205 protein-coding genes and 1 pseudogene (2 of these 206 only partly in view) are annotated in these 230,686 nt (G+C 46.1%); 77 read left to right on the top strand and 129 right to left on the bottom strand.

Going from position 1 to position 230,686, the window contains the following annotated elements:
* On the bottom strand, window positions 1-45 hold the start of the coding sequence (locus MRK00_10935; protein ID MDR4517886.1) for an ABC transporter ATP-binding protein. It extends 642 nt beyond the left edge of the window; the window shows 45 of its 687 coding nt (coding positions 1-45); the start codon lies at window positions 43-45; its stop codon lies off the left edge, out of view.
* A gap of 82 nt (window positions 46-127) precedes the next feature.
* Here MRK00_10935 and MRK00_10930 point away from each other — a divergent pair, with 82 nt between their 5' ends.
* Window positions 128-718: an arylesterase gene (locus tag MRK00_10930; protein ID MDR4517885.1), complete on the top strand. Its 591-nt coding sequence runs from the start codon at window positions 128-130 to the stop codon at window positions 716-718.
* Window positions 719-787: 69 nt separating this feature from the next.
* Here MRK00_10930 and MRK00_10925 read toward each other — a convergent pair whose 3' ends face one another.
* Complete coding sequence (locus MRK00_10925; protein ID MDR4517884.1) at window positions 788-1,789, bottom strand: RluA family pseudouridine synthase; 1,002 nt, start codon at window positions 1,787-1,789, stop codon at window positions 788-790.
* A 416-nt stretch (window positions 1,790-2,205) separates the two neighbouring features.
* Here MRK00_10925 and MRK00_10920 point away from each other — a divergent pair, with 416 nt between their 5' ends.
* Window positions 2,206-4,836 carry an Rne/Rng family ribonuclease gene (locus MRK00_10920; GenBank protein ID MDR4517883.1) on the top strand — a complete coding sequence of 877 codons (2,631 nt, stop codon included), beginning with the start codon at window positions 2,206-2,208 and terminating at the stop codon, window positions 4,834-4,836.
* Between the two features lie 144 nt (window positions 4,837-4,980).
* On the opposite strand, the gene polA is transcribed toward MRK00_10920, so the two are convergent.
* Window positions 4,981-7,692, bottom strand: coding sequence for a DNA polymerase I (gene polA / locus MRK00_10915; protein ID MDR4517882.1), 2,712 nt, complete (start codon window positions 7,690-7,692; stop codon window positions 4,981-4,983).
* Window positions 7,693-7,707: 15 nt separating this feature from the next.
* Here polA and MRK00_10910 point away from each other — a divergent pair, with 15 nt between their 5' ends.
* The 4 genes from MRK00_10910 (at window position 7,708) to MRK00_10895 (ending at window position 11,049) form a co-directional block, all read left to right on the top strand.
* Window positions 7,708-8,427 carry a TIGR00730 family Rossman fold protein gene (locus tag MRK00_10910; protein ID MDR4517881.1) on the top strand — a complete coding sequence of 240 codons (720 nt, stop codon included), beginning with the start codon at window positions 7,708-7,710 and terminating at the stop codon, window positions 8,425-8,427.
* A gap of 83 nt (window positions 8,428-8,510) precedes the next feature.
* Window positions 8,511-8,909 (top strand): DUF2782 domain-containing protein, encoded by a 399-nt coding sequence (locus MRK00_10905; GenBank protein ID MDR4517880.1) that lies wholly within the window; start codon window positions 8,511-8,513, stop codon window positions 8,907-8,909.
* 95 nt (window positions 8,910-9,004) lie between these two features.
* The gene (locus MRK00_10900) at window positions 9,005-9,955 is read left to right on the top strand and encodes a homoserine kinase (protein ID MDR4517879.1); all 951 of its coding nucleotides are present in this window, start codon (window positions 9,005-9,007) and stop codon (window positions 9,953-9,955) included.
* A gap of 77 nt (window positions 9,956-10,032) precedes the next feature.
* A complete protein-coding gene (locus MRK00_10895; GenBank protein ID MDR4517878.1) occupies window positions 10,033-11,049 on the top strand; it encodes a hypothetical protein in 1,017 nt (338 codons plus the stop codon).
* Between the two features lie 111 nt (window positions 11,050-11,160).
* On the opposite strand, the gene MRK00_10890 is transcribed toward MRK00_10895, so the two are convergent.
* The 6 genes from MRK00_10890 to MRK00_10865 all read right to left on the bottom strand — a co-directional run bounded on the left by MRK00_10890 (window position 11,161) and on the right by MRK00_10865 (window position 19,040).
* The gene (locus MRK00_10890; GenBank protein ID MDR4517877.1) at window positions 11,161-11,904 is read right to left on the bottom strand and encodes a radical SAM protein; all 744 of its coding nucleotides are present in this window, start codon (window positions 11,902-11,904) and stop codon (window positions 11,161-11,163) included.
* Window positions 11,894-12,544, bottom strand: coding sequence for a hypothetical protein (locus MRK00_10885; GenBank protein MDR4517876.1), 651 nt, complete (start codon window positions 12,542-12,544; stop codon window positions 11,894-11,896). Before MRK00_10885 ends, MRK00_10890 begins: the two co-directional genes overlap by 11 nt.
* Window position 12,545: 1 nt before the next feature.
* On the bottom strand, window positions 12,546-15,551 hold the full coding sequence (locus MRK00_10880) for a formate acetyltransferase (GenBank protein ID MDR4517875.1): 3,006 nt from the start codon (window positions 15,549-15,551) through the stop codon (window positions 12,546-12,548).
* Window positions 15,552-15,572: 21 nt separating this feature from the next.
* Window positions 15,573-17,795, bottom strand: a complete 2,223-nt coding sequence (locus tag MRK00_10875) for a hypothetical protein (protein MDR4517874.1) — start codon at window positions 17,793-17,795, stop codon at window positions 15,573-15,575.
* A gap of 66 nt (window positions 17,796-17,861) precedes the next feature.
* On the bottom strand, window positions 17,862-18,032 hold the full coding sequence (locus MRK00_10870; GenBank protein MDR4517873.1) for a hypothetical protein: 171 nt from the start codon (window positions 18,030-18,032) through the stop codon (window positions 17,862-17,864).
* Window positions 18,033-18,290: 258 nt separating this feature from the next.
* The gene (locus MRK00_10865; GenBank protein MDR4517872.1) at window positions 18,291-19,040 is read right to left on the bottom strand and encodes a DUF1194 domain-containing protein; all 750 of its coding nucleotides are present in this window, start codon (window positions 19,038-19,040) and stop codon (window positions 18,291-18,293) included.
* 329 nt (window positions 19,041-19,369) lie between these two features.
* On the opposite strand from MRK00_10865, the gene MRK00_10860 reads away from it, so the two are divergent.
* The 3 genes from MRK00_10860 (at window position 19,370) to MRK00_10850 (ending at window position 22,456) form a co-directional block, all read left to right on the top strand.
* A complete protein-coding gene (locus tag MRK00_10860) occupies window positions 19,370-20,497 on the top strand; it encodes a hypothetical protein (protein ID MDR4517871.1) in 1,128 nt (375 codons plus the stop codon).
* A gap of 381 nt (window positions 20,498-20,878) precedes the next feature.
* Window positions 20,879-21,238: a septal ring lytic transglycosylase RlpA family protein gene (locus tag MRK00_10855; GenBank protein MDR4517870.1), complete on the top strand. Its 360-nt coding sequence runs from the start codon at window positions 20,879-20,881 to the stop codon at window positions 21,236-21,238.
* A 798-nt stretch (window positions 21,239-22,036) separates the two neighbouring features.
* The gene (locus tag MRK00_10850; GenBank protein MDR4517869.1) at window positions 22,037-22,456 is read left to right on the top strand and encodes a hypothetical protein; all 420 of its coding nucleotides are present in this window, start codon (window positions 22,037-22,039) and stop codon (window positions 22,454-22,456) included.
* A 65-nt stretch (window positions 22,457-22,521) separates the two neighbouring features.
* On the opposite strand, the gene MRK00_10845 is transcribed toward MRK00_10850, so the two are convergent.
* From MRK00_10845 to MRK00_10810, 8 genes are all read right to left on the bottom strand, one after another.
* The gene (locus tag MRK00_10845; protein ID MDR4517868.1) at window positions 22,522-26,166 is read right to left on the bottom strand and encodes a hydantoinase B/oxoprolinase family protein; all 3,645 of its coding nucleotides are present in this window, start codon (window positions 26,164-26,166) and stop codon (window positions 22,522-22,524) included.
* 95 nt (window positions 26,167-26,261) lie between these two features.
* Window positions 26,262-28,163 (bottom strand): M48 family metallopeptidase, encoded by a 1,902-nt coding sequence (locus MRK00_10840; protein MDR4517867.1) that lies wholly within the window; start codon window positions 28,161-28,163, stop codon window positions 26,262-26,264.
* 9 nt (window positions 28,164-28,172) lie between these two features.
* Window positions 28,173-28,769, bottom strand: a complete 597-nt coding sequence (locus MRK00_10835; protein MDR4517866.1) for a LemA family protein — start codon at window positions 28,767-28,769, stop codon at window positions 28,173-28,175.
* Between the two features lie 244 nt (window positions 28,770-29,013).
* Entirely contained in the window at window positions 29,014-29,397 is a 384-nt protein-coding gene (locus tag MRK00_10830; protein ID MDR4517865.1) for a PIN domain-containing protein, read from the bottom strand.
* Window positions 29,397-29,591: a type II toxin-antitoxin system VapB family antitoxin gene (locus MRK00_10825; GenBank protein MDR4517864.1), complete on the bottom strand. Its 195-nt coding sequence runs from the start codon at window positions 29,589-29,591 to the stop codon at window positions 29,397-29,399. Before MRK00_10825 ends, MRK00_10830 begins: the two co-directional genes overlap by 1 nt.
* Before the next feature lie 194 nt (window positions 29,592-29,785).
* Window positions 29,786-31,285, bottom strand: coding sequence for a bifunctional metallophosphatase/5'-nucleotidase (locus MRK00_10820; GenBank protein MDR4517863.1), 1,500 nt, complete (start codon window positions 31,283-31,285; stop codon window positions 29,786-29,788).
* A gap of 184 nt (window positions 31,286-31,469) precedes the next feature.
* On the bottom strand, window positions 31,470-34,373 hold the full coding sequence (locus MRK00_10815; protein MDR4517862.1) for an EAL domain-containing protein: 2,904 nt from the start codon (window positions 34,371-34,373) through the stop codon (window positions 31,470-31,472).
* A gap of 8 nt (window positions 34,374-34,381) precedes the next feature.
* Window positions 34,382-34,864, bottom strand: a complete 483-nt coding sequence (locus MRK00_10810; protein ID MDR4517861.1) for a prepilin-type N-terminal cleavage/methylation domain-containing protein — start codon at window positions 34,862-34,864, stop codon at window positions 34,382-34,384.
* Window positions 34,865-35,428: 564 nt separating this feature from the next.
* Between MRK00_10810 and MRK00_10805 the strand changes: the two genes are divergently transcribed.
* Window positions 35,429-37,819 (top strand): penicillin acylase family protein, encoded by a 2,391-nt coding sequence (locus tag MRK00_10805; protein ID MDR4517860.1) that lies wholly within the window; start codon window positions 35,429-35,431, stop codon window positions 37,817-37,819.
* An 11-nt stretch (window positions 37,820-37,830) separates the two neighbouring features.
* On the opposite strand, the gene MRK00_10800 is transcribed toward MRK00_10805, so the two are convergent.
* From MRK00_10800 to MRK00_10765, 8 genes are all read right to left on the bottom strand, one after another.
* A complete protein-coding gene (locus MRK00_10800) occupies window positions 37,831-38,295 on the bottom strand; it encodes a c-type cytochrome (protein ID MDR4517859.1) in 465 nt (154 codons plus the stop codon).
* A gap of 5 nt (window positions 38,296-38,300) precedes the next feature.
* Window positions 38,301-38,774, bottom strand: coding sequence for a hypothetical protein (locus MRK00_10795; protein ID MDR4517858.1), 474 nt, complete (start codon window positions 38,772-38,774; stop codon window positions 38,301-38,303).
* Window positions 38,775-38,797: 23 nt separating this feature from the next.
* Window positions 38,798-39,469 (bottom strand): thiol:disulfide interchange protein DsbA/DsbL, encoded by a 672-nt coding sequence (locus MRK00_10790; GenBank protein ID MDR4517857.1) that lies wholly within the window; start codon window positions 39,467-39,469, stop codon window positions 38,798-38,800.
* Window positions 39,470-39,485: 16 nt separating this feature from the next.
* Entirely contained in the window at window positions 39,486-42,605 is a 3,120-nt protein-coding gene (locus tag MRK00_10785; protein ID MDR4517856.1) for a CusA/CzcA family heavy metal efflux RND transporter, read from the bottom strand.
* A gap of 51 nt (window positions 42,606-42,656) precedes the next feature.
* Window positions 42,657-43,811: an efflux RND transporter periplasmic adaptor subunit gene (locus MRK00_10780; GenBank protein MDR4517855.1), complete on the bottom strand. Its 1,155-nt coding sequence runs from the start codon at window positions 43,809-43,811 to the stop codon at window positions 42,657-42,659.
* 60 nt (window positions 43,812-43,871) lie between these two features.
* Window positions 43,872-45,911 (bottom strand): hypothetical protein, encoded by a 2,040-nt coding sequence (locus MRK00_10775; GenBank protein MDR4517854.1) that lies wholly within the window; start codon window positions 45,909-45,911, stop codon window positions 43,872-43,874.
* A 104-nt stretch (window positions 45,912-46,015) separates the two neighbouring features.
* Window positions 46,016-46,648 (bottom strand): SCO family protein, encoded by a 633-nt coding sequence (locus tag MRK00_10770; GenBank protein MDR4517853.1) that lies wholly within the window; start codon window positions 46,646-46,648, stop codon window positions 46,016-46,018.
* 88 nt (window positions 46,649-46,736) lie between these two features.
* On the bottom strand, window positions 46,737-48,434 hold the full coding sequence (locus MRK00_10765) for a multicopper oxidase domain-containing protein (GenBank protein ID MDR4517852.1): 1,698 nt from the start codon (window positions 48,432-48,434) through the stop codon (window positions 46,737-46,739).
* A gap of 960 nt (window positions 48,435-49,394) precedes the next feature.
* Here MRK00_10765 and MRK00_10760 point away from each other — a divergent pair.
* Window positions 49,395-50,570, top strand: a complete 1,176-nt coding sequence (locus tag MRK00_10760; GenBank protein MDR4517851.1) for a type III PLP-dependent enzyme — start codon at window positions 49,395-49,397, stop codon at window positions 50,568-50,570.
* A 75-nt stretch (window positions 50,571-50,645) separates the two neighbouring features.
* On the opposite strand, the gene MRK00_10755 is transcribed toward MRK00_10760, so the two are convergent.
* Window positions 50,646-51,200 (bottom strand): dihydrofolate reductase, encoded by a 555-nt coding sequence (locus MRK00_10755; protein ID MDR4517850.1) that lies wholly within the window; start codon window positions 51,198-51,200, stop codon window positions 50,646-50,648.
* Window positions 51,197-51,991, bottom strand: a complete 795-nt coding sequence (locus tag MRK00_10750) for a thymidylate synthase (GenBank protein MDR4517849.1) — start codon at window positions 51,989-51,991, stop codon at window positions 51,197-51,199. Before MRK00_10750 ends, MRK00_10755 begins: the two co-directional genes overlap by 4 nt.
* Before the next feature lie 369 nt (window positions 51,992-52,360).
* On the opposite strand from MRK00_10750, the gene MRK00_10745 reads away from it, so the two are divergent.
* Window positions 52,361-53,818 carry a leucyl aminopeptidase family protein gene (locus tag MRK00_10745; protein MDR4517848.1) on the top strand — a complete coding sequence of 486 codons (1,458 nt, stop codon included), beginning with the start codon at window positions 52,361-52,363 and terminating at the stop codon, window positions 53,816-53,818.
* 93 nt (window positions 53,819-53,911) lie between these two features.
* On the opposite strand, the gene MRK00_10740 is transcribed toward MRK00_10745, so the two are convergent.
* Window positions 53,912-55,105: an HD-GYP domain-containing protein gene (locus tag MRK00_10740; GenBank protein ID MDR4517847.1), complete on the bottom strand. Its 1,194-nt coding sequence runs from the start codon at window positions 55,103-55,105 to the stop codon at window positions 53,912-53,914.
* Between the two features lie 337 nt (window positions 55,106-55,442).
* Here MRK00_10740 and acs point away from each other — a divergent pair, with 337 nt between their 5' ends.
* A complete protein-coding gene (gene acs, locus MRK00_10735) occupies window positions 55,443-57,410 on the top strand; it encodes an acetate--CoA ligase (protein ID MDR4517846.1) in 1,968 nt (655 codons plus the stop codon).
* A 48-nt stretch (window positions 57,411-57,458) separates the two neighbouring features.
* Window positions 57,459-58,418 (top strand): MBL fold metallo-hydrolase, encoded by a 960-nt coding sequence (locus tag MRK00_10730; protein MDR4517845.1) that lies wholly within the window; start codon window positions 57,459-57,461, stop codon window positions 58,416-58,418.
* A 99-nt stretch (window positions 58,419-58,517) separates the two neighbouring features.
* Here the strand turns inward: MRK00_10730 and MRK00_10725 are convergent, their stop codons facing one another.
* The 6 genes from MRK00_10725 to MRK00_10700 all read right to left on the bottom strand — a co-directional run bounded on the left by MRK00_10725 (window position 58,518) and on the right by MRK00_10700 (window position 65,761).
* A complete protein-coding gene (locus MRK00_10725) occupies window positions 58,518-59,591 on the bottom strand; it encodes a multicopper oxidase domain-containing protein (GenBank protein ID MDR4517844.1) in 1,074 nt (357 codons plus the stop codon).
* Window positions 59,592-59,853: 262 nt separating this feature from the next.
* Complete coding sequence (locus MRK00_10720) at window positions 59,854-62,124, bottom strand: DUF4856 domain-containing protein (protein ID MDR4517843.1); 2,271 nt, start codon at window positions 62,122-62,124, stop codon at window positions 59,854-59,856.
* A 180-nt stretch (window positions 62,125-62,304) separates the two neighbouring features.
* Window positions 62,305-64,659 carry a TonB-dependent siderophore receptor gene (locus MRK00_10715; protein MDR4517842.1) on the bottom strand — a complete coding sequence of 785 codons (2,355 nt, stop codon included), beginning with the start codon at window positions 64,657-64,659 and terminating at the stop codon, window positions 62,305-62,307.
* On the bottom strand, window positions 64,652-64,927 hold the full coding sequence (locus MRK00_10710) for a hypothetical protein (protein ID MDR4517841.1): 276 nt from the start codon (window positions 64,925-64,927) through the stop codon (window positions 64,652-64,654). The genes MRK00_10715 and MRK00_10710 overlap by 8 nt, the downstream gene beginning before the upstream one ends.
* Window positions 64,928-65,060: 133 nt before the next feature.
* On the bottom strand, window positions 65,061-65,525 hold the full coding sequence (gene bfr / locus MRK00_10705; protein MDR4517840.1) for a bacterioferritin: 465 nt from the start codon (window positions 65,523-65,525) through the stop codon (window positions 65,061-65,063).
* An 11-nt stretch (window positions 65,526-65,536) separates the two neighbouring features.
* On the bottom strand, window positions 65,537-65,761 hold the full coding sequence (locus MRK00_10700) for a (2Fe-2S)-binding protein (protein ID MDR4517839.1): 225 nt from the start codon (window positions 65,759-65,761) through the stop codon (window positions 65,537-65,539).
* Window positions 65,762-66,108: 347 nt separating this feature from the next.
* On the opposite strand from MRK00_10700, the gene wecB reads away from it, so the two are divergent.
* From wecB to nudB, 5 genes are all read left to right on the top strand, one after another.
* On the top strand, window positions 66,109-67,188 hold the full coding sequence (gene wecB / locus MRK00_10695; protein ID MDR4517838.1) for a UDP-N-acetylglucosamine 2-epimerase (non-hydrolyzing): 1,080 nt from the start codon (window positions 66,109-66,111) through the stop codon (window positions 67,186-67,188).
* 68 nt (window positions 67,189-67,256) lie between these two features.
* Entirely contained in the window at window positions 67,257-68,708 is a 1,452-nt protein-coding gene (locus tag MRK00_10690) for a mannose-1-phosphate guanylyltransferase/mannose-6-phosphate isomerase (protein MDR4517837.1), read from the top strand.
* 239 nt (window positions 68,709-68,947) lie between these two features.
* Window positions 68,948-69,280 carry a zinc ribbon domain-containing protein gene (locus MRK00_10685; GenBank protein MDR4517836.1) on the top strand — a complete coding sequence of 111 codons (333 nt, stop codon included), beginning with the start codon at window positions 68,948-68,950 and terminating at the stop codon, window positions 69,278-69,280.
* Between the two features lie 78 nt (window positions 69,281-69,358).
* Complete coding sequence (gene aspS / locus MRK00_10680) at window positions 69,359-71,140, top strand: aspartate--tRNA ligase (GenBank protein MDR4517835.1); 1,782 nt, start codon at window positions 69,359-69,361, stop codon at window positions 71,138-71,140.
* A gap of 30 nt (window positions 71,141-71,170) precedes the next feature.
* Complete coding sequence (gene nudB, locus MRK00_10675) at window positions 71,171-71,638, top strand: dihydroneopterin triphosphate diphosphatase (GenBank protein ID MDR4517834.1); 468 nt, start codon at window positions 71,171-71,173, stop codon at window positions 71,636-71,638.
* A 38-nt stretch (window positions 71,639-71,676) separates the two neighbouring features.
* On the opposite strand, the gene bioD is transcribed toward nudB, so the two are convergent.
* Genes bioD through bioB form a run of 5 tightly spaced genes read right to left on the bottom strand, consistent with a single transcriptional unit; the run spans window position 71,677 to window position 76,146 of the window.
* Window positions 71,677-72,357, bottom strand: coding sequence for a dethiobiotin synthase (bioD, locus tag MRK00_10670; GenBank protein MDR4517833.1), 681 nt, complete (start codon window positions 72,355-72,357; stop codon window positions 71,677-71,679).
* A gap of 5 nt (window positions 72,358-72,362) precedes the next feature.
* Window positions 72,363-73,241: a malonyl-ACP O-methyltransferase BioC gene (gene bioC / locus MRK00_10665; protein MDR4517832.1), complete on the bottom strand. Its 879-nt coding sequence runs from the start codon at window positions 73,239-73,241 to the stop codon at window positions 72,363-72,365.
* Window positions 73,231-73,989 carry a pimeloyl-ACP methyl ester esterase BioH gene (gene bioH / locus MRK00_10660; GenBank protein MDR4517831.1) on the bottom strand — a complete coding sequence of 253 codons (759 nt, stop codon included), beginning with the start codon at window positions 73,987-73,989 and terminating at the stop codon, window positions 73,231-73,233. The genes bioC and bioH overlap by 11 nt, the downstream gene beginning before the upstream one ends.
* Window positions 73,990-74,000: 11 nt before the next feature.
* Window positions 74,001-75,170, bottom strand: a complete 1,170-nt coding sequence (gene bioF, locus MRK00_10655) for an 8-amino-7-oxononanoate synthase (GenBank protein MDR4517830.1) — start codon at window positions 75,168-75,170, stop codon at window positions 74,001-74,003.
* A gap of 28 nt (window positions 75,171-75,198) precedes the next feature.
* Window positions 75,199-76,146 (bottom strand): biotin synthase BioB, encoded by a 948-nt coding sequence (gene bioB, locus MRK00_10650; protein ID MDR4517829.1) that lies wholly within the window; start codon window positions 76,144-76,146, stop codon window positions 75,199-75,201.
* A gap of 123 nt (window positions 76,147-76,269) precedes the next feature.
* On the opposite strand from bioB, the gene MRK00_10645 reads away from it, so the two are divergent.
* Window positions 76,270-77,052: a ComF family protein gene (locus MRK00_10645; protein ID MDR4517828.1), complete on the top strand. Its 783-nt coding sequence runs from the start codon at window positions 76,270-76,272 to the stop codon at window positions 77,050-77,052.
* A gap of 37 nt (window positions 77,053-77,089) precedes the next feature.
* Window positions 77,090-77,560: a tRNA (uridine(34)/cytosine(34)/5-carboxymethylaminomethyluridine(34)-2'-O)-methyltransferase TrmL gene (trmL, locus tag MRK00_10640; GenBank protein ID MDR4517827.1), complete on the top strand. Its 471-nt coding sequence runs from the start codon at window positions 77,090-77,092 to the stop codon at window positions 77,558-77,560.
* Between the two features lie 9 nt (window positions 77,561-77,569).
* Here trmL and MRK00_10635 read toward each other — a convergent pair whose 3' ends face one another.
* The 5 genes from MRK00_10635 to MRK00_10615 are packed head-to-tail and all read right to left on the bottom strand — an operon-like array spanning window position 77,570 to window position 82,506.
* Window positions 77,570-79,675 carry a type IV pilus secretin PilQ gene (locus MRK00_10635; GenBank protein MDR4517826.1) on the bottom strand — a complete coding sequence of 702 codons (2,106 nt, stop codon included), beginning with the start codon at window positions 79,673-79,675 and terminating at the stop codon, window positions 77,570-77,572.
* A 10-nt stretch (window positions 79,676-79,685) separates the two neighbouring features.
* Complete coding sequence (locus MRK00_10630; protein MDR4517825.1) at window positions 79,686-80,195, bottom strand: pilus assembly protein PilP; 510 nt, start codon at window positions 80,193-80,195, stop codon at window positions 79,686-79,688.
* Window positions 80,192-80,806 (bottom strand): type 4a pilus biogenesis protein PilO, encoded by a 615-nt coding sequence (locus MRK00_10625; GenBank protein ID MDR4517824.1) that lies wholly within the window; start codon window positions 80,804-80,806, stop codon window positions 80,192-80,194. The genes MRK00_10630 and MRK00_10625 overlap by 4 nt, the downstream gene beginning before the upstream one ends.
* Before the next feature lie 12 nt (window positions 80,807-80,818).
* Window positions 80,819-81,406: a PilN domain-containing protein gene (locus tag MRK00_10620; protein MDR4517823.1), complete on the bottom strand. Its 588-nt coding sequence runs from the start codon at window positions 81,404-81,406 to the stop codon at window positions 80,819-80,821.
* A complete protein-coding gene (locus MRK00_10615; GenBank protein MDR4517822.1) occupies window positions 81,403-82,506 on the bottom strand; it encodes a pilus assembly protein PilM in 1,104 nt (367 codons plus the stop codon). Before MRK00_10615 ends, MRK00_10620 begins: the two co-directional genes overlap by 4 nt.
* Before the next feature lie 217 nt (window positions 82,507-82,723).
* On the opposite strand from MRK00_10615, the gene MRK00_10610 reads away from it, so the two are divergent.
* Window positions 82,724-85,042 carry a penicillin-binding protein 1A gene (locus MRK00_10610; GenBank protein ID MDR4517821.1) on the top strand — a complete coding sequence of 773 codons (2,319 nt, stop codon included), beginning with the start codon at window positions 82,724-82,726 and terminating at the stop codon, window positions 85,040-85,042.
* 70 nt (window positions 85,043-85,112) lie between these two features.
* Here the strand turns inward: MRK00_10610 and hemB are convergent, their stop codons facing one another.
* The 41 genes from hemB to MRK00_10405 all read right to left on the bottom strand — a co-directional run bounded on the left by hemB (window position 85,113) and on the right by MRK00_10405 (window position 111,409).
* The gene (gene hemB, locus MRK00_10605; protein MDR4517820.1) at window positions 85,113-86,126 is read right to left on the bottom strand and encodes a porphobilinogen synthase; all 1,014 of its coding nucleotides are present in this window, start codon (window positions 86,124-86,126) and stop codon (window positions 85,113-85,115) included.
* A gap of 156 nt (window positions 86,127-86,282) precedes the next feature.
* On the bottom strand, window positions 86,283-86,942 hold the full coding sequence (yihA, locus tag MRK00_10600; protein ID MDR4517819.1) for a ribosome biogenesis GTP-binding protein YihA/YsxC: 660 nt from the start codon (window positions 86,940-86,942) through the stop codon (window positions 86,283-86,285).
* A 7-nt stretch (window positions 86,943-86,949) separates the two neighbouring features.
* Complete coding sequence (locus MRK00_10595) at window positions 86,950-87,705, bottom strand: type III pantothenate kinase (GenBank protein ID MDR4517818.1); 756 nt, start codon at window positions 87,703-87,705, stop codon at window positions 86,950-86,952.
* Window position 87,706: 1 nt separating this feature from the next.
* Entirely contained in the window at window positions 87,707-88,705 is a 999-nt protein-coding gene (locus tag MRK00_10590) for a biotin--[acetyl-CoA-carboxylase] ligase (protein MDR4517817.1), read from the bottom strand.
* A gap of 41 nt (window positions 88,706-88,746) precedes the next feature.
* The gene (gene rplQ, locus MRK00_10585) at window positions 88,747-89,145 is read right to left on the bottom strand and encodes a 50S ribosomal protein L17 (GenBank protein MDR4517816.1); all 399 of its coding nucleotides are present in this window, start codon (window positions 89,143-89,145) and stop codon (window positions 88,747-88,749) included.
* Window positions 89,132-90,136 (bottom strand): DNA-directed RNA polymerase subunit alpha, encoded by a 1,005-nt coding sequence (rpoA, locus tag MRK00_10580; protein ID MDR4517815.1) that lies wholly within the window; start codon window positions 90,134-90,136, stop codon window positions 89,132-89,134. The genes rplQ and rpoA overlap by 14 nt, the downstream gene beginning before the upstream one ends.
* 32 nt (window positions 90,137-90,168) lie before the next feature.
* Window positions 90,169-90,795, bottom strand: a complete 627-nt coding sequence (rpsD, locus tag MRK00_10575) for a 30S ribosomal protein S4 (protein MDR4517814.1) — start codon at window positions 90,793-90,795, stop codon at window positions 90,169-90,171.
* A gap of 10 nt (window positions 90,796-90,805) precedes the next feature.
* Complete coding sequence (gene rpsK / locus MRK00_10570) at window positions 90,806-91,195, bottom strand: 30S ribosomal protein S11 (GenBank protein MDR4517813.1); 390 nt, start codon at window positions 91,193-91,195, stop codon at window positions 90,806-90,808.
* Window positions 91,196-91,232: 37 nt separating this feature from the next.
* On the bottom strand, window positions 91,233-91,592 hold the full coding sequence (gene rpsM / locus MRK00_10565) for a 30S ribosomal protein S13 (GenBank protein MDR4517812.1): 360 nt from the start codon (window positions 91,590-91,592) through the stop codon (window positions 91,233-91,235).
* Window positions 91,593-91,620: 28 nt separating this feature from the next.
* Window positions 91,621-91,734: a 50S ribosomal protein L36 gene (rpmJ, locus tag MRK00_10560; protein MDR4517811.1), complete on the bottom strand. Its 114-nt coding sequence runs from the start codon at window positions 91,732-91,734 to the stop codon at window positions 91,621-91,623.
* A 23-nt stretch (window positions 91,735-91,757) separates the two neighbouring features.
* Window positions 91,758-91,976 (bottom strand): translation initiation factor IF-1, encoded by a 219-nt coding sequence (gene infA, locus MRK00_10555; protein MDR4517810.1) that lies wholly within the window; start codon window positions 91,974-91,976, stop codon window positions 91,758-91,760.
* Between the two features lie 26 nt (window positions 91,977-92,002).
* Window positions 92,003-93,334: a preprotein translocase subunit SecY gene (gene secY / locus MRK00_10550; GenBank protein ID MDR4517809.1), complete on the bottom strand. Its 1,332-nt coding sequence runs from the start codon at window positions 93,332-93,334 to the stop codon at window positions 92,003-92,005.
* Between the two features lie 14 nt (window positions 93,335-93,348).
* Complete coding sequence (gene rplO / locus MRK00_10545) at window positions 93,349-93,789, bottom strand: 50S ribosomal protein L15 (GenBank protein ID MDR4517808.1); 441 nt, start codon at window positions 93,787-93,789, stop codon at window positions 93,349-93,351.
* Between the two features lies 1 nt (window position 93,790).
* Window positions 93,791-93,979: a 50S ribosomal protein L30 gene (gene rpmD / locus MRK00_10540; protein MDR4517807.1), complete on the bottom strand. Its 189-nt coding sequence runs from the start codon at window positions 93,977-93,979 to the stop codon at window positions 93,791-93,793.
* Between the two features lie 2 nt (window positions 93,980-93,981).
* Entirely contained in the window at window positions 93,982-94,506 is a 525-nt protein-coding gene (gene rpsE / locus MRK00_10535) for a 30S ribosomal protein S5 (GenBank protein MDR4517806.1), read from the bottom strand.
* Window positions 94,507-94,519: 13 nt separating this feature from the next.
* Window positions 94,520-94,876 carry a 50S ribosomal protein L18 gene (rplR, locus tag MRK00_10530; GenBank protein MDR4517805.1) on the bottom strand — a complete coding sequence of 119 codons (357 nt, stop codon included), beginning with the start codon at window positions 94,874-94,876 and terminating at the stop codon, window positions 94,520-94,522.
* 16 nt (window positions 94,877-94,892) lie between these two features.
* Window positions 94,893-95,426 (bottom strand): 50S ribosomal protein L6, encoded by a 534-nt coding sequence (rplF, locus tag MRK00_10525; protein MDR4517804.1) that lies wholly within the window; start codon window positions 95,424-95,426, stop codon window positions 94,893-94,895.
* Window positions 95,427-95,440: 14 nt separating this feature from the next.
* Window positions 95,441-95,836: a 30S ribosomal protein S8 gene (gene rpsH, locus MRK00_10520; protein ID MDR4517803.1), complete on the bottom strand. Its 396-nt coding sequence runs from the start codon at window positions 95,834-95,836 to the stop codon at window positions 95,441-95,443.
* Window positions 95,837-95,883: 47 nt separating this feature from the next.
* A complete protein-coding gene (rpsN, locus tag MRK00_10515; protein ID MDR4517802.1) occupies window positions 95,884-96,189 on the bottom strand; it encodes a 30S ribosomal protein S14 in 306 nt (101 codons plus the stop codon).
* 7 nt (window positions 96,190-96,196) lie between these two features.
* Window positions 96,197-96,736: a 50S ribosomal protein L5 gene (rplE, locus tag MRK00_10510; GenBank protein MDR4517801.1), complete on the bottom strand. Its 540-nt coding sequence runs from the start codon at window positions 96,734-96,736 to the stop codon at window positions 96,197-96,199.
* 18 nt (window positions 96,737-96,754) lie between these two features.
* Complete coding sequence (rplX, locus tag MRK00_10505) at window positions 96,755-97,066, bottom strand: 50S ribosomal protein L24 (protein MDR4517800.1); 312 nt, start codon at window positions 97,064-97,066, stop codon at window positions 96,755-96,757.
* Window positions 97,067-97,082: 16 nt separating this feature from the next.
* Window positions 97,083-97,451: a 50S ribosomal protein L14 gene (gene rplN / locus MRK00_10500; GenBank protein ID MDR4517799.1), complete on the bottom strand. Its 369-nt coding sequence runs from the start codon at window positions 97,449-97,451 to the stop codon at window positions 97,083-97,085.
* 193 nt (window positions 97,452-97,644) lie between these two features.
* Window positions 97,645-97,908, bottom strand: a complete 264-nt coding sequence (gene rpsQ, locus MRK00_10495; protein ID MDR4517798.1) for a 30S ribosomal protein S17 — start codon at window positions 97,906-97,908, stop codon at window positions 97,645-97,647.
* Window positions 97,905-98,099: a 50S ribosomal protein L29 gene (gene rpmC, locus MRK00_10490; protein MDR4517797.1), complete on the bottom strand. Its 195-nt coding sequence runs from the start codon at window positions 98,097-98,099 to the stop codon at window positions 97,905-97,907. The genes rpsQ and rpmC overlap by 4 nt, the downstream gene beginning before the upstream one ends.
* Window positions 98,100-98,104: 5 nt before the next feature.
* Window positions 98,105-98,518, bottom strand: coding sequence for a 50S ribosomal protein L16 (gene rplP, locus MRK00_10485; GenBank protein ID MDR4517796.1), 414 nt, complete (start codon window positions 98,516-98,518; stop codon window positions 98,105-98,107).
* Window positions 98,502-99,281 carry a 30S ribosomal protein S3 gene (gene rpsC / locus MRK00_10480; GenBank protein MDR4517795.1) on the bottom strand — a complete coding sequence of 260 codons (780 nt, stop codon included), beginning with the start codon at window positions 99,279-99,281 and terminating at the stop codon, window positions 98,502-98,504. The genes rplP and rpsC overlap by 17 nt, the downstream gene beginning before the upstream one ends.
* Before the next feature lie 39 nt (window positions 99,282-99,320).
* Window positions 99,321-99,650, bottom strand: coding sequence for a 50S ribosomal protein L22 (rplV, locus tag MRK00_10475; protein ID MDR4517794.1), 330 nt, complete (start codon window positions 99,648-99,650; stop codon window positions 99,321-99,323).
* A 12-nt stretch (window positions 99,651-99,662) separates the two neighbouring features.
* Window positions 99,663-99,941 (bottom strand): 30S ribosomal protein S19, encoded by a 279-nt coding sequence (gene rpsS, locus MRK00_10470; GenBank protein ID MDR4517793.1) that lies wholly within the window; start codon window positions 99,939-99,941, stop codon window positions 99,663-99,665.
* A 3-nt stretch (window positions 99,942-99,944) separates the two neighbouring features.
* Window positions 99,945-100,778, bottom strand: a complete 834-nt coding sequence (gene rplB / locus MRK00_10465; GenBank protein ID MDR4517792.1) for a 50S ribosomal protein L2 — start codon at window positions 100,776-100,778, stop codon at window positions 99,945-99,947.
* Window positions 100,778-101,113, bottom strand: a complete 336-nt coding sequence (gene rplW, locus MRK00_10460; protein MDR4517791.1) for a 50S ribosomal protein L23 — start codon at window positions 101,111-101,113, stop codon at window positions 100,778-100,780. Before rplW ends, rplB begins: the two co-directional genes overlap by 1 nt.
* On the bottom strand, window positions 101,110-101,730 hold the full coding sequence (rplD, locus tag MRK00_10455) for a 50S ribosomal protein L4 (GenBank protein ID MDR4517790.1): 621 nt from the start codon (window positions 101,728-101,730) through the stop codon (window positions 101,110-101,112). Before rplD ends, rplW begins: the two co-directional genes overlap by 4 nt.
* A 21-nt stretch (window positions 101,731-101,751) precedes the next feature.
* Window positions 101,752-102,399, bottom strand: coding sequence for a 50S ribosomal protein L3 (gene rplC / locus MRK00_10450; protein MDR4517789.1), 648 nt, complete (start codon window positions 102,397-102,399; stop codon window positions 101,752-101,754).
* A gap of 80 nt (window positions 102,400-102,479) precedes the next feature.
* Window positions 102,480-102,788: a 30S ribosomal protein S10 gene (gene rpsJ, locus MRK00_10445; protein MDR4517788.1), complete on the bottom strand. Its 309-nt coding sequence runs from the start codon at window positions 102,786-102,788 to the stop codon at window positions 102,480-102,482.
* 74 nt (window positions 102,789-102,862) lie between these two features.
* Window positions 102,863-104,053: an elongation factor Tu gene (gene tuf / locus MRK00_10440; GenBank protein ID MDR4517787.1), complete on the bottom strand. Its 1,191-nt coding sequence runs from the start codon at window positions 104,051-104,053 to the stop codon at window positions 102,863-102,865.
* A gap of 26 nt (window positions 104,054-104,079) precedes the next feature.
* On the bottom strand, window positions 104,080-106,170 hold the full coding sequence (gene fusA, locus MRK00_10435; GenBank protein ID MDR4517786.1) for an elongation factor G: 2,091 nt from the start codon (window positions 106,168-106,170) through the stop codon (window positions 104,080-104,082).
* A gap of 72 nt (window positions 106,171-106,242) precedes the next feature.
* The gene (gene rpsG / locus MRK00_10430; protein ID MDR4517785.1) at window positions 106,243-106,713 is read right to left on the bottom strand and encodes a 30S ribosomal protein S7; all 471 of its coding nucleotides are present in this window, start codon (window positions 106,711-106,713) and stop codon (window positions 106,243-106,245) included.
* Window positions 106,714-106,746: 33 nt separating this feature from the next.
* Window positions 106,747-107,124, bottom strand: coding sequence for a 30S ribosomal protein S12 (rpsL, locus tag MRK00_10425; GenBank protein ID MDR4517784.1), 378 nt, complete (start codon window positions 107,122-107,124; stop codon window positions 106,747-106,749).
* A gap of 287 nt (window positions 107,125-107,411) precedes the next feature.
* Window positions 107,412-107,897 carry a YajQ family cyclic di-GMP-binding protein gene (locus MRK00_10420; protein MDR4517783.1) on the bottom strand — a complete coding sequence of 162 codons (486 nt, stop codon included), beginning with the start codon at window positions 107,895-107,897 and terminating at the stop codon, window positions 107,412-107,414.
* Between the two features lie 103 nt (window positions 107,898-108,000).
* Entirely contained in the window at window positions 108,001-109,215 is a 1,215-nt protein-coding gene (locus MRK00_10415; GenBank protein ID MDR4517782.1) for an argininosuccinate synthase, read from the bottom strand.
* Window positions 109,216-109,262: 47 nt separating this feature from the next.
* Window positions 109,263-110,186, bottom strand: a complete 924-nt coding sequence (gene argF / locus MRK00_10410; GenBank protein MDR4517781.1) for an ornithine carbamoyltransferase — start codon at window positions 110,184-110,186, stop codon at window positions 109,263-109,265.
* A gap of 50 nt (window positions 110,187-110,236) precedes the next feature.
* A complete protein-coding gene (locus tag MRK00_10405; GenBank protein MDR4517780.1) occupies window positions 110,237-111,409 on the bottom strand; it encodes an aspartate aminotransferase family protein in 1,173 nt (390 codons plus the stop codon).
* 314 nt (window positions 111,410-111,723) lie between these two features.
* Here MRK00_10405 and gyrA point away from each other — a divergent pair, with 314 nt between their 5' ends.
* The 7 genes from gyrA (at window position 111,724) to MRK00_10370 (ending at window position 120,816) form a co-directional block, all read left to right on the top strand.
* On the top strand, window positions 111,724-114,270 hold the full coding sequence (gene gyrA, locus MRK00_10400) for a DNA gyrase subunit A (protein MDR4517779.1): 2,547 nt from the start codon (window positions 111,724-111,726) through the stop codon (window positions 114,268-114,270).
* Window positions 114,271-114,333: 63 nt separating this feature from the next.
* On the top strand, window positions 114,334-115,425 hold the full coding sequence (serC, locus tag MRK00_10395; GenBank protein ID MDR4517778.1) for a 3-phosphoserine/phosphohydroxythreonine transaminase: 1,092 nt from the start codon (window positions 114,334-114,336) through the stop codon (window positions 115,423-115,425).
* Window positions 115,418-116,614, top strand: a complete 1,197-nt coding sequence (locus MRK00_10390; protein ID MDR4517777.1) for a 3-phosphoglycerate dehydrogenase family protein — start codon at window positions 115,418-115,420, stop codon at window positions 116,612-116,614. Before serC ends, MRK00_10390 begins: the two co-directional genes overlap by 8 nt.
* 19 nt (window positions 116,615-116,633) lie before the next feature.
* Window positions 116,634-117,707, top strand: a complete 1,074-nt coding sequence (gene pheA, locus MRK00_10385; GenBank protein ID MDR4517776.1) for a prephenate dehydratase — start codon at window positions 116,634-116,636, stop codon at window positions 117,705-117,707.
* Between the two features lie 81 nt (window positions 117,708-117,788).
* A complete protein-coding gene (hisC, locus tag MRK00_10380) occupies window positions 117,789-118,907 on the top strand; it encodes a histidinol-phosphate transaminase (GenBank protein MDR4517775.1) in 1,119 nt (372 codons plus the stop codon).
* Window positions 118,904-119,920 (top strand): 3-deoxy-7-phosphoheptulonate synthase, encoded by a 1,017-nt coding sequence (gene aroF, locus MRK00_10375; GenBank protein MDR4517774.1) that lies wholly within the window; start codon window positions 118,904-118,906, stop codon window positions 119,918-119,920. Before hisC ends, aroF begins: the two co-directional genes overlap by 4 nt.
* Window positions 119,921-119,934: 14 nt before the next feature.
* A complete protein-coding gene (locus MRK00_10370; protein ID MDR4517773.1) occupies window positions 119,935-120,816 on the top strand; it encodes a prephenate dehydrogenase/arogenate dehydrogenase family protein in 882 nt (293 codons plus the stop codon).
* Window positions 120,817-121,007: 191 nt separating this feature from the next.
* On the opposite strand, the gene MRK00_10365 is transcribed toward MRK00_10370, so the two are convergent.
* Entirely contained in the window at window positions 121,008-121,166 is a 159-nt protein-coding gene (locus MRK00_10365; protein MDR4517772.1) for a hypothetical protein, read from the bottom strand.
* Between the two features lie 209 nt (window positions 121,167-121,375).
* Window positions 121,376-122,680 (bottom strand): glycerophosphodiester phosphodiesterase, encoded by a 1,305-nt coding sequence (locus MRK00_10360; GenBank protein MDR4517771.1) that lies wholly within the window; start codon window positions 122,678-122,680, stop codon window positions 121,376-121,378.
* A 190-nt stretch (window positions 122,681-122,870) separates the two neighbouring features.
* Between MRK00_10360 and MRK00_10355 the strand changes: the two genes are divergently transcribed.
* The 3 genes from MRK00_10355 to MRK00_10345 all read left to right on the top strand — a co-directional run bounded on the left by MRK00_10355 (window position 122,871) and on the right by MRK00_10345 (window position 125,431).
* Entirely contained in the window at window positions 122,871-123,611 is a 741-nt protein-coding gene (locus MRK00_10355; GenBank protein MDR4517770.1) for an MBL fold metallo-hydrolase, read from the top strand.
* 3 nt (window positions 123,612-123,614) lie between these two features.
* Complete coding sequence (locus tag MRK00_10350; GenBank protein ID MDR4517769.1) at window positions 123,615-124,565, top strand: HAMP domain-containing histidine kinase; 951 nt, start codon at window positions 123,615-123,617, stop codon at window positions 124,563-124,565.
* A 182-nt stretch (window positions 124,566-124,747) separates the two neighbouring features.
* Window positions 124,748-125,431: a hypothetical protein gene (locus MRK00_10345; GenBank protein MDR4517768.1), complete on the top strand. Its 684-nt coding sequence runs from the start codon at window positions 124,748-124,750 to the stop codon at window positions 125,429-125,431.
* Window positions 125,432-125,668: 237 nt separating this feature from the next.
* Here MRK00_10345 and mnmH read toward each other — a convergent pair whose 3' ends face one another.
* From mnmH to rplU, 11 genes are all read right to left on the bottom strand, one after another.
* Window positions 125,669-126,820 carry a tRNA 2-selenouridine(34) synthase MnmH gene (gene mnmH / locus MRK00_10340; protein MDR4517767.1) on the bottom strand — a complete coding sequence of 384 codons (1,152 nt, stop codon included), beginning with the start codon at window positions 126,818-126,820 and terminating at the stop codon, window positions 125,669-125,671.
* Window positions 126,813-127,862 carry a selenide, water dikinase SelD gene (gene selD / locus MRK00_10335; protein ID MDR4517766.1) on the bottom strand — a complete coding sequence of 350 codons (1,050 nt, stop codon included), beginning with the start codon at window positions 127,860-127,862 and terminating at the stop codon, window positions 126,813-126,815. Before selD ends, mnmH begins: the two co-directional genes overlap by 8 nt.
* 62 nt (window positions 127,863-127,924) lie before the next feature.
* Window positions 127,925-129,028: a transglutaminase-like domain-containing protein gene (locus MRK00_10330; GenBank protein ID MDR4517765.1), complete on the bottom strand. Its 1,104-nt coding sequence runs from the start codon at window positions 129,026-129,028 to the stop codon at window positions 127,925-127,927.
* A 158-nt stretch (window positions 129,029-129,186) separates the two neighbouring features.
* Window positions 129,187-130,074, bottom strand: a complete 888-nt coding sequence (gene argB / locus MRK00_10325; protein MDR4517764.1) for an acetylglutamate kinase — start codon at window positions 130,072-130,074, stop codon at window positions 129,187-129,189.
* Between the two features lie 61 nt (window positions 130,075-130,135).
* Window positions 130,136-130,633, bottom strand: a complete 498-nt coding sequence (locus tag MRK00_10320; GenBank protein MDR4517763.1) for a chemotaxis protein CheW — start codon at window positions 130,631-130,633, stop codon at window positions 130,136-130,138.
* Window positions 130,634-130,643: 10 nt separating this feature from the next.
* Window positions 130,644-131,009, bottom strand: coding sequence for a response regulator (locus MRK00_10315; protein ID MDR4517762.1), 366 nt, complete (start codon window positions 131,007-131,009; stop codon window positions 130,644-130,646).
* Window positions 131,010-131,054: 45 nt separating this feature from the next.
* On the bottom strand, window positions 131,055-132,188 hold the full coding sequence (locus MRK00_10310) for a heparan-alpha-glucosaminide N-acetyltransferase domain-containing protein (protein ID MDR4517761.1): 1,134 nt from the start codon (window positions 132,186-132,188) through the stop codon (window positions 131,055-131,057).
* Window positions 132,189-132,349: 161 nt separating this feature from the next.
* A complete protein-coding gene (gene proB, locus MRK00_10305; protein ID MDR4517760.1) occupies window positions 132,350-133,459 on the bottom strand; it encodes a glutamate 5-kinase in 1,110 nt (369 codons plus the stop codon).
* Between the two features lie 18 nt (window positions 133,460-133,477).
* On the bottom strand, window positions 133,478-134,506 hold the full coding sequence (obgE, locus tag MRK00_10300; GenBank protein ID MDR4517759.1) for a GTPase ObgE: 1,029 nt from the start codon (window positions 134,504-134,506) through the stop codon (window positions 133,478-133,480).
* A gap of 165 nt (window positions 134,507-134,671) precedes the next feature.
* Window positions 134,672-134,929 carry a 50S ribosomal protein L27 gene (gene rpmA, locus MRK00_10295; GenBank protein MDR4517758.1) on the bottom strand — a complete coding sequence of 86 codons (258 nt, stop codon included), beginning with the start codon at window positions 134,927-134,929 and terminating at the stop codon, window positions 134,672-134,674.
* A gap of 21 nt (window positions 134,930-134,950) precedes the next feature.
* Window positions 134,951-135,262, bottom strand: a complete 312-nt coding sequence (rplU, locus tag MRK00_10290) for a 50S ribosomal protein L21 (protein ID MDR4517757.1) — start codon at window positions 135,260-135,262, stop codon at window positions 134,951-134,953.
* A gap of 149 nt (window positions 135,263-135,411) precedes the next feature.
* Between rplU and ispB the strand changes: the two genes are divergently transcribed.
* The 7 genes from ispB to MRK00_10255 all read left to right on the top strand — a co-directional run bounded on the left by ispB (window position 135,412) and on the right by MRK00_10255 (window position 144,635).
* Window positions 135,412-136,380: an octaprenyl diphosphate synthase gene (gene ispB, locus MRK00_10285; GenBank protein ID MDR4517756.1), complete on the top strand. Its 969-nt coding sequence runs from the start codon at window positions 135,412-135,414 to the stop codon at window positions 136,378-136,380.
* A 440-nt stretch (window positions 136,381-136,820) separates the two neighbouring features.
* Entirely contained in the window at window positions 136,821-137,210 is a 390-nt protein-coding gene (locus MRK00_10280; protein ID MDR4517755.1) for an Hpt domain-containing protein, read from the top strand.
* Window positions 137,207-139,336: an EAL domain-containing protein gene (locus MRK00_10275; protein ID MDR4517754.1), complete on the top strand. Its 2,130-nt coding sequence runs from the start codon at window positions 137,207-137,209 to the stop codon at window positions 139,334-139,336. The genes MRK00_10280 and MRK00_10275 overlap by 4 nt, the downstream gene beginning before the upstream one ends.
* 507 nt (window positions 139,337-139,843) lie before the next feature.
* A complete protein-coding gene (locus MRK00_10270) occupies window positions 139,844-140,095 on the top strand; it encodes a preprotein translocase subunit YajC (protein ID MDR4517753.1) in 252 nt (83 codons plus the stop codon).
* Window positions 140,096-140,099: 4 nt separating this feature from the next.
* Window positions 140,100-141,761, top strand: a complete 1,662-nt coding sequence (locus MRK00_10265) for an ATP-binding protein (GenBank protein MDR4517752.1) — start codon at window positions 140,100-140,102, stop codon at window positions 141,759-141,761.
* Window positions 141,751-143,163 carry a sigma-54 dependent transcriptional regulator gene (locus tag MRK00_10260; protein MDR4517751.1) on the top strand — a complete coding sequence of 471 codons (1,413 nt, stop codon included), beginning with the start codon at window positions 141,751-141,753 and terminating at the stop codon, window positions 143,161-143,163. The genes MRK00_10265 and MRK00_10260 overlap by 11 nt, the downstream gene beginning before the upstream one ends.
* Before the next feature lie 245 nt (window positions 143,164-143,408).
* Entirely contained in the window at window positions 143,409-144,635 is a 1,227-nt protein-coding gene (locus MRK00_10255; protein ID MDR4517750.1) for an alginate export family protein, read from the top strand.
* Window positions 144,636-144,763: 128 nt separating this feature from the next.
* Here MRK00_10255 and lgt read toward each other — a convergent pair whose 3' ends face one another.
* The gene (gene lgt, locus MRK00_10250) at window positions 144,764-145,609 is read right to left on the bottom strand and encodes a prolipoprotein diacylglyceryl transferase (protein ID MDR4517749.1); all 846 of its coding nucleotides are present in this window, start codon (window positions 145,607-145,609) and stop codon (window positions 144,764-144,766) included.
* Between the two features lie 98 nt (window positions 145,610-145,707).
* On the opposite strand from lgt, the gene ilvD reads away from it, so the two are divergent.
* Both ilvD and MRK00_10240 read left to right on the top strand, forming a co-directional pair.
* Window positions 145,708-147,381 (top strand): dihydroxy-acid dehydratase, encoded by a 1,674-nt coding sequence (gene ilvD / locus MRK00_10245; GenBank protein MDR4517748.1) that lies wholly within the window; start codon window positions 145,708-145,710, stop codon window positions 147,379-147,381.
* Window positions 147,382-147,877: 496 nt separating this feature from the next.
* The gene (locus MRK00_10240; protein MDR4517747.1) at window positions 147,878-148,081 is read left to right on the top strand and encodes a cold-shock protein; all 204 of its coding nucleotides are present in this window, start codon (window positions 147,878-147,880) and stop codon (window positions 148,079-148,081) included.
* A gap of 2 nt (window positions 148,082-148,083) precedes the next feature.
* Here the strand turns inward: MRK00_10240 and MRK00_10235 are convergent, their stop codons facing one another.
* The 11 genes from MRK00_10235 to MRK00_10185 all read right to left on the bottom strand — a co-directional run bounded on the left by MRK00_10235 (window position 148,084) and on the right by MRK00_10185 (window position 160,366).
* The gene (locus MRK00_10235; GenBank protein MDR4517746.1) at window positions 148,084-148,377 is read right to left on the bottom strand and encodes a hypothetical protein; all 294 of its coding nucleotides are present in this window, start codon (window positions 148,375-148,377) and stop codon (window positions 148,084-148,086) included.
* 16 nt (window positions 148,378-148,393) lie between these two features.
* A complete protein-coding gene (locus MRK00_10230) occupies window positions 148,394-149,026 on the bottom strand; it encodes a hypothetical protein (GenBank protein ID MDR4517745.1) in 633 nt (210 codons plus the stop codon).
* A 242-nt stretch (window positions 149,027-149,268) separates the two neighbouring features.
* Window positions 149,269-149,430, bottom strand: a complete 162-nt coding sequence (locus tag MRK00_10225) for a hypothetical protein (GenBank protein MDR4517744.1) — start codon at window positions 149,428-149,430, stop codon at window positions 149,269-149,271.
* A gap of 129 nt (window positions 149,431-149,559) precedes the next feature.
* On the bottom strand, window positions 149,560-150,771 hold the full coding sequence (locus tag MRK00_10220; GenBank protein ID MDR4517743.1) for an IS256 family transposase: 1,212 nt from the start codon (window positions 150,769-150,771) through the stop codon (window positions 149,560-149,562).
* Window positions 150,772-150,880: 109 nt separating this feature from the next.
* Complete coding sequence (locus MRK00_10215) at window positions 150,881-152,068, bottom strand: tetratricopeptide repeat protein (GenBank protein MDR4517742.1); 1,188 nt, start codon at window positions 152,066-152,068, stop codon at window positions 150,881-150,883.
* 212 nt (window positions 152,069-152,280) lie between these two features.
* Window positions 152,281-155,565 carry an efflux RND transporter permease subunit gene (locus tag MRK00_10210; protein MDR4517741.1) on the bottom strand — a complete coding sequence of 1,095 codons (3,285 nt, stop codon included), beginning with the start codon at window positions 155,563-155,565 and terminating at the stop codon, window positions 152,281-152,283.
* Window positions 155,565-156,653 carry an efflux RND transporter periplasmic adaptor subunit gene (locus tag MRK00_10205; GenBank protein ID MDR4517740.1) on the bottom strand — a complete coding sequence of 363 codons (1,089 nt, stop codon included), beginning with the start codon at window positions 156,651-156,653 and terminating at the stop codon, window positions 155,565-155,567. The genes MRK00_10210 and MRK00_10205 overlap by 1 nt, the downstream gene beginning before the upstream one ends.
* Window positions 156,654-156,663: 10 nt before the next feature.
* Window positions 156,664-158,064 (bottom strand): TolC family protein, encoded by a 1,401-nt coding sequence (locus tag MRK00_10200; GenBank protein ID MDR4517739.1) that lies wholly within the window; start codon window positions 158,062-158,064, stop codon window positions 156,664-156,666.
* Between the two features lie 127 nt (window positions 158,065-158,191).
* A complete protein-coding gene (locus MRK00_10195) occupies window positions 158,192-158,392 on the bottom strand; it encodes a DUF2892 domain-containing protein (GenBank protein ID MDR4517738.1) in 201 nt (66 codons plus the stop codon).
* Between the two features lies 1 nt (window position 158,393).
* Complete coding sequence (locus tag MRK00_10190) at window positions 158,394-159,680, bottom strand: NAD(P)/FAD-dependent oxidoreductase (protein MDR4517737.1); 1,287 nt, start codon at window positions 159,678-159,680, stop codon at window positions 158,394-158,396.
* 356 nt (window positions 159,681-160,036) lie between these two features.
* Window positions 160,037-160,366: a DUF4156 domain-containing protein gene (locus MRK00_10185; GenBank protein MDR4517736.1), complete on the bottom strand. Its 330-nt coding sequence runs from the start codon at window positions 160,364-160,366 to the stop codon at window positions 160,037-160,039.
* An 847-nt stretch (window positions 160,367-161,213) separates the two neighbouring features.
* Between MRK00_10185 and MRK00_10180 the strand changes: the two genes are divergently transcribed.
* From MRK00_10180 to gshA, 3 genes are all read left to right on the top strand, one after another.
* The gene (locus MRK00_10180) at window positions 161,214-162,290 is read left to right on the top strand and encodes a cobalamin-independent methionine synthase II family protein (GenBank protein ID MDR4517735.1); all 1,077 of its coding nucleotides are present in this window, start codon (window positions 161,214-161,216) and stop codon (window positions 162,288-162,290) included.
* A gap of 39 nt (window positions 162,291-162,329) precedes the next feature.
* On the top strand, window positions 162,330-164,012 hold the full coding sequence (locus MRK00_10175) for an ATP-binding protein (GenBank protein MDR4517734.1): 1,683 nt from the start codon (window positions 162,330-162,332) through the stop codon (window positions 164,010-164,012).
* Window positions 164,013-164,227: 215 nt separating this feature from the next.
* A complete protein-coding gene (gshA, locus tag MRK00_10170; protein MDR4517733.1) occupies window positions 164,228-165,892 on the top strand; it encodes a glutamate--cysteine ligase in 1,665 nt (554 codons plus the stop codon).
* 265 nt (window positions 165,893-166,157) lie between these two features.
* Here gshA and MRK00_10165 read toward each other — a convergent pair whose 3' ends face one another.
* Together MRK00_10165 and MRK00_10160 are read right to left on the bottom strand one after the other, a co-directional pair.
* On the bottom strand, window positions 166,158-166,778 hold the full coding sequence (locus MRK00_10165; protein ID MDR4517732.1) for a glutathione S-transferase family protein: 621 nt from the start codon (window positions 166,776-166,778) through the stop codon (window positions 166,158-166,160).
* On the bottom strand, window positions 166,765-167,511 hold the full coding sequence (locus tag MRK00_10160; GenBank protein ID MDR4517731.1) for a glutathione S-transferase family protein: 747 nt from the start codon (window positions 167,509-167,511) through the stop codon (window positions 166,765-166,767). Before MRK00_10160 ends, MRK00_10165 begins: the two co-directional genes overlap by 14 nt.
* A 556-nt stretch (window positions 167,512-168,067) precedes the next feature.
* Here MRK00_10160 and MRK00_10155 point away from each other — a divergent pair.
* The 12 genes from MRK00_10155 to MRK00_10100 all read left to right on the top strand — a co-directional run bounded on the left by MRK00_10155 (window position 168,068) and on the right by MRK00_10100 (window position 185,305).
* Window positions 168,068-169,369 carry a hypothetical protein gene (locus tag MRK00_10155; GenBank protein MDR4517730.1) on the top strand — a complete coding sequence of 434 codons (1,302 nt, stop codon included), beginning with the start codon at window positions 168,068-168,070 and terminating at the stop codon, window positions 169,367-169,369.
* Window positions 169,370-169,443: 74 nt separating this feature from the next.
* Window positions 169,444-170,775 (top strand): glycosyltransferase, encoded by a 1,332-nt coding sequence (locus MRK00_10150; protein ID MDR4517729.1) that lies wholly within the window; start codon window positions 169,444-169,446, stop codon window positions 170,773-170,775.
* Window positions 170,762-172,081: a glycosyltransferase family 4 protein gene (locus MRK00_10145; GenBank protein MDR4517728.1), complete on the top strand. Its 1,320-nt coding sequence runs from the start codon at window positions 170,762-170,764 to the stop codon at window positions 172,079-172,081. The genes MRK00_10150 and MRK00_10145 overlap by 14 nt, the downstream gene beginning before the upstream one ends.
* Complete coding sequence (locus MRK00_10140; protein MDR4517727.1) at window positions 172,078-174,057, top strand: heparinase II/III family protein; 1,980 nt, start codon at window positions 172,078-172,080, stop codon at window positions 174,055-174,057. The genes MRK00_10145 and MRK00_10140 overlap by 4 nt, the downstream gene beginning before the upstream one ends.
* Entirely contained in the window at window positions 174,041-175,462 is a 1,422-nt protein-coding gene (locus tag MRK00_10135) for an aminoglycoside phosphotransferase family protein (GenBank protein MDR4517726.1), read from the top strand. The genes MRK00_10140 and MRK00_10135 overlap by 17 nt, the downstream gene beginning before the upstream one ends.
* Window positions 175,459-177,288, top strand: coding sequence for an ABC transporter ATP-binding protein/permease (locus tag MRK00_10130; GenBank protein ID MDR4517725.1), 1,830 nt, complete (start codon window positions 175,459-175,461; stop codon window positions 177,286-177,288). The genes MRK00_10135 and MRK00_10130 overlap by 4 nt, the downstream gene beginning before the upstream one ends.
* A 19-nt stretch (window positions 177,289-177,307) precedes the next feature.
* On the top strand, window positions 177,308-178,489 hold the full coding sequence (locus tag MRK00_10125; protein MDR4517724.1) for a hypothetical protein: 1,182 nt from the start codon (window positions 177,308-177,310) through the stop codon (window positions 178,487-178,489).
* Window positions 178,486-179,217 (top strand): DUF2334 domain-containing protein, encoded by a 732-nt coding sequence (locus MRK00_10120; protein ID MDR4517723.1) that lies wholly within the window; start codon window positions 178,486-178,488, stop codon window positions 179,215-179,217. The genes MRK00_10125 and MRK00_10120 overlap by 4 nt, the downstream gene beginning before the upstream one ends.
* A gap of 20 nt (window positions 179,218-179,237) precedes the next feature.
* Window positions 179,238-180,767: a phosphotransferase gene (locus tag MRK00_10115; protein MDR4517722.1), complete on the top strand. Its 1,530-nt coding sequence runs from the start codon at window positions 179,238-179,240 to the stop codon at window positions 180,765-180,767.
* 266 nt (window positions 180,768-181,033) lie between these two features.
* Entirely contained in the window at window positions 181,034-182,500 is a 1,467-nt protein-coding gene (locus MRK00_10110; protein ID MDR4517721.1) for an alginate export family protein, read from the top strand.
* A 237-nt stretch (window positions 182,501-182,737) separates the two neighbouring features.
* Window positions 182,738-184,060: a UDP-glucose/GDP-mannose dehydrogenase family protein gene (locus tag MRK00_10105; GenBank protein ID MDR4517720.1), complete on the top strand. Its 1,323-nt coding sequence runs from the start codon at window positions 182,738-182,740 to the stop codon at window positions 184,058-184,060.
* Window positions 184,061-184,276: 216 nt separating this feature from the next.
* Window positions 184,277-185,305: an NAD-dependent epimerase gene (locus tag MRK00_10100; GenBank protein MDR4517719.1), complete on the top strand. Its 1,029-nt coding sequence runs from the start codon at window positions 184,277-184,279 to the stop codon at window positions 185,303-185,305.
* Here MRK00_10100 and MRK00_10095 read toward each other — a convergent pair.
* The gene (locus MRK00_10095; GenBank protein ID MDR4517718.1) at window positions 185,283-186,671 is read right to left on the bottom strand and encodes a hypothetical protein; all 1,389 of its coding nucleotides are present in this window, start codon (window positions 186,669-186,671) and stop codon (window positions 185,283-185,285) included. The two genes, MRK00_10100 and MRK00_10095, sit on opposite strands and share 23 nt — an antisense overlap.
* A gap of 83 nt (window positions 186,672-186,754) precedes the next feature.
* Window positions 186,755-188,326, bottom strand: coding sequence for a DUF5666 domain-containing protein (locus MRK00_10090; GenBank protein ID MDR4517717.1), 1,572 nt, complete (start codon window positions 188,324-188,326; stop codon window positions 186,755-186,757).
* On the opposite strand from MRK00_10090, the pseudogene MRK00_10085 reads away from it, so the two are divergent.
* A pseudogene (locus MRK00_10085) lies at window positions 188,256-188,411 on the top strand (energy transducer TonB). The gene MRK00_10090 and the pseudogene MRK00_10085 sit on opposite strands and share 71 nt — an antisense overlap.
* A gap of 299 nt (window positions 188,412-188,710) precedes the next feature.
* On the opposite strand, the gene MRK00_10080 reads toward MRK00_10085, so the two are convergent.
* The gene (locus tag MRK00_10080; GenBank protein MDR4517716.1) at window positions 188,711-188,875 is read right to left on the bottom strand and encodes a hypothetical protein; all 165 of its coding nucleotides are present in this window, start codon (window positions 188,873-188,875) and stop codon (window positions 188,711-188,713) included.
* 692 nt (window positions 188,876-189,567) lie between these two features.
* Between MRK00_10080 and MRK00_10075 the strand changes: the two genes are divergently transcribed.
* From MRK00_10075 to MRK00_10050, 6 genes are all read left to right on the top strand, one after another.
* On the top strand, window positions 189,568-190,302 hold the full coding sequence (locus tag MRK00_10075) for a TorF family putative porin (GenBank protein MDR4517715.1): 735 nt from the start codon (window positions 189,568-189,570) through the stop codon (window positions 190,300-190,302).
* A gap of 91 nt (window positions 190,303-190,393) precedes the next feature.
* A complete protein-coding gene (locus MRK00_10070) occupies window positions 190,394-190,984 on the top strand; it encodes a sigma-70 family RNA polymerase sigma factor (protein MDR4517714.1) in 591 nt (196 codons plus the stop codon).
* Window positions 190,985-191,002: 18 nt separating this feature from the next.
* Entirely contained in the window at window positions 191,003-191,707 is a 705-nt protein-coding gene (locus MRK00_10065) for a zf-HC2 domain-containing protein (GenBank protein MDR4517713.1), read from the top strand.
* A 7-nt stretch (window positions 191,708-191,714) separates the two neighbouring features.
* Window positions 191,715-193,007: a S8 family serine peptidase gene (locus MRK00_10060; GenBank protein ID MDR4517712.1), complete on the top strand. Its 1,293-nt coding sequence runs from the start codon at window positions 191,715-191,717 to the stop codon at window positions 193,005-193,007.
* Between the two features lie 361 nt (window positions 193,008-193,368).
* Window positions 193,369-193,878 (top strand): DUF1269 domain-containing protein, encoded by a 510-nt coding sequence (locus MRK00_10055; protein ID MDR4517711.1) that lies wholly within the window; start codon window positions 193,369-193,371, stop codon window positions 193,876-193,878.
* Window positions 193,879-194,396: 518 nt separating this feature from the next.
* Window positions 194,397-195,533 (top strand): M10 family metallopeptidase domain-containing protein, encoded by a 1,137-nt coding sequence (locus MRK00_10050; protein MDR4517710.1) that lies wholly within the window; start codon window positions 194,397-194,399, stop codon window positions 195,531-195,533.
* 687 nt (window positions 195,534-196,220) lie between these two features.
* Here MRK00_10050 and MRK00_10045 read toward each other — a convergent pair.
* Entirely contained in the window at window positions 196,221-196,961 is a 741-nt protein-coding gene (locus tag MRK00_10045; protein ID MDR4517709.1) for a septal ring lytic transglycosylase RlpA family protein, read from the bottom strand.
* Between the two features lie 430 nt (window positions 196,962-197,391).
* Between MRK00_10045 and MRK00_10040 the strand changes: the two genes are divergently transcribed.
* Window positions 197,392-197,952 carry a FecR family protein gene (locus tag MRK00_10040; protein MDR4517708.1) on the top strand — a complete coding sequence of 187 codons (561 nt, stop codon included), beginning with the start codon at window positions 197,392-197,394 and terminating at the stop codon, window positions 197,950-197,952.
* A gap of 94 nt (window positions 197,953-198,046) precedes the next feature.
* On the opposite strand, the gene MRK00_10035 is transcribed toward MRK00_10040, so the two are convergent.
* The 6 genes from MRK00_10035 to MRK00_10010 form a co-directional block, all read right to left on the bottom strand.
* Complete coding sequence (locus MRK00_10035; GenBank protein MDR4517707.1) at window positions 198,047-200,665, bottom strand: Ig-like domain-containing protein; 2,619 nt, start codon at window positions 200,663-200,665, stop codon at window positions 198,047-198,049.
* A 306-nt stretch (window positions 200,666-200,971) separates the two neighbouring features.
* Window positions 200,972-202,126, bottom strand: a complete 1,155-nt coding sequence (locus MRK00_10030; protein MDR4517706.1) for a tryptophan 7-halogenase — start codon at window positions 202,124-202,126, stop codon at window positions 200,972-200,974.
* Complete coding sequence (locus tag MRK00_10025) at window positions 202,113-202,562, bottom strand: hypothetical protein (GenBank protein MDR4517705.1); 450 nt, start codon at window positions 202,560-202,562, stop codon at window positions 202,113-202,115. Before MRK00_10025 ends, MRK00_10030 begins: the two co-directional genes overlap by 14 nt.
* Window positions 202,555-204,750 carry a LodA/GoxA family CTQ-dependent oxidase gene (locus MRK00_10020; protein MDR4517704.1) on the bottom strand — a complete coding sequence of 732 codons (2,196 nt, stop codon included), beginning with the start codon at window positions 204,748-204,750 and terminating at the stop codon, window positions 202,555-202,557. The genes MRK00_10025 and MRK00_10020 overlap by 8 nt, the downstream gene beginning before the upstream one ends.
* 18 nt (window positions 204,751-204,768) lie before the next feature.
* Entirely contained in the window at window positions 204,769-206,994 is a 2,226-nt protein-coding gene (locus MRK00_10015) for a tyrosinase family protein (GenBank protein ID MDR4517703.1), read from the bottom strand.
* A 207-nt stretch (window positions 206,995-207,201) separates the two neighbouring features.
* Entirely contained in the window at window positions 207,202-208,905 is a 1,704-nt protein-coding gene (locus MRK00_10010) for a multicopper oxidase domain-containing protein (protein ID MDR4517702.1), read from the bottom strand.
* 355 nt (window positions 208,906-209,260) lie between these two features.
* Here MRK00_10010 and MRK00_10005 point away from each other — a divergent pair, with 355 nt between their 5' ends.
* From MRK00_10005 to MRK00_09990, 4 genes are all read left to right on the top strand, one after another.
* Window positions 209,261-210,127 carry a hypothetical protein gene (locus tag MRK00_10005; protein ID MDR4517701.1) on the top strand — a complete coding sequence of 289 codons (867 nt, stop codon included), beginning with the start codon at window positions 209,261-209,263 and terminating at the stop codon, window positions 210,125-210,127.
* A 94-nt stretch (window positions 210,128-210,221) separates the two neighbouring features.
* Window positions 210,222-211,598 carry an SLC13 family permease gene (locus MRK00_10000; protein MDR4517700.1) on the top strand — a complete coding sequence of 459 codons (1,377 nt, stop codon included), beginning with the start codon at window positions 210,222-210,224 and terminating at the stop codon, window positions 211,596-211,598.
* A gap of 74 nt (window positions 211,599-211,672) precedes the next feature.
* The gene (locus MRK00_09995) at window positions 211,673-212,566 is read left to right on the top strand and encodes an alpha/beta hydrolase (protein ID MDR4517699.1); all 894 of its coding nucleotides are present in this window, start codon (window positions 211,673-211,675) and stop codon (window positions 212,564-212,566) included.
* 56 nt (window positions 212,567-212,622) lie between these two features.
* Window positions 212,623-213,114: a hypothetical protein gene (locus MRK00_09990; protein MDR4517698.1), complete on the top strand. Its 492-nt coding sequence runs from the start codon at window positions 212,623-212,625 to the stop codon at window positions 213,112-213,114.
* A gap of 16 nt (window positions 213,115-213,130) precedes the next feature.
* On the opposite strand, the gene MRK00_09985 is transcribed toward MRK00_09990, so the two are convergent.
* A complete protein-coding gene (locus MRK00_09985; GenBank protein MDR4517697.1) occupies window positions 213,131-214,285 on the bottom strand; it encodes a molecular chaperone DnaJ in 1,155 nt (384 codons plus the stop codon).
* Window positions 214,286-214,289: 4 nt separating this feature from the next.
* Window positions 214,290-214,751 carry a hypothetical protein gene (locus MRK00_09980; protein ID MDR4517696.1) on the bottom strand — a complete coding sequence of 154 codons (462 nt, stop codon included), beginning with the start codon at window positions 214,749-214,751 and terminating at the stop codon, window positions 214,290-214,292.
* Window positions 214,752-214,839: 88 nt separating this feature from the next.
* Between MRK00_09980 and MRK00_09975 the strand changes: the two genes are divergently transcribed.
* The 4 genes from MRK00_09975 to MRK00_09960 all read left to right on the top strand — a co-directional run bounded on the left by MRK00_09975 (window position 214,840) and on the right by MRK00_09960 (window position 217,949).
* The gene (locus MRK00_09975; GenBank protein ID MDR4517695.1) at window positions 214,840-215,418 is read left to right on the top strand and encodes a DUF3617 domain-containing protein; all 579 of its coding nucleotides are present in this window, start codon (window positions 214,840-214,842) and stop codon (window positions 215,416-215,418) included.
* Between the two features lie 21 nt (window positions 215,419-215,439).
* Window positions 215,440-216,786: a 30S ribosomal protein S12 methylthiotransferase RimO gene (gene rimO, locus MRK00_09970; protein ID MDR4517694.1), complete on the top strand. Its 1,347-nt coding sequence runs from the start codon at window positions 215,440-215,442 to the stop codon at window positions 216,784-216,786.
* Window positions 216,787-217,138: 352 nt separating this feature from the next.
* Window positions 217,139-217,450: a c-type cytochrome gene (locus tag MRK00_09965; GenBank protein MDR4517693.1), complete on the top strand. Its 312-nt coding sequence runs from the start codon at window positions 217,139-217,141 to the stop codon at window positions 217,448-217,450.
* A gap of 82 nt (window positions 217,451-217,532) precedes the next feature.
* A complete protein-coding gene (locus tag MRK00_09960; protein MDR4517692.1) occupies window positions 217,533-217,949 on the top strand; it encodes an OsmC family protein in 417 nt (138 codons plus the stop codon).
* Between the two features lie 278 nt (window positions 217,950-218,227).
* Here MRK00_09960 and MRK00_09955 read toward each other — a convergent pair whose 3' ends face one another.
* Complete coding sequence (locus MRK00_09955; GenBank protein MDR4517691.1) at window positions 218,228-218,641, bottom strand: hypothetical protein; 414 nt, start codon at window positions 218,639-218,641, stop codon at window positions 218,228-218,230.
* A gap of 18 nt (window positions 218,642-218,659) precedes the next feature.
* Complete coding sequence (locus tag MRK00_09950) at window positions 218,660-223,261, bottom strand: hypothetical protein (protein ID MDR4517690.1); 4,602 nt, start codon at window positions 223,259-223,261, stop codon at window positions 218,660-218,662.
* Window positions 223,262-223,617: 356 nt separating this feature from the next.
* Between MRK00_09950 and MRK00_09945 the strand changes: the two genes are divergently transcribed.
* The 5 genes from MRK00_09945 to metW all read left to right on the top strand — a co-directional run bounded on the left by MRK00_09945 (window position 223,618) and on the right by metW (window position 227,863).
* Window positions 223,618-224,022: a PTS fructose transporter subunit IIA gene (locus MRK00_09945; protein MDR4517689.1), complete on the top strand. Its 405-nt coding sequence runs from the start codon at window positions 223,618-223,620 to the stop codon at window positions 224,020-224,022.
* Window positions 224,012-224,281, top strand: coding sequence for an HPr family phosphocarrier protein (locus MRK00_09940; GenBank protein ID MDR4517688.1), 270 nt, complete (start codon window positions 224,012-224,014; stop codon window positions 224,279-224,281). Before MRK00_09945 ends, MRK00_09940 begins: the two co-directional genes overlap by 11 nt.
* The gene (gene ptsP / locus MRK00_09935; GenBank protein MDR4517687.1) at window positions 224,278-226,005 is read left to right on the top strand and encodes a phosphoenolpyruvate--protein phosphotransferase; all 1,728 of its coding nucleotides are present in this window, start codon (window positions 224,278-224,280) and stop codon (window positions 226,003-226,005) included. Before MRK00_09940 ends, ptsP begins: the two co-directional genes overlap by 4 nt.
* A gap of 109 nt (window positions 226,006-226,114) precedes the next feature.
* Window positions 226,115-227,242, top strand: a complete 1,128-nt coding sequence (locus MRK00_09930; GenBank protein MDR4517686.1) for a homoserine O-acetyltransferase — start codon at window positions 226,115-226,117, stop codon at window positions 227,240-227,242.
* 6 nt (window positions 227,243-227,248) lie between these two features.
* Window positions 227,249-227,863, top strand: coding sequence for a methionine biosynthesis protein MetW (gene metW / locus MRK00_09925; protein ID MDR4517685.1), 615 nt, complete (start codon window positions 227,249-227,251; stop codon window positions 227,861-227,863).
* A gap of 7 nt (window positions 227,864-227,870) precedes the next feature.
* Here metW and MRK00_09920 read toward each other — a convergent pair whose 3' ends face one another.
* From MRK00_09920 to MRK00_09910, 3 genes are all read right to left on the bottom strand, one after another.
* Window positions 227,871-228,605, bottom strand: coding sequence for a hypothetical protein (locus MRK00_09920; protein ID MDR4517684.1), 735 nt, complete (start codon window positions 228,603-228,605; stop codon window positions 227,871-227,873).
* A 104-nt stretch (window positions 228,606-228,709) separates the two neighbouring features.
* Window positions 228,710-230,131: an MFS transporter gene (locus tag MRK00_09915; protein ID MDR4517683.1), complete on the bottom strand. Its 1,422-nt coding sequence runs from the start codon at window positions 230,129-230,131 to the stop codon at window positions 228,710-228,712.
* A protein-coding gene (locus MRK00_09910; protein ID MDR4517682.1) for an exodeoxyribonuclease III crosses the window boundary here: on the bottom strand, window positions 230,131-230,686 show its 3' portion. It continues 215 nt past the right edge of the window; only the last 556 of its 771 coding nucleotides appear in the window; its start codon lies off the right edge, out of view; its stop codon occupies window positions 230,131-230,133. The genes MRK00_09915 and MRK00_09910 overlap by 1 nt, the downstream gene beginning before the upstream one ends.

Below are 230,686 nucleotides of genomic sequence, written 5' to 3'. Positions count from 1 at the left end.
ATTTGTCCACAGAATCGGTTTTATTACAGAATTACTTACACCCATGAAAAATTTCCTAGCAATTAAAATTTTCTTTTTACTGGCAATATCCGCCATATCCACCACAACAGCGGCAACCGCACAACTGATGACAACCAGAACGACAACCATCATGGTATTTGGAGACAGCCTGTCAGCAAATTATGGCATACCCACTGAAGCCGGATGGGTTAACGTGCTAACGCATCGGCTGCAGTCACTTTCTCCTTTTTTTCAGGTTGTAAACACCAGCATCAGTGGCGAAACAACGTTTGGCGGACGCGGCAGGATTGAACAGGCGCTAAAAACACACCGTCCCGATATTGTTATCCTTGGCTTAGGCGCCAATGACGGCCTGCGTGGTTCAGCAATCAAGACAATTTACGAAAACCTTGAAGCCATTATTAAAATCTGTCAGCAATACAACGCATCAGTACTGCTTGTCGGCATGCAACTACCGCCCAATTATGGCATGACCTACACGCAAAAGTTCAAGAATATTTATCCGCTGCTTGCTGAACGCTATCAAATACGCCTAATTCCATTTTTAATGGAAGGTTTTGGAGAAAACCATGAATTTTTCCAGCCCGACGGCATCCATCCAACAATCCCGGCTCAAGAAAAAATTGTTGAAAATGTCTGGCATGTTTTGCATACGATGATTCAAGACGACATGGCGGCAATCAATTCAGAGCATTGAAATTTACCCGTTGAAACGTCTCAACAAACCGCATTGATGCACAATTGACATTGTGACCGGCCAAGGTTTCTAATGTTCAATCTGTTCGAGATGATCAATGAATGCTTGCAAATCAGTCGGCAACGGAGCCGTCAGCCTCATCCGCAGTCCACTCAACGGGTGTTCAAACTGGATGCTGCTTGCATGCAAAAACATTCTCGTTAAATATGGAATTGATCGCGTTTTACCTTGGTTTTTTGCGAGCTGCCGGTTTAATGCAAAATCCCCATACTTGTCATCACCAACAATCGGAAAACCCAAATGCGCCAGATGAACGCGGATCTGATGCGTGCGGCCTGTTTTAAGTTCAGCATCCAGCAAACTGTAATCTTGCCATGCCTTAATACGGCTAAACACGGTATGAGAAGCCATTACTTTACATCCCTGCTTATCGGATCGTGATTGATGGGTTGCAACCATAACACGCCTTTCGCCTTCTGCAGTAACATATTTTATAAGCGGAAACTTGACATTTTGCCGAACATTTGACCAGCTGCCTTTTACCATAACCTGATAATGCTTTCCAGTCTGACCAGCGCGGATCTGCTGGTGCAACTCAACCAGCGCAGCTCGTTTTTTTGCCAGCAACAATACTCCCGAAGTGTCCCGGTCCAATCGATGAACCAGCTCAAGAAACTTGAGATCGGGTTTTTGTGCGCGTAATTGTTCAATGACGCCAAAGCTGATACCGCTCCCGCCATGCACAGCCTGTCCGGACGGTTTATCTATGACCAGCAATGCATCATCTTCAAAAATTATGTCAAATGAATACTGTCTTGACTGCGGAATCGATTGTTGTGGTATTTGTTTCGTGACGGGTGTCTTGACGGGCGGAATCCGCAAAACATCGCCCAACTGCAGACGATACTGAAAATTGACACGCTTGCCATTGACGCGCACTTGTCCGCTGCGCAGCAACTGATAGATATGGCTTTTTGGCACATTTTTGAAACGTTTAAAGAAAAAATTATCAATCCGTTGATTGTCTCCATCTTCACTGATATTTTCCAAAACAACCGATGCATTCAACAGATTTCTTTTGCCTATATGCCGAGTTTTACCTATAATTCCCACTATGCAGTTCAATATATACTTAATTCGTTTGTAAAATGAATTCTCAGATGAAGTTCTCGATTCAGAGTTTCCTGTCTGAGAACTTCCCAGGAAGTTCTGGAAAAAATACAATCCAAAACAATTAACTATCTTTTAAAACAATATCTAATAATAGCAAAATTCATGAACTTATTTACTTGTTTATCTACAATAAATGAGAGTAATATTCGAGCATTAACAAACCAAACACATCAAAAATATAAAAACTAGAATTTTTAACATAAAAAATTGTCTATAAAAATTATAAATTACAAACCGACCCTAAATTACGTCATCTCAATTATGTTTTTGAAAATTTATCAATTGACTTGTGTAGAAACACGCTAGGCATTTAAATGAGACGAATGTTATTTAATGCAACACAACCTGAAGAGTTACGTGTTGCGACTGTTGACGGTCAAAAACTGGTTGACCTGGACATTGAATCTGTCAGTAAAGAACAACGTAAAAGCAATATATACAAAGCGGTCATCACTCGGCTTGAGCCCAGTCTGGAAGCTGCATTTGTCGATTATGGCTGTGAGCGCCATGGATTCCTACCGTTCAAGGAAATTTCGCCGTTCTGTTTAGGCGAGCAATCCGATATCTCGCCCAGTCGTATTCAGAGTTTTCTCCGTGAAGGACTGGAGCTTATCGTCCAGGTAGATAAAGATGAACGTGGCACCAAAGGCGCCGCATTAACAACGTATATTTCACTTGCGGGTCGTTATCTGGTATTGATCCCAAACAACCCCAACAGTGGTGGTGTATCGCGTCGCATTACCGGCGAAGAACGCAATGAGATGCGTGAAGTACTCGCCAAACTTGAAATACCCGAAGGGATGAGTGTCATCGCACGAACAGCAGGAATAGGACGCAGCGAGGAAGAACTGCAGTGGGATTTGAATTATCTGACACAGCTTTGGCATGCCATTGAGGAAGCCGCAAACAATCAAAGCGGTGTTTTTCTGATTTATCAGGAAAGCAGTCTGGTCATTCGCGCCATCCGCGACTACTTTAATTACGAAATCGGCGAAATACTCATAGACAGCCGCGAAATCTATGAACAGGCATGCCAGTTTATGATGCATGTGATGCCAGCCAATGTTGACCGCCTGAGATTCTATCACGACGATGTTCCGTTATTTTCACGTTTTCAGATAGAGCACCAGATTGAAACCGCATATTCAAGGCAAGTTACATTACCCTCTGGCGGGTCAATCGTAATAGACCATACTGAAGCACTGGTATCAGTAGATGTCAACTCTGCGCGTGCGATACGTGGGGCGGATATCGAGCACACGGCACTGAATACAAATCTTGAAGCAGCCGATGAAATCGCGCGGCAACTGCGCTTACGCGACCTTGGCGGGCTGATCGTCATTGACTTTATCGATATGGACGCTACACGCAATCAACGTGAAGTTGAAGCGCGCCTGCATGAAGCATTGCGCCAAGACCGCGCACGCGTTCAGGTTGGCAGAATTTCCCGTTTTGGCTTACTTGAATTATCGCGGCAACGGCTGCGGCCTTCATTGGGTGAAAGTAACTACGCTGCTTGCACACGCTGTCATGGCACTGGGTACATACGGGGAACCGATTCATCTGCATTGCATGTTTTGCGTATTCTCCAGGAAGAAGCGATGAAAGAACGCACTACCGCGTTGCATGTACAACTGCCAATAGATGTCGCCACTTATTTATTGAACGAAAAACGTGCTGAAATCTATGAGATTGAAGAAAGGCTCAAAGTCGATATTATTCTGATCCCGAATATCCATCTGGAAACACCGAAATATAAAATAACCCGCCTGCGCCACGAAGATGCCAAGCAAATTGAACCGCAGGCAAGCTACAAAATGGTCGAGAAAGTTACAGACGAATTCGTTCCTGAACTCACAGAAAAAAAACAAAAACAAGAGCGCCCCAAAGCCGCGGTTCAGGGCGTAACGCCTGCACAACCTGCACCAATCCGTGAAGAAAAATCCAGAGAACCCTCACTGTTGGATAAATTCTTTGGCTGGTTTAAACCGACCCATTCAGAAGTTGCAGAAAAAAAACTGGAACAGATCACGATTAATGAAAGAGCACATGCGCAGCCACAGGAAAAATCGGAAAAACAAAAAAGAAACACACGTGGACGCGGCCGTACACGCAATCGCAAAGATCATGCCCAAACAAAACAATCCAGTAACAATTCCGTTGAAGCCACTCCAAAAGACAGTAATACATTAATTGAAACACCACCTGGCGCAGACAACACACAACTTTTACAACAGGATTTGGACCAGGATCAAAATCGGGAACAGCTACAGTCACTGACCGCTGAAACATTTTCAGTCTCAGAAACAACGAATAATGCCGAACCCGCAACTGAATCAAAACCAAAGCCTGATGAAAAGAAACGCACTCGTAGACGCCGTAGTCTCAGACAACGCGATCGTTCGACACACATTAAGGAAACTGAAACATCCACGCCTGACGTGACAGATCAAATCGCGTATCAACAACCTGATGGCGATCAAGATACAGCGATTCCGTTAACGTACAAAACAGCGTCTGACACCGCCGAACAAGTCACTGTAGAACCACATGCCATGCAGAATATCGCAGTCGATTCCATTGCAAAAAAATCCGAATCAGAATTTGCTGCTCAGCCGCATGAATCACTCAATAAAGTGCACACAAGCAATCAGGATTCTTTCGATCCAGAAAACAGGATCGAATCAGAAGAAAGTAAGCTGGCTGTTTCCAATGAACCCATTGATGCCAAAATCCCTGAACAAACATCCCAGCCATCGAAACAATCCATTGCAAAAAAATCGAATCTCGAAGAAAGCGATCTGGTAATGGTCGAAACGCCACCGGAAAAAATAGAATTAGCCGATAACGAACAGCCCCAAACCAAACGGCGGCAAAGACGCAAGGCCAAAAGCTCGGCTGTCCTCGAAATCGGAGAATTGATGCAGGTCGAAACACGCGAATAACACCCGATAACCTATAAACCAACACTCCGATAATTGATTTATCTGATTAGGGTAATTGGACGCTTATATCAGCAACAGAATCCAACAACTTTTCGTGTCTTTCTGACACAGAATACAGGCACATGCAACAATATTTATGCAAAATCAATGCGCCTGTTCCCAATTCCTGCCAACACCAACATCAACCAGCAACGGCACATCCAGATTAATGACATTACCCATAAATTTTGGCAATTCTGCGCGTATCCGATCTACTTCGTCATCGGGCACTTCAAGCACAAGTTCGTCATGCACCTGCATAATCAATTTACTTTTCAGTTTTTCCTCGGATAACCATTGATAAACGGCAATCATTGCAAGCTTGATAATATCAGCCGCTGTCCCCTGCATGGGCGCATTGATGGCCGCACGCTCGGCACCCTGTCTACGGTTGCCATTGGCGTTATTAATATCCGGCAACCACAACCTGCGTCCAAGCACCGTTTCAACAAAGCCGTTTTCCCTTGCGCGATTACGGATGCGATCCATATAATCGGCCACGCCGGGATAACGTGAAAAATACCGATCCATATACGCACGTGCAGCGCTACGTTCTATGTTCAATTGTGTAGCAAGACCGAATTCCGACATACCGTAAATCAAGCCAAAATTAATGACTTTGGCATAGCGTCGTTTCTCCTGATCGATTTCTTCTACGGGCACAGCAAATATTTCGGAAGCTGTGGCGCTGTGTATATCTTCTCCAGCAGCAAAAGCCTTGAGCAATCCTTTATCCTGTGAAATATGCGCCATAATGCGCAACTCGATTTGAGAGTAGTCTGCTGAAATAATTTGACTACCCGGTTGCGCAATAAATGCTTCGCGAATCCGGCGGCCTTCGGTTGTCCGCACCGGAATATTTTGCAAATTGGGATCTGAGCTTGCCAGACGGCCGGTAACGGCAACTGCCTGGGCATAATTGGTGTGCACCCGCCCGGTATCCGGATTGACCATCTGCGGCAATTTATCGGTATACGTCGACTTTAATTTGGCCAGTACGCGATAATCCAGCAGAATTTTCGGCAAGGGATAATCCAGCGCCAACTTCTGCAGCACATCTTCATTGGTGGAAGGAACGCCTTTCGGCGTTTTTTTGATAACCGGCAATTTAAGCTGATTGAACAATATTTCCTGTATCTGTTTGGGTGAATTCAGATTAAACGAATGACCTGTAATCGAAAACGCTTGTTGTTCCAGCGCATTTAATTTCTCATTCAGTTCGTTACTTTGCCGATGCAAAAGCTGAATATCCAGCAAAACACCCTGACGCTCCATTGCAAATAAAACTTCCATGGCCGGCATTTCAATGGCCCGGTAAATATGGTTTTGCCGATCATCGGCCTGAATTCCGGGATACAGCGACTGATGCAACCGCAACGTCACATCCGCGTCTTCCGCTGCATATTCGGTTGCCTTCTCCAGCGATACGGCACTAAACGGGATACGCTGTGCACCTTTTCCGGTCACATCATCGTAACTGATCGTTTTTATATCCAAATGCCGCTGCGCGAGACTGTCCATGTTGTGCGGTTTGTGCGACTCGAGCACGTAGGATTGCAAAAGCGTGTCGTGCATAATGCCGTTCAAACAAATCCCATGATTCGCGAACACATGTTTATCATACTTCAGATTCTGTCCTACCTTGGGCTTGCCGGGATTCTCCAGCCAGGGTTTGAGTTTCTCCAGTACAGATGCCATTTCCAACTGTACAGGGGCGTCGATGTAATCATGTTCGAGCGGAAGATAAGCCGCATGCAGGCTCTCTACACTGAACGAAATGCCAACCAGTCTTGCTTGCATTGGGTTCAAACCGGTTGTCTCTGTATCAATGGATACCAGGGATGCATGGTTCAATTTGTCGATCCATTCCGCCAAATGCGCTTCGGTCAGAATCGTTTGATAATCAACTGCATTATTTTGTTGACCGCCTGGGATACTTTCACTGCCCGTCTCCGTCAAACCTGCATCGTTTTGCAGCCGCAATTCCTGCAAAGCCGTTTTCATGCTCAGTTCCTCATACATTGCCGCCAACCGTTCAGTATCCTGCGGTTTCGGTTCCAGATCTGTAACAGCCACCGGCAACGCTACATCGCATTTAATCGTAACCAGCTTCCGCGCAGTCTCAAACCAGCCCAGTGCCTTACGCAAATTGTCACCCACCACACCCTTGATTTCGTCAGCATGTGTAATAATATTATCAAGTGAACCGTATTCGGCAAGCCATTTGACGGCAGTTTTGGGCCCCACTTTTTCAACGCCCGGTATGTTATCCGCGCTGTCGCCGACCAGCATCAAATAATCCAGCATCTGTTCGGGCTTTACGCCAAACTTGGCATAGACTTTCTCCGAATCAAGAATCTCATTATTCATTGTGTTAACGAGCGTGATATGCGTATTCACCAATTGCGCGATATCCTTGTCGCCTGTTGAAATAATGCAACGCATGTTTTTCGCTACCGCCTGTTTTGCCAATGTACCGATGACATCATCCGCCTCAACGCCGTCGATAATCAAAATCGGCCATCCCATGGCTTCGATACAGATATGCAACGGCTCAATCTGCACCGCCAGATCGTCTGGCATTCGCGGGCGATGAGCTTTATATTCCAGATAAATTTCATCGCGAAAAGTTTTACCTTTTGCATCAAACACACACGCGCTATAATCGGCATGATAGTCTTTATGTAAACGACGCAGCATATTGAGTACACCATGGATCGCACCCGTTGGCTTATTTTCGCGACTGCGCAAATCCGGTAACGCATGATAAGCGCGATAAAGATACGATGAACCATCAACCAGCAGTAATGTTTTCATTTAAAAAGAATTCCTATGAGCCTGGAAAATAAACCCGCCATGACACTTTCTCTTGAAAAACTGTGGTCGGCAAGAGAATCATGGCGCTTATTTGGAATTATGGCAGAATTTGTCGAAGGAACGGAGCGCCTTGATACAATTCAACCCGCAGTCAGTATTTTTGGCAGCGCACGCACCGATCCCAGTCATCCCCACTATAAACTGACCGAACAAATTGCGCGGCTTCTTTCGGATGCCGGCTTCTCGGTTATTTCAGGCGGCGGACCCGGAATTATGGAGGCTGCAAACAAAGGCGCTTTTTATGGAAAATCACCGAGTGTCGGTCTGAATATCCAGCTGCCAAACGAACAGCACCGGAATGCTTATCAGGATATCAGCCAGTCATTTCGTCACTTTTTTGCGCGCAAATATATGTTTATCAAATTTGCCACAGCGTATGTCGTTATGCCGGGCGGATTCGGTACACTGGACGAATTACTGGAGGCGTTAACACTGGTGCAAACTGGAAAAACCCGTAAAATGCCAATCATTCTTGTTGACACAGGTTTCTGGCAGGGACTGATCGACTGGTTCAGAAATACACTGATTGCAGAAGGGTTTATTTCACCCGAAGATATGGATCTCATACAGATTATCGATGAACCATGTGAGGTCGTTAACGCAATCTTCAAGTATTATGAAACGCGCGGTTTTGTGCCGAGCGCAGAAGAAAGAGAAATTCAATTGAATCTGTAGCAACAAACAGGCACTAATTTAGGTAAAATACACAAAATACCGATCAATACTTGGAATGCTTGATGTGCAACACCGGAACCACCATGTACAGATTATCTTTAATTTTATTATTCTGTTTTTCGCTATCTTGTGCAATGCCGCTGATAGCGCAATCCGACGTACCCAAAGATCTGGTACCGCTGCCTGAGATCCCTGAATTACCAGAATTATCCGATTCGGACTTACCTGAATTGGCCGCTCCGCCACCGCTACCGCCTGACATGGACATAGACCCGGATCTTGAACCGCAGATTACCATTATCAAACGTGGAGAAGATACCATTGAAGAACATCGCCTCAATGGCGAACTCTATATGATCAAGGTGATTCCACGTGTCGGTTTTCCCTACTATCTGGTCAAAAACCGTGGCCGCCTTAATGCACACCCGGGCGAGCCAGGCAGTAATGTCAGCGCGCCCATGTGGCGTATTCTGGAATTCTAATTTACGTGAAACATAACGGCATCGACCATTTGTCTATTGCGACTCACGCATTTAACTTGAAAATTCACGCTTCCCCGTCTTATTTTTTTTAACGCATGTCTGTTTTTACACCCGTCACAGAAAATCAACTCTCAGACTGGCTGAAAAACTATGCTCTCGGAGAACTCATTGAGCTTCAGGGCATTTCTTCCGGCATAGAAAATACAAATTTTTTCGTCACTACTTCGCAAGGACGGTTCGTACTGACGCTATTTGAGAAATTGACAGCGGATGAATTGCCGTTCTACCTGAATTTAATGGCGCATCTTTCAAGCCAGCAAATCCCTTGTCCAAACCCCGTACCCATGCTGGACAACCGATTATTTGGCGTATTAAACGGAAAACCCGCAACCATAGTCACATGCCTGCCGGGGAAATCTCTGATAAATCCCATCGAAACGCACTGCACCCAAGTCGGCATGATGCTGGCAAAAATGCATGTATGCGGACAAAGCTATTCCGCAACAATGGAAAATCCACGCGGATTAAAATGGTGGCAGGCCAGTGCACTTAAAATAAAGCCTTTTCTCAATCAGGAAGAACAATCGCTGCTTGATGATGAGCTGGACTACCAGTTATCTCATCAACCACAGAATATTCCCAGAGGCGTCATCCATGCCGACCTCTTTCGTGACAATATTCTCTTCACCGACCATAATATTGGCGGTGTTATTGATTTTTACTTCGCCTGTAACGATAGTTTATTATACGATTTGGCTATCGTCATAAATGATTGGTGCATTACCGAAAACAGAATGCTGGATGAAACTCGCACATTATCTTTACTCAAGGCTTATCACAGCGTCCGGCCGTTAACACCGGATGAGTACTATGCCTGGCCTGTTATGCTGCGCGCCGGGGCTTTGCGGTTCTGGATTTCCCGTTTGTATGATTTTCATTTGCCACGCCCGGGAGAACTCACACACGCCAAAAATCCGGATGACTTCAAGATGTTGTTGTTTAATCATTCAAACGATAAATTCAGATTGAAACAGCGCTGGATCTAGGAAATTGACCCGGTTTTCCGGCCTATAAATGTACACATAAAATCGTCATATCGAACTTAACAACTGGAGAAACATCAATGGAAATTCATCAAGTCAGCGCCAAACATGGATGGCATTGGATCGCCAATGGCTTTCATATGTTCCGCAAGGCGCCACTGATTTGGGTATTGGTCTGCTTTACCCTGCTCTTGATCGCCATGACGCTCGCTTTAATCCCCATCCTCGGGCAATTTATATTTACACTGATCTCACCGGTTTTTCTGGCGGGTATTATGATCGGATGCCGCGAGCAGGATCAGGAAAGACAACTGGAAATCGCTCATCTGTTTGTTGCATTTAAAACCAATGTCGCGTCACTCGTTACTGTTGGCGGCATTTATCTCATCGGTCAGGTATTGATTATCGGCCTGGTGATGATGATCGGCGGCAGCCAGATGACGGATATGTTGCTCTACGGAAAAAGAGTGGACGAAAGTGAACTGATCCATGTCATGGACAACATGCTGACGGCCTCATTGATAGCCCTGTTACTCTCTATCCCATTGATGATGGCTGCCTGGTTCTCGCCGTTACTGGTTGTTTTCCATAATCTTCAACCCATTTCGGCAATGAAAATAAGCTTTTTCGCCTGCCTGAAAAATATAATACCGTTCCAGCTGTATGGCATACTGCTGATTATTTTCAGCCTGATTGCATTTATGCCCTATGGTGCTGGCCTTGTAATACTGATACCGACTATTTTTGCTTCTATTTACGTGAGCTATAAAGATATCTTCCTGGGCGAGGAGATTAGTATTTCAGACGACTATTACCCGAAAGCGGATTATCAAAAAGCAACCTGGTCAGACACTGAGGTCGATTCCGAACCGGTCAAAAAAGAAGAGAAAGCCGAGGAAAAAACAACAGAACGCAAACAACGCGACACCTATTCCGAAAAGAGTCCGCTTGCCGCCGAAGGTGATATCGTTGAATGCCATCAATGCAAGATACTTATCCCCAAAGAAGAAGCGATTCGCTTTCAAGGACATTTTTTCTGCAGCGACGAGCATTTTCAGCAATATCAGGACAGCATGGATGTTAATTCAAAAAACTAGTGCTTAGCGGATAGATTTTTGACTTTCGGTTGAGTGAATTTAGACTGGACCAAGCACCGGTTCTACTGGCGTAATTTAAGTCCGATCGTGCTGTCTCATCGCTTCATCGGATTATTTGACAAAATGGTCGATACACGCTTTTCTCTCAGCCGGCGTCATATAACTGGATCGCTGATAACCTGGCGTTATTCCCAGTTTCTCCAGCTTGCCGATCCACAATGGATTGTAGGGCATTAATTCACATGATTTGACACCATGCCGGTCAAGAAACGCAGCAATACCCTTAAGATTTTGTTCCGTTGCAGTAATATCAGGAATCAAAGGAATTCTTGGAATGACCGGTATCCCGGCCTCCGCGATCAATCGTGAAAAATTCTCGAGGATCCGCTGATTGGACCGTCCGCAGTACTGTTTGCTCTCCACTGCATCGATCAACTTTATATCGAAATAAATCAAATCCAGCCAGGGCAACATTTTCTCTTTAAAGGCTTGATACTGGAAAAAACCGCTTGTTTCCAGCGCCGTATGGATGGCTTCGTGCTTTAATGCCTGCAACAAGCGACTGGCAAAATCCATCTGTAACGTTGGCTCACCGCCCGATAATGTAACACCGCCGCCGGTTGATATGAAAAAGGGCTTATCCTGGCGCAAACGATACATCAATTCATCGACGCTGTACCAGGTGCCAATCACATCGCCATGCACATCCGGTTCCGGCAAAAACTTTTTTCCTTCAGGATTCTGACACCAAACACAGGAAAGCGGACAACCCTTAAAAAAAACAGTCGTGCGGATTCCCGGCCCATCCTCACTGCTATCGCGTTTGATATCGAAAATTAGTCCTTTATCGTTCATCTGCATCCATAAGCAGCGCCTGAACGCTTTTACCGATGGCACCAAATTTAAACATGTGACCAAAGTTTCCCGTAATTTGAACCAGATTCTCAAGCAGCAACTGCACGACATCGACGTCCGGGCGTTCGGCCAGTCCAAGTATGGCTTTTGCATCCTTGAACCGAATCACCAGATCCACTTTGTCCGGATCCTGTTCGATCCGATCCGCTTTTGATTCACTCAACACCTCGGTATCCACAATTGCACAGGGATTAAACCGCTTACCGAAGGGCGTATCGATATACAGCGCGGCCGGATCCGGACAAAAACGAATCAACACATTCATATCATCTGCCGGTTTTCGCGTACGAATTAGGATTTTCCCCTGATAATAACGAATACCGCCGGGTGCATAGGGATCCTTGATGACAAAATTTTCCTGAAAAAATTCTTGCGCCTGTTGTGCTTTACTGTCACTCAGTCCCTCGCTAATCAAAAAGCCAAAACCGAGTTTAATCAGTGCAGCCATACCATTGGCAAGAATCTTGCCTTCCGCGCGGCTCAATAATCCGGTCAGTTCATCATTACGCTCACCCAAATGAAGACCGGTTTTCAAAATAGTGTGTATGCCTTGCGGCATTGCAGGAAGCGTCGCGTGCATATCAGGCTCCTATTTTTTCAAGGGTTGCGTGCTGTTCGACACCGCTTTTCATATCAAAATTGGCGCGATCGATTATTTCCTTCCGCATTTGCGGACTCAGCGTCACATAATACGCCGAATATCCCGCCACACGTATCATCAAATCCTTATAAGGCGCCAATGCTTGCTGCTCTGCTTCCCCGGCACCCGCTTCGCTTGCCGCCGTCGCAGCTTTGTCGGCAGCAATGAAATCTTCAATGGATGTCACACACAACTGCACCAGAACTCCATCCTGATCCATGAATGTTTTCATATGGGTCGCGAACAAATCCGTATCTTCGTTGAAATAGTCTTTGCCACGCGGCGTCAGACTGAGATTGTAGGTATATCCATTCAGCACCGTATCCGGGTTAACACTGGCAACTGACAGCATATGATCCAGCAGCATAACCGGTTCGCCGTTAGGCTTGACAATACCCGGACACGGCGTAATGCCACTGGCAAAAGGCGCGTTGTCATGACGGCCATTTGGCGTTGCCTTGTACAACAAGCCAAAACCGGCATGATTGGTCATACTCCAGTAACCTGTTAAATACCGCCCGCCGCGATGCGTGCGATATTTGAAAAAAGTATCCTGAATCATTTTGGTCAGCAAGCGCGTATATTTCACCGCCATTGCGTTATTAAAAATACCGCCAGGCGTCTCATCGACACCCGCGCCATATTTTGGCGCAACCCGGATCATTTGCATGCATTCCTGCAGACGCTCAGGTTTCAGTGCCACGGGTGTCTGCTGTGTACTGCTGGAAAAATGTTTTTTAATCAGATCAATGAATGTTCTGAGAAAATTCTGGCGCTCATTGACTGGAAGCCGTTGCGGCTCGAAATTTGCATCCAAAACAGCGATCAACTCATCAGCTGTCATTTTGCCACTGAAAACCAGTGCATCAATCACACAAAACGAATCGATAACATCTGCAAGCCCGATAACGGCAACGCCTGAAGAATTATATTTGGCGCCACCGGAAGACACATCGCGGAATTTGGCGCCATGGCCGTCCGGAATATTCGTTGGCCCGTCAAATAGCCCCGACAACAATGGCGATGGACGCACTTTTTCCAGCGTGCGGCCGAGGTAATTATTAAACTGAACGCAATGCCGCGCCATTTCATCCAGTTGAAAACGGAAGCTGTCGATAAATTCCTCCATTGAATCCATTTCTCCGAGCGGCCGTGTCGTATAGTCCGGTTTGCCGTAGAATAGATTCGGATCATGTTTACCGATGCCGTCACTACGGTGCTTGCCGCCAAACATGGCCAGTTCAAGTACCGCCGGCAATACCAGCAATGTTGACCCGGTATGACCATAATGCTTGTGATCGGCATTTTGCTCAATGCAGCCGATGGATGCATAATCATGTGCATCCGTTAAGGCTTCGCCCATGGTGACATGGTCATGACGGGCATAATAGTTCGCCATGCTGTGTATTACCGGCACATCACCATGCAAGGCGGGAGTTGCACGGGTAATCAGATTGACCTGGCAAATACGTTTGAGATAGGACGATACTTGATCGGGCCCGAGCGGCGAGCCATCCGCTGCGCGATGGTGAACATCCTTATGATAACGCGCATGAACATTGGGATCGCGTATGGACAGCATTTCCGTGGCTTTGAGAATGATATAAGTCATATCATTGACCGCATCCACGGTCTTTCCGTCAACATAATGGGTGCCGCCCACAGTGAGCGCCTGATTTGATCCACTGCCCGCAAAAAGTACTTCGGCCGTTTCCGGAGACAAGGGTACATGATCCGAACAGCGCAAAAAGAAGTGGCACATTAATTCAACCGCATGCCTGGTATAGGCAGCCTTAGCCGCCTCATCCGGTTGCTGCCGCCAGTCGTTCAAATAGTAGTCATTCAAAGTCTGATCGAGCCGTCCGGGAGACAAACCAAAGTTGGTATTTTCCTGCAGCAGGAGGTGATAACATATCCAGACTGCTGTCAATGCCTCTGCAAGCGTTTCAGCGGGTTTTGCCGGAATCTTGCGGCAAATTCTGGCCAATTCGACATTTCCGACCTGTTCTGACGCATCCGCAAGATGCGCTGCATACTGCTTGACGCCTTCATAAACAGTAATGACCGCTTCGGCAAATTCCTGTTGCGCCGCAGTTAGCCCGCTCGTTCCCGCATCTTCGATATCTTTCTGCAACTGTGTAATCAATCCATCCAGACCGTACTTTAATACGCGGCCAAAGTCCGGCGTGGTATGGGAAACTGCGGTTGCCTTGTCGGTCAGATAGAACGCAACACGTTCAAACAGTTCCTGACATTTCGGCGTTTCACCGGCACGCTTTTTTAACGGTGGATCAATAGACGGTTGATCGCCGACCATGCCGCCATCAACGGTATCTCTTTGATCATTGGCGTAATCAACCGTGTCATAATCGGAATAACGCGCCACTTCCTGAACCGTGCGCCGCTCAAGCCAGAAAGGAAAAATTTCCTCATTTAACCGTTTAGCGACTTCCGGTTTGATTTTGAAAGGATTTTGCGCTCTTGTTGCTATTGTTTCCAGTTCCGGCCAGATACAGTAACCGCTCATATCCATATGCACCACCGGACCGACAAAGCTTGTGGTCGTCTGCCCCGGCAATAAATCCGTTTTTCTGACTATCGGTGTTTTATGACTGAATATATATTTCAACGCCTGCGCGCGCCGTGTTGTCGGGGGTAACGTCTCATTTTCCGGCTTGCGAACGAATTCGGTGAGCAAACGCGGCAATTCGTCACAGACTTCAGGTATCCATTCCGGATCAAACAGTTGATTACGCCACGACTGAATCACGGGAAAATCACTGAGTTTGATATGACCCAGCGTCAAATCACTCAATGTCTTTATTTTGTCGGGGGAATCATTGGGTATAGGGAAATTGTCAATGCTGTCATCCAAGACCGTGGCACCCACAGTGCCATGTTCAAGATCAATCTGTATACCGCCCCGATTCAGGTTTGCTGTTTGCATCGTGCAGTCCCTCCTGTCTGATTATTGCAGCGTATCCAATCCAATCGCCAGTCTATGGTGCTGCCACGCGTTATCGAGTAGCAAGAAATAACCAAACAACTGGTATTTATACGCCTCCGGATCAACCGAAGAATGAAATGGCACACTCAACGCCGTCGAATAAATTAACTGTCCTAAATAAAGACCGTCTGCTATTTCAACAAGTTCATCGAGACAGAAGCCAATCGGCGTAGGCCCGCCTATCATTGGAAAACGATAATGGAACTGGAAAACTGTTTTCTTTTTTGTGGCGCCGTTGTTCATCGCCAAAATCGATTCCCTGTCATCGGTACCCAGAAAAATGTAGCCCTGTCGTGCAAATGGCGTCGGTCCTTGTGCCGCAGCCGCCAGCAGGGAAGCATCGGGAGCGTGATAATTCATATCCACAATGCGCATCAGCGGATCGGCGGCGACAATGCGTTTGTCCTGAATATTGCTTCCGTCAACCCAATGCGTCGCGGCCTCGTGTTCCCAGAATGCTTTATCCTCATCCGACATACCCCGATCCCAGGCGCCGCTCTTGAGATGTTGTGCATAAACACCTTCAGCATCCCAAAAGTGTGCTTTATTCTTTTCCACAAGACTATAATGCGGCCTGCTGGCCAAAAAAGACTTGAGTTCATGAACACGCTCAGGATAACGATCAGCCAGATCACTACTTTCATCCAGCAGCATGCTCAGTTTGCGCCCCGAAATCTTTTCAAAACATTTGCCGGCCCATGGAAAAATAAATTTTCCAATAGTGTGCCATGTCATATTAAGCAGATTGGGCAGGGAGTGGTTATCCAGTATATTGGCCAGCGAACTTGGGAAAAGCCCTGCATCCTCATAACGATCATGCATATCCGGCATGAATGTTTCCGCAAACCCGCAGTGCAGATTGAGCGTGGCGCCATGATAGTAGTCAAATCCGGTCGTATGCGCAGGCTCGCCATACCAGTTGTTTGTTTCTTTACTGTCCAGGCGGCAGTTATATCCCTTTTCACCGCTGCCCTGAAATAAACCGTTTTTAACAATCGGGGCTACGCCACGGCGAAACAAGGCATTGAGTTTTTCAAAATGTTTTAGCTGATCCTGTGGATTGCTTTGTACGGAAATCTCGTGGCTGATGCGCTGCAGCATCTGCAGTATGGACTCCCCATCCATGCGCATGTCTTCTACAAAATCATCCTGCTCGCCCAAAGGCGAGGCTTCGAGGATAAACGTTGTAAATTTACGCGCCAACCCCGGATTCTGTTTCCAATCTACGGCCCAATCGGAAATTTCCGGCCATTGCTTATTGTGCTCAGCAGCTACAGCCGGCTTGCGGAAATCAGCGGCCGTGACCGATTGATCATAGCCCAGCTCGTGAAAACCTATTTCACCCTTGCGTGGGCGCAACTGCGGAAAAGCCTCATCCGCATAAAATGCTTTTGCGTAATCAGGGTCAACCATCAAGAAGAAGCCATTATTTTGATAGCCGTAATACTGAGCGTCATCCTGCTGCCCTAATCCAACAAGGCGTTTTAATTTCTCCCAGAGGCCGCGTTCCGGGTAATTCTCGCCGATCGACATGACCTCATCATTGGGCAGTGTTATGCTGCCAAGACTGTAATGACGTGTCGCAAAAACCAACTGACCGAGATAAATACCGTCATCAATACGCACGATTTCATCTATCAAACGCGTCATCGGATAACTCGGCTTCAATTCAGGCCAGCGGTAATTCAGTTGGTACACCGCCTTGCCGTTCATTTCGGGCACCACTGATTGACCCGGGTTACAGAGAAAATACCCGCCCGTTTTACTGTAGGGAATTGCTTTTTCCTTCGCCAGATTTTCAGGTAAAAGCTGACCATCAAACCCTTCTGTCGCGGGATTCAGCGGGCGGTCTTTCAGATGCCATAATTGCGTCAGCGCGGGAAGGCCAATCGCCTGGATAATATTTGGATCCGGCGGCTCACGAAAGTAATTGCGGCCAATACGCGTTGTTTCGGGATTAAATGCATTGACCATCTGCGTATGATTGTCTGTTTTTTCAGCAACAATATCACGTGAAACAGGTTCAAATGTCTTGCCCATCCACAAACCGGTATCCGCATAAGTCGCATTCCACGCCGTTGCCATCCATTCCATATTGGCGATAATGGAACGTTCATTTACTTCTGTTTCACCGGTATTCCTGAAGTAATCGCTATCCCGGATAGAAACAGGAATACCGATCATTGGACCACTAAGAACTTCAGCTTTTCCACATTTGAACAATGTTTCAAGCTTTTGATGAATGCCAGGTCAGGCATGTTTTTGATTGTTATCAGCGAGAACACGCTGATATTGGGCGAGCATCGTAAAAAAACTACCCTTGTAATCCTGTTCCAAAATGGCATTCAGAACATTTTCAAGGTATTGCGCTTCACCGTTTGAGCCGGTGAGAAAATTCCTGCTGCTGAGAAAGGCTGCCATAATAAAACCCTCCTTAAGTTTTGATCATGGCATATTCGATTATGAATTGCAATCAAACGACTCGTACCACGGACTTATGTAAACATAGGGACTGAGCAGACTATAGCAAGGAGCAAGTAGTTACAAAAAATGAAAAAGGTCAGGGACAACATATTTGACCACGCAAATATGCTGCCCACAATGCCACACCATCGAAACTCGAATGTGCCGAAGCAAAGCTTCTTGGTTACCTCCGCACAATTTCAGTCAATCGAGCTGTCAGCTTTTACGGCTGCGGCGCATTGCTGCGATCGAAAACAGCCCTAAACCCAGAAGCGTCAATGTAGCAGGCTCAGGCACCGGATTTGTCTGTGTTTCGATACGCAATTTTTGCTTAACACCATCCGAAAAAGCAGTAAAATCGGTTGCATGTAATGAGAATCCGTCGCCGGTAATTACATTGTTATTATAAAAATCATTAATAGACTGTGAACCAATAGTAATACCGTTGACTGTAACGCCCGCAGCTGCAGCTGCGTCACGCGCTGCCTGAGTAGCAGTCGTGCCTGAAGTACCATCCCCCGAGACATCCATAATCAGATTAGTGCTTTCAAAGCCGTTATCCGCGATTAACGTGGCTAACGATTTGTTCATCCCGGTTGAAATGGTTGTACCGCCACTGCCAGGACGTGCAAAATTGTCCAGTATATCGGCAAATGCATTAATACTGGCCACAGAATTCAACAGGGTATAAGAGTCCAGGCTGGTGGTAAATGCACTTGATGAAAAGAAAATCGCATTCACGGCAATTGCACCATTCGTGCCGTTGGTCAGAATATTGTTTTGGACGACGGGATCGCGAAAAGCATTAGCGTAACCATCCATCATCAGATTGTATTCGCTGCCACTGACACTACCCGACACATCGATGACCAGTGATAGTTCCGAATCAACCAGTACGGCTGAAGCAAAAGAAGAGCTCATCAACAACGGTATTGCTGCCAGGGTACTTTTGGTTATTTTTATCATTTTATATTACCTCTTATTATTGGTTTAAGAATCAAATATTGTATGTACACAATATAATCATACTCTAGCAAATATCATGCCGATTTAGACTTTACGTCCAAATATCAACAACTTAATCAAATTACCGGTTTTTCATGCTTTCATTTTGTAAATAATCTCGACACCTTGGTACAAAATCGGGGTCGGCGAAAATGGAGCAAGCCGATCATCAAGAAAAACAAGTGAAAAAAACGGACGACCCCTGTTTGTTGTGTTGATGTTAGTTTAGTCACATATTTTTTAAATGTTATTGAATAAACTGGTTCCATGAAAAATTTTGGAGAACTAGAATGTTTGATAACACTATTAACGTAGCATTTAACGCAAAAGAACTGGGTAACTTTCAATTAAAACCATTACCAGTAATTGATCCGATATTTATCTGGCCCACTTTTAGAACAATTAAAGGAAACGACAGCAACAATTTTCTTACCGGCAGTTCTTCAATTGACTGGATTTATGGGTACGGTGGCAACGACTGGTTATATGGTTTTGCTGGAAACGATTCTATTTATGGTGGCGATGGCAATGATTATATCGACGGAGGAGCCGGGTCCGACTACCTATATGGCGAAAACGGCAATGATACCGTTTACGGCGGGATTGGAAACGACACAATCCGCGGCGGAAACGGGGACGACAGGCTGTACGGCGGTGCCGGTAACGATACTATTTACGGTGACTTTAACTCTGGATACGGTGACGAAGAACTTCATGGCGGCGATGGCAATGACATACTTTATGCCGGCACAGATGGTTTGGGTGTTGGCAGTGCATATGGCGATGATGGAGATGATGTTTTAGAAGGTACCTGGGACGAAGGCAATGATTATTTTTATGGCGGCAACGGCAACGATATCCTGAATGGTAATAACGGCTACGATTACCTGGATGGCGGTGATGGCGACGATATATTGAATGGCGGGCCAGATGCCGACACACTGTCCGGTGGCAATGGCAACGACACGTTAAATGGCGGTCATCATATTGATCAGCTTTACGGTGGCGCTGGCGATGATGTTCTTTATGGCGATAACGGATATGAAGAACTCGGTTATACAGAAGACAATCTGTATGGTGGTTCAGGCCGGGACTCGCTTTATGGAGAATTTGGGGCCGACACACTTGCAGGCGGTGCAGATGCCGACACGTTTTACTACCTGAAATTAAGTGACAGTGCTTTTGGCGGTGAAATTGACGCAATCGTCGATTTTAACCATGCCGAAGGCGACAGGATCGACCTGTCTGCAATTGATGCAGATTTATTTGTTGCCGGCAATCAAGCTTTTACTGATTCTCAGCTTTATTACGATGAAACATCCGGCCTGTTCACTGCAGGTGTAATTGGAGGCGATGCACTTCAAATCGAGCTCACCGGAGCAGTCGGATTTGATCCGCTACTGAGTGTCGTAGGATAGCCTTCCAGCAGATAAAAGCAATAAATACCAGGCCGCGAATCAAGATACACAAAGCATTCGCGGCTTGCAATACCACAGAGTTTATACCGCACCAAATAGTCCGGAATTTTTCATAACCAAGCAATACAGCTCTTGCGAACAATAGCTCCAATCGTTGTTGGATGCAATTTACAAAACTTTCCATTTTCTCGCAAACGGTATGCGCCAGTTATATAGACGGCCATGTTCGCCGCACCCCTATTTTTCGGGTTTTGTGTTAGCAGAAGGGTTAATGGATGCGCCCTGTTTGCAATCTTATTTGATTTTACCGAGTAACATTTTTAATCTGACAAAATATAGCTACTCAGGTAATATATCGAGCGTTAACTTATGAGGAAAGAAATGAACATAAATTTTAGATCTGTATTAATAACAGGCGCTTTAATCGCGTCGCTGGTTTCAACTGGAGCATTGGCAGAAACTGGCTATGCAGTGCATTACAGTGATGTATTTCAGGGAAGAAAAACTGCAAACAATGAGATTTTCGATCAAAACAAACTCACCGCAGCCCATAAAAAAATAAAATTCGGCACCCGTGTCAAAGTCACCAATCTTGAAAATGATCGCAGTGTTATCGTAACAATCAATGACCGGATGGCGACCCGCAACAAGAATATTATCGACGTCAGTAAAAGCGCGGCAAAAGAACTGGATTTTATCAAGGCAGGCAGAGCCCGTGTGAACCTGGAAATAATTGACTGATTACAGGACTTTACATTTAAGGCGGTAACGTTTTGTTTACCGCCTTATACGAATAGTATTAACTCCGAAACCTTGCTTGCAATTAAATTTATCCATTGGCTGCTTGCAAATGGTTAGCAATCCTCTGTCTTGAGCAACGCGCTAAACCCCCGGCGTTTTTTTATTTTCTTCCTGCGACAATTTGCCACATTCCCAAATTGTAATTCTGCTCTTAAAATAGAGTTAACTTGTGTGTAATCGTCAGGATCGCTTTGTAAACCTGAGTAACAGGAATTCATCTATAAAAAGGATATAACGAATATATATGTATTCGTTATTGCCCGTCAGTCAGGGTTTCTCGCGTCTCCCTGACTGACAATTTCAGGAAATCAAGCGCAGGTACTTCAGAAATAATTCCGGCCTTTTTTATTCAATCAGATTTCAGGATGTCGCCGCACGCTTTGCAGAACAAACTGCCGGGATGGCCCTGAATCATGACCTGATTTTTTATACACGACTATGATTAACATACTTATCGCCTTTACATGCCTTTCGACGGCCGGCTGGATTCCGAAGGCAACATTACTGCCGAACGGCTAAAACGAAAAAACTGATGAAATGGGTTATTATTACCGGTAAATTTTATAAATACTCATAAGGCCACCTCTAAAAATTCATACTTCGTTACAATACTTCGTTGTTTACAAAAAATGTTTCCTTACATATCAATCATATGCTGCGTCAAAATTTTTTGTTCTCGCCTCGTCTTGTTTAGAATTATGAATTTTTAGAGGTGCCCATAACTCATGGACTAACACGATGCAAAGACAACATTCAATTAAACCCGCAACCAAACCAAGTCGCTTGCCAAAGTTAATTACGCTGGGTTTGGTCATGGTGATTATTATTTTTGCGGTTTCACTTTTGCCGAAAGGTTTTTCAGGGGATATTTCGTTAATCGGGAAAGGAACGCCAGTACTGGTTCTGGTTCATGACGATAATATTCTGCAAAGCGGAGAGACCATGGTTGTCATGAATCAAATCAGAAATGATTATGCGACGCGCCTCGAGTTGGTCGTTGCAGACATTAACACGCCGGAAGGACGGACATTCGCCAATGCGAACGGTTTAATGGCAACCGCACTGGTATTTTATTCCGCGAATGGACAGCATGTAAAAACACTTTATGCCGCTCAAACAGCCGAATCTTTGCGCCAGGAATTGGATAGCATTTTTTAGCCCGGGCTGCATTAATTATCCAAATTTTACTGCTTTATACCTGTTAGAGCCCGCATTCATCCCAGTCAAAGCGAACGGCCACGTCCGTACCCACCACCCCCAGGCGTTTCAATCACCATTGCATCGCCTGTTTCAAGTTGCACGCTGGCCGTAGCGCTCAATTTTTCAACTTCGTCGGTTTTCCGCACAACAGTATTTCGCCCCAACTGCCCCGGTTCACCGCCATTCAACCCAAACGGTGCAATACGCCGATGGTTGGACAGAATTGCAGCATGCATGGCCGCATTAAAACGAATTCGGCGGATGACGCCGTCGCCGCCGTTATGTTCTCCTCTGCCGCCGGAGTTTCTGCGAATCGAAAAGTTTTCCAGCCGGACGGGATAACGCGATTCGAGCACTTCGGGATCAGTTAGACGCGAGTTGGTCATATGGGTGTGCACTGCACTCTGGCCGTCGAAATCGAGCCCTGCGCCGGCGCCGCCACAAATTGTTTCGTAGTATTGATATGTATCGTTGCCAAAGGTGAAGTTGTTCATCGTGCCCTGCGCGGCAGCCATCACACCCAGCGCACCATATAAGGCATCTGTCACACACTGGCTGGTTTCCACATTACCGGCGACTACGGCTGCCGGATACCGGGGATTGAGCATGCTACCCTCGGGCACAATGATTTCGATTGGCTTCAAACAACCTGCGTTGAGCGGGATGTCGTCTTTGACCAGTGTGCGGAATACATATAATACGGCTGCCCGGCAAACGGGCAGCGGCGCGTTGAAATTATTGGGGCGCTGATCGGAAGTCCCGGTAAAGTCGACCACAGCTTTGCGCGCCTGTTTGTCGATACGAATCGCAACCCGAATAATAGCGCCATCGTCCATTTCATAGGCAAACTCACCGTCGGACAATACATCGAGCACGCGGCGCACGGTTTCCTCGGCGTTGTCCTGCACATGCTGCATATAGGCTTCGACCACGTTCAAGCCGAAGTGATCGACCATGCGCCTGAGTTCCTGTACCCCTTTTTCATTGGCGGCAATCTGCGCGCCGAGATCGGCGATATTCTGGTCGGGATTGCGCGCCGGGTACGGACCACGCATCAATAATTGACGAATTTCTTCATCCAGCAGTGTGTAGTTGTGCACAATCCGGATATTGTCAAACAGGATGCCTTCTTCCTCCACTGTAGTGCTGTTGGGTGGCATGGAACCCGGTGTCATACCGCCGAGATCGGCATGATGACCACGCGAAGCGATATAAAAAATGATCTGGCCGCGTTGATCATCGAATACCGGCGTGACCACAGTCACATCCGGCAAATGCGTGCCGCCGTTATACGGGGCATTAATCGCGTATACACTGCCCGGTTTCATGTCAGCATGGCCTTCAATGACGGCCTTGACGCTCTCCCCCATACTGCCCAGATGCACCGGCATATGCGGTGCGTTGGCAACCAGATTGCCGTAACGGTCAAACACGGCGCACGAAAAATCAAGCCGTTCCTTGATATTGACCGACGAAGCCGTATTGGCCAGGGTCGCGCCCATCTGCTCGGCGATAGACATAAACAGATTATTGAATACTTCGAGCATCACCGGATCGGCGTTTGTACCGATGCTTTCACGTTTTGGCCGGAGTTGATGGCGCGTGAGCAGCAACTCGCCGTTGGACTGACAATACGCCTGCCAGCCCGGTTCAACAACAATCGTGGCGTTGGCGTTGCTGATAATCGCCGGGCCTTGAATACGGTCACCCGCATGCAACTGATTGCTCGCATAAACCGGTGCGGCATGTTGTTTCCCGCCGCTGGTCATGGGGACTATAGCGACCGCCCGCAGTTTTTCGTGCCGTATGGTTTCGATGCTGCCCAGATTAACGATGCCTGCAACAGTACCGCCGGTCTTGCCGACGGCTTCCACCGATACCGAGGCAATCACCAGAGCGCCATCCGGCTGAACATAACCAAACTGGCGCTGATGCAATTCAGAGAAATCCGTTTGCAATTGCTCGAGTGGCGCAAGCGTCACTGTCAACGCAGTAACGGTACCCGGATAACGCAAATCGATTGTTTTGACGAGTGTAATCTGATCCGATGCAATACCCTGGCTGGCAACTTTCTGTTGTGCAACCTGCGCCATTTTGTCCAGTTTCTGATTAACTCTTTGCAGTGTCTGCAAATCGAGCGGCGCTTCAACCGTAGCAGTTTGAATGGCGGAAATATCAGCAAGCCCCATACCATACGCCGACAATACCCCCGCCAGCGGATGAATTATGATCGATTCCATGCCCAGCGCATCGGCGACCAGACAAACGTGCTGTCCCGCTGCGCCGCCAAAGCCGTTAAGCACGTAGCGGGTAATGTCATGACCTTTCTCGACCGAGATTTTTTTGATTGCATTGGCCATGTTCTCCACCGCGATATGCAGAAAACCCTCGGCCACCTGTTCGGGCGTATAGTTTCTTCCGCTGGCCGCGGACACTTCGCCAGCCAGACGTGAAAACTGTTCTTTGACCATCGCGGCATCCAACGGCGCGTTGGCTTGCGGTCCGAAAATCTGCGGAAAGAAACCCGGCTGAATTTTGCCGAGCATGACATTGCAGTCAGTCACTGTCAGCGGCCCGCCACGCCGGTAGCAGGCCGGGCCCGGGTTCGCACCCGCACTGTCGGGCCCGACACGAAAGCGGCTGCCGTCAAAATGAAGAATCGAACCGCCACCCGCAGCAACGGTATGAATCGCCATCATCGGCGCACGAATGCGAACACCAGCCACATGACCATCGTAAATACGTTCAAAGTCACCGTCATAATGACTGACATCGGTCGACGTGCCACCCATGTCAAAACCGATAACCTTGTCAAAACCCGCCTGCACTGCCGTGCGCGCCATGCCGACCACACCGCCCGCCGGACCGGATAGCATACTGTCCTTGCCCTGAAACCGGTCGGCCTGTGTGAGACCGCCACTCGATTGCATAAACAGCAACTGCGTATCACCCAGTACTGCGGCAATTTGATCGATATAACGCCTTAATATCGGTGACAGATAAGCATCCATTACCGTGGTATCGCCACGTGAAACGAGCTTGATGAGCGGACTCACCTGATGACTGACGGAAATCTGCTTAAAACCGATTTTCCCGGCGACCCGTGCTGCGGCTAACTCATGCGCATGAAAACGGTAACCATGCATGAACACAATTGCCACCGCCCGAGTGCCATGCTGATAGACGCGGCTTAATTCGGCAGCCAATGCCGTTTCGTCGAGTTTCTCGATCACTTCGCCATCCGCACCCACCCGCTCCTTTGCCTCAATCACCGTTTCGTACAGCATTTCCGGCAATTGAATTTCCAGATCAAACAACCGCGGACGGTTCTGGTAGCCGATGCGCAGTGCATCGGCAAACCCTTGGGTAATCACCAGCACAACCCGCTCGCCCTTGCGTTCGAGTAAAGCGTTGGTGGCAATAGTCGTACCCATTTTGACATGATCAATGCAATGCGCCGGTATCCCTGTATTTGACTCAACACCCAAGATCCGACGTATACCTTCCAGAGCTGCGTCAGGGTAGTGTTCGGGGTTTTCCGACAGCAGCTTGCGGGTAACCAGACCGCCATCTGAAGAACGCGCAACAATATCGGTAAACGTTCCGCCGCGGTCGATCCAGAATTGCCATTGTTTACTGTTTGCGGCATCGGGTTGTGGTTCATGCATGGCATTCAAATCACGGTGGATGTTACTTTGGTGGTCAAATTGCCAAATGATACACCACTGACCCACTCAACGGATTTTCAACGTAACGAATCCTGTCAAACAACCAGCGGCGGCATGGGACAATCAATCAAATCGGCAATTGCACGAAACAGTTCGGCCTCGGCGGCGGACACCTGCTGATCCGCCACAATCGCCTGCGCAAAAGCCTTCAGCAACAACGGTTTTTTAAGTGGAGCCAACCGGGCCAATTGATCCAGTGCAGTACTGACATGTTCCAGTTTCAATACGTTAGTGGGTAACAATGCAATATCCAGACCATCCAGTTTTTCCCTGGCTGCAGAAAAAGCATGCTCCTTGCTCACACTTTGCGGTTTCCCGGCATGGACCAATAAAGACAAAACCACGGCACAGGCCTGCCGTGTCTGCGCCAGCATCAATTGCCCCGTTTGTTGCTTTTTTTCCTCAAATGCAATATCCAGGTGGTGAAATATAATCTGCTGCACTGTCCATTCAAACAGATGAATTCTGTTATCCATTTTCACCAGCACATTGAGATTCTCTTTGAACAGCAGATACTGCCGCTTTGACAACTGACGCAACGTCGACAGCGCAATGTCCAGTACCGGCAATCGATGCGCCAGTTCCAGTTTGGCAAACTGCTTAACCAGCTTAACAGTTTCTGCATACACGCCATCGTCCGCCGCTGTTTCCAGATGCTGTAACTGCTGCTGACGCATGGCCGGCGCATTATCCAACACCATAAAGTAAATCAAGGCCCGCGCGGCAAATGGATCATGCGCGGCCTGCTTGATTTCGGCAGGCAGTTCGTTGAGCACCAGGTGCGCGTAGTTGATTTGTGCATCGTTTAACTGGCCGATACGGTTTACGAATGCGCCGCCTGCCATCATTGCTGCAGCACCGGCCATTAACCCTGCTGCTTTGGGCTGTGAATCATGACTTGAAAAGTCTTCACTCAGTTGGGATTCCTCAATAGCAGGGACATCAAACTTCCCGTTCCAATTGGGTTCAATCTGACGAATGCGTTGCTCCAGTGGCGGATGGGTGGCAAGCAGGCTGGTTACTGTATGCCTGATACCGTCGCCAAAAAGCGCATGGCTGATTTCCGCGCCATTCGGGTTTAACAATGTGGAACCGGCGGCATCGCTGCCGATACGCTTGAGCGCACCGGCTATGCCGCCCGGATTACGGGTAAACTGCACCGCCGAAGCGTCTGCCAGGTATTCGCGCTGGCGGTTAACCGAGGCTTTGATCAGATTGCCAAATAATGTGCCGCCATAGCCAATCGCCATTAGTCCCAGGCCCAGCATTACAGCGCCGCCGACATTTCTGGAATTTCTGGAGCGTCCGTCTGAACGCAACAAATATTCACCAATCAGACCGAGCACCATAATGCCGTGCAAAATGCCGATCAACTGGAGATTCAAATTCATATCGCCATTTAAAATATGACTGAACTCATGCGCAATCACGCCTTGCAACTCATCCCGGTTTAATTTCTCAATGGCGCCACGGGTGACGCCAATGACGGCGTTACTGGGCGAGTCTCCGGCGGCAAATGCATTAATACCGTCTTCATGCAACAGATAAACCAGCGGCACCGGCGTGCCGGATGCAATAGCCATTTCTTCCACCACATTCAGCACGCGCTGTTTGTACACGTCCCCGCTGCCGTTGACAATCAGTTCCGCCCCCATCATTTCAGCGATTTTTTCACCGCTGCCGCCGAGACTGTTTATTTTGTATAAACTGCCAAATATAACAATCGCGATGACGCCCACGCCAACCTTCAAAAACAGGTTCCAGTCAAATTGCTGAAAAAATGATTCCAGCGTCAGGAACTGAAGATTGAAAAAACCAAACACAAACATCACCAGCAGGTTGGTCAGGATAATCAGCGTAAACACCGCCAGCATGAACAATACCACTAGACGGGTCGTGCTCTGCCGCGCACGCGCCTGCAATTCAAAGAAATTCATGACCTGATATCAGAAGGAAACTTTGGGCGCAACCTGAATCTGGGCGCTGTCCTCAAATTCCAGCAATGACGCATCCGCGCGATGACCGAACATACCGGCAAAAACCACCGGCGGGAAAGACTGCTTGTACGTGTTATAGTCCATCACCTGATCGTTAAACGCCTGACGGGCAAACGACACCTTGTTTTCCGTGCTGACGAGTTCTTCGCTCAACTGCATCATGTTCTGATTGGCCTTAAGTTCGGGATAAGCCTCCAGCACCACGTTGAATTTACCCATTGCACCAGCCAGTTGACCTTCGGCGCCGATCAGTTCGCGCATCGCCCGGGCATTGGTCGGATCCGAAGCCGCCGCCGCCAGATTATTGGCAGCCACATTACGCGCGGCAATCACCGCTTCCAGCGTTTCCCGTTCATGCTTCAGGTAGCCTTTGGCGGTTTCAATCAGATTGGGAATCAAATCATAACGGCGCTTCAACTGGACTTCAATCTGGGCGAACGCGTTTTTGTAGCGATTACGCTTGGTCACCAGATTATTGAAAATCGCGATAACATAAAAAAACATCATCGCCAACACAACCAGTATCACAATCGTCGTTATTTCCATCATTTACTCCCATTTGAAGATCAAGCGTTATCAGGTAAAACAATCCCAATATGATGAAGGCTGCCCTGCCTATTGTAAAGCGTGAATAAACCATAAAAATCAACGCATCACTGGGAATTGAATGCTTTGAAATGAAAGTACGGAAATAACCAACCGAGTCGGGTTATGGGGTTATGGGGTTATGGGGTTATGGGGTTATGGGGTTATGGGGTTTTTCCATAACCCCGGCCCAATCAGCGCTGACTTATTTCTGATAAAGGCCGAGTTTCATTACCCGGCTTAACAAACTGAAATGCTTATCCAATGAATAAACCAAGCAATCATTGTCCGTTGCATTCTGGGCGATGATCAAATCAGGAATCCCCACGCCATTTGCACCAGCCTTCAGACACTTCACCTGATACTCAATGATTTCTTCCCAATCGATAGTCAATGGAATCTGTTTAATTTCATGGAGTAATTGAATAACAGCGATTTGCTTCTTGATCCTCAAATAAGGAACGAGTTCAGCCAGGATAATGTCATTAATAACAAGCAGATTTTCATCAATCAGATTATCCAGTGGTGCAGAATGCTCGCCACTGCGGAAATAATCAATCCATATTGACGTATCAACCAGAACCTGCATTAACCACGATTCCGCAAGGTATCGAGATCAATATCCAGATCAATTTTTCCTTTATACCGCTTGAGATTCCTAATCTTTGATTTTTGAATCAATTCTTCCAGCGCCAACACAATAACACCCGTTTTAGTGCGCGTTTGTGTCAACTTCATTGCCTCGTCCAATAAATCCTCTGGCAAATCAATTGTAGTACGCATATTTTAACCCCTGAATAATGCATAACATATTAGCTAACTATGCATATAGTTTCAATCCTTCGTGCATTAAATGATTGATGGGTGGTTGACCTAAATTTCAACCCATATTTTTGCAAATTGTAAAACATGGATTGATTGCAGGTTGTAGATAAGTGAAACGCCATCCACCAAACTCATCTATCACCAGTCAACCATCATTTTGAACCCGCCAACGCATCAATCAACAACTGCCGCATGTCATACGCTTGCCCTTCCCCCGATTGAATAATCGTGAAATCCGGGTTGCCGGGTTTCAGGTCATCCAGTCCACGTTCCCGGCCGGACGCCAGAAAATCGTTTATTGCCAGCCGGTAGGTTTTGGAAGCGTCTATCAGCTTGCCGTTGACCAGCCAGACGCCGTTTTGCCGTTGTGTATTGGCCGATTGCAGGAAACCGCCGGAATCCTTGTTTGCCAACCCCTGATCGAGGACTCTGGTCAACAGGCTGCCTTTGATTGTCGCCAGTTGTACTTGGCCGCCGAACGGCAAGATACGGATAATATCGTAGACGGTAATTTTTCCCGGCGGCAGGGTATCGTCGATACGAATGGCGCCGCTGTTATAAAGCGACAAATCGGCATCGGGATAAGCCGTCATCATGCTGTCGGCGATCAGCCGGGTCAGGTTGGTCTGTGAGCTGCGCACGCTGGATTCGAGGCCATCGAGCGGCTCGGTGATCGTGGTTACCACCTTTTCCGGTTCAAAGCCCTGTTGCCGAAAAGCGTCAAATGCAATCGCCACCCACTGGTCGACGACGGTTTTTACCGCAGGATCTTCTTCGAGCCGCTCATCAATCGGCACAAACCGGGGTTTGACTTCGGTCTGACCGGTTGCCGGGTCGAAATACAGATCGACGACATACACCGAACGCACATTGGCGTCGCCTTTCAAGATCGGCGCAAAACGGCTGCCACGCCAACGCTGATAGTTGATATGTTCGTGCCCGCCAAGCACCAGCCCGACCTGCGGGTTTTGCTGCACCAGTGCAACGTCATCGGCGATCGATTGATGCGTCAACGCGACAATAAAATCAGCCTGCCCGGACAATTGCGCAACCTGCTGGCCCGCCACCGCCAACGGGTCGGTATAACGCACATAGGCCGCTTTGTTTGCTGACAACGTCAGGCCGAACAGGCCGATTTTGAACGTTTTGCCGTTCTTGGGATTTGTAAAAGGAACAACGAGATTTTGCCGCACGCCGTCATACGACTGGCCATTGATATCGAACACATTGCTCGACACCCAGGTAAATCGGGCTTCCTGCATGCGCTGGCGGAACTGGTTTTCTTTCAAATCAAATTCATGATTACCAAATGTGGCGTAGTCCAACCCGAAATGGTTCAACACATCGACCATTTGCCGCCCGGCCAGCCGGTCGCCCTGATATTCGGCGGTGCCGATTGCGGACGGACTGAACAAATCGCCGCCCAGCAAAGTGATGGTATTCGGATTGCGTACCAGCAACTGATTGCGTAACGTTGCCACCCGCGCAATACCGCCTTCCCTGCCGCCGCTGACCGGCGTGATTTCGTAAATGTCATTAAAATGCAGGATGGTGACATGAATTCTGTCATCTTCCGTCACAGCCTGATCGGAAACGGTGGCGCAAGCTGTCAACAATACAATAAAACAAACCGACAACACGAATGATTTCATATTCTTCACGGCAAGCTCCTGCAGTTCTCAATTTAACCTTTTGAGTGTAGCATGCCGTTCAAAAAAAATGCCCGCAAATGCCAGGCGCTATTTTTACCGTCGCAGCAGTTGTCAAGAATGAAAAATCAACGGCAGCAAAAGGATAGTTCCAATGCTGCCGCAAGATGCGAAGAATATACTGGCATCAGCATTGAACGTGCATGTCTGAATGCGCGGCTGTAGGGATTGCACGCAATGATTGCTGTTGGGAAAAAGTATCCTTGGCCGTTGCGTGATTGTTTTTGACAAAGGCTGCCAGTTCATCAGCCGGTAACGGACGGCTGTAATAATAGCCTTGAATCAGCTCACAATCACATTTGGACAGAAATTCGAGCTGCGCCTGTATCTCGACACCCTCAGCAACAATCTTTTTATTGAGTGCATGCGCCATGGCAGCAATGGTCGCAGCGATGGCGCCACCCTCACCGTTTTCCTGAATTTTACGTACAAAAGACATATCGATTTTTATGGTATCAAACGGCAATTGTTCCAGATAGGACATCGATGAATAACCCGTGCCGAAATCGTCTATGGACAACTGCACACCGAGATTCTTGAGCCTTTGAAGCATTGCCACCACGACTTCGGTATCTTCCATCAGGACGCTTTCGGTTATTTCAAGTTCCAGGCAATGGGGCGGAATCGCATTCACCGCAAGCACATGTTCAACCATCTGGAAAAAATCGGATTGCCGGAATTGTTTAACCGAAACATTCACCGCGATATAGTCCAGTTGAACTCCCGCATTCAGCCATTGACGAAATTGCGTGCAGGCATCGCTCAATATGATACGCCCGATATCGACGATTAATCCTGTATTTTCAGCAACCGGAATGAAATCACCCGGAGACACAAATCCCATTTCCGGATGATTCCAGCGCACCAGTGTTTCAACACCCTGCACCAATCCGGATTTTGGCTCAACCTGCGGCTGGTAATACAAAACGAATTGGCCCTCGACAATAGCATTGCGCAATTCACGTTCGATGGCAGCACGTTTGTTAACTTCCACATTCATGCTTTCTTCAAAGAAAATATACTGATTGCCGCCTTTTTCCTTGGCGCGATACATGGCGATATCGGCGTTACGCATCAGGTCGGCAATCGACTCGCCATCCTGCGGATAAATAGCGATACCGATACTGGCGGCGAGTACATTTTTTTCGTTGTTGAAAATAAACGGTTTGCCCAGAACGGCAATGATTTTCTCGGCGACAGACTGCGCGGACTGCTCCGAATCCAGTTCGCTGATGATAATGGCAAATTCGTCTCCTCCGAACCGCGCCACCGTGTCGCCTTCATAAATGCAACCGTGCAACCGTTCTCCGGCTTCACGTAGCAGTTCATCGCCAACCGAATGCCCGTAGCTGTCATTGACCATTTTAAACCGGTCCAAATCGATATACAGTACAGCCAGCCTGCGTTCGCTACGCTGATTCTGTGCGATTTCTTTGTGCAGCTGCTCCATAAAAAGGAAACGGTTCGGTAATTCCGTCAATGCATCGATACGCGCTTGCCGCAACAATAATTCTTCCCGGTTTTTGGTGAACAGCGCAACGGCCACTCTGTCGGCAAAATCATGGATGCGCTGTGTATCCTCCCGGCTCCAGTTGACGGGAACTTTGAATCCCAGTGAAATATAACCGACCATTTGAGCTTTCCAGCTCAGCGGTAAAATAAACAAGCGGTTCAGACGCTTCAAAACGGGCTCGATTTTCTGGTTCAGATCGAGCTTGCCGATAGCCTGACGGTCAATCCAGACACCTTTGGAACCGACCTGCAACAATTGATGCATATGGCTTGAAATATCGCACAGCGTGCAGATGCGTTTCTGCCTCACATCCAGCAGGTACATAGCTGCTTTCTCGGGCGCATCCTGATCAAATACAGAAACCGCAGAAAAATCCGCCCTGATCATGCCATGTAAATGCGCCAGCACATACCGCACAATTTTGTCGATATCGAGCCCGGACAGTATTTCCCGATCAATCAGCGACAACGCGGTCATTGTTTTAAATTGCACACCCAATTGCGCGGTCATTTTATTGAAAGAAGTCGCCAGTTCGCCAAATTCATCGGCACTGATCACATCCACCTGGGTGGCGAAATCACGATTGCCAAGCCTGCGCGTTCCATCAATCAGTTTCTCCAGCGGCACCAGAACACGCCTGATCTGTATCATGCTGAATAATAAAATGACCAGTATTGAAAGAATCGCGCTGCCCCAGAGTATGGTATTAAATCTTGACAGGCTGCCGAGTGCATCTGTTTCGGGCTGCATTGCAACGACCAGCCAGCGCGGCGTTAGAAAATGCGGTTCTAGAAAAATTTCATGATAATTGGCAATATAGTGTGCATCGCCCTGTTTCCAGTCAAACCCGCCTTTTGCATGCTGCGCCGCCTGTTCCAATGGTTGTTCGATCACTACTGGTTCAGACTGATGCGCGCAAAACAATGTTTTGTAATTTTCGTTCGTAACGCAAAGCCCCAGGTGGAGCGGCAGGGATTCTTCATCCCCCCAGAGATATTCCGGCATGATATCCGCAATTAAGATACCGTGTTGCGGCGCTGCAGCAGCCAACGCAACCAGAATTAATATCTTGCGCTCAACGCCATTGAACTGCGTTTTTAATAGCGGCAACCCGGTGGCAAGATGCCTGAGTTCTGCTGCACTCAGCGGATTAATTTGCTGCAATTCACCCAACAGCGCTATTGAATTGCCTTCATTGTCTTCTGGCAGAAAAAGCGTGAGGTTGCGGATGCTTTGCCCCAATTGTCTGTCATGCACCTTGGAAAAAGATCGATTGGATAGCTGCAATCCCACAGCATGTAGTTGCTGTTCAGCTAGTACCAGGCGCTCGTAAATCACTTTATTGTAACTATCGCTGGCTGCGGCAAGTTGGTGATGCGCTTTTTGCAGCAACAGGTCATTGGATTCCGAATATGACAGATACGCCAGAAAAGAAACCGGTATGAACGTCGACAGGACAAAAAACAACAACATTCTACGAGCGACCTTACTGTGAAGAATTTTCTTATCTGGTTTCATGAGATATGCTAATAATCTTTAGCACGGCCGACAAAGCGGCCGTTATTGGCACGTACAATATCGTCGCGACTGGCATTTGCAGTTAACGGCGACGCGCTTGCACCGTCTTTACCCATACTAAAAAGATCATAGTCCGAATTAATCGGCACCAGATTATGATCTTTACGGGCCTTGCCTTTACCTTTCAAGTTCGGATCGGACAAATTCAAATATTGGTAAGGATTACCCCAGGGATCGAGCATCCCGCCCAAACCAATTTCGGCCAACGAACCGGGATATCGTCCTCCATTGAAATACGAATAGACTGTAATCTGTTTTGAAATCGCACCAATATCCTGGATTGCCTGCGCCGCCCGGGCGCGATCAATATAGTCGCTGTACATCGGCATGGAGATCGTGGCCAGAACACCGATAATGGCTACGACGACCATGAGCTCGATTAATGTGAATGCACGTTGCAGTTTTTTTATGCAACCAGAACTGTTTTCCATTGGTTAACTTATCGCGCGCATTTATTTGTGATCTGCAACAGTCTGGTTTTCAGCTACTGGGAACCTTGTTGAACGGTTTTTGAACGGTATTGTTGATCGAAAAAAAAACGAAATTCCATAGTATTTTAAATATCTTCACCCTGCCTTAGAATAAAGCAAAATCCTGGTTACTATTTCGGCAAAAACAACCTGTTTTTTAATGTTATTAAGAACCTCAACCACAAAATTACGGTAAAAGGGCACGATACAGATTAACGCTCAAATTTCCATACACTATTCTGTTTTCTGACATGAAATTCGACCAACATTTCAATGCGGATAAAATGCGCCGAAACAAGCGGCACGACAACTTTTCGGCAAAGTTGACGCCTAATCCATACTGAGCAACACTGATATTCATTGACAATGGTTAAACTTAGGACACCTCTAAAAATTCAGAGTTTTAAACGAAACGAGGCCATTTCTTGTTGACAGCAAAAAATATTGACGCAGCATATAATTAATATGTAAGGAAACATTTTTTGTAAACAACGACGTATTGTGACGAAATATGGATTTTTAGAGATGCCCTTTATTAAATTTTTGCGACGATCAGTTTTTGTATTGTTTTGCGCGAGTCTGTTGCTTGTTATTCTTTTGTCGATGCTATTGCTCGCCAGTCTGCCACAATATGACGGCGAGGCGCGCTTATCAGGCCTTGTCGCACCCGTTAGCGTATCGCGCGATGCGCTCGGCAGCGTGACGATTACAGGACAGAACCGGATGGATGTCAGCAAAGCACTCGGTTTTGTCCATGCGCAGGAACGTTTTTTTGAAATGGATTTAATGCGCCGCCAGGCAGCGGGCGAACTGGCCGAAATCTTCGGTGAAGGCGCGTTGGCGCTGGATATGGAAGTCCGCAAATACCGTATGCGCACCCGTGCCCGGGAAATCGTTCAACAACTGCCGGATAATCAGCGGCAACTGCTCGCGGCTTATCGTACCGGTGTCAATGCAGGACTTGATGCATTAACAGTTCGCCCCTACCCTTATCTGCTCACCCGCGCCCAGCCTGTTGAATGGCTGGAGGAAGATACCCTGCTGGTAATTTTTTCGATGTTTATCACACTCAACGAACATAGCGGCAAACGCGAACTGGGATTGTCATTTTTACATGCCGAACTGCCGGATGCTTTGTTTAAATTTTTAACGGCCAGTGGCGGGACATGGGATGACCCTCTCATCGGCGAACCGCTTGAATGGCCGCCACTACCCACAGTCAATGAATTCGATCTGCGCAAGCGGGATGCTTCGCTGTTTGCACACCAGTTCGACTTCGATGAATCGATGCCGGGAAGTAACAGTTTCGCAGTTTCAGGCGCCTTGGCTGCGGCAACAAATGGCGCAGCCCTGGTCGCCAACGACATGCACTTGATATTGCGCGTACCGAATCTATGGTTCCGTACGCGGCTGATCACCGAAAATGAAATCAACCCAGATCCGGCGCATAAAACCGATATCACCGGCATCACCCTGCCTGGCGTACCCGCCATTGTTATCGGATCAAACCGCCATATTGCCTGGAGTTTTACCAACAGTTACGGCGATTTTATCGACTGGGTACGTATTACACTCGACTCTGACGATCAAACACGCTATCTTGGCACGTCAGGCTGGCAATCCATTCAAAGCTTCCAGGAAACTATTCAGATCCGCAATGCACCCGCTCAACAGATAACTGTGCACGAGACCGAATGGGGACCAATTGTCGCGCACGATCATGACGGTGTGCCGTTGGCCATGGTGTGGACGGCATTTCGGCCTGGCGGCATCAATCTGAACCTGGTCGAACTCGAACATGCGCAGACAGTTGATGAAGCGGCTATAATTGCACAGCAAACCGGTATTCCAGCGCAAAACTTTGTCGTCGGCGACAAACAGGGCAATATACTCTGGACGATTGCCGGGCGCATCCCGGTGCGGTCGAACAATTTCGATCCAAGATTACCGTCAGACTGGACCACACCCGATACCGGATGGCAAGGCTGGCTGGACCCTGCCGACTACCCGTTGATCCGCAATCCAGAGAACGGACGTTTGTGGACTGCGAACGCACGCATCGTTGACGCGGAAAGTGTAAAAACAATTGGCGACGGCGGCTACGATCTTGGTGCACGATCCAAACAGATACGCGACAATCTATATACGCTGGAACAATTTACCGTTGACAATTTATTCTCAATTCAACTCGATCACCGTGCTGTGTTCTTTACGCGCTGGCATGCATTATTGTCCAACAATCTAAGTCGGGCAGAAAAAACTGACACCGTTAAACACCTGGAACAGGTTCTGGAAAACTGGGACGGCCACGCAGCGGCTGATTCGGTGGCATACCGGGTTGTACGCGGTTTCCGGCAGGAAGTCATTCAATCGCTGTTGATTGCATTGACTGCCGAGATCAAGCAGCGTCATCCATCATTCGAACTGCCGCGTTTGAGTCAGATCGAACATGCGGCATGGCAACTCATTGAAAAGCAGCCTTTGCATCTGTTGCCCGCAAACCACGAGAGCTGGGACGATTTTCTCTTGCACTGTATTCGCCAGACCATTGCAACGTTGCAAAATCAACCCGGTGATATCACTGTCCGCACATGGGGCGAAGACAATGCGGCGCATATCCGGCATCCACTGAGTCAGCGTATGCCAAAATGGATTGCCAACTATCTGGATATGCCAGCCGACCCGCTACCCGGCGATGTGCATATGCCGCGCATTCAAACACCGAATTTTGGTGCTTCACAACGCTCTGTCGTGGCTCCGGGAAAAGAAGAGGATGGCTATTTTGATATGCCGGGCGGTCAGAGTGGGCATCCACTCTCACCGTATTACGGCAGTGGCCATGCTAACTGGGTGTCGGGCAGACCGACACCCTTTTTACCGGGTAAAGTTGACAAAAGATTGACGCTGGTGCCATAAGTATGCAGGGATTAATCCTCACGCATTTCTGGGATTATTATGCCGCTGGTTTCCATAATATAGAGAATACTGGCCAGCAATTCTTCATCGGTACAATTGCGGCATCCACCCATTTCCGGCATTAGGTCTTTATAGCCTTCCTTGACATGTTTCAGTAACACGTCGATACCTTTACGCGCACGCATGCCCCACTCAACATCATCATCGGGCAACGGCGCACCCTGGGTAGTACGGTCATGACAGGTTGCGCAACTGTATTCATACACTTCCTTGCCTGACCGTGTTGGGCCGTTATAGACCGGCGCAGGTTTAAAACGCTCTTGCGCATAACCGATCGTACCGACAACCGCTGTATCCTCCACGGTTCGAACGGTCTTGTTCTCTTCAGCGGCCAGATAGCCTGTTTGCATAATCAACAGCAGCAATAGCCCATACCACCAGCCATTTGGACATTTGCAACATACATTCTTCATCATGATTTTTAGCACCAGGGCTGATTCTGAGCAAGGTCCGATGGCCTGGCCAAACGCTCGCGTCTTAATGCATTATCCAAGGTACCGTTTTTGGTATAAATGGAAGAAATGGCATCAGTGCTCGCACTGTTTTCCATCCACATGTCAAGCACTCTAATATCTTCAGCATTTTCAAGAAAATTAACTGTAAATTCGTAAGCCAGATGCGCCAATTCAGCTTCGCATTCTTTCGGGTTCGGACCCTGACCAGGCAAAACCAAATCAGGCAAAAATATGCGAATATTACGCCGAAATCCAGGCCATGTTTCCACGTTGATGTGAATAATATTGGCTGCCTCAACACTGACAACTTCTACGGGTAATTTTCCAGGAAATGGCACATCCGCTTGGGTATTTGCCGAAACACCGATTGTAAGCATGGCAGCCATTACTATAGCGAACAAACGGGGCTTGATTGATTTAACATCATCAACATTCAACATGATCTAACTCCTCCACTCGATTGTTATGATTTCTGATTTGTGTTCAATTCTTTTTCGACCAGCATGTCAAGCACATCAATGAGTTTCTCTTGTGTACCTGTAAAATATTGTGCGGTAAGGTATTTGCCATTTACAATAATTGCCGGCACACCGCGTATACCATATTCAACAGTCATCACCCGGGCGTGACTGACCTTTTCGTCAACCTCCGGTGACCGGAATGCAGCCATAAACTCTTCCGGCTTAACGCCCTGCTTGACAAAAAAATCCATGACCGATTGGTCATCTGCGTATTGATCGCCGTCAATATGGATAGACTTAAATAACGCCACATGTGCTTTTTCCAGAATACCCAGCTTTTCTGCCGTATAAAAAGCCCGTGCCTGGTCCGCCCACGGCGCACCGACTATAGCAGGTATCCGCTTCAAAACGATACGATCGCCTTTCTTTTGAGCCCAATCGGTTAGTTTCACATCCAGCGCATTACAATGCGGGCATGCGTATAAAAACATGACAACCACTTCCACATGATCACTGGCAAGGTGTTCACTCTGGATCGCAACAGGTGGAACGATACGCTGATACTCCAGTCCTTCGGCAAACGGCCGGTTATTTCCGGTCTGTTTTTCCGCATGTAATGCGGTATGCCAACCTGCCAGAACGAACAATCCAATAATCAATATTTTCTTTATCATCTAGATAGTCTCCTCGTTAATCCTTTCTCAAGATCATTTTATTTTTCTGCCACATATAAAACAAAACAGGTATCAACAGCATCGACACCAACGGTGCGGTAATCATGCCCCCTACAATTGGCGCAGCAATGCGTTGCATTACTTCTGATCCTGTACCACTCCCCAACATAATGGGTAACAAACCGATAATAATCACGGCAACTGTCATGACTTTCGGGCGTACCCGCAATGCCGCACCTTCAATGACTGCCGAAATTAACTCGGCCGTATTCTTTGGTTGCCGGCGTTTCACCGCTTCACGTAAATAAATAATCATGACAACACCAAACTCTGCAGCGACACCGGCCAGCGCAATTAATCCGACTGCAACCGCAACCGACAGGTTATAGTCCAGCAACCATAACAACCAGAAACTACCGATCAAAGCAAACGGCAGCGTAAGCAATACCAGAATTGCTTCTGTGAAACTTTGAAAAGCAAAATATAACAGAATCAAGATAATCAATAGCGTTACCGGCACAATCACTTTGAGTCTTTCAGTTGCATTTTCCAGAAACTGATATTGCCCGACCCAGTCAACTGTATAACCGACCGGCAAATCAAGTTCTTGTTGTAATCGTTTACGCGCCCGCTCAACATAGCCACCGATATCCTGGTTATTTATCGTCACATAAACCCAGGCATTCATGCGCGCATTCTCGCTTTTGATTGCCGGTGGTCCATCTACGACAGTGATCTCTGCCAGATCCTGCAACTGCACCTGGACGTCTTCGTTAATCACTAATGGCAGCTCCTTGATCTTGGTGATCGAGTTACGCCATTCCTGCGGATAACGCAGGTTAACGGGATAACGCTCACGTCCTTCAACCGCGTAGGTGATGTCCATACCTCCCATGGCGATGTTCGCGGATTCCTCGATTTCAGCAATACTGATGCCATAATGGGTCGCAGCGCGCCTGTCGATATCCACGTTGATATAGCGTGCACCGGTTGAACGGTCGGAGAATACTGTTCTGGTCTCTGGCAGGGCTCTCAGTATCGCTTCAATCTGTGCACCTAGCGCCTGGATTCCGGCCAGATCGGGACCAGAAACCTTAAGGCCGATCGGCGTGTTGATACCGGTAGACTGCATGTCGATGCGCGTGCGTATCGGCATTAGCCAAGCATTCTGCAATCCGGGCACTTGCACACTTTGATCGAGTTCCTGTACGATTTTATCGAACGTCATTCCTTTGCGCCATTCCGATTCCGGTTTCAGTTGGATTACACTTTCAAACATCGATAACGGCGCCGGATCGGTCGCCGTATCCGCTCTTCCCGCTTTGCCAAACACCTGCTTGACTTCGGGCACGGTCATAATCATGCGATTGGTCTGCTGTAACAATTCCCGTGCTTTGCCTATGGATATCCCCGGCAATGTGGTCGGCATATACAGCAAATCGTTTTCATTCATAGTAGGCATAAACTCCTTGCCGAGCTGTGACAAAGGCCACATGATCGAGCCAATCAGCAATACCGAAACGGCAATCAAGGCGTACGGTTTTCTCAGCGCGGCTTTAACGACTGGCTGATATACAGCAATGAGTTTGCGATTAAGCGGATTATCTTCTTCCCGTCTGATGGTGCCGCGAATGAAATAAACCATCAAAGCCGGCACCAATGTAATGGAAATTCCGGCAGCTGCTGCCATTGCATAGGTTTTGGTATAGGCCAGCGGCTCAAACAGGCGTGCTTCTTGTGCCTCAAGCGCAAAAACCGGCAGAAAACTCAACGTGATAATCAACAGCGAGAAAAACAGCGGCGCGCCGACTTCCTCTGCAGCTTCTTGAATCGCCTGAATTCGATCTTTACCGTTACTGACAGTGCACTGCAAGTGTTTATGCACGTTCTCGATCATCACGATGGTGGCATCCACCATGGCGCCGATGGCGATTGCCACTCCGCCCAGAGACATGATATTCGCATTGATGCCTTGCATGTGCATAATGATGAAAGCCGTCAGAATACCCACCGGTAAACTGATCAACACCACCAGTGACGAACGAAAATGCATCAGGAACAAGGCGCAAACCAGCACGATAACGATAAATTCCTCGATCAGCCGGTCAGTCAGCGTATCGATTGCGCTGTTGATCAGTTCCGAACGGTCATATACTTCGATCAGTTCAACACCTTCCGGCAAACTTAGCTTGAGCTGTTGCAGCTTATTCTTGACGGCACCGATGACCTCCAGCGCATTCTCACCGCTTCGCATCACGACAATACCGCCAACTGCCTCACCTTCGCCATTAAGATCCGCTACGCCGCGCCGCTGAGATGGTCCGATGCGAATTGTCTGCACGATATCATTGAGCTGCACTGACGAAATGGAGACTCTGCGACGTAACGTCGGTACGCTGGTCTGACCGATATCTTCAACGCCATCGACATATCCTTTGAAGCGCACCATGTATTCGGCTTCGGCCAGTTCAAGCACCGACCCACCGGTTTCCTGGTTGGATTCGGCTATCGCCTGCCGAACGTTTCCCAATGTCAAGTAGTAGCCACGCAACTTATCAGGATCAATCACCACTTGATACTGTTTGACCATGCCACCGACAGTTGCTACCTCGGATACGCCGGGAACGGATTGCAATTCATATTTAAGGAACCAATCCTGCAAACTGCGTAATTCCGCCAGGTCATGATTACCCGTACGATCAACCAGTGCATATTGATAGACCCAGCCCACACCAGTGGCATCAGGCCCTAATTTCGGCGTCACGCCGCTTGGCAGCAGATCATTAATCTGACTCAGATATTCCAGTACCCGAGAACGTGCCCAATAAATATCTGTATTGTCAGCGAAAATAACATAAATATAGGAGTCGCCATAAAATGAAAATCCGCGTACCGCAACAGCACCCGGCACAGACAGCATGGATGTGGCGATCGGATAAGTCACCTGATCCTCCACCACTTGCGGCGACTGCCCCGAATAACTGGTTTTTATAATGACCTGCACATCAGACAGATCAGGAATTGCATCGACAGGTAGTGTTCTGACCGACCAGACACCCCAAATCGCAATGAGCATTCCGGCCATAAGGATTAACAACCGGTTACATATCGACCACCGTATGATACGGACAATCAATGAAAATACCCCTTTAATTTGAAGTTTAAGTAAATTCCGGAGCGATACAGATTAATGATGATGGTGGTGATGTTGATCGGCATAAACTGCAGAAGCTGCATCACCGGATGACATGCGTGAAAAATCTACGAGCAAATTACTTTCAGAGTCGATTAAAAATTGACCAGAAGTCACAATTTTGTCGCCTTCGTCCAAACCAGAGCGAATTTCCACCATCCCACCGGCTTCTTCACCCGCATCCACAGCAACTGGCTGATAACTGCCATCGCCCAGAATGCGAATCACTCGCTGTTCATTCTGAGTACGTATCAAAGCTTCTTGTGGAATTAACAACACGTCTTCTTTTGCCTGCACCAGAATCTGCACATTCGCGAACATGCTTTGTGACAGCCCCGCATCATCCGTATTGAATTTCAACGCAGTTTCAAGCGAACGAGTGGTATAACCAACCGGCGGTTGCACGCGAACCACTGTACCTTCAAAAATTGCACCCGGTATTCCCCGGACAGTCATGGTGGCCTTCTGGCCAACATCAACCCAGGACCACTGCCTTTCAAAAATTTCGGCGGTTACTTCGACCACGTTGTAATGCCCGCCAACACTAAAAATCGTTGAAGCTGTTCTGACAAAATCACCTTCCGAAACTCTGCGCTCAAATATATAGCTGTTTTCCCTGGCATAGACTTCTACCGGAAATGTGGCAACGGCACCGTCGCGCAGAGCGGCCAGCTGTTTCTCATTCAATCCCATTTGACGCAAATGCGGAACCATTTTCATCGCCGCATCACTGTCTCCAGACTGGTAAGTTGTCTGGTAATTTTTCTGCAATTCAAACAATTCTTCCGAAACAACAGCGAATAATAACTCACCCTGCTCTATAAACTGGCCGTCGTGCTTGTCGATCACGTAATCCAATGTTCCCTGAATAGGCGGTGCAATGATTTGCCGCGCCATAGGATCGACACGCGTGATTTTCCCAATGGTTTCAATGCTGCGTTGCAAGTCGCCCTTCTTTGCTGTATCAAACCTTATGCCCAGATTATGTACAACATTAGCCGGTATCCTGACGCTCGGATATTGATCCTCCATCATTTGCTGTTCTGCCGTTTTGACATGGGCTGATGACGTTGAAACAACCTGATCGGATTGCAACCCCAAGAAAAAACCACCTGTAGCGGCCAACAAGGTAAAAATAATCAGTCGCATAACAACTCTCCCCCAAATAAAAGCCCTTCCTGCACAGATCGCAGAAAGGGCTCCGGTAAATTAATGCAATGAGTAGATCGCTACATCATGATGCAGTGGATCAAATTGATAGATTCTTAATCGACGACTCGGTTCAAAATTGAACTCAATTTCAACGGCATGCCTGGAAGGCGTGCCATCGGCCTGAACCGGCGGAACGGTTATACCACCCCATGGTCCACCTGCATTTGGCCAGGCATGATTACGTCCAAACGTAAAGAAACAGCCTGACCCGAGTTGAGGCACACCATTATCCGGATCATCCGGGTTGCGCGGACTGGGTTTCAAGAACTCCTCAGTACCACCCCGATTGATCGGAAAAACATGCTCCTCACCCGTCAACACAATACGGTCGTCGACGATCAGCGTGCCAGGCCCGCCAAACCCGTCATCACCTTGAATGACCGTCGGCCCGGTATGTATCCCGCCAGGATTTAACGCTGTAGTCGGATCGGTAAACTGGAATTGATTTTCCCAACCCCGCGAACCGCCAAAGTCCACACTCATGTAGCCATGCACGAAATGATCGCCGTTTAACAACGTTACACGATAATTATAGGGACGTGTTTGCCAATCATGCGCCGAGCCGTTGTTAATCCCTTTATAGCTTGCCGGTCCTAATCCACTGCCAGCACCTTGCGTTCCCTGACGACTGCCGTAAATGGTATTGTTGACATAAAACAGCGTAATGGTTGAATCAGGGTCAGCTACCACACCTGCAGGCAACTTGGTTCTATCAACCCAGTCCAGAAAAGCTGCGCGCAAATCTACTGCAGCCTGCTCGGTTCCGATACCGCCGCTTTTCATCGCTTTGAATGTATTCCACATACGTTTCGCTGGCGACAAATCACCGATTTGTGAAATGGCGTACATGCGATCTGCTTTGTTATTCACCGGATCACAGTCATTATCGAACCTGCCACCCTCGCAAAAAGCAATTTTCTCCCATTCCGGCAAAGTAGCACTATCAGGACCCGCTGTTTTCAATGCGTTCTCCATTACCTGCACACGTGGTGGATGAATACGCCATCCCCAGGTATAAGTCAGATTGAAGTATTTACCCTTGGTCTGTTTGATCTTGACGGTATATTCCGTACCTTCTCTGAGCATCGGAAAATACGTCTGATCCATAGACGCATGGAAGGGTCCGCGGTTGGGGCCAACACGATCAAAATTCATTACCATGGGAGAAAAATCTTCTATGCCGCGATTCAAAATTTTGACGTGATAGGTCGTCGTCCATGGCACTTCCTGAACATCGCTCGGATCGACAAATGCTGTATCACTTTCGATGCGCTGATTGAAATAAATCATATTGACGTCAACATTACCGCCTATGACTTTATCGCCCGGCTTACATTCGCCATATTTGCCATGCTTGCCATGCTTGCCATATTCGTCATGTTCGTCATGATGGCCGTCATCATCGCGTTTTTCACAGAACGGAACAACCTTTTTCACTTTCTTGGGACCATTGTAATGCAACATCGGAAAACCATCATAAGCTCGGCCCACGGGGTCTCCTTCGAGGATTTTCAACGCTTTTTTGATGCGACCATGGTTCGGATTGACCTGTTGGCCTTTGGCCGCTTTTTTCTCGATAAAGTCAATAATCGAATCCAGATCGTCTTCCGGACTGGTTGGATCAATATCACGAGTCAACACCGGGCCGTCATGCAAATTGTATGGAACCGTCGGCGTTGAAGGCAATGTATTCGGCATTTCATCGCCGTTAAAATCATACAAATTCGAATACACGGTCAACAGAAAATTGCTGCCCGGCGGATTGGCAAAAGGATCTACCGAAGGAAAATGTCCTTCGGGCGTCTTAACCTTGGTAACGCCAGGTGTAGAGTTATCCTGTATTGAAGGACCCGGACGATGTTGTGTACAAGGATGGCCCATCCAGCCTTCCATTCCAGTCATCGAATCCACTTGGAACTGGCAGTCACCGATACCTGTCGGATCGGCCACGGTTGCAAGCGGCAAACTCGCGCCTCCGAATAACAGACATGCCAAGACAGCGTGTCTGGTTAATTTATCAAAATTTACTTGTTTCATTGGATATCACCTTTTTGTTAGATATCAAAATAGCAGATAAGATAGCTTTAACTATCCTGCTATAGCCGAAAAACTGTATTCATCAACTGTGCTTAGCTAACTGCTCAGGCACTGCGCATTCTTTCGAGGTAAGGTCTATGATCTTTACCCGTGCTCAGGCGTGCAATCGACTCAGCGATATACAGCGGATGAAGGCGACTTGGTTTATTCAACCAGCGCCCCAGCTTCTCATTTCCCACCCATGACAGGCCATGAAGCGTACCGCGCGCATGAAACGCCGCTAGCACCTGGCGTAAATCTTCGGGCTCTCCACTGAGAAATTGCCACTTGGCGCCATAGGTATCGGCCAGTGTTTTGAGTGTATCCGGGGTATCCCGATATGGATCGGTGGTGATGGTATACATAAACACATCCTTACCAAGACGGTCACTGATCATTTCCTGAACTTTGACCATATTTTCGAGGATCGGATAGTATTTCTCCCCTTTTACAGAAGTAAAATTGATAAACACCAGTTTGTCGCGAATCAGTTCTTCGTAGAACCACGCTTTTCTATTGAATTGATCCTGGACGATAACATGTGGAAAACGGCTTGCATTCTTCCCGCCGCCTGCTGCTGGCGTACATGTCATCAAGGCTGGATTGTCATTTTCTGCTGCGGCCGATGCGGCCGTTACTGCTGTTGCTGCTATCGTTGCACCAACGGCAGTTGCAAGAAACTTTCTTCTTGATTCCATAATCATTAACTCCTTAAGATTTTGACTGATTTCTTATGGATATCTGTCAGTTCAATACCGCCAGTATCCGTAATGTATTTATTTAGCATCATGGAACAATTTTCCATTGCAACATCATGGCATTGTCTTCGTGTACATTGTTATGGCAATGAATCACATATTTGCCTTGGAAATCATCAAATCGATAAAACACCTTGACACTATCGCCAGGCCCCAGCACAGCCACATCTTTACGTGACTTGAGTACACCTGTCGGTGGTTTGCCATTCCACTCCAGCACCTGGAATTCTTCAAAATGGACATGTACCGGATGCGCCCATGAAGTACCCGCATTGCGGAAGGTCCAGATTTCAGCCGTACCCTGCTTAGGCGCAGCAGAAACAATTGTCGGATCCATAAACTGGCCATTAATAGTCCACAATCCCATATCATGATCAAATACCCACTCACGATGCGCAACCACTTCATCCAGATTGATATCCGGCAATTCGCGAAGGTTTGAAGGCACCTGACTGTTATCCGGCCCTTTCAGATCAACGATATTAAAGCGCAACACATCCATCACTTTATCTGCAGATAAGCGTCGCCCGGTTGGCCCCTGGCCATTGATTTGTTCCATCACGTTGACCAGATCGATATGATCACCAGGTGAATAACGCGAGAAATCGATAATCACGTCAAAGCGGTTTGCCGGTCCTAAAACGACACTGGTTACTGGAACCGGATGTTCCAACAGGTTGCCGTCATTAGCGATACACATCATCTCGCTTTGGTCTCTGAGCTCCAGTTCATAGAATCTGGATGGACCGCCATCATAAATACGGAAGCGGTATTTGCGCGGCTCCACATTCATGAATGGCTTGACCTTACGGTTAACCGTGATCAGATCACCCAGATGACCGTCTGTATCAAAAACATTGTAGGAAGGATTGCCATTTTGATCGAAACGTACATCATGCAGGATGAACTGAATGTCGTATCCGTTGGGGTTACCCTGATTGTCACCACCAAACTGCAAGTTTCCTGGTAAACGTAGCGCGCCCGGACGGGTATCATTTTCGTCGCCAGTATCGATATTATCGTAAAAAACAGTCATCGCAGATAATCCGGCATACACGTTTGTAGCGGTGAAATCAACCATGTGATCGTGATACCACAAGCTGCCCAATGCTTCGCGTGGATCATTACGTGCCAACATCATTGCATAATGATGATCCCAGTGTTCGCCTGGCATCGTAAAGTCCATTGGGTAACCGTCACTTTCCGAAGCCGTATGCGCATTATGCAGATGGATAGTACTGGCTGGATAGCCAAAAGGCATCAGGGAATTCTCCAAATCCGGCAAATCGTTATAGCGTCGTACAAATACAGGTTCACCATAACGGGCCACCAATGTCTCGCCAGGTGTCGCACCATTGAACATCCAGGCCAGCGAACCGCCATTGGCGTTCAGTGCAGATAATTCAGAATGATAATTCCAGTAGCCTTCTGTCAAGTGCTGAACATAGAATTTTTGTGGTAAAAATTCATTAAAGCGCTGATGCCCACTCGGATCAGGGGGCGGATTTAAAGAACCCTGCGGCACTTCCGCCATTGCCGGCGGGAAATACAACGGTTCACTAAATGATGACACCGGCGGACTGTCTGGTTCCGTCAAGGGGCTTCTGATCCCTTCCGGACGACAAAGCTGTGCCTGCGCCGAGCGGGGCACCATCGCACCGCCAAAGATTGCGGGGGTCGCAGCCACAGCTGCGGCACCCGCCTTGAGTAAGTCGCGTCTTTTCACTTTTTCCTCCATTTAAAAAAATCTTTCCATTTTAAGAACTGGAAAGCACTGCCAAAAAAGCAATCAACAAACCATGGTCTTAATTAAATAGTGATATTGATAAAACCAATAGCCGTTAGAATATTTATTGTATTTTTCTGCATTTTATCGATTTCAACACCTATCGTAGAATATATATCAATGAATCACTAACACTCTGATTATAAACTTTTTACACATCAAATTTCGGCAATAACGTTTGATATTTATCAATAGACGTTGCAATATTAGGTTTTACAAAACCAAAATTTAAAGCGTAAAAAGTATACTTGTTGCATATTTGGCAGAGCTTGTCATTTCAGACTGATATCTAACGAACTGATAGACTGAAAATTTACAAATACCGGCTAAAAAATTAATAGAATTTTACATAAATTACCTCCCCCTCAAATTGTACCTTGGTACAATTTTCCAGCATCTCTAGCGATAATTTAATGATTCCAAAACAATAATTACAAGCATGAACTGAGACAACCCGCTATCGACAAGCTATATTTCTTTTCACCGAGCGATCGCAATAGAAACAGACCTAACACAAGTTTTTATTTTCAATTAATAAACTTTTGGATTCTGTATTGATCTTAGTAGCATACAATCCATCAATATGTGAGAAAAATCACATATTGATGTGGAAAAATTCGAATGAGTGGAACTCAGCATAGTCAAAGGGGGAGGGGATTTTATTCTACTTATTTTATCAATGATTTTTGTATCTTCGAATCATCTAAATAAGCTATCAAAGTATGCAAAAAAAACTCTTGATTTAAGAAAAATGCAGACTATAATGCGAACACTTTAAATTTACATCAACCAAACTGAAAACGATTATGAAAACGATCACTAATGTGCATATATCCATTGAATTAACGAATATTCATATCCCCGTCACATAGCTTTTTATAAGGAAAAGTTCATATGCTCATCCCCATTTCTACCGCTGCTATTCAAAAGCAATCCCAAACTGAAGTACTGTTCGACACCCATCCTGAAGTCAGCCTCGACTTTACCCATGTTAAAGAAAGACTGTTACGTGGATATGACAGGCCGTTCCTGCTCGTTGACAGCACTATTATTCGTCAAAAGACACGTCGTTTCATGACTGCCCTGCCACGCGTGCGTCCGCATTATGCTGTCAAGGCCAATCCGGATCACCGTGTACTCCGAACCCTAATTGAAGAAGGCGCCGGCTTCGAAATTGCTTCCATTGCGGAACTCGACCTGTTACTTGAACTGGGCGTTCCAGCTGCAGAAATTTTTTATAGCAATCCTATAAAATCCCGCGCTTATCTGAATTATGCTGCGGCAAAAGGTGTTGAGTGGTATGTGCTTGACAGCGTTGAAGAATTACAAAAGATCGTCAGCATCAAACCCGATGCAAAACTCTATTTGCGAATAGATACACCAAATATTGGCAGTGACTGGCCACTGGCTGGTAAGTTTGGAACACTCTTTGCCGACATCGCACAGATTATCGAAGAAGCAGTCAGACTTAAAGCAGATCTTGCTGGCGTCACTTTTCACGTGGGTTCACAGTGCCGCAATCCTCAGAACTGGCGAGTCGGTATCGAAAGAGCCATTAAAGTATTTGCAGAAATGCGTGAGGCAGGGCTTAATCCTCGCTTATTAAATATTGGCGGCGGCTATCCGGTACGCCATCTGAAGCCGATACCATCCATTGAAGTCATTGCTGAAGTGATTAATGAAGCGATCGCCGAGTTACCGGATGAAATTCAGATTATCGCTGAACCGGGACGGTATCTGGTCTCCGATTCGGCCTATTTTGTCTGCCAGGTTGTCGGTACGGCAACACGCAACGGAAAACGTTGGATGTACTGGGATGCCGGCATGTTTGGCGGCATGATTGAGGTTACGGAAGGACTCAATTATGCAATAGTGACCGACCGCACAGGAAATTGTGTTCCGTGGTCTGTCGCAGGACCCACTTGTGATTCAGTAGATATTCTAATGCATGACATCATGTTGCCTGCTGATATACAGGAAGGTGATCTGATTTATATTCCCAATACCGGTGCATATACATCAGCGTATGCGAGCAACTTTAACGGGTTTCCACTACCGGATGTATTTGTGATTTAATGTGGCGCCATAACGCTCTGGCGAAATAACCTGGTAAAGGCGAGATGATCAAAACTCAAGATTGATTATTTCGCCTTAATTATTTCCATCTACCAATACCGCCGCATTTTTGCGTTCCAGGATAACAAAATGATATTCCAGCAGCGGAGTATTTCCTGTTTTGCCTTCAGAAATATGCCGTTCGCGAGATATTTCATACCACTCATCCGGATTATATTCAGGAAAATAGGTATCGCCATCAAATGTACGTTGTATTTCTGTGATATACATGCGCCGAGATAATGCAATGGTTTGACGATAAAGTTCTGCGCCGCCAATGATGAACCGCTCGCAGTTCTGGCCGGAAATATCCGATTGCTTATCCAATTGCAACGCATCGTCCAGCGAATGAACAACTATTGCGCCGGTCACATTAAAACCGGTTTGACCGGTCACAATGATATTGGTACGCCCCGGTAGCGGCCGCCCGATAGATTCATAGGTTTTTCGGCCCATAATAATGGTATGCCCCATGGTCAGTGATTTGAAATGTTTCAGATCAGCAGGCAAATGCCATGGCAACCCGTTATTTTTTCCTATAACCCTGTTTTTGGCCATAGCGACCAGGATTGCCAAATTAGACACGCTCATACTGCAACAGGGGCTTTAATAGACGGGTGAGGATTGTAGTCTTTCAGTGAAAAATCCTCATACCTGAAATCAAATATACTTTCGATCGCTGGATTCAGCTGCATCACAGGCAGTGGCCTCGGTTCTCGGCCAAGCTGTTCATGCGTCTGATCAAGATGATTAAGATAGAGATGCGCATCACCAAGAGTATGGATATATTCCCCCGCCTGCAAACGACATACCTGGGCAATCATCATGGTCAGCAAAGCGTAAGATGCGATATTAAAAGGCACGCCCAGAAAAACATCGGCACTTCTTTGATAAAGCTGACATGACAACTTCCCATCAGCCACATAAAACTGGAATAATGCATGACATGGCGGCAGTTTCATTTTATGCAAGTCAGCGACATTCCAAGCTGACACTATCATGCGCCGCGAATCAGGTGTATTTTTTATCTGATCGATAACGGGTTGAATCTGATCAATCAGTCGTCCATCCGCCCCCTGCCATGCACGCCATTGCTGGCCATAAACGGGGCCTAGATTTCCATTTTCATCAGCCCATTCATCCCATATTGAAACACCATTATTTTTCAGATACTGAATATTGGTATCACCTTGCAGGAACCACAATAGCTCGTGAATAATTGATTTCAAATGACATTTTTTAGTAGTTACCAACGGAAAGCCATCACTCAGATTAAATCGCATTTGGTAACCAAAAACTGAAAGCGTTCCTGTTCCGGTCCGGTCTGTTTTTTTATGGCCATGCGCCAAAATATGGCGCATTAATTGAAGATACTGCTGCATGCGATTTTATAAAGATATAAAGAATTTTCACTCAAATCGTTATTTTGGCCTCACTATCGAGCCAGCCGTAATATAATACCACTCAAATGACAGAAACCAGATACAAACGCACTAATCAGCCATACCTTCATATTTGAAGGTTCGAAGTAGGCTGCTCATCAAACACTTGCGAATTTTAAACATACAGATTAACAACTTGAACGACACGCAACAATTGGCAGCCATTTATCCTTGTCAATCTGCATCGCCATCTTGTGCGACACAGCAATCGATACACAGCCTACCACTCAATGATAGAAAATAATCATATTTTCAGCCCGGTGACAGACTTCGTTGCACATAATTTCATATTCAACAGGAAAGCAATCAATGCTGGCAACACTTATCCAGAATTCTTCATCATTTGATCCATCAGTCCATGCATCTCACATACTGGTCATTCTTCCAAAACTGGAAAAATTGCCTAAGAAGTACTCTATTCCAGGTGAAATCACACTCACAAAGCTGCTTGAACGCCGCCGCATAAAACTGAACAAAATCAGTGAAGCGCCTGTCAGCGCAAACCTCGACAATGGCGCATTGTGTTCATGGGTAATGATAGATGTAAGTAAAACAGTATTTGAACAGCAAACCGCCGTCCGTAAAGCGATTCAATCTTTACTTAGAGAAAATCCGGAAGAAATACATCTTGCAATCTATGGCAACGCTAATCAGAAACTGCATTTCTCGGAAGTAGCAGTGTACACCGCCTGGGTAAATGGCGCCGCGCTTCCAGTCCGCAAACAAAAACCGGAAAGAATATCGCTCAAGCATATCCATTTATACGACCACAAAGGCGACAATAACTTTACATTACAGCGCGCACTTGCAGAAGGTAATCTGCTTGCACGCGGCTTGACTGTGTTGCCACCGAATGAACTGACACCCCAAACCTATTGTGAGCAAATTAAAAAACTATCCAGAAACGAAGGATGGACCTATCAGGAATACACACTCGACACGCTCAGAAAAATGGGGGCCGGTGCTTTTGTGGCGGTAGCACAGGGCAGCGATCTCGAAGACGCGGCAATTATTCACATACACTACGCAGGCAAACAAAGAAAGAATTTAAAACATATTTCATTGGTCGGCAAAGGCATCTGCTTTGATACCGGAGGACATAATTTAAAACCACCCCGTCATATGCAAGGCATGCACGAAGACATGAATGGTTCAGCTGTGGCGCTCGGCATTCTGCTGGCTGCCACACGCGCCGATCTTCCCTTGGAAATTGATTGTTGGCTGGCCATCGCACAAAACCATATCAGTCCGCGTGCATACAAGCAAAACGATGTGATTACCGCGTTAAATGGATTAACCATAGAAATAGTTCACACAGATGCAGAAGGACGCATGGTGTTGGCGGATACGCTGACTCTTGCCGGAAAACAAAAACCCGAGCTTATCATTGACTTTGCGACCCTAACCGGCAGCATGCATACTGCACTGGGTTCACGTTACAGCGGCATATTCAGTAACCAGGAAAGCCTTGCGCAAAAAGCAATTTCTGCCGGAAAATTGAGCGGCGAGCGCGTCTGCGTATTCCCCATGGATGCAGATTATGATGAAAATCTGGAAAGCGATATCGCAGACATTAAACAGTGCACACTGGGCGGAGAATTTGATCATATTCTGGCAGCACGCTTTCTCAATCATTTTGTCAATGACATACCCTGGATACATATGGATCTTTCGGCAAGCAGTCACAAAGACGGACTCGGTGCTGTGGGAAGTGAAGTGACCGGTTTTGGCGTAGGCTGGGCCATTGAACTGTTAAAACAGTTTTAACACTACAGATAAAGTCTGCTCAAGTTCATAACAGATGGGGATGGCGCAAGGCATGAACAGTAATGGCCAAATAAATAGACCTTGTACAGGTTCTTAGATTTTATCCAGATCAAGTCCCCATTGCTGTGGATTTTCAGCGCTTACAATACTGTCTGTAGACTTTGACAAATCAACAATTTCAGGAGGAATATGCCCGTTCGCGCGAATGGAAAAAAACACTTTCACCAACGGCATGATAATGCTTTTTTCAGACTGTTCAATCACTATTCCCAACCTGCCGGATTTAAGTTTTAATAGCGTTCCATTGGGATAAATTCCAATAGTTTTGACAAATGCACGAAAGACGGTTTCATCAAAATGTCCGTCTTTCCACATCGTCATCTTTTTAATTGCATCTGCTGGTTCCCAACCTTTTTTGTAGCAACGTTCTGAGGTGATTGCATCGTACACATCACAAACGGCCCCCATCCTGGCATGTAATGTCAAGTTATCCGCGGAAAGCTTTTCGGGATAACCCATGCCATCCATACGCTCATGATGATGCAAGCAAACATCCAAAGCAGGTTCATCAACCTGATAAACGGTTCTAAGTATTTCCCAACCTCTACACGGATGATCTTTAACCACATCGAATTCGTTATCCGTGAGCTTTCCCGGTTTGTTCAGCAATTCAATGGGAATAGCCATTTTGCCGATATCGTGCAACAGCCCCGCTACACCGACTCGCTTCAATTCTTCTCCATGCAGTCCTAATTGTTTGCCCAACGCAACCATGAGCACACATACGGCAACTGAATGCAAGTAGGTATATTCATCTGCTGTTTTTAACCGGATCAAACTGAGTAACGCATTGGCATTACGTTCCACGGACTGGGTGATCTCGTCGACCAGCACGACCGCATCATCCACTTGCACGGCTTTCCCCATACGCACTTCACTAAACATGGTGATTACTGCTTCTTTGGTATTGCTATGAATTTTTTTCGCGGCCTGCAATTCATTTTCAAGCGATACCTTTTCAATCTTTTTGGGCAAGGATACCGGTCGAGATGGCAGGTCATCCCCAGATGCAGGTTGATCCCACACGGGCTCAGAATTGACTATGTCCAGACCTTTGGCAGTGTCGATCCATAATTCCGTCACGCCGCAATTTTGAATTCGTTCCAGATCTTTTTGTTCCGATAACAAAAACGATTTCTTCCAAAAAGGATGGCTCATCCAATCGCCACTAATTTTATGGATATACATTCCTAGATGGACATCCGTAACATCAATTTTTTTCAACATAAGGGACTATTAAAGGTATATTTATAACAGTTATTATATTTTAGATTCCGAACCAATCATTCCAACAAAACGCAACAAAACAGACGTGTACTACAAAAAGTTAAAGCTGATTACTATAGCCACTGAATTTACGTCAATTTTGCCTAAGCCCTTTCTTGCGGCAATATCAAATACAAGTTAAATGGCGATGGTACAATCTTATGGCGCTATCCCATAAAGGTATACAAGAACCGCTCAGAAAAAAATAATAGCGTTGAATCAAAATCGATATTCTTACAACTATAACCAAACACGACAAAAACCAATCCAAGACAGTCTCATCTACTGGAGTTTTACAATGTCAACAATTGAATCCGTTTTAAACGAATCACGTATTTTTCCACCAAGTACATCTTTTGTCCAGCAAGCCAATGTTTCCGGTCTGGATGACTATCAAAAACTGTGTCGGCTGGCTGAATCAGACTATCAGGCCTTCTGGGCGCAACAGGCTAATAAGCATGTTCTCTGGCACAAGTCCTTCTCAAACATTCTGGATGATAGCAATCCTCCATTTTTTAAATGGTTCAACGACGGTGAACTTAACATTTCATACAACTGTCTAGACCGCCATTTATCTACACAACCCGACAAAACAGCCATAATTTTTGAATCTGACGAGGGGGAAATCACCCATACAACCTACCGGGAACTGCATCAGCACGTCTGCAAATTGGCCAATGCTCTGAAAGCGCAAAATATCCAAAAAGGCGACTGTGTCGTTATTTACATGCCCATGCGCACCGAAGCTGTCGTCGCGATGCAGGCCTGCGCGCGAATTGGCGCAATTCATTCGGTCGTTTTCGGTGGATTCTCATCCAAAAGTTTGCATGAACGTATTACCGATGCCGGGGCAAAAGCAATTATTACAGCGGATGAACAAGTGCGCGGCGGCAAGCATCATGCGCTTAAGGCAACTGTTGACGAAGCCATTAACATGGGTGGGGCAGAATCTGTAAAAACAGTCGTTGTTTATCAACGTTCTGGATCGGAAATTCCTTTTGATCCAGCGCTGGATCTCTGGTGGCATGAAATTACACAAGACGCCAGCTCTGAGTGCGAACCGGAGTGGGTGAATGCCGAACACCCTTTGTTTACCCTCTATACATCAGGGTCAACGGGAAAACCCAAAGGGGTACAACATTCAAGCGCCGGTTATCTGCTTGGCACCATGGTCAGCATGCAATGGGTTTTTGATTACAAGCCGTCCGATATTTTCTGGTGTACTGCCGATGTTGGCTGGATTACCGGACACAGTTATGTTGCTTACGGCCCATTGGCCATGGGTGCAACACAAGTCATTTTTGAAGGTGTGCCAACTTATCCGCACGCCGGAAGATTCTGGGATGTTATTGACAAACACAAGGTAACCACGTTTTACACGGCGCCCACAGCAATCCGCTCCCTGATCAAACTCGGAGCAGATTTGCCTGACAACTACAGTTTATCATCACTGCGGCTGCTGGGCTCTGTTGGCGAGCCCATCAATCCGGAAGCTTGGATGTGGTTTTACAAAAAAGTCGGCCGCACCCGTTGTCCCATTGTTGACACTTGGTGGCAAACTGAAACAGGCAGCCATATGATTGCACCGTTGCCAGGCGCAGTATCGCTTAAACCCGGTTCCTGCACGCTACCGTTACCGGGTATTTTCACGGCAATCGTCGATGAAACAGGTCATGATGTTGAGAACGGACAAGGCGGTTTTCTAGTCATCAAAAAACCATTTCCATCACAAATCCGCACCCTGTGGAAAGATCCCGAACGTTTCAAGAAGGCTTATTTTCCCCAGGAGATCGGCAAAGGCAAATATTACCTTGCCGGAGATTCAGCGCTACGCGATAAAGACGGTTATTTCTGGATTATGGGACGTATCGATGATGTGCTTAATGTTTCCGGCCACCGTTTGGGCACAATGGAAATTGAATCGGCATTGGTTGCAAATCCCCTGGTTGCAGAGGCTGCTGTTGTCGGTAAACCGCATGACATCAAGGGAGAGGTTGTCGTCGCTTTTGTCGTGCTAAAAGGCGACTTCCCCGATGAAAACGACAAAGCACGCATTGTCTTGGAACTGCGTAACTGGGTTGCACAGGAAATCGGCCCAATCGCCAAACCTGAAGAGATAAGATTTGGCGAGAATTTACCCAAAACGCGTTCCGGTAAAATTATGCGACGCCTTCTGCGCGCATTGGCAAAAGGCGAAGAAATTACCCAAGATGTCTCTACACTGGAAAATCCTGCAATCCTCGATCAACTCAAACAATCACATTAGTCTCACAAATATAATACTTATAATACTTTCTGGTACTCAAAAGATCATATGGCTCTCTCACTCGTTACCGAATATACACATGGCATCAGCGCGATTGATGCCCAATTTCATCGACCCAGACGCGCCGCCATTCATCTCATAGTAGAAAATGGCAGAATGGCGCTCGTTGACACCGGCACAACGTTTTCAGTTGCTGGTGTGATTAAAGTGCTCGAAGAAAAAAACCTGGCTATTGAAGATGTCGATTATGTCATTCTCACCCACATCCATCTGGATCATGCCGGTGGCGCAAGCGCATGCATGCGCCATTTTCCCAATGCAAGGCTGGTCGTACATCCTCGTGGCGCCCGTCACATGGCTAGTCCTGACAAGTTGATCGCTGGCGCAATCGACGTATACGGCGAAGCAGAATTCAAGCGCGTATACGGCGAGATATTTCCCATAGACAAAAAACGCATCATTGAAGCACCCGATGAGAGCCGCATTGATTTGAACGGTCGTCCACTGCTGTTTATCGACACACCTGGCCATGCCCGTCATCACAACTGTATTTATGACGAAAAAAGCAATTCCTTTTTTACCGGAGACACATTTGGTGTTTCTTACCGCGAACTTGACGTTGAGGGCATGGAATTTGTCTTCCCCACTACAACACCGGTTCAATTTGATCCGGTTGCGGCACATGCGTCAATTGACAGGATTATGCGCTTTAACCCGGCATTCGCTTTTCTCACGCATTATAGCCGTATCAGCCATCTAGCCAGACATGCCGAATCCATGCACAGTCTCATTGATGCACATGTTGAAATCGCCCGGAAAGCAGAATTGAACAACAATGCCGGCAATGACAAATTTACGGCTATTTCATCAGCATTGGAAGCACTATTGTTACAGCGTATCCACGAGCACGGCTGTCAACTGCCACAAGAAGAAATCGCAAACCTGCTGAGTTCCGATATACGTTTAAATTCGATGGGGCTTAAACACTGGTTGGATTATTCAAGCTAGCCCCATATTAACCCGGTGAAACACAACAACGACTTTACCAACATCAGCCCGGGGCTTTGACCACCTACTTTCAGCGAAAACTGGTGGTAGGTGACTGGCTTATTCAACGATGAACATAGTCGACATACCGGCATCAATATGATCATTAACATGACAGTGATACATCCAGCTGCCTTCTACATCAGGTTTCATATCGAGTGTTTTGGTCGCAGCCGGAAGAACTTCGGTTACATCAAGGCGATTGCCATTATGTAACAATGTTGCGCCATGCCAATGCGGCGTATGTAAATCGACTTCAGTCCCCAAACCCATAATGTACCAGCGAACACGTTCACCCTTCCGCATGACATAGCCCTGATTGTTACCGTACACTAATCCGTTAATGCCGTGCATCAAATTGCTTTCTTGGAAAGCTTCATCTTCCGGATCACAATCACCCGTGCAGGCAGAAAGATTGGCCTCCAAATGTAGACTAGCATTTTCATCAAATACCGTGAAAAGCGAAAAAAACTCACGATCAACATCATGAGGAAGTTTATTCTCCCCTTCTCTCAGATGATATCTCTTCGTGATAACGATTGGGCCAACCAGTCCCGAATTGGTATCTGCTGGTTCATCAACGTGGCTATGATAAATCCAGGCAATGGAAGACGGATCGTTTGGCCCCGGACCGGCGCGATGAGGAACATCCCAATGGTAAGTATACGTTTGCCCAGGATTTACTACACCGTTGTTATGGTTTTTGTCCATCGCACCTTCATGTACTTTAATATAACGTAAACCATGCGGATGAATACTTGCCGGAAAACGCGTATTATTTCTAAAGTGAACAGTAATTCTGTCCCCTACTTGAGCACGAATAACAGGCCCGAGTATGCCGAGATGCTCTTCCCTTGGATTGCGTTGTTTTAGCGCACCAAATCCATCCGTATACTCTCTGTAAACTGACTTTAAATAACGTCGCCCAATTCCGTACTCGACAAAGATACGCTGAACATCTGTAAAACCATTCCCTGACATCGGGCTAATGGGGAACGAAGGGGCATAGTCCCAATGCACCTCATCGGCAGCAATCCAATAGATCCTTTCTTCTGAGCCTCCCCATACGGACTGATTGGACAATCCCATTATGAGTACCAGAGCAGCCAAATTGCAGTTTATTTGTTTAAACATGAATTTTCTCCTTGTACGGTACACACTTTCCGCAATGTGACGATACTGCAACATTTATTTGTAAACATTTATCGATTATATGAAAAAATATTTATTGGATATGACTGGTTTAAACTGGCTAATCGCATTGAAAAACGATAGTGATAATCCTTACCACAACATCGTAAAGCGCGGCATTACATCACATAAGCGAAGTGTTGTTACTGAAAAAAAGCGTCCGCCTAGAATTAAGATCTAAGCAGACGCAAATGATTAATTGAAATTAATTGAATAGTTCACTTTCATATTGCAAAATAAAATCGGAAATGGCTTGCTGTGCTGTCCGGGCCTTTGATTGATCACCATTTTCTGTGGCTTCGATAAGATCCTGCAACGCATTTTCAATTTTGACACGTTGTATTGCTTCCAGACGTAGCTCGAGATCTGGCAAAATCATTTGTGTATATAATGCTGTGACTTCGGCATACAACCTGGCTTGTGTTCGGTCCGTATCAAACGACTGTTCGTGTAACACCAGGTGTGCGTTAATCTGGCCGATAACACCACGGCTTATTTCACTGACAATTTGATCGGCATTGATGATCGAAAGATCGCCTGCCAATTGCGACTTAATCAGCGCGTTACCATTTGGGTTATGTTGTGCGATCACCCGTTCAACTGTCTGATAAAAATCTACACCTTCAATCTGTTTTTCCCGTGCTTCGTCTAAATTCCGGTTTCTGTTTTCGACAATGCCTTCTACTTCACGTAACACACCGATCAGATAAGCGCGGACCAGTGGCAGAATAATTCGCTCGCGTTCAATCGCCACTTGTTCCTTGCTTTCAGTAGTGAATCGATTGATCGCCGCCTTGCCACGAATAAATGCCAGCATTATCCGGCTGTCTAGAAAAGGATTACTGCCGGACTGTATGGACTGACGGTTGGCAGTCAATACCTTATTTTCTCTGGCCGCTGTACCCGTAATGGCTTGAAATGCAGAATATGCTCTATCCCATTCCAGTTCCATTTCTGACAGTGACAAGTCATCAAATGCGTTCAGTACCAGTGTTACCCGGTTATAGAGTGCCAATACAAAAACCCGTTGCAAGGTCTTATCGATTACCTGTACTGCAAGCGGCACCTGTTGACCGTTACCGATATCGTTAATCGCTGCCAGTATGTCGCCATCCATCGACAGCGCATATAAATTGTCAAGCGACTGGGTCAACTGCTGCAATTCACCCGTGTAAGTATCCCGAATCGCTTGTGCGTCAACCGGATTCTGTTGGCGCAATGAACCGATAGTTTGGAATGCCGACACTGCTGCATCAACGAAAGGCGTTTCCACTGTTTGTTTATATTCGGATACAGCCAGCGTTTGCTCGTAAGCCGTCAAAATATCAGACACATCCTGGCGCGCTTGTGCTGCCGCCGAAGCATCCTGGGCATTGCTCGCGACTCTGAGATTATTTAGAGCGTTCTCCAGCGAATTATGCCGGGTCGAATCCAGACGTAATTCCAGATCGGTCAGAAAAACACTGGCGTACAAAAACGCTTCTTCGGCAACTTCCATTGCACGCCCGCGATCATCCGATATACTGGCTTCATTGGCACCCAGTTCGGCACGTACACGACCGGCAAATCCTTTGCTCAGTTCGCTTACTATGGCATCTGCATCAACTGCCGTGATATTTCCAGTCAATTGCGTCTTGATAAATTCGCTGCCAGTTGCATTTTCCCGGATAATAAAGCTTTCAATAATCCGATAGAATATCTCACCTTCTTTTTGTTTCTCTCTGGCCTCTTCAATATCGCGGTCACGGTTTGAGACAATACCCTCAACCTCACGCAACACACCGATATAATAGGCACGCGCCAAAGACAGGCGAATAATTTGCCGCACAATTTTAATCTCTATGAGATCGTCGGCCGGATTCTGTTTGTTTAGAGCCGTTCTGCCGCGCTCAAACGCCGCAGTAATCTGGACATCCAACGCCGGGTTGTCTCCGGTTTCTATGGATTGCCGGTCAGCTGAAATCACCTTGTTTTCCCTGGCCGCGGTACCCCTGATCGCCTCAAATGCAGCAACAGCCTCATTCCATGTGGCATTCATCGCTTCCGTACTTGTCACATCAAAATCATCACGTACCGCCGTAACACGATTAAGAATAGTCAGATAAAATACGCGCTGCAGGGTTTTGTCTATTACCTGTGCAGCCAGTTTGGGCTCATTGTTACTGCTGATCTCATCAATTGCCACCAAAACATCACTGTCAAGCGTCAGGCCATTGTCCGCATCGACTTGTTGCGTTATCGCCTGCAAGGAATTTAAATAAGCATTGCGGATAGCCTCAGCATCGATTGATGTCTCTCCCCTGAGCGAGCCAATTTCCTGAAAGGCTGAAACTGCAGCAGTTATCGCTTCTGTATTTGATACCGTTTCTAGTGATGCCGCATGTGCTGGCTTCCAATTCTGCCCAACCATTAAATAGCCGGCCACTAAAACCGCGAGACTACTGATTAAAAAAAGTTTTTTAAGATTTAGAATCATTCAAATACCTCCTATCTGAATATGAACACAAAGAAACTACAAATCATAATAATAATACAAATGATAATCGTTACTATTTACGAATAAATGTATAAAACTAATTTTTGAAAACTGAACACCCCTCGACTTGAAGTCGAGGTATTTAAACCATCCCCGAAAGGGACACTAAAACTGAATCCGTTAAAAATTCGCAACAAGCGTTGCGCGAACTGCAATGGGTGAACCGGGCGAGATGTTGTTATTATTGTGCACAGACGCAAAATAATGGGTATCAAAAAGATTTTGAATATTGATCTGCGCGCGTACTTGCTTGGTGAGTTGCGCAAACAATGCAGCATCTACGCGTGTAAAATCAGGTATTTGCACCGTATTATCTACTGCCGCAAACATCGAACTGCGGTAAATTACACCAAACGCTGCGCCGATTCTGGGCGTAAAATCATAGCGGCTCCACATGGAAAATGTATTACGGGGCAATTCCGCCAATGTCGCACCTTTTTCCGCATCCTCGGTTGTACTGGTTATTTCGCCATCCTGAAAAGCATACCCCCCCATAACACTCAAATTCTGAGTTATTCGACCACTCAGACCGATTTCGACACCTTCGGTACGTTGACTCCCTGCCAAGAAAGAGGCTCCGCCATCGTTGGAGGTTGGTGTAATGACATTGGTACGATCCAACCTGAACACTGCTCCAGTCAGCGCCAAATCCGGATAAATATCCCATTTAATTCCCGCTTCATAGGTAGTAAATTTCTCGGGCCTAAGTGTCGCACGGGTCACGATTATTGAAGTGAGTTGATCTCCGGCTCTCGGCACAAACGCTTTGCTATAGCTTGCATAAATAGAAACGGGCTCAATCGGTTTAAAAATCAAACCGAATCGCGGTGAAATCAAATGATCAGTCGTTTTAATTTGCGTCCCGTCACCATTTCTTTTCTGAAAATCAACCTCGAACAAATCGTAACGAACACCCGCAATCGCCTGCAATTGCGGTAACAGTTCAATCTGATCCTGGATATAGAGTGAAGTGATATCGACAACGCTACGGTTATCGGCATCCGCAGAAAGCGTGTCAAATCTCACCAACTTATTGGTAACTGGGTTACTTAATGGTACACGAACAGAAGTCTCTCTTTCGGTTAAAGGCTGATTCAGGCTATCCACAAAAAAACCGGTCTGACGAACATTACTGGTAATCTGTTGACCAATTTCAATACCGGCCAGCAGTGTATGATTGACTGGCCCGGTATCCATCGAATACAGCAAATTCGTCTGATTGAATACATTCTCACGATCCGTTGTATCGTTGTAGGCGCCTAGAGGCACGTGTCCACTAGAAACCGGTCCACTGGAAAAAATATTTTGGTAAAACTTGTCATACTGGGCATAATTTGTCCGGTTGCTCAGTGTCATACCAAAATCAAAGCGATGTTCGATCAATGAATTAAATGCCAGTACTTCTGCATCGGAGTGACTGAGATTCGGGTCGCCAACAAACAGCGACCGTTTGACATCTGCAGGTCGATTCATAAACGAAGGAATGCCACGGTCTGCAGTCCTGTCATCATGGAAGCGTTCCATGTTCAGCACGACCTTGGTGCGTTCGGTGGGTTTTATCGTAACAGTCGGCGAAACACCGCGGCGGCGCATAACCACCCCATCGCGGAAGCTATCGGAGTCTTCAAACATCCCGTTGACACGAAACGCCACTTTATCATTCAACACATGACCAAAATCGCCAGTTAACCTTTTATGATTAAATGAACCGCCCTGAAACGAAACCTCACGCACCGGATCCCAATTAGCCTGCTTTGTCACCCGGTTAACAACACCGCCAGAACCACCCCGGCCGAAGATCATGCCGTTAGCGCCTTTCAGCACTTCAATCCGCTCAATATTATATAAATCACGAAAAAAAGCGACGTCATCGCGTATACCGTCGACAAAAAAATCGCCCGTAGAGCGGTTACCACGAAAAACCAGCGCATCACGGTTACCCTCGCCTTGCGACACGCCGACTCCCGGCACATAGCGCACGGCATCGCCTATACTCTGAATTGCCTGGTCTTTTATCAGTTCTTCAGTAACGACCGTTATCGATTGCGGCACATCGCGCAATAAGGTGTTTGTTTTGGTTGCAGTCACACTGCTGGTAGCAACATAACTGCCGGTAGAACCGGCTGATATCTCTATAGTGGGTAAAACCGTAATACCTGGGGAAGCTTGCGCGCCCGAGACTTCAAGACCGCCATTTGTTTGTACTGCAATGATTTCAAAACCATCGGCCTGTTGCACAAACCGGAGCCCACTGCCGATTAGTAAAAAACTCAAACCCGAGGGCACATCAAACATTCCATCAAGCCCTTGAGTTCTAATACCTTCCAAAAGCACCGGATCATAGATCAGGTCGATACCCGCTTGCTGCGAAAAACGAATTAACGCATCTTGCAACGGACCGGCGGGAATACTGTACGTGTCTTCGGTTGCAGTGGTCTGTCCTTTTTCAAGCGTTTCAGCAAAGACATTATTCAACAAAAAACAAAATAGCAAAACACAACAGCTTAAATATGAATGCAGAAAAAATCTGAATCCATTTTGATTTTTCTTGTTTGTAAGAATCATTTTTATTATTAAACTCGGTATTCTTTTTTGCTACGTTTTGTGTGGCCTCAACTGCTTGATTTGGTTTTAGCGCGCTAGCGGGTATTCCATTTAAAACAATCCGGTATAATTGGTTCGTGTCTTGCAACATTCCAGATGGCAAAACATCACACTGTTTCAAGCAAAAGTTTTTAATCATTTTTGTTGCATATTTATGAGGCTCAAGATACCGCACCACGAATTAAGTGAACAATGTAGAGTTATCCGATTTGTTTTCCAGACAGAGTATCCCGCTAATTATGGACTATAAACTGCAATAAAACATTGGCAGATTATATCTGACTTTGCAGCCAGTTTTGGATTCCAACTTTCTGTATCACCTCAAGCTGCGTCTCTAGCCAGTCGATATGTGATTCAGTATCCTCAAGAATACGTTCAAAAATCTCACGGGAAACATAATCTCCCTTTGTCTCGCATGCGGCTATTGCCATCGTCAGGGTTTCATGTGAAATCTGCTCTAATTTCAGATCACAGGAAACACACTCTTCAACTTTTTCCCCGATCATCAACTTACCCAATTCCTGCAAATTTGGCAGGCCTTCCAGCAAAAGAATGCGCTCAATCAGCATATCCGCATGTTTCATTTCCTCAATCGACTCATCGTATTCATGCTTGCCCAGACGCTCAAATCCCCAGTTTTTATACATACGGGCATGTAAAAAATACTGATTTATCGCGGTAAGCTCATGTTGCAGTTGGCGATTCAACCATTGAATGATCTCAGCATTACCTTTCATTGTTTTTCTCCTCAGGCAGTTGTTTCATAAAGAAATGTGGATTCTGGCTCAGGAGAAAGCAACTGAGTTTTTTGCATGCGCGCCTGATCCAGAACCGCTTTTGTATGACAGGCACAAATACCACATTGCTCAGTAACACCCAGACAGCTTTTCAAATCACGCATGCGTTCAGCACCATTATTTACAGCCTCGCGGATCGCACTGTCTGTTACTCCTTTGCAAATACAAATATACATGATGAACGCTCTAACCTGAAATTTTTGACACTTCCGGCACTTCCCTTTGGCCTAAGAATACAAATTAAAAAAACAATATCGTTAATGAGAATGATTCGTAATTATATTCCTCTTTGCAAAGATTGCAAGTGGATAACAACAAAAAATTCCATGAAACTGATACAGTTCATGAATAAGCCGTATAAAAGACAGGAATTTTGCCTTAACCCTTGTTAAGAATCACACTACAATAGCGCCTGGAGAAAATCCTTTTTTACAACTCACTTCAATATATACACATACCGAAACCACTTGCCCGAACCATGAAAAAGAAAATCTATCTAGTTGCCGGAGCTAGGCCCAATTTCATGAAAATTGCACCCATTGTGCGCGCACTCAATGCACAGGACAAACTGACCTACCGTATTATCCATACGGGTCAGCATTATGATCCCGAAATGAACGAAGTATTTTTTGAAGAACTGGGCATACCACAACCCGATTTCTTTATGGGTGTTGGCGGCGGATCCCATGCGCAGCAGACCGGTAAAATCATGATCGCATTCGAAGAATATTGTTTGCATGAGATGCCGGATATGGTACTGGTCGTCGGTGATGTCAATTCAACACTGGCCTGCTCAATCGTTGCAAAGAAACTGCAAATACCGGTGGCCCATATAGAAGCCGGTCTTCGCAGCGGCGATATGCGCATGCCGGAAGAAATCAACCGGTTAGTTACCGACAGCATTTCCGACTGGTTCTTTGTAACCGAACCCAGTGGTATGGAGCACCTTAAACATGAAGGTAAACCGGATACCGCTATTTTCCATGTCGGACATGTCATGGTGGACAATCTGCTGTATCAGGCTGACAAGTTGGCGCAAATGGATACCCGTAATTTTGCAACCACATCATATAAAACCGCGCAGCTCGAAGCTGGAAAACAATACGGCGTAATTACTTTACACCGTCCAAGCAATGTTGATGATGCTGCGACATTTTCTCAAATCGGCTACGCACTTAAAACAATATCACAGGAATTACCACTCATCTTCCCGGTACATCCACGCACACGAAATAACCTGGAAAAGTACGCGATAGATCTTGGCCCCAATATCACATTGATCGGCCCACAACCTTATATGGCGTTTTTACATTTATGGAAAGATGCTGCAATAGTGTTGACCGATAGCGGCGGCTTGCAGGAAGAAACAACTGCATTGGGCATACCCTGCATCACGATACGTGAAAATACCGAGCGGCCCATCACAATTGAAGAAGGTTCAAATACACTGGTTGGAACAAATCCCGAACGCATTATCAATGAAACAAAGAAAATTTTGCGCAATCCCGCAAAAACCTGCCGCCGCCCCGAGCTTTGGGACGGTAAAGCTGCTGAAAGAATTGTTTCTATTCTAACCAAACAATTAAATATGTTAACACTTTAGCACAGGGTAAAGTAGTGCTGACACATACCTACTAAAAAGGCTTACTTAGCCATTAATGGAAAACTATCATGCATACATTGAAACCCGTCATTTTGTCTGGAGGCTCCGGCACACGTTTATGGCCGCTTTCGCGAGAAAAACATCCGAAACAACTGTTATCTCTGATCAGTGACGACTCATTGTTGCAAGCTACAGTACGCCGCATGGACGGGCTTGGCGACATTGATGTAAAAGATCCTATTGTGGTCTGCAATGAAGAATATCGTTTTGTAATTGCCGAACAATTGCGTTTGATGGATCGCAATGGCACCATCCTGCTTGAACCCACCGGTCGTAATACAGCGCCAGCACTAACCATCGCAGCACTATCGGCTTGCAATCAGAACGACGACCCCATTTTGCTGGTCATGCCTTCCGATCACGTTATCGTCGATACTGAAATCTTTAAAAATGCGGTTCAACAAGGAATCCAACTCGCACGGCAAGGCCACATCGTTACTTTTGGCATCACACCCGACAAACCGGAAACAGGCTATGGATATATACAAACTGGCTCAAAGCTGACTGACACTGATGCATACAGTATTGCCCGTTTCGTTGAAAAACCCGATACTGCTACCGCTCAGGCCTATCTGGAAGCCGGATCATTTCTCTGGAACAGCGGGCTTTTTTTAATGCATGCATCGATATGGTTACAGGCCATTGAACTCTGCCACCCGGAAATCCTGTCAGCTTGCCGCACAGCCTGGAATGGCGGGGCTATCGACGGCGATTTTATCCGTGTAGAAAAAAACGCCTTTGAGCAATGCACCAGCAAATCGATCGACTATGCTGTCATGGAGCATATCGCCTCGGGCCAAAATCCTCAACTGCCCGCTGGCTCGGTTATCCCGCTGGCCGCCGGGTGGTCCGATGTCGGCGCATGGGATTCGCTTTGGCATGTCTTGCCCAAAGATCAGGAAGGCAATGTAATGCAGGGCGATGTCTTGTTGCATGAGTGCAATAACACATTGGCTATTTCGCAAAGCCGCTTGGTAACTTGCGTGGGTATTAAGGATATGATCGTGGTAGAAACACCCGACGCAATTCTAGTTGCACATAAAGACCAAACCCAGGATGTCAAAAAAATTGTCGATAGCCTCAAAGAAACCGGAAGGTCGGAAAGTCATCTACATCGCAAAGTATTTCGTCCTTGGGGATGGTATGACGGCGTGGATGCAGGGGAACGCTTTCAGGTCAAACGCATTGTCGTCAAACCTGGCGCGGCGCTATCTTTGCAAATGCACCACCACCGCGCTGAACATTGGATCGTTGTCCGCGGTACAGCGCGTGTCACACGCGATAATGATAGTTTTCTGGTGACTGAAAATGAATCCACCTTTATTCCGGTAGGCACCCGGCATCGTCTCGAAAATCCTGGCTGTGTTCCACTAGAAATGATCGAGGTGCAATCCGGTTCCTACCTCGGTGAAGATGATATTGTACGCTTTGAAGATTTTTATGGACGAGACAAACCTTAACCTGCACAAGCTCAGGTAAGAACATCGAGCAAAACTTTTGAAGTTTATGGCTGGTTCAAGCTGGAAAGCTTCACAAACATGTTCTAGAAAAACCAAAGCAGTCAATCCGTTTTATGTCCATAAAGAAGCAAGCGTATCGCGCAATCAGCTGCTTACTCATCTCAAAACAGTATACTGGTGCAATAGTCAGGTTAAGGTATAATGCACGATTTAGTTATTTCTGAATTGTTGGAGGTTTTATGCCCATTTATGAATATCTTTGCAATTCATGCGGCACAAAAAAAGAACATATGCAAAAGATGAGCGACGCGCCAATCCAGGTTTGTCCGGAATGCGGCAGCAAAGCGTACGCCAAACAGATTTCTGCAGCCGGCTTTCAACTAAAAGGAAGCGGTTGGTATGTAACGGATTTCAAGAACAAACCTACACAACCTTCCGCGAAATCAGGAAACAGCGATACTCAATCCAAATCATCCGGAACACAAACAGATTCTGCTCCAACTACATCTATTGCATCCGCTTCATCTACTAACAACAAGACAGGCGCTACTGAGTCCACAGCAGCGGATTAAAAAGAAAGCGTGCAGTCATTCTTTTAACTTAAATTTCTTATTTTCCAATATCCGTTTTTTACAAGTCCAACAACGAACATGCGTACAAACTACTGCGGAGCTATCAATACACAATACCTCGATGAAATCATTACACTTTATGGCTGGGTTCACAGACGCCGGGATCATGGCGGTGTGATTTTCATTGATTTGCGCGACCGCGAAGGATTGGCACAAGTCGTATGTGACCCTGACAATAATGAAACATTCCAGCTTGCAGAAAAAATCCGCAATGAATATGTTTTAAAGGTAACTGGAAAAGTCAGAAGACGCCCGGAAGGTACGGTTAATCCAGCATTGCATAGTGGCGAGATAGAAATCCTGGTTACAAACATGGAAATACTGAATACCTCACTGACGCCGCCCTTTCTCATGGATGACGAACATATCAGCGAGTTTGTCCGCCTGGAGCATCGCTTTCTCGATTTACGCCGCCCGGTCATGCAGTCCAATTTAAGACTAAGACACAAGGTTACAATGGCGGTGCGTGTTTTTCTCGATCAGCAGGGTTTTTTGGATATTGAAACACCCATACTCACCAAATCAACACCTGAGGGCGCGCGCGACTATCTGGTTCCGTCACGCGTCAATACGAATCACTTCTTTGCCTTGCCGCAATCACCCCAGTTATTCAAGCAACTGTTAATGGTTTCAGGGTTTGATCGTTACTACCAGATTGCACGTTGTTTTCGCGATGAAGATCTGCGGGCAGACCGGCAACCCGAATTTACGCAAATCGATATTGAAACATCCTTCCTGACAAGTGAAGAGATCATGGTCCTGATGGAAGAAATGATTCGCAGTCTCTTCAAGTCTGTAAGCAATATTGATTTACCCAACCCATTTCCGCGCCTGACTTATGCTGAGGCCATGCATAAATATGGCAGTGACAAACCGGATTTGCGCGTTCCACTGGAATTGACGGAATTAACCGATATCATGAAAGAAGTCCCGTTCAAGGTTTTCCGTGAAGCCGCAGAAAAACCTAATGGGCGTGTTGCTGCATTGCATGTACCGAATGGCGGGCAATTGACGCGCAAGGAAATTGACGATTACACACAATTTGTCGGCATATACGGCGCCAAAGGGCTGGCTTATATCAAGATCAACAAGCTCGATGACGGGCAAGCGGGATTGCAATCCCCAATTCTGAAATTTCTGCCGGAAAACACAATCCAAACCATTTTGAATCGTACAGGCGCAAAAGATGGCGACCTGATATTCTTCGGTGCTGATAAGGCCAAGGTTGTCAATGAATCACTTGGCGCGCTACGCATCAAGATCGGACATCAGCATGGTCACGCTTCTTCCGATTGGCGACCCGCCTGGATTATCGATTTTCCGATGTTTGAATGGGACGAGGAAGAGAATCGCTGGCAGGCGTTGCATCATCCGTTTACTTCACCTGCAGATGGCCACGAAGACCTTTTACATAGCAATCCGGGTGATGCACTGTCCAAAGCGTATGATATGGTGCTTAACGGCTCGGAAATCGGCGGAGGTTCAGTACGTATTCACCGCAAGGAAGTCCAGTCAAAAGTATTTCAGGCACTCAACATCTCTAATGAAGAAGCCCAGGAGAAATTCAGTTTCTTGTTGGAAGCACTGCAATATGGCGCTCCGCCGCATGGCGGCATTGCCTTCGGGCTTGACCGGATTGTGACGTTGATGACCGGATCAGAATCCATTCGCGATGTTATTGCTTTTCCCAAAACACAGCGTGCGCAGTGCTTATTAACACACGCACCCAATACCGTAGACGAAAAACAGCTAAAAGAACTGAATATCCGGCTACGCAAGACGGATCAAAATAAAAATTAGCGCTTTGACGAAAAACGATCGGTAAGGTCCATGTACAAAATCCCTGCCTCTGTTTTGGTTGTCATTCACACCATGGATTTACAGATACTTTTGCTTGAACGTGCCGATCACCCCGGGTATTGGCAGTCCGTTACAGGCAGTCAACACGAAGGGGAAACGATTCTACAAACCGCGTTGCGCGAAATCAAAGAAGAAACTGGTTTAAACCCTTTTGAAGATCAATTATCAGACTGGAAAACCAAAAACCGGTACGAAATCTTTAAAGAATGGCGCTGGCGCTATGCACCGGATGTCACACATAATACTGAACATGTCTTTAGCCTGTGCCTGCCAGAAAAAGAACCTATCACAATTGCACCGGAAGAACACCTCTGTTATCTATGGCTTCCTTGGCGGCAAGCCGCAGATAAGGTATTTTCCTGGAGTAACGCCGAAGCAATTCGACACTTGCAGCAACGCAAGAATAAGAGCAGTCAATATACGCTATCCCCTGCTTAGCCGCTACCCTATAAAAAGAATGGCAGATTCATAAAAAGTCAGACATTTCTGTCTTTCAATAGCACCGAAACATCAATCAATCTGGATAACTCACAACTATCCGATTCAGCGTCAAACGGGACAATACCCAGCAAAGGACAAGCAAGCCGGCGTTTCAAAGTATCAATATTTTCGTCAAGCACCAGGAAATCCGGATCAATACAGTTGGCCACCCAGCCTGCCGGCGAAAATCCAGTATGCTGTATAGCCCGCATTGTTAATAATGCATGATTGATACACCCCAGCCGCATACCAACCACCAGAATGACCGGAAGATTCAGCAGTCGCGCCAAATCTGAAGTATCCTGGCATTCATTTACCGGAACCAGAAAACCACCGACGCCCTCTACAACCACATAATCTGCTTTCGTACTGATTTCTTGAAACGCCTTATTAATTTTTTCCAAGTTAATTTCAATAGCCTGCTGTCTGGCAGCAATATGCGGCGCTATTGGCGAATCCAGCGCATAAGGATTGATCAACGCGGTGTCAATATCAACATTACTCGCAGCGCGCAACAACTCCACATCCAGCCATTGCCCGTTCTCACGGCCTGCTGCAATCGGCTTCATACCTGCAACCGTCTTACGCTGTTTAGCCAAAGCCTTTAATAACAAACAACTGACAAATGTTTTACCAACACCGGTGTCAGTTCCGGTCACAAAAAAACCTGCACACATATTCATTAATTCATGAGGATTTGCTTGCGGATTTCCGGTGTTATTACGGATTGTTTAGGCGGCAATTTCCAGGCATGGCCGTAAATCACTTCAAATGTCGCCGGCAGTTTTCCGTTCGATCGCATTGTTTCATATTGATCAACAACACGTCGCCATTTTGTTTTTCCTGTCAATCCTCGCTGCCGGCCTTTAGCCACGTTATGTGCTCCGATGGCCTTGAGATCGCGCATAATGCCCATGATCTCATCGTAAGTCACCGTTATATATTCCATATCCATGACCGGCGTTGCAAAACGATTATGCACCAGAAGATCGCCAATATCATGCATATCAATGAATTGATTGACATGAACAAACGTATCGGCCGTCTCGAAAGCATGTCTTAGTTCCTTTAAGGTATCAGGACCAAATGTACTGAACATAAAAAGTCCATCGGTCGTTAATACACGATTGATTTCCCGAAATGTGCGATCAAGATCATTGCACCACTGCAGCGCAAGATTTGACCACACCATGCCAACACTTTCATCTTTAACGGGTAAACACTCAATATCCGCGCAAATGTACTGTGTTTGTCTGCTATAAAACGGCCAGAACTGATACCACCACGGATCAAATGGTTTTGCTTGTTGCAGCATGGCCCATGCAATATCCAATGCCATCAGACGACTATTCGGATACCGTTCCCCGAGTTTTTGGGTGCCATACCCCGTACCACTGCCTGCATCCAGGATCGAATTCGGCAGATACTTGATATAGTCCAGCCTGGCAAACATACGGTCACTGATTTCCCGTTGTAAAACAGCAGCCTGATCATAACTTGTCGCGGCATGTTCAAAGGCTTTACGCAACAGGCGTTTATCTAAGAAATAATCAGTTTTCATGAATACACGCTACAAATTTCTCGGGGTCAGTGATAAAGGGCGCATGCCCGCATTTCGGAAACAGGACTAGTCTGGCGTTTTTAAATTGCTGACTCATCCATTTTGCTGCAGATGGATGCGTTATCATATCATTCTCACCATGGAGCAATAAAACCGGCTGGGTAATTCGATGCAGTTTGCTGCGCATATCGTTTGTTTGTAATATCAAAAGTCCTTGTTGCAACGCATTATAATCTGGCGGATCACGTTCAAAAAAATATTCGCGTAACTGAGCCAGTGTGTTTGCGCTATTTCTCCCTCCATTTATTTGCAAAGTCAAAAAGCGATTTATTGTTGTTCGAAAATTTTGATGCAAATTTGTCATAAAAAATTGTAAAAAACTGCCTTCCATTCCCCATGGCCAGTCCGAATGTTTTACAAAACAAGGCGTGGTGGAGACAAGCACCAGTTTTTTTACGCGTATTGGATCGGCGAGCGCCAATCCCATTGCAACCTGCCCACCTAGCGACCAACCACAAATGGTGCAACAATCAGGCAGGTTATCCAAAATAGTTTTTACAATTTGATCGAAATCGCCAGGCTGCTGGTTAGGGCTTAGCCCATGCCCTGGCAAATCAATCAAATGTACGCGATAATGAGATACCAGCCGAGCAAGAATGCCTTTCCAAACACCACTGTGCATGGCCCAACCATGTAAAAAAACTATATCGGGTCCATTTCCGAGTGTCTCAATATGAATCGACTGCATTGACATTAGACTTATCTAGCTTCTGCCAGTTTATGCAACTCTTCGGCCAAACGCAGAATATCAGCTTCCTGATGACCCGCTGATAAAGAAATACGTAATCGCGCAGTTCCTGTTGGAACGGTAGGTGGACGAATGGCCGGCACTAGAATATTACGCGCTTTCAACGCTTGACTAACGCGTACAACTTCCCTGACATCTCCGACAACCACAGGCTGGATAGGCGTACTCGACGGTAACAATGGCCACGGCAAGGTTTGAAGTTTTTCTTTAAGCAACTGAATATGGTGCATTAATTTTTTTCGCCGCCAGTCACCTTGCGCAATCAGTTTCAGACTTTTCTTCAGCGCATGCGACAGCAAAGGCGGAGTTGCCGTCGTATAGATATAGCTTCTTGCCGATTGTATCAGGGTCTCGATCACTCCATTTGAAGCAGCAACGAATGCGCCGAAAACTCCCGCAGCCTTGCCCAGTGTGGCCATGTATATGATATTGGACGAATGCTGCTTGGCTATTTCTGTAGCAAACAGTAATCCACGCCCTTTGCTGCCAAGCACACCAAATCCATGTGCATCATCCAATACAAGCATGGCGCGGTATTTCTCGCTCAAATAAGTCAACGCCTCAACAGGTGCAATATCACCATCCATACTGAATACTGCATCAGTAATAATTAACTTGCGTTTAGCGCGGGAATTGGCCAGCCGGTGTTCCAAAACTGCCAGATCAAGGTGCGGATAGCGAACCAACTGAGCCCGTGAAAGTATCGCAGCATCATTTAACGATGCATGATTCAATTTATCTGCAAAAATTGCATCGCTTCGACCCACCAGCGCCGTCACGACGCCGATATTCGCCATGTAACCGGTAGAAAATAATAAGGCGTTTGGAAAACCAGTAAATTGCGCAAGCGTTTCTTCCAGTTCATGATGCGCAATATTATGCCCATTTACCAAATGCGATGCGCCCGCGCCTACACCGTATTGTTGCGCCCCTTCACAGACTGCTTCGACTAACTCAGGGTCGTTGGCCAACGCCAGATAGTCGTTACTAGAAAATGAAAGATACTCATGATTGTCAATCGTGATATGGGTCGACTGAGGACCTGCCAAAATAGAACGTTGACGTTTTAATCCTTGCAGCTCCAGAACATGCAGTTGCTCATTAAAATCAAAAACATGCATTTATTATTTTACTAAAATATTCCTCGAATTACTGTGACTGCATACCCAGTTTATCAAGCAGCGCCTGGTCCTGTCTTACTTCTGGATTGCCGGTGGTTAATAGTTTGTCGCCGTAAAAAATAGAATTGGCACCCGCAAGAAAACACAATGCCTGAACCTCTTCGGACATTTCACGCCTACCGGCTGATAAACGTATCATTGCTTTCGGCATGGAAATACGCGCAGCAGCTATTGTACGCACAAATTCCAGTGGATCCAGTTTTGCCGTTCCATAGAGCGGCGTTCCTTCCACCTGAACCAAATTATTGATAGGTACCGACTCAGGATAAGGATTAAGATTAGCTAGTTGCGCAATCAAGCCGGCTCGTATTTCTCGTGTCTCACCCATTCCGACAATGCCACCGCAACAGACATTAATACCCGCATCACGCACATCCTGCAATGTTCTCAATCGATCCTGATAATTTCGTGTGGTAATGATTTCCTCATAGAAATCCGGCGAGGTATCCAGGTTGTGATTATAGTAATCCAGTCCTGCCTCACCTAACTGTTTTGCCTGCCCGGGCTTTAGCATACCCAATGTTGCGCAAGTCTCCATTTCCAGTGCTTTCACAGCACTTATCATTTCTGCGATTTTTTCTATATCCCTTTGTTTAGGGCCCCTCCAGGCTGCCCCCATACAGAATCTTGTAGCACCTTGTGACTTCGCTGCGGCAGCTGCATTGACTACGCTTTCCACGGACAACATGGTCTGATTCTCTACACCGGTATGATAACGCGAAGCCTGTGGACAATAACCACAGTCTTCGGAACATCCTCCTGTTTTAACAGATATTAGTGTCGACAATTGTACAACGTTAGCATCATGATATTCACGATGCACCTGTTGCGCATGAAAAAGCAAATCGTTAAAGGGTTGATCGAGTAACGATTGTATCTTATCTGCAGGCCAACTCATGGTTCCAGATGATTTCATATCAATATTCTTATTAACATTCCGAACGTCGGTCACATCCGGCGCGAGTGGATTACCATGCATAACTGATTCCTTGCATATAATTTGATAGCATTGTGTGTATTTCAATTTATAATTGAAAGGATGATTACGGATTCACACATTATTGTCAATTTAAACAGTTATTTTTTGATCCAGACAAAAACATTGAGAAAGTTTATTTACAACAACTGTATTCTTTGCGATGCACTATCTGATCAAGATCTTTGTGCGGCTTGCTATAACAATCTACCTAGGCTTTCTGCTAATCAATGCAATACCTGTTCAAAAATTATCGCCATCACACGAGATAACAAATGTGGAGCCTGTCTTTCCAAACCACCCGTCTACACCACCACAATCGCAGCACTTTCATACACTTTTCCAGTGGATACACTAATACACTCATTAAAATATCAGACAAAACTTTACATAGCACCAGTTTTGGCTAATTTTTTTATCGATAAATTTAAATCCATGGAGTCACCTGAGCTGCCTGAATTTATAATACCTATGCCCTTACATCCCGAAAGACTGAAAGAAAGAGGATTTAACCAGGCATTAGAAATTGGCTATCACGTTGCCCGTCAGTTGAATATCGAACTCATTCCAGATAGTTGCAAACGAATTATAAATACACCACCGCAGACAAGTTTGCCTTGGAAAGCACGTAAAAAAAATGTTCAAAAAGCCTTTAGCTGTACTATCGATTTATCCGGAAAACATGTAGCGGTACTTGATGATGTTATGACAACTGGAGCGACATTGGACGAATTAGCGCAGCAATTACGCAGGCAAGGTACAAAAAAAATTACCAATTGGGTTATTGCAAGGGTACAAACCGATAAATTCCACACCCAATCAAACCAATCAAACATCTATTTCTAGGAAATTTGGGCTGTTATGAAAGTCGGCACCTGTTCTTATGTTCAATATTATTCTTTATCAACCTGAAATCCCACAAAATACCGGCAATATCATTCGCTTATGTGCCAACACCGGCACACAGCTACATTTGGTTAAACCTTTGGGCTTTATTTTACGCGACAAACAATTATTGCGTGCAGGTCTTGATTATCATGAGCTTGCCTGTATCAGGATTCATGAAAATTGGTCAGATTGTTTACATTCAATAGAAAAAAAAGGAAAACAACTTTTTGCCATAACCACAAAAGGAAAAATACACTATGACAAAATCAGATATACATCCGGCGATACGTTTTTGTTTGGATCAGAAACCCAAGGTCTACCGGAGGAAATTCTGTGTAGTTTCTCTTCACAAATGCGCATTCGAGTACCTATGATACCAAACAGCCGCAGCCTGAATATATCGAATACAGTCGCTATTATCACGTATGAAGCATGGCGACAGATAGGGTTTCAGGCTGCAATATAAGATAAATTTTTATTGCAAATTCAAGTTTTCATTCAAGATACGCGGTGTTACAAATACCAGCAATTCCCTTTTATCATCCTGTTTGGCGGTATTTCTGAAAATATGGCCAATATACGGAATATCTCCTAACAGCGGAACTTTGTTTACCACATTATTCTCGGCGCGCTCAAAAATACCACCGATGACAACTGTACCGCCATTTTCTACCAGAACTTTTGTTGTAACTTGTTTTGTATTAATAGGAGGAGGGAGAAAAGCATTGATACTTTCACCAATTTTATCCTGGTTAACACTAAGTTCCATATCAATCTGATTATCAAAAGTAATCAATGGCTTAACTTTCAAGCTAAGTGTCGCATCCATAAAGCGAATACTTGTTGCACCACTGCTGGTTGCCTGCTGGAAAGGTACGCGATCACCTTGTTCAATAATCGCCTCTACGCCATGCGCTGTCACAACCCGTGGACTGGCAATAACCCTTCCTTTGGTATCCGTTTCCAACGCAGATAATTCCAGATTAATCAGCCGAGAATTATTAATCTTGAGCAAACTTAATCCCAATGTTGCAGGTCCACCAAGAAGCGCGGCTCCTGCAGCCGGTAAATTTACATTTAATCCATCATTTAAAATCAATTTTCTATCTTCGCCTAATGCTGAACTATTATCAGCAATGTTACCGCCCACCATTAATTCATTGTTACCCGGTCTTGAAATTTGCTTGACACCGAAACGTGCGCCCAGATTACGGCTGAAAGTCTCTGTCGCTTCAACAATCCGCGCCTCAATCATGACTTGTCTTTCATACACATCCAAACGCTTTATGCGTTTCCTAATCTCACCAATTCTTACTGGAATATCGGTCACTGTTAATGTATTACTGATTTCGTCCGAATTAATCGTGCCACGATCACTCATCATACCTTCAAATGAAATTGAATTTACCCGACGGTGATTAAGCTGGAAAATCTCTGTGACCAAGGGTTCCATTTCAGTAACCTGCTGCTTTGCCTCGAGCTCAAGCAATTCTCTATCGGCCATTTCTTTGCTCGGCGCAACAAAAATGACATTCCCAGTTTGACGTTTTGAAAGACCATTTGCCTGTAGTACGATATCGAGCGCCTGATCCCAGGGAACATCTCTTAAACGCAGCGTCAGATTCCCACCGACTGAATCACTGGCAATAATATTTAGATTTGTAAAATCTGCAATTACTTGCAATACTGCTCGCACTTCCACATCCTGAAAATTAAGCGACAATTTTTCACCTACATATCCACCATTCGCTCGCTTGCGCCTGGCAACCTCATCTTCGTCTTCAGTCAGTGCACGGACTTCCAGAACAAACCGGGTGTCCGTCTGACGTGCCGTATGTTCCCAACGGCCAGATGGTTCAATCATCATACGAACATTATCGCCTTGCATGATCGTATCAAAAATCTGTATCGGCGTTCCAAAGTCGGTTACATCAAGCTTTCTCTCCAGATTACTGGGCAAATACGTGTCGATGAATTCCACTATGAGTTTTTCCCCTAGCTGACTCACGTCTATACCAGCACCAGCATGCATCATGTCAACAATAATTCTACCTTCACCACCTTCGCCACGGCGAAAATCAATATCAAGCAAACTATTCAATTCCTTCTCCAAGTTGTCCTGAGCAAAGTATGCAGTTGAATTCGTACTCTGGCGCTCATCAACAGCTTTGAGAACGATTAGTAATGAATTATCTTGCACCACTGTTTCATGCTGCATCAAACTGGATAGGTTAAACACCAAACGTGTTCGGTCACCCACTTGTACGATATTGATACTATGTAGATCACTCTCTTCTACTTCCTGATAATTCCTTCCTAATCCATTGGAAACATTATGAAAATCAAAATATAATCTATGTGGATTGCTAAGAGAGACTCCTATGGGTATATTCGCAAGCGGCTGGTCAAGGTCCAGTTTGGTAACCACTTTACCTTTCTCCAGCGCAGAGACTTGAATCGAATTCACACTATTATATAGTTTTTCATGTATGGTATCGGCATTGACCGGGTATGATAATAAACATAACAATGTTACGAACCATGGCCTTAATAATAATCTTTTGTTAATGGGCAGCCTCATTGTTAAACTCCTAATTATTAAGCATAAGTGTGCTAATACGCTCAGTCCATTCATTGATACCATCTTGAACTAGTTCTCTTAATTTAATTTGTGATTCAGAAATTTGATTTATCCTTCCATAATCCTGGCCCAGGTAATTTCCAACACTGACTCGAAGCAAGCTTCCTTCTGGTGTTTTAACAACACCATAAACAATTTCATCTTGCTCCAACGAACCCACCATTTCCAAACTCTCCAATGGAAAACTTTCCAAGAACTCTTTCCGTCTTGCCAAATCGGGCTTGATTCCATCATTCGAGTGTTGCACCTGTTCATTCTTTCTTGGAACAAAAGGGCTTGGTATATCAAAAGCCTCGTAAGTAAAGAACTCAAATAATTTAACTTCTGGCAATGGATCAACCTGACCACGAAGACCGTTGCCAGCATTATTAATAAATTCATCTAAGTCACTATGACCGCTATTCTCGCAAGCCAATAACAAAATGCACACAACCATTATCAACAGGTATTTTATTTTCATTGCCCTTGCACTCCCTGAACCATTACTTCATCTTCATCTAGGTAACGGAATGTTTTTGCAACAGTGTCCAGTATTAACAAATTCTCACTACCGGGCACAATATTGATATCATTAAGCGTTACTATCCGGGGTAATTGCGCAATATCGCTAGCAAATGAACTGATATCGTGATATCCACCGGTTACCCTTACGGATACCGGCAATTCTGCATAGAATTCATGGATTATTTCATTCTCGGCAGGTTTAAATAATTCGAACTGTAGTCCTCTTCCTAAACCTGCTTGATTAATGTCGACCAACAATGCTTCCATTTCTGATTTATTAGGAAGCTGTTTCAAAAGTGCACTTAAGGACTGCGCAATATCATTTAACTGCTGTTTTAAAATAGGCAAGTTAACTGCACTACGTTTTTTCAGGAGATATGTATCCTTCAATGTTTGTTCTTCTGTACGAATATTTTCAAGATTGTTTAATTGATCCTGCCAAACGAAATAATAACCGGCCCCGATTATTACAATTAGCAAGAACAATAATGCAGTCATCCGAATTGAATCCGGCCATTTACCAGGATCATTTGGATCAATATGGCGTAACTCTTCAAGCATATTCATAACTAACAAATCTCACAAAACATTAGTTTCCGCAGCAGCAATCTCGTCATCGTTAGTAACTGCCGATTTTAATTGGATATTCAAATTAAACTCATTCTGTCGAGAATTGTTTACCGACACAGCTTTAATTTCGATTAATGAGGGCGATTCAAACCACGAAGACGATTCCAGATTTCGCATTAATGTCGAAACCCAGGCATTTGATTGCGCATAACCGGTTAAATTAATCCGGCGCCCTTCTTGTTTGATACTTTTCAGATAAACACCATCTGGTAACAATCTAACCAGCTGATCCAACAAATGAACAACCTCTGATCGATTCCCCTGTAATGTTTCTACAACAGTTTTACGCCCAAGAAGTTCTTCTATTCGTCCTTTGATGTCTCTTATTTCTACAATCTGTCTATCTAGAATAGCAATATGATTAGTTAAATATTGGTTACGCTCACTCTGGTACGCAATTTTTTCATCGATTGCAATGTGCACACTCCAAATTGTTACTAAACCAAGCGCACAGATAATTCCGGCAAAGACTGCAAACTGCTGCTGCCGCGCTTTACGTTTTAACTCTCGATGAGGAAGAAGATTAATTCGAATCATGACGGATCAAAGCTACGTATAGCTAAACCACAAGCAATTAAAAGAGATGGCGCATCAATATTGATTTGCCTTGGAATGATACGGCTGGACAATTCCATGCTTGAGAATGGATTTACAACAAGTGTGCACACCTGTGTGCGTGAAGCAATGATCTCATCAAGACCAGGTATTGAAGCACATCCTCCAGCAATCAGAATATAATTAATTTCAGTATATTGAGTCGAAGTATAAAAAAACTGAATCGCTCTCATCACTTCGATAGCTAATGTCTCACAGAAAGGCTGTAGCACATCTGCTTTATAGTTTTCAGGCAAATTACCATTACACTTGGCTTTTTCCGATTCTTCCAATGACAAATTAAATTGATTATGAATTTCTTGAGTAAGTTGATTACCACCGAACGGCTGGTCACGCATATATACAGATTCACCGTTATGCAACACATTGGTTTTCATAACAGTCGCACCAATATCAACTATTGCGATTACTTGATCTTTTCCGCTATCAGGTAACTGATCTTTCATCAGTTCAAAGACAGTTTGTGAGGCATAGGGCTCCACGTCCATCACAACCGTTTTTAGGCCAGCTGACAATGACGCTGCAACACGATCTTCAACTTTGTCCTTACGAGATGCTGCGATAAGTACTTCCACTTCATCCGGATTGTTAGGTAAAGGCTTTAAAACTTGAAAATCAATATTTACTTCATCAAGTGCAAATGGAATATATTTGCTTGCTTCATTCTCTACCTGGAATCCTAAGTCATCATCATGCTGCCCTGCTGGAACAATTATTTTTTTGGTCACAACATCAGATGCTGGCAAAGCCATTGCGATTTTCTTGCAATTGGAACCCAGTCGTTTCCACCCGCGCTGTATACTCTCACTCACCGAATCCATGTTAACAATAACACCATCTTGTACTGCATCTGCCTGGAGTGGTTCTATTGCATACCGTTCTAATCGGTAGTTGCCATTTACTTTGCCTGCTTTCGATAACTCAACCATTTTTACGGATGATGAACTGATATCAACACCTATTAGAGACGATGACTTCATTTTCAGAAAGTCGAAGCTAATATCAAATTTTTCCTTGAACATTGTCTTATTTGAGGCGATACTCACGGGTTAATTAATTTCAAATCTGCCATAAAAAAATTGGGCAATAAATCTTTAGCTTAAAAAGCTTTGCACATAGAAGCTAGCAAGATTGGTTACAATTCTGACAGACTCAAAAAAAAATGATTTATGGAAAAAAGGGCTATAAACCCCTTAAACTGTTTTAAGAAATTTTGCTAATAATTTCGAATCTATCGTCATGTTCACCCGTTGGCTTTATTATTTTTTTATTTCATTTTCTGCACTAGGTGTAATCGGTGTATTGCTGCTTCTTTTTGTGGCCCTTGTTACATTCTCTTCGCTGCCTTCCCTTAATTCACTTACGGATTACCGGCCTAAAATTCCCTTACGTATATATAGTGAAGAGGGATTATTAATTGGTGAATTTGGTGCTGAGCGCCGCAATCTTGTAAGTATTGATGAAGTTCCTGTGCATCTAATACAAGCCATACTTGCTGCTGAAGACGACCGTTTTTACGAACATAGTGGGGTTGATTACTTAGGAGTCTTACGTGCCGCTTATTCTAATTTCACAGCTGGAACTGTACGTCAAGGTGCAAGCACGATCACAATGCAGGTTGCAAGAAACTTTTTTTTAACTAGGGAAAAAACACTCACTCGTAAGTTCAGTGAAGCGTTACTTGCATTTAAAATTGAACATAACTTAAGCAAAGATAAGATTTTAGAACTATATATCAATCAAATTTATCTCGGACAACGCAGCTACGGTTTTGCAGCTGCAGCCAAGACTTATTTTGGGAAATCTTTACAGGAAATTAATATGGCCGAAGCCGCGATGCTGGCTGGGCTCCCTAAAGCACCTTCGAGCTTCAATCCGGTAGTTAATCCTAAACGTGCAAAAACGAGGCAACGTTATGTTCTTGGTCGTTTACAAAGACTTAATCACATTTCTGAGCAAGAATTCAAACAATTAGAAAAACAGCCCGTTCCGATTGTGAAACAATCTAGAGAGTTTGCAATGCCAGCTGATTATGTTGCTGAAATGGCGAGACAAGTTGTTTATGATCACTTGAACGAAGAAGCCTATAGTAGAGGCATAAAAGTCTACACAACGATCCGGTTATCTGACCAGCAAGCTGCATACCAATCAGTACGCGCAAATGTTCTTGAATATGACAAACGTAGAGGATATCGTGGTCCAGAAGCTTATATTGATTTATTGAAGTATGGAACAGACCAAGAAAAAGCCTTAGAAGAAGCGCTTGATGACTTTAACGAAAGTGATAATATTATTCCGGTAGTTGTATTAACTGTAAAAAATAATGAAATCCAAGTCTACAAAAGTGGCGGAGAGATTCTGCAGATCAAGTCTCAAGGACTCAAATTTGTTGAAAAATTCCTGACTGAAAAAAGAAATACTGATAAAAGATATATCAGTCCTGGTGCAATTGTACGTATTCAACAAGATTCAGAAAAAATCTGGCATGTCGTACAGCTACCCAAAGTCGAAGCCGCTTTGGTTTCCATCAATCCGCATAATGGCGCTATTCGTGCACTAATCGGCGGATTTGATTTTCATCTGAACCAATTTAACCATGTAACACAAGCATGGCGACAACCGGGATCAAGCTTCAAACCATTTATTTATTCTGCATCGCTAGAGAAAGGCTTCACCGCCGCGACAATCATCAATGATGCTCCATTATCTTTCAGTGCGACTCAAACCGGTAGTAAATTATGGGAGCCAAGGAATTTTGACGGAAAATATGGCGGACCAATGCGTATGCGAGAGGCATTAGCCAAATCCAAGAACTTGGCTTCTATCAGGATCTTACAAGCAATTGATCTACAATATGCGCAGGACTACATCACACGATTTGGCTTTGAAGCAGATAAACATCCGCCATATTTACCTATGGTACTGGGTTCAGGCTCTGTAACGCCACTACAAATGGCGGCTGGATATGCTGTTTTTGCAAATGGCGGTTTCCGGATTAAACCTTATTTCATTAAACGCATAGAAGATGAAAACGGTAATATTCTTGAGCAAACACAAGCCGAAACAGCGTCAAGCGGAGCACAACGAGTAATTGACCCCAGAAATGCTTTTATCATGACAAACATGATGCAAGACGTTATTAATCACGGCACCGCCGTAAGAGCAAAACAGCTTGGGCGTTCGGACCTAGCCGGAAAAACTGGAACCACCAGTAATTTTATAGACGCCTGGTTCTGCGGTTTTCAGAAAGACCTGGTGGCTATTGCTTGGATTGGATATGATGAACCTCAATCGCTGGGAAAAAACGAAACGGGAGGGCGTGTTGCGTTACCGATTTGGATGCAATACATGGGCACCGCCCTCAAAGATGAACCGATGGCCAAGTATGTTCCACCTGAAGGAATTGTTGCAGAAAAAATTAATCCAGACACTGGTTTAAGAGTACTATCAAATGGTATAACTGAATACTTTTTTCGTGAGCAGCTGCCGCCGTTATCCCTTGATAATTCGAATGAATCAGGACGAACAACACCAAGCTTGAAAGATCAATTATTCTGAACAATTATCCAAAAGCAATCCATTTAGAAAAGAGGTATATGTGTTAGCTCAGAATATAGTCTGGCAGTGTTTACATCCTCTGTTTATTGAGCCAGCCAGCCGCTTCCAGTGCGTAATACGTCAAAATCCCGTCTGCGCCTGCCCGCTTAAACGAAAGTAGTGACTCCAAAACACAAGCTTCTTCATTTAGCCAGCCATTTATCGCAGCTGCTTTCAACATTGCATATTCACCACTCACTTGATAAACAAATGTTGGCGCTTTAAACTGATCTTTTACACGTCGTACGATATCCAAATAAGGCATTCCTGGTTTTATCAGGACCATGTCTGCACCTTCTACCAAGTCCAGTCCCGATTCCCATAACGCTTCGTTGGAATTAGCTGGATCCATCTGATAAGAATATTTATCCCCACCTCCAAGATTGGCGGCAGATCCAACCGCATCTCTAAACGGACCATAAAAACTTGATGCATATTTTGCTGAATAAGCCAATATTCTTGTATGAATAAATTGATTTCTGTCCAGAATATCTCGGATAGCACTAACGCGTCCATCCATCATATCAGAAGGTGCCACAACGTCCGCACCTGCTTGTGCATGTGTTAACGCTTGTTTACATAGAACCTCTACAGTTTCATCATTCAAAACATAGCCTTTTTCATCAATGAGCCCGTCTTGACCATGACTGGTGTACGGATCCAATGCAATATCAGTAATCACACCTAATTCGGGGAAACTCCGTTTCAACTGCCTAACAACACTCGGCACAAGACCTTCTGGATTATATGCCTCATCAGCTGAGAGACTTTTTAAATGCGTGTCAATGACTGGAAAAATTGCCAAAGCCGGGATTCCCGATTGCAAACATTGTTCAGCTTGTTTCATTAATAAATCAATACTCTGTCTTTTAACTCCAGGCATTGATGTAACATTTTCTGAACGATTTGTGCCTTCTAAAACAAAAACAGGATAAATAAAATCACTTGAATGGAGATGGTTTTCCCGCACGAGTCGACGTGAAAAATTATCTCGACGCAAACGCCGCATTCTTTTCTGTGGAAATTGACCTAATAGGTTTATCATAACTTATTTATTTTCAAACGAATATTAAAAAATAACTTTTCGGGGAACTTGTCTTATAGTTCTATTGTCTTCTAAATGGACGTAATAAATTTGTCCCCTGTCTTTCCTCCCTGAAGGCAGGGCCTTATGTGATATTAAGGCGATTCCCCCCGGTTTTTACTCCCCTTTAACCGGGGGTCTTTTATTGTGATTGCAATCATGATACTGACCTAATAAACCTGCATTGTTATCAACCCAGCTACCAATCGTGTTGCAAGCTTCTTCGATACCCGTTGCTTTTGTGCTAGAAAATAACTGCACACTCACTGTAGGATAATTTAATGCTAAGCTGTTTCTTACCTTATTAAGTGTTTGGTCTGCTTGCTGGCGACTCAACTTATCAGCCTTAGTCAACAAAATATGTATCGATTTCTGAGTTGTAGAAAACCAGTCCAGCATTTGGATGTCAAGATCTCTTAAAGGATGACGGACATCCATTATTAAAATAAGACCAAGCAACATTTCACGCGTTTGCAAATATCCGCTGAGAAATTTTTCCCAGTGATTCCGAATCTCTATCGGCACCTTCGCATAACCATATCCAGGCAAATCAACGAGAAAAAGCCCAGACCTCAGTTGAAAATAATTGATGCATTGAGTACGCCCCGGTGTCTTACTGACAAAAGCGAGTTTATTACGCCCAGTTAATGTGTTAATCACACTTGATTTGCCCGCATTGGAACGACCGGCAAATGCAATTTCAGCATAATCAGAGGTTGGTAGATCTTTTAATCTATTGACGGAAATATAAAAAGTTGCATCAAGAAATAAAGACATAACCGCCCTACATATTATTAGATTGTATATCTTTAGCCAAAATTAGCAATCCATCCAATACAACATTGTCAATGACCGTATGATTAAAATCAATATAAGGTAATAAATCAGCAACGCCGCCGCCACTCACAATACAGTTCTTCACAGCATAACCTTGCTGCAAATTAAATAGTCGCATTATTCTCTCTATTGAGCCCACGCATGAGTGAATAACGCCGCTATAAATGGCATTTACAGTATTGATTGGAAAAACTTCATATCGATAATTATCTTTATGACAAAGATCAATTTGGGTATTTGATTGGATACTATTTAGCAGTATGTATGAGCTAGGTACTATAATACCACCGAGAAAAACACCCTGATTTGACAACGCATCAACAGTCATAGCTGTACCCACATTAATGACCAAGCATGATTCATGATACTTATTCCATGCAGCGATTAAAGCAGCCCATCGATCGCTCCCGAGTTGACCTGGATTTTCATAATTGTTCGTTACACCGCATTGTCCTGACGTAGCTGTAACCCATATGGGTCGCGTATTCCAAATATCAAAGAAACTAGATAATTTATTATAAATCGTATTACTTGCCACATGAGCAACAATAATTACATCGGGTTGTTTTAAAGAATCCCATTCTTCAGGAAGATTTTCAATATCTTGATTGTGAATTTTATTGTAAAAAATCCTTTGATTATTTATAAAGTAACTCCATTTAAGGAAAGAATTTCCAGAATCTACTGCAAGTACAGAAAGCATCTTAAGTTTTAACTTTAAAGCTGACTTCACCGACACTAAAGTTTTTTCTACCGGAAGAAGTCTTAAGCACCAACGAACCGTCATCTTGCACACCATCAACGATGCCTTCAACGATTGACCTATCAGGCAAACTTAACAAGATATTGTGTCCTTGATAGGCGTGATAACAATCCCATTCATCACGAAACACACTAAATCCATTTATCTCAAACGTACTCAAAACCCTGTGAAGTTCTATAAGAAGCAAAGCAAGAATATGATTACGGTCAACCGCCCTGCCAGAAATTTCGAATAAATCCGTAACAGCATAATCAATCGTAGTCACCTGATTCAATGACAATTGAAAATTTATTCCAATTCCAATAATTGCGGCAACCGAATTATCCTGAGTTGCTCCGCATTCAACTAAAATTCCGGCAAATTTCTTCTTGTTATATAGAATATCATTTGGCCACTTTAATTGAACATCTCGACATGTAAAATTTCTGAATACTCTTATAAGACAAACACCTAGCACCAAGCTTAATGTAGAAAGATGCTGGATTTTGCGCTTGAACTGCCACAGCACGGAAAAAGTCAGGCATCCGCCTAAATTTGAAATCCAGCATCGATTCTTGGTACCTCTGCCTTTTACTTGCAACTCAGAAACGATAACTGGAATTGGGTCGTATTTAAGATATAACGATTTATTTCTATATAGATAACTATTTGTTGAGTCTAACAAATCGAATTTCGTTAAACCAAACAAACTTGAACGATCATTCAAATACGAATATATTGTGTCTTCATTTAGCCAAACAAATGACCTGTCCCAATATAGACTAATGCCATTTACCCGCTGTATTTCAATGCCAAGATGGCTAGCAACACAAATTGTTTCGAATAAAGATAAGAAAGTACAGTTTAATTTTGTAGTAAGCGTCTTATAGGAATAGATTCTGCCATCTGACAAGATCCTGAGTAGCCTGACGACTAATAATTCTGACTTAACTGTATACATTCATCATGTACACATGCTACTTTATTAACTTTACAACTTAATTATTGTTCTTCGTTGATTTCTTTTACTTCAGCTTCTTCGACAGGGCGATCTACCAATTCAACTAAAGCCATAGGTGCATTGTCACCTTTCCGAAATCCATACTTTAATATTCTTATGTAACCACCAGGGCGTGTCGCATAACGTGGACCAATTTCAGAAAATAACTTGATAACATTTGAACGATCACGTAATTTATCAAATGCTTTACGTTTGTTTGCCAAATTTGCGTTCTTACCCAATGTAATGACGGGCTCTGCATAACCACGTAATTCTTTAGCCTTTGGCAATGTAGTTTTAATAATTTCATGACGTAATAACGAATTCGTCATATTACGAAACATAGCGATTCGATGACTCGATGTTTTATTTAATTTCCGAAAAGCGTTATGATGACGCATGATTAATATCCTTTGTTTGATTTTCCAAATTGGCAGGTGGCCAATTGTCTAGCTTCATGCCTAATGTTAATTCACGAGCAGCAAGTACTTCCTTGATCTCGTTCAATGATTTTCTTCCAAGATTTGGTGTACGTAATAATTCAGCTTCGGTTCGTTGTATCAGATCGCCAATATAGTAAATATTTTCAACTTTCAAGCAATTGGCTGATCGAACTGTTAACTCCAGATCGTCAACAGGTCTGAGTAAAACAGGATCAATTTGTGGGATTTTTGGCAGTTCTGTAGGTATAGGCGTACTTTCCAAATCTGCAAATACTGATAGCTGTTGGACTAAAACTCTGGCAGCGTATCTAATTGCTTCTTCAGGATCGACAACACCATTTGTTTCAATGTCCATGATTAGTTTATCGAGATCCGTTCTTTGCTCGACCCTAGCACTTTCAACTGTATAACTTACTCTACGAATAGGGCTAAATGAGGCATCTAAAAAAATTGTACCTATACTTTTTTCTTCTTGAGAAAATTGACGCGTAGTAGCAGGTACATAGCCTCGACCTTTAGAAACCTTAAGTTGTAAATCTAACTTTCCACCTGTTGTTAAATGTGCGATTACATGATCTGGGTTTAGAATTTCTACATCGTGACTGGTTTCAATATCATTTGCTGTAACCACACCTTTTCCTGATTTGGTAAGTCTTAAAGTTACCTCCTCAGATTGATGCAGTTTCAGAACGATACCTTTGATATTCAGTAATACATCCACGACATCTTCCTGAACACCATCAAGCGTTGAATATTCATGCACGACACCAGCAATCTTGACTTCTGTTGGCGCGAATCCGGACATTGAAGATAACAGTATTCTACGCAATGCATTACCTAAAGTATACCCGTATCCTCTCTCAAATGGTTCCATTACAACTTTTGCATGTAATGGTGATATATTTTGAACATCTATAATACGTGGTGTTAATATATCATTAGTTTGCATTTAATAACCTTAAAGAAAGTGACATTGATATTTTATTTAGAATACAATTCAACAACTAATGATTCGTTTATCGTTGAAGGCAAATCAGATCTATCTGGTTTATTTTTAAATGTACCTTTCATTGCTTTTGGATCAACTTCAATCCAAGATGGAAATCCTCGATTATCTGCTGATTCCAATGACGCTTTTATTCTAAGTTGCTCCTTTGATTTCTGGTCAACTTCTATGGCATCGCCTGGCTTAACAATATAAGATGGAATGTTTACCTTCTTGCCATTTACCAATATACTGTTATGTCTAATTATTTGTCTGGACTCAGCACGTGATGTACCAAAACCCATAAGATAAACAACATTATCTAATCGGCTTTCTAATAATTGCAATAAATTATCGCCAGTAACACCGCGTTGTGTGTCAGCTTTTTTGTAAATAATTCTAAATTGCTTCTCCAAAATGCCATATATACGTCTTATTTTTTGTTTTTCTCTCAATTGACCGCCATAATCAGATATACGTCCTTTTTTTTGCCCATGCTGTCCAGGAGGATAATTCCTGCGTTCAATAGCACATTTATCTGTGAAGCATTTTTCTCCTTTTAAGAAAAGTTTTTCTCCTTCACGACGACATAATTTGCATTTAGATTCAAGATACCTAGCCAACAGATTCTCCTTAGATACGACGTTTTTTTGGTGGACGACATCCGTTATGTGGAACGGAAGTTACGTCAGAAATACTAATAATTTTAAAACCAGCGCCATTGAGTGCTCTAACCGCAGAATCTCTACCAGGTCCAGGTCCCTTGATTTTAACTTCCAAATTTTTTACACCACATTCTATTGCAGCTTTACTGGCTATTTCAGCGGCAACTTGAGCTGCAAAGGGTGTGCTTTTGCGTGATCCTTTAAAGCCTGCACCACCGGATGTAGCCCATGAAAGCGCATTACCCTGACGATCTGTAATAGTTACTATTGTGTTATTAAAAGATGCGTGGATATGCGCTATACCTTCAGAAATATTTTTTTTTATTTTTTTTCGAACACGCACATTAGCTTTTACCATTTATATTATCCTGTTAAATCAGAGGTTTTTAATACAATTATCGGGCGCGAATTAACTTACGTGGTCCTTTACGTGTTCGCGCATTAGTTCTTGTTCTTTGACCCCTTACAGGCAAGCCACGTCTATGCCGATAACCACGATAACATCCCAGATCCATTAATCGTTTGATATTCATTGAAATTTCACGACGCAAATCACCTTCAATGGTTAACTTTGAAATATGATCGCGAAGATCATCGAGTTGCGTATCGGATAAATCCTTTAATTTTATATCAGTCGCAATCCCTACTTCATTACAGATTTTAAATGAACTGGTTCGACCAATACCGAATATTGCAGTTAATGCAATACTGACATGTTGATGATTAGGTAAATTTACTCCTGCTATTCGTGCCATTTAGGTAACCTATTGAGAATTGGGTGGCTTAGCCTTGTCTTTGTTTATGTCTTGGATCCGTACAAATAACACGTACAACCCTATTTCTTCTTATTATCTTGCAATTTCTACATATTTTTTTTACTGATGCCATTACTTTCATACCGACTCCTTAAACCTTTGTATTTATTTTGCTCTGAAGGTAATTCTTGCTCTTGTCAAATCATATGGGGTTAGATCTACTGTAACTTTATCACCAGGCAGTATGCGTATGTAGTGCATGCGCATTTTTCCAGAAATATGTGCTAATACTGTATGACCATTTTCTAACTTTACTTTAAATGTCGCGTTTGGCAAAGTCTCTAGAACTTCACCTTGCATTTGTATCGTTTCTTCCTTAGCCATATTTCTATTTTGTTATACTATTTATACTATCTAGCTGGGAGACGGCCACTATTTCCTTTCAAATTGGCTTTTTTCAATAAGCTATCATACTGCGAAGACATTACATGAGACTGCACCTGTGACATAAAATCCATTGTTACAATAACAATAATGAGCAACGAAGTTCCTCCAAAATAAAATGGAACATTCCACTTAAGAATTAGAAATTCAGGTAACAAACAAACCATGGTTACATATATAGAACCTGTGAGAGTCAATCGTAACATTATTCGTTCAATGTATCGTGTAGTTTGGTCACCTGGTCTTATACCTGGTATAAATGCACCACTTTTCTTTAAATTGTCAGAAGTTTCTTTTGGATTAAATACTAAGGCTGTATAAAAGAAACAAAAGAATATGATCATTGTTGCATATAAAAAAACATACAACGGTTGACCAGGTGATAAAGCAGCACTGATATCACGCAACCAAACCATAGATTCGCCAGATGCAAACCATCCAGCAAGTGTTGCAGGAAATAAAATTATGCTTGATGCAAAAATTGGTGGAATAACTCCAGCCATATTTAGTTTCAAAGGTAAGTGGGAACTTTGTCCACCATATATTTTTTTTCCTACCTGTCGCTTGGCATAATTAACTAGAATACGGCGCTGTCCTTTTTCGACAAAGACAACAAATCCAGTGACAAGAGCTGCTGCAATAAAAATAAATAATGCGACTAAAAAGTGCATTGAACCAGTGCTCACTAGATCAAGCGTACCTCCGATTGCACTTGGCAAACCTGCTGCAATTCCAGCAAAAATTATTAATGAAATACCGTTACCAATACCACGTTCGGTAATTTGTTCGCCTAGCCACATCAAAAAAATGGTACCTGTTACAAGCGTAATAACTGTTGTCAAAACAAACATTGATCCCGGATTGATAACTAATCCGGCTTGGGACTGGAGTGCAATCGAAATTCCATAACTTTGTACCAATGCAAGAAGCAGGGTTCCATATCGCGTATATTGTGTTATTTTTCTTCGCCCGCTTTCTCCTTCCTTTTTTAAGGCTTCAAGGTAAGGAACTGCGACCGTACCTAATTGCATAATAATTGAAGCAGAGATATACGGCATAATGCCGAGCGCAAAGATAGAAAAACGTGACAACGCACCACCTGAAAACATATTAAACATTCCAAGCACGCCACCTTGCTGGGAATCAAAAAGATCTTTTAATACGTCCGGGTCAATACCAGGCACAGGTACATGTGCACCTATTCTGTAAACAATAAGTGCTAATAATAAAAACCAAAGCCGACGTTTTAAGTCGGCGAATTTATCTACTGGTTTGTGTGTAAATCCCTTGTTAGCCAATTTAATACCTTCTATTACTTAATACTACCACCGGCAGTTTCTATGATTTTTTTGGCGCCAGCAGATACATTTACGCCTTCGAGATTTAATTTCGTGTTAATGGTCGAACTCTTATTAGAAACATAGATTTTAACCTGCGTAACATGCTTTGATATTAAGCCCGTTTCTCTTATTGAGGACAGATTGATATTTGTGTTGTTTAAGATTTCAATTTTGTTCAATCTCAAATTAGCTGTTTTTGCAGATTTAAGTGATTTAAAACCGCGTTTTGGTAATCGTCTGTACAAAGGCATTTGTCCGCCTTCAAAACCAATTTTGTGATAACCACCAGCTCTTGATTTTTGGCCTTTGTGTCCTCTACCAGCAGTTTTACCACTGCCACTTCCAATACCTCTGCCCAATCTTTTTTTTGGTCTTGTTGCGCCATCACTGCTTCTAATTGTATTCAAATACATTTTATTCACACTTTACTAAATAATTTACTTTTTGTATCATGCCTCGAATCGCAGGTGTATCTTCCAATTCAGCGGTGCTATTTATTCGCTTCAGTCCCAAACCTTTTACCGTGGCTCTATGTGATTGTTTGGTTCCAATCAAGCTTTTAACTAATGTAATTTTTACAGTTTTTTTTGATTTGGCATTCATTTTTAACGACCCAAAATTTCCTCAACAGTCTTGCCGCGCTTAGCGGCAATTGATGATGGTGTATTCATAGAATAAAGGCCCTGTAATGTTGCTCTTACAACATTATAGGGATTAGTTGAGCCGATGCATTTTGCTAAAATATTATGCATTCCCATAACCTCGAATATCGCTCTCATGGGTCCTCCCGCGATAATTCCCGTACCCTCTGGAGCGGGCTGCATATAAACTCTGGCTGAACCGTGCTTTCCTATAATAGGATGATAAATAGTGCCATTTTTTAATTTAACCTTTATCATAGAACGTCTCGCTTCGTCCATTGCTTTTTGCACAGCTACTGGTACCTCGCGAGATTTGCCTTTTCCCATTCCAACACCGCCGTCGCCGTCGCCAACTACTGTTAAAGCAGCAAATCCGAGTATACGACCACCTTTAACAACTTTCGTAACACGATTTATAGCAACCATTTTTTCTCTCAAGTCTTCTTGAGTAGCTTCGTCTTGCACAGTTTTATTATTCGTTTTAGCCATAATATCGTTTTGTTTAAAATCTTAATCCACTTTCTCGTGCAGCTTCTGCAAGTGCTTTTACACGACCATGATACTTATAACCTGAACGATCAAAAGCGATTTCTTGAATGCCTAATTTTCTCGCTTTATCGGCTATACGTTTACCAATGAATGTTGCTGCTTGTGTTGTATTACCACGATCTATTTCTTTTTTTACATCAGCTTCTAACGTCGAAGCACTTGTAAGTGTCTTATGATTATGATCATCAATAAGTTGAGCATAAATATGTTGATTTGTTCTATAGACAGATAAACGAATTATGCCGATTTCAGCTATTTTGAATCTCGTTTTTTTTGCTCTTCGTAATCTATTTTGTTTGAGGTTTAGCATAACAAATAATCAATGTTTATTTTTTCTTCGCTTCTTTTAAGGCTACTGTTTCATCTGCATAACGCACTCCTTTACCTTTGTATGGCTCAGGACTTCTAAAAGCTCTAATTTCTGCAGCTGTTTGACCTACCTTTTGTTTATCTATTCCTTTTACAATTATTTCTGTCTGTGTAGGCATTTCAACTTTGATGCCATCAGGAACAGGATAATTTATAGCATGAGAATAACCTAAAGTTAAGTTAATGTTATTTCCACTGAGTTGTGCTCGATATCCAACACCAACTAGCAAAAGTTTTTTTTCAAACCCAGCTGTAACACCCTGTACCATGTTTGCAACCAGAGCACGTATTGTTCCAGACATCGCATGTGAATGTTTTGAGCTCGTACTAGACTCTACCGTAATAGTATCGTTCTCATGTTTTAACTGAATTTCAGGATCCAATTTTTGTTGAAGATTGCCATTCGGGCCTTTAATCGTAATGCTTGTTGCTACTATCTTCACATCAACACCTGAAGGAATCGAAATAGGGTTTTTACTTATTCGTGACATTACTCTATCCTTTTTTACACAACTTCACAAAGAATTTCACCACCGACTCCGGTTTCTTGTGCTTTTTTACCTGTCATTACTCCCTTGGAAGTTGAAACAATCGCCACACCCAGTCCATTCATTACTACAGGTATTTCTGGCGCCTGCTTATATATCCTTAGACCCGGTTTACTAATTCGTTTTATTTTTTCTATCACAGGCAATTCAGCATAGTATTTTAGTGTAATATCAATAACAGCCTGTTTGTTACTCATATTCTTTTTGAAATCAATAATATAACCCTCTTCTTTCAGTACTTTCGCTATTGCTGACTTAATTTTTGAATATGGTACACACACAGACTTTTTTTTAGCCATTTGTGCGTTACGTATACGCGTTAACATATCGGCAATCGGATCACTCATACTCATTTATACTATGCTCTTTTTCAGTTATTTCAAAATCAAAATTGTTTTCACTACCAGCTTGCTTTAATGATTCCAGGAATTTTGCCACTCATTGCTATATCACGCAGTTTACTTCTTCCTAAACCAAATTTTGTATAAACACCGCGTGGACGGCCTGTAATTGTGCATCGATTACGCAATCTTACAGGACTCGAATTTCTAGGGAGATTTTGTAATTGCAAACGCGCATCAAATCTCTCATCATCAGTAAGAGACATGTTACTTATTATTTCATTTAATTGTTTTCGTTGCTCTGCATATTTCAGAACGAGACGTTGTCGTTTAATATTTCTGTTTATTATCGCTTTTTTTGCCATTTTATACTCAATTTTTAAATGGAAAATTAAATGCACTTAAAAGCGCTTTTGCCTCTTCATCTGTAGCCGCAGTTGTATTGATTGAAATATTCATACCACGAAGCGCATCAATCTTGTCGTAATCGATTTCGGGAAAAATAATTTGTTCTTTTATACCCAAATTATAATTTCCACGTCCATCAAATGACTTGGGTGAAATCCCACGAAAATCTCTTATTCTGGGTATCGCGATCGAAATAAGCCTGTCTAGGAATTCATACATTCTGATTCCTCTAAGTGTCACCATACATCCAATGGGATAGTCTTCACGCACCTTAAAGGAAGCAATTGATTTTCTTGCGCGAGTTACTACGGGTTGCTGTCCTGCTATTTTTTTTAGATCAGATACAGCATGTTCTATAACTTTCTTATCTGCAGTTGCTTCTCCGACCCCGATATTCAAGGTTATTTTCGATATTTTAGGTACTTCCATAATCGACTTATAACCATATTTTTCAGTCAATTGCTTCGCTACTGTAGTTTTGTAATATTCCTGTAACCGACTCATTGTAATCCAATCTTAATATTATATTTTTTCGCCATTAGATCTAAATATACGTATCTTTTTTTGGTCTGCATCATAATCAAACCCAACACGATCGCTTTTTTTGGTCGTAAAATTATATAAAGCTACATTAGATATATGAATAGGCAAATCAATGTTAACAATTCCGCCGGATGATCCGGTTGATGGATTGGGTTTCTGATGTTTTTTTACTGTATTTACACCTTGTATATGTACTCGCGAGTGTCCAACAAGTTTTGCGACAGTACCACGCTTACCTTTATCTTTTCCAGCAAGTATGATTACATCATCGCCTTTTTTGATTTTTCTCATTATCTTATACCAAGTTTTATAAAACTTCAGGAGCTAATGACACAATTTTCATAAATCTTGCGCTTCTTAATTCTCTTGTGACCGGACCGAATATCCGTGTTCCGATTGGTTCTAATTTGTTATTTAATAATACTGCTGCATTACTATCAAACTTAAGCAAGGAACCATCAATTCGTCTTACTCCTTTTGCAGTACGTACTACTAAAGCATTATAGACTTCACCCTTTTTAACCCTACCCCGTGGCGCGGCGTCTTTGACAGTTACTTTTATGATATCGCCAATATTTGCATAATGTCTTTTCGAGCCGCCAAGTACTTTGATACACATCACAGAACGTGCACCCGTATTATCAGCTACTTTGAGCATTGATTGCATTTGAATCATTATTAATTCACTTTTTCAGATATGTTTTATCAACTGTAATTGATATTTATTTATTTAACTTCACTTAATTTCGTGTTATTTATCTTGCACATTTAAATTGTTTAACTATTTGCAAATAACTCGAAACTAAGGAAGAGCGAGATTTTACTGATTAATAAGCAATTAAGCAACTATCGCATTAAAATTATAACAATTATGCAATTGCTGCTCGCGACAACACTTTAATAACACGCCATGTTTTAGTTTTAGAAACTGGTTTGCATTCTTCTATCAAAACAATATCACCTATTTGACTTGAATTAACTTCATCATGAGCATGATATTTTTTTGATCGAGAAATTATTTTTCCATACAATTGATGCTTGACTCTTCTGTCTACAAGTACAGTTACCGTTTTATCCATTTTGTTACTGGTAACTTTACCACTCAGGGTACGGTTTAATTTCTCGTTATTCATATTTCATTACTTTTTTGTGTAATTATTGTTTTCACACGCGCTATATCTCTTTTCACAGCGTTTAATTGATTTGTGTTTGATATTTGTTGCGTTGCGATTTGCATTCTTAATCCAAATTGAGCTCTTAACAATGAGTGTAATTCGGTATTCAACTCAACAAGTGTCAGTTTTCGTAACTCTTCGGCTTTCATTATTATCAACCCAAGTGTCGTATAGTAAATATTGTTTTAATGGGTAATTTTGCAGCGGCTAACCTAAAAGCCTCACGTGCTAATTCTTCATTAACTCCATCCATTTCATAAAGCATTTTTCCCGGTTTAATCTCAGCAACAAAATATTCTGGATTACCTTTACCTTTACCCATTCTAACTTCAGCTGGTTTTTGCGAAATTGGCTTATCTGGAAAAATTCTAATCCAGATTCGTCCTCCTCTTTTTATATGTCTGGTCATCGCACGTCTTGCTGCCTCAATTTGTCGCGCTGTTATACGACCTCTTTCAACTGCTTTTAATCCAAATTCACCAAAACTTACCTTAGATCCTCGCGTCGATATTCCAGTGTTGCGTCCTTTCTGTTGCTTTCGATATTTGGTTCTAGCTGGTTGAAGCATCTTTTTCTCCAGAATCTTTTATGGTTCCAGACACCTCCGGCACAGAACTATCATAAGCCAGTTTGTCTTTTTTGCTATTTCTTTTCTTTTCAACATCTAAAGTATTATGTGATGACAAATGTGCATTATTATCTTTGCTCAACATCTCACCTTTGAAAATCCAAACTTTGATACCGATAATTCCGTATGTTGTTTGTGCTTCAGAGGTTGCATAATCAAGATCAGCTCTTAATGTATGTAGAGGAACCCTTCCCTCTCGATACCATTCAGTGCGTGCAATTTCTATTCCGTTCAATCGACCAGAGCTCATTATTTTTATCCCTTGAGCACCAAGCCGCATAGCATTTTGCATCGCTCTTTTCATGGCACGACGAAACATTATTCTTTTCTCTAGCTGCTGTGCAATATTGTCAGCTATTAATTGTGCATCTAACTCAGGTTTTCTAATTTCTTCTATATTGACATGAACCGGAACGCCCATTCTTTTTTGCAATTCATTGCGCAACAACTCTATATCTTCACCTTTTTTGCCGATTACAACACCAGGTCGTGCACTATAAATTGTTATTCTTGCATTTTTGGAGGGTCTTTCAATTAGCACTCTGCCAACAGATGCATGTTTTAATTTTCTAGATAAAAAATTTCTAACTTTTATATCTTCGTTGAGCATTGATGCAAATGTGCTGTTATTCGCATACCACTTTGATAACCAGTTTTTTTGAACTGAAAGCCGGAAACCGGTTGGATGTATTTTCTGACCCATTAATATTGCCTATTATCTTAAAATTTATAACCTATATATTTAATCAGCTACCGTAATTGTAATATGACAGTTTGGTTTCATGATTCGATTTCCACGACCCTTAGCGCGTGCACTTGAACGAGGCATAAACGTAGCTCTATCTACAAATATACTGGATATTCTTAACTCATCAATATCTGCACCATTATTGTGTTCAGCATTCGCTATCGCAGATTCAAGTAACTGACGAATAATACTCGCACCTTTTTTGGGGTTAAATGACAGTAAATTGATCGCCCTATCAACTGGAAGACCTCTTATTTGATCAGCGACCAACCTTCCTTTTTGTGCAGATAGACGAACATTCCGTAATTTTGCAATTGTTTCCATAATTAAGAATTCCTATCGCTTACCTGTTTTTTTATCTGCTGCATGACCTTTGAAAGTTCTTGTCTGTGCAAACTCACCTAATTTATGTCCCACCATATTTTCTGTAACAAAAATAGGTATATGTTGCCTTCCATTATGGACAGAAATAGTCATTCCTATAAAATTTGGAAGAATAGTGGATCTTCTCGACCACGTCTTAATAGGGCGCTTATCATTGGATTCTTGTGCTTTTTCGACTTTTGCAATCAAATGTGAATCGACAAAAGGTCCCTTTTTTATTGATCTAGCCATTTTCTAGCCTTTTCTTGAATATCGATGTCTCACAATCATAACTTCTGTACGTTTGTTGGAGCGTGTACGGTAGCCTTTTGCTGGTGTTCCCCAAGGACTGACTGGATGTCTGCCTCCCGATGTACGTCCCTCGCCGCCACCATGTGGATGGTCAATTGGATTCATCGCTACACCTCGCACAGTTGGGCGCACCCCTCGCCAACGTGTCGCTCCAGCTTTACCAATCGACCGGAGATTATGCTCAGAATTACTCACTTCTCCGATAGTTGCTCGACAGTTAATATGAACTTTGCGTATTTCACCTGAACGCAATCTTAACTGCGCATAATTTCCATCTCGTGCTAGCAATTGTGCTGATGTGCCAGCTGATCTTGCAAGTTGTGCGCCTTTACCTGGCATCAATTCAATACAATGCACAACCGTTCCAACCGGTATACTACGCAAAGGCATTGCATCTCCGGATTTAATTTGCGCATTGCTACCACTGGTAACTATTCCACCCTTACTCAAACCTTTAGGAGCGATAATATATCTTCTTTCACCATCTTGATAACATATCAACGCGATATTGGCTGAACGATTCGGGTCATATTCAATTCTTTCGACGATTCCAGGGATATTATCTTTATTACGTCTAAAGTCAATTTTACGGTAAAACTGCTTATGTCCGCCACCTCTGTGCCGCGTTGTTATTTTCCCTGAATTATTTCGGCCTGCAGATTTATTTTGTTTTTCAATTAACCCTTTAAAAGGCCGTCCTTTGTATAAATCAGCATTAATGTACCGTACGACTGAACGCTTGCCAGGTGATGTTGGCTTAAGTTTTACTAACGCCATTATTTACCCTCTGTCTTTGATAAATTTGTAAAACTTAGCTCTTGCCCCTCTTTAATACTTACAATAGCTTTTTTCCAATTGCTGCGTCGTCCTAAAAAACGTCCAAAACGTTTCCGCTTCCCTTTAACATTAATGGTCTGCACTTTTTCAACTACTATTTTTTGATCCTTCCATAGCAATTCAACCGCGGCTTTAATTTCTGTTTTGGTTGCATTTTTTACAACTCGAAAAATTGTCTGGTTGTGCATTTCGCCCAGGAAAGTGCCTTTTTCTGAAATATACGGCGCAAGTATCACTTGCATCAAACGCTCATAATTGCTCACGGAGTTACTCATGAAAATAGTTCCTCAAATTTCTTAATACCACCTGAAGTAACCAGTGTATTCTTGAATTTCAATAGGCTCACAGGATCAGTATTACTTACTTCCAATGCCAATGTATTCGGAAGATTTCTCGAAGACAAATAAAGATTATTTTCCATCTCATGCGTGATTAACAAGACATCCTCAAACCCAAGATTCTTTAGTTTTTCAGAAAGTTTGTTAGTTTTATGCGAATCTACAGTAAATGTATCGATTACAATCAGTCTCTGATCACGGATGAGTTTCGATAGAATTACACTCATACCTGCTCGATACATTTTTTTGTTTACTTTTTTAGTAAAATTCTCATCCGGACTGTTAGGAAACACCTTTCCACCGCCGCGCCAAATAGGACTTGAAGTCCTGCCGGCTCTCGCTCTACCCGATCCCTTTTGTCGCCATGGCTTACGGTTTGACCGAGCAACTTCAGATCTTCCCTTTTGTGCTCTAGTTCCGCCTCTTGAATTCGATAGATAAGACGTAACTACTTGATGAACAAGCGCTTCATTGTATTCCCTATCAAATAAAGAATCTGATACAGAGATACTCCCTGCCTCTTCATTCTGTTCATTGATCATTTTGAGATCCATCATCCATCTACCTTATTTTATTTATTGTTTTGCTTTAATACTCGGGCGAATTATCACATTGCCACCTCTTGATCCTGGAATCGCGCCTTTCACCAGAAGTAAATTTCTTTCTTTATCAATTCTTACGATTTCAAGATTTTGTGTTGTTCTTTTTACATCGCCCATTTGTCCAGACATTTTTTTTCCTGGGAATATCCTGCCTGGATCCTGCGCCATTCCAATTGATCCAGGTTTCCTATGTGCTTTTGAATTACCGTGCGATGCTCTATTAGATGAAAAATTATGTCTTTTAATCGTACCAGCATAACCTTTTCCGATCGTGACACCCGATATATCAACTTTCTGCCCCTCTTGAAAAACATCTATTTCAATACGGGAGCCATTTTCTAGTCGCTTTAATTCATCATTCGAAATAACACGAAATTCTCTTATTATTCCTCCTGCTTCCGTGCCAGCTTTTGAATAATGACCAGATAACGGTTTATTAACGCGTATTGCCCTTTTTTTTCCAAAAGTCAATTGAACCGCGCTATATCCATCGCTTTCTTGAGTTTTAATTTGTGTTACGCGATTATTGGAGACATCTATAACTGTCACAGGCACACTATCCCCATTCTCTGTAAATACCCGCGTCATACCTATTTTCTGGCCGATCAAACCTAGACTCATTACTCTTCCTATTTTCTGAGATAAAATCACACTATGTTGATGGATTACTGTGGTTTTTTCCCAATTATTCAACAATGAAATTAAAGCTTAATCTCCACATCCACACCAGCCGGAAGATCTAACTTCATCAACGCATCCACCGTTTTATCCGTAGGATCAATAATATCCATCAATCTGAGATGCGTTCTAATTTCAAACTGGTCGCGCGATGTCTTATTTACATGCGGAGAACGAAGAACATCAAACCTTTCTATCCGCGTCGGCAATGGCACCGGCCCTCTTACAACTGCTCCCGTTCTTTTTGCAGTATCAACTATTTCGAGCGCTGATTTATCTATGAGACGATAATCAAATGCTTTCAGGCGAATTCTAATTTTTTGGCTTTGCATATTCCACTTTTAAGTTTATGAGTTGATATTTTGAATAATATCTATTCAAATCAATTCAGAACTGTTTACCTTCTTTATTCAATTATCTTAGCAACCACACCGGCACCTACCGTTCTGCCTCCTTCACGGATCGCAAAACGCAGACCATCCTCCATTGCAATCGGTGCGATCAGATTGACTGTCACCGACACATTGTCACCCGGCATCACCATTTCTGTGCCCGCCGGCAACTCAATCGCGCCTGTCACATCCGTCGTCCGGAAATAAAACTGCGGACGATAACCAGGAAAAAACGGTGTATGCCTGCCACCCTCTTCTTTACTTAATACATATATCTCGGCCGTAAACTTGGTATGCGGCGATATGCTTCCCGGCTTCGCCAGAACCTGCCCACGTTCAACTTCTTCGCGTTTGGTGCCTCGCAACAATACGCCAACATTATCTCCCGCCTGACCCTGATCAAGCAGCTTCCTGAACATCTCAACACCTGTACAAACCGTTTTCAGCGTTGGCTTCAACCCTACAATTTCAATCTCTTCGCCAACTTTAATGATCCCTCTTTCAACACGGCCTGTTACCACAGTGCCACGGCCCGATATCGAAAAAACGTCTTCAACAGGCATAATAAATGCGCCATCAATCGCCCTTTCCGGCTCAGGAATATAAGTATCCAATGCTTCCGCCAACTTAAGAATAGACGGCTCGCCTATCTCGCTCTGGTCGCCTTCCAGCGCCTTCAGCGCAGATCCAACTATGATCGGCGTATCATCCCCAGGAAAATCATACTTCGACAGCAACTCACGGATTTCCATTTCAACCAATTCCACCAACTCGGCATCATCCACCATATCCGCCTTGTTCATGTAAACAATGATATAGGGAACACCAACCTGACGCGCAAGCAGTATGTGCTCTCGCGTTTGCGGCATCGGTCCATCCGCTGCAGATACTACAAGTATCGCACCATCCATTTGCGCGGCTCCAGTAATCATGTTCTTAACGTAGTCAGCATGCCCAGGACAGTCAACATGCGCATAATGACGTTTATCCGTCTCATACTCCACATGCGCCGTATTGATGGTAATACCCCTTGAACGTTCTTCCGGCGCCGAATCTATCTGATCATAACTCTTCGCCTCTCCGCCAAACTTTGCTGTCAATATCGTCGTAATCGCCGCCGTCAGCGTCGTCTTACCATGATCCACATGCCCTATCGTTCCCACATTTACGTGCGGCTTCGAACGTTCAAACTTGCTTTTTGCCATGACCTGTCCTTATACTTTCATTAACTTTATTTCTTATTGATTATTGCTTCAGCTACATTTTTTGGAGCCTCAGCATAATGCTTAAATTCCATTGTATATGTAGCCCTACCCTGTGTTGCAGATCGCAACGCCGTTGAATAACCAAACATCTCAGCCAACGGCACCTCGGCACGTATTATTTTCAGGCCTGGTGTATCTTCCATGCCCTGTATCATCCCACGCCTCGACGACAAATCACCCACCACATTTCCCATAAATTCTTCCGGCGACTCGACTTCAACAGCCATCATCGGTTCCAAAAGTACCGGGTCAGCCTTTCTCATACCATCTTTAAACGCAATTGAAGCAGCCATTTTGAATGCATTTTCATTAGAGTCCACATCATGATAGGAACCATCAAACAATGTGACTTTCACGTCAACCACCGGGAAACCAGCCAATATACCATTAGGAAGGGTATCTATCAATCCTTTTTCAACCGCTGGAATGTATTCCCGAGGAACCACACCCCCTTTGATCTCATCAACAAATTCAAAACCCTTGCCTGTTTCATTAGGCTCCATCTTCAACCAGACATGACCATACTGACCTCGACCACCCGATTGCTTGACAAACTTACCTTCAATTTCTACCCGCTTTCTGATTGCCTCTCTATAGGCCACCTGTGGCGCGCCTACATTTGCCTCAACACCGAATTCACGTTTCATGCGATCAACGATAATCTCCAGATGCAATTCACCCATTCCTGAGATAATTGTCTGCCCAGATTCTTCGTCTGTTCTCACTCTGAATGAAGGATCTTCTTGGGCCAATCTATTAAGCGCGATGCCCATTTTTTCCTGATCCAGTTTTGTTTTTGGCTCAACCGCAACATGAATCACCGGATCCGGAAATTCCATTCTCTCCAAAGTAATGATCGCATTGGGATCACATAACGAATCGCCCGTTGTCACATCCTTAAGTCCGACTGCAGCTGCAATATCGCCTGCGCGCACTTCTTTAATTTCTTCACGCTGGTTAGCATGCATTTGCAATATGCGACCTATTCGTTCTTTTCGCGATTTTACCGGGTTATAAACCGAGTCACCAGAATTAACTACACCAGAATAGACTCTAAAAAATATTAATTGCCCCACGTATGGATCGGTGGCCACTTTAAATGCTAAGGCAGAAAATGGCGCATTATCATCCGATTTTCTCTGATCAGTTTCACCATTTTCTTTAATACCCTGTATCGCCACTACATCAACAGGTGAAGGCATATAATCAAGCACAGCATCAAGCATGGCCTGAACACCCTTGTTTTTAAATGCGGTGCCACAAAGCATGGGAACAATCTCATTATTGATCGTTCTCAGGCGAATACCTCTTTTTATATCTGAAATATCGAGTTCACCATCTTCCAGATATTTATTCATTAATTCTTCATCTGCTTCCGCCGCAGTTTCAACCAATTTCTCTTGCCACTCTTGCGCAGAAACCTTCAAATCGTCTGGTATCTCACGCTCCTCAAACTTCAATCCCTTGGTTTCATCATCCCAATAGATGGCTTTCATTTTTACAAGGTCAATTACCCCTTCAAATTTATCCTCAGAACCAATGGGGAGCTGTATAGGCACAGGAACAGCTTTAAGCCGTGAATTTATCTGCTCGTAAACACGCATAAAATCAGCGCCTGAGCGATCCATCTTATTCACAAACGCCAGTCTCGGGACCTTATATTTATTGGCCTGACGCCAGACAGTTTCAGTCTGAGGCTGCACGCCACCAACAGCACAAAATACCGTACAAGCTCCATCCAACACACGTAACGAACGCTCAACCTCAATCGTGAAGTCGACGTGCCCTGGCGTATCGATTATATTTATGCGATGTTCGGGATAATTACCATCCATGCCTTGCCAAAAGCAGGTAGTCGCCGCCGAAGTAATGGTAATTCCTCTTTCTTGCTCTTGTTCCATCCAGTCCATGGTTGCTGCGCCGTCATGCACTTCACCAATTTTATGTGATACACCTGTATAAAAAAGCACACGCTCGGTAGTTGTCGTTTTACCTGCGTCAATATGCGCCATAATCCCTATATTTCTATAGCGCTCTATAGGAGTTTTTCTTGCCACGGTCTAAATGCCCTACAATATATAATTAAATACTTTTTCAAATAACTGATTAATCTATCAATTACTTATAAACTAAAATCTGAAATGAGAAAACGCTTTGTTTGATTCGGCCATTCTATGCACTTCCTCTTTTTTCTTGACGGCGCCACCCCTTCCTTCTGCCGCTTCCGCTAATTCGCCAGCCAGGCGCATATCCATTGATTTTTCACTTCTTTTTCGAGCTGCATCACGCAACCATCGCATCGCCAGTGCATTCCTGCGAACTGATCGTACTTCTACTGGCACCTGATAATTCGCGCCACCCACGCGCCGACTCTTAACTTCCACCAACGGACGCACATTTGTCAATGCTTGCGTAAAAATCTCCATTGGATCATTACCTGTTTTCTTCGCTATTTGCTCCAGTGCGCCATATATAATTCTTTCAGCAACAGATTTTTTGCCTCGTGTCATCAGCACATTAACAAACTTGGCCAGTTCAATATCATGATATTTCGGATCAGGCAATATCTCACGCTTTGGAACTTCTCTACGTCTAGGCATAACACTTCCTCTTTTCTTTTACACTATTAGCCATTAAGCTGTTTTTGGTTTTTTGGAACCATACTTGGAACGGGCCTGCTTGCGGTCTTTTACGCCTGCGGTATCAAGACTTCCCCTTACTGTATGATACCGTACACCTGGAAGATCCTTTACACGGCCACCTCGTATAAGCACTACCGAGTGTTCCTGCAGGTTATGCCCTTCCCCTCCAATATAACTGGATACCTCATAACCATTGGTTAACCTCACCCTGGCAACTTTACGTAGCGCCGAATTTGGTTTCTTTGGGGTAGTCGTATATACCCGGGTGCACACACCTCTTTTTTGCGGGCAATTTTCGAGCGCTGGCACATTACTTTTTACTCGTTTCGCAACGCGTGGCTTGCGTACTAATTGACTAATAGTCGGCATATTACTATGTCCTAAAAAAACTGAGACGGCCTATAGCCGTCTTAACTTATTTGCTGAATTTGTTTTTTCCATTAACTTTCAAAGCCAGTGATTAGGCCTTACCGCATCCATTTAAGATTTACGCTTTTGACGCGATAGAAAAGACTGCGGATTCTATGGGGTTTATGGGTTTATGTCAAGACATAGATTAGCTACCCCATCCATTGCGCCACAAAATTTTTTGTGATCCACCGAATCCTTGCCGTCAAATGACATACATCCTTAAAGCCACCAAACCATCGCTGCTGTTAGTCCCTAAAATTCTGGTATTGTAACGGAAAATCTGTTATTGTTTTTTGTACGATTTGTATCGCCTCTTGCAGCACATCCCTTTTAGGACCTGAAACACGTACGCTATCGCCTTGAATACTGGCTTGCACCTTTAATTTGTTCTCTTTAAGAATTTTAATAATCTTTTTAGCCAGTTCAGTTTCAAGCCCAGTCTTTACCATTATTTCCTGTTTTACTTTATTGCCGCTAATCTTTTCAACTTGCCCTTTTTCCAGGCAGCGTACATCGATTCTTCGTTTTGTCAATTTTGTCCGCAAGATATCTTGAACTTGCTCGAGCTTAAATTCATCATCGGCGTATACGTTTAACAGCAATTCCGCTTGTTCAACCCGCGCATCAGATCCTTTAAAATCGAATCTTGAACCCACTTCCTTGTTCGTTTGATCTACTGCATTTCTAACTTCATGGCCATCAACCTCAGAAACAATATCAAATGATGGCATTCAATTTCCCTTCGATTTAATGGAACACAATAATGAACGATATTTATCACTATTCATAACAACTTTGTATTTTCAGCTTTCAAAGCTTTAAGTTTAACATAAATTATTTCCTTTTCATGGTAGCGGCAATACGCAAACGCAATGCATTTAACTTGATGAATCCTTCCGCATCGGCTTGATCGTATGCACCCGCATCGTCCTCGAAGGTTGCCACATTCTCATCAAACAAGGAATGCGTATCAGAGTCTCTTCCAACAACAATGACATTGCCCTTGTACAGTTTCAACCTCACCCATCCATTGACATTTTCCTGCGTTACATCAATCATCGATTGGATCGCTTTACGTTCAGGACTCCACCAATACCCGTTATAAATTAATGCGGCATAGCGTGGCATCAACTCATCCTTCAAATGTGCAACCTCCCGATCCAGCGTTACTGATTCTATCGCACGATGCGCACGTAATAGTATGGTTCCACCCGGTGTTTCATAACAGCCACGCGATTTCATGCCCACATAACGATTTTCCACCAAATCAAGCCGCCCAATCCCGTGTTTTCCACCCAGCTTATTGAGCAACATCAGCGCCTCGGCAGGTGTTTTTTTGTTGCCATTAAGTGCAATCACATCGCCGCAGCTAAATTCGATTTCCAAGTATTCTGCTTCATCTGGCGCATTCTCCGGAGATACACTCCACCGCCACATGGATTCTTCCGGTTCTAAAGCAGGATTCTCAAGACTCCTGCCTTCATAGGAAATATGTAAAAGATTGGCATCCATACTATAAGGTGAACCTACCTTTTTTTTCATTTCGACAGGAATATTATGTTTCTCAGCATAATTCAACAGTTTTTCCCGTGAGGTCAGGTCCCATTCCCGCCACGGCGCAATAACATGAATATTTGGCTGCAGCGCATAATAGCCCAACTCAAAACGCACTTGATCATTCCCCTTACCGGTCGCACCATGGGACACGGCGTCCGCGCCCGTTTCAATGGCAATTTCAATTTGCCTTTTCGCAATTAACGGCCGCGCAATACTGGTACCAAGCAAATACTCGCCTTCATAGATCGCATTCGCTCGAAACATTGGAAAAACATAATCACGTACAAACTCTTCACGCAAGTCATCAATAAAGATTTCCTTAACACCCAATTGCTGAGCCTTTGCACGCGCCGGCTCAACCTCTTCCCCCTGCCCGATATCCGCAGTAAATGTCACCACTTCACATTGATAAGTATCTTGCAGCCATTTGAGGATAACCGACGTATCCAATCCGCCCGAAAACGCCAAAACGACTTTATTTATTTTTTTCATTCTTTCACTATTCACCGGTAAACAGGCGCTTTGCCCTTAAATTTAAATCAGGCTTCCTTAATTCTTCCCAACAACAAATATTCCATCAGCGCTTTCTGTGTATGCAAACGATTTTCCGCTTCATCCCATACTACAGACTGATGACCATCAATCACTTCAGCGGCAACCTCTTCACCCCGATGCGCCGGCAGACAGTGCATAAATAACGCATCTTCCTTTGCCAGAGCCATCATTTCAACATCCACACAAAATTCGGCAAAATCTGCTCTTCTTTGCTCGGCTTCAGCTTCAAAACCCATACTGGTCCAAACATCAGTCGTCACCAAATCCGCTTCCCTGACTGCATCTTGCGGATTAGCAAACTTCTCATAGTTTTCCACACCTGCCAATCCAATCAGGGCAGGCTCTATTTCATATCCGGGCGGCGTCGAAACATGCACTTTAAAATCAAAAATCGCCGCAGCCTGCAACCAGGTGTTACACATATTATTGACATCACCGATCCATGCCACGGTTCTTCCGGTAATATCGCCTCTATGTTCGATATACGTAAAAATATCGCCCATAATCTGACACGGATGATATTCATTGGTCAAACCGTTAATCACCGGAACGCGAGAATGTTCCGCAAAACGTTGTAACAGATCATGTTCATGCGTTCGAATCATAATGATATCAACCATGCGCGATATCACCCGCGCCGAATCTTCAACCGGCTCGCCGCGCCCAAACTGGGTATCCCGGGTAGACAGATAAACAGCCGCACCACCCAGTTGATTCATGCCCGCTTCGAATGACAAGCGTGTTCTGGTCGAGCTTTTATCGAAGATCATCGCCAACGTCCGATCAACCAAGGGCCAATATTGATGATACTGTTTGAACGCCTGTTTTATCCGACGAGAACGTTCAAACAGATACTCATATTCATCACGACTAAAATCTTTAAACTGCAGAAAATGCTTCAATTGCATAAATTAACTAACAATCCAATCAGACAAATCAATTTTTCTTGAAGATCTGTCTAACTCCTGACATGCTCCCTAATTAATTGACAGGTCGTATCAACTACCTGTTTGGCTTCTTCCTCCTGCATCACGAGTGCAGGAAGCAAACGAACCACTCTCTCTGAAGTTACATTGATCAGCAGCTTCCTTTCCAATGCTTTTTTAACCAGTTCTCCGCAAGGCACAGATAATTCAATACCGATCAAGAGCCCTTGGCTTCTAATCTCAACGACGTTATTCTGGTCCTCAAGTTGTGTTTTCAGACGTTCATGCATAAAAGCACCCAACTTTCTTGCATGATCAATAAGTCCCTCTTCTTCAAGTACGGCAAGTGTTTCTAGCGCTGCGACGCAAACCAACGGGTTGCCACCAAAAGTCGACGCATGATTGCCCGGCTTGAAGGTGCTAGCAGCCACGCCCGCAGCCAGACATGCACCAATCGGAACACCAGAACCCAGGCCTTTAGCCAGCGTCATCACATCGGGCAAAATATCGCTATGCTGAAACGCAAACCATTTCCCGCTACGCCCGATACCCGATTGAACTTCATCCAGCATTAACAACCAGCCATATTCGTCACATATACTGCGCAACTCCTTTAAATAACGCGCTTGCGGTATATTGACACCCCCTTCACCCTGGAAGGGTTCAACCAGCACTGCAACCACATCCTTGTTATTTGCAGCAACCTGCCTGACAGCTTCCAGATTATTATAGGGCACACGCACAAATCCAGACAGTAACGGCTCGAATCCGGCTTGCACTTTGCGATTACCGGTTGCAGTCAGCGTCGCCATCGTACGGCCATGAAACGATTGTTCCATAACGATAATAGTCGGCAATATCACGCCCTTGTTATGACCGTAAAGCCGTGCCAGCTTAATTGCCGCTTCGTTTGCTTCCGCACCTGAGTTACAAAAAAAAGCCTTCTCCATACCTGATAGCGCAGCCAAACGCACTGCCAGTTGTTCTTGCTTCTCGATAAAATAGATATTGGATGTATGAATAAGCGTTCTAGCTTGTTCGCACAATGCATCGGACAAACGCGGATGGCAATGCCCCAGACCACACACAGCCACACCTGACAACGCGTCAAGATACCGCTCACCCAGATTATCCCATAACCACACACCCTCACCTTTTACAAAAGTAACAGGCAGCCGCGCATAGGTATTCATGACATTCGACATATCTATTTTATGCTCACTCACTTAAAAAATATGTACACTGGCCCTAGCACTCAGAGAACCACGCAAACTCCTTTTCTACACCAGAAGCCAAGCCATAATTTAAAAAAAAGCGATTATCATTACTCATATAGACCGCTTTTTCAAGCTTTTTTTCCAGTCCGCGCTGCAGAACCCGGTTTTTAAGTCAAGATTGTTCTAAAGTTTCCTGAGAAATGACATCATCATGGTAGAATTAAAAAATTTTATTCACCGGCAACGAATATCAATGCCTGTATCTGTATCATAACCGGTTGTTTCTTATTCAATCATAAAACATGAATCAATTTGCCAAGGAAACTCTGCCCATTAGTCTTGAGGAGGAAATGCGCCGTTCCTATCTCGATTACGCCATGAGTGTAATCGTCGGGCGCGCATTGCCAGATGTCCGGGACGGTCTTAAGCCAGTTCATAGACGCATACTCTTTGCAATGCATGAATTATCGAATGACTGGAATCGCCCCTATAAAAAATCCGCGCGTATTGTGGGTGATGTTATCGGTAAGTACCATCCTCATGGCGACACCGCTGTGTATGACACGATCGTACGTATGGCGCAGGATTTTTCTCTGCGCTATATGCTGATTGACGGTCAGGGCAACTTTGGATCAGTAGATGGCGACAATGCTGCAGCCATGCGTTACACTGAAATACGCATGTCACGCATTGCGCATGACTTGCTCGTTGACTTAGACAAGGAAACCGTTGATTTCGGCCCGAACTATGACGAATCCGAAAAAGAACCACTAATTTTACCAACGCGCATTCCTAATTTATTGATCAACGGTTCTTCCGGAATTGCCGTTGGCATGGCCACCAACATACCGCCGCATAATCTGAACGAAGTCATAGACACCTGTCTGAAGCTTCTGAACAACCCGGAAATCAGCATAGATGAACTGATTGAATGTATCCAGGCGCCCGATTTTCCCACTGCGGGTATTATTTATGGCATAAGTGGTGTCCATGCGGGATATCGTACAGGACGCGGCCGCGTCATCATGCGAGCACGCACCCATTTTGAAGACCTGGAAAAAGGAAGCCGTCAGGCTATTATCGTTGACGAGCTTCCGTATCAGGTCAACAAAGCCAATCTGCTCGTACGTATCGGAGAACTTGTCCGCGACAAAAAAATCGAAGGTATCTCCGATTTGCGTGACGAATCCGACAAATCCGGCATGCGCATCGTCATCGAACTTAAACGCGGCGAATTACCCGAAGTCATCCTCAACAATCTGTATAAAGAAACGCAAATGCAGGACACTTTCGGGATGAATATGGTCGCCCTGATTGATGGCCAGCCGCGCCTGCTGAATCTAAAACAAATTCTCGACGCATTCCTGCGTCACCGGCGCGAAATTGTAACGCGCAGAACTGTTTATGAACTCAAAAAAGCACGTGAACGCGGACATATCCTGGAAGGTCTTGCAGTGTCACTGTCAAATGTGGATGAAATCATCGCGCTTATCAAGACATCACCCACACCCGCAGTCGCCAAGGAAGCACTCATGGCAAGAGAGTGGCGTTCTGCGCTGATCGAGGAAATGCTGGCACGCGCAGTAGCCGATTTACAGGCACTACGCCCGGAAGGCCTGGCGCCGGAATTTGGTTTGCAGGCACAAGGCTACCGGTTGTCTGATGCGCAGGCTCAAGCCATCCTGGAATTGCGTTTGCAACGCCTCACCGGCCTGGAACAAGACAAGATTATTGATGAATATAAAGAAATCATGGATAAAATTGTGGATTTCCTGGACATTCTTGCCACTCCGGAACGCATCACCGTTATCATCACTGAGGAACTCGAAGCGATTCGTCAGCAATTCGGCGACAAGCGCCGCAGCGAAATCGTCGTTGACACTCAGGATTTGAGCATGGAAGACCTGATTACGCCTGCCGACGTCGTGGTCACATTGTCTCACAGTGGCTATATCAAGTCGCAGCTACTCGATGAATATCGCGCCCAGAAACGTGGCGGACGGGGCAAATTAGCAACCAGCACCAAAGAAGACGATTTTATCGACAATCTGTTTATCGCCAACACTCATGACTATATCTTGTGCTTCTCCAGCCGTGGGCGCGTTTACTGGATCAAGGTTTATGTTGTACCCCAGGGGGGACGTACTTCACGCGGCAAGCCGATTATCAACCTGGTGCAGTTGGAAGAAGGTGAAAAAATCAATGCGATTCTGCCGGTAAAGACATTCGACGATGAACATTATGTATTTATGGCAACTGCATCAGGCACTGTGAAAAAAACACCATTGTCGGAATTTTCACGTCCGCGCAGTAATGGCATTATCGCCATTGGTTTGAATGAGGACGATTATTTGATAGGCGTTGCACTGACCAATGGCCAGTATGATGTCATGCTGTTTTCCGACAACGGCAAGGCCATGCGTTTCAATGAAAATGACGTGCGTCCAATGGGGCGCAGCGCACGCGGCGTTCGCGGCATGAAACTGAGTCCAGGACAGCAGGTTATCTCATTACTCGTGGCAGAAGATGAAACACAAGCGGTATTGACTGTCACTGAAAACGGCTATGGCAAACGCACTCCTATCAGCGAATACACCCGCCACAACCGCGGCACGCAAGGTATGATTGCCATCAAAACCAGCAAACGTAACGGAAAGGTTGTTACTGCAAAACTGGTTTGTCCTGAAGATGAAATTATGCTGATCACTTCTGGAGGCGTACTGATACGCACGCGCGTTAATGAAGTGCGTGAAATGAGCCGTGCCACCCAGGGGGTTACCCTGATTAATCTGGACGAAGGTGAAAAACTCGCAGGATTGGAGAAAGTCATAGAAAGCGCGGAGGAATAAGCTAAAGCTTTATTTATTTTTTACGCCTGCAAATCAACAAAATTTTCCAGACAGACAGATTAAATGAATCAAATCTATAACTTCAGCGCAGGGCCCGCAATCCTACCTAAAGCGGTGTTACAACAGGCACGCGAAGAAATGCTTGACTGGCAAGGCAGCGGTATGTCTGTCATGGAAATGAGTCACCGTGGCAAGGAATTCATGGCCATAATTGAAGCCGCTGAAAATGATTTGCGTGAACTGGTGGGCATTTCGTCAAATTACAGGGTGCTTTTTTTGCAAGGCGGTGCATCAAGCCAATTTGCCATGGTACCCATGAATTTACTGCGCGGCAAAAAAAAGGCCGACTATATCCATACCGGGCAATGGTCTGCAAAAGCCATTCAGGAAGCAAAGCGCTACTGTAACGTCAATATTGCCGCGTCAGCAGAAGACGCCCGTTTTACTTATGCCCCGAAACAACACCAGTGGCAACTTGACAAGGACGCCGCCTATATACACTACACCACCAACGAGACTATAGGCGGCGTAGAATTTCACTGGACACCGGATTTACCCGGAGATTGCGAGATTCCTCTGGTTGCCGACATGTCGTCCAATATCTTGTCGCGTCCTCTCGATATTTCCCGTTACGGACTGATTTACGCCGGCGCACAAAAAAACCTGGGGCCAGCCGGACTGGTACTGGTCATTATTCGCGAAGATCTTGCCGGTTTCACCATTCCTGGAACACCAACGCTGTTTGACTACAAGGTGCATATCGACAATGACTCCATGTATAACACACCGCCCACCTACGCCATTTACATTACCGGACTGATATTGAAATGGATAAAACAAAAGGGTGGACTTGCAGCCATCGAACAAAACAACATCCGCAAAGCCGCTTTACTCTATGACTTGCTTGATGCCAGCGATTTTTATCATTGTCCGGTTGCCATACAGGATCGTTCACGGATGAATATTCCGTTTACGCTCAAAGATTCCGCGTTGGATCCCATGTTTCTTGAGCAGGCACAAGCGAATGGCTTGATTCAGCTAAAAGGACATCGTTCGGTTGGCGGCATGCGCGCCTCGATCTATAATGCCATGCCCATCGAGGGTGTAATGCAGCTCGTTGATTTTATGAAGGAGTTTTCTAACAAAAATGCCTGAACATCAACAAAACACATTTAAAATCCTAACCCTGAATCAAATCTCGCCGTTAGGACTGGATCGCTTCCCCAAGGAAAATTACCACGTTGGCACAGACATTTTTGACCCTGACGCCATACTGGTGCGTTCGCACAATATGTTGAATATGGACATTCCACGCAGTGTTCTCGCCATCGGACGCGCAGGTGCAGGAACCAACAATATTCCAGCAAAAACCATGAGCGAACGCGGTATTCCCGTATTCAATACGCCAGGCGCCAATGCCAACGCCGTCAAGGAACTCGTCCTGGCCGGTTTATTGCTGGCCGCCCGTAATCTTTTGCCCGCGCTGCGTTTTGTGGAAACTTTGCAAGGTGACGACGAAGCGCTGCACAAACAGGCTGAAACTGAAAAAAAACGTTTTTCCGGTGTTGAATTGCCAGGACGCACATTAGGCATCATTGGCCTGGGGGAAATCGGCCGGCTGGTTGCCGATGCGGCACTCAAGCTCGGCATGAAGGTCATTGGTTATGATCCCAATATTACCGTTGAATCGGCCTGGAGCTTGTCAGCAGAAGTCAAAAAAGCGCCGAGTATCGACACATTACTGCGCAACAGTGATTTTATTACCGTGCACGTGCCGCTGCTCGATTCGACACGCCATCTTATTAACGAAAAAAGCATTGGCGTCATGAAACAAAACGCCATCATTTTGAATTTTTCGCGTAATGCCATAGTCGATGAAGATGCTGTCTTGACGAGCATCTCTTCCGGAAAAATAAAGTTTTATGTCTGCGATTTCCCCAGCCGGAAATTACAGCACCATGAATCGGTAATTACACTGCCACACCTCGGCGCATCGACACAGGAGGCCGAGGAAAACTGCGCTGTGATGGTCGTTAATCAGCTTGTTGACTATCTGCAAAACGGTAATATTACAAACACCGTTAATTTTCCCAATATCAGCATGGAACGCGAATCACCCTACCGCGTAGCCATATCCAATGCGAATGTACCCAATATTGTGGGACAGATTTCAACTGATCTGGCAAAAGCAGGATTGAATATCCATAATATGATGAACAAATCCCGCGGTGATTTGGCTTTTACACTGGTAGATGTCGACAGCCCTGTCCCGCAAAAAGTCATTGATGAGATTTCAATGATATCAGGTGTTTTATCCGTGCGTTACGTGCCATTTCCCATTTAACAAACTTATTCATAACGCTATGGTTACTGAACAATTAAAACAATTACGTGACGAGATTGATAAGATTGACAGTGAAATTCTCGAACTCGTCAACAAACGTGCACAACATGCCCAGCAAATCGGTTTCATAAAAAGAAGCGATATTATTTACCGTCCTGAACGTGAAGCCCAGATATTAGCTCGGATGCAACAGGAAAATTCCGGACCGCTAGATAACGCACGCATCACGCAACTTTTTACTGAAATCATGTCGGTTTGTCGTGCACTGGAAAAACCAATGACAGTCGCCTGTCTCGGACCGCAGGGCACATTTTCTGAAGAAGCCGCTATTAAACGTTTCGGCAGTGCCATCACAACGCTGCCGTGCGATACCATCGACGCTGTCTTTCATAGCGTCGAATCCGGCCATGCCGGTTATGGCGTTGTTCCCGTAGAAAATTCAACCGAAGGCGCAGTCGGCAGAACAATGGACCTGCTACTGCAAACCGCACTGACTGTTTGCGGAGAAATCCAGCTGCCGGTTCATCAGTCTCTGATGGCAAAACAGGCAGACCTGACCAAAATTGAAAAAATATATTCGCATCCACAGTCTTTCGCGCAGTGCCATCACTGGCTGCAAACCGCGTTACCAAGGATTTCCAGCACCGCGTATATCAATACCAGCAGCAATGCCGACGCAGCCCGCCTGGCAGCACAGGACGAAAGCACCGCTGCCATCGCAAGCAAAAGAGCGGCTGATTTTTACGGATTGACAGTTTGTGCGGAAAACATCGAGGACGACCCCAAAAACACAACCCGCTTTCTGGTTCTCGGTACACAGAATGTCGCTCCATCCGGTAAAGATAAAACCTCATTGATCATGTCCGCCGGTAATTTTGCAGGTGCTATTCATAAATTGCTCACGCCCTTCGCCGTGCATAACGTCAGCATGAGCCGTCTCGAATCGCGTCCTTCGCGCACCAATCTCTGGCAGTATGTCTTTTTTGTTGATATCGAAGGACATCAAAAAGATAAAAATGTCTCGGATGCGCTCAAGGAACTGAGTGAAAAAGCTACATTCCTGAAGATCCTTGGGTCTTATCCAGCCTCATAGACTGTTCTTTGCAGCGAACAACAAATCATATCCATTAGAAAATCGATTTTACTGTTACCCAATCACAAATAAATAAATACTATGAATCTTTGCGATTTTGCCCCGGAATATATCCGCGCCATTAATCCATACCAACCCGGCAAACCAATATCAGAACTGGCCAGGGAAATGGGACTGGATGAGCACAGTATCATTAAGTTGGCTTCCAACGAAAACCCGCTTGGCACCAGTCCATTAGCACTCGAAGCCATGATAGCGGAATTGCATAATGTCGCTCGTTACCCCGACGGCAGCGGGTTTGAATTAAAACAGGCGTTATCCAAACTGTACGCTGTCGATACCGAGCAAATCATTCTGGGAAACGGTTCCAATGACGTACTGGATCTGGCCGCACGGGTATTCCTGAAACCGGGCGCAACCGTCATTTATTCACAGCATGCATTTGCAGTATACCCGCTTGTCACGCAAACTATCGGCGCAAACGGTATCTCTGTTCCGGCCAGGGATTACGCTCATGATCTTTTCGCGATGTTCGATGCCGTCACGCCTGAAACACGCATGGTCTTTATCGCCAGTCCGAACAATCCGACCGGCACACTTTCCGACCCCAATGAGTTACATCGCTTCATGGAACGGGTTTCCCGGGACGTTCTGGTCGTGCTGGACGAGGCGTATTACGAATACTTGCCCGCGGCAAATCAGACAGACAGTATCAGTTGGCTGCAACAGTTTCCCAATCTTGTTATCACACGCACGTTTTCCAAAGTCTATGGACTTGCAGGTGTCCGTATCGGATTCGGTCTGGCACACCCTGAAGTCGCCAACCTGATGAATCGGGTGCGTCAACCGTTTAACGTCAGCAGCATTGGACTGGCGGGCGCACTGGCGGCGTTGCAGGACACAGAGTTCGTCCAGCGTTCATATGCACTGAATCGGGCAGGCATGCTACAGCTCACCGACGGTTTCCGTAAGCTCGGTATTGAACATATCCCTTCGTTCGGCAATTTTATCAGCTTCAAGATCGAAGGCAATGCAACCAATACCCTGCAAGTCTACCAAAGCCTGTTGCGACAAGGCGTTATTGTCCGTCCATTAGGCATCTACGAAATGCCCCATCATCTGCGCGTAACCATCGGACTCGAGTCCGAAAACCAGAAATTCCTGAAATCACTTGAACATGCCCTGGGAGAATTAGCATGATTATCGTCATGAACAAAGGTGTAACCGAAGAACAAATCGGCGCCGTCGTCAAAAAAATTCAAGATCTCGGACATGAAGTCAATATCTCGCGCGGCACTAAACGCACCGTTATCGGCGCAATCGGCGATGAGAGCAAGCTGGATCCCGAATTGTTTGATCCCATGCCGGGTGTCGAATATTCGATGCACATCGTCAAGCAATACAAAATCGTGTCGCGCGAATCGCACCAGCAGGACTCTATTATCGACGTGCGCGGCATCCCGATAGGTGGCAACCAGATACAGGTCATTGGCGGTCCGTGCTCGGTTGAAACGCAGCATCAAATGGATCTGGCGGCACAGCAGGTTTCTTCAGCCGGTTGCCGCCTGATGCGCGGCGGCGCGTTCAAACCACGCACCAGTCCGTATACCTTCCAGGGCAAAGGCCGCGACGGGCTCGGCATATTCCGCCAGGCCGCAGACAAGCACAACCTGCCAATCGTCACCGAATTGATGGATGTGCGCATGCTCGACACGTTTCTCGAGCATGACGTCGACGTGATTCAGATCGGTACACGCAACATGCAGAATTTCGATTTACTGAAAGAAGTCGGTCGCATCGACAAACCCGTCATCCTCAAGCGCGGCCTGTCCGCCACCATCAACGAATGGCTCATGGCTGCCGAATATATCGCCGCGGGCGGCAATCACAATATCATTTTCTGCGAACGCGGCATCCGCACGTTTGAAACCGCATACCGCAATGTACTCGACGTCACCTGTGTGCCGATGCTCAAACGCGAAACCCACTTGCCGGTGATCATCGACCCGTCGCATGCGGGCGGCAAGGCCTGGATGGTACCATCGCTTGCGCGCGCCGCCATCGCTGCGGGTGCCGACGGACTGCTGGTTGAAATGCACCCAAACCCCTGCGAAGCCTGGTGCGATGCTGATCAGGCACTCAGTCCACAGGAATTCACCGATTTGATGGGATCGCTCAAAGGTATCGCCCAGGTCATCGGACGCAGCCTTTAACCTTTAACCAGTTCATGACACAAATTACGCTGAACAAACTGGTCATTATCGGCGTCGGCCTGATCGGCGGTTCCTTTGCATTGGCACTGCGTAAAGCGGGTGTGGTGAAGCATGTCGCCGGTGTCGGGCGCAGCCGCGAAAACATGCAACACGCTTTGGAGCACGGTGTCATCGATGAAGTCGCGGAAAACATGGCATCGGCACTAAATGATGCCGATTGTGTTCTGCTCGCCATGCCGGTCGGTCAGACCGAAGCGATCATGACGCAAATCGCACCGCATCTGCAAGCCGGCGCCATCATCACCGATACGGGCAGCACCAAGCAGGATGTCGTCACCGCAGCGCGCAATCATCTTGGCAACAACCTGAAGAACTTTGTGCCCGGACATCCGATTGCCGGTGCGGAACACAGTGGCGTACTCGCCGCGCAATCCGATCTCTATACCGGCAAACATGTCATCCTGACACCGCTTGAGGAAACCCACATCGACGCCGTCAAAAAAATCACAGCGCTGTGGCAGGCCTGTGACGCAAAAGTCTCGCAAATGCAGGTTGCAGAACATGACGAAATACTCGCCGCCACCAGTCACTTGCCGCATGTGCTCGCATTCGCACTCATGAACCACCTGCACCGCAGTACTGACAACCCCAAAAACCTGCTGCGCTTCGCCGGCAGCGGTTTTCGCGATTTCACTCGTATCGCCAGTAGCTCACCCGAAATGTGGCGCGATATCTGTCTGGCCAACCGCGAGGCTTTGCTCAAGCAAATAGCGGCTTATCAGGATGAACTGAACGCGCTACACGTAATTCTGAAAAATGGAGATGGAGAAGCACTGGAAAAATTGTTTTCTCAGGCGCGGAGAATGCGGGAGGACTGGTTAAAAAATATGGGTTGAACACATAGCGTTTCTATTCATAGCGTTAAGAAACTCAGGGTTGATGTCAGAATGAAACCACTATTCCAGTATATCATCTACCATAAAATGGCGGATAAGTTACACTTATTGCTTGAGCTTTCTGTGTAAACGTCTGATTGAATTTACCCGGTTGACGCACACAACCATTCAATCATTGGATCATCGATCATTTATTGTTCATAGCCGCAAAAGCTTTTACCGCTTACTGAAAATGTAACGGCTTTGGAGTTTTGCTCAACACCTGATTGCCGAATGTTTTCGGTTGACATACCGGTTGCAAATGAAAACAATGTGGACATAATGCCAAAAATTTCACGATTAATAATCATAATAATTTCCTGAAAAATTTAAAATCAAAACGTAAGACTGAACCTTGTTACGGCACGAAAGTTACCCAATTTTGCAATAATCTTACCGCTACTATTCAATCAATAACTTAAACCCAATTAACTGTACCCGGCTATAGTATCCGGAAACAACATAATTAGAATAAAGACCACAGCAACGCTGTTACCGGCAATACCTGATTGAAATAGCGCTAGTTCAGATTCATGCAATTAGCATAGTAGGATACGGTTGCAGGCCAGTCAGAAAAGATACCGATAATGCCGACTTCCCGTGTTAAGCCATGCAAAACGGTATAACTGTTTTCAGCAAACTGAATAGTATTTCCAGGGGATTCAGGATTTGGGTTCTGACCATTAAGTGTCTGGAAGAACCAGTTGTTGCCATTTATTTGTGATCCGTCACGTTCAAGTGTCCAGGTGACGATCTCCAGTCCAGCCGCTTTTGCCGCATTCGCATAGCGTGAAGGCATGATTTTGCCGTCAACAACTTCCAACAACATCCATATCGGCGGCGCAATAATGGATACACCCTTCGCGGCCAGTTGCGTCATCGATGGTGTCCAGGTTTCTGGATTACGATGATCAAATAATGGATCGTCATATCGGCCATCAAGATAAACCGCTTGTCTGCCGAAATCCGGCTCATTTTCAATCCAGTAGACCACATCGTCAATATTAAATGACTGCGCCCAGACGTTGGAAGCAGGCACATCAGCTTTCCTGTATTCATCGATCATTTTCCGGGCGTAATCGGTCTGGGAAAATCCGTCAAACGGCATTGGAACGCTTGGCGACTTTAATTCCGGCATCATTTTCACATTCAATTTCTTAAACAGTGCAATACTTTCCTGATGGCTCAGCAATGTGCCCACTGTTGCGTAATGCATTGTTCCCTTATCCGCTGCGTCACTTAAATATTCTGCAACTGTTGTTGCATGCGGATTGAAAGTATCCAACCTACCCTGCAGTGATTTGAATTCGGCTAGCGTGATGTCACTGGTACAGCAACGCGCGGTGGCTGGCGCAACCAGATTACCGTGGGTATCAATAACAGCCGGTTGAAATGGCAGCGAACATTTTTCCGCCAATGCCGTTTTTAGTATATTCGTCGTGGACTGCAAGTCGCACTGCGAATGGCGACATACCAGTTCCTTGTCTTTTGTAAACGTCACATCACACTCTATGATCCCGGCACCCATTAATGCCGCAGCTTCATAGGATTCCTGCGTATGTTCCGGAAAATACCTGGGGGCTCCCCGGTGTCCAATGGAAAAATCTGTCCGTTTAAATGGATCGTTTAAATTCGTTATGCAACGCTTCAGTTTTTCCTTGAGTGGACTTTGCGCCATACTATTAATCAGGTAAAGCGGGCGCGCGCCAAACTGACTGTGGGGCCATACTGTTTGATAGGAAAATCTTTCAGGTTCTTCCTGTATACTCACACAACCGGATTGCAGCAGCATTATCGCAATCACTGCTGCCACGTATTTGAACATGGGATTCATAAATTAATTGTATAAAAAGCAAAGGTGGCAGGACTAGAATTATCGCCAGCAATATGGGCGAACCATATACGATATCTTTTTTTGCTGCACTTTATTTCTATCGATAAAATGGTGTTATTTTAATCTCCTGATAAAATGAATAAAGCATTCCTTTAACAGCGTATTCTTTGGAAATAAATCAATGAAGAATCATGACAGCAACGAAGCTATTGCCATTACTCGAGATATTTATTGGATAGGTTTCTCGGAAAAATTAACCAGATTACATTGCAACCCCTACCTCCTTATCGAGGAAGATGAGGCGATTCTGTTTGATCCGGGTTCTATTCCTGATTTTCCAGTTATTATGCGAAAAGTTATTGATCTAGTTAATCCAAATAAAATTTCATTGGTCGTGGTTTCTCATCAAGATCCTGATGTCTGCGGCAATCTTGCCATCGTCGAGGATGTGATTGAAAATGACAAGTTACGGATTGCCGCTCACAAAAACACCATTCGTCTTATACAACATCAAGATCTTAGAAGTGATTTTTATGCAGTGGAAGAAAATGCCTATCAGATAACCCTGAAAAGTGGTCGAGTACTCGAATTCCTGCACGTTCCATTTCTTCATTCCCCTGGTGCAATTGTGACCTACGACACAAAGACACGGAGTTTGTTTACCGGAGATATTTTCGGTGCTGTTGATGATGATGATTGGAGTATCTTCACTAGTCAAAACTTTCCTGAAAATATGAAAAGTTTTCATCAGGCCTATATGCCGGGCAATAAATATCTTAAAAGGGCGATGGAACGTTTTGAGAAAATACCCATTGATCGCATACTACCTCAGCATGGCTCAGTTATCGAAAGTAATGAAGTGCAAGTAGCCATTGACTACTTGAAACAACTTCCGTGCGGACTTGATCTTATCGAGAATTAGAATATGGGAACCGATTACCGTCAAATCTCTAACGAAACCATCTCTAATGCTAACGCAATAAACAACAAACTGATTGAGAAATCTCTGGCAATGCGTTGCATTAGTTATTTGTCTCATGTAAAAGCGCAACTGCTTACAAATACTATTTTTGAAATCGACCACAGTAAAAAAAACCTTTTTAATATCAATTCAAAGTTAGAACAAGAAATTAAAATACGAAAGCAAACCGAAAAGAAATTACAAAAGGCTAAAGACGAAGCCGAAGATGCCACTAAACTGAAGGACAAATTCGTTACACTTGTTTCCCACGATCTTAAAACCCCGCTTAATGGAATAATGGGATACATCGAATTAGTGAAATTAAACACCCAGCTTCCCGATAATGCCAATAGAATGCTTGATGCAGCCCTATCCGCATGTCATGACATGAATGCTTTAATCAATGAAATGCTAAATCTGAGTAGAATCAAAAGCGGGAAGATCAATCTTGGATTAGAGTTTATAAACGTACATGAAATGATCAATTCGATTGTTGAACAGTATGCCCCGATGGCAAACAATAAGGGTATTGTGCTGACCAATGAAATAAACGAACCAACTCAAATCTATGCGGATAAAAAGTTACTGACTGAAGTCTTTAATAATCTGATATCAAATGCCATAAAATTCTGCAATCAAGGCGATTCTATAACAATTCATATGCCCGAAGGAGACGACTCCATCATTGCTGTAACTGATACGGGTATCGGCATACATCCCGAAGCTATCGATAATCTTTTTTCCTACGATATAAAAACATCTACAACAGGAACTGCAGGAGAGAGTGGAACTGGTTTTGGTCTTCCATTAGCGCATGAAATTATTCAGGCGCACAAAGGCACTTTGCAGGTCAATTCAATTTTAGGTAAAGGAACAACATTCCATGTCAGACTACCTAAAAGGAATCACTGCTGACCCTTTAACTTTCCCTTCAAAACAAGGTGTGCAGATTGTCCTGTTTGAAGCGACCAATAGGTGGGTCACCTCGCAAGCGGTGATGTTGTACGAACTGGACGGACCGCACACACGCAAAGTCAGCGTGCAGATTTATGGAGAATAACAGCACACTTTAGCGCACAATTATTCAATAATACATTATGTTTGAGTTATACCTCGATACCGCCGACACCAACCAGATTGCCCGTTTAGGCGCGTGCCTGCCTATACGCGGCATAACAACCAATCCGTCGATTCTGGCCAGAGCAAAAACAGGATTGAATGAACTGCTGCCGAAAGTTACCAATGCATTAGGCCAAAAAGCGCGGATTCATGTGCAGGTCGTCAGCGAAACCGCAGACGCCATGCTCAACGAAGCGCTGAATCTTCGTAAACTGCCCTTTGATATCATCGTCAAAGTACCTGCGACCGAAACAGGCCTGACGGCCATTAAAATGATGAAAGCGCAACATATCCCGGTATTGGCGACAGCTATTTACAGCGTGCAGCAAGGATTTCTGGCCGCACTGTGCGGCGCTGATTATCTGGCCCCATATGTAAACCGCATTGATGCCACCAAAGAAAAAGGGCTTGACGGTATTGGCGTTGTCGCCGATCTGCAGGCACTGATTGATCGACATCAGCTACCCGGCAAGCTACTGCCAGCCAGCTTCAGAAACATGCAGCAGGTAGTGGGCGTACTCAACGCCGGCGTATCCGCAATGACTGTTCCGGTTGACATCGCTGATGCAATGCTTACCCAGCCAGCCGTAAAGCCTGCAGTAGATCGTTTCAACCAGGACTGGCGGGCGGTTTTCGGAGAAACATTGACGTTTGAAAGTTGATTGTTATTTCTGAAAAATGGAACTTGTCTATAAGTAGTTACTCCGGCTTAATCATTGAGAAATTACCCAGAGGTGCCAGTCCGGATGTCCAGGTTGTACAAAACAACATTCATTGTTCTTCTCAAGGTCTAAAACTTCCCCATCACCATCATCTGGCAAATTCACCCACAGTTATTTTGGCGTTTGAGCATGTTGTAGCTGCATCAAAAAAATGTGTTTAAATATACAAGCTCATCATCAATTCAAATCTGACGCTGCAGCAGTTTTTTTAAAATATTCAATGACTGCGTTTTTTGAACCTTTAAAAAGAACCGTCGGCCGCCGCCGATCCAATGATTTTAGATACAACGGATCGTAATAATACTTTAAAAGTTTTTCTATCCAGAGTTTGTTGGATTGAATTTCGTTTCTGTTTAAAAAATCCAAGCGCGCCGCTTCCAGATCAATCATGATTTCCTGGGTTCGCACCCCTCCCAGCTTCTTGCTAATCGCCGTTAAAGCCTTTTTGTAATTTTCATAAATAATCAGCGCATGATTTTTTTGCGTTTCTTCATCCAACGCAACTTGCAGGCAAACGCGGCCTATCGCGGTATCAAGAATATAATCCTTAAAAATATTCTCGACCCTGACAGAAAGCGGTTCATCGAGCCAAATTACATCTGAACATCTTAAACGGGCAAAAAAACTTTCCGGCAAACAATTTTTTCCAATATGGCGACACTCATCTTCAACAAGAAGACTTGTTTGCGGCTGTAATCTGTTTTCAAGTTTCATGACAGTGACAGCCAGGCGATTTTCAAAGTCCACTTGTGTCGGTTGAGGAATAGTCCGGGCACCAAACGCTGAACCACGATGCTGCGCGAGAAACTCCAGGTCCACAGCAGGATAAAAATCAGTGACTTCATTTATAAGCGTTGTCTTGCCACTCCCGGTGGGGCCTGATACCAATACAAAATGATGCTTCGCACTAAACGCCTGAACTGCATTGATTAAAAACCGGCGCGCGGCCTTGTAACCGCCTACGAGCAAAGGTCTTTCCATACCCGCATCTTTCAGCCACTGTTGGGTGATCTGAGATCGCTTTCCACCACGAAAACAATAAAGAACAGTATCCGGATTCTCGGCAATAAAACGGGACCAGCGGGCAACGCGTTCCTCTTTTACCGTTCCCGATATCATCTGATGGCCCAGGCGGACTGCGGCTTCCTGACCTTGATTCTTGTATGTCGTCCCAACAAGCGCGCGTTCTTCATTATTCAATATGGGCATGTTGACTGATTCAGGAAGCGCACCCTGAGCAAATTCTATGGGTGCACGCACATCAATCAACGGCGTCCCCGTTACGAACAACTGTTTGAATGCATCAACCCCGATATTTTGACTACTCAAAGATCACCGCTTTATCTTGGCGTGGCAAAACCCGCCCAACAATTCCTGCATAACCAAACTGTGTTTGCAATGCCTGAACAATGGCATGGCTTGCTTCTGCGGAAACACTCAATAACAAACCACCACTGGTTTGTGGATCATGAATTAAAAGCCTGTAAAGCTCATCCAGATTTGACACATCGATGTTAGGCGCAGTGTATTCCATATTTGTCCGGTGAGCTTTTGTCAAAAAGCCATTCTCCAGATAATACAATGCATCACCAAATCGAGGCAGTTTTATTGAATCCACTGCCAACGTTACCTGACTCGCGTTGGCCATTTGCATGGAATGCCCCGAGAAGCCAAAACCTGTAATATCTGTTGCGGCATGAATCTCGCACTGCAATCCGGGATCGATAAAATCAACGATATTGTTTATAGTCGCCATACTCAACAAGGCTTCCATGATGCCTTCTTCCTGCACCGCATTTCTTTTTAAAGCGGCGGTCATCGTACCCGTGCCTAAAGCTTTGGTAAGTATCAAATGGTCATTTTTTGTCGCCCTGGCATTGGTCCACACTCGATTTGGATTGACAAATCCGGTTACGGAAAGTCCGAATTTCAATGTATCATCGTCTATGGAATGTCCGCCAACAAAGTTTGCACCCGCTTCTGCGATTTTATTACTTGCTCCTTGCATAACATCGACAATTACATGCTCGGGCAACGTCGCTAAAGGAAAAGCCAGAATACCCATGGCGGTCTTCGGTTTACCGCCCATGGCGTAGACATCGCTCAAGGCATTCGCCGCGGCAATCTCTCCGAAAAGAAGCGGCGTATTGACTATCGGTGTGAAAAAATCAAGGGTTTGCACCAAAGCAATTTCTTCATTCACCTTGTATATCGCTGCATCGTCCAGCAAACCACCGTCAACAAGCAGCTCACGATGAGCGGCCGGGAATTTTACTTGCTGCAACATTCGACTCAATTCCGAGGCGGCAACTTTGGCAGCGCAGCCTCCTTTCTGTACGGTTTGCGTCAGCGCAATTTTCTCAGCATTCATGATTGTTGATTCAGGTCACGGGCATGTTAGGAACCTTATCCAGACACATGTCAGAAAGCCTTCTATGCCTCCTGCGCAGGGGTCTTGATCTGCCTGGCTGAGATCGTGTACCTGAAGTGATCGGGATCCAGTTGATCCAGTGCATTTCCACCGGTTTCCCCGTTTGGGTACATGAAGTACGCAATCTTGGCCCGGGACTCCGGCAAAACAACATCATGGGCAGTATTATAAGCAAGCCAATTCATTTCCCAGGCACCAAACAGCCTCCTGCGCATCGCCACGACTTTTGGATCGTTCCTGTGCAGGTTACCCGGCGGTTCCTCCAGCACGACTTTGAGCACGTCTGCGGGATCAACCGGCACCCACCCTATTCCCTGAGCAAAAAATTCCGCCCGGCAGTGCTGCCCCTTGCTCGCATCCGCGCTACTGAGTCCGAGACTCTTGTAGCCCCACTGCGATGGCGCGACCCGCACCCCGTAAATATCACGCGCCGCTACGCCAACCGACCGCGCCAGTCCTACGAATAATGCATTGAGGTCACCGCACTTGCCTCCGAAATAGCGCGTTTCAAGCATCGTTTTGATGTCACCCCAGCCGCACCCTCTGACCTTGGGATCGCGAAATGCGTTATCCACGACCCACTCGTAAATCGCATATGCCTTTTCAATATCCGTCCTGGACTGACGGGTAATGTCTCGTGCCGTTTCGCGCACAATTCCATCGGTCGGAATAAGCTCCGTAGGCTCGGTATAAAGCCTCATTTCGGCCCGTGACAGGGCGGGGGCGTTTGGCATGGGCTCGGAGAAATCCACGGCACGATTGCGTGTCTCAAAATGGCAAATAACCTCCAGTTGCGGAGCTTTTTCGTTCTCCTGCCATTTTACGTAGAGCATTTTGGCGCCGTATTTCGGTTCGGTTACGACTTTCGCCTGCCCATTGCCATTCCAGGCAGTGTTAATAGGCGCGTGCCAATCAGTTTTTTCTGTGTACGGCAGTGGAACCCAGGCGCGTGTAATTCCGGAAGGATTGGCAATTTCGAGCGTCGTTATGACCTCATACTTACGCCAGTTCTCACCCTGGACTGTGGCTTCTGCAATGCGGCTTGCGGACAGCCCAGCAATGAGTGGGGCCGCTAGCGCAGTCTGTAAAAAAGTACGTCTTTTCACGTGATTTCTTCTGTTTTAATCAATCCGGCTACTTTAAAGCAGGATTTGCAGCATACATCATCAATGTTGAACGATTTTAGGAAAAATGAATATTCTTGTTGAAAAGAAAATTACAGGAATGCAAAAGGGGTGTCAAATACTGCTGATATTGACTGCCGTTATTGATACCGGATCAATGTTCCCACACCCTGATCAGTAAGAATTTCCAGCAGCAACGCATGCTCGACGCGTCCGTCTATGATATGGCAGGATTTGACGCCTTTTTTGACCGCATCGAGTGCGGAGCCGATTTTAGGCAGCATGCCGCCGGAAATAGTGCCATCGGCAAAAAGTTCGTCCACTCTTTGCGCCGTTAACCCCGTCAATAACTGTCCTTCCTTATCGAGCACACCGGGTGTATTGGTCAGCAGAATCAGTTTTTCGGCACGCAGAATTTCGGCCAATTTGCCCGCGACAAGATCGGCGTTGATGTTATACGATTCACCTTCTTCGCCTACACCAATCGGTGCGATTACAGGAATAAAATCCTGACTGTCGAGCAATGCTATCAGTGACGGATCGACAGATTCGATTTCTCCAACCTGGCCGATACTGATCCACTCACCGATTTTTTCACGGTCCTGAACCAGCATCTTTTTAGCGCGGATAAAGGCACCGTCTTTTCCTGTCAGACCGACGGCCTTGCCGCCATGACGATTAATCAAATTGACAATGTCCTTATTGACCGAACCGCCGAGCACCATTTCCACCACATCCATGGTTTCCGCATCGGTGACGCGCATGCCCTGGATAAACTCTCCCTGCTTGCCGACGCGTTTGAGCATCTGGTCTATCTGAGGCCCCCCGCCGTGAATAACCACCGGATTCATGCCGACCAGCTTGAGCAACACGACATCTCGCGCAAAACCCTGCTTGAGGTTTTCTTCAACCATGGCGTTGCCGCCATATTTGATAACAATGGTTTTGCCATGGAAACGCTGAATATATGGCAGCGCCTCGGCCAGTATCTTGGCTTTATCTCTTGCAGTGGATTGTGAAATCGACATGATTGACTTTAATAAACAATTGAATCAAATATTGAGCAATGCGGTAATTGGTATTCGTGAATCAGCGTGCGATCTGTAGAAAATTCTTTTCCCGGGTGAGTGTTCTAAGGTCAAGTGCGTACCATGGCCTGTCTTCCTTATCCCGGTAAACATGGGTGACTCCGTTGCGTAACTCGACATCAGGCGTCTGATCCAGTTCGAATTCGGACAGATTCCTGATACCCAGCAAATTAGGCACGATAAATCCACTGTTAATTTTGTAGCTCGATGAAACCAGCAGAATACGGGATTTCAAGCCGAACGACTCCGGTTTACCGCTCAGGTACACACCCAGGTCTGTGATGCCATAAAGACTGCCATGCACATTGATAATACCCAGAAACCAGGGGTGTGTTAACGGCACGGGTACGATTTCCGGCACTTGTATGACCTCATTGATTTCTTTCATATGCACCAGATAACGATCATCGCCAATCAACAAACCCAACACGGTGTCAGACATGGCGGTCATAACTGCCGAATCGGAGTCTTTTAAGGAGTGTTCGCTGCTATCCATCATGTTATCTCGACTAGATTAACCGGGAAATTTTTTGCAACAGCTCTTCCGCCACAATCGGTTTGGCAAGATAATCTCTGGCGCCCTGGCGCAAACCCCAGATCTTATCGATCTCATGTCCTTTGGTACTGCAAATGATAATCGGAATGTTCTCTAGCGACTGATCTTTGGCAAATGCCCGCGTTGCCTGAAAACCATTGACACCCGGCATGACGACATCCATCAAAACAAGATCCGGTTTGTTCTCTTTCGCCTGGGCAATCGCCCGTTCACCATTTTCTGCCATAATCACTTCATAACCATTCCTGGTTAAAATGGAAGACAGTAAATGACGCTCCGTTGGAGAGTCATCCACGATTAAAATTTTTTTAATTGCCATTTCTTGCTTATCACGATATCAATCTGTTGCAGTCTAAACCCAGACTCATACAAAACGCAACACACTTTGTGGGTTCTGCCATTTGATCCTACGATAAACCAGACAGACCGGATAAAGCATGAGCAGGGCCAAAAGCGCCATAAGATAAGCCATTTCCAAATCGCCACGATCAAAAACCGCGCTCAACAACGCCAGCACAGCAAAATGGGCAAGATAAAAAAACAGTGCGGTTTGTCCAAACACCAGTACTGGCCCGTTACGGCGAACACCCGCAACTGATTCCAGTTGTATTAAAGCGGCCAGCATGATCGCCATCAACCCCAGTTCCAAAAGCGTGTAAGACAGGCTTGGTGGATATTTACTGACATGCAGCCATTGCACGATCGAGTTTCCTTCGAGCAACAAAAACATATTGCCATATCCATTCAAACCGCGAATCAGAACAAACGCCACCAATGCAACCAGGCCGCTGATCAGGAGCAAACGCTTAACGGGCAACGTATTAAGCGGCTTTGATATGAGCCACCCGCCAAACACCCAGCCCAGCATCATCATCGCCAGCCAGGGTATTGCGGGATACAAAACCGTATAGGTTTCGGTAAATACGGGCGCAAATGTCAGCGCAAGCCAGACCGGAACATCGCCACCGGGCTGCCATAACACGGTCAGCAGCAATTCGCTGCCAGTCAATATAACCATCGCCATAATCAGGACAATCCACATTCCGAGACGGCGCAGCCAAACCATCAGCATCATACCGACACCGATAGCATACAATACCTGCAACACCGGCTTTCCGGGAACCAGCGAAAATACACAGATATCCAGCAAAACGATAAAAACACCGCGTATCCATAGTTCACAGTCAATGGTTGGTTGCGACATACCTTGCTGCAAACGTTGCGCATTGCTGATGGCGATTGATGCTCCCGTCAGAAAAATAAAAGTAGGCGCGCAAATATGCGTAACCCAACGGGTCAGAAACTGATCGCTTGCAAAAACACTTCCGCTTTCATAGAGCAGAACAGAATCCGCGAAAATCCGACCCGAATTAAAAAAACCGGAAGCATGGTCCAGCGCCATCAATATCATGACAATGCCGCGCATCCAGTCAATGGCGGAAATTCGATTGAGCGTTTTATCAAAAACCCCGGTAGTCACGTGTCTGTAAGCGTTCAACACAAATTCAGGTACAATTAAGGTCGCCTTTAAAAACCCAAAGTTCTAAACAAGACAAGGCGGGAACAAAAAATGTTGACGCAGCATATGATTGATATGTAAGGAAACATTTTTTTGAGCAACGAAGTATTGTAACGAAATATGGATTTTTAAAGGTAACCTTAGAGCAATGCGAGATTATTGCGGTGTATCAGCTCCGCTTCATCGACATATCCCAGAATGGTTTCGATATGCGTGCTGGCCTTGCCCATTATTTTCCGGGTTTCTGTCGCATTATAATTAATCAGACCACGCGCAATCTCCCGGCCTTCAGGAGTAAGACACGCTACGGCTTCGCCCCGTTCAAAATCTCCATTAACCTGGGTTACACCGATAGGCAACAGGCTTTTACCGTCTATCACCAATGCATTGACGGCTCCATGATCCAGCATAATCGTGCCGCGCACCTGAAGATAGTCGGCAAGCCATTGTTTCCGTGCCGCCAATACTGGTATTGTCGCCAACAAACGCGTGCCTATGGATTCACCTTTGGCCATGCGTATCAGCACATCTGACTCATGACCCGAGGCGATGACTGTATGCGCTCCACTCCGCGCAGCGCGCTTGGCGGCAATCACTTTTGTCAGCATACCTCCGCTGCCGATACTGCTGCCAACACCACCCGCCATTTCCAGCAATGCCGGATCGGCCGCACTCACTTCAGACAGAAAAGTTGCATCATGATTTTTGCGCGGATCGCAGGTATATAATCCGGCCTGATCGGTCAATATTACCAACGCATCCGCTTCCGTCAAATTTGTCACCAGCGCTGCCAGGGTATCATTGTCACCAAAGCGGATTTCATCGGTAACCACGGTATCGTTCTCATTGATAATTGGAATAATTTCCAGTTTCAGCAATGTCATGAGCGTCGAACGCGCATTCAGGTAGCGCTCACGATTCGACAGATCGCCATGTGTGAGCAATATTTGCGCCGTATTCAGCTCATGAAAACCAAAGCTGGCCGCGTAGGCCTGTGCCAGGCCCATTTGTCCGACAGCAGCGGCGGCCTGCAGTTCATATAATGCGGTTGGCCGGGTATTCCAGTTCAGGCGTTGCATTCCTTCTGCTATGGCGCCCGAAGAAACCAGAACAACTTCCTTGCCCATCCGTTTGAGTTTGGCAATTTGTTCCGCCCAGTCCGCCAGTGCCGCGTGATCCAGACCTTTTCCCTGATTGGTGACCAGACTGCTGCCCACCTTGACGACTATACGACGCGCTTCTCTTAACATGACATACTGGCACCTAAATTAATCATCGGTCGATGATAAATGTTGTTCCAAATAATCCATAACTGCGTACGTCAGTTGTTTACATCCATCACCGGCAAGCGCCGATACAATAAAATATTTTTCCGTCCATCCAAGTTTTTGAATAAACTTCTGACAAATCTGATCACGTTGGTCTTCGGGCAGCATGTCCACTTTGTTCAACACCAGCCAGCGCGGTTTTATATACAGCGATTGATCAAATTTGCGCAATTCCTCGATCAGTGCCCGTGCTTCCTGCGCGGTATCCACATTCTCGTCAAATGGCGCCATATCCACCAGATGCAATAACAGCCGTGTGCGCGACAGATGTTTGAGAAAACGGTGTCCAAGACCAGCGCCTTCAGCAGCGCCTTCTATCAGTCCTGGAATATCGGCCATTACAAAGCTGCGATTCGAATCAATCCGGACCACACCCAGATTGGGTATTAACGTTGTAAAGGGGTAATCAGCCACCTTGGGCCGTGCTGCAGACACGGCGCGAATGAGCGTCGACTTGCCGGCATTAGGCATGCCCAACAAACCCACATCGGCCAGCACTTTGAGCTCCAGTTTTAATTCAAACTCCTGGCCGAGCTCACCATGAGTAAACTGACGGGGCGTACGATTCGTACTGGACTTAAAATGCAGATTACCGAGCCCCCCTGCTCCGCCTTTGGCAAGTAACACTTTCTGCCGATGATGAACGAGGTCTGCAACCACTTCACCGGTATTGTTATTCCTGACGACGGTACCCTCTGGCATACGTAGCACTATATCATCCGCACCTTTGCCATAGCACTCCGAACCCCGACCATTCTGTCCGTTTTTTGCACGATAAACCCGTGCAAAGCGATAATCCACCAATGTATTGATATTGCGATCAGCAACCGCATAAATACTGCCGCCCCTTCCGCCATCCCCACCATCGGGTCCGCCTTTGGGGATAAACTTTTCGCGACGAAAACTGGCCACACCATCTCCCCCCTTGCCGGCATAAACCTGAATCGTCGCTTCGTCAATGAACTTCATACCGTTACTTCAGAATATAAAACACGCTCCCAGTACGCTGTCCATGCGAAATTGCCGGGTTCAAACAATATCAGATAGATTGAGTACTGCCGCAACAGAATTAACAAACAAAAAAGCCCTATCATAGGGACAGGGCTTTAACAAAGAAATTTTGTTTTAAATAAATCAAACTGGAATAACGTCAACAACCTTATGTTTTAGTGCGCCTCTGATTCCAAAGCTTACTTTACCAGCCACTTTGGCAAATAAGGTATGATCCTTACCGATGCCCACATTTACGCCAGGATGAAACTGTGTACCGCGCTGCCGGACAATAATCGAACCGGCAGGTATCGATTCACCGCCAAAGCGCTTAACGCCCAGACGCTTCGATTGGGAGTCGCGTCCGTTTCTGGAACTACCACCCGCTTTTTTATGTGCCATTTATAAATACTCCTCAAATACTTAAGCCGAAATACCTGTAATCTGTATTTCAGTGTAATTTTGACGATGCCCTTGATGCTTTTGGTAATGTTTGCGGCGACGCATTTTAAATATACGTATCTTGTCATGCCTGCCTTGTCCCAAAACTGTAGCGTTTACAGTAGCGCCCTCGACCAGTGGTGTTCCCATGGAAATCTTGTCGCCATCAGCAACCATCAATACCTGGTCTATGACAAGTTCACTCCCTTTCTCAACATCGAGCTGTTCAACTTTCAGTTTTTCCCCAACTTTGATACGATATTGTTTGCCGCCGGTTTTTATAACCGCATACATAATTAAACTCCACACATCTCTTTTAAACAGAACCGGTAATTATACATAAGCAAACATCTTTTGTGGAGCAAAATTGCAAGGATTTCTTCGTTAATACTTGACACGAAAGTATGTCATTCCTAACATAGCGTTTTCTTCAAGGTAACAACGTGTCAATAGAACATATCAGGAGCTTTATTGCCCAGGACATGGGTACTGTGGATGAAGTCATCCGGCAAAAACTGCATTCGCATGTCGCGCTCATCCGTCAGGTCAGCGAATATATCATTAACAGTGGCGGCAAGCGCTTGCGTCCCGCGTTAGTCATTCTATCCGCGGGTTCTTTTGGCTATACCGGAAAATTTCATTACAATCTGGCTGCCGTTGTCGAATTTATTCATACTGCAACATTATTGCATGACGATGTCGTAGATGAATCCGAAATGCGCCGCAATAAAGAAACCGCCAATGCCCTGTTTGGCAATGCCGCCAGTGTACTTGTGGGAGATTTTCTTTATTCGCGGGCTTTCCAGATGATGGTTGAAGTCGACAATATGCGCGTCATGCAGGTACTGGCCGATGCCACCAATACCATTGCCGAAGGCGAGGTACTGCAACTGCTTAACTGTCGCGATCCGAATGTCAATGAAGAAAATTATTTGCAAGTCATCCGTTTCAAAACCGCAAAACTGTTCGAAGCCGCCAGCCGTCTAGGCGCATTACTTGGCAGTGCAACACCTGAGCAAGAAGAAGCCATGGCTGTCTATGGCATGCACCTCGGTACTGCATTTCAGCTTATCGATGATGTACTGGATTATTCAGGAGACAACCAGGATACCGGCAAGAATCTTGGCGATGATCTGGCGGAAGGCAAACCGACCTTACCATTGATTTATGCCATGCAGGCTGGCACCACAGAACAAGCGAACTTGATCCGCCAAGCCATCGAGGAAGGCGGCACAAACGGATTCCAGCCCGTACTCGATATCATCCAGCAAACTGCCGCGCTCGATTACGCCAGAAATTGCGCCCAGGCTGAAATTGAAACAGCCATTGCTGCCATTACCTGTTTAGCAGAATCCGAATACAAGGAATGTCTGATGCAGTTGGCCAGCTTCGCTGTGACACGAAATCACTAATCCAAGTTATCAGGCATGCATGTTAGATAGTGACACAATTATCAGAGAAGTTCAGATTTAACGCCTGGCAGATTTAACTCTTGGCTTAATCGCCTGCCGGTGACTTCACAAAAAAATTCTTTTTCAAGTATTCATTTTATTATTGTCTGTTGTTTGAAATTCGTTAGAGACGCGCACAGGTTTTTTACTTTACGCGCTCTAAATTTCCGATATAATTCAATAAACTTGCAAATACTGTATTGAAAAACTGTGACAGTCTATTTTCACCCAAAATTGTTTCACTACATACGGCCGCCAGGTGTCACTTGCCTTCCTTTTGGAATAAAAGAATTCAATTCAGTGGAAAATACCGGAACGGATCATTTTCTTCCGGTACATTACACGATCTTGATGCGCAGTAGAAACAAACCATCGCTACCTCGCAAAAGGAAATACTGACAATGGACGCCACACATTCAGGAGCCCCATCGGAATCCACGCCCGTCCTTAATCATGCACAAATCAGCGCGATTCGCAATCTTGATCCAGCAAACGGGGACAAGCTGGTCAAAAAAATTCTGCAAATATTTCTAGATACTTCCATTGATCTCATAAAGCAAATTGAAGATGCTGTAATCAACCAGAATGCCGAAGATTTGTGTCATGCCGCACATTCCTTAAAATCCAGCTCGGCCAATGTCGGCGCGGAAAGCCTCTCGGTAATCGCTAAAAAAATGGAGTTATGTGGAAGATCGTGCGAACTGAATCAAGCCAGACCGCTCCTGGATAATTTGCAACAGCAGTATCAACAAGCCGCCACTGAAATCAAAAAGCTACTGAACAAAGCATGACCGCTGACACGTTTAAAATTTTAATCGCTGATGATGATTTAACAGTCGGATACTTGATGCAGGCGGCACTGGAACAAGCCGGTTTCGTCGTTACACTGGCATGTGACGGCGAAGACGCCATTCGCAAATTTGAAACATCATCTCCCGATATGGTCATGCTTGATGTGGAGATGCCACATAAAAACGGTTATGAAGTATGTGCTTATTTACGCCAAAAAATCGGCAACGCACTGCCGATCATCATGGTTACAGGTATGGACGATGTACAATCGATCAATCAGGCATTCGATGTTGGCGCAACAGATTTTATATCCAAACCGATCAACTGGAATCTGATTCGTTACCGAATATTATATTTAAAACGCGCCTACCTGAATCTAATTGAGCTAAAACATGCCAATGCACGCAGCAAGGCAATTTTTAATGCAATTCCCGATGTGATGTTTATTCTGAATAATGATGGGGTCATCATTGAAAGATTAAGCCAACCCAACATTTCTCATTTTTTAACAATTAATCCGGGTAATTCGTTAACCGGATTTCTACCTGACAATATTGCCAAACTATACCAAGATACAATAAGGCTGGCCCGCGAAGATAATTCGGTCAAACACATTGAATATCAACTCAAACAAAACCAACAAAATAGCCAGTACTATGAATGCCGTATCGTTGCTATCGATGCTCAAGAAACGCTTTGCCTAGTTCGGAATATTACCGATCGCATAGACTCTGAAAGTAAAATTTTTCGCCTTGCCTATTTTGATGTATTAACCGGATTACCCAATCGCCTATCTTTCCTGGAACGGCTAAAACGAGAAGTCCCGCGCGCCAGATACGCGAACACCAAATTGGCAATCCTGTTTATGGACCTGGATGGATTCAAACACATTAACGACGCAATCGGTCATCAAACAGGTGATTTAGTACTACAATCAGCCGCAGAACGGCTGCAAAATTGCACGCGCTCTTCGGATTTTTTAGCCTATGGACAACAAAACGATGCCAATAAACACGAAACCGAGCTTGCGCGAATCGGTAGTGACGAGTTTACGATTATCATTCCCAATCTGCAACGCACAGAAGACGCCTTATTAATGGCGCATCGCATCCGAGAAATCATGCAGCAACCTTTTCATCTGGACAGCCGGGATTTAGTCTTGACAGCAAGTATTGGAATCGCGCTCTTTCCCGATGACGGAGAAGACGCCGAGACTTTACTGAAACATGCAGATACTGCAATGTATCATGCAAAGAACGAAGGCAGGAATAACTGCCAATTCTATAACAGCACACTTACTCATCAAGCTGAAAAACGATTGAATCTGGAGAATGACCTTCGTAATGCACTGTTAAATAACGAATTTCAGCTCGTCTACCAGCCGCAGTTTGATACTGAAAGCGGTAGTTTTCAGTCAGTTGAAGCACTCATTCGATGGCGCCATCCGACCCAGGGATGGATTTCACCGCTTGACTTTATTCCATTAGCCGAAGAAAACGGCTTGATTATTCCAATTGGGGAATGGGTATTGCGAACTGCATGTGCAACTGCGATTCAATGGCAGAATAACGGGCTTTGTTTGCGTGTTTCTGTCAACCTTTCACCGATGCAATTCAAAAATCCGGATTTAGTAAAAAGTGTATTAGACTCTTTGAGTGAGACAGGTCTATCGCCCAACAATCTTATTCTGGAAGTCACAGAAAGCGCGCTGATGGATCATAGCCAGGAAACCTTAAATACATTGAAGACGCTGCGCGATCACAATATTGAAATTTCGCTGGATGACTTTGGCACGGGTTATTCATCCATGAAGTACTTAAAACACCTCCCCATAAATAATATCAAGGTTGACAAAACCTTTGTCGACGACATGCTGGATGACAATAACAGTCTGGCTATCATCCGATCCATTATCTCCCTATCTAATAATCTGGGCTTTACAGTCACTGCAGAAGGTATTGAAACGCTCAATCAAGCCAGTGTTCTGAAGTATTTGGGATGCAATACTCTGCAAGGCTACTACTTCAGCAAACCTGTCGATTCACATGAGATTCTTACACTTGCTGACAGGCATTGGCACATACTGGAGACACAACCCATGGAAGCTCATTACACAAAAAAATGACAGGTATCAATCAACACGAACCCATTCAGAAATCGCCGCAATACGCATCGAAAAAAATAGTGGAAAAACCCGATTAATCCGGCGTTAAAATAACTTTTTTTCCATTATGCTTGTCTGTATTCAAATGACAAGTACAATCTGAAAATGGAACTGCAGATAAAGTCAATAACCTGTTGATGACATGGTTCCCGGCTTTATCCAATACACTATCCATATGATATAACTAGATTTAGTGAGCTTATCAGTGTGCACGGCAAGACGTGCGCTGCTGGAAATGACCGTTCATCGACAACAGGCGCAACGCAGCCCAAGGGCGCTGACAAGCTCGCCCACAGGGCGTTACCGTAGCATCCTGCAACCGCGTTGCAGTACTTGAAAAGGGAATAACCCTTTCCCGTGTACTGCGCCTTGTTGCATATCACCGCGGGAGCGCGCACCTGACAAAATCATTGGATAGAATACTGGCTTCATTTGTCGATTGTTATGTCACTGAGGAGGAATATAATTTTGGGTAAGCTCGTTTTTTTCTTAATTATTGCCGTCCTGATTTATTGGATTTTAAAATCACGTTCATCAGAACAAGCAGAAAACCTGGAAGAGAGTAGCAAAGCGGAAGACACTGCACAAAAATCACTCGAAGAAATGGTGCGATGCGCCTACTGTGGCGTTCACTTACCCAGAAGTGAGAGCATCACGAGTCAAGGGGAGTTTTTCTGCAGCAACGAACATCGCCTGGAGCATCTTGATTCATCATCATAACACTGTGATTACAGATACTTTCTCTCCCGCGCAACTTAAGCCGCGAAACGAATCGCACAATTGTGAACCCACTTATACCGATTCGTTTTGGCACTCGCTGTTTTTATTTAATATCTCGCGCATCATCATCACCAGCGGATTGATCACACTGGCCTGGTCATTTCAATATACCAGCCTGGGCTCACACGATTACACGGTATTCTTATATGCTGCTTCACTGCATCTGCTACTGAGCAGCCTGTTCATGTTGCTGATCAAATTGCGCAGACCCAATTTCAACTGGCAATTGATGCAGCAAGTCTGCGCTGATGTCTTTTTTATCTGTATCATGATCTATGTCAGTGGTGGGCTGGAAAGTGGATTGGGTATTCTACTCATGGTTTCGCTCGCCGGGGCCGGTCTTATCAGCAAAGGAAGAATGGCGTTATTTTTTGCATCAGTGGCCACAGTCGGCGTCCTGCTGCAAGAAATCTATGCCTTCCTTTATATCGAGCCCCATTCAGCTCAATTCACGCATGCGGCATTACTCAGCATAAGTTTCTTCGCGGTGAGCTGGCTCGCACATCAATTGGCCTCCCGCACAATCGCCAGCGAGAAACTAGCCCACGAGCGAGGCATCGAGCTTGCCAACATGGCGCTAGTCAATCAACTGATCATTCAGGAATTGCAGGAAGGCACACTGGTTGTCGATAAAAACGGGAATATTCATCAATGTAATTCATATGCTGAGAAATTATTGGGTCTTGAAAGACACCCGAATTATTTCAAACCGCTCAAACTCAATGAATATGCACCGGAACTGGCATCCAAACTGTTCAATTGGCGCAACTACGCCGACACATCATCAGAACTCCTGCGTTTGTCGATAAACAATACACTGGTCAGAACACGCTTTGTGCCCATTGAAAACAATCCGCACGCGAGCGCCATAATTTATCTGGAAGACACAAGCCGGATTCAATCACAGATTCAACAAATGAAACTGGCTGCTCTAGGCCGGCTGACAGCCAATATTGCCCATGAAATCCGTAATCCTTTGTCTTCCATCTGTCACGCAACAGAACTTCTGGAAGAAGATGAACAAATTACAAAAACAACCGGTAATCACCGTTTGCTTCATATCATTCATGATAATGCTCAACGTCTAAATAAAATTGTACAAGATATTTTACAATTGAACCGACGTGATGCAGTCAAACCAGAATCCCTTGATGCCAGGTACTTTGTTCAATCCTTTATAGAGGATTTTTGCTTGACAGAGAAAATTGATAAATCAGTTTTTCAACTGGATTATGCTCATGGTGCAACCGAGTTCCGGATCAATTTCGACCAGAACCATTTGCACCAGATACTCTGGAATTTATGCCGTAATGCCTGGCGGTATTGCCGTCAACAGCAGGGAAGTATCGTAGTCAAATTGACCCGCTGCAACACAACGCACAGAATCCTTTTTGATATCCAGGATGACGGAGCCGGCGTCCCCAATCATCAATTAAAACAACTGTTTGAGCCTTTCTTTACGACAGACGCCAACGGCACCGGCCTTGGTCTTTATATTTCACGCGAACTCTGCGAAGCCAATCACGCCTCGATCGAGTACATTTTCGGTACCGGTGGCGGGCATTTCAGAATGAATTGTGCGAACGCCAGTCATCATGTCCAGTAAAGACAATCATTCTCAGGAAACACTCGCTCACAAATCAGCGCCGTATGTTTTGATTGTTGATGACGAGCCGGATATTATCGAATTGCTCGAATTAACACTGGCGCGCATGGGCATGAATGTAGCCAGCACGATGAGTACACATGAGGCCAGAGCGTTACTGCAATCACGTTCGTTTCAGTTGTGTCTGACCGACATGCGATTGCCGGATGGCACCGGACTGGACCTGGTTCAATATATTGCCCAACACCATGCAGGTCTTCCGATAGCTGTCATCACGGCATATGGCACGCCGGAAAATGCTGTTGCAGCATTAAAAGCCGGCGCCTTTGATTATCTGACCAAGCCGGTATCGCTAAAACAACTGCGCGACCTGGTCAAATCGGCATTAAGTCTGCCACCTATACATATTGAAGAAACACCGACAAAACACACGGACAAGCGACGCACACTGCTCGGTGAATCGCAACCCATGCGCACACTGCGGGCAACGATTGAAAAGCTGTCCCGCAGTCAGGCCGCTGTTTACATTAGCGGCGAATCCGGTAGCGGCAAGGAACTTGCGGCACGAATGATCCATGAAAGAAGTGCACGGCATGGTCAGGCGTTTGTTCCGGTCAATTGCGGCGCAATCCCCGAAAACCTGATGGAAAGCGAATTCTTTGGTTACAAAAAAGGGGCTTTCACAGGCGCAGACAAAGACCATGACGGTTTTTTCCTGGCCGCAAACGGCGGCACGCTGTTTCTTGACGAAGTTGCAGACTTGCCGCTCACCATGCAGGTGAAACTGCTCAGAGTCATCCAGGAAAAGCAGGTTCGCAAACTCGGTGACGTGCAGGAAAAAAATATTGACGTACGTATTATCAGCGCCACGCATAAGAAACTGAACGAATGCGTTGAAGACGGACAATTTCGCCAGGATTTGTATTACCGGTTGAATGTCATTGAACTGGACATGCCTGCTTTACGTGAAATGCGTGAAGACATTCCATCCATCGCAGAAAACATACTGACAAAAATCTGTCAGGAAACCGGCAGACCCATCTGCCACCTCGACAAAGCAGCGCTGGCAGCACTCACGAATTATGATTTTCCCGGCAATGTACGCGAACTGGAAAACATTCTGGAGCGCACCCTGGCATTGAGCCCAGACGAAAAAATTGGCAAAAATGAATTACAGCTCAAATCCAGAGAAACCCAAAAAGACCCCGGCGGCACATCATCGGACATAGCCGACCAGAAACTTCCACTACAGGATTATCTGGACAGACTTGAAAGAGAATCCATTATCAAGGCATTGGAACAAACCCGCTACAACAGAACAGCTGCAGCAAAAATACTTGGGATTACGGTACGCTCCATGCGTTATCGTATGGACCGGCTTGGTTTGCAGCTCAAAAAATAAAACAGGCCATAGCTTCACTACAGTCCAGCTTATCTCCTAGAGTTGAAAAAAGCGCTAGAGCATACTACATTACCGGATTTATACAGATAATGCATGTCTGCTTAATACGTTTGCTTTGCGTCATACTTGTGGGCAAAACCTTCTTGTTTACAGGCACTCTAGTGCACGCGCAATGGACATTGAACAAAACCTTGATGCCACAGGGTTTCTCACTTCAAATCAATCATCGTACCCGGTACGAATTCATGGATAACGAATTCAGAGCAAACGAGTCCGGGCAGACAGATGTCATTGCATTCCGCACGCTGGTCAATGGGCGCATTCAGTTGCCTGCAGGATTTACAATCGGGGGCGAGCTGCAGGATTCGCGAACAGCCTCGGATGCCGATACACTGTTAAACACCACGATTGTCAATTCTGCAGAATTACTACGGGGCTATCTTGAATATACCCGCCAGAATACACTGGGCGGCCAATTCACTGCACAGGCCGGACGAATGACACTGGATGTGGGCAGCAGGCGTTTTGTCGCGCGCAATGGATTTCGCAATACCATTAATAACTTCACCGGTATCGACATCAACTGGCATGGCGAACAAAATCCAGCTGGTATGCATCTGCGCGGATTCTGGACGCTCCCGGTCTATCGCCTTCCGGATTCAACAGAGCAATTGCACCGCAACAGCGCCGTTTTTGACGAAGAAAGCCTTGACCTTCAATTATGGGGACTGTTCGCGGCACATGACTTTGCAACACTTGGCCGTGTAGAACTGTTTATGTTCGGCCTGCATGAAAAGGATTCTTCCGAGCGCCCAACCCTGAACCGTCAGCTGTATACACCGGGTTTCCGGTTGCTTCGCACACCGGCTCCCGCCCGCATTGATTACGAATTCGAATCCGTTTTTCAGACAGGTCATTCTCACGCATCGCTTGTCAGCGATAAATCACTGGATCATTTTGCACATTTTCACACCCTGACAATCGGCTACACATTCCCGGCTTTCTGGTCGCCAAGGATCGCCCTGCTCTATGACTTTGCCAGCGGCGACGAGAACCCGGATGACGGCAAAAACGAACGTTTTGATACGTTGTATGGTGCACGCCGGTTTGATTTCGGACCAACCGGAATATTTGGCGCGCTTGCGCGGGTCAACATGCACGCTCCCGGTGTGCGTTTGAACCTGAAACCCCATGCCCGGGTCGAAGCCGCAATGAATTATCGCGCTTTATGGCTGGCCTCAGACCGGGATGCATGGGGCATTACCGGCGTGCGCGACCCCAGCGGTCAATCGGGCAGCTTCGTCGGCTCTCAGTTTGACGCGCAAATACAATGGCATTTACTCCCCGGCAATCTGTCTGTCGAGGCGGGTTATGCGCACCTCTTCGCAGATAAATTCATTCACAATGCACCCAATGCAGACCATCGCGGCGATATCAATTACTTCTATACACAAACTGTAATTACTTTTTAGGGCATCTCTAAAAATCCATATTTTGTCACAATACTTTGTTGTTCACAAAAAATATCTCCTTACATATCAATCATATGCTGCGTCAATATTTTTTGTTCTCGCCTCGTTTTGTTTAAAACTCTTAATTTTTAGAGGTGCCCTTTAGTCTTTTTTTTGCGGGGTTTTGCAGAACTGGATGGCTTTGTTTCAATTTGCTGTTGCCGCCCTGACCATATCACCAAAGCCATGCCTGCCAGAATCATGGGGATCGACAGCCATTGCCCCATGGTCACACCCAGCGTCAGTTCTCCCATAAAACCGTCAGTCGGCTCGCGGAAGAATTCGGCGATCGAACGCACGACACCATAACCGATCATGAACATACCCGTTACTGCACCCATCGCACGCGGTTTGGCGGAATAGATCCAGACTAACAAGAACAGCACAACCCCTTCCAGGAAAAACTGGTATAGCTGTGACGGGTGGCGCGGCAACTCGTCCACATACGGGAAAATCATACCCCAGGACGCATCCGTTGGCCGTCCCCAGAGCTCCGCATTGATAAAATTCCCGATCCGCCCCGCGCCCAATCCCAGCGGCACCAGAGGCACGCCAAAATCGGTGATGTTGAGCCAGTGCACGCCATATTTCCGTGCCAGGATAATCATGGCGACGATAACACCCAGGAAACCGCCATGAAACGACATACCGCCTTCCCAGATTGCAAAAATCTGCAGCGGATGTTCCAGATAATAACCAAACTGGTAAAACAGCACATGTCCCAGCCGCCCGCCGATGATCACACCGAGCATGCCATAAAACAGAATGTCATCGAGCAACTCATTGGTTACAACTGTCTTGGGGCCGTATTTGATACGATAACGCCCCAGCAGAAAGAACAGCAAAAAACCAATCAGATACATCAACCCATACCAATGGATCGACACAGGTCCCAGTGATATGGCTACCGGATCAAACTGAGGATGAACAAGCATGGGTTCTCGCCTTATTTACGGTAAAATACGCATATTATAGCAATTGCATCAATCATAATTGAATGACTATTCATTACACTTAACAGTTAGGAGTCAGTATGCCAGACAATAAACGCAGCCAGGCCATCACCCAGGGTACCCAGCATGCACCAAGCCGCGCAATGTTACGTGCTGTCGGCTTTACCGATGGTGATTTCAACAAACCGATCGTCGGTGTTGCCAATGGCTATTCAACCATCACGCCGTGCAACAAAGGCCTGAACGATCTGTCGCTCAAAGCGGAACAGGCATTGCTTCAGGCCGGCGCAATGCCACAAATGTTTGGCACCATTACCGTATCAGACGGCATTTCCATGGGAACAGAGGGCATGAAGTATTCGCTGGTTTCCAGGGAAGTCATCGCCGACTCCATCGAAACCTGTGTACAGGCCGAAAGCATGGACGGCGTCATCGCCATCGGCGGCTGCGACAAAAACATGCCGGGCGCGATGATTGCCATTGCGCGCATGAATGTCCCCGCCATCTTCGTGTATGGCGGCACCATCAAGCCGGGCAAATATAAAGGACAAGACCTGACCATTGTCAGTGTATTTGAAGCCGTCGGCCAGCACAGCGCAAAAAAAATCGATGACGCAGAACTGACGGAAATTGAACGACATGCCTGCCCCGGCGCAGGCTCCTGCGGCGGTATGTTTACTGCCAACACCATGTCCTCCGCTTTCGAAGCCATGGGCATGAGCCTGCCCTACTCTTCCACCATGTCGGCGGAAGATGCGGAGAAACTGACCAGTTCGGCCCGCTCTGCCGAAGTACTGGTCAATGCCATCAAACAGCAAATCCTGCCGCGCAACATCATCACCCGCAAATCGTTTGAAAACGCCATTTCCGTCATCATGGCGGTCGGCGGCTCCACCAATGCCGTGCTACATTTGCTGGCGATCGCGCATGCCGCAGAAGTCGATCTGACCATCGACGATTTTGAAACTATCCGCGCACGCGTTCCGGTCATTTGCGATCTAAAACCTTCCGGCCGCTATGTCACCGCCGATCTACACGAAGCCGGCGGCATTCCGCAAGTCATGAAAATGCTGCTCGTCAACGGCCTGTTACATGGCGATTGCATCACCATCAGCGGTCAGACCATTGCCGAAGTGCTCAAGGATATCCCGGAGACACCACGCGCCGATCAGGATGTGATCCGCCCGTGGAATAATCCAATGTATAAGCAGGGCCATCTGGCGATCCTGAAAGGCAATCTGTCGACAGAAGGTTCCGTAGCCAAAATCTCCGGCATCAAAAATCCAAAAATCACCGGCCCAGCGCGCGTTTTCGAATCCGAAGAAACCTGCATGCGCGCAATCCTGGATCACAAAATCCAACCCGGCGATGTTGTTGTCATTCGTTACGAAGGCCCCAAAGGCGGCCCCGGCATGCGCGAAATGCTGTCTCCGACTTCAGCGTTAATCGGCGAAGGACTCGGCGATTCAGTCGGCCTGATTACCGACGGCCGTTTTTCGGGCGGCACCTACGGCATGGTCGTCGGCCATGTCGCACCGGAAGCGTATGCCGGCGGTGCCATTGCGCTGGTGCAGGAAGGCGATTCGATCACCATCGACGCCGAACAGCGCCTGCTGCAACTCAACGTTTCCGACGAAGAACTCGCCAGACGCCGCGCCGCATGGCAACCACCCGAACCGCGCTATACCCGCGGCGTGCTGTCTAAATATGCGAAACTGGTATCGACTGCGAGCAAGGGGGCAATAACAGACTAAGATAATGTGGTGACTGGTGCAATGCCCTGCGGTTATTGCACCTGACCGAGTCATGGGCAAATCATGGCAATTGTCTGTGCGCACATTCTGGATGTTATCGCAAAAATCAGCCGATTCAATTGCCAGCACTTTATTTGGTGCCGGATAGATCGCCTACGGGTTGTACTTATTCTATTGACGGTGTATACGGGTGTTATAGCGCCGTTGGCGCTTTGGTGAATTGGCACGAATCCGAAAGCCTGCCCCAATCTACCGGGCTAATAATGAGAATTTATCGTAAAGAATCCGGTCAGATATAAATTTCCCAGCCAATTGCACAACTGTAAAGTAATTCCACAAAGTAAAATTGTTGAGTTTTTATTATAAATAACGCGTATACTACAGTTGTCGTATGGATATTAGTTATAGAGCAGTACCTAGCTTTTTCCTTGATATTCACTGACTGCCTGTATTCTAAAATGCAGGCGAAATTTTAATTTTTGTTAAGGAAAGATACATGGCAACAGGTATTGTAAAATGGTTCAATGATTCAAAAGGTTTTGGTTTCATTACACCAGATGATGGTGGCGAAGATTTGTTTGCACACTTCTCTGCTATTCAAAGCAATGGGTTCAAATCACTGAGAGAGTCACAACGTGTTGTTTTCGAAGTGACGACCGGAGCTAAAGGCAAACAGGCATCAAATATCAGGCCTGAATAAGACTAAATAGTCAAAATTTGGTCCCCTGAAAACCCCGCTAATCCGGGGTTTTTTGTTTTCTGAGATAACTCTAAGACAAGTTGATCCCATTTTTTTAAAAACTTTTCAAGGAAGCCTTTAGCCGTGATTTCTAAGGAGAGCTTTGAATACACTCTTTCTCTCCGAAAGAACGCCTGATAATTTGGAAGTTCGGATTTCATCTTAGGCAGCATACCGCCTATTCCACATAACTTCGTAATGCCTGAAGTAAAAAAAGATAGCAAAATGTTGCTTTTAATCGTCCGGATAAATTGCATTATCGAGTACACCATGCTAACTGCAAAACGGCCAGAACTGATACCAGTGCCGGCAACGGAATTGCACGTCGCAGCGGAGCAGTTGTGCGCCGTATTCACGCGCGGTGTGGTCGACGCGGTCTGCCACATTCAGCAACCATTCTTTTTTGCGATAGGTACCGCGACGGTAACCGCCGTGGCCTTCATGATAGGCCAGATACAGATTCTTCGGGTCCCACTTGGAAATGCCAAGCCGCTGATTGCTGTTATGGTTATACCAGCCGACAAAGTCCAGCACATCCGCCATGTTTGAACGGCTCTTGAACAGCCCGCCGGTCGATTGCTTGTAATCCTGCCAGGCCGGATCCTGGATCTGGGCATAGCCTTTGGCCGAAGAAGGCCGCCCCAGCGGAATGAACAGGAACCATTCAAACGGCGGCTTGGCATTGTACCGATAGCTGGATTCGTGGCGCACAAAGGCCATCAGGATATGCGCCGGCACGCCCCAGTTATTTTCCGATGCTCTGGCGTAATCATACCACTTGGGTTGCTGCTCGAATACCGCGCACAGGTCATGCTGCTGGCGCGGCGGATTGGCGGCGCAGCCGACCAGTCCTCCCAACAGGAGAATAACAACAACACACCTAAAAAAATAACGGGTTGCATGCATTGATTGAATCAATCCGGTTTTAATGACATACAGCGATTTCTACCCACAATTCAAAAAACTGATGAACAATTTTGCGCCCCCGCCCACAATGGATCAACATGCCGCACCGAAATCACAACTGTAAACATATTTCGCAAATGAGTTCAAATTCTGAAAAAGTCACCGCGTCAATCGGCTTCCAATCATTACCATTTCAACCAGAAATATGCATCAATTAGAATTTTACTGGTCAACTCGCATACCTACGATGCCACAGGCAGACCGATCGGTGACGACGAAAAACTGGCCGTCAAGAAAAAAACACCCCGCCGCCGGTCAACTGGCAACTGACTCAGGAGACCATCTGGTTCGGCGATATTGATGTGAGCTGGAAACACCGGATCGTTGCGAATGAGGGTGTTCAAAATTCTGTGTCAGTTTGCCAATCACCTAACGCGCTTCGCTTGTTGACCACTGAAACCGGTGACCGATCGACACAATTCGTGTCGATACGCTAACCAGTTTCAGCGGTGACATAAAAATCTGTATTAAATTCATAAATCCAACGCCGCATCCAAACGACCCTCAAAATATATCGCTAACTGGGATAATGTCAAATTCCAGTTCTGTATCGGCATCGTCCATTTCTTGCTGGCATTTTTAATTCCGACATACAGTAGCTTTAGTAGACTGTTTTCATTCGGAAATCCACCTTTGGTTTTTGTCAGTTTGCGAAATTGGCGATGTACGGCCTCAATGGTGTTGGTTGTATAAATCACACGGCGTATCGGTTCAGGATATTTGAAGTATACCGATAAATTTTCCCATTTGTTGCGCCAGGATTGAATCACGATGGGATACTGTTTTCCCCATTTGGCTTCCAATGCATCAAGCGCATCTTCAGCTGCATCAATGGTCGGCGCTTTGTATACCGGTTTCAGGTCAGCCATGAATGCTTTTTGATTTTTTGACGCCACATATTTCATCGAATTGCGGATTTGATGAATAATGCATAACTGAACCTCGGTTTCTGGAAAAATACTGTTGATTGCCTCAGGAAAACCCACGAGTCCATCAACGGCGGCAATAAGGATATCCTGTACGCCACGGTTATTTAAATCTGTCAGTACGGAAAGCCAAAACCGGGCGCCTTCGCTTTCCGATACATACAACCCTAGTACTTCCTTCTTTCCTTCAATGTTTAAGCCAAGTACGGTATAAACTGCCTTGCTGACATACCGGCCATCGTCTTTCACTTTGTGATGTATGGCATCCAGCCACACGAACGGATAGTGACTATCCAATGGCCGTTGCTGCCATTCCCTAAGCTCCGGAATAAGCTTGTCAGTGACTGCACTGATCGTCGCCGATGAAACGTCAATGCCGTATATCTCGGCAATATGCCCAGAGATATCCTGATAGCTGGAGCCCAACGCAAATAACGATAGAATTTTGCGTTCGATTTCATCGGTAAGATGAGTCTGATGCTTTTTAACCAACTGAGGTTCAAATGTACCGTTGCGGTCTCTGGGTGTTTCCAGTTGAAAACTACCTGATGCTGATTTTACAGTCTTTGGCGTCGTGCCATTCTTCCGGTTCTGTTCATCCCCGGATTTGATATGCTGTTCAAGTTCCGCCGCCAATGCAGCTTCAGTGAGTTGTTTGATCAATGGCGTTAATATGCCATCTTTTCCATTCAAATTCCGCCCCGCTTTCAAGGATTCCAAGGCTTCTTCAAAATCAAATTGCACTGTAGTCTTGTTCATTCGTCACTCCTATAAAATTTAATACTAAAGGAATGACACAGAATTTCTAATACTCCCTTGCGAATCATTCGGGCTGAGCATGGCGGTGTTTGCAAGCCACAATAAACCGTTAATTTCCCAAAGCAGCACGCGCCCTATCGAGATTGTCTTTCACGGTCTTGGTATCAGGATGGTCTTTCCCCAGGAACTTTTCCATTGTAGGTAGTGCCTGTTCAAAGTAACCAATGGCTTTCTCGTATTGGCCCAGCGAGTCCCACACCATGCCCAGATTGTTGCGATCTCTCGCCACAGAAGGATGATTTTCGCCATAAGTTTTCAGGTCACTGGCTAACGCCTGTTCATAGTAACCAATGGCTTTCTCGTTTTCGCCCAGTGCATGCCACGCCCCGCCCAGATTGTTGCGACTTGTCGCAACAGAAGGATGATCTTCACCATAGATTTTCAGGAAACTGGCTAACGCCCGTTCATAATAACCAATGGCTTTCTCGTATTCGCCCAGTGTCTTCCACGCCATGCCCAGATTGTTGCGACTTGTCGCAACAGAAGGATGATCTTCCCCATAGGTTTTCAGGAAACTGGCCAACACCTGTTCAAAGTATTTAATGGCTTTATGGTAAAAGCCAAGCTTGTAAAGCAATACACCTGCATCATTCAGATACAGGGGGTTGTCGGGTTGCAGTTGAACCGATCGCTCATAATGTTCAAGCGCGTTGGTGTATCGAATGGCCTCTTCTGCAATCTTCCCGCGTTGAAAAGCGGCCTCTGCGGCCCGCTTGATGTGTTTCTCACTATCTTCTTCAACTTGTTGGAATAGACGGTCTGCTTCTTCGGTTTCGCCTTGCCGCAAGGCTTCAATCGCCTGATCCAGAACTTTATCCGGAAATTCATCACGCAGTTTTTCCAGTTGTGCGATGCGTTCTTTAAGACTGACGATATGTGCTTCATAACTGGCCGTCGTGTCTTGTAACTGTTGCTGAATGTCGCTTAATTCACGCTCAAGTACCTGACGATCTGCCGCATGTGCCTGTTCCAGTTCGGCGCGAATTTCCTTTTCACGGCGTTTTAATCCTTCCTCGTATTCTTCGAGTGTTAAACCATTGTTTATGGTCTGGTTCTGAATGAACGTATTATTTTTACCCTGTTGGTTGGTAACATTTCCATTATTGCCATGAATTGTCTGAGTAATGGTGTTACCTTTTTTATTCCGCCCAGTTACAAGGACACCAATAACGGCAACAAAGATTCCAACTATTGCTATCCAGTCACCTGTTTCTAATGAATCCCACCAATCCCGCATGATTGTTTTCTAGTATGTTTAGACAAGACGTAGATATTACCGATAAAACATTGAGCCATGTTGAAATTCATATACACCCCTCTTGCAGTGCTTTGTAATAATAAGCACGGCGGCGTGTAATCAACCAACCGCTTAACTTATTAGTTGAATTGCAGGAAAACCAGTCTCCTGACACGATTACTTTTTTCATCGTAATTAGTCAGTAACCATGATTACTCTGTCTTTAACTGCGTTCGAATCGCCTTGACGTCATCTGTTTTGTGAATCAAAAAATACACCACCGGGATGACCAGCAGCGAAAAGAGGGTTGAGGCAAAAATACCGAAAATAAAACTCCAGGCCAGTCCTGAAAATATCGGATCAAGAATGATGACAAAGGCGCCGAACATGGCGGCCCCGGCAGTCAGGAATATGGGACGCAGGCGAATGGCACCGGCTTCGACCAGCGCTTCTGCCAAAGTGACATCGCCACGCGCGCGGATGCGTTCGATAAAATCGACCAGAATGATTGAATTGCGCACCACGATACCGGCCAGCGCGATCATGCCGATCATGGCAGTGGCGGTAAAATAGATCGGATTGGGATAACCCTCAATGGGCGACGCCATCACCAGATTCAGCAGCCAGAATCCCGGCATGATGCCGATGATCGTCAACGGAATGGCAATCATCATGACGAGCGGCATGGTCAATGAGGCGGTCTGCCCGACCAGCAGGATATAGATCATTACCAGGGCGGCCGCAAAAGCCAGGCCCAGATCGCGAAACACGTCAACGGTAATTTTCCATTCCCCCTCACCGGCCAGCTCGACGGTATACCCTTCCGGCAAGGGGCGTTCAGCCAGCATGTCTTTCAGGTCAAAAACCGCTTCCACCGGGCTGCGCCCGGCCATTTCTGCGACAACAAAATGCACCCGCTGCAGGTTTTTGTGATAGATCGGCTGATCCGCTGTCATCAGGACTGCGGTGGCTATTTCACTCAAGGGAATCAGGTCGCCCTGCGCGTTTTTCACCCGCAGCGCCAGCACATCGGATACCGATGAACGCAGCGCGCGCGGCAGTTGCAGCATGATTTCCAGCGGCTGACGCTCGGTTTCGGCATGTACGATACCAACGGTATGGCCTGCAGAGGCGATGCGCAATGTCTCGGCAACCTGCGCCGCGCTGATACCGGACAAGGCGGCTTTTTCGCGATCCAGTTGAAAATGTATTTTGTCGTGCAGCGCCTCGGAAAAATCATCGACATCAACAACGCCTGCTATGGTTTCCAAATCGGCGCGCACACGTCTGGTGACTTTTACCAGATCGGCGATACTGGCTTCAGGCGGACCGTAGATTTCCGCCACCACACTGGCCAGCACGGGTGGGCCGGGTGGAATTTCGACGATCTTCAGGTTGGCGCCGTATTGTTTTCCAATCCGTTCTATTTCGGGACGGATGCGCAATGCGATTTCATGCGATTGATGCGTGCGCATATCCTTCGGCAGCAGATTAATCCGGATATCGCCCATATAACCGCCATTGCGCAAATAATACCGCCGCACCATGCCGTTGAAATCCATCGGCGACGCCACACCGGTATAGGTCTGATAATCGGTGACCTCGTTGACCGTCGCCAGATAACTGCCCAGCGCGCGCGCGACTTCGTCGGTTTGTTCGAGCGTTGAGCCGCGCGGCATATCGATGACGATCTGCAATTCGTTTTTGTTATCGAACGGCAATAATTTCAGCGGAACAGCGCGGGTAACCGCCAGCAACACCGAACCGATAAAAGCGATCAGGATAATCAGCAAAAACAAGCGCGCGCGGCCGGGCGTTGTCAGCAACGGATACAAGGAAGCGCGATAAATCCGGTAAACCAGCGTTTGTTTGAATTCCACGGCTGCTGCATGTTCACGCTTGTGATAGACGCTTTGCAGCAGTCTGTAGCTTGCCCATGGGGTAACGGTAAACGCGACGATCAGCGAGAAGATCATGGCGACGGGAACGTTGAACGCCATCGGCGCCATGTAAGGTCCCATCATGCCGGTAATAAAAAACATCGGAAGAAATGAGACGATCACGGTAAACGTCGCCAGAATGGTCGGCGGCCTGACTTCGTCAACAGCCGTCAGCAGCGCATCCAGTGGCGGCTCTTTACGCAATTGATAATGCCGGTGAATATTTTCGACATCGACGATGGGATCATCGACCAGCAGGCCGAGTGACAGAATCAGCGCAAACAGCGTGACGCGGTTAATTGTGTAGCCGAACAGATAATCCAGCAGCAACGTCAGCGCCAGCGTCATCGGCACGGCGATGGAAACGATAAAGGCCTCTTTCGTCCCCAGCGAAAACGCCAGCAGCGCCATAATAATCACGATGGCAAAACACAGGTGCTTGACCAGCTCGTTGACTTTGTGATTGGCGGTTTCGCCGTAGTCCCGCGTGACGCTCAGCAAGACATCGTGCGGGATCAGCGTTCCATACAGCTTGTCCGCCATGGCAAGGATGTCTTGAGCCACATGAACCGCATTACTGCCTTTACGTTTGGCTATCGCAATGGTCACCATTTGACGTTCCTGCCCGGCCTGCGGTCTTTCACCAACAGCTTCACCCACTGTGACCATAGTGTCTACCGCGGAACCGAAACCGATGCGCGTATAATGATTGACATCGGCCGGACCATCGACGATACGCGCGACATCGCGCAAATACACCGGACGGTCGTCAACATGTTTGATGACGGTAGCGCCGACTTCCCTGGAAGAACTGAAATGCGGCCCTGCTTCCAGCAGAATTTCCCGGTTGCTGCGCTCGAAGTGACCAATCTGCATGTTGACATTGGTTTCAGTCAATGCCCGTGAAACCTCGATCAAGGCCACACCATGCGCTGCCAGACGCGCCGGATCGGCATATACCGACACTCGCCGCTGTTCGCCGCCGACAACCCAGCTTTTACCGACATCGTCGATGCTCCTGAAGGCAACAATCAGCTCGTCAGCAATGCGGCGCAATGCCATGGAATCATAATGAGCGTTCTGCGATGACAATGTCAGCAAAACGATAGGGACATTATCGATTTCAACGGGATTCACTTTCCACCGCGTCACCCCCGGCGGAATCAAATCCTGGTTGGACAACAGCTTGTTCCAGGTTTTGATCAGACTGTTTTCGTAATTCTGACCGACATAATAACGCACCGTAACAACCGCCGCACCGGGCCTGGAAACGGAATAGACATATTCCACGCCTTCAATCTGTTTGAGCACAACTTCAAGCGGCGTTGCCGCCAGTTTTTCCACTTCCTCGCTCGATGCGCCCGGATATTCAATCAATACATCCATCACCGGCACTACGATTTGCGGATCTTCTTCGCGCGGCGTCAGGATAAGCGCAACAGCACCCGCCAGCATCGATATAATCAGAAACAGCAGGGAAAGCTGCGAAGTGGTGAAAATCCTGACGATTTTTGTCGTCAGGCCACGCTTTATGTCCTGCGCTTTGGCGCTGTCCATTACTGTGCCTGCCAGGGATCGATCATGACCAATTCACCAGCGCGCAAGCCGGAGACAATTTCAATCTGGTCGCCAAATGTTTTACCCGTTCTGACATGACGCATGGATTGTTGTTCGTCTGCCAGTACGCGGACAACTTCCAGCTGGCCAAGATGTTTTACGGCTTTGACCGGTATCAACAATGCAGTATGTTGATCGCAGGCCTGTTCCAGCCATCCGAAAAACCCCGGTTTCAAGCCTTCAATTGCTGGCAGTGCAATTTTAATCAATTGAGAGTGTGTTTGCGCATCGATTTCGGGAACGATTTCGTCAATCGGCGCGCTGAAAGTCTGATTCAGCGTGTCTATGCGCACCGTGACCGCCATGCCGACGCCGAATACACCGGCACAGGCGGCCGGCACTTCAACCTCGAGCCTGAGTCCATGCGGCACCTGCATGGTCACCACCGGAACGCCGGGCAGCCCCATGTCGCCGGGCTGTTTAAGGCGCTTGACAACGGTTCCGTCAAAAGGCGCCAGCAACACCGTATCGGCCAGACGTGTTTTGATTTCATTGACCACGCCGCCAGCCTGATTGACGCGCGCCCGTGCTTCCCTGGCCTGGGCGACTACAGCGTCGAAATGTTCCCGCGTCGCCGCTTCCTTTTCATATAAACCGCTGATCCGCTGTTTGTCGGCGGTGGCGCGAACTGCCTGTGCATTGGCGCCCGCCAGGGCAGCAAGCGCCGCTTTTTCCTGAGCTTTGAGATCGCGTTCGTCCAGCCGCGCAATAACATCGCCTTGTTTAACCGTATCGCCCGCATTGACCCTGATCTCGATAATCCGGGCAGTCAGGCGGGGCGCAATCCCGGCAACCGTTCTTGACTTTACCGTACCGGGCCAGGCAAGCATATCACCCACCAATTTTTCAGTGACTACCGCGGTATTGCTGGCAGGCTCGCTTGTTTCAGCGGCCAGCGCACTGGTTCCCGGCGGTGTTTTGCTGACAAAACTGCCCTGCATGTAAAACAGCAAAAGAATCAGAACCAGCGTAACCGCAGCAACAGAAATGATTTTTTTAATATCTTTTTGCCCTTTTTCCTGAGACATGAGCATTCCTTTATTTCCAGTCTCCAACCGCTTTCTTTAATGCAATTTCCGCACTCAGCGCATCATAGTGCGCAGCGACCAAATTGGATTGCGCATTATTCCGGGCAACTTCTGATTCTATGTAACGCGTCACCGTTGCCATACCGGCACGCCGTTCCTCGTTGACCAGTCTTAACGCCTCTTCAGCCGACAAAACAGATACCTCGGTGACACGCAACCGCGCCAATGCTTCTTCGAGTCTTAAAAATGCAATCTTGACTTCCTGTTCAATGGCCAGCCGGGTTTTGCGTTCTGTTTCGCGCATTTCCGCCACTTTCCGCTCTGCCGCGCTGACACGCTGTTTGGTGCTGAAGCCGGAAAACAGATTCATTTCAACAGCCACGCCCACAGTAACATTATCCTTCTGACCGGAAAAGCCCGGCGACTGACTGTTCTGGCCGTAACTGACAAAAGCATCGGCCTTGGGCAGATATGCGCCCAACTCGGCTTTAAGTTCGCGCTTGCTGATTTCAACCTGACGGGCTGCTGCCTGGACTTCAGGGCGCTCGGTCATCGCCAATTCGAGCAACGCGTCAAACGATGCCGGCAGATGCGGCACGGTTAACCCGGACGTTGATGCAATACTGAACGATTGCGCATTCTGCAAACCGAGCAGGTTGGCCATGCTGGTTTTGGACAGTTCGACACTGTTGGCCGCCCTGATTTCCGCATTTTTTGCTTCAGCCAGTTTCACATCCAGCGACAACACCTCGGATTTCAGTGCGGTTCCCGCTTCAAACCGCAACCGGGTCTGATTCAGTTCACTGGAAATGGCGTCAATGGAATCCTGCGCGACTTTCTTGGCCTCCAGTGCGGAAAGATAGGCATAATAAGACACCGTTACCGCCTCGACCAGGGCATTGCGTACTGTTGAGCGTTCAAACTCAGCCGCATCGATACCCAACTCGGCTGCCTTGCTTTTTTGAAAATCCTGACCGCCGCGAAAAAGCGATAATGTACCGATGACTTCCGGGCGAAAGTTCTGCCGGTAACCGGGGCTATTGATGTTCTGGATAGAATTGACATCAAAATCCCGCTGCGCCACGATCATGGCAAAAACCTGCGCCGGATTGTTGGAATGCTCGTAACTTGCCCTAGCGCTGATCTGCGGATAAAACGCAGCAAGCGCCATTCCCAGCCGCGCCTCGGCTTGTTTGATGCGTTCAATGGCAATTTGCAGGTCGGGGTTATTCGCGAGTGCGAAATCGATGGCCTGACTCAGCGTAAACACCTGTGCAGCGGTTTCATTGACAAGCATTTTATCAGGCGCTTGCCCGAAAACATACGCTTCACTTGCCGACAGATACGTTGACGGCAGCAGGACTAACGCTATCAGGCTTAATGCCAGTTTGGTTGTTATGGTTTTAAGCATACTCTTCATCAATGGATGGCAGTGTCAGCAGCATCCATCTGATCGGCCATATCCTGTCAGCACCGCATCTGACGTCAGGAAATTTAAATAAAGCGTATACGCCGGTTTATAGACATGCATTCAGGTTCTAAAATGCGCTGCCCGGTTTCACGCCCAGTTTCTTAAGCAGCATCGCCATCGGACAGAACCCTGAAAATGCGGATTGCAAAAGATTGGCACCGACAAAGGCGGTAAACCACAACCAGTATTCCGAATGAAAATGTGCCAGCAACAGGCTGATCAGAATAAAACTGCCTGCAACAGCAAGCACCGCTCTGTCTATTGTCATCTTATTCCCCTTTGTCTTTAAGCCGGGTCAAACCCAAAAGATTTAATACCAGTTTTTCATAATAGGGTTCACTAATCCCTTTGCGTATTTTACGCATAAAATATTTTTCAAAACCGATTTTAGCCAGATGTACCCATTTGCCTTCAGACGACCATGTCGTATTTCGTGGTGGAATTTGCGGTTTCGCCAGAAACGCCACACCGGTATCACCAAAATCTGCCAGACACAACGCGTTCCAGGTTGCCTTGTAAGAAGGTTCCCTTCCTGCCAGTTCCTCGGTGATATTATGCGCAACTGCAGTCACCATGGATTCGATCATGTAACCGGTCTTGGGCGCACCGACCGGCAAAGGCGTTTTTTCAATCGGCGGGATGGCGATACAAACGCCGACGGCGTAGATATTTTTAAACGCCGCGTTACGCTGATATTCATCCACCAGCACAAAACCACGCGGATTCACCAGGCCATCGGCTTTTACATGCCGTACCGCGTCGACACCGGTAAAAGCAGGTAACATCATGGAATGCTTAAAGGGCAGTTCATGATGCTTTTTGTCATTGCCGTCTTCATCGACCTCGGTCACAAATATCCTTCCGGGTTCAATCTTGTCGACCTTTGCATTGGTAATCCATTTGATGGTTTTTTCCCGCAAGGCGCTCTCCAGCAGGCCTTTGGTATCACCCACCCCGCCTAATCCCAGATGGCCGATATAAGGCTCTGAAGTGACAAAAGTCATCGGTACTTTATCGCGCATTTTTCTGTTACGCAGTTCCGTTTCAAGCACCATCAGATATTCATATGCCGGACCAAAACAGGATGCCCCCTGCACTGCGCCAATGACGATCGGGCCGGGATCTGCAACAAACCGGTTCCAGTCTTCTGCCGCTACAGCAGCATGATCGACATGACAAACCGATGAGGTATGACCATTGGGTCCTAAACCAGGAATTTCGTCAAAGGCCAGTCGGGGTCCGGTGGCAATGACCAGATAATCGTAGGCTACGGACGTCTGATCGTTGAGCAACACCTGATTGTTTTCCGGATCGATCGATGATGCCGCTTTCTGGATAAATTCTATGCCTTTTTTCTGCATCACGGGCGCCAGCTCAATCTTCAACGCATCCGCTTTACGCCACCCGGATGGAACCCAGACATTTGAAGGAACAAAATGAAATGTTGGCGTATCCGAAATCACAATGACTTCATGACTTTTCCCGACCGCTTCCTTCATTTCGTAAGCCATCGGCACACCGCCAATACCCGCACCCAAAATCACGATTCGCGCCATACCTGCCTCCTGACTGATAATTGAACACTTGACCTGATCCGTTGAAGCCGGACGAATTACACCCCTTCCCCAAAACGCACAAAAGACATCATTTGTCAAACTCAGTTAATTCTACGAATACCGGTAGCTTACTGGGAATACCCAGAGAAAAAAATACGTAATAACACTTAGGGGTTGGGCCCATTTTAGTCCTCCGCAGCGTTATCATTCGCTCATGTAGAGCGACTACACAACGCTCACTCTGCCTTGCTGAGGCCCAAAATGGGCGCCAGCAGAAACAGTTCACTCATTGAGAACAGCCCCAGGCAAAATCCCTGTCTGCTTTTTTATTTTTCCTCGCCAAATATAATAAATGATCAATTGTTGCGTTTGGACTGAAAACACTGGTAAACCGCAAATCTGCGTCTGCCATCATATATTTCTGTAATCGGAATAATGGTATCGCCACCTAGCAGACCGGCCTCGTTACGTGCAAGATTGGCGAGTTCAGCGGCGACTTTTTCCGTATCACGTTCAAAAATCACTTTACTGACAACTTTGGCATTCACATTTCCCAATCGCTTGCACGACTCGACTGTCTTCGTTGATTGAACCAGACGAACGCTCTCGCCCATCGAAGACACCTTAACCCATGCACAGGAAGACACCAACAGCACGCCGCATAAAACAATAAGAATCCGTCTCATCATTCAATCTTGTATAGTGGTAAGTAAATAGAAAAAGCATTATACCTCTGGGGCTGTTCTCAATGAGTGAATTATTTCTGTTGTCCCTGAAATGGTGTCAGGCAAGGCATGAGAAGCGTGGTTTGGTTATTCCAAATAAACGACGAATAACGCGGCATTGCATCATTTCAGGGACAACCCATTGGGCTGGGCCCATTTTAACCCTCCGCAGCATTATCGTTCACTCATGTAGAGCGACTACACAACACTCACTCTGTCTCGCTGAGGTCCAAAATGGGTGTCAGCAGGAACAGTTCACTCATTGAGAACAGTCCCTAGCATATGCGTTACGTGTGCAATACTGTATCATCGACCAACAGGGCAACACTGCTGCAGGATGCCACGGTAACACCCTGAAAGTATACTTGTCATCGCCCACGGATTGCGCTGTGCCTGTTGGAAATAGTATGATTATTTCCAACAGGCGACCCTCCTGATAATCGTTTCAAACAGACTAACCAGTCAGCCTTGCTTTGGAATAAATGTTAACAGGACAGCAATAAAATGAAATATCCTGTACCGGATTATAAAAATTCTGATATTTTTAGGTATGCGGAATATTCGGACCAAAATCTTTAGTGTGGCACGTTCCGGTACTGTAAAGTGGGTAAATTCCGTTTTATTCGGCTAAATAGCCCCTTCCCAGACGAGAGGTAGTTTTGAAATTTAATTCAGCATAGTATAAACAGTTTGAATCGTTGCTTTTTCCGCGTTTTCAAATCTGAAGATATACAGTAATCTATTAATATTTTTACATTAACTTCAATACGGTAAATCATGTTAATCAGGTTAGGGCAGCATAATGATTATGTCTAATCAAATTCCGACTGAACAAATTGGATCAATTCCTCGTACTCAGCGGCTCATTGATGCCTATCGAAAGTACGATGCAGGAAAACTTGGCGTAGATATATTGGACCAGATTGCGCAAGAAGAAACCATCACCGTGGTCCGAGAACTGGAAGATCTGGGTTGCCCGGTAATCTCGGATGGTGAACAACGCAAGTTTGATGGTTTTGCCCATTATTGTCTGCACGGTTCGGATCGCTTTAATGGCAAAGGATTGTCCGTTGTCTTTTCCGATGGCCATGTGAGGGAACTTTCGCCTACCCTGACCAAACCACCCTTTAAATATCAACATACTGCAGATGAATATTTGGAGTTCGTGCTCAAACATGCGCATGTTCCGGTTAAACAGGCAATAATTTCCCCTTCAATGTTGAGTCTGCTCTACCCGGTCGATGGCTTGGAAGGTTACAGTCGCACTCAGTTCTTCGATGATCTGGTTAAGGCGCATGTTGAAGAAGTGCGCCGCTGTCTTGCAATAGGCGCTCACAAGGTACAGATTGACTTTACCGAAGCGCGGCTATCACTCAAGCTTGACCCTTCAGGCGGTATGCTGGATGCTTTTGTCGATCTGATTAACCAGTGTCTTTCTCACTTCAACGACGAGGAGATCCAGAAAATTGGTATTCATACCTGCCCGGGAGGAGATATGGATGCTACCCACAGCGCCGACGTGGACTATAAATTTTTGCTGCCAACCTTGTTTAAAATCAGGGCAGGGAATTTTTATGTGGCCATGGCCGGTGAGGAAAATCCTCGCAAGGCGCTGCGCCTGATTAAAAATATCATCCAGCCGTTTCAACGCGTTTTTGTGGGCGTGATCAATCCCATTGTTTCAGAAATTGAAACAGCAAATAAAGTGAGGGATAGAATCCTGGAGGCAGCCGAATATATTCCGCTCGAACAACTTGGAACAACGGACGACTGCGGATTCTCGCCGTTTACCGATGATACCTCAACCAGCCGTGACATTGTTTACCAAAAAATACGCGCACGTCTGGAAGGCACCCGTTTGGCCGAAGATATTTTGTTTAAATAATCGTCATGAACGATTCCAGAATAATCTGAGTATTTCAACATGGCCCACTCAGATAAAGACACCAAGCAAAAGCTTGATCAATTTGAAGAAGAAATTCTCCGTTTGGAAATGGAGAACAATGATCTTCGCGCCAAGAATAAACGCTACGAGCATGATCGCTACAAGCTGCAGGAAATTCAGAAAATTTCTGATGTTGGCAGCTGGGAACTAAATTATTTTAGCGGCATATTCAAATGTTCTCCGGAATTGGCTGATATGCTGCTCGTTGAACCAGAAAATGAAACGATAAATTCCTGGCACAAATTTTTAACGTTAATCCCTGAAAATGAGCGTGACCAGTTTAAAGACATGCTGGAAGAAGCGGTTGATCAGAAGCAGATTTATTCCTTTGAACACCGTTTAATGACACCGGCCAATCAAGAACTGTATGTATTGCATCACTGCAAGACTTTTTATAACTCAATGGGAATGCCAACTTCAACGCTCGGACTGGTTCAAGATATTACGGCAAAACAAAAGACCAATATTGAACTGGAAAAACGTGTCGCCAAACGCACCCAGGCGCTTTTAAAAGCGAAGGAAGCGGCGGAAACCGCCAATATCGCAAAAAGTAATTTCCTGGCCAATATGAGTCATGAAATCAGAACGCCCATGAACGGTGTGATCGGGAATCTTCACTTGTTAAAAATGACAGCGCTCAATAATCGTCAGAAAGATGTATTGCAGCGCATTGAATATTCATCGAATGCTTTGCTCGAAATCATCAACGACATTCTTGATGTTTCCAAAATGGAATCAGGCCAGCTCCGGCTGGAAAACAAGGCGTTCGATTTCATAACGCTGATCAATGGCGTTGAAAAAGAATTGTCCTTTCAAGCAGAGAAGAAAGGCATCCAGCTTGTTTTTGTAGCCGACAAGGCAATTCCGGCAACAGTTGTTGGAGACTCGGTTCGAGTTCGACAGGTGTTGGTAAATTTGATCGGCAATGCGATAAAATTTACCCAACAAGGCACAGTAAGCTGCACCTTTAGTTGCAATAATTCCAGTAAAGTGGGCAAAACAAATCTCACAATAACGGTTGAAGACTCCGGAATTGGCATACCTGAAGACTGCATGGACGATTTGTTTACACCTTTCACGCAAGCAGACAGTTCCATCACCAGACGTTTTGGCGGCACCGGTCTCGGTCTCAACATCGCCAAACGAATCGTCGATGCCATGGACGGTGAAATATCGGTACACAGCCAAGTAGGTGTCGGCACCAAATTTATTGTCAATTTCAGTCTGGACTCTGGAAATTGCAACAATAGAAAGCGGTCAAGTACTTCGAACTCCAAAGAGACTGTGGCCGTATTGCAAGATAAGAAAGTGCTTCTGGTTGAAGATAATGATGTTAATCAGATGGTGGCGACTGAACTTCTGAAACAATTGGGCATGCATGTTAGTGCAGCCAATAATGGTGAAGAAGCATTATCGATGCTGGATAAACAGCAGTTCGATGTAGTGTTGATGGATATCCAGATGCCTGTCATGGATGGTTACACCGCAGTCCAAGCAATTCGCAACAGCAAACAGTATAGATTACTGCCTGTTATAGCCATGTCAGCCAACGCACTTCAATCTGACATTGAGCAATCCATGCAAGCGGGGATGAACGATCATCTGGGCAAACCGGTAGTTCCTGATTTGCTGAAAGAAAAACTGCTTAAGTTTTTGGTTTAGTCAATTTAAATTTGTACTATTCTGCCAGTCACAAAAATACGTTTAATCGTCGTAACTTGCAAAACGCAATTAACTGGAATACAATTCCGTTACTTGTTTAATGCGAGTTTATTCCAGCCCTATTTTGAACAAATCAATATAGACATGGGCTTGATGTGCTAGGCTACTATTTATTCATACAACACTGCTGTTATTGACGAATTACAGGAACAAAAATGTCAAAACCCGTTAGCCAGATTCATCATGTCATCATTGACGACAGAACACTTTGGACTGACTTAGTTCATGGTCTGAAAGGTATAGAGAAAGAAGGTCTTAGAATCACACGGGATGGCGCGCTATCAACAACACCCCATCCGATTTCATTAGGCGCCGCATTAACGCACCCGCATATCACCACCGATTTTTCTGAGGCGTTATTGGAACTCATCACCCCGGCAATGTCTGACGAGAATGAACTGGCAAATTATTTAACTGATCTGCACAAATACGTCTGTTCCCATATCGGCGATGAATTGCTGTTGGCAGCAAGCATGCCCGTAGGCGACTTGCAGGATTCGGCAATTCCTATTGCTGTCTATGGCTCATCCAATGTAGGAAAAATGAAACATATTTACCGGAGAGGCCTAAGCCATCGTTACGGTCGCTGTATGCAAGTCATTGCGGGCATTCATTTCAACTACTCACCGCCCGAATCGTTTTGGCCGGGATATCAGCAATTGATGAATGACACCGGTAGTCTACAATCATTCAGAACGAATACTTATTTGGGCATGATCAGAAATATGCAACGTTACGGTTGGCTCATTCTGTATTTATTCGGTTCTTCGCCGGCAGTCAGCAAAAGCTTCATCGACAGCCGCCGCTCCATAAGCGCTGCTGCATTTGAGCGACTTCAGGATACGACTTATTACAAGCCTTATGCGACATCTTTGAGAATGAGCGAAGCAGGCTATGTTAACCCCGTACAAAGAATGTTCCACATTTCGTTTAACCGCATCGAGGATTACATCCGTGATTTGCGCAAGGCAACATCGATCTCTTTCTTGGACTATGAAAGAATCGGCGTACACGAGCAAGGCGAATACCGTCAACTGAACACCAGCTTCTTGCAAATTGAAAATGAATACTATACGCCGGTGCGTCCAAAACAATCGACAATTTCCAACGAACGGCCCACGCAAGCGTTGCAGCAGAGAGGGATTCAATATATTGAATTGAGGTCTCTAGATATTGATTTCTTCGAACCAACGGGCATTTCCACGCAAACCATGCGGTTTCTTGAAGCATTTAATCTGTTTTGCCTGCTCCAGGAAAGTCCACATCATGACATGGAACAACAGGCAGAAATTAATAACAATATGCTGTTAACCGCCAACCAAGGCAGAGCGCCAGCCCTTAAATTATCCGATAATGGACAGGAGATACACTTACAACACTGGGCGTTGGAACTGTGCCAGGAAATGCAGCCGGTTTGCGAAATGCTGGATCATGGCCATGTCAACCGGCCTTATACAACGGCGTTACAAAAACAAATTGAAGCGATTCGTTATCCGGAATGCACGCCGTCAGCGAGAATGTTGTCAACGCTACTCGATCAAAAGCTTTCAATAACCGAACTGGTGTTGCAGAAGTCACACGAATACACGCATTACTTCAAACATGACGCACTCCGTGATTCGACCAGAAAACAATTCGATATACAGGTACAGACTTCGCTTCAGGAATTTCAGCGATTGAATAACGCGCATCAAATCCCTTTTGAACAGTATCTTTGCAATTATTTTACCGACCACGAAACAGCAGAAACTCAACATGCGTTGAATAACGCCGTTCATCATGACCAATGCTGCGTTCAGATAAATGGCAGACAATCATGAACTTCGAAATTCATCTGTTCATATCGAAGAATCATTACCGGGCAAACTGCCGAGACAACATATGATCACCCCACCCTCGGCCTGCCGGTCGTTTTAATTCCTGTTTTTCCCTTAAGGGCGTCTCTAAAAATTTATAATTCTAAACAAGACGAGGCAAGAACAAAAAATTTTGACGCAGCATATGATTGATATGTAAGGAAACATTTTTTGTAAACAACGAAGTATTGTAACGAAGTATGGATTTTTAGAGGTGCCCTTAATACGTTTACAGTTCTAGATTGATGCGCTTTACACTATTACGTTGACTAAAACTGTGATACCAGTGCTTAATATTTTTATATTGAATACCCAAGTCAATATCCACCCGTTTTGCATGGATACAGGCCGCAAGCAAGGTACAGTCAGCTATTGTTGGTGTGTTTGCTGTAACAAACTCCCCGCCGTTTAACTTCAGATCAAGCAATTCCAGGGCAACAGGTAATTTGGCTCTTGCCGTATCTGCGATGGCAAGAACCTGATTCTTGTCACTGAAAAACGGTTGCGTGTGAAAAAAAATCTGCACAACAGGATTAAAGATGTTCAATTCTATAAATCGTTCGATTTGACGCGTGAAGGCGCGTTCCAGCGGTGTTCGGCCGATCATGCATGGCTCCGGATAAAGTTCCTCCAGATATTCCATAATAGCCAGCGACTCGGTGAGGTAGCTGCCGTTTTCCAATTCCAGTACCGGCACTGTGCCAAGCGGGTTTTTTTTCAGAAAACCGGGCTGCCGTTGTTCGCCTTTTTTAAAATCAACATGTTCAAACGGAATACTCAATCCTTTTTCAGCACAAAAAAGTCTGAGTTTAATGGGATTGGGTGCCATGGCGAAATCAAGAATTTTCATTGATCCTCTGTCCCGGTTGTGTATCGCGGATGAATTCAGGATAATATTTTGATGTCATGCGTTGACAGTAATCGACGAGGTTTTGTTTGCCCAGCGCATATTCCTTAACCGGAGACTCAATTGGGCAAACCATTGTATTGACCAGAAATCCGTAAGCCGTTGCGTCAAGACTGGTCGGTTTGTCCCCCATAAAATAAGGTTTGTCTGCCAGAAAATCAGAAATCGCATCCAAGTCAACACGGCCAAGTTGAAAGATTTCCTCGCTGCTATGCCGGCCAATACCCTGTCCATATATTTGTTTGCGTATACTTTTCCGATAAACCCCGGCAACAACATCTCTAATCACCGGTGGAAAAACATGAAAAATCGCGGTCTTGTTTGTTTGCCAGTTTTCCTCTGTAAACTGCCAACGCGTGTACATGGTGATCCAGAATAAATGCTCCTCAAATAACCGCCGCATGGACAAACTGACAGCTTTCTGAGAAGGCGTTAAATCGGCATCCAATGTATCACCGTATTTTTTAATGAGGTACTGAATAATCAAATCGCTGTCCGCCATTTTTTCGTCGCCATCTTCTATAAACGGCAACTTTCCTTTGGGCGATTTCGGCGGAATGCTATGCACAATTTCATAAGGTCTCTCAGTCAGGCGTAGATATGTTTCCAGTTTGCAGCAAAAATGGCTAAGGTTAGGGATATTCCAGGTACGGACAAATTGATGTAGCTTGATCATGGTAATTTTCCTTATAACTTTCGTTCCAAAAGTCATTGTAGGACGTAAACTTTTAATTTGCAAGTCATAAATTCTGCTGTAACGCGGTCAGCTTTTTATGCAACTGAAATTAGCTGGGAAACGCCACGCCTTATTTGGAATTAATCGTTCTACATAAAAATGTGTGAAAATATTACACATTCTATTGACACGTAATCTTTTCACGCATATAGTTATCAAACGCGGGAAAAATTTACGCTTATTTGTCAACCAAGAAGTTAAACGAATAAATGCTGACAATCGCTCTGAGCCCGCCAGCATCAGATTTCTGGCGTTTAATTGCTTCAATTCGATAGATACATTTTTAAAATATAGTCTATCAAAACAATGCATTACAGAACATATCAAGATATCTTATTGTTGCAATTAAACTCTAACCACCCATTTCGGGATAAACATAAAACCTTGAGCAGGATTGAAAACCCAATAAGCTGAGCAACAAGCCACTGCCAGAAGCAGTTCTTGCTTAATAATGAATAACTGAAGATGCAATATTGATAGTTAGGCTGACAGCACAATGAAACGAATATTAATCTATTCTCATGACACGTTTGGATTGGGCAATATACGACGCATGTTGTCGATTGCAAAACATCTTGTTTCCGAACACAAGAATTACAGCGTGCTGTTATTGTCCGGCTCACCCATGTTGCATGCCTTTCGGATACCTCAGCAGCTTGACTATATCAAGTTGCCCTGTTTACAACGCGATGAACTGGGCACATACGGGGTAAGAAGCCTGGGAATCGACATGACCGACACCTTAAAGCTTCGTTCCAACCTGATACGCAGCACAGTCGAAGACTATCAACCGGATATCGTGATCATTGACAAAAAACCCCTCGGTATCTGCGCAGAATTGGAACCGGCACTCAATTACTTGAAAAAGCGGCGCAATCCCCCCGGAGTAATTTTGTTGTTGCGCGATATTCTGGACAGCCCTGAAGTAACGCGACAAATATGGCGTAAAAGAGGATATTTTGATGCCATCGAAGAATACTATGATCGCATTCTGGTGGTTGGACAGCCGGAAATTTTTGATATCGCATCCGAATACGATTTCCCGCCAGCTGCCGCAAAAAAAATTGAATACTGTGGTTATATCCGCCGTGAAGCGGGCTTAAAAGAGAAGGAAGAAATTCTCGCCGAACTGGGTTTGAATGATAAACAGAAGCTTTTGCTGATCACTCCCGGTGGCGGCAAAGATGGCACACACCTCGTTACCAGCTACTTAAAAGCGATTAAAACGGTTTCCAACCAGCACATCCATTCATTAGTCCTATGCGGTCCGGAAATGATGGAAGCTTGCCAGGATCTCGTCAATACTCAGGCCAGAGGATGCACCGGTATCACCATTCGAAATTTTACCGACGACCTGATGAGCTATATGAATGCGGCGGATGGGGTAATTTCCATGTTCGGATACAACACCATGTGCGAAATTCTGACATTGCAGAAACCGGCCATTGTCATTCCCCGTGTACGGCCTGTAAAGGAACAATGGATACGCGCCAAGCGCATGACGGAAATGGGGATTGTAGAAGCAATACACCCCGATCAGCTAAATACGGAGAATCTCAAACGCGCAGTGAACGCCCTTTTGTCAAAACAGCACCCGGTGCAGCCCGGGCAAACAATCAGACTGGACGGATTGCCTAATATTAAACGTTTTATTACCGCGTATATGCAGGAAAACAGTCCTTGCAAGCCGATTCGCGTCAAATCAGGTAAAACTGTTCATGGCATACATCATACCGATTTCAGTCAACAGACTGAATCGATAACTGAGGTCGCCGTTCAGCATTTTTCGCGAGACTAAGGTTTTCCCTAGCGTCGATGACATGTGCTGGCATGGTAATTTGCCCGGAACCTAACCAATAACAGGAACAGAAGATGATTGATTACTCCCAGGAAAATAGTGTGCGTCAAAAAATGAAAAATAACGCAATTGATGCGCTTGATGACAAATCAAGGGTCGGCATTTTTTTGAAACGATACCCTAAACTTTCTGAAACTTTCATTCTGAATGAGATTTTAGGGTTGGAAAAACATCATATTCCATTGCATATTTTTTCCTTATATAAACCGACTGACAATGTTTGCAACCCTGCGGTCATGGATGTCAAGGCGCCGGTAACGACTCTTGATAATGACCATGTCAGCATTAAACAGATTGTGGGAAACCAACTCAAACTGATCAGATACAGTCCGTGGCGTTATCTTGGCGCTATAAAACAGGTCATGTTGCGCAACGAATCCAACAGACTGCGGGATTTTTTGCATGCGGGACTACTCGCCGACAAACTTATCTCGCTTGACATCAGACATCTTCATACGCATTTTATTGCCGAACCTGCAGGCGTGGCTGAAATTGCCTGCAGACTGGCAGGAATTCCTTTCAGCATTTCGGCGCATGCCAAGGATATTTATCTATCCAGCACCCAATCCCTGGTACGGAAATTGAAGACGGCAAGCTTCACGGTAACCTGCACTGACTACAACAGAAGACACCTTCAATTATTCACGGATTCAAAACAAAATGTGCACCGGATGTATCACGGAATTGATTTGAAAATATTCGACGAGGCATACACGACTGAAGCAAAGCCGTCTGCACCGCCGCTCATTATGAGTGTCGGGCGATTACGGGAGAAAAAAGGTTTTCCAACACTGATTGCCGCATGCAAGCATTTGCAAGAAATGCAAATTGATTTTCAATGTGTTATTGCGGGATACGGGCCTGATCATGACCGTTTGCAGGCTCAGATAGACGAACTCGGACTGCAAACGCATATCGTGCTGGCAGGAAAGCTGCCACATCAGGAGATACTTCGCTTATACCAACAGGCGACTGTTTTTACGCTGCCTTGCCAAATTGGCATGGATGGCGACCGCGACGGTATTCCGAATGTGTTGCTCGAAGCGATGGCAATGCGCTTACCGGTTGTTTCAACACATATTTCAGGCGTACCGGAAGTGATAACCGAGGGCGTCAATGGTTTTCTCATACGACCCAAAGATGCCGGCGAACTGGCCAATGCATTAAAAAAATTGTTGCTCAATCCGTCGCTTTGTCAGCAGTTTGGCGCTGCGGGACGCTTATTAATCGAAAAGGAATTTTCGATCAGCATGAATCTTCAACGCCTTGTCAGTCTCTTGCAACAATCGATTGACAACAGCACGAGCGCAATTGAGAAAGGGGCGCAAGTTCATGCCACCAAATAACACTGCAACGATTGCGTATATCCTGAAAGGTTTTCCGAGGCTGACGGAAACGTTTATTGCCAACGAAATTTACCTGCTGGAGCGGCTGGGTACAAAACTGACTTTATTTTCCATTAAAGCAGGCGAATCGGGAAAAAAACAGGCGGTTGTCGATAAAATTGATTCTCCGCTCACTTATCTGCCAAAAGTATCATCATTATCCGGCAGTTTTCTGCCACTCTGGTTAATCATGAATCTCAGGCCGTACTTATCGCATCATTGGAAAATTTTTCGTGCCCGGCCAGCCGGTTATTGCAATGCCTTGAAACATGCATTATCTCTGGCCTATAAACACCGGCCTAGCCGCGTCCGGGTACGCAAGGTATTTATTAAAGAATTCGTCCAGGCTGGTTTCATCGCCAGCCAAATACATCACAATCCCGATATCCGTCTGCTACACGCGCACTTTTGTCACGGTGCAACGACGGTAACATGGTTTGCCAGCATGATGACCGGCCTGCCCTTCAGTTTTACCGCGCACGCCAAGGATATTTATCAAAAACAGCTCAATCCCGGCGATTTGCTGCAGCAGAAATTACAGGCGGCTGAATTTGTAACAACCTGCACCAAGGCAAATTATCATCATTTATGTGCGCTGCATGATAAACCACAGAATGTTCACACCATTTACCACGGACTTGATATCAAGAAATTTGAGCCAAAAAGTCTGGCGACTGTTAACGGTGACGTGCCGCTGATTCTGACGGTTGGCCGGCATGTCGAAAAAAAAGGATTCATCTTCCTGATCGAAGCCTGTGAACATCTCCGCACAGCGGGAATTCAGTTTCGGTGTGAAATTATCGGTGAATCAGGCGACCAGACCGAAATTATCCGGCAAGCCATTTACGAGAGACAGTTAGATAAGCTGGTTACGCTCAGGCAAGCGGTTACTCAGGAAGCGCTGAAAAACTTGTATCAACAGGCCACGATTTTCGTTTTGCCATGCATTATTACTGCGGATGGAGACCGTGACGGGATTCCCAATGTCATGGCTGAGGCCATGGCAACCGGTCTGCCGATTATCTCCACACCTGTTTCGGGTATTCCTGAACTGGTAACACATAATGCCAATGGTCTGCTGGTTCCGCCCCGGAATGGACAGGAACTTGCAAATGCATTACAAATATTGATACAAGACACTGAATTAAGAAACAAACTGGGCAGTGCGGCACGGCAGACCATTTGCGAGTTGTTCGATTCCAGCGAGACAACACTGGTGCTGCAGCAATTATTCCAGCAGACATTACACGCGGAACAAACAGCATGAGCACTGTTGCAACTGAGATAACGCTCAACAATGCTTTCTGGAACATGCCGCTTGAGGCTTGTTCACCGCAGGAACGGATCGATTATTTTTGCCGACGGAAAAATATTCATTTTTTTCCGGTACTGGATGACGAAATGACGAACAAGGCGGTCATTGACGCGATTCTCGACAATCGGTTCGATTTCAACGGCGAGCGTTTTCAATTGCCACAGCCGGTCGACTGGCTGAAGAATCCAAGCGACGATATCGAATGGCAGATTCTTTTACATAAATTCTACTATGCGCCCGGACTTGGAAAAGCATGGCAGCAAACCGGTGATTCGCGTTATTTGCTTCAATGGATTCGCTTGACAGACGGCTGGATAACGCAGACACCCGTTGATTTTATCGCGCCGGAAGTAACCGGCCGCCGTGTGCAAAACTGGATTTATGCCTGGTACTACTTCGTATCCACATCTAAAAACCGATCTATCGACGCCGAATTTCATGAACGTTTTCTCTATTCGCTGAACCAGCAGGTCAACTACCTCTGCCAACATCTGGCGCCGGCGCGCAACCACAGAACCATTGCGCTTTATTCGATTTTTCTGGCATCGATCGTTTTTCCCGAGATGGCCGACGCGCATCATTGGCGTGAATTTTCATTACGCGAGATCTACCAGAATGTCATGCAGGATTTACTGGAAGATGGCGTGCAATGCGAATTGTCGACCGATTACCATCATCTGGTATTGAGAAATTATCTGGCAATACGCAGACTGGCGCAACTTAACGATATCGCAATTAAAACAGATATGGATGACCGGCTTAATCGTGCGCTCGATTTTGCCATGTATGCGCATAAGCCGGACGGTGAAGTGCCCTCTTTCAGCGACGGCGACGTGCGCAGTTTTCACGAACTGCTGTTTCAGGGCGCCACCCTCTATCAGCGCGAGGATCTGCTGTACGTCGCAACTCAAGGCAAAAAAGGAACTGCTCCACGCAACTTGCACGCAAGATTCGATAACAGTGGTTACTATATTTTGCGCAGCGGTTGGGGGCAATCTGAAACGACTTTTCAGGATGAACGCTATTTTATGCTGGACTGTGGCCCGCTCGGCGCAGGTAATCACGGACATCTGGATGCGCTAAGTTTTGAAGCGGCTGCATTTGGACGATCCCTTGTTATAGATCCGGCCAGATATACCTATCATGAAAACGGCGAAGTTAACTGGCGCGTGAAATTCCGCAGTACCGAATCGCATAATACGGTGCTGGTCGACGGCAAAAATCAAACGCGTTATGTTCCCGGCCCTACGCGCTACAAAATAAAAGGACCCGCACCCGAAACCCGGTTGCACGCCCTGATTCAGAAAAAAAATTTTGTTTATCTGCATGGATCCGCGAAGAGCTTTGAATACGATGCGGTGCATCACCGCCAGATTCTTTTTGTCAATGGCGAGTACTGGATTATAGTCGACACCCTGAACGGGAGTTCAGAGCATCGTTATGAATTGTTGTTCCACCTTTCGCCGCATGCCTATCAATCGTTGAGTCAGAAAACCAGCAACGCAACCTGCCAGGTGGTATCTCCCAACCTGGTTGTCGCAACGCCATTTGATAACGCGCAGCAACTGATCACTGAGAACGGATTTGTTTCCAAACGATACGGCGAAAAAAAGGCCGCACCCGTGCTGCGCTTTGTAAAACATGCGCGGCGTACTGTTTTTGTTACCGTGCTCTATCCCTTCAAAAATAATGCGCCTGATCTACAGATATCGGTTTTAAAGCGATATGGCAGTTCCAGCAATCAAGCCGGCTTTAACCATCCTGCGACAACCGGCTTGATGATCAAGACCGTCATTCAAGCGCAAGCAACAAACGGGCTAATTGACAGTTGTTTTTGTCCGGCTCCGGAACATGGCGATGCGATTGAGAGCAGCTGGACCAGAAACGTCAGTTTAAATGAGGAAAAAATTGATGCCTCGCGACAATAATCAAAACCATAGCGATTCGACCGATCTGGTTTATCAGGACAGCTATCTGCCACATATGTCGGCGCTGTTGGATACAGCAACAATGACATCTGTACTGACCGGACAATTAGCATCCTGGCAATCGGACAGCTGGACTGTTTTCAATTGCAGACAGGTTCGCGTCAAGTACAAACCAAGAAAAAACTGCTTGGCTGTTTATGAAATTGCACTGAAAAATCAGCAGACTAATCGCGAAATGCAATTGAACATCACTTGCCGCACTTATGAACACCTGGGTTCCGAGCGCCGCTACCGCAAAGCGCAGAAAGAAATCAAGGGTGATTCACTGGCATGCCAGACAGTGTTTCATGTGCCTGAACTGGAAATGGTTGTCTGGATTTTTCCATGCGAACGCAAGCTGCTGAGCCTGCCGCTCATGAGCAACAACCATTACCTGAAGCATGTCATCATGCCTAAACTGGTAACACAAACATGGGGCAAGAACTGGCGGATTCAGTCCATCTCGAGCGAGATCGTTCATTATGTACCTGAGCAAACCTGCACCATCCGGGTTCATATGGCGCTGATTGAAAAGCAGATGCAGTTACTGATGAAAAAAACGCTTTATGGCAAATGTTATTATAATCATGATGGCGCGCGCACCTTCAGAGTCATGGATAAATTACACGATGCTTCCAGACGCGGCGCGACACCGCTCGATTTTCCCAAACCGCTATCCTATGATGCCGAGAACAAACTGTTATGGCAGGAGGGATTAAGCGGTCAAACGCTGCGCGACGCCGGCATCAGCGACCAACACGCCGAACAGCTGCTGCCGTTGGCTGCAAAAGCCATAGCGCTTTTTCACCGTATTTCGATTGATATGCCGCTGCCGGTAACAGGCGTTGCGGATATTATCGCCATGTTGCATCACCGCATGGAAGTACTCAGCCATGTCAGCCTGATCGACCAGCTGACATTGAAGCGGACTGTTCGAATACTCGAGGACACTGCAAGCACGCTGAGCCATTGCCCATTAGCCGTGCTGCACGGCGATGTACATTCGCAGAATTTGTTCTTGCAGGAGCAGTCGATTGCCTTGATCGATCTGGATAACGTTACCCAAGGACCGCCGTTACTCGATCTTGCCAGTTGGGCCGGTGGGATGATTTATTGGGCTGCAATGCAGAATACACCGGCAGATCAGCTGTTACCCAAATTAAAAATACTGGTTACGCACTATAACCAGTATGCAGTCAATCCGGTCAATGGAGAGGATCTGAACTGGTATCTCGCCGCCATACTCATCAATGAACGCGTGTTCCGTTGTGTGACACGGCTCAAGTCTGGTCGATTACGCATCGTAAACAAATTGCTGAATTTTGCCGAGGAATTTGCGCTTCAGCAGCACAGAATTCTGTCATGAAAACAGGTGATCACGTTCTCCCCCACTGGAAACGCATATTTCAAATCTTTCTTCCCATGCTTTGGGTGCATCGGAATAAACTGATAATCGCCTATTTCTGGACACTGATTGCAGTAAGCGCCGTATTACTGGCGCCCTGGCCACTGAAGTATATTATCGATAACGTCCTGGCTGGCAAACCGCTGCCCGGATGGTTCGACTTCGTGACAACCGACATGTCGCCGGTTGGTCTGGTACTGGCTTTGGCAGTGACGACGGCATTGATTGCGGTAATCGGCGCACTGTCCTCAGCAGCAGAGAAAATGCGCAATGCCAGAATTCGTGAACAGCTCGACAGGGAAGTCCGCAGCAAGGTTTTGCAACATATTCAAGACCAGCCGGCAAGTATGTTTGACCGACACAAGAGCGGCGAACTGGTGTTACGCCTGGTTGACGATGGCGACAAAGTGGTGCGTCTGCTGACAAAAACCACACCGGTTATTTTCCGGCACCTGGCCACCTCTATACTGGCTTTTGTGGCGATGATTCTGGTTTCTCCGTTGTTGGGATTATTAGGGGGCATTATTGTTTTCGGTCTGGTAATGCTGATCAGGCAATATGCCGAGCCCTTGCGCCGGGCATCACGCAGCAAACGAATGGCCGAAGGCGATGTATCTGCACTGGCGCAGGAAATTATCCGGGGTTTGGCCAATACCCAGGCGCTGGGCATGGAGCAGAAGGTTAGCGAACGGTTCAATGATAAAACACGTATCAGCAAGCATGCCGGTGTGGAGGAAACACGACTGGTTGTCGATATGGAACGCATGATGCAATTGGCGAAAGGTCTGGCGATTGCGCTGATTATCGGCGGCGGCGGCGTGCTCGTATTGAAGGGCCAGTTGACGCTGGGTAGTCTGACTGTATGCATGGCCTATATTATTCAGTTGCTCAAACCGGTTGAAAAAATCAACGATCTGGCATACAGCGTATCGCGCGCACTGGTGCGTGGCGAGAATCTGGTGCAACTGCTGGATCAGCACTCCAAAATTCAAAACAATCCGAACGCTGTTATCCTGGAAAACCCCAAAGGAGAAATCCGGTTTGAACAGGTCAGCTTCACCTATCCTTCCGACCCGAGGTCAACTCATCACGAATGCCTGATGCAAGACAGACATGTACTCGACACCATTAATTTCGTGCTGGAACCCGGCAAGCTGACCTTGCTGACCGGCCCCAGCGGCAGCGGCAAAAGCACGCTACTGAATCTGATGTTGCGCATGATGGGTCCGACCAGCGGCACCCTTTATTTTGACGGCGTACCTTATCCTGACATCCAGCTGAAAAACAGTCTGCGGCGCCAGTTTGCGGTCATGTTGCAGCGTAATTACGTATTCTCGGGCAATCTGCACGAACATTTCTTTATCGCAGACCGAGAACCGGATGATGCGCAAATATGGCATGCACTGGAAATGGTCGCCATGACCGATTTCGTCAAAAAACTGCCGCAAGGTCTTTACACTTCGTTGGGAGAAGATGCCATCAATTTGTCGGGCGGCCAACGCGCCAGACTTGCTCTGGCACGCACTTTTCTGATGGATCGCCCGGTATTGTTGCTGGATGAGCCGCTGGCTAATGTCGATCCGGAATCACGAGAAATCATACTCGATGCATTGGATCGCATTCGAGCGGGACGCAGTTGTCTGGTCGTGACGCATCAGTTTGAAATGGCCGACCGGGCAGACCACATCTTTGTTCTGCGAAACGGACGACTGGAGGCTTCAACGGGCAATTATCCGCTAAAGCATCTGCCGCTTCATCCTGTATACAAGCCGGCATTGTCCGGATAGTTATCGTGGGGAATTCTAAATGAACAAATCGAAATTACTTTTTTACTGCCAGCATTCTTTGGGGATGGGCCACCTGGTACGCTCATTCCGTCTGGCGGCAACATTTGCCAACATGTTTGAAGTCATCTTTATCAACGGCGGCCCGGTGCCTGCGGGGATTGAGGTTCCAAAAGATATCCGCCTGCAGAATCTACCACCGCTCGGCATGATTACTGATAGCCATGAACTGATCAGCCGTGATTCAGAAATATCGGTGGAAAAAGCAAAAGAAGTGCGCAGAAAAACAATCATGCAATTGTATCAGCAGCATCAACCGTCGGTTATTGTGATAGAGCTGTTTCCGTTTGGGCGAAAAAAATTTGCTGATGAACTGATTCCATTGCTGGAAGCAGCGCAACAGCAATTGCACAAACCGCTTGTTTTGTGCAGCCTGCGCGATATCCTGGTTCAGAACCGGCGGGATCAGCAGGCTTTTGAAGACCGTGCCTGTAAAACATTGAATCGTTATTTTGATGCGGTACTACTGCATTGCGACTTGGCCTTTGCCAGGCTCAGCGATTTTTTCAAACCGAATGTTCCGCTGCAAGTGCCGATTTACAATACCGGATTTGTCGCACCGGATGTATTTGACACGCAGCATGTAACACGCGAACGCAGGGTAATTGTTTCTGCAGGTGGCGGCATTGAAGGCGGATCGCTTTTTCGGACCGCGACTGCGGCGCAGAAAATAATCTGGGAGAAGGCCCGGATACCCATGACCCTGATTGCAGGACCTTTTTTACCCGACAATGAATGGCAGGCTTTACAGTTGCAAGCCGGCCAGACGCCCGGATTCACGTTACACAGATCGGTTGACGGATTAATGCCATTACTGTTGCGCAATGAATTCTCGATCAGTCAGTGCGGATACAACACCGCCATGGAATTGATGCAATCCGGCATCAAGGCGCTGGTCGTGCCATTTCAAACACTGATGGAGGATGAACAGATGAACCGGGCAAGGAAACTGCAACGCGCGGGCGCTGTGAACCTGCTCGAACCGCAGCAATTAAATCGTGAAAGCCTTGCTGAAGCAATGCTTGATTTGCAGGACAGGCCACAAATTATGCATCAGCTGGATACAAACGGTGCGGAAAACACACTAAATACAATTTTAATGCTGAGAAACAGGCAACAGCACCAGCAGGTGGCGATATTATGAATATTTCGTGGCTGAAACCGATCTGGAACGCTCTGGAGCAACTGGAAAACCCGGTTACTGTGTTTTACCGGAATGACGACGCAGGCTGGGCAACGCCCGAACTGATGGCGCTGGTCGATTTATTCGACGATTTGTGTTTGCCCCTCGATATAGCGGTAATTCCACACGCGTTAACCGATGATCTGGAAAAAAAACTGCTTGCGCGTCTGCGTAGAAACGGGCTGGTTGCCATACACCAGCACGGTTTTCAGCATCTGAATCATCAACAGTCCGGCAAAAAATGCGAATTCGGCGATCATCGCAATCGTGACCAGCAGTACCACGATATCGCGCAGGGAAAAGAAATCATGCTGTCACGTTTTGGCGAACAAACCGATCCTATTTTCACGCCGCCCTGGAACCGCTGCAACCCGGATACGATTGAGATTCTGGAAGAACTCAGGTTCAGCGCAGTGTCATGCGATGACACGGCTGACTTGCATATCGGTGAAACGCTCACCGGCATACCCGTTCATATAGACTGGTTGAAGAAAACCAATGGCGAGCGTTGGGAACGTGAAAAAATCATGCAAAAAATGGCCAAAAAACTGATTGCCGGCGGCACAATCGGTGTCATGTTACATCACCAGCCCATGGATAATGAAGAACGGCAGGCTTTTAGTCAATTTGCGCAATTACTGTTACAACATCCCCAAATCGTTCACAAGAACATGCGTGCATTCATTTGAGAATACGGGCTGAAACATCCATGACAGAAACCCGAAGATCAAATGCCAGTAAGCGCATTGCGCTCTACCCCGGCGCATTCCGCCCGCCCCATGCCGCGCATATGTTTGCGGTGCAGTATTTGTTGGCGCGCGCCGACATCGATGAAGTAGTCATTATCATTTCCAACCGCAGCCGCCAGATACCCGGAACGTGCCAAGCGCTGGAAGCCGAAGTTGCATTAAAAATATGGCGCATCTATCTTGAAAATTTCAGCAAAGTGCAGATTGTCATCGCCGCAAAGACAGCGATACGCACTGCGATGGACTATTTTGATCAGGCTTTACCGGGCGATCAATTGTTTTTTTGTCTGGGTGACGATGATTTTCAGTCGGGCGATCCGCGTTTTCATGACATTCAGCAACAAGCGTATAAAACAGGTATTTCCGCATCAATTATTTCCGCACCGACAGGTTCGCTGAAAATACGTTCAACTGATCTGCGCGGCTTGCTGAGCAGCGGTGAAAGCGGGCTAGACCGCTTTCAACAGGCCCTGCCCGACCATCTTGACAGCAAACAGCGTCGCGAAGTCTGGCATATTTGCCAGGCACATAAGAAAACGGTTTCTGACATTGCAAGCGATCGAGTATGTGAATATTTGAATTCGACTGCACTCGGCCCCGTAACGAGATGTTACTTTGGAAGCAATCAATTCGACCCCGTCCTATTTGTGGAAACAAACCATGGGAAAAATCTGGTCATTAAGTATGCGGGCAACTCTGTAGGTGATGACCATACGCATCAAAAATCCCGCGAACGCGTAAGTGCAGAGCGCAAGGCCTTGAAATGGCTGCACGCAACACTCAAGAGCGATATCCGGATTCCAGAAATCATTGCCTGGGAGAAAAAAGAAAAATTACTGGTATTGAGTCATCCATGTCACGGCGGCACGACACTTGAGCGGCAACTGGCTCTTGGTCAATTTCATTTGCCGGTTGCTGAACATCTGGCCGGTTTCCTGTCAAGCTGTCATGATACGACGCCATCAAAACCGTTATGGAATCACCCAGACCAGGATCTGTCAGTCTGGCGCCAGGTACTGAAAAATCGCCTAACCATCGATTTGGCAAAAACCCATCATCCGTTAGAACAACTGCTTGATCGATTGCAAGCGACAAGTCTGGAATCCACCGCCAACCAGTTTGTGCATCTGGATTTTCAACCGAAAAATATTCTGCTTGACCATGACGCTATCGCAGTTACCGATTTCGAAAAAAGCAGTACCTTCGGCGACCCGGCTTTTGATCTGGGCTTACTGCTGGGGCATTATCTGTTTTATGGCGTAATAACCGATTGCGAATCCGCCGCATGGGACATATTTGAAGCTATCTTGCGACGCTATCTGCTAGGCCGGCATGCGAACCCCGGTGATCCAATAATTTTCAGAACGCATGCATTTACCGGCGCCACGATTCTTTCCTTGCTGACGCAAAAAAACAACATAGACACCGCTGATTCAAGCCGGTTAACGACTATTGCAAAGCGTTTGCTGACCAAAATCCTTCGAGTCTAACTGGAAAACCCCTGCTTGCAAGTCCATTAACATGTGAACTTTCGCATATATTTTACCAACAACACTTATATATGACCTGTTTGATGAATTACCTCGCACTTGTAAATACCGCGACAAGTGATTCTTCTCGCCAGACACATATCCGTTTTGGTATTGATTTAAACAAAACATACTAACGCTACCGGAGAAACATTTCTTTTCTCAAAACAAGTGGCAATTAATCTCCTGAATAAAACAAGAACTACAATTAAGGTTGAATTTGATCAATGTTGCATTTAATCCTGTTCGCACTGTTAGCAGCGGTATTGCAAACCTGTGATATGTCTATTGCACAGGGCGCTCAACGCGATTCAGCGATCAAGTCGGTAGATGAAATCGATTCGAACACAGTGGACCTGGGTGGCGATGACGAGAGGATTCGTCCCAAAATCGCGCCACAATTCCGTTTTGGCAATATTGATGTCACATTTACCGGTGCAGCAACATTGATCGACAGCCGGTACGAAAGAAATTTTGATTTACATCCTGCCGCAAAAGAAGATCAATTTAATATCAGGCCGCTGCTCGACTTCAATACCATTTTCGATTTTGCGCAAGGCTATTCGCTGTTTACTGAACTTCGCATGATCGACAGAGTTAAGTTTGGTGAAGACTTTCATACCAGCAACAACTTTGAGCTGCAAGTGCGGGACATGTTTCTGAACATACCATTTAGGCTTGCACTCCCGGTTACCCTGCGTATCGGCAGACAACAGTTTTTTGAATCCCGGCGTTGGTATCTGAATGACCGTATGGACGGGGTTCAACTGTTTTCCCGCTTTGGGCCGTTGAATTTCTCAGCCGCATTTGCTTCACCTGTTCCAGTCGTAAGAGATTCATTTCAATTATTCGATAATTTCTTTCAAAAGCGCCGTCAAACTGACGCGATCTTTAATCTGGATTACGCACTCACCGAAAACTCAACACTCGGTTCCTATGTCATTCTGGGACGCAAGCATGAAAATCGACTCACGCCGGACAGAATTCGTAACGAGAATCCCTTCTGGATCGGGCTCCGATTAGAAGGAGACGAAAGGGTCAAGCTGACTTCGGTCGAATCGAAGTTAACGCAGGATTTCTTAAAGCCCAGAATCAAATACTGGCTCGATGCGGCTTTTGTCGGGGGAGATATGGAATCACGAAAAATCCGCGGCTTTGGATTGGATACCGGCGTCACACTCATCGCACGCAAATTTGAACAACGCCCTTTTTTAACGTTTGCGTACGCTTTCGGGTCGGGCGATAAGAATACACAGGATGGTGTTGACCGGAATTTCAGGCAGACAGGACTCCAGAATAATTCCAGCCGTTTTGGCGGTGTTGTCAATTTTGAATATTACGGCGTTCTGTTTCAGCCGGAACTAAGCAACATGCATATTCTGACTGCAGGGATCGGGTTTCGTCCATTTGAGAGAGCCTCGGTGGAATTTGTTTATCACCGCTATTTACAGGATCATGCATTCGGCACGCTGCGACTGGCATCGATTAATTCGGACCCAAACGAACTGATTAGCGCCAACCTGAATGGTACCAATACCCATCTTGGCGATGAATTTGACATTGTCCTCGGTTACCGCGGATTTGAGAACGTCCGAATTCGTTCGCGCACAGGCTATTTTATTCCAGGAAAGGCATTTACAGAACCCGCTTCAGCGGCTTTCTTTGCCCGACTGGATGTTCAGTTTCTTTTCTAGGATTAATCTGGAAAGTGCTTAACAACTGAGTCACGGTGATAACAGACCTGTTAAGCAAGATTCCAAGGTTAAAAAATCAGAAAACAATTCCGCCCTTTTATTCACTTTTTTTCAAAATGATCACTAAATACCAAATACGAGTTCGCCAAATAAAACTTTTTAAGCACTAGCGGGAATTTACAGCTAAATGAAGCAAATTATTTCATAAGTTAATAAGTTTTAAGGAGAAGAAAAAAAATGAAAGTTAGCGTTATCGGAACTGGATATGTTGGGCTTGTGACAGGCGCTTGTCTGGCAGAAACAGGAAATCATGTACTCTGTCTGGATGTTGACGCCCAAAAAATCAAATTGCTTAATCAAGGCATTATCCCCATTTACGAACCCGGACTTGAAGATATTGTAAAGCGCAATATGGCCTCTGGAAATCTACGATTTACTACCGACGCGAAAGAAGCAACCGAACATGGTTTGATCCAGTTTATTGCTGTCGGCACACCTCCCGACGAAGACGGCTCCGCCGATTTGCAGCATGTCATGGATGCGGCCGCTACAATTGCGCAACATATGCAAGAATACAAATTAATCGTCGACAAATCCACCGTACCCGTGGGAACTGCGGATAAAGTTCGCGATCACGTCCAGGAAATACTCAGTGGACGGAAAATAAAAATCCCGTTCAGTGTCGCTTCCAATCCCGAATTCTTAAAAGAAGGCGACGCTGTCAATGATTTCATGCGTCCTGAACGCATTGTCGTTGGCGTCAACGATATCAAGGCGGCGGAATTGATGCGGTTGCTTTATACGCCTTTTAATCGCAGATCGGATCGTATTATCGTAATGGATATCCGCTCGGCGGAAATGACCAAATATGCGGCCAATGCGATGCTGGCTACGCGGATTTCATTCATGAATGAACTGGCGCTGCTTGCCGAGAAAATGGGGGTTGACATTGAAAGCGTGCGTCATGGCATCGGTTCAGATTCGCGTATCGGCAATCATTTCCTTTATCCCGGTTGCGGATACGGCGGTTCTTGTTTTCCAAAAGACGTACAGGCATTGAGACGGTTTGCCAAGACGCAGGGGCACGATTTGAAGATTCTTGACGCGGTGGAATCAGTGAATAATAACCAAAAGGGCGTGCTTCTGGAAAAAATTATCGCGAAATTTGGCAGCAACTTATCCGGTAAGAATATTGCTTTATGGGGGCTCGCTTTTAAACCTGAAACGGATGATATGCGCGAAGCGCCAAGCCGGAAATTGATTGAAGGGTTGTGGTCACATGGCGCTACAATAACCGCATACGATCCTGCAGCCATGAATGAAGCAAAGCGTATTTTTGGCAACGACAGCAGGCTGCGTCTGGTAGATTCACCAATGTCTGCATTGCAGGATGCCGATATCCTGGTCATTGTAACCGAATGGAAAATATTTCGTGTTGCCGACTTTGAAACAATCAAGCAAAAACTTAGATATCCAGCTATTTTTGATGGACGTAACCTGTTTAAACCCAGCGAAGTACGGGCAAAAGGGCTTGAATATTTTTCGATTGGACGGGCTTAGTTCATCATCGCAGCCATTCTTGAATTTAAACACCAAATTGTTTTAAATTGAGCATGCTCGCGATCGCGGGTGCAGCCGTTCCTTTTTCAAGTCCTGCAACTGATTGCAGGACACCATGTCAACGCAGCACCCGGCAAGGTCAAATAATAGAGTACGCGCGGCAATATTGAAGTCAGCGGGAAGAACTGAAACAATCGATGTAAGAACGGATAAAAAATGAAAGTATTAGTAACCGGTGCCGCCGGATTTATCGGCATGCATGTGGCAATGTGTTTGCTGAAGAAGCAAATTGAAGTGGTCGGCATTGATAACATCAATGATTATTACGATACCCGCCTTAAAGAAGATCGTTTAAAACAATTGAATCCACTACCCGGTTTTCGTTTTATCAAACTGGATATTGCCGATCGTGCGGGCATGGAGAAATTATTTTCCAATGAAAAATTCGATTATGTTATTCATCTTGCAGCTCAGGCGGGCGTCCGTTATTCCCTGGAAAACCCACATGTCTACATCGATAGCAATGTAACCGGTTTTTTGAATATACTCGAGGGTTGCCGCCATCACCCGGTCAAACATCTGATATACGCCAGTAGCTCCAGTGTTTATGGCGCGAATACGCATATGCCGTTTAGCGTTAACGATAATGTCGATCACCCGGTCAGTCTGTACGCAGCAACAAAAAAGTCAAATGAGTTGATGGCGCATTGTTATAGCCACTTATTTGGCATACCGGTAACCGGCCTGCGATTTTTTACGGTTTATGGACCATGGGGCAGACCCGACATGTCGCCCTTTCTGTTTGTCAGTGCAATTCTCGAGGGCAAACCGATTAAAGTATTCAATCATGGAAAAATGAAGCGCGACTTTACCTATATCGACGATATCGTCGAAGGCGTAATACGCGTGATGGATACCATTGCACAACCGGACACGACATTCGATCCGGGAACACCAACGCCCAGCAGCAGCAATACTCCCTACCGGATATACAATATCGGAAACCATACCCCCATCGACTTAATGACATTTATAGAAACCATCGAAAATGCGTTGAACAAAAAAGCGATCAAGAATCTGTTGCCCATGCAACCCGGCGATGTAGTGGCAACTTTTGCTGATATCGATTCTTTGCAGCAGGCAACGGGATTTGAACCCAAAACGCCGCTTGCTGAGGGAATAGCACGGTTTGTTGCCTGGTACCGGAACTATTACGACTTATCTAGAAAGCATGCCGCAGGGTAAGCCCTGACCCCCAGTCAGGACTGCGATCCGAGAACCCCTTTAGGCCATAAACGTTAAGACTGAAATGGTTACCGAGTCTATGCGAATAATAAACCGATAACGCACGTGAATCTTGCAATCGAAGCGCTGATTGCGAAATGTTGAAACTTGTTCCTATTGTCGCGCGGGGAAGGATGCGGTAACCTACGCCGGCGCCGCCATAAAACACATTATGCAAGGTAACGCCCTGCGGATCGCCAAGAAATTTGTAACCAAAGGTGGCTCTAATGTTGAATTTCTCGATGGACTTGAACAAATCTCCTTGCACGGCATAATCAAATTCGCCACTGCCCAGTCTTTGTGAAGCACTGGCGGTAGGAAACTTGACCCGCCCGGTAATATCGAACGCTATCCCGGTTGGCTGGTGATCAATCAGATTGTAGCTCAGCGCTGCGACAATATCTCCCAAGCCGGAGGCTGTTCTTCTGCTGATCGCATCGACATCAATCGCATCGGCTTCAGTACTTGCATCTGGTATGACACCGATTGGCTCCTCATCCGAATGTGAATTTAAAGGCGCTTCGGCAGAAGTTACTGTCAAGTCATCACCATTACCCGGGCCAGAGTTGCCGCCGCCCGGCCCCGAGTTGTCATCAACCCCGTCCTGGCCCGAATTACTAACATCACTGTCGGAACCTGAATTATCGTCGCCACTTCCCGAATCGGGATTGTCGTCACTATTTCCCGGTCCAGAGTTATCGTCACCGCCACTAGAATCGCCGTTGTCGTCACTGCTGCCGGAATCGTCGTTATTATCATCATCGCTGCCGGCGTTGTCGTTATTATCATCGCTGCCGGAGTTGTCGTTATTATCATCGTTGCCGGATCCCGAGTCGCCATCATCACCGTCACCCGATCCAGAGCCGGAATTATTGTTGTCGTCACTCCCTGATCCTGAGTTTCCACCACCGCCATTACTTGGATCAGGGCTATTATCAAGACAAAAACCGGGATTACTTGAGTTACTGACTGCCAATTGGTTTTCGGTACAGATAAAAACACCACCGCCACCGTTATCTCCAGTCCCAATACCCACAAAATCACCACCACCCAACCCCGTTCTGCCGTCGATAATATCAACCAGACCCGGCCCGAGTATGTTGCCCGGCCCGCTAATATCAAGGTATGGAATAGTTACCCGGACTGATGCGGGTCCTTTAGTATAACGCCCGGTAAACGGCACATACCAAATATCGGTGTTAGTGGCGCCACCATATTTTCCCTGTGTAAAGTCCATTCCAGTACTAAAACTGAAACCATCCGCTATTGCCGTATTTTGTATGCCAAGCGATGCAGTAACAATCACAAGGCACAATGATTTTTTCATAGCGTAACAAACCTTTCATATAAATTTAATCTCATTATTTTTGCCACATGTAACGGGGATAGGCAGTAAATTCCCGGTGTCAATTACCGATCAAAATCACTGTTGGAACCTCTATGGAAGTCTCTGTCAATATCTCTGTCAATATCTCTGTCGACATCCCTATCGAAGTCTCTGTCAATATCTCTATCAATATCCCTGTCGAAATTCTCACGAATCTCACGATCAAGATCTCTATCAATGTCCCTGTCTTGATTTCGGTCTAAATCAAAATCCTGCTCGCGGTCGAATTTCAAGTCAGAATCTTCAACAGCACTACGGTCAACATCCCGGCCACCGTCACGATCAAAGTCATGATCAGAATCAGAATCACGATCCAGATCATGACCACTGTCAATTGATACCGCGTCATCTTTCCGTTCAAGTTGCTCTACATCCCTTGTACGACCCTCGCGATCATCGCCTTTCCCGTCCCGGTCATCATCAAGTCGTCTGACAGGCTGTTCCCTCGCGTTCTCGCGTTCCATTCTGGCAGGAGAACCCCCAAACTTTTCGGACTCACGCTGCGCAGACGAATCTTCTGATTTTCCGGATTTCGTATCTGAATCGTGGTCACGCTGATCGTTCTGATCGTTTTGGCGTGTTTTTTCCTGTTCGTCATCATTGCGCCGACTATCCTCAGTACGTTGCGCCGAGTCCCGGGCATGTGGACTACTGCTATCGTTATAAACGCCATTGATGTCCTGCACGAAAGGCTCTGATTTGAGTTCCACCTTATCGGCAACAACCTGGTTATCAGGCGTGATACGCCCTCTCACCTGTATGCGCTGATTCATTTGCAGTTTTTCATGATCTGCTCCAACAATCTGAGCATCAGGAATCACTCTGATTTTCTGATTATTCAATAGCAGCGCCTGATCGTTAACTGCCTGGACATATCCCTCCATCACAACACGGCTAACATTACCCAGACTATGCCATGTTGGATCAACCTGAACAGTCTGGGCCTGTATGCCCGCCCCATTCCAGTTGCCAGTGACGGATACTTCGGTACCTTCACTCAAGCCCGTCAAATGCGTATGTGGATCAAGTTCAATCCGGGTTCCATCAACCACAATCTCATTGCCGCCAATCCTGGAAATCGTGCCGTTAATGATGGCGTGTTCTATCGGTGAAATCGATTGAATCTGCGATGCAATAATTGTTCCGTTAGCCAGACGGTGTCCACTTACGCGCACCCATTCACCCATAGCCAATCTTTCCGTAGTCTGTTGTACCTGGAGTTGAATGCTTTGATTGACTACCTGAATTTCCCGGGAAGCATGGTCGATGTGTGTTACCGGTCCGACCGCAGCATGCATAATTGCAATGTGACTCGCGTTGACTTCATCACCCGAACCCTCGGCACGCACGACAACAATCTGACCGGCAATCAAGTCCCGTAGAGTTGAAGGAGAACCATCCATAGAGACAGAAGTGCTGGAATCATAATGGACTTCAATTCCATTGACACAAATACTGGCAAAACCGGTAATAACGCCTATGATACCGGTTCCACCGATACCGCCATCCTCGGTCAATTTGTCACCTGTACCGCCGATGCCGCCCTCACTCGCCAACTTTGCACCCGTACCGCCGATGCCGCCTTCACTCGCCATTTTTCCACCCGTGCCGCCGACGCCACCTTCACTCGCCACCTTTCCACCCGTGCCACCGACGCCACCTTCCAAGACTACCTTGCCTCCTGTTCCGCCGATACCACTGTTGTTAATTCCTGTGCCGCCAATTCCAGAACTGGCTGCTGCAAGCGGATTGACCAAGGACGCATTTGTTTCACACAGGTTTTTGCTCTGAACGCCGGCTGACGCCATCAAGGTACCGATGGCAATCAGCACACTCAGGATTCTGGCTAACGGACTCAGGGAAAACAAATTGTAAATTCTAGGTGAAATTTCTCGCTGACGAATGCGCCTGGTGTTTTTCATGTAAAGGATCCCGTGCGAACAAATTATATTGGGTTAGGCCGGCCGGGTTTGGCCGGATTACTGAACATTGCCGGTAAGCGGCCAGTAGACATAATTCCATTTTTCAGCACCACCGTTTAAATAAGAAAAAGCGATCATGCCAGACTTCAAGCCAGTTTGCTTTCTTTTAAACGATTGAATAACCAGTAGAAAATTTTCACAAACTATTGACGAGCAAAACATACTTGTTCCCTTTTTACTGTCATCATCAGAAACATCATTCGATGTTAATTAAATTTTTTTTCAGATTATTGTGCCGGGGCTGTGATTCAATTATGCCATTGAATATTTTCGCAATCAGAGCGATGCCCACATCGGTTTAACGACGACCAATCATGCACATTATCAAGTTACTGAGCCGATTATAAAAACCAAACCGGCAAAAGTACTAAAACGGTCCGGTTATCTTGCAAACGATAGATTGCCCATGACTAGAATTTGCGAACGGCCATCCACCGCATTCATCGCAAAGCCCGATCTAATGATTTCTTGAAAATTAAATAATTCAATATATTAAGATACTTAGCCATGAATTTGGAAAAACAAATGCAGCTATACGACTAATAATAAACACTTTGCCGCCCTTCACATTGGGCGCATGTGTTTTTTACACACATTATATCCGCTTAATCCCCAAAAAGGTTCAAAGCATGCGATAATTCAATTTAGCTTTATCGTTTTGCATTATTGTACCGGGGGGGGCACTAACTATGAGTGAGCAGAAATAATTCATTCATTGTTAACACTTCCTGAGTTAATCATTTAATTTTTTGTTTTATAAAAAGAAGTTTTCTTTATCACACATACATCTCCTGGTACTGACAAGGTATTTAGCCCTATCTGTCTGTTGTTTTCCTTCTGTTCAATCTTGCCAAATGAATAAGGCCATTCATAATCTGCCACTGTTACTTTTATTTGCACTTCTTTTTTTCAGCACAGCCGTTTGCCATGCTGAACTCAGTGCAAGCGTGACCGGGTCGACGGATTATTTCTGGCGCGGTTATTCCAAAAGCGATAAAAAACCGTTTGTTCAAGCCAATATTGATTATGAGTTCAAAACCGGGTTCTATTTGGGTTCCTATTTTTCTTCGGTTAATTTTGCCGATCATGATTTCGCGAATCGTTCGAAACTCGAATTCAGGCCTTATTTTGGTTACGCACATCGATTATCCAAAGACTGGCGGTTTAATGTCGAATGGAATCGTTATCTTTATGATGGCAATATTTTTGGCCGGCATGCCGATTACAATGAGTTTTATTTCTTAACGCATTTTCGTGATTTGCTGACGGTTGCGCTGGCTTTTTCCGAGAACAGCTATAATCAAAAACATATGTCTTTCAGTTATGAAATGACGGGGCGTTATCCCATTACCGATTTGATCGAATTCTCAAGTACTTTTGGCTACAATAAACAAAAAAAGAATCTGCATTATGATTATGTCTATTGGACTTCCGGATTTACCATGCATTTTTCGCGGAATATAGGCATTGATTTACGTTACTATGGCTCTACGCACGCCGCGACGAAAGCGGTACTCCCCCAGGATTGGCAATTTGAACCGGATGGTGTCGGTAACCGCGTACTGTTTTCAATCACGTTTGGTTTCTAATTTTTTTGCAATCCATTGAACCATTTAATGATGATTGTGGATTAACGGGTAAGTGGAACTAAGTAACGATGTCTCATTGAATTAATGGATCATGGCCATATCACCCAGAAATAATAAAGAGAGTATTTATGCCTCACCGAAAATGCAGGCGAGAGAGCAGCAGTTGATTGCTGAAACAGCGGCAGGGAACGAGAAGGCATTTGAGCAGCTTTATCAGCTTTATTTTAACCGGTTGTTTCAATTTGTTTTTCGCATTACGCGAACGCAGAACGGCATTGAAGAAGTGATTAATGATGTGATGTATGTCGTTTGGGATAAGGCTTCAACGTATAATCAGATATGCCGTCCATCAACCTGGATACTGGGCATTGCGTATTTCAAGGCATTGAAGAGTATTGAGAAATCGATTGCTGATGAGGACCGTTCTGTTGAGTTTAATGATGAGCTGGATTATTTTCCTGATAAAGGTACGGATTGGATTTCTCAGGTGGAGACCAGTAACTGGCTGGAAGTTGCATTCAAACAGTTGTCGACTGAACAGCGGGCGGTTGTTGAAATGACTTATTTTCAAGGCCTGCATTACAATGAGATCGCTGAGATTATGCAATGCCCGGAAAACACCGTGAAAACCAGAATGTTTCATGCGCGAAAAATTCTGGCAAAATCACTTCAGCAAGATTAATGGCAGGAGCGAACAGAGATGTCAGTGAATAGCAAAACCGGCAGTAATCGCGAACATCGTGAGGTATGGGGTCTTTTGCCCTGGTTTATCAACCGGACGCTGAGTGCTGAGGAACTGGCGCGGGTAGAAGGTCATATCAAGACATGTCTTACATGCCGCATTGAATTAAAGCAGCAGCGGCAGGTCTATGAGAATATCCAGCAGGCAGAGCTTTTGCAGCAAATGTCCAACGCGTCGTTTAATCGGCTCAAAATGCGTATTGACACACAGCTCGCTCCCCAATCTGCATCCTTTGGTAAAAGACTCGAGAATTTTCAAAGATTTTTCTTTCAATTCAATGACTTTAGAAAACATCTCGCGCTGACTTTCGCAATAGTGCTGATGACAACGGCGTTTATATTCAATACGACGCTTGAAATGAGTCTGCCGGAAAATGAGTACCGGACTTTGGCCAAGCCGTCCGAATCGCTTGATGAAAGCAGGAAATCCAATTTGATACGCGTCATTTTTACTGACAAGACAGACATGGCGCAAATCGACGCGATTGTCGGCAGTGTACACGGCCATATTGTCAATGGGCCATACCAAAACGGTATTTATGAAATTCTTATCGATGGCGAACAAAAATATTCTATGGAAGCAACTGATGCCATAAGCGAGTTACGTAACAACGCACATGTGTTTTTTGCCGAACTGGCGCTTGCCCCACTTTCATCCGAATGAGCCTGCTATGTTGATATTATTTCTAAAGAAATTGCTGGTGTTTATTGCCTTCCTGTTTGCGGTTCTGGGTATTTCTGCGTTGCCGGTCAGCGCCGGGCAGGATTTGGTTATCGATCCATTGCTATTTGATACGAATCGTGCTGAACGCATTGTTCTGGTCACCTATTCCGATAAGCATATCGATCGGATTCCTGTCGGCCAGATCAATCAGGCGTATCGTAAAAGAGGTGAATATGGCAGCTCGACATGGAGCCAGCGGATTGCCAGCAGTATAGAAGCGGATTACAAGTTAACCATTCTTGCACAATGGTCGATCAGCGAAATAGGCGAGCACTGCGTTGTTTATCTGATCAATGAAAACCAGTCAGTTGCTGAAATCATTGCGACATTATCGAATGACAACCGTATCGATAATGTTCAATCGATGGCGACGTTTAAGGTTCTGGCCAGGGAATACAGCGACCCCTATTACCGGTTGCAATCGAGTATTCATCCGTTCAATCTGGAAAAGATCCACAGTCAGGTAACGGGCAAAAATATAACCATTGCAATTATAGACACGGGCGTGGATGCAAAACACCCCGATCTGGACGGTCAGATTAATGTCATTAAGGATTTTGTTGCAGATCAGGCCACCGCTTTTCCCAGTGACGGGCATGGCACAGCAATTGCCGGCATTATTGCCGCCAAGGCAAACAATGGACAGGGCATAGTCGGTCTGGCGCCCGATAGCCGCATTGTTGCCATGAAAGCCTGCTGGGGAATTTCTGAAGGAAACCTGGATGCGGTTTGCAACAGCTTTACCCTGGCCCTGGCGTTGAACACCGCCATCAACATGAAGGTAGACGTCATTAATTTAAGTCTGACCGGGCCTTACGATCCCCTTTTGGCCAGACTGATCGATGCCGCTGTTCGGCAAGGCATTATTGTCATCGCCTCTCAAACCGACCGGCAAGATGACAAATCCGGTTTTCCGGCGCAACAGCCGGGCGTGATCGGCGTGCAAAGCCACAATCACATGTTGCAAACATCGTATAAAACACAAGCACAGATTGTCCCCGCACCTGGAGAACAAATCCTCACTACACTCCCCAACGGCGCCTACGACTTCATCTCCGGCAATTCAATGGCCACCGCCCACGTCACCGGCCTTGCCGCTTTATTATTACAGCTTGAGCGCGGCCTCAACAGCCAGGACCTGTACAAATTGCTGGTCAAGGCTAACGAGCCACAGTTCTATAAAGTATTCAACTCACATCCCAACAAAGCCAATAATATCAAAACCGGGTTTAAACAGTAAAAAACAACTTGGCCTGAAAAAAATTGCGCGATGGCGCAATTTATAGCCTGACACATTCAGGAATATTGTATATTCCACGGGCACTATTCAACACCACCGCTTCTCGACACGCCCCCATTCACCGGTTTTCCTACATGCATACACCATTAAATCCGGCAATAAATATCTATATGCAATGGATCGGCGTACCCCTATACGTATTCACACGTATTTAAAAATCCAACCTGTTTTGATAAGGTGATTTTGTAGTGTTGATATTTACATCATGCTGCAATAGAAACCCGATAAACTGCGTGCGTGCTTGATTTGAATTGGTTTTAAGGCTTGATTTCAGCACCGCGACATTAAACAGGAGTAAATCATGCGAAGAATCTATTTTCTAGTGCCTGATATCAACGTGACAAAAAAAATCGTCGACGAACTGCTGCTGGCGCGTATTGAAGAAAAACATATTCATGTCATTGCAAAACGCGGGACGCCGCTTGAAAATCTGCCGGAAGCCAGTCTTTTACAAAAAAGCGATTTTGTTCCTGCAGTAGAACAGGGGCTCGCGCTAGGCGGTGCGACCGGCCTGCTTGCTGGACTGGTTGCTGTAGCCCTGCCGCCTGCGTCGACTGTTATTGCAGGCGGCGTTTTACTGGCAACCGGACTCGCAGGCGCCGGCGTGGGCGCATGGCTCAGTGGTATGGTGGGCATGAGCATCGGCAATCGACGCATCAAGGCATTTGAAAATGCGATTGAAGCGGGTGAATTTCTGGTATTGGCCGATGTCTCGTCCGAACGCGTCAATGAAATCGAAACACTGATCAAGCTGCATATACCACGTGTCGAAGTCGAACAAACCGAACCCAGAGTACCCGCTTTTCCTTGATTAATAACCAGCCAATGCTTCATTACTGCCGGGTTCATGCCATTAGCAAACTTGAAAATTGATTCAAACACAGCCAGAAGTCGACACAAAGCAAAAACAGGTTAAAATAACGGTGTTTATGGATAGTAAATAGCATTTTAGCCTGTTCTTGCTGCCGCAGCAGCGATGCAATCAGTACGCTTTCAACGGGCTGTTAAACTGTGTACACAATATGCCAGGCAGAATTAACAAAAATCCTTCTTTCAGTCATTAATACCTGATAAGATTCGAGCACCTCTGATGACTGGCGGCTTCTGGTTGCTTCTGTTCTTTACCATCAGCCCCCTGAATTCAAGTATAAATTCTACAAATTTTCTTTTTAACAAGAACTCAACCCGGCTATTTGAGCCAACAGGATTATATCCGATTGCTTTAATCCTGATTATTTCGGTTGAAAGACGTTTAAACATGTATTGTTTTATTTTCGGCAAAATACAACAGGGCGTATGAATGCTAACCTGGATGAAGGAAATAAGTCTATGCGAAAAGAAATACTATCAGGCCTGCTCGGATTATTGCTAACCCTCAACCTCGGGTCAGTGCATGCATTGACAATAAACCTGAATGATATCGGCGGTGTAAAAAATACTCCCGCCGAAGCAGGCATTCAAAAAGCCGCAACATTTTGGGAGTCTTTATTCACTGACAATGTAACTGTCAATCTTAACGTGGGCTTTGATTCACTGCCGTCGAACGTGCTTGGACAAGCTTCCAACTCATTTATAACAATCAACTATTCTGCGGTACGCAGTGCGCTGATAGCCGATGCAAAAACGCGTTCTGATCTTACGGCGACACAAAACCTGGCGGCAGGCCCGGCTTTTGATACCTTCATTAATCGCACTTCAGATAATCCCAACGGTGCTTTTAGTGCGTCACCCTATCTGGATAACGATGACGGCACAAATAACGCCAATGTTTATATGACATTAGCCAATGCACGCGCTATAGGTTTATATCAAAACCCATTCGTCATCGACGGTACGATTAACTTCAATACCGATCATGTGTGGGATTTTGATAATGGCGATGGTATAAATAGCGGCGCCTTCGATTTTGTTGGCATTGCAATACATGAAATTGGTCATTCACTGGGTTTTATCAGCGGTGTTGACCGATTGGACTCGGGCCGTCTCGGCAGTGCTACCGATAACGATTACTTGTCCAGCACACTGGATCTGTTTCGTTATTCTGATTTAAGCGCTATTTCCGGCGTAACAGATATGTCGGCAGACAATCGGGGCAAGTTTTTTTCAATCGATGGCGGTGCAACAAATCTGGCCTTTTTTTCGACGGGAAAGAATTTTGGCGACAGATATCAGGCAAGCCACTGGCTTGACAATCTTGGTCTCGGCATCATGGATCCCACTTTTTTTCGAAATGAACTTGGCCTCGTAACGCCAGAAGATCTGTTGGCATTTGACGTTATCGGTTGGGATGTTTTGCCTGCCGTACCAGAGCTTTCTGCTTTTGCACTGCTGATGATCGGGTTGACTGTAATCGCGTTCAAACACCGTCTCGAAATAAAACGCGCAAGCCGCAATTTCAGATCATCTGCCGAAGACAAAATACGCCTTTCACCTTCATACCCCTCAATACATTCAGCACATTCATAAATTGCCTGACTCGCGCCAGGCCGGAAAGCGCGCCGCAGTTGTAATATGCGGGGCGCTCTCAGCCGGATTTGCATAACACCTCAATTAAAGGACATCTCTATAAATCATATTTGCGGGCACCCGCATCGCGGACTGCCTGCTTAGCCCGTTTCGTCACAATACTGTGTTGCTCACAAAAAATATCTCCTCAGATCATGCCAGACGATGAAATCCGGCTTTGACAGGACATCAAAGCCGGAGAAGAGCCATCGGAAAGAAGATTTGTGGAGGGAGTAATTCGCATCAATTCGACGAATTCGATGGCTCGGGGGAAGACTCAGTGACTGCATGAACACCCGGATTGCAAAGCCGGGAAAAACAAAATCAGTAACGGTATTATCTGCCCCATCACGGATTAAAACAATGTGGCATATTGCCGCATCCCGTTCCAGGGGTTGTTCTCACATTTGAAATTGCAGGTAATTCTGTATTCCTGCCATCAGGCGTGGTTTTCCCCGGTTTCGGCCACATGGCCAACAGAATTTTATTCAAAGCCTGGGATGGGCATGTGTAAATACGTGATGTCATCCTCTGGTATCAGAGAGGCTCTGGCGATTAGACTATTTCTGCTCCGGAAATTTTCAGAAACAGCAGGATTCTGAAAATTTCGGTAGTATTAAACGATAGAAGATGTCGGGTATGGCGGGCTTACTGACCGCGCTCCAGGCAGCCGAGCACATGATTGCGAAAAAAATCCCCACTCAGACCCAATATATCTGCTTCATTCTGGCAGATACTCAACTTTGAATGGTTTACTGCTTGATCAGCCTGGATTTTTGAAGGTAACGGCACTGGCTGCGGTCCGGCGTACATGCTCCTGCCGGCTGGAATCGACTCGACATCCAAGTGCACAAATATCATTCCGGCCGTTCCGAAACCCAGTTCAACCGCGGCTTGTCTGGACAAATTGACTATCCGGTCTCCACCGCCACCCCAGCGATCATTGATTCGAACAGTCACATGCCGTTGTGTTTCCGGGTTTGTCACACGGACTACACTGCCGATTGGAATGGTTCGATGCGCGGCGGTAAGCTGTTCTGAATCGTACGGTTCGCCACTTGCCGTCAAGTTTCCTTCCATACCGGGAGCATAATATGTTGCGTACCCGGTTTCGGTAGGCCAGAGCGGTTCCTTGACGACATTTTTTTCACTTTCCTCAACATTCAACAGCGCAACGTCTTTGTTATTATTTTCAATAATCGGCGGAAGTGTACTATCCTGTTTCTGTGGGTCTGACGGATTGTTTTCGGCTACTGATTCATGTTCAGCAAATGTATTGCGGTCTTTTTCCGGCTGCGCTGCAATTTCCGACAAGCCTCCCGGATCGCGCTGAATTCCTGCACAAGCACTGAAAAATAGACAGACGAAGAGTATTATTATTTTTTTCATGGCGATATTGACATGCATATGGTGATTATTTTCGTTAAATTGAAGTAATGTATTAGTCTCCAAGTTTAATTTCTGCGCCTTGTTTGTCAAGAAGGTTATAGCTGAATTTTTTGCAAAATATCTATAGGGCACCTCTAAAAATTCAGAGTTTTAAACAAGACGAGGCGAGAACAAAAAATGTTGACGCAGCATATGATTGATATGTAAGGAAACATTTTTTGTAAACAACGAAGTATGGATTTTTAGAGATGCCCTATAATTTTATATCTGCTTTCAGCCAGGTCGCGGCAATGCAGGATGAAAATATTCATTTCACGATGAATTCCGGCGCCTGGACGAAAAAAGCAAGTCTGCACAACTGGTACTGGCGGCATACGCCCGTTATAATGGCGGATTGTTTAACGATAGCATTCAGTACATACACAAATCCATGTCCGCACCCAAAGATTCCGACTCAACCTCAAAACCCGTCAAACTCACCTGGCGGCAGATGCTGTTTCATTTTGCATTGCTCTGTATTTGTGTGGTGCTCGGTATATTTGCCTGGTATCTGTCCAGGCCGCAAAGCATCCGGTTCCATGAAACAAATGCACACGAGTATCTCACTGTATCCGTAACACCGGAAATTGAAATATCTCTGGACCACAGCAGTTTGTGCGCCGTCACCGATTACGAACCACTACGCATTGAGCTGTTTCGGGGGAATGCTTATTTTGATATCAAGAAAAAGCAGAAGGAAGACTTTCGCATTAAAGTCGGCGAAACCCTGATCGAGAATCTCGGCACACGCTTTAGCGTACGCATGCAAAAAGACGGCAATCATATTGTTTCAGTGGGACAGGGACAGGTTAACGTGCATGTCGCTACCGGTACGCACCTCATCAGCGCACTCGAGCAGGCAGATTTTGACGGTTACACCGTCAGCAAACACAGAATGATCAGCGCACGTGACGTAGCACCCTGGCATAGTGATCAGAAAGTGCCTTACTAAGAATGCTTCATACATACGAAGTTATTCGATGGTTTTGCACGCATTGTTCAGGTGCAATTCACCGGACAATACACCTCAAAATCCGATTAACAAATCAATACAGCAATACACCAGTACTGGTATAAATCACCCCATCCAGGTTTAGGTTGTCCGCATTGGATTCATAATCAGTCAGATCAAATATGGGTATCACTTCAGCATTAGCCGACGACAAGTATGAAGGCGCTTCAAAGGGATTGCCATCGGTATCGACGATAGCGCCATGTTCGATATGCATTTCATAATTGGTGTTCTTAAGCAAATCCTGCGCAGGATCAATGATGACTATACCAGAGTCATCAAAAGTAACCTGACTGGTATCATTAATTGCAATGATGCGCGTGTCTGTTCCGCTGCTGATAAAAATATCGCCGCTGCCCGGCACTACTTTTTCCATGAAATCCAATTCAATTGCATCGCCGACCTTAACGGAATAGAGTAAAGGATTGAGTTTGGTCGCATCGACGGGCTTGATGGTTTTAATGGCTGCATACGATAATCCGGCGTAAGTATTTCCGGATATATCGGTAATAACGCCATTTGGTATTAAAACATTGTATGTCGTATCAGGAATCAGAGCCTCAGTCAGATCAATGGAAACACCGCCAAATTCATCAAAAAATACCTGACTGGTGTCGTCAATTGCAACAATGCGCGTATCAGTGCCACTGCTGAGAATAAGATCGCCTTTTCCAGCCTTAACTTTTTCATCAAAATAAAAACTGATTGTTTCGTCGGCTCGAAAAAATCTACCATCATCCGAAATAAAACTGAACCGATTTAAACTGGGGATATTGTCGGTTCCAAAAATTCCATAATTCAATGCGTTACTACCCAGTAATAACGGGGCTGAATCCACTACTTTTATTTGGCCGTTACTAAAACCGGCAAAACTATTTCCCGCCATATCGAGAATTGCACCATTAGTCAAACTTACGGTATAAGTGGTATCAACCAACAAATCGTCGTGTGGATTGACGAAAACATTGCCAAGCGCGTCGAAAATCACCTGGCTGGCATCATTAATCGGAACAGTTCGGGTATCCGTACCATTACTGAAGATAATATCGCCGTGTCCAGGCACAACCTTTTCATTGAAGATTAACCGAATATCATCATCGGTTTTGATAACCGAACCACTGGCCGGAATACTGGCTAACAATATCGGCCCGGTTGAATTTTCGGCACTGCCAGTTTGATTAAACCCTCTAAATGGATTACCGTCGAAATCCGTTATCGCGCCGTTTTCTATCTTGACAATCGAAAAATGGTTAAAACTGAAGCGCGGAGCAAGGTGCGGTGTAATCGTTACACTGTCTGTTGTATAAGGATAAAGATTAAAGCCAATCTGACTGGAATCGTTTATGGGAATGCTGACAATTTCGGTACGAATTTCATGACTTAGAAATAGCGAAAGACTATTGACTACCCGTTCACCCGTGATAATCACATCGCCACTATTCGCTTTGACAGGTTCATCAAAAAGCAACACGCCATCAAAAGTACCGGGTAAAGCGAGTTTCCCTGTCATCAATGGGTTAGACATCACGGTTTTAAATGTCGCATTATTGAAACCAGCATACGGATTGCCTGCCGTATCAGTTATGACACCACTTGCCATTTGTGCAGTGTACGTAGTGTCGGCGATTAAATCCTCGGTTAAATCGATGGTTACTTCTCCCGAGCGATCAAAAGTCACCTGACTGGTGTCATCTATTGCAATAAAGCGTTCGTCTTTACCGTTGCTGAGAACAAGATCGCCATGACCCGCCATAACCGGTTCATCAAACGTTAATTTGATTTTTCCGTCGGCACTACCGTCAATTTTGAATACACTGCGATTAGATGGATTACTATCGATTAATAAGGGTGCGGAATCAATTATTTTCAGGTTGACACTGCCTCCGGCGAACGGATTTCCCGCTGTGTCCTTAATAACGCCTTTATCCATCCAGACGTGGTAGGTTGTGCCGGGCGTCAAGTCATCGATTGGGTCGATGACAACGCGGGCATATTCATCGCTGCCGCTTTCTTCAAAGATAACCTGGCGTGTATCGGTGATGGGAATGGTAACGGTATCAACACCATTACTGAAAATAATATCGCCACTGCCCGCAATGACTTTTTCGTCAAAGCCCAAAACAATCTTGTCGTCGGCTTTAATGACTAAGTCATCGGCGATAAACTGAAAAAAAGAACCTTCAGAATCATAGCCTGCAGTCTCTCGGCTCACATTGCTGAACGTCAATACCGGCTCGGAAGTTTTTACCATTTTGCTGGTCACATCCAATCCGACAAAATCATTACCCGCTGTATCGACAATCACACCCTTTGCCATTCGTACCTGGTATGTTGTTCCGGCAATCAGGTCATTTTTTAAATCGATTGTAACGCCGCCCGATTCATCGAAAGTGACTTGACTGGCGTCATCGATTTGCACAATGCGCGTTTCCGTACCGTTACTGATCACAACAGCACCGTCTCCCGGCAAAACTTTTTCATTGAAAGCCAGTTTAAACTGGCCGTCAATTTTAAAACCCTTTAAATCTATATCTGAAAAAAAGTCCGGCCGATAGGGATTCGAAATATTTTCAAATACCAAAAACGGCGCTGCGGTATCGGGAATCGTAGAAAAGCTGATCACTTTATTGTTTCCTGAATTTTCAGTTCGCATCGTTTCATCCGTATTTAAGCCTTGAAAACAGTGTCAGCACAACATGATTAAGATCAGGCCATACCACAACTTACAATTCACATAATTTTACTCAACCAGTTTACGTGCGAATATTATACTTTTGTGTGTTTAAAATCACATTGAAGTTGAATCAGTTTGGGTTTTCAGGAAATTTTTTTGTGTCATGATATTCAACTGATTTTCTATATGGCTATTCATAGGCTAAAAAAACAGTAAAGACAGAATGATCAGCGCACGTGAGGTAGCGCCCTGGTACAGCGAACAAATACAGTAGACAAAAACCGCTTACGCCGTTATTTCCGTCAACCTTCCCTCTTGCCGCCGTTGCCAGAACGGCGCGCCGGCAAAGCGGCCTTCCATCGCATAATAGTTCCGGCGTGTTCGCAGGTAATGTTCAAATTCGGACTGGAGTACATGATGGTACTTTTGTCCAGCTCCCGGCTTGCCTTGCAAATCGTCTCTGACGGCATAGGACGCCAGCACGCCGTGCCGTATCGCTTTAAAAATGCCCAGCGATGAAAGTGGGTCAAATAGCGTCGCCGCATCGCCCGCCGCGTACCAGCCGGTTCCACTAAACCGCTTCAGATATTGACTGTGAGACGGCCTGACCTGCAGCGGCGTTAGCGGTCTGGTGTTGACAAAGCGTTTGCAAGTCTGACGGGCACGCGCCATGGCGCGATGCCAGCCTTTTTCGTCGAGCACTTTCAGATCCCGCACAAGATCGCTGTCCGTCATCAGCGCCGCGACCCGCCGTCCATGCGGCAGATCGGCGGAATACCACCAGCCATCCGCGCTGCTTTCAACCAATGTAAAACTGTCAACAACGCGGTCACCGGCACCATTATCGGCCTGAAAAAAACGAAAAATGCCCATCAGTTTATCCAGCTTGTTCGCCCGAATGCCAAGACTGCGGCAAAATGCCGCGCCGCGTCCGCTGGCGTCGATAACCAGCGGCGCATCGATTGTCATCGATTCGGCATCGTTGCGATTAACCGTCAAACGCCAGCGTTCATCATATTCCGGCGCACCCGTCAAAACCGCACCTTTGATCACCGTCGCGCCTGCGGCTTCGGCCTGCCGCATCATCCAGCAATCGAATGCAACCCGGTCAATATGCCAGCCGTGACCGTAAAAAGAATACAGAAACGGATTCTCGTTGACCTGCGCGCCGCCCCAGTATGAACGGGTTCCCAAAGCCGGCATATCGCCACGCGCTTGAAAGGATTCAAGCAAACCGAGTTGTTGAAACAGTACGGCCGTCTGTGGCGGCAACGTTTCACCGATACGGAATTGTTGCAACGCTGCGCCGTTGCGTTCGAGCAACAGCACTGTCAGTTGAGGCATCTGTTGTAACAACGCAATCGCAGCAGCACAACCGGCGGCGCCCGCGCCAACGATGACTACGTCGTATCGTTGCGAAACAGAATCAAATCGCCTCATTGTACTGCTTAACGGCTATCCATTGCGCCACAACGCCAGCGGGTGCAGTGGACTTTCCATTGGGTCCTGTCGGATGGGCAATGGTGCGTACAATCGAACCGACCAACGCGGGTCGCTGATCAATGCCGTTGGGCCAATCGGGGATCAGGTAGCCTTTATAATCGTATATCCACTGCGCGCCCCCGACAACACCGACGCCCTGAAAACGAACGTTAAAGGGATTGCCATAACCGACCGACCCTTTCAGCTTAAGCGCCCAGCCGGGCCCGTAAATCAGCCCTGAAAATACCTGCATCGGCCCCGGATCGACGCGGATATTACCGCGCCCGAATTCCAGCGTATCAAAATCGGCATCAACATCCAGATTACTCAAAAAACTTCGATAAGTCCATGTCCCGACCAATACAGAAGGCACGCCGCCCGCAGCATCATTCATCGCCTGACTCTCCTTTAATTTCGCCGCCCAGTGTCCGTTCTCCGGGTTGCAATTGTGGCCCCAGCGCCTTATCGTTGCGCTCCACCTGATAGTAGCCCGGGGTACCGTCATTGGGTTCAAATTTTATAAAACCGAGATTGACCCAGTCGCTGACCATCTGCACACCCCCGGCATAGTTATCCGGGATGCCGGACGTCCAGTAGTATTGCTGACCACTGGCCGTCTGAATCACCATCGGCCTGTGACCGGGCCACCAGGGAATGTTGTAGGCGACATTCTGTTTGACCGGATCGCCTGTGCTGCCGGGATAAATGTTATTCCACATCTCATAGGTGACATTGATGTTCTGGTCGGTACATTCATGAAAATCCGCCTGCCACGGCAGCCCCATATACTTGGTCAAATCGCCCGGTTCCATCCCCCTGGCGATGTCATCGGCCTGGCTGCCGTCGCTGGCCGCCACCGACGCGGGAATACTGAGGCCGCCTGCGGTGTACGCGGCCTGATGGATACGGTATGCGCTGCTGTAAATAGCCGGATTCAGCATAATCCATCCCACTTCGGCACCGGGACAAAAAGCACCGCCCAATACATTGCCCAGTACGCCGCGATCAATCGCGCTACCGGTCTTTGGCGGATCGGCCCAGGGGTTGTCGCACGCGGCATCGCCTTCACCCCATTCATCGCATTCGTTGATAAATTTGCCTTCCATCCACTGTTTCAGGAAAAACAGTTGCGTATCGGTCATGCGTAAAAATTTATCCGTTACCGTATTGCTGATAGGATTGTTGCCGTTCAGCATCGGCATCAGACGCGGCTTTGAAGCCGAGTTGTTAAACGACGACACAAACTGTTCGCTTAAGTCATCGGGTACGGTATACAGATTTTCCTGTCCTTGTTTGCGCATAATCGCATAGATAAACGCCCGATGCTGCCGGTTGGGGTCCATGCCGTTTTTAGGCGGTTGCGAAAGCGCCGCTTTGTCGAGATTGCCGCCGGTACCCCGATTATGCGGCACGCCGCCGCCAAAGGGATCGAAATCGTAGGTAAACGTGTAATTATCCGGCCGGTTGAAGATGGGCCAGATATCCCTGAAAAAATGCGGATAATAATCCGGGTTATAGGTGGCGGCACTGCGCCAAACAGCCCACTGTTCCGCTGTCTGCGGCTGATTATGCTGACGGTCGAAGGGTGCAACGCCATAAACCGCAGAGTCGTATGCGAAATGGCGCACCGATAAATCGTAAATCGCTTCATCCAGGGTAATCATGTCTTCGATTTCCGGCGCATACGATGGATAACCCACCAGCAGCCAGGCCGGGGCATCCACATCAACCGTTGAAAATTTTTTCTTGCTGAGCGGCTTTCCCTGCGCATCGGTATAACGGTGAATATAACTGTACTTGATTTTCGCGCGCACCGGGCCGTCGGAAACATCATCATACCAGCCGTCATTATTGGCGTAGTTGCTGATGACAGGAATCGTACCACCGTCAGCCCCTTTGTAACCGGAGCGGCCGTAGCCGCCCAGCACAATCAGACGGCGGTGACGATCATTGTCTTCATTAACCCTCATTTCACCCAGCGTGGCAATGCTGTAGGGCTGAATATCGGGCGGCGGAAAACTCTGCGGATACGCACTGCCGTCATTTTTGGAAAATGACGCTTTACCGTCATCGCCGGAAACGGTGCGCGGGCCGGGATCGACAATCAACTGTCGCCGCCGGCCAGGCTGCGTCACCTCCGGATTGCGCAAAGGATGATTGGGACGATAACCATGCATGCCGTCATTTTCGCTGAATGCATACCAAGACGCCTTTTTATTGGCCAGATGTACGGTCCATTCGATATCGACGACCGTCCCTTCCACCATTTGCGGTCCGGTTGTTGAGGTGTCAAGCGGAAACCGGAATGTGTCGCCGATTTTCAGCTCGCGCGTGCTCTCGGTTTGATGCGCGTCATACACAAAAATACGAAAACGGGCGGCCTGCCGCTTGATACGGCCCAGGTTACCGGATTCCTTGAATTGACTGACGCGAACCGGCAGTCCATTTTCATCGACAATTTCACGGCCCAGGTCATCGCACTCAATCGGCAGTGCGCCAGGCTGCTCGGGCGCGAGATAAAACGATTCGCTGTTTCCAATCCGCGCGCAACCGATAGCCGGATGAATTTTAAACTGATTCATGGTATCTATTCTCCTGGTTTAATCGATGAAATTAAGCGAAACACCGTCGATAAACACCGCATCGTCAATCGGTTGGCCATCGAGCCCCATCACCACCAGATGCACGCTGATATCGTTCTCGCCGTTGGTCAGCATACGCTGCACCGCCTCGGTTGCATCAATCCGGTAGTTACGCGGTTCGTGATGCTGCAAAGGCCGCCGGTCGAACCTGCGCGTCCTGGGCAACGGTTTATCGCAATGTCCTGGACCGCCGTAACATGAGCCGTGAAATGTCGTCACCTGGCCGACATAATGCGGATTGTCTGCTACCGGGGTTTTGACTGTAGCATCGGGTGTATTGAGAAACACGCGGATCACGGCGTTGAACAGATTGGCGACATGCATGCGGTGCAGACGTATCTCGGCTTTACGGAATGTATCGAGCACCTGCGGCTTAACACCGGCTTTTTCAGCGTTAAACCGCAACAGCCCCTGCTGTCCGTTTACCGGATAATGGTAACTGTCGCGCATATACTCATACCCCAGTTTGCGCGTGCTGAGCGTATCGCCCACATTCATCGACCAGGGCGGCAAAATGCCATCCAGGTCTTCCGGATCAAGACCGGGGTGCATCTCCTGCCAGACAGCCCACAACCGGTCGACATTTGAGTGATGCGCCCAGAAGATGGGATCAAAAGCGGTGACACGATTATCGGTCATGTAACCATACTTCGGATTGAAGCTGTTTTGCGGATCGGGTTGATCAACGCCTATCGCTTTGGCGGCGGATAAATACACGGGATTTTGGCCGCCCGAGAAGTTATGCATGCCGTTATGCATTTGCTCGAGCCAGCCGAAATGATGATCGTAAACGGGGCCGCCGCCAAACTGGTTCCAGTTTTTCGACGACAGAATACCCGCCACATCCGCCGCAGTGGGATAATGGGTGGCAATACCCAATGAACCCGGCCAGCGATTGGGAAACCAGAGCGGATTGGCGCGGCGCAGCTCGGAATAAATGGCGTTCACTTTGTCCGACCACACCACCTTACCGGTGCTGAGCTTCAAGGTATAATCAATTTTGGCCGCCTTGAGAAAACGCAAACCGGAGTTATAGCATGTTCCTTTTTTCTGCAGTCTGGCGAGATTCTCCAGTTCGCTGTCACTGAACAACCCGCTGTCTTTCAGCACGGCAAGCCCGGCGGCATCGAGAAAGCAGGCGTACGCTTCGGGCAGCACGCCTATATCCAGTTGCTCTGTATTATACGTAGTACGGTTGGCGTCGGCGTAATCGCTCCACGACCAGTACGGCAGCGTAATACATGCATCGTAATCCTGCAGCGTTTGTTCGAAGAAATACAGATAAAGCCGGTGCCAGGGCAAAAACTGTTCCCAGCCATGCTGGCAGGAATCGGTATGGATGCGCGCCCAGTAGTTAAAACTGCGCTCGTCGAAGATATGCGGATCGTAGGTGTACATGCAGGCCAGCGCTTCGCGCAGCAGCGACAGCTCTTTTGCGGACAGCGTGCTCACTTCTTTCCTGACCTTCAAACCCTGCATTTCATCGCTGATCGCGTTGCAATGCCGGGTGGAAACCGTATGCAGCGCATCGCCCCTGGCCAGCGCAAGCACTGACGCCCCGGACTGCGTGGCTGCGGAACGCGTTTGCGTACCGGCATTTTCTCGGGTGCCGGCCTGGACGTCGTCCGTCTCGGGACAACCGTCATCGATCCATGCCGCGATGAAGTCAATATCGGCCGGACTGACCGCATTGTCCGCCTGCCATAATAACGGTGGAAACTGGCTGCCGTCAAAAGGAAACTGCCTGCGCAGCCCTTTGATCAACGCGGAACAGTCGCTGCGCGTCTGCTGCGCCTGTACCGCGGCCTGATCGGTACTACCAGAAAGGCTGGTGGCCGTCTGCCTGGCCGGGTTTTTGCCGCCGGTCGGCCAGCATTCACCCGCAGTTGCTGCGCTGCCGCCAGTTATCAGCGCCTGATTCAATGCCGACTCGTCGGCGGCAAGGGAATCGGCCACGCCGCCTTCACCGCAACAGCTTTTGCCGCCGGAATTGTCCGGCTGATGACCGGATTCATCCGGCCCGGGCGCAATCAGACGCTGTCCATACAATTCCGCCGTCTTGAACATATCCAGATTGCGCCAGAAAGCGCCAAGTCCCTGATAATCCGGAATGCACGGACCCTGCGCTTGATCCAGTATCTGCTGCACGCTTTGATACCGCGACAGTTTTCTTCTGTTATTCATTCTTCACCTCGAATAGCCTTAACCGGTCGCCGGCCACGGTTGATTAATTGTGAGCAAGAATAACCTGTTCCAGATCTCGATCAAGAGATGCAGCGCCAGGCAAAATTGAGCGAAAACGGTGCATACACAAAGTATGTGTGAGCATTTAAGCTTGATTTTAACGCAGCGATACGCTCTTCGGTAAGATCCCAAACAGGTTCCGAAATATCAATGCGCCTGTGCAACCGGCGTGCTCACGACTTCCTGAACTTCCATCATACCCAGGTCTTCATGATCGAGAATATGGCAATGGATGACAAACTTCCCGATATAATCGCGGTATTGCGTATAGACATTGGTTACCGCTGGTCCCTGCACCAGCAGCGTATCTTTCCAGACCAGTTGCGGCTTGCCGTCGGGGCCGTTTCGCTCCCACTGGAACGGGTTGACATGGATGTGAAATACATGCGGCGTCGGCGGTATGGCGTTGGGAATGGCGGCCGGGTCGCCGACAGTCGTCAACGACCACATGTCAACCGAACCGAGTTCAAGCTGGCGCACATGATTTGGATTGAAGGCACGGTAATTGACCTGAAAGTAATTCTTCCCGCCTTTCGCGTCCTGACCAAGCTTGAATACGACTTCCTGCACACCCACAGCTTTCTTGCGCAAATCGGTATCGCCAAACGGCGCAAGCGCCGCCATTTCCTTGCTGGTCGGCAACGCCATGTCGTCCGTTTCCTCGGTAATTCTCAGAATGGCGAGCAGGTTTTCCGGCTCATTGATCTGGCGCAGCGATTTCTTGCTCGAAGCAGCCTGATCGATAATGCGGTAATTACCGGATTTCATACCGGCCTTGATCAGCACATCACTGCGGTAACCCGATTGCAGCTCAATCGGTGTACCGGCCTTCCAGGTATCGACACGCCCGAGGTAATTGCCGTCCAGCGCGATCTCGTGCAGGTCATGGCCTTCGACGGCAAAAAATATCGATTCGCGGAATGCGGTGTCGATCAACCGCCAGCGCTGCACTTCGCCGCGCTTCATGGTGATGATCGGAACGATCTGCCCGTTGATGGTGATATGACGGCGCGAACAATGCCAGGTATCCATCGCGCCCTGATCGTTGCAGTTTTCCGGCGTCGGATTCGACGGGCCGGGGAACAGGCTGGTGATGTTGTTGAGTTCGCCCTGCTGGTCGTACAGGATGGTCTGCAGCACAAAAATCTTTTCGTTGGCGTTGGCCGCTTTCAGTGATGCGGGAATCTTCTTGGGATCGTCCTCGACAATCAATGCGCCCGCCATGCCGCTGCCCACCTGAATTGCCGTCGAGCCATGCGCATGCGCGTGATACCAGTACGAACCGACGGGATGATCCATCGGCACTTTCACTTCATAACCGAAGTCGCTCTGCGGCGGAATCGCCAGCAACACATTGTCGCTGTTGCCGACCGGTGACACGTGCATGCCGTGATAATGCACGTTGGTGGTGTTGTACGATGCAGGCGTGGTATCGAGATAGGCGTTCTGGTTTTCCTGCTCGAACTGCGCCTGAATTTCGTTTGGCGTTTCCTTCGGCAACCGGTTTTTCAGCATCAGGTTGATCACATCGCCCTGACTGACCCGCAACGTCGGCCCTGTCAATTCACCGTTATACGTGCGCAGCTTTAGCGGACACCCACCTAGCGTAGTGGTTCTGGCTTCGGTATATTGAACGGTAAACGTGGTATCGAGCTTACCATTCACCGCCCGGACTTCCGGCGGATTCTGGAATGGCTGTTTGCCGTATTTGTCGATATCGATCGGCAAATACGCGCAGTGCGGTTGAATATCCCCGGCCATTGCGGCTGAACTGCCAAGAAGAGAGAGAAGGGCCAGGCATGCCGCTGCCACCAAAACGTAATAAATATCCTGCATCCACCGTTTTTGCATCATTATTCCTTTTCTTGTTGATTGTGAGAAAAAATTTTGCCTGTGTTGCGATGTGCTGCTCGATGTGCTTCTGATATATTTACTTAATTCGTCTAGTTTTTAGGGGTCTCCTAGAGGTGAGATTAAATGAAAACTATCTTTCATGAAGCTTAGCTTTCAATAATTAACCGGTCAACGATTTTGTTAATACTAAAATGCCAATTTAAGCTTTTTGCACACTGATCGCCATCAATATTCCTGATGCACAACTTTGCTGGTGAAACAATGATTTTTATCACAGCCAAAAAGATTTTGTCGTGCTATTTTGTGCTGTTTATATTGAATATTGCAATAAAAAAAAGGAAAAATAATTAAAATGGAATCTTTCTTTAGTAATGACCTTAGTAATGGGGCTGCTGCGGTAGGCGCAGTATCTCTCTTCGCCATTTATGCTCTCAAGCTGCTCGATAATAAGGCTCGTGATAATGATCAAGCTAGGAGAGTTATTCATACTTATTTTGTTGTCGTTCTTTTGTTTATTTCTATCGTATTGGGATCTAATGTGTTTCAGCCCACAAATTCACCAAGCCTAGGATATAAGGAAATAGCTCTCGAAAGATGTAATCTTTTAGAAGGTGAATATATGCTTATGGGAGAAGGGGAGTATCTATTTATGGATTATAAATCAGAAAGTGATGATATTTTTGATTTTAGAGCCATTGGCAAAAAGGCCTTTTATAAAACTACAAAATGTGAGTTTAATGAAAAAACAGGTTTTGCTACTCTGCATGGAGTTGATGAATCAGGTCACGATATCCTTATGAAAATTGGTAGTGATTTTATTCCAGTTACACATTTTACTGGAGCACTTGAATCTAGAATTCTTATAAACGAGAAAGGAATTCCTTTCGTTAGATATCTTACTATTTCCGGAAAATATAAACTTTTTGAGGACGAAGATAAAAAAGAAGAATTTAAAAAAGATATCAACAATTACGACGATATTCAAGAAAAAATTCGAAAAACGTTAGAGAGATATGAAGCACTTCGTCCAACAAGGAAAACTCACACGGGGAAGAAAGAATGTTATCCAGCAATTGGAAGAAAAGATAAATCATTTTTTATTAACAGTTTCTGCGAAGGCGGCGGTATCTTTCCAACTTATTTTAGAATCATGCGCAAATGCGAATCAAATGAAGCAGATTGTCGGTCTGCTTATGTTGTGGAAATTCAAACTAAGTAACTTATTTCACTTTGCAGATATTGTGTGGATTTGGCTATGGAGATATTGAAGATTCTCGACACCCCAAGAATTCAGTATAAGCTGGAATATTAGCATGCATGCTGAACGACACTATTCTTTATTCTTTGGTCTTGTACTTGCATCATTGACAGCCTTCATCATGCACCTCTCCGGTTGGGACGCCAAAGCCTGCTGGACGGCGGCAGTGGTGATATTGTGCGTGGTGTGGTGGATTTTTGAGCCGATTCCGATTCCGGCAACATCAATTATTCCGCTGGTTGTTTTTCCGCTTGTCGGTGTGCTGCCGAAAGAGGAAGTGGCCAAGGCTTACGGCAATGATCTGATTCTGCTGATGCTGGGCGGGTTCATGATTTCGGCGGCGATGGCGCATTCGGGCACGCATCGCCGTCTGGCGCTGGAACTGGTTCGGCTGATTGGCGGCACCAGCAGCCGGCGCATTGTGTTCGGGTTTATGTGCGCGTGCGCGTTGTTGAGCATGTGGATTTCCAATTCGGCGACGGCGTTGATGATGCTGCCGCTGGCAATAGCCGTCATCGATCAAAGCCCGGACAAAAAACTGGCGGTTCCGCTGTTGCTTGCAATCGCTTACGGTTGCAACATCGGCGGCATCGGCACGCCGATCGGCACGCCGCCCAATCTGGTGTTTATGAAAGAGTACCAGGACTTTACCGGCAACACGGTGAGTTTCGTGCAGTGGATGAACTGGGGACTGCCGGTTGTGGCGATTATGCTGCCGCTGGCATTTTTGTGGCTTACGCGCAATCTGAATTATGTCGGCGAATTGACGATGCCACAGGTTGGCGCATGGCGTCCCGAGGAAAGACGCGTGCTGATTATTTTCGGACTGACTGTACTGGCCTGGGTGACGCGCATCGAGCCGTTTGGCGGTTGGAGCACATGGCTTGACCTGCCAGGCGCGACCGACGCGACTGTGGCGCTTACTGCGGTGGTGTGCCTGTTTCTGGTTTCCAACGGGCGCGGCGGAAAACTGCTCGACTGGGATACCGCGGTCAAGGTGCCCTGGGGCATACTCATTCTGTTTGCGGCGGGCATTACCATTGCGCAGGCATTCATGGAATCGGGACTGTCCCGCTTCGTGGCGGACAAACTGGCCATACTGGCCGGTCTGCATCCATTGATTATTATCGCCACCATCACATTGACTGTGACTTTTCTGACCGAAATGACCAGCAATACGGCAACCGCCATCCTGTTAATGCCGATACTGGCAGCGGCCGGCGTTGCCGTTGATGTCGACCCCGCGCTGTTGATGGTGCCTGCGGCGATGAGTGCAAGCTGTGCCTTCATGCTGCCTGTGGCCACGCCGCCGAATGCAATTGTATTTGGAACCGGCAAGATTTCAGTCACCCATATGGCGCGCGAAGGGCTGGTGCTCAATTTTATTGGTGCTTTGGTCATTACTTTGGTATGTTATGTAAGAATCGCTTAGCAGTCGTTTAAGATTTTGATTGTGCGACGGGAATTGTCAATTAATCAACACGTAGTCCACCATCAGGAAATGACATGGATGAAAAACGATATTTCCAGAGTTATGACGATGTCACGTTAATGTACCGTTGCTGGCAACCGGCCCAGCAGACACACAATATACCCGTTGTATTGCTGCATGGCGCGGCCAGCAACTCGACGCGCTGGTGGCACTTTACCGAACACTCCCGATTGGCGGCTGACAGGCTTTTGCTGCGCCCGGATTTGCGCGGAAACGGCGAATCCATCTGGCGCGCTGCTACCGGCGCTACTGCCGGTATTGAACACTGGACTCAGGATATTGCTGCAATGCTGCGTCATGAAAAACAGGAACGCGCCTTTATTCTGGGGCATTGTCTGGGTGCGAATATCGCCGCGCACTTTGCCGCACGCTATCCGGAAATGTGTGCCGGACTGATTCTTGTCGAACCCATGGCAGCGCGCGCGTTAACCGGCTCACTCGCAAGGCTGAGACCGTTTACGCCCTTGCTCAGGGTCATTGTTAAAATCATCAGCCTGTTCAACCGCTTCGGGCTGTACCGGCGCAAACTGGACACAATCGATCTCAAGCAACTCGACCAACCGGTACACCAGGCCAGCGCGGAAGAACGCGACCAGGCATTATCAACGCATGGTTCAATCTGGCATGACCTCAAAATCATTCCGCTGGCGCAATTTGTCAATAATTTTGTCGCGTTGTCCCGCTTATTGCCGGTTGAAGCCATACGGTGCCCGGGCCTTGTCATCCAGGCCAGTGGAATAAGCATGACCGATCCCGAAAAAACAAAAGCACTGCTGGGCGCTTTGCCGAAGATGGAATTTATTGAACTGGAATCGGAACACTGGATTCCGACAACGCATCCCGATCTGCTCTGTCAATTCGTTGACGAATGGGTTCTCAAGCATCAAGACTTCTCTCATGTGCCCTGAGCTGTTAACTAACAACAGCTTGCCACATAACGTTATCCGAATGAACGGAGTATCTTATGAAAAACCGCTTTATCTTTATTATTGTGAGTATATTTGCGCTGTCGTTGTCTGCTTGTACGGGCATGCAATCAAGAGACAAACCGCTACGCTATGAAGCAGCAGTAGCGGGCGATCCTGCCACGCTGGCGGGCTGTGTTGTAAAGAAATTATATGCCGACAGCAGGCCGTCCATGCAGCTCTATCATTACAAATCACAGCTATACCCGGCCATCGAAACCGCTCAAATTTTCGCGTATGATACGCGCTTCCTGCCTTATATCTATTCAAGCAATTCACCGCAGAACCCGGATGCGATTCGGGACTACATCAGCGCCGGGCCGGAAATTCTGCCCGATACCCAGGTGAGAAATGCAGAATATGCTTATGCATTTGCATTGACAATCAAGAAAACCGATAAAACCGCAAGCGCCGCTACAATTAAAGGCAATCGCTATGAAAGTACGATTGCATGGGGTTACTTAAAATCATGCGCGGCTACAGCAGATTGAGCCTTTCCGGATACCGTCAGCGAAAATCAAAATCATCCATGTCGTCGAACAGGCTCCCGGATAGGACAACATCTTCCGGCAACCCGCAGTCTTTTAGCCAGACTTTCACATTCTTGACAGTGGTCAAAAATTTCAGCTCCTTCTCAAGCTGCGCAATATTTTGCGTCATTTCCTGAATATCCGCATTCAAATGGCGCACGACTTTCTCCGGGTTAATGGTTTCATACTGAAGCAGACTGGCCGACATCCGGAATGGCAGTTCTTCCTGCTCGACTTCTATCCGGAGCTGTTCAAGTTGGCCTTGCAAAATTTTGTTGTACGACTTTAAGCGGTCTTCTGCGATTTCATTGATATGGTTCTGATCGATTTGTTCCAGTTCAAGCTGCAATGCCAGTAATTTCAGCAAATCCTTTTTCTCGTAGGCCGCATTCACTTGCTGCATAATCACAGTCTTCCTGTCGCGCTCTACGGGGTCGGTTTCGCGATCCGGGTGCGCCGCTGTGATTAACTGCCGGTAGATGGTTTTAATCGATTGACTGATATTTTTCTGCTCGGCCTTCTGAGCAGCGGTGCGGCACTCCTCCTGAGCTGCCTGGCGTTTTGATTGTTGCTTCGTTTTATTGCGGTGTAATGATTTCGTTTCTTCGTTATCCTGCAATTTTTTAGCGACACGCTGTGCAACGGCTTGCGGATCGGTGTAATCAAAATCATCGCCCAAATCACCGAATTGTTCCTCGATGATATCTTTCATTAAATCGGACATCATATCGTTCAGTTCTTCACTTTCGTCATCAAATTCGATACAACTGTGTTTTTCATAAATGGCCTTCACATCATCCGCATTTGAATGATTCAGCAGTATTAAGCATAATTCACATATTGCATAGGAAATTTTATTCTGTTGCGGCGGTGTAAAACCGCGCCGGTTATGAAATTCGTCCAGACGCTTCACCAGTGCAGTTTGCAAATCAACAAATGTCTGTACGAGCGGCTGGTATTCTTCAAACAACTTTTTCTGGAAATCGGGCTTCAATGCCTGCCACCCTTGCAGTCGCTCTTTTTCCTTTTCTATTTTCCTGATCAGGCTATTGAATTTTTTCTGCGCGGTTGAAAGCGTTTTCTGTTTCGCAGCTTGCCGAATTTGAACAGCAGTTTGATTCTGTGTTGACATGGTATTAATTCATATTTAAGTAAACTGATGAAGCCAATGGCGCTTTTTCCGAAAGGCATTCGACAAACCGGTACTGGCCGATTTCTTCAATGGACTCATGACTATCGACCAGCAAGAATACGATACAACGGCCATCTTCCTGAAAATGATATTGATAACTGTCCGGTTGTTTCATCCCGGCTGCCGCGATTTCATGAAACAGGCCGTCTTTGACCCACCATTGACCTGCTTCAGAGAAGCGATTAATTGTTCCGTCGCGTTCCATAAAAACAAAATCGATTGAATACGTGCCATCGGCTTTGCGCCGCTGTGTCCAGCTTTTTGTCGCGCCGTCTTTCTCGGTATATTCGCCCGCCCAGGTACCGATCAATTTGTCATCGATAGCGGATCGATGTTCGTTTGGAATCGATTCACACCCCGATAATGCGGCAATCAATAACACCGCCTGAATTGACTTTATTTTCATTCCGCTCGTACCGCCTCTTTAACTGCGTGCAAAATTGCTTTGCTAGCCCTTATAATGGAAGTATTCAATTTCCAGTCCGTGCACGATTATGCTCAGAATCCTCATTTCAGTCATCTGCCTCACGGTAATTATTATTCCGGTATCAGCCGCACAAAACAATATCCGCCCCGGATTATGGACAGTGACAACGACCTCTGATTTACTGGCACTGGTGCCGCATATTCCGTCTCAACAGATGCAGCAAATCACTGATCTGGCCAGACAATACGGTCTGGTGATACCGAAAATCCAAAACAATGCCGCCACCTCGCAAGTCTGCATAACGCCAGCCATGGCAGCACAGGAAATTCCGACATATTTTTACGACGGCCAATCCGGTTGTTCGGTCAAAAATGCCACCCGTACCGGAAACCGTTTCCAGATCGACCTGGTCTGTAAAAACGCCCAGTTTCAGGGTAATGGAACTGCAGAAGGCATTTTTACCAGCCCTGAAGAATTCACCGGGCATACCGAATTTGACAGCATCGTCATGGGCAACCCCGTTTACGCCACAGCCGAAACGCGCGGCCAGTGGACTGGCGAACGCTGCAACGCTGTTCAGCCCGAACAATTCATACAGCCCGGTATCGAACCATCTGCGGTACCGGAGTTTTTTCCAATACAATAATTTATCTTTAGACTGTTTTTCATGTTATCACATAAACCACACTCTTCACCCAGGGTCGGCTTCATCTCTTTGGGCTGCCCCAAAGCGCTGGTGGATTCTGAACATATCCTGACGCAACTGAGAGCGGAAGGCTATGAAATCTCGCCATCCTACGAATCTGCCGACATCGTGGTCGTCAATACCTGCGGCTTTATCGACAGCGCGGTTGCAGAATCACTCGACGCAATTGGCGAAGCGCTTGCTGAAAACGGCAAGGTCATTGTCACGGGATGCCTGGGCGCCAGGGAACGCGGCAATGTCATCCGGGAAGCGCACCCGCAAGTGCTTGCGGTCACCGGACCCAATGCCCTGCCGGAAGTCATGTCCGCGATTCATACCCATTTGCCGCAACCGCATGATCCGTTTACCAGTCTGATTCCGCCACAAGGCATACGGCTGACGCCCAAACATTATGCCTATGTCAAGATTTCCGAGGGCTGCAACCACCGTTGTTCTTTCTGCATTATTCCATCGATGCGCGGCGATCTGGTCAGCCGCCCGATCCATCAGGTCATGCAGGAAGCGGAAAATCTGGCAAACGCGGGCGTCAAGGAAATATTGATCATCTCGCAGGACACCAGCGCGTATGGCGTCGATGTAAAATACCGCACCGGTTTCTGGCAAGGCAGGCCGGTCAAAACACGCCTGACAGAACTGGCCGGCGCGCTCGGAGAACTCGGCGTCTGGATACGGCTGCATTATGTTTACCCCTACCCACATGTCGACGAAGTCATTCCATTGATGGCGGAAGGCAAAATTCTGCCCTATCTCGATGTCCCGCTGCAGCATGCCAACCCGCGCATACTCAAGGCCATGAAACGCCCCGCCAACGCGGAAAACAATCTCGCGCGCATCCAGAAATGGCGCCGGATTTGTCCGGATATTACGCTGCGCAGCACTTTTATAGTCGGGTTTCCCGGCGAAACCGAAGCCGAATTTGAAGAACTGCTTCAGTTTTTGCAGGCTGCGCAACTCGACCGGGTGGGTTGTTTCAAATATTCGCCGGTCGAAGGTGCTGCCGCAAACGCCTTGCCCGATCCTGTTGCGGAAGAAGTCAAGGAAGAACGGCTTTCCCGTTTCATGCAACTTCAGGAATCCATCAGCCGCCAGCGCCTGACTGAAAAAATCGGGCGCACGATGACGGTATTGGTTGATCAAATTGACGATGCGCAGATCATCGCCAGAAGCAGCGCGGACGCCCCGGAAATTGATGGACTCGTGTTTGTCGAAAATGCGCCCCCTGAACTAAAGGCTGGCGACTTTGTTCAGGTCAAAATTACCGGCTCGGACGCACATGATTTATACAGCCGTCACGAACACACACTATAAACCGACAACACCTGGGCTGACGGAACATAACCGGCATCAGAGTTGTTCGGGAATCCGGAAATTGGAACCGATCATTCAACGGTTTTAAACAACCTGTTACCCAATGCAATGCAATGCAATGCAATGCAATGCAATGCAATGCGATTATTATTTGGCCTGTGGAACTTGTGATTTGTCCATCTGTCTTAACAATGCCCTGCCCGCGGAAAAGGCCGCAATGCAGTCGCTGCCTGGATTTTCATGGTTGACAATTGTTGACCTGCATTATGATTTAATGGAGTTGCTGCATATCTGTGAAGTTCAGGGTAAAATAACATTTCCTATATAATTTTTAAATAAGGAAAAAATAAATATGAAAGGAATTTTAGTAAGTATGGTCGCTGCATCTGCACTGTTACTGGCAGCTAATGCACAAGCGGATGCAGATCTGGCAAAGAACAGCGGTTGCCTGAACTGCCATAATGTTGACACCAAACTGGTTGGCCCAAGCCTGAAGGAAATTGCCGCCAAGTATGCAGGTCAAGATGACGCTTCGGCTTACCTGGCTGGTCAAATCAAAAACGGTAGCAATGGCGTATGGGGTCCTGTCCCAATGCCGCCAAACGCTATGGTTAGCGATGACAATGCTAAAGTTCTGGCCGACTTCATTCTGTCACTCAATTAAGCCAAACTTCAGTAAAAAAAGCCGGCGTTTTTCACGTCGGCTTTTTTATTGCTTTTCTAGGTATTTTTACAATCGATAAGTCATGAAAACACAAATTCAATGGAAAGGGAATGTCAGCTTTCTTGCTGAATCAGGCAGCGGTCATCAGGTACTAATGGACGGCGCACCCGAAGCAGGCGGACAGAATCAAGGCCCGCGCCCGATGGAAATGATCCTGATGGGACTCGGTGGCTGCACAACATTTGACGTTATTTTCATCCTGAAAAAAGCACGCCAGGATGTCACCGATTGTGTTGTCGACATTGAAGCACAACGTGCCGAAACCGACCCCAAAGTATTCACGCATATTCATTTACACTTCATCCTGACCGGAAACAATCTCAATCCACAACAGGTCGAACGCGCCATCGATCTTTCCGCCGAAAAATATTGTTCCGCATCGATTATGCTGAAACCATCTGTAAATATTACGCATGATTATGAAATTGTCGAGTCATAGCGTTGCACGACGGCATCAGTTGAGACATGCGTAATGCAGTTGATTGACATGTCGATTCAAGTTAACAAGCTCCCATTTGAACAATCCACCATAATTACTAAAATTGATGCAGAGGCGATTTGAGAAGACGCCGGCTGAACATGGGCCTTGTCCTTCCATCACAATTTTGATCGAGTAACGCACACGTGAACAATTCAAAACTGAGTTTATATGTTGGGGAAAACCGTAGCATTAGCATTAGGAAAGTCCCTCAAGCCATCAACGCAAGGCTGCATAAGTCAACTCAGCGTTCCAGAATGGTCACTGAGAAGAGTTGACCCAGCCGTATCTAGAAGAGATATCCAACCATCAATAGCCCAGTCCAACTCCGATAATTCGGGTGATTTAGTTAGCGTCCCTGTAGGCCTGCCACGATATCCTTCATACTTTACAAGGTAATTATAAATATCTGAGGAGTATCCTCCATCCCAATTACGCAACAATCGGCCGTCTTTGACCTGAATGACTTCAGCATCAACACATTGATCACGAACATCCAAGCTAAATTCAAAGGCCACATTTTCACCACAGTAAACAAGAGTCGCCATCGTAGTGCTCGTTTTCTCAAAATCTTCAGTGCGTCTAAATCCCTTTTCCACCAACCACATTAGTTTTTTTGGTGCTAATTCTTTGAATTCTTCGATTGAAATCATATCTCTTATCCTATCTGCTTAATCTAATCCAGGCACACCACCCTGATATTTCCCCGTTCTTTCGTATAGACGTTCATAATTGCCATAATTTGATAGGTCACGTCTCTCGGACCCATAAACCAAACTCGAATCACCTCCTTGATTCGAACCTCCTCCCTGAGTTGAGTCAACACGATTTCTCAGCCTTCGATTGAAATCAGGGCCAATATCTTTAATGTTTCCACCTTGGGCCTTAACCGTCGAAATAAAATCATCGTTTAATTGTTGTGTCCACTTTCTACCTGCAAGCCAATCATCAATCGTTCTTCCATCGACATTGTCAGCATACCGATTTACTCGTCGCATGTTCTCCCCGATGATTACAGGTTTCTTTGCGGCCTCACAAAACTTTTTCGAACTCCCTATCTTACCTAAAGGACCTGGAAGTGTTACAACAGATTCGATGGCATTTGGATAAACTGGATGGGGTGTTGAAGGTCTCATCATCTCCCACAGTAACACCGCACCGCTAATTCCCCATAAAAATACTGGCACTGCCTCACCCGTCGGATCGGTAAAACTCAGTGTATTTTGTAGCGCATACCCATAAGTATTCAATCCACCCGCCAATCCTATCGGATCACTCGACAAATATCTTCCGGTTTGCGGATCGTAATCTCTGAAATAATTATAATGCAGTTTGGTTTCGGCATCGAAATACTGCCCGGCAAACCGCAGGTTGTATTTAAATTTGACGTCATCGCCATCGGGGTCTTCGTCGGGCAGATTGTCGCCGAAAGCGTTCTGGTTGCGCCAGTGCCATACCGGGGTGCCGGAGCTGTCCACGATGACTCTTGGCGTGTTCAGATGATCGGCATGGATCATGTAGACCTGAATTGGGTCGATCGGTGAGGCCTGTCTGATCACGGCAACGGGTATGTCGTTGAACCAGACGGTCTCTTGCTGCAGTTTCCAGTTTTCTTTGGCGATGTTATTTGTTTTGAATTGACTGATCAGTCGCCCAGCGGGATCATAAAAAAACGTGAAGCGCCTTTTTTCCTGACCGTTGCGGCTTACGCGTTCGCCGAATCCGTTATATTTGTATTTCCGGATTTTGTCACCGTTGACGATTTTTTTCAGGCGGCCTGCTGTGTTCCAGGTGAACTGTATTTGACCGTCATGGATGATATTGCCCGCCGCATCATAGGTGTAGATTTTGGCCACCGGGCCGGCAACGCTTAACAGCCGGTTACTATTCGTATCAATCGTGTACGGATAAACCGCGCTACCCGATTGTTCACTGATGCGGTTGCTGTTGGCATCGTAATCCCATACGCGGTAACTGGTGTTGTCCGACTGACTGATGAGTCGATCAAGCGCATCATAGGCATAGTTGCTGTTGTTGACCGGATTCGTGTGCGTGGTGCCGATAATGCGGTTTGCCGCATCGTAGCTCAATGTTTGCGTATCCGAACCGAGCGGATACTGAGTAAGCCTGCTGTCAAGATCGTATCCGCGGCTATGCGGCAGGCCGTTTACCCAGTTCCAGCTTTCCGGTTCGCCGAACGGTCGGTATACGATGTCTTTCATCAAGGTATCGCCGTTGATTTTCAGCTCAACTGGTCTTCCGTCGATCCCATAAGCATAGTCGATTTGCGCGCCAGACGGATAGGTGATGCGCGTTATCTGGCCGCTGGCGCTGTATTGGTAGTTTAAAGTTTTTGTCAAGCGCCTCGAACCAAACGCCACGGTTTGGGTTTTACTGGTTATCCGGCCGTATTGATCATACTGATAGCTGGTGCTGCCAGATTCATCGCTCATCTCCGTCAGGCGTCCGATCCCGTTGGCGCCGATATCGTACTTCCAGGTAATTGAGCCGGTTTGGGGTATACCTGCAACAATACTGTATGACTGAGAAATTGGGCGATTCAGCGCATCGTATGTTGTGGCCTGTACCACACCTCTGGCATCGGTTTTTGTCAGTTGATTACCCGCCAGATCATAGGTATACCTGGTCGCGCCACGGTCTTGCGAAACTTCTTGTGTAACATCGCCAAAGGCATTGACGGTGTAGCTGGTGGCCACCCCTTTGGGATCGGTTACCTGGGTGATCTGATCGAGCGAGTCATGCACCTGTAGCGTCTGGCCACCCATCGGGTCATTGGCCTGGATCAAGCGGTCGAGCGAATCGATTTGACGCGTTGATGTGTGTAACAATGGGTCGACAGTCTGCTTCAGATTACCGTTGGCGTCATACGCGAGTTCGGTGACCTGATTCTGTGCGCCGACTATCTTCCACAATCGGCTCAATGCATCGAATTCCTGCTGGCGCGTTTGCGCGAGTGTATTGGTGGCATCGAAGATTTCTTCCTGAGTGCGATTGCCTGCGGCATCAAGGGTATAGCGGATTGCATTACCCAGGCTGTCTGTTATTTTCGTCAACCGGTGTGCTTCATCATACGTGTAATACAGATTGCTGCCATCGGGGCGGGTCAATTGGGTCAACTGGCCGACACCGTCATACTGATAAGAAGTAGTTTCCGTACCTATTACACTTGAGATCAACCGCTGACGAGCGTCATACGTCAGTGTTGTCGTCAGGTTATTGGCGTCAACACTCTGCTCGACCTGACCATGCGCGTTATAACGCGTGAAATCGGTTGCATGACCCAATGCATTGGTAATACGCATGATCTGACCGCGGCAGCCGAAATGACCCCCGACACACGCCGCATCGTGTGAATAGTAATCGATGGTGGTGATATCACTCACATCGGTACGCGGACCGTCTTCGGTGCGCTGCACAATAACACCTGGAACCGTTGGATGATAGGTATAGCTGGTCGACCAGGTGCGCGTTTCATTGGTAGCTATGTCGCGAATGATCAACTGAGTGACATTGCCGTAAGTATCGTAAGCAATTGTCGTCTCGCGGTCACCCTTGATGACTTGTACCGGTAAGCGGAAACTTGCATGCCAGTTCGTCACGGTCTTGCGCTCACTGCTACCGGATAGCGGTGTATAGTTCACCACATCAGCCGGGCAACTGCTGCCTGAAGACAGACCTTCAACCCGTGCAACTTCAAGATTCCGGTTTAGGTCGTATGCATAACAAGTCTTGTTGCCTTTGAAATCGGCGCGACTGGCGACATTGCCGTTGACATCGTAAGTGGTTGCAGAAGACGCCGCACTGCACCCCGAACCCGCAGGCTGGGATTGATTGACGCTTTTAGCGACACCCAATATCGTCTGGAACTGATGCATGTACTGGCTGCCCAGCGGGTCGGTCACCACCGTGTTGCTGCCATCTGCACTATAATCCAGTTGATACCGGTCAACACCACCGGCATGCTCAGTTACAATCGCCCGGCCTTTCGTGTCGTATGTGTACGTCGCATACCGCACACCGTTTTCATCGGTAATGCCAGTCAGGGCATGCGGCAGATTGATACCACTGGTATAAGCAGGTTCGTTGTAGTGGTAGGCGCGGATTTTACCATCGGGATACGTAATGCCGATCAGATTGCCACTTGGCTCATAGCTAAATTCATATAGATTGCCCGATGGATCGATCAAGCCAGCGAAATTACCTTGGCTATCGTGCGTGAACTGCAGTTGTTGCCCGAAAGTATCGGTTACATTGACAAGATTTCCGTTTGTATCATAAGACAGCGTTTGTGTATGACCACTTCGGTCTTCGATCGAAACAAGTTTTCCTGTCGCATTATAATGCTCGACGCTGTCTTTGAATTTGTCGGCATAAATCCAGCCGATGCGTTGACCGTTTTCATCGACCAGTTCGGTTAATGTATCGTTGATATCATCACCGCTCTGCCATTCATCGGCAGTCTGGCCTTTGTAAAACAGCAAAGCACCTTTACCGCGATAAACCCGTGCGCTGGTTGGATTGTCCTGGCTATCAAGCACAATAAACTTATAGTAGGTATGCCGCCAAGTCACACCGGATCTTTTTAGATCGTTATGCTGATAGAACAGTTGAAAATTAATTGGAAATGTACCGCTACCGGCGCTATAAATTGAGACGGGTTGTTCTTTGCGCCCAAGTGCAATATATACCGGATGCGGTGTTCTCTCTCCGCATTCATCGGGTTTGGCCAAGTCTTTTTCACCATCCGGATAGGAAGGAACAGGACATGCAATGTAGCCATACCGGTCTACGCCATTAATATCTTTAATATGATAACCAGTTAAGTTTCCAGGGCAGATTCCTAGACGTGACGTTGCCTGCCAGCCACAATAATCCGGTTCATACGGTCGGCAAAATTTATACCCCCAAATCCATTCGTCATAGCCTGGGTAAAAAGGAAGCTCTTCGATATCATGACATAGCCAAACCCCTCCATTTTCAAGACAGACTGGTTGCCTTAATGATTCTAGCGCTTGCCGATAAGATGAATAGTAGACCTGTCCATATGAAACGGCTGATGCAACCTGCTCTTCTGTGAGTCCTCGAGTTTCAATACTATTTCTTGTCCATATAAATCTTGTAGGTGGTTGAATTTGCACGCCTTCAGGTATCGAGGTTTCTGCAATAGCCTTGGGAACATCTGTAATCAACAACAATAGCAACAATAAAAATATTGAATTTACATACCGACGACGCACAAATTTTCCTATCATTGTATTTGCCTCTAATCGTTTATGAGTTACAGGATTTCTATTTCTACTTCAGACATGTACCGAGTTTAGCTTTATTGAACTAACATCCTATATTTCTGATATATTCAGAAACCTGATAACTTGACGCCAACATTCTGTACCATTCAGTCTATACGGATAAAAGTATTGATTCCCTTAATGTAAGAATAAGCTCCCCTCGTTTAGGCTGTTTTTCCGGAATCTTCTTCTATCAACAGGGAACCACCTTGCATCCATCCAGCAGCTTTACATGCCATCAATACCGAGTTGTGGAGTACACACTGCGAGCAATGATAAAATCCGGTTATCTCTTTACAGTCAAAAGCAGGAAAAAAATTATGATCGGAATACTTGTTGTGACGCATGAAAACCTTGGAGAGCATTTGATCCGTTGCGCCACCCATGTTATGGGTGAGCGGCCCGAACAATTAATGGATCTCGGCGTATTTGCCGAAGACGATCCTGATGCCGCTTTGATCAGCATGCGTGCACTGGTGTATCAACTCGATACTGGCGACGGCGTTCTGATTCTTTGTGATATTCTTGGCGCAACACCGTGCAACATCGCCAGCAGGCTGGTACAACCTGAACACGTCGCCTGTGTAACCGGTGTCAATCTACCCATGCTGGTAAAGACATTGACTTATCGTAACGAAGCCTTGTCCGTAACGATGGAAAAAGCACTGAGTGGCGGAAAGGATGGTGTTACGGCGATTCCTGTGGGAACCCGTCATGCAGCTTAAGGAAATCGCGATCATCAACAAACTGGGACTGCATGCACGTGCATCGGCAAAACTGACAAAACTGGCCAGCCAGTATAAATGTGAAGTCTGGATAACCGGCAATAACCGGCGCGTAAATGCAAAAAGCATTATGGGCGTGATGACACTGGCTGCAAGTAAGGGCACAACCATACAAATCGAAACTTCAGGCGAACAGGAAACAGAAGCCATGGACGCACTTGTCGCGTTGATTGAAGACTATTTCGGAGAAGGTGAATGAGTTTTATACTGCATGGTATCGGCGTTTCCGGCGGCATTGCTATCGGACATGCCCATTTGACAGCACCAACTAGGCTGGAAGTCATGCATTACCTGATTCCAAAGAATCAGATAAGCAAAGAAATCACGCGACTGGATCGAGCTTTTGCAACAGTCCGCGCCGAATTTGAGAATTTACAGGCATCCGTGACAGATGGACCCGCGCTGGCCGAATTCAGTGCTTTTCTGGAATTGCATCACATGATCCTGGATGACCCGACGCTTACTGATGCAACGCGCGACATCATTAATCAAACACACTGTAACGCGGAATGGGCGCTTGCACAGCAGAAAGGCGCATTACTGGCGCAATTTGAAGCCATTGACGACGCCTACTTACGCGAACGAAAAACAGACGTCGAGCAAGTCGTCGAACGGGTACTCAAAGCTTTGCTCGGACACCCTGGATACCAGCCGCCACCTTCAAAACATGTGGATGATCATATTTTGGTGGCACATGATTTGAGTCCGGCGGACATCATGCAGTACAAACCGCATCAATTTGCCGCCTTTCTGACGGATATGGGCAGCCTGACATCGCACACAGCAATTGTTGCACGCAGCCTGAATATTCCATCTGTTGTTGCTTTGCATCATGCGCATCAGCTTATTCTGGAGGATGACTGCCTGATTGTAGACGGCAATCAGGGCGTCATTATTGTCAATCCGGACAAATATGTTCTGGACGAATACCGTTTGCGGCAAAGCCAACTCGAGCTGGAAAAACAAAAGCTCAAGCGGCTTCTAAGTATTAATGCGGTCACGCTGGACGGCACCGCAATCGATCTGTACGCTAATATCGAATTACCGAGCGATCTGGAACAGGTCAAGGAAAATGGTGCGGCCGGAATCGGCCTGTTTCGCAGCGAATTCCTGTTTCTGAATCGTGACGATTTGCCGGATGAAGAAGAGCAATTTGAAGCTTACCGCGCTGTCGCAACCAGAATGCGCGGACAACCCGTTATCATTCGCACGTTTGATCTTGGCGCAGACAAAAACCTAAAACATGCCGCTCAGTTTGCCGCCAACCCAGCACTGGGATTACGCGCCATACGCTTGAGCCTGGCCGAACCGCAAATGTTTCATACCCAGCTACGCGCCATCCTGCGCGCATCAAAATATGGGCAAGTCAAAATTTTAATCCCCATGATATCCAATATCGCAGAAGTCAACCAGACGCTGCATCTTATTGAACAAGCCAAGCAAAGCCTGCGTAATGAACAGACCGGATTTGATGAACATATCCAGATTGGCGGCATGATCGAAATACCAGCGGCCGCACTCAGTGTGGAAATCTTTCTGCAGCAACTGGATTTTTTATCGATAGGTACAAATGACCTGATCCAGTATACCCTTGCAGTGGACCGTGTTGATGATACCGTTGCGCATCTTTATGACCCTTTCCATCCGGCCATATTATGGCTAATATCGCGCGTGATTCAATTAGCAAACCGGGCAAACAAACCCGTGTCAATCTGTGGCGAAATGGCTGGCGATATCCAGTTTACCCGTTTATTACTGGGAATGGGCCTACAGCAATTTTCAATGTATCCGGCGCAATTGTTAACGGTCAAGAATCAAATACTCAAAAGCAATTTACCGGATATCATGCCATTAGCACACAAAATTATCCGGAGCGACAATCAGGAGAAAATACACAACCTGCTCACCAAACTAAACAGTTAAAATACTGTCAGACATGCGCGAATCAATCTGATTGATCAGTTTTGGCGATATAATGAGTCCCTTTTGACCATATTATTACGTGATTTTTCTGGAGTATTTTTAATCATAAATGCAAGATTCAAATTCAGTCGGTATCGTTTCACCACAATATGTACATATTGACAAACCGCTCAACCTGAGAAGTGGTTCGGTATTGAGCAGTTACAACCTGGTTTACGAAACCTATGGCAAACTCAATGACGATCACTCAAATGCCCTTCTGGTATGTCATGCGCTCTCGGGCAATCATCATGTAGCCGGTACATATGCAGACAAACCCAAAAGCAACGGATGGTGGGACAATATGGTCGGACCGGGAAAACCAATCGACACCAACAAATTCTTTGTCATTGGCGTCAATAACCTGGGCGGTTGTCATGGCTCCACCGGGCCTGCGAGTATCGATGCCAGAACAGGCAAACATTATGGCGCAGATTTTCCCATGGTCACCGTTGAAGACTGGGTTGAAACACAAGCGCAACTTGCCGAACACTTGAACATCGAACAATTTGCAGCCGTTGTCGGTGGCAGTCTGGGCGGCATGCAGGCACTGCAATGGACGCTCGATTATCCCGACAAAGTCCGTCACGCAATTGTTATCGCCGCAGCGGCAAAACTGACTGCTCAGAATATCGCTTTTAACGATGTCGCAAGGCAGGCTATTCTCACCGATCAGGACTTTTACGGCGGCGACTACTATTCCTATAATACCCTGCCACGGCGCGGATTACGGTTGGCACGCATGCTGGGACATATCACCTATCTTTCAGATCACTCCATGGCGTCAAAATTCGGGCGCGAATTAAGAGACGGAAAATTTTCTTTCGGTTATGACGTTGAATTCGAAATCGAATCCTACCTGCGCTATCAGGGCGACAAATTTACCGATCTGTTCGATGCCAACAGCTACCTGTTGATGACCAAAGCACTGGATTATTTCGATCCAGCCAACGCGTATGATGGCGATCTCAATGCCGCATTCAAAGCGATTCAATCCGGTTTTCTGGTGCTGTCCTTTACTACAGACTGGCGCTTCTCGCCGGAACGTTCACGGGATATTGTCAAAGCGTTGCTGAATAACAATGTAAACGTCAGTTATGCGGAAATCACCTCGTCGCACGGCCATGATTCATTTTTAATGAACGACGCCTATTATCACCAACTGATGCAAGCATATATGAATAATATAGAGGTTTAACGGACTGTGACAATCGATACATTTCTCCCCAAAACGGCATCGAATCGCCCTGATTTTGCAGCGATCGCCAACTGGGTAAAACCGGACACGAAAATACTCGATCTGGGTTGCGGTGACGGCGCATTACTTAAATATTTACAGCAGGAGCGCAATATATTCGGTTACGGTGTTGAAATTGACGACAATAACGTCCTGAATTGTTTAAAAAACGGCATCAACGTCATTCAGAACGATCTGGAATCGGGATTATCAAGCTTCGCTTCCGGTTCCTTTGATTATGTCATCCTGTCTCAAACCTTGCAGGCAATGAAACATACCGAAGCAATCATTCAGGAAATGCTGCGTGTAGGCAGGGAAGGTATCGTATCGTTTCCCAATTTCGGCTACTGGAAAAACCGCATTCAGGTTATCAACGGTCATATGCCGGTTTCAGATGCATTGCCGTACCACTGGTACGACACCCCCAACATCCATCTGTGCACCCTTGGTGATTTTGAGGAACTCTGCCGTCAATGCAATGCAAAAATCCTGGAACGCCGCGTAATGAACAAAGACCGCCAGATTGAATTTCTGCCCAACTTGATGGGCAAGTTAGCGTTTTATCGTTTTGAGCGAAAATAGTTTTTGCCTAATGCCGGTAAATAACCCGTGTCGCGGCATGCGGAAAATGTTCATCTCCCATTCGTTTCATGCCAAAACCAAATTGTATTTTGGCCTGCTTGGTCAGCTTGACATGCATCTGCGGCATAACCAGCGTGGTATCCGGACGATTGGGGCGCGACTCCCAGTTGATCTCCACACCAGCAATTAAATCTTTGGTAAACGAATAAAACAGGTTACTGTTGATGAGTTTCTCGGCATGACCGTGCGCACTGAAATCAGTCAGACGCAAACCCAGCATATTTAATGTGCTCCATTTGTCATTAAATTCATAACCAAACACGTAGAACAGGTTATTTTCGATTTCTTTGGTATGTTTAATATATTCACCATAATACTGCCAGCCGTGAATAAATTTTTTGGTATTCAGGAAACTAAAAGTACCCTGCAGCGCAAATTTATAAGCTTCGACGGCGGTATTTTCCATCGGCAATTCAAGCTCAATGCTATATCCATTTGCAAACGCAAATTCAAATTCCGGGTTCATCTTGACGGCATTGCCTTCAAAATCATATTGAACCAGTGTATTAAACTCATAATCGTACCGGGCCGACCCCAACGGCAAAGCCAGATCGAAAATCATGGGTTCAGGCAAATCGATAGGCGCATTGCGAAATGGATTGATACCAGATGCAAGACACATCGATGGTATAAAAAGCATTGTCAACAGCAGACAGGAAGCAAACAGAGTTTTTTTAAACATAATTGTTCCATATTTTGGCCAGCACATCATACGATGGGACCATTAGGAACAGCGCCCTGAGCAGGCGAGCAAAAACCAGCTTTTTAAGCTTAAGAATTTAAATTTCAGGTATGTGTCTTGGGATCAGGGGGATTAGCAGATACTGGTTGTTTGTTAGCAGGTTCTTCAAATCTCGCCTTGCCCGCCAGCCTGACAAGTACCAACACCGGCACGCCAAGTAATGCCGTGGCGATAAAAAAGCTCTCATAGCCATACGCATCGACAAACTGGCCGCTGAAACCTGCAACAAACTTCGGCAAAAGCAGCATGACCGAACTGAACAATGCATATTGCGTCGCCGAATAGGCGGTATTGGTCAGACCGGAAAGGTAAGCGATAAATGCGCTGGATGCGATACCGGCTGACAGGTTATCGGCAGAAATGGTAAACACCAGACCACTGACATCATGGCCGCGTCCAGCCAGCCACACAAACAACAGATTGGTTGCCGCCGACAGCACGGCGCCAATAAACAGGGTGCGCATGATCCCGATTCGTACAATCAGTAATCCGCCAATTGCAGCGCCCAGGATAGTCATCAGCACGCCGTATACTTTCGAAACAGCGGCCACCTCGTCCTTGGTGTAACCCATATCGACATAAAACGGATTACTCATCACGCCCATCACCACATCGGAAATACGGTAGAGCGCAATCAGTGCGAGGATGACCAATGCTTCCTTACCGTGACGCACAATGAAATCCCTGAAAGGCGCAATCAGTGCACCGTACAGCCATACCAACATGTTTTCCAGGCGGACGCTCAAATGCCATTTGGCAATTATTTGTAGCGCATATTTTTCATTCTCTGACAGCAGCGTACTCAAAGGCACGTTCGGTTCTCGAATAATCAATGTTGTGATAATGCCGACACTCATGCAGCCCGCCATCACCAGATAGGCGAACCGCCAGGGCATATAATCATAAGTTGCTGCAGAGGAGTCTACCGCAGCGGCAATCCACAGGACTCCTGCCGAAGCCAGGATCATGGCTACCCGGTACCCCGCCTGGTATGTCGCTGCCATCGCACCTTGCAATTCCAGCGCAACCGCTTCGATACGATAAGCATCGAGTGCGATATCCTGTGTTGCCGAAGCAAACGCAACGGCAAGTGCAAAAAACACCATATGCGACAGACTGACAACGGGATCGGTCATGGCCATGCCAACCAGAGCCACCGCTATGATAATCTGTGAAAGCAACAGCCAGGCGCGCCGCCGTCCTAGCAGTTGCGTCAATACGGGTAACGGCATGCGATCAACCAACGGCGACCATAACCATTTGAAACTATACGCCAGTCCGATCCAGCTCAAATGCCCAATGGTCGTGCGGTCAATACCCGCTTCGCGCAACCAGAATGACAACGTGCCCAGTATGAGCAACAATGGCAGTCCGGCCGAGAAACCCAGCGATAGCATCCCCAATACACGCGGGTGCGTGTATATACTCAGTGTATTGAACCAACTTGAAGCCGATTTAAATTTCATCAATGTTCATCGTAATGAATAATCAATGGCGCATGATCTGAAAAACGTGACTCCTTGTAAATCAAGGCGCCAGTAGCTTTATCAGCAATTTCGGGTGTAGCGATTTGATAGTCGATACGCCAGCCAACATTCTTGGCCCAAGCCTGGCCACGATTTGACCACCAGGTATACTGATCCGGCTCGGAATTGAGCTGTCGAAAGACATCGATATAGCCGATTTCATCAAAAACACGCGTCAACCACTCGCGTTCTTCGGGCAGAAAACCGGAATGCTTCTGATTGGCGCGCCAGTTCTTCAAATCAATTTCCTTATGGGCAATATTCCAGTCACCGCACACAATTATATCGCGGCCACTGGCAATCAATTCCTGCAGAAACGGGTAAAACCGGTCCAGAAAAAAGAATTTGGATGCCTGTCTGTGATCGCCACTCGAACCAGATGGCAGATAAAGCGATATCACACTCAAATTGCCAAAATCAGCCTGAAGAAAACGGCCTTCCTGGTCAATTTCATCAATACCAATACCTTCAATGAGATTATCCGGCTCATTACGG

Origin of the sequence: Nitrosomonas sp., from assembly GCA_031316255.1 — a bacterium.
Lineage (GTDB): Bacteria > Pseudomonadota > Gammaproteobacteria > Burkholderiales > Nitrosomonadaceae > Nitrosomonas.
This window is presented reverse-complemented; position numbering and strand designations above follow the sequence as displayed.

Bases quoted from the DNA above. Each gene is read 5' to 3' on its own strand.
- MRK00_10195 (MDR4517738.1), bottom strand. From the start codon at position 158,392: ATGACAATAGACAGAGCGGTGCTTGCTGTTGCAGGCAGTTTTATTCTG.
- MRK00_10420 (MDR4517783.1), bottom strand. From the start codon at position 107,897: ATGCCATCATTTGATATTGTTTCTGAGGTTGATGGCCATGAAGTTAGA.
- MRK00_10150 (MDR4517729.1), top strand. From the start codon at position 169,444: ATGATTGATTACTCCCAGGAAAATAGTGTGCGTCAAAAAATGAAAAAT.
- MRK00_10895 (MDR4517878.1), top strand. From the start codon at position 10,033: ATGGAAATTCATCAAGTCAGCGCCAAACATGGATGGCATTGGATCGCC.
- MRK00_09915 (MDR4517683.1), bottom strand. From the start codon at position 230,131: ATGAAATTTAAATCGGCTTCAAGTTGGTTCAATACACTGAGTATATAC.
- MRK00_10625 (MDR4517824.1), bottom strand. From the start codon at position 80,806: ATGAATATGCTTGAAGAGTTACGCCATATTGATCCAAATGATCCTGGT.
- rpmC (MDR4517797.1), bottom strand. From the start codon at position 98,099: ATGAAAGCCGAAGAGTTACGAAAACTGACACTTGTTGAGTTGAATACC.
- MRK00_10255 (MDR4517750.1), top strand. From the start codon at position 143,409: ATGGATAACGAATTCAGAGCAAACGAGTCCGGGCAGACAGATGTCATT.
- MRK00_10220 (MDR4517743.1), bottom strand. From the start codon at position 150,771: ATGAACAAGACTACAGTGCAATTTGATTTTGAAGAAGCCTTGGAATCC.
- MRK00_10730 (MDR4517845.1), top strand. From the start codon at position 57,459: ATGGCTCTCTCACTCGTTACCGAATATACACATGGCATCAGCGCGATT.
- MRK00_10070 (MDR4517714.1), top strand. From the start codon at position 190,394: ATGGCCATATCACCCAGAAATAATAAAGAGAGTATTTATGCCTCACCG.
- MRK00_10795 (MDR4517858.1), bottom strand. From the start codon at position 38,774: ATGTTGAATGTTGATGATGTTAAATCAATCAAGCCCCGTTTGTTCGCT.
- rplE (MDR4517801.1), bottom strand. From the start codon at position 96,736: ATGAGTCGGTTACAGGAATATTACAAAACTACAGTAGCGAAGCAATTG.
- nudB (MDR4517834.1), top strand. From the start codon at position 71,171: ATGTACAAAATCCCTGCCTCTGTTTTGGTTGTCATTCACACCATGGAT.
- MRK00_10145 (MDR4517728.1), top strand. From the start codon at position 170,762: ATGCCACCAAATAACACTGCAACGATTGCGTATATCCTGAAAGGTTTT.
- MRK00_10805 (MDR4517860.1), top strand. From the start codon at position 35,429: ATGCCCTTTATTAAATTTTTGCGACGATCAGTTTTTGTATTGTTTTGC.
- MRK00_10910 (MDR4517881.1), top strand. From the start codon at position 7,708: ATGAGCCTGGAAAATAAACCCGCCATGACACTTTCTCTTGAAAAACTG.
- argF (MDR4517781.1), bottom strand. From the start codon at position 110,186: ATGCAATTGAAGCATTTTCTGCAGTTTAAAGATTTTAGTCGTGATGAA.
- MRK00_10315 (MDR4517762.1), bottom strand. From the start codon at position 131,009: ATGGCAATTAAAAAAATTTTAATCGTGGATGACTCTCCAACGGAGCGT.
- rplQ (MDR4517816.1), bottom strand. From the start codon at position 89,145: ATGCGTCATCATAACGCTTTTCGGAAATTAAATAAAACATCGAGTCAT.
- MRK00_10905 (MDR4517880.1), top strand. From the start codon at position 8,511: ATGTACAGATTATCTTTAATTTTATTATTCTGTTTTTCGCTATCTTGT.
- pheA (MDR4517776.1), top strand. From the start codon at position 116,634: ATGGTTACTGAACAATTAAAACAATTACGTGACGAGATTGATAAGATT.
- wecB (MDR4517838.1), top strand. From the start codon at position 66,109: ATGAAAATTGCACCCATTGTGCGCGCACTCAATGCACAGGACAAACTG.
- rpsC (MDR4517795.1), bottom strand. From the start codon at position 99,281: ATGGGTCAGAAAATACATCCAACCGGTTTCCGGCTTTCAGTTCAAAAA.
- MRK00_10790 (MDR4517857.1), bottom strand. From the start codon at position 39,469: ATGATAAAGAAAATATTGATTATTGGATTGTTCGTTCTGGCAGGTTGG.
- yihA (MDR4517819.1), bottom strand. From the start codon at position 86,942: ATGTCTTTATTTCTTGATGCAACTTTTTATATTTCCGTCAATAGATTA.
- MRK00_10215 (MDR4517742.1), bottom strand. From the start codon at position 152,068: ATGCGGGATTGGTGGGATTCATTAGAAACAGGTGACTGGATAGCAATA.
- rpsS (MDR4517793.1), bottom strand. From the start codon at position 99,941: ATGGCTAGATCAATAAAAAAGGGACCTTTTGTCGATTCACATTTGATT.
- MRK00_10350 (MDR4517769.1), top strand. From the start codon at position 123,615: ATGGGAACCGATTACCGTCAAATCTCTAACGAAACCATCTCTAATGCT.
- MRK00_10890 (MDR4517877.1), bottom strand. From the start codon at position 11,904: ATGAACGATAAAGGACTAATTTTCGATATCAAACGCGATAGCAGTGAG.
- rplD (MDR4517790.1), bottom strand. From the start codon at position 101,730: ATGGATCTCAAAATGATCAATGAACAGAATGAAGAGGCAGGGAGTATC.
- MRK00_10065 (MDR4517713.1), top strand. From the start codon at position 191,003: ATGTCAGTGAATAGCAAAACCGGCAGTAATCGCGAACATCGTGAGGTA.
- MRK00_10240 (MDR4517747.1), top strand. From the start codon at position 147,878: ATGGCAACAGGTATTGTAAAATGGTTCAATGATTCAAAAGGTTTTGGT.
- MRK00_10370 (MDR4517773.1), top strand. From the start codon at position 119,935: ATGACACAAATTACGCTGAACAAACTGGTCATTATCGGCGTCGGCCTG.
- MRK00_10590 (MDR4517817.1), bottom strand. From the start codon at position 88,705: ATGTATACAGTTAAGTCAGAATTATTAGTCGTCAGGCTACTCAGGATC.
- MRK00_10360 (MDR4517771.1), bottom strand. From the start codon at position 122,680: ATGTTCAAATACGTGGCAGCAGTGATTGCGATAATGCTGCTGCAATCC.
- MRK00_10860 (MDR4517871.1), top strand. From the start codon at position 19,370: ATGTTTGATAACACTATTAACGTAGCATTTAACGCAAAAGAACTGGGT.
- MRK00_10050 (MDR4517710.1), top strand. From the start codon at position 194,397: ATGCGAAAAGAAATACTATCAGGCCTGCTCGGATTATTGCTAACCCTC.
- rpsG (MDR4517785.1), bottom strand. From the start codon at position 106,713: ATGCCTAGACGTAGAGAAGTTCCAAAGCGTGAGATATTGCCTGATCCG.
- rpsQ (MDR4517798.1), bottom strand. From the start codon at position 97,908: ATGAATAACGAGAAATTAAACCGTACCCTGAGTGGTAAAGTTACCAGT.
- infA (MDR4517810.1), bottom strand. From the start codon at position 91,976: ATGGCTAAGGAAGAAACGATACAAATGCAAGGTGAAGTTCTAGAGACT.
- polA (MDR4517882.1), bottom strand. From the start codon at position 7,692: ATGAAAACATTACTGCTGGTTGATGGTTCATCGTATCTTTATCGCGCT.
- MRK00_09955 (MDR4517691.1), bottom strand. From the start codon at position 218,641: ATGATTTCAATCGAAGAATTCAAAGAATTAGCACCAAAAAAACTAATG.
- MRK00_10700 (MDR4517839.1), bottom strand. From the start codon at position 65,761: ATGTATATTTGTATTTGCAAAGGAGTAACAGACAGTGCGATCCGCGAG.
- MRK00_10275 (MDR4517754.1), top strand. From the start codon at position 137,207: ATGACCGCTGACACGTTTAAAATTTTAATCGCTGATGATGATTTAACA.
- MRK00_10140 (MDR4517727.1), top strand. From the start codon at position 172,078: ATGAGCACTGTTGCAACTGAGATAACGCTCAACAATGCTTTCTGGAAC.
- rpmD (MDR4517807.1), bottom strand. From the start codon at position 93,979: ATGAATGCCAAATCAAAAAAAACTGTAAAAATTACATTAGTTAAAAGC.
- ptsP (MDR4517687.1), top strand. From the start codon at position 224,278: ATGAGTTTTATACTGCATGGTATCGGCGTTTCCGGCGGCATTGCTATC.
- rplX (MDR4517800.1), bottom strand. From the start codon at position 97,066: ATGAGAAAAATCAAAAAAGGCGATGATGTAATCATACTTGCTGGAAAA.
- MRK00_10280 (MDR4517755.1), top strand. From the start codon at position 136,821: ATGGACGCCACACATTCAGGAGCCCCATCGGAATCCACGCCCGTCCTT.
- acs (MDR4517846.1), top strand. From the start codon at position 55,443: ATGTCAACAATTGAATCCGTTTTAAACGAATCACGTATTTTTCCACCA.
- MRK00_10740 (MDR4517847.1), bottom strand. From the start codon at position 55,105: ATGTTGAAAAAAATTGATGTTACGGATGTCCATCTAGGAATGTATATC.
- rpmJ (MDR4517811.1), bottom strand. From the start codon at position 91,734: ATGAAAGTAATGGCATCAGTAAAAAAAATATGTAGAAATTGCAAGATA.
- MRK00_10685 (MDR4517836.1), top strand. From the start codon at position 68,948: ATGCCCATTTATGAATATCTTTGCAATTCATGCGGCACAAAAAAAGAA.
- MRK00_10820 (MDR4517863.1), bottom strand. From the start codon at position 31,285: ATGAAATCATTCGTGTTGTCGGTTTGTTTTATTGTATTGTTGACAGCT.
- MRK00_10720 (MDR4517843.1), bottom strand. From the start codon at position 62,124: ATGATTCTAAATCTTAAAAAACTTTTTTTAATCAGTAGTCTCGCGGTT.
- MRK00_10365 (MDR4517772.1), bottom strand. From the start codon at position 121,166: ATGATTATTAATCGTGAAATTTTTGGCATTATGTCCACATTGTTTTCA.
- MRK00_10185 (MDR4517736.1), bottom strand. From the start codon at position 160,366: ATGAGACGGATTCTTATTGTTTTATGCGGCGTGCTGTTGGTGTCTTCC.
- rpsM (MDR4517812.1), bottom strand. From the start codon at position 91,592: ATGGCACGAATAGCAGGAGTAAATTTACCTAATCATCAACATGTCAGT.
- aroF (MDR4517774.1), top strand. From the start codon at position 118,904: ATGATTATCGTCATGAACAAAGGTGTAACCGAAGAACAAATCGGCGCC.
- MRK00_10770 (MDR4517853.1), bottom strand. From the start codon at position 46,648: ATGGAATCAAGAAGAAAGTTTCTTGCAACTGCCGTTGGTGCAACGATA.
- MRK00_10260 (MDR4517751.1), top strand. From the start codon at position 141,751: ATGTCCAGTAAAGACAATCATTCTCAGGAAACACTCGCTCACAAATCA.
- MRK00_10190 (MDR4517737.1), bottom strand. From the start codon at position 159,680: ATGGCGCGAATCGTGATTTTGGGTGCGGGTATTGGCGGTGTGCCGATG.
- MRK00_10415 (MDR4517782.1), bottom strand. From the start codon at position 109,215: ATGAAAAAAATAAATAAAGTCGTTTTGGCGTTTTCGGGCGGATTGGAT.
- rpsE (MDR4517806.1), bottom strand. From the start codon at position 94,506: ATGGCTAAAACGAATAATAAAACTGTGCAAGACGAAGCTACTCAAGAA.
- MRK00_10800 (MDR4517859.1), bottom strand. From the start codon at position 38,295: ATGATGAAGAATGTATGTTGCAAATGTCCAAATGGCTGGTGGTATGGG.
- MRK00_10830 (MDR4517865.1), bottom strand. From the start codon at position 29,397: ATGCAGGTTCTGGTTGATACGTCAATATGGATTGATTATTTCCGCAGT.
- MRK00_10030 (MDR4517706.1), bottom strand. From the start codon at position 202,126: ATGAGGCGATTTGATTCTGTTTCGCAACGATACGACGTAGTCATCGTT.
- MRK00_10610 (MDR4517821.1), top strand. From the start codon at position 82,724: ATGTTCACCCGTTGGCTTTATTATTTTTTTATTTCATTTTCTGCACTA.
- gshA (MDR4517733.1), top strand. From the start codon at position 164,228: ATGTCAAAACCCGTTAGCCAGATTCATCATGTCATCATTGACGACAGA.
- MRK00_10235 (MDR4517746.1), bottom strand. From the start codon at position 148,377: ATGCAATTTATCCGGACGATTAAAAGCAACATTTTGCTATCTTTTTTT.
- rpmA (MDR4517758.1), bottom strand. From the start codon at position 134,929: ATGGCACATAAAAAAGCGGGTGGTAGTTCCAGAAACGGACGCGACTCC.
- MRK00_09985 (MDR4517697.1), bottom strand. From the start codon at position 214,285: ATGTCAACACAGAATCAAACTGCTGTTCAAATTCGGCAAGCTGCGAAA.
- proB (MDR4517760.1), bottom strand. From the start codon at position 133,459: ATGTTAAGAGAAGCGCGTCGTATAGTCGTCAAGGTGGGCAGCAGTCTG.
- MRK00_10775 (MDR4517854.1), bottom strand. From the start codon at position 45,911: ATGAAACAAGTAAATTTTGATAAATTAACCAGACACGCTGTCTTGGCA.
- MRK00_10620 (MDR4517823.1), bottom strand. From the start codon at position 81,406: ATGATTCGAATTAATCTTCTTCCTCATCGAGAGTTAAAACGTAAAGCG.
- MRK00_10125 (MDR4517724.1), top strand. From the start codon at position 177,308: ATGAACAAATCGAAATTACTTTTTTACTGCCAGCATTCTTTGGGGATG.
- MRK00_09965 (MDR4517693.1), top strand. From the start codon at position 217,139: ATGAAAGGAATTTTAGTAAGTATGGTCGCTGCATCTGCACTGTTACTG.
- argB (MDR4517764.1), bottom strand. From the start codon at position 130,074: ATGTCGATTTCACAATCCACTGCAAGAGATAAAGCCAAGATACTGGCC.
- MRK00_10880 (MDR4517875.1), bottom strand. From the start codon at position 15,551: ATGCAAACAGCAAACCTGAATCGGGGCGGTATACAGATTGATCTTGAA.
- MRK00_10885 (MDR4517876.1), bottom strand. From the start codon at position 12,544: ATGCACGCGACGCTTCCTGCAATGCCGCAAGGCATACACACTATTTTG.
- MRK00_10095 (MDR4517718.1), bottom strand. From the start codon at position 186,671: ATGAAAAAATCATTGTGCCTTGTGATTGTTACTGCATCGCTTGGCATA.
- hisC (MDR4517775.1), top strand. From the start codon at position 117,789: ATGAATCTTTGCGATTTTGCCCCGGAATATATCCGCGCCATTAATCCA.
- rpsH (MDR4517803.1), bottom strand. From the start codon at position 95,836: ATGAGTATGAGTGATCCGATTGCCGATATGTTAACGCGTATACGTAAC.
- MRK00_10205 (MDR4517740.1), bottom strand. From the start codon at position 156,653: ATGTCTCAGGAAAAAGGGCAAAAAGATATTAAAAAAATCATTTCTGTT.
- MRK00_10015 (MDR4517703.1), bottom strand. From the start codon at position 206,994: ATGAATAACAGAAGAAAACTGTCGCGGTATCAAAGCGTGCAGCAGATA.
- MRK00_10725 (MDR4517844.1), bottom strand. From the start codon at position 59,591: ATGTTTAAACAAATAAACTGCAATTTGGCTGCTCTGGTACTCATAATG.
- MRK00_10320 (MDR4517763.1), bottom strand. From the start codon at position 130,633: ATGATGGATAGCAGCGAACACTCCTTAAAAGACTCCGATTCGGCAGTT.
- rplU (MDR4517757.1), bottom strand. From the start codon at position 135,262: ATGTATGCGGTTATAAAAACCGGCGGCAAACAATATCGTATCAAAGTT.
- rplV (MDR4517794.1), bottom strand. From the start codon at position 99,650: ATGGAAACAATTGCAAAATTACGGAATGTTCGTCTATCTGCACAAAAA.
- MRK00_10755 (MDR4517850.1), bottom strand. From the start codon at position 51,200: ATGAGCGTGTCTAATTTGGCAATCCTGGTCGCTATGGCCAAAAACAGG.
- MRK00_10630 (MDR4517825.1), bottom strand. From the start codon at position 80,195: ATGAAAATAAAATACCTGTTGATAATGGTTGTGTGCATTTTGTTATTG.
- MRK00_10850 (MDR4517869.1), top strand. From the start codon at position 22,037: ATGCAAAGACAACATTCAATTAAACCCGCAACCAAACCAAGTCGCTTG.
- gyrA (MDR4517779.1), top strand. From the start codon at position 111,724: ATGAATCAATTTGCCAAGGAAACTCTGCCCATTAGTCTTGAGGAGGAA.
- rpsN (MDR4517802.1), bottom strand. From the start codon at position 96,189: ATGGCAAAAAAAGCGATAATAAACAGAAATATTAAACGACAACGTCTC.
- MRK00_09960 (MDR4517692.1), top strand. From the start codon at position 217,533: ATGAAAACACAAATTCAATGGAAAGGGAATGTCAGCTTTCTTGCTGAA.
- MRK00_10595 (MDR4517818.1), bottom strand. From the start codon at position 87,705: ATGCTTTCTGTACTTGCAGTAGATTCTGGAAATTCTTTCCTTAAATGG.
- MRK00_09980 (MDR4517696.1), bottom strand. From the start codon at position 214,751: ATGAAAATAAAGTCAATTCAGGCGGTGTTATTGATTGCCGCATTATCG.
- obgE (MDR4517759.1), bottom strand. From the start codon at position 134,506: ATGAAGTTCATTGACGAAGCGACGATTCAGGTTTATGCCGGCAAGGGG.
- MRK00_10875 (MDR4517874.1), bottom strand. From the start codon at position 17,795: ATGATCGGTATTCCTGTTTCTATCCGGGATAGCGATTACTTCAGGAAT.
- MRK00_10045 (MDR4517709.1), bottom strand. From the start codon at position 196,961: ATGAAAAAAATAATAATACTCTTCGTCTGTCTATTTTTCAGTGCTTGT.
- MRK00_10040 (MDR4517708.1), top strand. From the start codon at position 197,392: ATGTCCGCACCCAAAGATTCCGACTCAACCTCAAAACCCGTCAAACTC.
- hemB (MDR4517820.1), bottom strand. From the start codon at position 86,126: ATGATAAACCTATTAGGTCAATTTCCACAGAAAAGAATGCGGCGTTTG.
- MRK00_10690 (MDR4517837.1), top strand. From the start codon at position 67,257: ATGCATACATTGAAACCCGTCATTTTGTCTGGAGGCTCCGGCACACGT.
- MRK00_09930 (MDR4517686.1), top strand. From the start codon at position 226,115: ATGCAAGATTCAAATTCAGTCGGTATCGTTTCACCACAATATGTACAT.
- MRK00_10035 (MDR4517707.1), bottom strand. From the start codon at position 200,665: ATGCGAACTGAAAATTCAGGAAACAATAAAGTGATCAGCTTTTCTACG.
- MRK00_10115 (MDR4517722.1), top strand. From the start codon at position 179,238: ATGACAGAAACCCGAAGATCAAATGCCAGTAAGCGCATTGCGCTCTAC.
- MRK00_10835 (MDR4517866.1), bottom strand. From the start codon at position 28,769: ATGGAAATAACGACGATTGTGATACTGGTTGTGTTGGCGATGATGTTT.
- MRK00_10865 (MDR4517872.1), bottom strand. From the start codon at position 19,040: ATGATAAAAATAACCAAAAGTACCCTGGCAGCAATACCGTTGTTGATG.
- bioB (MDR4517829.1), bottom strand. From the start codon at position 76,146: ATGAAATCATCTGGAACCATGAGTTGGCCTGCAGATAAGATACAATCG.
- MRK00_10750 (MDR4517849.1), bottom strand. From the start codon at position 51,991: ATGCAGCAGTATCTTCAATTAATGCGCCATATTTTGGCGCATGGCCAT.
- rimO (MDR4517694.1), top strand. From the start codon at position 215,440: ATGTTATCACATAAACCACACTCTTCACCCAGGGTCGGCTTCATCTCT.
- MRK00_10010 (MDR4517702.1), bottom strand. From the start codon at position 208,905: ATGCAAAAACGGTGGATGCAGGATATTTATTACGTTTTGGTGGCAGCG.
- MRK00_10060 (MDR4517712.1), top strand. From the start codon at position 191,715: ATGTTGATATTATTTCTAAAGAAATTGCTGGTGTTTATTGCCTTCCTG.
- MRK00_10110 (MDR4517721.1), top strand. From the start codon at position 181,034: ATGTTGCATTTAATCCTGTTCGCACTGTTAGCAGCGGTATTGCAAACC.
- rplF (MDR4517804.1), bottom strand. From the start codon at position 95,426: ATGTCACGAATAAGTAAAAACCCTATTTCGATTCCTTCAGGTGTTGAT.
- MRK00_10165 (MDR4517732.1), bottom strand. From the start codon at position 166,778: ATGAAAATTCTTGATTTCGCCATGGCACCCAATCCCATTAAACTCAGA.
- MRK00_10075 (MDR4517715.1), top strand. From the start codon at position 189,568: ATGAATAAGGCCATTCATAATCTGCCACTGTTACTTTTATTTGCACTT.
- MRK00_09945 (MDR4517689.1), top strand. From the start codon at position 223,618: ATGATCGGAATACTTGTTGTGACGCATGAAAACCTTGGAGAGCATTTG.
- MRK00_09940 (MDR4517688.1), top strand. From the start codon at position 224,012: ATGCAGCTTAAGGAAATCGCGATCATCAACAAACTGGGACTGCATGCA.
- MRK00_10210 (MDR4517741.1), bottom strand. From the start codon at position 155,565: ATGGACAGCGCCAAAGCGCAGGACATAAAGCGTGGCCTGACGACAAAA.
- MRK00_09995 (MDR4517699.1), top strand. From the start codon at position 211,673: ATGGATGAAAAACGATATTTCCAGAGTTATGACGATGTCACGTTAATG.
- MRK00_10160 (MDR4517731.1), bottom strand. From the start codon at position 167,511: ATGATCAAGCTACATCAATTTGTCCGTACCTGGAATATCCCTAACCTT.
- rplO (MDR4517808.1), bottom strand. From the start codon at position 93,789: ATGTATTTGAATACAATTAGAAGCAGTGATGGCGCAACAAGACCAAAA.
- ilvD (MDR4517748.1), top strand. From the start codon at position 145,708: ATGCCAGACAATAAACGCAGCCAGGCCATCACCCAGGGTACCCAGCAT.
- MRK00_10105 (MDR4517720.1), top strand. From the start codon at position 182,738: ATGAAAGTTAGCGTTATCGGAACTGGATATGTTGGGCTTGTGACAGGC.
- selD (MDR4517766.1), bottom strand. From the start codon at position 127,862: ATGAATGCTGAGAAAATTGCGCTGACGCAAACCGTACAGAAAGGAGGC.
- rplC (MDR4517789.1), bottom strand. From the start codon at position 102,399: ATGAGTCTAGGTTTGATCGGCCAGAAAATAGGTATGACGCGGGTATTT.
- MRK00_10840 (MDR4517867.1), bottom strand. From the start codon at position 28,163: ATGAATTTCTTTGAATTGCAGGCGCGTGCGCGGCAGAGCACGACCCGT.
- MRK00_10090 (MDR4517717.1), bottom strand. From the start codon at position 188,326: ATGGCGAGTGAAGGCGGCATCGGCGGTACGGGTGCAAAGTTGGCGAGT.
- bioF (MDR4517830.1), bottom strand. From the start codon at position 75,170: ATGCATGTTTTTGATTTTAATGAGCAACTGCATGTTCTGGAGCTGCAA.
- MRK00_10025 (MDR4517705.1), bottom strand. From the start codon at position 202,562: ATGAATGATGCTGCGGGCGGCGTGCCTTCTGTATTGGTCGGGACATGG.
- MRK00_09975 (MDR4517695.1), top strand. From the start codon at position 214,840: ATGCTCAGAATCCTCATTTCAGTCATCTGCCTCACGGTAATTATTATT.
- bioH (MDR4517831.1), bottom strand. From the start codon at position 73,989: ATGCAGTCGATTCATATTGAGACACTCGGAAATGGACCCGATATAGTT.
- MRK00_10900 (MDR4517879.1), top strand. From the start codon at position 9,005: ATGTCTGTTTTTACACCCGTCACAGAAAATCAACTCTCAGACTGGCTG.
- MRK00_10930 (MDR4517885.1), top strand. From the start codon at position 128: ATGACAACCAGAACGACAACCATCATGGTATTTGGAGACAGCCTGTCA.
- MRK00_10080 (MDR4517716.1), bottom strand. From the start codon at position 188,875: ATGTTTTGCTCGTCAATAGTTTGTGAAAATTTTCTACTGGTTATTCAA.
- rpoA (MDR4517815.1), bottom strand. From the start codon at position 90,136: ATGCAAACTAATGATATATTAACACCACGTATTATAGATGTTCAAAAT.
- rpsL (MDR4517784.1), bottom strand. From the start codon at position 107,124: ATGCCGACTATTAGTCAATTAGTACGCAAGCCACGCGTTGCGAAACGA.
- MRK00_10780 (MDR4517855.1), bottom strand. From the start codon at position 43,811: ATGCGACTGATTATTTTTACCTTGTTGGCCGCTACAGGTGGTTTTTTC.
- rpsK (MDR4517813.1), bottom strand. From the start codon at position 91,195: ATGGTAAAAGCTAATGTGCGTGTTCGAAAAAAAATAAAAAAAAATATT.
- bioD (MDR4517833.1), bottom strand. From the start codon at position 72,357: ATGTGTGCAGGTTTTTTTGTGACCGGAACTGACACCGGTGTTGGTAAA.
- MRK00_10355 (MDR4517770.1), top strand. From the start codon at position 122,871: ATGAAGAATCATGACAGCAACGAAGCTATTGCCATTACTCGAGATATT.
- MRK00_10135 (MDR4517726.1), top strand. From the start codon at position 174,041: ATGCCTCGCGACAATAATCAAAACCATAGCGATTCGACCGATCTGGTT.
- MRK00_10100 (MDR4517719.1), top strand. From the start codon at position 184,277: ATGAAAGTATTAGTAACCGGTGCCGCCGGATTTATCGGCATGCATGTG.
- rplB (MDR4517792.1), bottom strand. From the start codon at position 100,778: ATGGCGTTAGTAAAACTTAAGCCAACATCACCTGGCAAGCGTTCAGTC.
- MRK00_10855 (MDR4517870.1), top strand. From the start codon at position 20,879: ATGAACATAAATTTTAGATCTGTATTAATAACAGGCGCTTTAATCGCG.
- bioC (MDR4517832.1), bottom strand. From the start codon at position 73,241: ATGAAAACTGATTATTTCTTAGATAAACGCCTGTTGCGTAAAGCCTTT.
- rplW (MDR4517791.1), bottom strand. From the start codon at position 101,113: ATGAGTAACTCCGTGAGCAATTATGAGCGTTTGATGCAAGTGATACTT.
- MRK00_10745 (MDR4517848.1), top strand. From the start codon at position 52,361: ATGCTGGCAACACTTATCCAGAATTCTTCATCATTTGATCCATCAGTC.
- MRK00_09950 (MDR4517690.1), bottom strand. From the start codon at position 223,261: ATGATAGGAAAATTTGTGCGTCGTCGGTATGTAAATTCAATATTTTTA.
- rpsJ (MDR4517788.1), bottom strand. From the start codon at position 102,788: ATGCAAAGCCAAAAAATTAGAATTCGCCTGAAAGCATTTGATTATCGT.
- rplN (MDR4517799.1), bottom strand. From the start codon at position 97,451: ATGATTCAAATGCAATCAATGCTCAAAGTAGCTGATAATACGGGTGCA.
- MRK00_10230 (MDR4517745.1), bottom strand. From the start codon at position 149,026: ATGCATGCAACCCGTTATTTTTTTAGGTGTGTTGTTGTTATTCTCCTG.
- rplR (MDR4517805.1), bottom strand. From the start codon at position 94,876: ATGCTAAACCTCAAACAAAATAGATTACGAAGAGCAAAAAAAACGAGA.
- MRK00_10920 (MDR4517883.1), top strand. From the start codon at position 2,206: ATGAGACGAATGTTATTTAATGCAACACAACCTGAAGAGTTACGTGTT.
- aspS (MDR4517835.1), top strand. From the start codon at position 69,359: ATGCGTACAAACTACTGCGGAGCTATCAATACACAATACCTCGATGAA.
- MRK00_10615 (MDR4517822.1), bottom strand. From the start codon at position 82,506: ATGTTCAAGGAAAAATTTGATATTAGCTTCGACTTTCTGAAAATGAAG.
- bfr (MDR4517840.1), bottom strand. From the start codon at position 65,525: ATGAAAGGTAATGCTGAGATCATTCAATGGTTGAATCGCCAACTGCAA.
- MRK00_10405 (MDR4517780.1), bottom strand. From the start codon at position 111,409: ATGTCGAATGTCATGAATACCTATGCGCGGCTGCCTGTTACTTTTGTA.
- MRK00_10635 (MDR4517826.1), bottom strand. From the start codon at position 79,675: ATGAGGCTGCCCATTAACAAAAGATTATTATTAAGGCCATGGTTCGTA.
- MRK00_10390 (MDR4517777.1), top strand. From the start codon at position 115,418: ATGCCTGAACATCAACAAAACACATTTAAAATCCTAACCCTGAATCAA.
- MRK00_10155 (MDR4517730.1), top strand. From the start codon at position 168,068: ATGAAACGAATATTAATCTATTCTCATGACACGTTTGGATTGGGCAAT.
- MRK00_10870 (MDR4517873.1), bottom strand. From the start codon at position 18,032: ATGGCAGCCTTTCTCAGCAGCAGGAATTTTCTCACCGGCTCAAACGGT.
- MRK00_10825 (MDR4517864.1), bottom strand. From the start codon at position 29,591: ATGCGTACTACAATTGATTTGCCAGAGGATTTATTGGACGAGGCAATG.
- MRK00_10815 (MDR4517862.1), bottom strand. From the start codon at position 34,373: ATGAAACCAGATAAGAAAATTCTTCACAGTAAGGTCGCTCGTAGAATG.
- MRK00_10055 (MDR4517711.1), top strand. From the start codon at position 193,369: ATGCGAAGAATCTATTTTCTAGTGCCTGATATCAACGTGACAAAAAAA.
- MRK00_10345 (MDR4517768.1), top strand. From the start codon at position 124,748: ATGTTTGAGTTATACCTCGATACCGCCGACACCAACCAGATTGCCCGT.
- lgt (MDR4517749.1), bottom strand. From the start codon at position 145,609: ATGCTTGTTCATCCTCAGTTTGATCCGGTAGCCATATCACTGGGACCT.
- MRK00_09990 (MDR4517698.1), top strand. From the start codon at position 212,623: ATGAAAAACCGCTTTATCTTTATTATTGTGAGTATATTTGCGCTGTCG.
- MRK00_10645 (MDR4517828.1), top strand. From the start codon at position 76,270: ATGATTACGGATTCACACATTATTGTCAATTTAAACAGTTATTTTTTG.
- MRK00_09920 (MDR4517684.1), bottom strand. From the start codon at position 228,605: ATGTTTAAAAAAACTCTGTTTGCTTCCTGTCTGCTGTTGACAATGCTT.
- trmL (MDR4517827.1), top strand. From the start codon at position 77,090: ATGTTCAATATTATTCTTTATCAACCTGAAATCCCACAAAATACCGGC.
- serC (MDR4517778.1), top strand. From the start codon at position 114,334: ATGAATCAAATCTATAACTTCAGCGCAGGGCCCGCAATCCTACCTAAA.
- MRK00_10175 (MDR4517734.1), top strand. From the start codon at position 162,330: ATGGCCCACTCAGATAAAGACACCAAGCAAAAGCTTGATCAATTTGAA.
- rplP (MDR4517796.1), bottom strand. From the start codon at position 98,518: ATGCTTCAACCAGCTAGAACCAAATATCGAAAGCAACAGAAAGGACGC.
- tuf (MDR4517787.1), bottom strand. From the start codon at position 104,053: ATGGCAAAAAGCAAGTTTGAACGTTCGAAGCCGCACGTAAATGTGGGA.
- MRK00_10005 (MDR4517701.1), top strand. From the start codon at position 209,261: ATGGAATCTTTCTTTAGTAATGACCTTAGTAATGGGGCTGCTGCGGTA.
- MRK00_10180 (MDR4517735.1), top strand. From the start codon at position 161,214: ATGTCTAATCAAATTCCGACTGAACAAATTGGATCAATTCCTCGTACT.
- MRK00_10130 (MDR4517725.1), top strand. From the start codon at position 175,459: ATGAAAACAGGTGATCACGTTCTCCCCCACTGGAAACGCATATTTCAA.
- MRK00_10000 (MDR4517700.1), top strand. From the start codon at position 210,222: ATGCATGCTGAACGACACTATTCTTTATTCTTTGGTCTTGTACTTGCA.
- MRK00_10845 (MDR4517868.1), bottom strand. From the start codon at position 26,166: ATGCATGAACCACAACCCGATGCCGCAAACAGTAAACAATGGCAATTC.
- MRK00_10020 (MDR4517704.1), bottom strand. From the start codon at position 204,750: ATGAATCAGTTTAAAATTCATCCGGCTATCGGTTGCGCGCGGATTGGA.
- MRK00_10200 (MDR4517739.1), bottom strand. From the start codon at position 158,064: ATGCTTAAAACCATAACAACCAAACTGGCATTAAGCCTGATAGCGTTA.
- MRK00_10810 (MDR4517861.1), bottom strand. From the start codon at position 34,864: ATGGAAAACAGTTCTGGTTGCATAAAAAAACTGCAACGTGCATTCACA.
- MRK00_10710 (MDR4517841.1), bottom strand. From the start codon at position 64,927: ATGATTAAAAACTTTTGCTTGAAACAGTGTGATGTTTTGCCATCTGGA.
- MRK00_10120 (MDR4517723.1), top strand. From the start codon at position 178,486: ATGAATATTTCGTGGCTGAAACCGATCTGGAACGCTCTGGAGCAACTG.